Origin of the sequence: Altericista sp. CCNU0014 (assembly GCF_044923475.1) — a bacterium.
In the GTDB taxonomy this organism is placed as follows: domain Bacteria; phylum Cyanobacteriota; class Cyanobacteriia; order Thermosynechococcales; family Thermosynechococcaceae; genus JAAURS01.
Map to the genome: position 1 here is coordinate 5491095 of NZ_CP137338.1, position 230686 is coordinate 5721780.

Genomic DNA, 230686 nt, shown 5'->3' on the forward strand with positions numbered 1-230686 from the left:
CTATATAGGTAGTCTATATTATTGACCTGGGAGAGAGCCTAATGGACCGGATTTTAGTGATTGAAGACGAGCTTGCAGTTCGAAGCAACATTATGAAAATGCTTCGATTTGAAAACTTTGAAATCATCGGAGCAGAAAATGGGGAAGTTGGTCTAAAATTAGCTGACGAACAATTGCCAGAGTTGATTCTCTGCGACATCATGATGCCTGGGTTAGATGGTTATGAAGTTCGAAGGCGTTTGTGTGAAAATTCTGCTACTGCCATCATCCCCTTTATCTTTCTGACGGCAAAAGCTGATAGGGCTGATGTTCGTCGTGGCATGGTATCTGGAGCAGACGACTATCTTACCAAACCATTTACTCGGACTGAGTTGCTAGAGGCCATTTCTGCTCGACTAGATAAGCGAGCTACGATCGGTAGTCAGTTTCAGGAAAAACTCAATCTTCTACTCAAGGGTATTACAGAATCAGTGCCGACTTCCCTCCTGCAACCCATCAACCAAATTCAAGACGTGCTGAAAACCTTAAATCAAGATTATGCTAATCTCGATCTTCCTACTGTAACGGCTATGACTGACGAAGCATATGCTTCCAGTATTCGCTTAGAACGATTGCTCCAAAACTTTTTGTTTTATGCGCTCTTAGAAAATACTTCAAAGAATCTTGAAATAGTTGATTGGTTAAAGCATTATCGAACCAATAGCACAGAACAGCTCATTGAAGACCTTTCAAAGATTGTAGCAAGAGCGTACGGACGAGAAAAAGATTTATCTCTACAGCTTAATGAATCAGAAGTCCCCATCCTGGCAGCTAATCTTGCGAAAATTGTAGAGGAACTCCTTGATAATGCGTTCAAGTTTTCATTTTCAAATACACCCATCTATGTTGAAACAGCAGTGAGTCATGACCAATTTAATTTATGGATCACCAATACAGGTCAAGGCTTAACGGTTGAAGAAATTGAAAATCTTAAAGTCGATATGCCCTTTGAACAAAGGCTTCATCGAACTGATAGTTTGGGATTGGGAATAGCACTTGCAAAGCGTTTAACCGAACTGTATGGCGGAGTGTTAACGCTAGTTAGCGTTCCTAATCAAGAAACAACCGTTTGTGTTTCCTTTCCAATATCAAACCGCTAATTGAATCTCACTCTTACGACGGAGGGACGGATGTTGAGCCTATCGATATCGTCCTTAAGTTAAGTTTATAATCCTAAGGGATGCTGGGACGGTAAACCGACTTTTCTCGGAAAGGTGGCAGGCGTGGGTTCCACTTTGTGCAGGTACAAACCATGGCGTTGCGCGCGGGTTAAGGGAGTGGTCGCGCGTCGCAACTCGGCTAACTCGCCGCCGAGTTGGGGTAAAGCGCGCTGTAAAACTCGTTCTTCTTCTAACGTCCATTGGCCTCGATAGAGGATGGCCGTTCCGCCAATCTTTAAAAATGGCAGCGCGTATTCGGCGCAGCTGGAGACCGGACCGACCGCGCGAATCAGGGCCACGTCATAGGCGGCGCGATCGCCTTTACGATGGCCCAGCGTTTCCGCGCGATCGCAGACTGGATGAGCGCTGGAAAGGGATAAAGCCTGACAGAGCGTTTCCAAACAAGCGATTTTTTTGCGGGTCGAGTCTAAAAGCGTGACTTGCCAAGTGGGTAGGGCGATCGCTGCCGGAATGCCTGGAAACCCGCCTCCCGTGCCTATATCGATCGCGCGAAGCGTTTGGGGTGGTCCGTCGAGCCAAAGTTGAATGCCCCAGAGCGAGTCCCAGAGGTGCTTTTCCCAAAAAGCCTCGGGGCTTGTAATGCGGGTTAGATTGACGCCAGCATTTAAAATGCAAAGTCGATCGAGCAGCGCTTGAAACTGAGCCTGCTGCTGCTCCGAGGGAGACCAGTTGAGAGTGCTTTGCCAAAGGTCTAGAAACTTTGGCAGCGTCAGAGAGCGTTCAGACATGTGCGGCAGGAAAGCTCATAACAGTTGCGAGGTGGAAGGGGCCGCATCGTGGAACGGATCCAATGCGTTAACGCTCAGGCGCTGTTTGAGATCTTGAGGAGAAATGGCCTCAACCGTGCCATTTTGGATCAGCCAGCAGCGATCGGCTACTTCCAAAAGCTCGGCAGGCTCGTGGGTCACAGCCAGCAAACTCCAGTGTTGCTTGAGCCGCTTGAGCACCTGCACCAACTGACGGCGCATCGACCAGTCTAAACCTGCCGTAGGTTCGTCTAATAATAACAAGTGGGGCTGACGGATCAACTGTACCGCCAAAGACAATCGCCGCTGTTGACCGCCACTTAAAGACTGAGGAGAGGTATGCAGCGAAAGCTGTTCCAAACCCACCGCTTCTAACGCCTGATAGACTTGTTCCGTTGAGATCTCAGGGTGTCCGAGCCGCAGCTCCTCCACGACCGAGCCGCCGCAAAAGTGTCGCTCGGGGAACTGGAACACCAGTCCTGCCAATTGCTGGAGGTCAGTGGGGGTTAATGCCTGCCGCCTCCAGTGCAGCGTCCCCGAGGTCGGTGCAGCCAGCCCCGACAAAATCTCTAACAGCGTGCTTTTCCCGGATCCGCTTGGCCCAACAATCAAACCCATTTCTCGATCGCCCAATTCCAGATCGACCTGTTTGAGGATTGCCTCGGGCGTTGCTGGGGGGTGATAGACCAAGTTTTTGATATACAGCATTGCTTAAACTATCTATCCTGAAACGCGTCAGGATCCTGAAAGGGTTCGACTTTACCTTCGCCCGCGACAATCTTAACTTTAAAGCTTGCCCATCATAATTTACGTACCTGCTCGCGCAAAAGGTGCAGAGGCTGAGGCAGTTGTTATTAATGTCACTCCTGTCGGGTGATGCCAGTCTCCAACTCAAAATTCAAAAATAGCTATATCTATACATGGAGTTTGCGGCAGACGAACTCGGAACATTGGGTCGAGGCTGCCTCTCTATATAAATAACAGTGCTGAAGTTTTGTTTCGCTTACCGTTGGGCGTATTGCTCGAGCGGAGGCTTCCCTTGCGCCTGCCTTCTAAGTATTGAGAATGACTCAATGCCGACGGATGCGAGACGCGATCGTATTTTTCTCCGAACTGGGAAAAATAAACAAAAAAGACCGGATTCATTCATGTAGATATATAGATTAAGGAGGTGCGATCGTGGCTAGGATCTCAGGTAATGCCGACATCGTTTCTTTTATCATGCACAATGCGGCAAGATTTCCTTTGCTGACGAGCGATCGCGAGATCGAGTTAAGCCGTCAGGTGCAGGCCATGGTGAAGGTACTGGAATTGACGGAATCCCAACGCCCCGAAGATTGGCCCTCGATCGTCAATCGGGGAAAAAGAGCAAAGGACCTGATGATTCAAAGTAACTTGAGGTTGGTCGTCAACGTCGCCCAAAGATATCGCAATCGGGGATTGCCGTTTGAAGACTTGATTCAAGAAGGGACCATCGGTTTGAGTCGAGGCGTCGAATTGTTCGACCCAGAGCGGGGATATAAGGCATCCACCTACCTATACGCTTGGATCAAGCAGAGCATTACCCTCGCCATTGGCAATGCATCCAGGATGATTCGGCTGCCCATCTACATGAAAGATCGGATACACAAACTGCAGAGTCTCACCCGCGAAATGATGCAGGCGACGGGCAAAAGACCCAGCGCTGAGACCTTGCGAGAGGCGATGGAGCTAGACGAAAAGCAATGGAAATACACGCTCGGCGCGTTGAGGGATGCGATTTCCTACGATGTATTGGTCTCGACCAAGGATAGCGAGACGAGCCTAGTCGAACTGCTACCGAGCGAGTTGGAAACCCCTCAAGACCGACTCGAAGCGCTGTGCGAGCGGGAGCGGCTGGCGTCGATCCTCAACGGCATCGACCGCCGGGAAGCCCACGTGTTGGAGTTGCGTTACGGCATCGATCGGGGAGAGGGTCGGTCTTTGGCGGAGGTGGGCAAGGTGATGGGGTTGAGCCGGGAGCGGGTGCGTCAGATTGAGAATAAGGCGATGCGGTCCGCTCAAAAAGTCGCGCAGGAATTCCAGTGGTCGGCGTAAGAAGGGCGATCGCCTTGAATTTTAGGGTTGGCGTTCCCCAACCACTGGTACAGTGAAGACGAGGATAGTTGTTCCAGTGCAAACGCGATCGCTAAGCTAGGCTTCGCTCCACGGGTACGCATCAAGAGCACGCAGCGGTAAATCGACAATATGCAGGTTGAATTTCGAGAATTTAATCCGTTCGATCTTTGGATTTGGATCGAGTTTGAAACCACTCCATCCGAGCAAGAAAAACTTTACCTCGAGCAGGTATTCGAATCTTGGTTTTACTTGGGTAAGCTAGGGGCTTTCAATGCTGAAAATTTGCAGGTACAGGATGCAGGATTAGACCTAAACTACCTCGACTATAGCGAAGACTCTCATTCGCTCATGGCCCTCATGCACAACATGGGAAACTTCGAGTACGAAGGGTATTGGGGCCGCTGCTGGTTCGACTTGGGGACGAGCGATGCGATCGCCCTTGACGTGCTGCTCAACGCCCTAGTGCAGTTCAGTAAAGATTTCGTGCACCTAGAGCGCCTGTTTATTGGTGGCGAAAACGAGGACTGGCCTGTGGAAGGCAGCGACAGTAAGCCCTTTTACGAAGACACAAACTGACGAATGAACCAGCTAAAACTTATTGAATGGGCGACCGGAGAGTTTGACAATACCGCTCAGTCGAAAGAAGAACCCACTTGGTACGTTCCTCTGAGACTCTGGCATCGCCTCCTGCCGCATCGAATTCAGGGTAAATGGGCTATTTTTGCAGAGCAGGCTAATTTTTTAGACCTGGAACGTCCCTACCGCCAACGCGTTTGGGTGCTGGAGCCGCAACCCAATGGAGGGTTGGCGGTCCAATATTGGGCCTTTAAAGACCCCGCTCGGTTTCGCGGGGCTGGGGCAAACCCAGGTTTGCTCGAGGATGCGCTCGAACCCGCTTTAGATCTGCTGCCGGGATGTTGGCTGGACGTCCAAGTTGTGGGAGATGTGTTTGAGGCAACGCCGCGGGAAGGCGATCGCTGCTGTTTTACCTACGACAGCAAACTGCGCCAGGTGGTGCTGGGCTTTGAGGCCAGCGAGACGCAATTTTTAAGCTACGACCGAGGTGTCGATCCAGAGACAGGTCAGTCCCTGTGGGGTGCCCTGATGGGTCCCTACCGCCACCAAAAGCGATTGGCCTACCCCGTCATTACTCCTGCTGAATGACCTTGCCCGCCCAGCGAAACTGTCCCGGCACGATTCCAGCCGCCTCGGCAAGTTTTGCGACCAAAAGCTGAACCGCTACAATATCCACCATCGGGCTAATCCATTCGCCCATGACGGGCAGCGGAATGCGGGCGCAATGGAGGTCGGGGATGTCAGCGCCGACCGCGACCAGACAACCCCCGCGATCGCAGATGTCCCTTGCCATGCTCTGACTTAAGGCCAGGGTGCGTCCCGGCAGTGCAAACAGCAGCGTTGCCAATTGGGGCGACAGCATTTCCATGGGACCGTGGCGGAACTGGCTCCCCACAAAACCCGCTGCGGGTTTGCGCGCCGCCTCTTGCAGCACCAACGCGCCATTGCAGGCCGAGGCGATCGAAGGACCTCGCGCCACTAATGCAAAGCTCGTGGCTTGGCGCACGGCATCAAAAGCAGGCTCCAGTAGCGATTCCCAATTTTGCAATAAATCCTCGCACTGCTGTGCTGCCTGGAAAACATCCAGGTAGTCTTGGGGCTGAAGCGATCGCGTTAGGGCGCGTGCCAGCCAGTGCAAAACCGCTAGGGTACTGGTGTAAGTCTTAGTGGCAACGCCCACTTCAGTCCCGGCCTGGGTGTGAAGCGCCAGGTCGCTCTGTCGAGAGAGAGAATTGTCGGCTGTATTGGTGACGCTCACCACCCAAGGTTTGACCTCAGGGTCGAGCCGATCGATTTGCTCCAATAGCTTTTGGATTTCGATACTTTCCCCAGACTGCGACGCGACCGCTAGCATCAACGGCTGCGGTTGTTGGAGCAGCTCCGGCAAATAGTGAATCAGTTCTCCCGTATCTAAGTGCAGGGCTGCAATGCCTTGTTGGTGAAGGTAATAGCGCGCCGGATAGAGGGCGTTAAAAGACGCCCCCAGCCCCGTCAGCACCAATCGGCAGGACGGACGCGCCGTCCAAGCCCGATCGAGGCATTCCCATACCGGAGATTCTTTGTAAGTCCCTGTTACAGACCTCAGAACCTGGGGCTGCTCTAGAATATTGGCAAGATAGCTCATGGTGTCTTCTGTTCGATCGCTGGGCTTGGCAATTTGGTTGTTGGGGTCAGACTTGACGGGCTGGATGGGGACGCTGAGGCTGTCGCGCAGCTTCCCAAATTGACGCGATCGGGTTGCTGTAGATCTAGCGGCACGGTCGCCCGCTGAAAAGAACTGGCCGGGAGGTAGCCTGTAACCCCTGCCTTTAAAAAGGGCGCGGGTCGGTCTGCGATCGCTGGGTTGAGTAGAGGGCTGGGCGGCGCGGCGGCGGTTTGCTCGGGGGAAGTCTGACTTGAGGAGAGGGGCGGCACTGGAGATGGCCCGCAAACTTTGACCTGCAACCAGCGCGTTTGGTCTGCGTTTTGCTGGCTGGCCGTAATCTTCAAGATCGTTTGATGGGCGGGCGATCCCAGCGAAGCTGCATTGGGATTGGGAGCGGCTTTTAAGTCTAAACGGGGGATCGCAACGGGTGAAGCAGCAGGGATCTCGCTTTGAGGCAGACGCACCGCCCAATAGCTATCCGGTACCAATTCCGGCTCTAGAGACGGGAGCGGAACGGGGACAGAGGCCGTTGGGTCTGACGGGGTGGAACTGGGCTTGGGCCAGAGCATTAAGCCGAGACCGATCCCGCCACCGCCAAAGAGGGCGAGCAGGGCGAGGAGCAGCCAGAAAGAACGCCGTCCAGATGGCTTGACCGAGCGTTTAGGAGCATTGCTGGCAGCGGTTGAGCTTCGCGCGGCGGGCGGTGGAGACTGCCAAGATCCAGAAGATTCGACGAGGGTCGGTTGCTCGGAGGAGGACACTTCCCTGACGCGATAGTGCAGCAGCCCCACCGTCACGTTATCGTGCCCGTTCAGACGATTAGCAGTGGCAATCAGGGTCTTCGTCGTTTCGGCAAGATCGGTCTCTCCCATCAAAAGGGGTAAGAGCTGCTTTTGCCAAAGGGTTTCGATGCGCTCGAAATCGCTTAAGCCGTCGGAACACAATAAGATCAGGCAGTCCGAGTCGATGAGGAAACGCTGTACGGACGGGCGCAGCATTGAAGAAGGAACCATTCCCAAAGCCTGAATCAGCGATCCCGAACCGGGCTGGCGCACGGCATCTCGATAGGGAAGGTACCCCAAGCGCACTTCGCGGGTGGCGATATCGTCGTCGGTCGTGATTTGGTAGCAGCCTTGGGGCGTGATGAGGTAGGCGCGGCTATCTCCTAAGTTGGTGAGATATAGATCGTGGTTTTCCGCTACGGCCATCACGATTGTGGTACCCATGCGATCGCGGTCGTGGCGATTTTCGCGATCGTTCTGCTGCACGATCGAGGTGTTGGCCATTCCCACTGCAATTTCAGCTTCCGACATAATTCCATCGGGAGAGAGTTTTGAGAGGGGGGCCTGCCGCAGATGCTCGGTCAAAACCGAAATGGCAATCCCAGATGCGACCTCTCCGCCAGCATGGCCTCCTACGCCATCGCAAACGATCGCCAGTGCTTCTCGAGCATTTTGTACGGTCGTGCCATCCTGGGGATAGCAAGCGTCTTCGTTTTGATCGCGGCTTGGACCCGGGTCGGTGCGGGTTGCAAAACTAATATTGACCTGGGAGGAAGCCCGCACGGCTTCGAGCCAAACTTCAAGCTCTTCTAAAAGGACGTCTGCCGAAGTAATCTCTTCCTGAGTCAGGCGATCGCATAACTCCGAAAACTTAGTCCGCCAGTGCCCCGCGTAGGGAAGGCACCACTTCGCCCAAAATTCTCCTAGCGCGGCGAGGGAGGGGCCGGTTCGGGCGTCGAACTTAAGGGACAATAGCCTCAGCAGCGGGCCTTCCACTCTCAACAGATCGGGATCGATCGAACTCCAGGCTACCCCCTCGCGCTGAAGCGGCACCCAGAGCTGGGCGATTTGCCACAGCCAGTTCACCTGCCGGAGCGCGGGCGCGCTGCGCCAAGCTTCTGTGAAAACCTCTGCTACAGCAACGCGCTCGATCGGGCTGGGAACGGGGCGATCGGGATCGCGTAAATCGGCGGCGGTCAGCGGTGCGCCTTCTAGCAGTGCCAATGAAGTCAGCTCGCCTGCAGGCGTCTCCAGCTTGAGGAGGCTGTAAAGCTGAGGCAGATGTAACCGAAACGGAAACAGTTTGAGGTAAGGTACGACGCTATCGGTAATGTCGAAAGCGCTGGCCAGCGGCAGTCCGGGCTGAGTATCGACGACGACCTGCGGGCTTTTGAACAGAAACCGATCGAGCAGAGAATCTCCAGTCTTATAAGTCTCGGGGTGCGACCCTGCGACCCAAAGATAGCGTTGGGGAATACTGGTGCCGCAATTCGGACAGACACCTACTCCCTCTGGATTTGCAGTGCGACACCTTAAGTTAGGACAGTGAATAAATGGCGCAGCTTGTTGCATGAGCTTGTTGCTTGGGCTTTTTGATTCGACGGTCTTTATCGCAAACGCCCCAGGCATGAGCGAGATGGATCGCTAAGCAGGGTAGAACTCGATTCCTGCCACCAATGCTTAAACCCCACCACAGTATATATCCTGCGTCAACCTAGGAATTTTTTGGCGGATTTCCTAATATATTTTGGGCAACGCGCATCAAACTTTAGTTTACCTATAAACTAGCCCTCGCTTATTGTTCCCTGCCGTCTGCCTCAGGGTTGCTATACAGTGAAGATATATATCTATATCCGCCGAGCGAACCCAACCGCGTGTCTGTTTTTAACGCTGAAAGCCTTTTGTTCGAGCCAACGCCTGTTACTACCGATGCGGTACCGCTCATCTTTGCGTTTCCCAATTGCTACAGCGTGGGTATTACCAGCTTAGGGTACCAAGTGGTTTGGGCATTGCTGTCTGGCCGCCAGGATTTGTCAGTGAGCCGACTGTTTACCGATGCTGGCGAGGCCCTGCCGTCTGCCCCAGAATTGGTTGGGTTTTCTGTGTCTTGGGAGCTAGACTACGCCCATATCCTAGACTTATTGGAACGGCTAGACATTCCCGTACGCGCCAGCCAACGGACCGACGCTCATCCGCTCGTGTTTGGGGGCGGCCCCGTGCTGTCTGCAAATCCCGAACCGTTTGCCGATTTTTTTGATGTGGTTTTGCTAGGAGACGGAGAACTCCTACTGCATTGCTTTATCGATGCCTACCAGCAGGTGCGCCACCAGCCGCGCGCAGTGCAGTATCGGCACCTCGCGCAGGTGCCAGGAGTCTACGTTCCCAGCCTTTACGACGTGCGTTACGAAGGGCCGGAGGGGGCGATCGCCCAAATTACTGCCTTAGATTCGACCGTTCCCGCTCGAGTCCAAAAGCAAACCTATCGAGGCAATACCCTTTCGACCTCTACCGTCGTGACGGAGAAGGCTGCTTGGGAAAATATCTACATGGTGGAAGTGGTCCGGAGCTGCCCGGAGCTCTGCCGCTTTTGTCTGGCCAGTTACTCGACTCTGCCCTTTCGAACGCCCAGCGTGGAAAGGACGCTGATTCCGGCCATCGAGCGGGGTTTGCAAGTCACCCGACGGATCGGCCTGCTGGGAGCTTCGGTGACGCAACACCCTGAATTTGACGACCTGCTGGATTATTTCGCGCGGCCCGACTGCGACGACGTCCGCCTGAGCATTGCCTCCGTGCGCACCAACACCGTCACCCAGCGATTGGCCCGCATCCTGTCCACCCACGATACCCGGTCTATTACCATTGCCATCGAAAGCGGTTCGCAACGGTTGCGGCAAATCGTCAACAAGAAACTGGAAAACGACTCGATTTTTACCGCTGCCGCCGCCGCCAAGGCAGGGGGACTCAGCAGCCTGAAGCTTTACGGTATGGCGGGGGTGCCCGGCGAAACGGAAACAGATTTAGACGCGACGGTCGATTTGCTGACCGACCTCAAGCGGGCTGTACCGGGATTGCGGCTGACCTACGGATGCAGTACGTTTGTCCCTAAGGCCCATACGCCCTTCCAGTGGTTTGGAGTACAGCTCTTGGCCGAAAAGCGACTCCAGAAGCTCCAGAAGCATCTGCGCCAGCAGGGCATTGACTTTCGGCCCGAAAGCTATAGTTGGTCGGTGATTCAGGCGTTAATTTCTAGGGGCGATCGCCGCCTGTCTCCGCTGCTAGAGCGGGCGCGCCAGTATGGCGATTCCTTGGGCAGCTACCGCAGAGCGTTCAAAGAAATGCGGGGCCAGCTCCCGCCCCTTGAGTTTTACGTCCATCGAGACTGGTCTCTAAATGCGGTGCTGCCATGGTCTCACCTGCTCGGCCCGCTGCCGCAAAGCGCCCTGGAAAAGCATCGAGACGAGGCGATCGCGCTGTTTTAGAGCTTTGCGGCTCTAGGACCCTTGGGGCGTGCCTTGTAATTTCACGCCATAGGCCTGATGGCGACCGAGGGACTTAGCTTTATAGAGCGCTGCATCCGTTGCCTCTAAAAGCAGGTCGGCCCACATGTTGACATCGGGTCGGGCCGCTGCCACGCCAAAACTCATCGTGACAATGCCATCCACCTCAGAACCGCTGTGAGGGATCTTGAGGGTATCGATCGCGACTCTCAGCCGTTCTGCCAAGCTTAAAGCGCCTGCTAGATTCGTCTGAGGCAAAACGATGCTGAATTCTTCGCCACCGTAGCGGGCGACCAAATCCAGCGGTCGGTAGCAGCACTGGCGGAGGGTTTCGGCTATTTGTTGGAGACAGCGATCGCCCGCAAGATGGCCGTAGGTGTCGTTGTAGGCTTTAAAGAAATCCACATCTCCAATCGCGATCGCAATCCAATCCTCCTCCCGCACCATCTGCCGCCACATCGCGTCCAAATGTTCGTCGAAGCGGCGGCGGTTGGGAATCCGCGTGAGTCCGTCTAAGGTAGCAAGGCGCGTTAACTGTTGGTTCTCTGTTTCTAAACGACGATTTTTCTGAGATTCTTCTAAAAACCGCCGCAGCCGATGGCGAAAGATGAGCCAAGGTATGGGCTTGGTGACGTAGTCTGCAACGCCTAAAGCAAACGCGCGCTCGATAGATTGTTCGTCTTCACACTCCGTTAGGACCACGATGGGCGTATAACTTCCGCCCGACATGCCGTAAATCTGAGCGCAACAGTCTAGCCCGTTGCGATCCGGCAAAACAAGGTCCAAAAGAACGAGGTCGGGATGGTATTGCTCGTAGGCCGCTAAGCAGGAGGCGCTATCCGATGCCTCAACGACCCTGTACCCGTCTGCTTCAAGCCAGACCCGGAGCTGCATTCGCACGAGTCGATCGTCATCCACGATCAGGATGAGGGACTTGAGTAAATCGAATCGGCTACTGCTGAGAAATGACTCAGAGTTCATGATAAAGGGTTGGGCGGAAGCGACACAAAGGCTCGGTTGCCGGTTCTAAATCGTAGACCCGTTAGTTAGACTTGTCTAGCTATCTTTAAAGGGATAGCTAAAGGAGTCCGAGCGCACTTCTCTATTCTCCTTCAGAAGCCTCCTGAGTGCTTCAGAACTTGATATCCTAAAAGACTGGGCGACCCACAGGATGCGTTATCTATGATCTCTTCCGCTGCATCTCCAACCATCACTGCATTTCCGCTGACGGCGGTCGTGGGACAGGATGCAATCAAGCTGGCACTGCTGCTGGCGGCCATCGATCCTGGGTTGGGCGGAGTGGCGATCGCCGGACGCAGGGGTACCGCCAAGTCCGTCATGGCGAGGGCTTTGCACGCGCTGCTGCCGCCGATCGAGGTCGTGAAAGGCTCCTTCTGCAACTGCGACCCTGCCGATCCCTCGGAATGGGACGACCATCTGTTAGCGACCTTCGCATCCGATCGTCGCTCGGGAACCGCAACGGACATCGTTCCCGAGACTGCCGTGATTCCCGCACCCTTCGTTCAGGTTCCCCTCGGGATTACGGAAGATCGGTTGATCGGGTCGGTAGACGTGAGCCAGTCGGTGCAGCGCGGCGAGACGGTTTTTCAGCCCGGTCTCTTGGCCGCAGCCCATCGGGGGGTGCTCTATATCGATGAAATCAATCTGCTCGACGACCAGATTTCCAACCTGCTCTTGTCCGCCCTGACCGGGGGGCGCAACCAAATCGAGCGCGAAGGTCTTAGTTTTCAGCATCCCTGCCGTCCGCTGTTTATTGCCACCTTCAACCCCGAGGAGGGACCGCTCCGAGATCACCTATTGGATCGAATCGCCATCGTGCTGTCTGCCGATGGGGTGCTGGGTATTGACGAACGCGTGCAGGCCGTGGAACAAGCGATCGCCTATGCCACTTCCCCCCAAGCTTTTCTAGAACAATACGACGCCGAACTGGACGACCTCAAAACCCAGATCGTTCTGGCGCGGGAATGGCTCAAGGATGTCCAAATCCAGCCCGCTCAGATCGAGTACCTGGTGAATGAAGCCCTCCGAGGGATGGTCCAAGGACACCGCGCCGAACTGTTTGCAGTCCGCGTTGCCAAAGCCCATGCCGCCCTAGAAGGCCGCAGCGCCGTCAACGCCGACGACCTCCGCCGTGCTGTAGAGTTGGCGATCGTGCCGCGGGCCACCGTCGTACCGCCCCCTGAAGAGCAGAGCGCTCCGCCCCCGCCGCCCCCACCGCCCGACAGCTCCAACGAAGAACCCGAAGCCGAGGAACCGCCCGACGAACCGGAACCGGAGGAACCGCCCGAAACCGACGAACCTCCCAGCATTCCAGAAGAATTTGTCTTTGACACCGAAGGCGTCATTCTAGACCCGTCGGTGCTCTACTTCGCGCAGATGTCGAATCGGCAAGGTAAATCGGGGAATCGCACGGTCGTCTTTTCCCAAGACCGGGGCCGCTACATTAAACCGATGTTGCCTAAGGGTAAACCGATGCGCGTTGCCGTGGATGCGACGCTCCGAGCCGCCGCCCCCTACCAAAAGACCCGTCGCGCGCGCAACCCCGGTCGCCGCGTCATCGTGGAGCAATCCGACATTCGCACCAAGCGTTTGGCCCGCAAAGCCGGTGCCCTCGTGATATTTGTCGTGGATGCTTCTGGCTCCATGGCCCTCAATCGGATGCAGTCGGCCAAGGGAGCCGTGCTGCACCTGCTCACTCAGGCTTATCAAAACCGCGATCAGGTGGCCCTCATTCCCTTCCGGGGCGATCGCGCTGAGGTGTTGCTGCCGCCCACCCGTTCCATCGAAGCGGCCCGACGGCGGCTGGATACGCTCCCCTGCGGCGGCGGTTCCCCGCTGGCCCACGGCTTAACCCAAGCTGTCCGGGTCGGACTTAACGCCCTGTCCATGGGAGAAATCGGTCAGGTTATGATCGTGGCCATCACCGACGGGCGCGGCAATGTCCCGCTCTCCAAATCTCTGGGCGAACCCCAACCAGAAGGAGAAAAGCCAGATATCAAGAAAGAGCTCCTCGAGATTGCCGCTCGGATTCGGGGGCTGAACCTCAAGCTATTGACGATCGATACGGAAAATAAATTCATCTCGACCGGGTTTGCCAAGGAGCTGTCCGCCCAGGCTGGGGGGCGATACTATCATTTGCCCAAAGCCACCGACCGGGCGATCGCCGCCGTCACCCAAGACGCTATTAGCAGTATGATGCTCTAAGTTTCTGGCTCCTATGCGCCTTCAAAAAATATTTCGTAAAATCCAGGTGGCAAAACGGTAAAAAAGATGCCTGAGGGTAGAATGTGGGTACTCTAATGTCATGAGTCCCTGGGGGAAGGTCGATTTTTCAGTTCGCGAGATAGCGGATGGAGTTGACTTACATATCGGTCCAAACCTTGCCAGACTTTGGACCGGGCGGTTGCGGGAGATCGAGAAAAATGCCGGACCGACAGCCGAACCTAAAGCAGACTATTCCATGCCTTCAGTTCGGCAGGCACGCATTGGCTGCGCTGTCTTTGCCTCGCGTCTCCTCAGCGGGGGTGCTGGCGCTACGGTTTCTGGAAACATTTGCTACCGACGTTAGAGAGAGAATGATGAAAGATAAGATGACTTTGGCGCACTTACGTGCATGGATAGGCTAAAAACTAGATATTGCGTTACCAGGCGAGGCCTCATTCGATCCTAAGCCTGCTACACTATCTATTTTTATCCTTCAATTACGAGTTAAGTTCTGAGGCAAGACTTAAATTTTGACCTCTCTTTGCAACCCATTTTAAGAGATATAGAGAAGAGGACATTAAGTGTGCTGTATTTAGCGGAAGTACACAAGAAGACTGGATTCATGGGCAATAAGACGGAGCTAAAACTTCTTGCCCGCCAGCAGTCTGAGCAAAACTGGGCCATGCTGCCTGGGGAAGAAACGATCCCTGCTGAGATTGCCAATGAATACAACTCTGGCGTTCTTGTATTGGTCGAGCTAGATGCAAACCAGCAAGTCAAAAAAATTCAGGATGCCACTCGCCATCTCGTTGGAATTTTGAAAAATTTCTCGCGCATGCGCGAGAAGTTCCGCACTCAAGAAGAAGAGATCGAAGGCTGGAAGCAATCCCTCATTTATCAAAGTCAAGAACTAACCCGTCGCGAAGTAGATATAGAGGCGCGGGCGGAAGAGCTGCAGCAGCTCGAGTCGGAATCTCACAAAATTGAAGAACAGCGTCAAGAATTTGAGGCGACCCGCAGCCAAATTCTAGAGCTTAAGGGAGACATCGAACGCGATCGCGCGCAGCTAGAGGAAGCATGGGGGTTGCTGAGGAACGCTCAGCAGCAGCTCTCTCAAGAGCAACAATCCACTACCCTCTCTGACGAGCAGGTTCAAGCCCTCGAAGAATTGATGGGTCGTCTCGAAGTCTCCCTCTTGAGCGGAGAAACCTTGAATCAGCCTCTTCAGGCGCTCCAAGGGGTCAGCGGCGCCCACCAGGAGATCCTCCAGCAATTCTGGGATCGAATGGACCAAGGCCGTCAAGAGCTGGAGCGCGCTCAGCCGGATCTGGACCAGCAAACCCACGCGCTGGAGCAGGCTTGGAAAAAATGGCATGAAGATCGAGACATGCTGCATCATCTCCAGATTCAGGCTCGAATTGGGCAAGAAACCTTAGATATAAAGCAGGCGCACCATCGTTTGTTGAGCCAACAGCTCCAGGTTCAAACCGACCTTGAAAAAAGCTTGCAATATCTCAAGGATGGCGTTTCAGGCGACTCAAACGTCGATGTTGATGCCCTCCGCAATCAACCGCTCGAAGCTTTGGAAGCGACGGTCGAGAAACTCCGGCAAGAATTAGGAAAGCTCTCTCGCTTTGTCTCGGACCAAGAGGAGGAACTGGCGCTTCAGAACCAAACCGTTGAAGATTTGAAGGCTAAGATGGCTCTCGCGAGCGAATACGATCGCATGAATATAGCTGTTGACTTAGAAGAGGAGCAGCAAAACTATCAATTTTTAGAAGAAACCCTTCAAGGTCAACGCCAGACGCTTCGAGACCGGAATTCAATTTTGAGGCTGCATCAAAATATTTTGAATCAGCGCAAAGGCGTGATTTCTAAGGACGATTCTGGCCTTGGGCCGCAGGTCGAACCTCTCCTAGCAAAGGTCAGCGCGCAGCGGGCATCTCTGCAATCGGCAATTCAAGCGTTGGAAGAGGAATTAACCGTTCTTCAAAATGCCGTTCAACAATCTCAGACTCAAGCGGCTGAGTCTAGCGAAATTTTGGTTCAAACGCGTTCCGACCTAGAAAACCAATCCAAGGTCCTCAACCAGCGCCGCACCGAGCTAGGGCAACTCAACGGTTGCGTCGATACTTTGCAACAGACCCTTCAGCCTATCCAAGATCACCTGCATCGCTGGAACGAATCCCTGAGCAACCTCAGTTCTCCTCTGGTCGAGACCGCCTCTCAGCAGCAGCAGGTCGTGCAAGAACTCAAGCAAAGGATTTTGACCTTAGGTCAGGCGAATAAAACGAACTAGAGCTCCCGCGTGCGGACGCCACGGGCCTGCGCTTGGGATCGCGTATTCATTAGCCTCCCGCGTTAGGTCCTCGTCTCAACTTGCTCTAAATTCGCAATCCTCAGCTACTTTCCGAGGCATTCAGCCAGCGCTCGAAGGAAGATTCAAATTGGGAGAGGGCGATCGGGTGCAGGGCCTCAGTAGAGGTTGCCCTTTGCCGCTCGGCCTTCGTGTTGTAGCCCCAGTCCGCTAGAAATAGCGTGACGGATGCGAGGTCGGGTTGGGTTTGGATGGCGGTCAGGGTGGCCAGCCGATCTTCAACAAACCAAAGGTTGCCAAAGCCTCGAGCTTTCAGCTGTCGGAGCGTTTCGGCTTTGGATTGTTTGCAATCTTTTCCGTACAGGGCGTCGGACGGTAACGCGATGCCCGCCTGGAACAGCAGCGCCTTTACAAATCGACTTTCCTTGGTTGTGATGATAAAGATGGGCAGCTTTGCGGAAATCCAACGATCGAGCTGAGCCACGACGCCAGGATAAAAGCAGTGGAGCGCCAACCAGCTTTCTAGGTCTGACTCGATCCAGCGATCGCGCAGGCTATCGACCTGGTACCCGATTTCGCGCCAATCTAGGTCTTCTTGAAGCAATAACTGCGATCGAATTGCGGGCCAATCGAGCAGAATGTCTGCTTCGGCCCAACCTCGGTCTAGCGCCCTCAGGACCAAAGGCATTTCCCACCCGGTTTCCACGACAGGCCGCAGCCTTCCAAAGGTTGCTTCCCAGGTTGGCGGACAATCTTCAGCGGTGTGGGGCCATATTTGACGGTAAGCTCTGAGCGAGGTCTGAAAATACTCTCGCAGCCCGTTGCAAATTACGCCATCGAAATCTAAGGCTAATGCATCTGGCTTCAATTTTTTTATCGCTCATTTACGTTAAAACTGGGGCGAAAGGATTCGAACCTCTGAATGGCTGGACCAAAACCAGCTGCCTTACCACTTGGCGACGCCCCAATGCATTCGCTTGATAATTGTAGCAACAGTTTCCCGCATGCTGTCAAGTTTTTTCGAGGATTTGACCAGAGTGCTGAGGGCTTCGGGCTAAAGTAAAAGACAACTTCACCTTCTTTCGCAATGGTCGCTCAACCTACCTCGGAAATGTACGGTCCCGTTTTTTCCCAAAAAATCAGCCTTTGCGCGATCGTCAAAGACGAAGAAACCTTGCTGCCGCGTTGCTTGCAAAGCGTCCAAAACATTGTGGACGAGACGATCGTGGTCGATACGGGGTCGACGGACCGCACGGTGGAGATCGCGCGGCAGTTTGGCGCAACGGTCTACCAACATGCCTGGAATGACGATTTTGCAGAGGCCCGCAACGAATCGCTGCGGCGCGCCAAAGGAGACTGGATTCTGGTGCTCGATGCCGATGAAACCTTCATTCCAGGTTGTTTCTTAGAACTTCAGCGGGCGATTTGCTCTCCCGATTGCCTTGCCGTGACGCTGCTGCGCCAAGAGATCGGCGCGCAGCAAAATCCTTATTCTTTAATTTGCCGCCTGTTTCGCCGCCACCCCCAGCTTCAGTTTCAGCGGCCCTACCACGAAACCATCGACGAAAGCGTCGCCGCGCTCATGGCCCGCGAGTCCCATTGGACGGTTGTTTCTCTGCCCACGCCGGCGATCGCCCACGATGGCTACAGTCCTGAAGCGATCGCCCAGCACCGCAAGTCAGAGCGCGCCGAGCGCATCATGAGCCGCTACCTGCAAGCCCACCCTCAAGATGCCTACATCTGTAGCAAACTGGGCGCGCTTTACGTTTCTCAAGGACGCAATCCCGAAGGGTTGGCGCTCCTTCAGCAAGGTTTAGCCCTTCAGCCCGAGGCCCCTGCCATTGCCTACGAGTTGCATTACCACTTGGGGCTTGCCTGCGCCGCAAACCATCAGCTCGACCTTGCCCAACAGCATTACGAGCAGGCATTGGCTGCAAAATTCCCCGATGTCCTGAAACTGGCCGCTTATATTAACCTGGCTGCCCTTTACAGCGATCGCCACGCTTGGACTGAGGCCGAAGCGCTGCTGACCCGTGCGTTAAAGATTCAGCCCGAATGCGCGATCGCCCACTACAATCTCGGCTTGATTTACAAAGCTCAAGGCAACTTCAGCGCGGCGATCGCGGCCTATCAAAAGGCGATCGCCCTCCAGCCCAATTCTGCTGAGGCCCATCAAAATCTGGGCGTCGTTTACTTCAAGCAGGGGCAAGTACTCGAAAGTCTGGCCGCGTTTCAGCAGGCGATCGCTCTGCACTCGATCGATAACCCCGCCGAAGCCCAGCGACTCCGACAGACCCTTGCGGATATGGGTTGGCAGGTCTAGCGTCCGACTTATGCTTAATGCTGGGGCTGTCAAAAGAACTTCAATCCTGACTGACTCATTCGCTGCTGATTTTTTCCCGCAATTCCTGAATCGCGGTTTCACTGTCATACAATTCCCTCGCTCTGAAGATTCGATTCCGAGGTTAAGTTGCCCCGCCAAGGCCGTGATTTTGGCCTCTAGTTGGGCCACATTTGACCGCTCCGGGGTCAGCCTGAACGAATTGTTAGGTCTCACTTGATAGCCGTTTCCTCCAGAATCGTTTCTCGACCGCTCTAACATTGGGTTCATCCGCAAGTGTCAAGAGGTAATTGCCCAGTTGGGATAGTTCTGTGTCTGAAATGTCCCCAAAGAATGGCTTTACTCGTACTAAATTGCCGTAATGTTTGGCTATGACTCAGCGTAGAGCCTTGTGGATGAAGTCCAAACTGCCAGATGAAAACGCGTCTTGACCTTTGACAGAAAATTTTCAAGCTCAGGCCGTTTATACACGGAGTAGGGGCCAACTTCAAAATCAGGATTGCGGTCTAACGAGTCTTGCGTTCCATAAATAAGAGTCTCATCTAGATCTAAAACTAAAAGCTTCATAAGAATTTCAGCATGAACTCTAACAATATATCTGGGGCACAGTGACAGCGCTTCTCATCCCCATCAGTGACGGATATGCAGCCAGAGGATAGTGGCAGGGTGGTAAGTTGAATATCCAGATCAACCCCACCCCATCAACTACCCAGCAGCGATAGCTGAGTCTATAACCTAGTCCTCAGACCCAAGAACAGAGGGATCTTGGGTCTGTCCGTTTCTGAAATAATCGCTCGTTCAGTAGGACGATATATTCGTTTAGGCTTCTTCTCCTGGCGTTTTCACCACGATGTTCTCAAATCGAGAGAAGTGTCTGCGATCGAAGGTATAGGCTGTGCTGAGCTGTTGCTGAACCATCCAGGCCAGATTATAGGCATCGATAAAATCTACATTCTTCGCCGCATAGTTCGTTGCCGCATCGATTAACAAGTCGGCTTCGGCAATCTCTAGCCCCGGCGTATTCAGAATCGCCAACACGCGATCGCGGATTTGCTCGCGGGACAGCCCATAAAACGAAGTCAGCGTCCAGACAATTTCTGCAATCACAAGGGAGGTCGTGACCAAAACGACTTCTCCGAGAGCGGCGCGTTGCAGCAGATCTTCAACCCGATCCGCTTTTTCAGGAATATCGTTAGTCAGATACCGCAGGAAGAGGTTGGTATCGATAAAGGCACGCTCAATCGCCATCCGGTGCGCTCCGGTAGGCCCGACGGTCTAGAACCTCCTGGCGAATGGCGTCAAAGTCTTGGGGTTCAGACACCGGAACGCTGCCCCGAAAATCCGACAGGTTTTTTCTCAGGGGTTGCAGAACTACTTCGTCGCCCCGGCGCACAAAAGCAAGGCGATCTCCTTCTTGTAGGTTCAACTCCTGACGAATGAGGCGAGGGATCGCAATTTGCCCTCGTCGTCCAACTTTACTAACATTCATAGAATAAGTCCTAAAGTTGACTAGCAAAACTTATTTTGCCTGACGCTTTCATTTTAGTCTGATCGCAATCGCAACGACTGATTTCAATAACTGAAATCTCAAAGCTTTTACCAGCAGTTTCCCCAGAAGGATGGCATTTGCTAAAACTGGTCTGGGCACAAATCTTTTGACGCACGATCCCACAAATGCCTCAAATGTAAATTAAATGTAAAGGTTTGCTCAGAACCATCGCTCGGCCTCAGCGCTTGACGCCTCTCTAACGCTGCCATAGCGGTCTTCTGGCCAAAATTTGTGACTCAAAAGGGTTGAAAGGCTCTCTGAGTAAGCATTTATACTCAGGTGAAAAACTCAGAGATTGTTTCTATAATTTATGAAGCAAATCATAAAGAATCGTAAACATTTGTTTTGATTGCGATTTTTCTGCGGTTCGACCGGGGCGTTTGAGTTCTAGTCGAATTTCCGCTCTTAAACCATTTATTTTGTAAAGTCTTTTTATTGGAGAGTCCATCCATGACCATAGCAATGGGGCGCGTGCCAGAGAGAGGCGTCTTCGACGTCATCGACGACTGGCTCAAGCGCGATCGCTTCGTCTTCGTGGGCTGGTCCGGGCTACTGCTGTTCCCCTGCGCCTTCATGGCCTTGGGCGGCTGGCTCACCGGCACCACCTTCGTCACCTCGTGGTACACCCACGGATTGGCCAGCTCCTACCTCGAAGGAGCCAACTTCATTACTGTTGCCGTTTCTACTCCCGCAGACACCATGGGTCACTCCCTCCTGCTGCTGTGGGGTCCTGAAGCTCAAGGTAACCTGACCCGCTGGTTCCAGCTCGGTGGGTTGTGGCCGTTTGTCGCCTTTCACGGCGCCTTTGCCCTGATCGGCTTCATGCTGCGCCAGTTTGAGATCGCGCGCTTGGTGGGGATTCGTCCTTACAACGCGATTGCCTTTTCTGCACCGATTGCCGTGTTCGTCTCGGTGTTTTTGATGTACCCGCTCGGTCAATCGAGCTGGTTCTTTGCCCCCAGCTTTGGGGTGGCCGGTATTTTCCGATTCATTTTGTTTATTCAAGGGTTCCATAACTTCACCCTCAATCCGTTCCACATGATGGGCGTGGCAGGGGTGCTCGGTGGAGCGCTGCTGTGCGCGATTCACGGCGCGACGGTGGAGAACACGCTGTTTGAAGATGGGGAAGATTCCAACACCTTTGCGGCGTTCACCCCGACGCAGTCGGAAGAGACGTACTCGATGGTGACGGCCAATCGGTTTTGGTCTCAGATTTTCGGGATTGCGTTTTCGAACAAGCGCTGGCTGCACTTCTTCATGCTGTTCGTGCCAGTGACGGGATTGTGGATGGCATCGATTGGGATTATTGGGATTGCGCTGAACCTGCGCTCCTATGACTTCATCAGCCAGGAAATCCGGGCAGCGGAGGACCCTGAATTTGAGACGTTCTACACCAAGAACATTCTCCTCAACGAAGGTCTGAGAGCTTGGATGGCTCCTCAAGACCAACCCCACGAACATTTTGTATTCCCTGAAGAAGTACTCCCTCGCGGTAATGCTCTCTAAGGGTCTAACCTCACGTAGCTAACTTGTTAGCTCAGAATGCCCCGCAGGTCGCTGCGGGGCATTTTATTGCGCGGGCAATTTTGACCCAGCAAAGTCGGCTGCGGTCAAAGCACAGGCGAGTCGGTTTCGTACAGCCCGGATCGCCCTAATGCCGACTCTCCGTCTTTTGTGGGGCGCGATCGACATCCGCATTCGTCTAGGATCGAGCAACCTCAATGCATGATTAGAGAAAGATGAGCTTTAAATTGGGTTGTGCCATCTGGGCCTATAAAGGCTGGATCGGAGATGTGTTTCCGCCTGGAACTTCGGCTTCAAAATTTTTGCAGCTCTACAGCCAACGGTTTGCGACCGTTGAATGCAATGCCACGTTCTATTCCGTCCCTGCTGCTGAGACGATCGCCAGATGGGTGCGAGAGACGCCCTCTGGATTTGAGTTTTGCCCCAAGTTTCCCCGCAGCATTACCCATGAAGGCGCGCTTCAGCCCAAAATCGATGATGCCCTGAGGTTTATTGCCCTGATGCAGGGTTTGGGCGATCGCCTCGGCCCGCTGTTCGTGCAGCTTCCGCCCAACTATGGCCCTCAGTCGTTTTCAGATTTAGAAGCCTTTCTCAAGGGGTTGCACGCCTGCGGGGTGCCTTTGGCCCTAGAGGTTCGCCATCCTCAATGGTTTAATGCTGCCCCAACTACTTCCCTTAATTCACTCCTTCAATCCCTATCGATAGGCCGCGTCTTGCTGGACAGTCGCCCCGTCTACGAGTGCGATGACAACCCAGAGCAGACCGCCGCACGGCGGAAACCAAGGCTGCCCCTCCAGCCTGCGGTCACGGCCCCTTTTGCCTTTATTCGCTACATCAGCCATCCCGATCGATTCCTGAACCGCGAATTTATGATGGGTTGGGCTTCCGATCTTCAAAACTGGTTGCAGCAGGGGAAATCCATTTATCTCTTCGTTCACTGCCCCGTTGAGGAACATTCTCCCCAGAACGCGCGTTATTTTCAACAGTTGTTAGAAGAACGATCCGTTCCGATTCCGCCACTAGAATGGGAAATCGCTCCACCGCCCCCCGTTCAACTCGACCTATTTTAGACTGTGCTATGGGGCGGAGTGCAGCCTTAGGCCAAACCGCAGATTAGTAGCAAAGCGCGCCAGGAGGAACAAAATGTATTCGAAAGGACACAATGGTGGTAGAAAGGACGTAGCCACAGCAGTTGGGGTTAAAACATGATCGAAGTTGAGCACTTGAGCAAAATATATGGCTCAACGACTGCCATTAATGACGTCACGTTTCGGGCCGAACCCGGAGAGATTTTAGGACTACTGGGGCCAAACGGCGCGGGTAAAACCACGACGATGCGGATTTTATCCGGGTACCTCCCCGCCAGCGACGGAACCGCCAGAGTTGCGGGCTATGAAGTCCACGAAAGCCCGATGGCGGTGCGGCAGCGAATCGGGTACTTGCCCGAAACGCCGCCCCTCTACACGGAAATGACTGTCGAAGACTATCTCAACTTTGTGGCTCGAATTAAGGGCGTTGCGGCGGGCGATCGCGCGATTAAAATCGCCTCCGCCATCAAGCGCTGCAACCTCCAAGAAAAGCGCAAGGTCCATATCCGAAAGCTCTCCAAGGGTTTCCGGCAACGGGTGGGCATTGCCCAGGCGATCGTCCACGATCCGCCCGCGATTATTTTGGACGAGCCAACTGTGGGTCTCGATCCGCGCCAAATTATTGAGGTGCGCAACCTGATTAAAAATCTGGGAGGACAGACGACCGCGATCTTGTCCACCCACATCCTGCCGGAAGTGAGCATGACCTGCGATCGCGTGGCCATCATCAATCGGGGTTGCGTGGTGAGTTCCGGTACGCCGGAGGATCTCATGCTTCAGCTCTCTGGAGGAATGCGCTACGAGCTGGAAGTAGAGGGCGATCGCGGTCAAATTGCAGAGCGGTTGCAGCGGGTGGCAGACCTGAGCGACCTAGACTGGCTGGCGGCAGACGGGCTGCCAGCCCAGCGCCATCGGCTGCGCGTGAGTACTGAAACCAACGCAGACTTTGGGAAACAGTTGGCCGAAGTTTTAGTCTCAGAGCAGATCGGCCTTTACGAAATGCGGCGAGTCGGCGCTAGCCTAGAGGATGTATTTTTGCAGCTCACCACCGAAGAAAAAGCAGTGGATTCGGCGAGTGAAATTGCGCCTGCTGCAACGCCCGCCGAGCCAACGCAACTCGAACCCGCTTCAGAACAGTCAGAGGAAACAGCATGATTACGGTACTGGCCAACATTGACGCCATCTTCCGCAAGGAGCTTCAGGGCTACTTTAGGTCGCCGCTGTCCTACATCATTGCTGGATTTTTCTGGATTTTGACCGCTCTGTTTTTAGTGTTGGTCTCTCAACAAGTGATTCAGTATGCCGCTCAAAATGACGTGGGGCGACAAATGGGCCAGGGGGGCGGTGCGCCGTTGGACGTGCCCACCTTAATCTTGCAAAACTTTTTGTCGGTGATGGGTTCGATTCTGCTGTTTATCTTGCCCGTGCTGTCCATGAATCTCTATACCGAGGAGCGCAAGCGGCATACGCTAGAGCTATTGGCCACCTCGCCAATTACCAACTGGGCGGTCGCCTTGGGTAAGCTGATGGCGGTGCTGGCCTTTGTCGTAACGCTGATCGTTCCCATTGCGATCTTGGAGCTGTTTTTGTTGAGCGCTTCCAAACCTGCATTTCCGCTCCCAATCTTCTTTGTGGGCCATCTCGGCATTCTGCTGCTAGCGGCGGCGGTGCTGTCCTTGGGAATGTTTATTTCGTCCCTCAATGACAGCGCAATTTTGGCGGCGTTTTTGACGTTCGTGTTAGTGCTGGTGCTGTGGATTCTGGATTTTTTGGGCCAAACCGTCAGCGGCACGGGTGGAGAAGTATTAAAGCATCTCTCGCTGCTCAAGCACTATACCAGCCTCACGCAAGGGGTGTTAGACAGTTCTAGCGTCGTTTTGTTTTTGAGCTACGTAGGGCTCGGGCTATTCTTGACCGCCCAGTCCATCGATCTGATTCGCTTTCAGCAGTCCTAGCAGGCAGCGATTTAAATTGAGGTGCGAACTCGATTCTAAAGCCGCAAACCCCTTGGAACGAGCGGCTTGCCGATATAAAGGTAGGAAAATTCTGTGGCAAAAAGTTTGATACCAAAGCTAAATCTAAGCCCAAAGCTAATCGATCCGCTGTTTTGGGTGGGCCTTGGCTTGGCGATCGCCGGGGGTAGCGCCAGTTTAGTCTCTGGGGCGTGGTCTCCCGTGGGGATTGGGTTAGTTGCGGCGGGACTGGTGGCGATCGCCCTGTGGCTGATCCTGCGCTGGCTCAATGCCAGCGATGCCAGCGCGCCTTGGTGGCGGCAGCGCTCCGTACAGGCGGGCACCAATGCCCTCCTGACGACGGTGGCAGTGTTTGCTATCTTAGGCAGCATCAACTTTTTGGCGGTGCGGGTGCCGAGTCAAATCGATTTCACGGAGAACCAGCAGTTTTCTTTGGCTCCCCAAACCAAGCAGTTGATTCGATCCCTCAAGCAGCCCGTAAAAGTCCGCGTTTTTAGCAACCAGCCTACCCCCGTGCAGCAGTCGCTGCTAGAGCAGTACCGCCGTCAAAATCCAGACCGCCTCAGCTTCGAATTTATCGACCCTCAAGCTCAACCCGGATTGGCCGAAAAGTACAAGATTCGGACGCCGGGAGAAGTGGTGCTGGAAACGGGCGATCGCACTCGAACCCTCGAAGGAGAACTCAACGAAACGAACCTGACCCCGGCAGTTGCTTCTCTGCTGCGCGATCGCAAATTGAACGCTTACATCCTGCAAGGCCACGACGAAGCCCCCATCAACGGCGGTCAGGGCAACCTAGACGCTGCCGTCACGGAACTCAAAAAGCGAGACTTTAACGTCAACGTCCTCAACCTTCTCGCGCAAAAGCAGATTCCGGCAGATGCTAACGTGCTGATCGTCGCAGGGCCAAAGCGAGCCTATCTGGATGGAGAAGTCAAGCTGCTCCAAAACTATCTCAAAGACGGCAAATCCTTGATGCTCATGCTAGACCCTGGCGTCAAAACGGGCCTCGAGCCGCTGCTCGAGGATTGGGGCGTTACCTTAGACAATCGCGTGATTGTCGATGCGTCTGGATCGGGTCAGCTCTTAGGGCTGGGTCCTGCCATTCCCCTAGTCGTGCAGTATGGCAACCACCCGATCGCGAAAGATTTTGGTGAAGGTCCATCCTTTTTTCCCCTCGCGCAAGCGGTGACGGTAACGCCGCCTTCTGCTGACGTGCAAGTGACCGATTTGCTCAAGACCAGCCCTCAAAGTTGGGCAGAAGCGGACTCTAAGCAAGAGAAGCTTCAGTTCGACGCGGCTCGCGATCGCCAAGGTCCCCTCACCATAGGGGTTGCCCTCACCCGCACCTTTGAATCTACGCCCACCCCCGTTGCGGATAAGACCAAGCCAGAGGCTGCGGCAAAGCCGTCTCCTGCTTCTAAGGTGCAGGCCAAGATGGTCGTCATCGGCGATTCTGACTTCGCGACCGTCGGCAACCCCCAAGTGATCAACAGCGACCTGTTTCTCAACGCGGTGACTTGGCTGGGGAGCGGCCCGGAAGATCCGAGCCTGTCGATTCGCCCTAAAGAAACGAAGGATCGCCGCATCGAGCTGAACCCGACCAACTGGCGATTGTTGATCGTGGCCGGTTTGGGCTTTTTGCCCTTGGCTGGCTTTGGGACGGGCGCTTATCTGTGGTGGAGACGCCGATGAAAATCAAGTCGAGTACCATTGCTCTTTTGGCGATCGCGCTCCTGCTGGCGGGGGGGATCTACGTTTGGGATCGCTCCCGTTCCGAGCAATCCCAAACCACCGACGCCCAAAAAGCAGGAAAGTCCCTGTTTGCGCTCAAAGAAACCGATATTACCCAGCTCACCATTCAGTCTAAGAACCAAACCTTGAAGCTAGAAAAAACGGGCAAAGCCTGGAAGTTGACCGCACCCAAAGCTGGCCCCGCTGACGAAGGGACCGTTACCTTTTTGTTGAATCTTTTAGCTACGGGCACCAGCGAGCGGACGCTTCAGGCCGAGCCAGCCCAGCTCGAGGAATTTGGCCTCGATCGACCTGCTGCCACCGTTTCCCTCCAGCTCCAAAACCAGACAACCCATCGACTCGTTTTGGGAAAGCAAACCTTTAACCAGAGCGCGGTGTACGCCCAAGTCGATCCAGGTGTTGCTGCCAAGAAGGCCGATGTTGTCTTGATTCCTACGGGCTTTTTAGACGCGATCGATCGCCCCCTGGCTGAGTGGCAGGCTAAGCCTGCTTCGCCCAAGCCTTCCCCATTGCCCAAGCCCAAACAACCGTAGCGCCCTTGACTGCTGGACCTCAGCATTTAACCTCCTGTCCGTCCGGTAAAGTGGCGCCGCACAGGGCGGTGTTGCTGAACTTGATATTGCTGACCGTGGCCGATTGTAAATTAGCCTGTTTTAAGTTGGCACCTGATAGGTCTGCGTTCGTCAAATTTGCGTTTGTCAAATTTGCGAGAAATAAATTGCTTTTGAGCAACATAGCGCCCGTTAGGTTGGCATTGCTCAAATCTGCCTGCCTGAAGTTGACGCCCGTCAGGTTTGCACCTGAGAGGTTTGCTCCGCTGAGGTTCGCGCCACTGAGATTGCTATCGCTGAGATTGCTATTGCTCAAATCGTTCCCGCGCAAGTCTACTTTTTGAAGGTTTATCGCGCGCAGATCGGCACCGCTTAATTTCATGTCTCTGAGGGTTGCGCCAGCGAGTTTGCTGCTGCGAATTTTCGAATCGGTCAATTCGCTGCCGCTGAGGTCAGCCCCTCTGAGGTTGCTTCTGACTAAAGCGGCTTCGCGAAGATTGGCTTCGCGCAGGTCTGCCAAAGCCAGATTTGCGCCGCGGAGATTTGCACGGCTGAGATTCGCTTTTTTGAGATTTGCACGGCTGAGATTTGCGCGCTTTAAATCGGCGTCGCTCAGATCGGTCTCTGCCAGATAAGCGCTGCTCAGGTCGACACGATTTAAGGCGGTTTGCTGCAAATGGGCGTTGCGCAGATCGGTCGCTCTCAAACTCGTCCGGGTCAGATCTGAGCCGTTAAAGTTCGCGTTTCTCAGATCGCTAATGAAGAAACTAGACTTTTGCAAGTTGGCTCGCGCGAAGTTCGCATTGCTAAATACGGCGTCTTCCAGGATGGCTCCGAGCAAATTAGCATCGGTTAAGTTGATGTATCTCAGATCGGCACCGCTTAAATTTGCGCCTGTCAGGTTCGCACCCATCAGATTGCGACTGGCTTGGGTCTGAGCGGACACCAACGGGATGAGTTCGGCGTTGCCGAAGTCGATAGTGCCGGGCTGGCGCAAAAACGGACTGGATCGCTCGAAGGTAGACCTGTTCTCAAGCCTGTCAGCGTTAGCCAACTCGGTGACGTGCGTTTTTTGCAGGTCGATCTGTTTGAGATCGGCCTGGCTCAACTCGATCGCTGCAAGTCCCGACGCAAATTGCTCCGGGCCACCCACACCCCGATTGACCAACAGCCAAACCAGCCGCCATTTAGCGGCAAGCGTCGTGCGATCGCTCAGTCGGGCATTTTTCAGAAAAGCCCCTTCTAATTTCGCATCTTCTAGATTGGCATCTTCTAAATTGGCATTGCGCAAATCCGACCCGCTTAAATTCGTGTTTTTGAGAAATGCACCCCTCAAATCGGCTCCATTCAGATTTGCGCCCGTCAGATTCGCACCCATCAAGTTGGCTTGGCGCAAATAGAATCCCTTTAAATTGGCATTGCGGAGATTGCAGCCGACGCATTGATGCGTTTCTTTAAGCCGCTCGAGCTGAATTCGGTTGGCCGCTCGGGCGCTCAGGGGGAGCGTTAGAGCGTATGTTAGAGCGCATACAATCGCGATGGCTGAGTACCGCATCGATCGAACTCCTGAGAGAATGCGATTGTGGATAGATAAGTGGATAGATAATAGAATATTCCCATTCCTGCGGTGGAATCCATGCAGCCAAACTCGAACTGGTTCGGCATTCAAACCCTCGCTTTAATTTTATGGGTTAGCAGCGCGCCCGTTCTTCTCGCTCAGAAAAGTTTTCAAGAGCGGTTGAAAGACTTTCAATACTGGTCGGATCTCTGCAATTTACAAACCGATGCAGGTACCTACGAAGAAGCTGTCAAATCCTGCGAAGGCGCGATCTCCCTCAAACGAAAAAATGCCGGAATTTGGGCCGATTACAGCGGCGCGCTCCTAAAACTCAAGAAATTTCCAGAGGCGATCGCGGCGGCGGATAAATCCCTCCAACTCGATGCCAAAACTTCCCTTGCCATCACCTACAAATGCATGGCCTTTCAATCCTTAGCGCGCTACGAAGAGGCATTGGATACCTGCACCCTTGCCCTGAAGGTCGATGGGAATTGGGGACGATTTTCGCCCGCGATCGCCTGGCGGCAGCGCGGAATTTTACTGAGCCGCCAAACCCAGTACGAGCAGGCCATTATTGCCTACGACCGGACGCTGTTGTTAGAACCCCAAGATTCCCTCACCTTGGCCTACCGCTGCGAAGCCTTCGTGCGACTGAAGCAGAATGAAGCGGCCATCGATTCCTGCGATCGCGCCTTGGCCGGGAACGGAAAATGGGGAGATAAATCGGCAGCGTTTGCCTGGACCAATCGCGGGCAGGCTCACCGTCAGCTCGACGCATGGGAAAAGGCGATCGCCGATTACGATCGGGCGATCGATATCGACCCCAACGATCCGATGACCTGGGCTGCAGAGGGTCTCGTGTTCGAGAATTTGGCCCGATTTAACGAATCGCTAACGTCCTACAACCGCGCCATTGCAATTAATCAAAAATTTTCTTTGGCCCTAGCCGGTCGGTGTGCGATGCTGAACCAACTCGAACAATACAAAGAAGCCTTAGAGGCCTGCGATGGCGCGATTCAGGGGGACGGAAATTGGAACGAGAAATTTCCGGCTCAAGCTTGGAATCAGCGGGCCAAAGCGCTAACCGGACTCCAAAAATATGAAGAAGCACTGGCGTCGGTCAATCGGGCGGTTGGCATGACCCCCACCTATCCCGAAGCTTGGAGCGATCGCGGTGCAATTCTGTGGTATTTGCAGAAGTACGAAGCAGCGCTGGATTCGACGCAACGGGCGATTCAACTCAATCCTAACTACGCCAAAGCGTGGCTGAATCAGGGCATTATCTTGAGGGCCATGGGGCAACAGCAGGAAGCCTTAAAAGCCTACGACGAAGCATTGCGGCTGAATCCGACCGATTCTGATGCCTGGGTAAACCGTGCCGTTGTTTTGCTGGATTTAGGTCAATTGAGTGCTGCCCTATCTTCAGTTGACAATGGGCTTCAATACAACCCGCAATCTTTTTTGGGTTGGTATAACAAGGGCGTTATTTTAGTCAAAATGCGAAGGTACGAGAACGCACTGGTTGCCTACGAGCGAGCAGCCAAGATCCAACCCAATAGCGCCAATGTCCTGACCGGATTCGGCATTGCGCTTTTTTTCCTAGAACGCTATCCCGAAGCAGTTTCAACCCTTCAAGCCGCGCTGAAATTAGATCCAAATCTCGGCCTCGCCCAAGAAGCTTTGAAGACGGCAATGGAACGCCAAACGCCCAAAAACTAAGCAAGTTTTAACGTTATCCCAAGCTCAGACCGAGCTTGACAGCGTTATTTGCGAGTATCGGCAGATCGATCTGCGATCGTAATTCCCTTGTCTTCGAGGAGCATTTGCAATGCCTTCTGGCTGTTGCCATCGTCGATGAGTTCCAGAATCGTTTTGGTTTTTACCTCTCTTAACTTATTGCGATACAGGGAAGATAACCCGAGCAAGCAAACGCCCAGGCCCGCGAAAGTGTCGTCTAAACTGCCAATAACCGGGATGAAATCTGGAATCGCATCGATCGGCGCTAGCATGTACGCGATGCCCAAACAGGTATTAAAAAATCCCATCACATACCCTTCAATGTTTCGCGGGTCGAAGGTGGCCCAGGCTAAGCAGTACGCGCAGATAAAGACAAACAAGCGAAAGACGATATCGACATAAGAGGCGACGTGGGTGACAGTTGTGCCGAGCGCGTTCCAAAACTGCCACCACGCGGCTTTGGGGGGATATCGGGAGGCAGCGATTGATGCAACAGGTCCCTAATCCAGGGTGTGCGATCGACTAGAAACCCTAGAAACCCCAGCAGAAAATAAATCGCAGCGAATGCTAATAACAGGGCTGTGAGTGCTTTGGCACCGTCGTATTTTCTAAATTCAAATAACGTCTTTGGGAAACTCGGTAATAGTGTAAAGGTATAAGAGCCAGATTTCCCTAAATTTGGCTGAGAAGTGTCAATCGACTGAGGGGTAAACCAACAGGTCGGATCGACAACTGGAGATTTTGGCTTCGCGGATCCGATGATGTCTCCCGAAGCATTGCGGTGTATCATACTAACCCCTCGTGCGCGAGCGTTGAGTCTTAGCACTTTAGTTCAAAACTATAGAAGATGGCCTGTTGCAAACTCAAGCCATTGAAATAAAAATTGTTCGAAACGGATCTCGTTGAATTCTACAATTGTGATTGCTAATCTGCGATCGCAGATAATAGGGGAAACCTTACCCAGCCTCTGATGGTTTGCACGAAAACATGGATGTTGAAGGTTACGGTAATCTTAAGATCGTCGACTCTCCCTACAGACACTACAACTGTCAGGAAGGAAATCCTTTAGGATGTACCCTCCCGCGATCTTCAACGTCTGACGGTCCCGTTCTGAATTGTTCCATTTGTTTCTTTCCCAGCCCTTTGGCAGATAATGCAGAAATTCGGGGAAGAGATGGAATTTATCGAATTAACGAGTGGATCGGGAAGCGAGGGCTGGGCAGGTTGTATCGCGCTACTTTGCTGGGTCTAAATCAACCCGTTGCGATTAAGGAGTATTTGCTGCCCCAGCGTCATTTCAGCTTAGAGGAGACTCGACAACGACAACAATCCTTCGCGCAACTTGCCGGGATCGATCTTGCCGATGGTAGATTGCAGGACTTTCGCTTGCTGACAATGATGGAAGCGATCGCCGATATCGCTCAGGCAAGGTGCTATCTCGTTCTAGATCCAACCAGTGCCAGTCCTACCTTGAGAGAATACTTGCTAGGCGGAGTTTGCTCGGAAAATCTAGTCTATCGGTTGCTCCAGCAAGTATTGCAATCGCTGAAGTTTTTGCACGAACAGAACTTTCGTCTTTCCTCCGGTCAGATGGTGGCGGGACTGGTGCATGGAAATTTGAGTCTGGATAGCTTGTTGATTTCCTTCAAAACAATGGAACGCGAGAGTTCCCCGATCGCCCAGCCTTCAGATCTCTCGCGGGATGGCGATTTCTACATTTATCTCTGCGACTTAAGTTTGTGGGAAGGTTTATTTCTCCCCTCCGTCGTTCAATCCAGCCTGGGATCGGTCGCCGATGATTTGGTCGCGCTGGGTTCAGTCGCGCATTCCCTGCTAGCGGCAGATATCGCTAAAGAGAACCCACAACCCCTCGATCCCAGCAAGAGCCAACATTGGCCTCCCGTGGAGCCGAGGTTAAAACAATTTATCTTAAGGTTGCTGAGGGTGGAGCAACCCTTTGAGAGTGCGGATGTGGCGCTTCAGGAATTGTATCGATTTCCCCCGCCGCCCCAGAAAGTTCCCACAATGCAGGTCGAGTTGCCCCCCGAACCTGCGCCCAAAAAAAGGATCGGATTGCGGTTGCTTGTTTTGGCAGGCAGCCTCCTCGGGCTGGTTTTGTTGGGCTGGCTGGTCGGTCTTCTGATTTCTAACTTCAATGCAAAATCATCCCCCGCCAAAACGTTGCTGCTGTGCTGCTTCAAAGATGTTGCGGGCATATCGCCTGGAACCTTTACCTATGCTGCCCCGCAGAATGGAACTTGGAGTTACGTGCTGCAACAAAAAAATCTGATTCGCCAAGGTGTTACGCTCGATCGACAGCTCAAGTCTACCTTTCCTCAACTGAACTTAAAACTAGAGCCGACGACTTCCATCGAACGGGCGATCGCCAACGTGCGTTCGGGCAATGCTGCCTTTGCGATCGCTCCGTTACTGCAGCCATTGCCAGACGATTTAGAATCGCAAACCATTGCTTACGATGGAATTGCAGTCTTTGTCGCGTTTAGCTACTCCAAACGCGAGCAGAGCTTGCCGATGCTCCTCGATGGCCGTCTGACCCTAGAGCAAATCGCGCGAGTCTATTCAAGCCAGCGAGAAAGTTGGCAAGCGTTCGACGGACCCGCCCTCCGCTTGCAGCGTTACTCTCCTCAAAATAACGAAGTGCTTGAAGTCTTCAGAACGCGGATCGTCGATCGGGGGTTTGCACCCAATCCCCTTCCAGAATTTGAGATGATGCGTGCGGTGATTCGCGATTTTGAGTTGCGCGATATCGGGTCGATCGGTTTTGCAACGTTTAGCAAAGCAGTCGGCCAGTGCTCGGTGTATCCTTTAGCGCTCGGTAAAAAGGGGCAACCTCCAGTTCAGGTCTTGAAATTCAAGAATGGCAAGCCAATTTCGCCTGCGACCGATTTGTGCAGTAAAAAGGGAACCTACGCCCTGAACCCTCGGGCCTTTCAGACAGGACGCTATCCCCTCGCCTACCCGCTTGCCGTCATCTACCCCAGAGATAACGATCGCCCTTCAATTGGCGAGAAAATAGCCGAAGCGCTCAAAACCAGCGAAGGACAGCGCCTGCTTGCAGAAACAGGTCTCGTGCCGTTACCCTAACGCCGATCGAGTTGGGGGGGCTGTTCTAGGGGGGCGAGGGAATCGGGTGTTAAAGGGGGGGCGGGAGTGCGACGGGGGAGTTGAAACGTTGGCTGGGCGGTTGCTCCACCTGCGGCTGCACTGCCTGCGGCGGCCTGTTCCTTGGCAGCTTGTTGTTGCGCTTTCGCGATCTGGGCGGCGGCGGCAGCGGCGGCGGCAGCCGCAACCTTCTCGGGATTGGTCGCATTGGGATCGTAGGTTTCGATCGTAACCGAGCGGGCGACCTGTTCTCCAGCGGGGCTGATGGCTTGCAAGGTCAGCGTGTTGCTGGCGGGGGTCGGGCCCAGAATGATGGGCACGCTGCCCTGTAAGGGCACGTTTCCCGGAAAGGGGACTAGGGATAATTGGGTGCCCTGACTGGCTTTTACGTGCCAGGACAGCAGTAATTTCGGCGCTTTTGGGGGAACGATGGGAATCAGATAACTGGGTCGGGCAGGTTGGCCGTTGAGGTTGAAGGCTAAGATTTGCGTTGGCAGGGGTAAAACTTTGATAGACTCTGACTTTTTGGTAGCGATCGCCTGACCGATTTGAGGCTTTGGAACGGCGGACAGCTCGAAAGTATAGTCTCCTGGCATGTTGATGCCCGTTGCAACATTTTTACAGACGAGCTGCTCGTCGATTTTGCAAAAGGGCTGAAGGGTTGCAGGGAGTCCTCGACTGAAATCGAATCGCTTCATCGGACTGACCGTTTTACCTTCGGGATTCAGACCGATCAGGCGTAATTCTTGGAGGCGCGCTGGATGGGTGAGCTGCCAATTCAAGCGGATGCCGGGGATGGGAGCGGGCATTTTGCGCTGGCGATTCGAGGCGGGAAGCGGTCGAGCGGGAAGCGGTTTAGCAAGAGGCGGTCGAGCGGGAAGCGGGCTTTGTTCTAGATAGGCGGGTTGGGTCGCGCCAAAGGTGACGACTTGAGGCAGCGGAATGGGCGCGATCTGCACGGGACTGGTTTTACGCGTCAGAGACGCAAGGTCTTTAGCGTTCGATTGGAGGGTCATCTCAAAAATATAGGTGCCTGCTTTGCGCGCAGAGGTGCGAAAGTTCCGGCAGAGCAACAAACTTCGGCTCTGGGTACAAAAGCCTTTCAGCGGGCTCGGCAACCCCTGGCTCAAATCGTAAATATCGGGACGCGTGAGGGGTTCTCCCTCGGCAGACATCCCTTGGATGGTAATGGATTGAATCCGTTGGGGCTGGCTGATTTGCCAGCCGAGGCGAATGACATCGCCGTTTTCGGCAGCGTAAGCGCTATTCTCCGGATAGAATTCCAAAATTTTGAGGGGTGGTGGCTTTCTAAAGGCAAACCACCAGATGAGGTAGGCGATCGCCGCCAAAATCAGCAACCCCAATATCGCTAGCGACAACAGATGCCACCAGGGCCGAGGTTCCCAAACCAGAATGCCTTGGAGGTTATCGACGGGAAGCGGGTGCCGCTGCGTATCTTCTAGACCGATATTAAAGTTGAAAACCCGCCCGCCAAAGAAGGGCCGCTGCCATTTGTTGCGAGGCAGAACCTGCAAATTTACGCCGACGGTTTCCTGGGGTAAAATGCGCGCCACTGGCTGCGCCCAGGTATAGCTGCAACGATTGCCTTCCTCTTGAGACTGGGCTTGTAAGGCAATGGTTCGCGGCGTGTTTCCGGCATTGTGGAAGCGCACTTGAAATAAACCCGCCTGTCGTTCGATCCGCCCGATTAAAGTCCGCAGTTCTAATTGCAGCGTGTAAGTTGGCAAAACTTGCAAGTAGACCAAATCTATCAGCATGAGATCTGGATAATTGTCAGAGTAGACGCGCAGCGTAGGGACGTAATGGCCTGCCAGGGTATTGAGGGGCGGCGCGATCGACCACAAAATCAGCCCTCGTTCGCCCGGATTGAGGTTGAGGCTATCGGATGCTACGACCAGTCCCGATCCCTGAACGCCCTCGGGGTAGATGACGCGATACCAATCCTGGGGTAAGTCGGGGCACATCAGGCGGAATCGATCCACGCGATCGCCGCGATTCTCGACCGTGACTTGCATCTGCAAAGCCTCTCCCGGTCGCAATAGGACTGGTGCGGTAGAGCGGGTTGCGGGTTGCAGGAGAAAGGTGGGATGACTGTCCCGCACGATATCCCCTACGGTCGCGAGCACCTGGAGTTGTTGGGGAAAGCTGAGGGGCGTATCTTCGGGATAGTGCTCTTGGGCGTCCACCACCACCTGATAAGAATACAGTCCGGGAAGGGTTCCCACCGGAACCCGGAAATGGAAGATTGCTTCATTGCTTTGCCCGGACCCCAACGCTAACCGATCGCGCACTGGAGCATACCAAGATCGAACGGCTTCAGAGATCGGGTCGATCCAGATGTCGATAACGGCACTATGAGCCCCTTTATTGCTCACTGTGACGCTGAGGGTAAATACCGCCCCAGGAATGAGGCTATCTTTGCCAGCGGTATTGAAGATGACGGCTAAGGGCGAACCAGCCGTTATGGGTAAGACGATACTTTCGCCGTCCTCGGTTGCCTGAAGTACGGTGTCGTCGCGTTCGCTGCCCGCTTGGATGAGCGTAGATCCCTCGGGATTGGGTTGCCGATCGGTCATCTTTTTGCACCTCGCTCCGTTAAGGACAGGTCTGAGAAAGGGCAGGCGTTCGATAGAGGCTCACTTGATGGTCGTCTCCTCCCCGCGCGACCAAAATCTCGTTGCGAATCCGCACGATATCGACCGCGTTAATGGATTTAGAAGACCGATTCAGTTTGAGCCCTCGAGCCGATTGACCGCTGCGATCGCCCCTGGGGTTCAGCGGCCACAGCATCGTCGCCCCGCCCTCCGAGCCGCTGGCTAAATAGCACCCATCCGCGCTGAGGGCAACGGAATGGACCGCTTTGGGTTCGGCTGTCCATCGATCGAGCAGCTCGCAGTTTGCGGCGGCGCTCAAGCAAGGCTGCAAGTTCCACATCTGAATCAGTCCTCGATTGTTAGCGGTGGCGAGCAGCGTCCGCTTGCGATCCGCCGTGGCAATACCGAGCACGTAATCCGCTTGACTCCCCCAAGCGGTAGAAATATCTCGAAGTTTGTTGGTTTTGAGATCCAACAGCGCAATGCGGTCGCGCCCGCCCGCAATGGCTAAGGCTTCTTCTTGCAAGCCGACTAGGGCGATCGCGTATACGGGAAACCCCACCGCTACTTTGCGCGCGACGGTCGGCGGGGCATTCAACCCTTGCGACGATTCTTGAGGTTCTAAATTCCACTGCACCACCGTACCGCTCCCATGGCCGCTAAACAAAGACCGGGAGTCTTGGGTATACGCCAAATCCAACACGCGATCGTCCTTTTGGAAAAAGAAGGTTTGCAGCGGTTTTGCATTCCCCGGCAGGGCGTTCCAGAGTTGAATTTCACCATTTTCCAGACCTGCCGCAACGCGATCGTTGTTGACCGGGCGATACCGCACCACCCGCACCGAGCGATCGCCTGTTTTCCCAATCTTGCCCATGTTTTGGTTCAAGAAGGGATTGAAAAATCCATCTGCATACCAAGCCAGAATTGACTTATCGCTCGAACCGCTGATCAGATTTTCGCCAATGCCATTCAACCTCACTGAATTGACGACATCCCGGTGTCCCCAAAACGGACTGTTTGGGTTCAGCCAAGAGAGCCACCACAGCAACCACAGGCATGCCAGCCCCCCTAGCCCTTGCATCCAGAGCGGGAAGAGGGGATGAATGCGCAACTTAACGGACTGGGTTTCATTTTGGATGGGGAGCGCGGGATCTGAAAGCACCGATGCTTTGACTTCAACCCTGCATTTCTGAGTCAAACCAAACCAGTGACGTCGTTTGCCGACTACCAGATCGAGTTGAGCGGTTGTGCCCATCTCAATCTCTATCTCAGAAGGTTCGAGGTGCGCGTTACATTTAGGCCCCTCCGCATCTTCGAAGATGCGGGCGGTCGCGAGTTGATTCAAATTCCCCTGGTTTGCAAATAGGAGGGGATAGCGGGCTGTATTTGCCGTCCAATGCGGCCACCACCTTCGGTTTTCGGGAATTTGCCGCTCGTTAGAGGTGCAACTGAAGTCAATCCATCCCGTTGGCATCACCAGTACTACCCCATTGGCAGTACTCACCTTGCCACCCTCCTGAATTGCTTCAATGACAAAGGGGTAAATCTCGCTAGGGGATTGAGGCGGCGGTGGGATCTGACAGAGAAAATGGGTTTGCGCGCGATCGCCGGGTCGGATTTTCAATCTGCGCTCGGTCCCCTCGGGCAGCCAGCCGGGAGCCAGTCCGTTGCAGCGCAGCACCGTCTCGACGGGCGACTGTCCCAGATTGGTCGCCACGACCGGAATTTCAATGGATTCGGACGAGCGCGCGTTGAAAGAGCGGCTTCCGAGTTCGAGTTTGAGGGGAATGGCATCTTTCGCCGGGACCAGCTTCAGGCGGAGGATTTCCCGTTCCTCGTGGCGCAATTCTAGGGAGTAGATCTGCACGAAAAGATTCATAACCCCCACAAAACCGGGCTTGGGGGTATCGAGGATCCAAATCGAAAAAGAGGCAAAATCTCCCGGCGGGGTTTTGGTGCTGACGTCTGGAGAAAGATGATACCAGCGATCTCCCGCTGAGGCTTCAACCCCTGCTGCCAGGACTTTGACCCCGAAGGCGGCAAATCGATCGCTGGTATTGATAACCTTCACGTCAAAGGAGACTGCCGGGCCTCCCGGCTGAAATTGCAAATCTTTTTTGGAAACTTGAGTTTTAATCTGAAGCTTTTCCATGTTGTTTTTCCAGACTCATTACATTCCCAAAAGCGTTTTCAAGCGTTTGCGGCTCCAGATCAGAAAATTCTGCGGTAGGGCTGCATCTTCTCCGGGCAAGCCCATACTCTGAAGCTCCGACTTCGAGGTTTCCAGTGCGGCTTGACGTTCTCGAACCTTGCGGTCAATTTGCGAGGCCAGCTCGGGATAGCGTTCGCAGAGCGTTTGAAATCCCGCAACGTCTGTAACGAACAAAATGGTCGGATCTAAGGTTCTAACGCTTGCCGTCCGGGGGCTCTTTAACAAGAGTGCGATTTCACCAAAAAAGCTGCCCGCAGCAAGGGTGCTCAAGGATAAGTTGTATTGGTCTAAGTAGACTTCTACGCGTCCGGCCAGCACGATATAAAATCGATTTTCCTGCTCGTTTTCGCGACAAATGACTTCTCGGGCCGCCAATCGCTGTTCTTGGCCGAGGGCAACTAAGGCTTGCAGTTCGTCGGGGTTCAATCCCTTAAAAAACGGTAGGTCGCGCATCAGCTCGGCAAGGTTTAGGTGGACTTGCTCGGCTTGCAAGCGCAAGTGTTGCGATCGCTGCAATAACTCTCGCAAGCTGGAAGCGCCGCTCAGGCGGTTGGCCGTTTCGATGCGCTTGAGTCGGTCTGTTTCGTCGGTGAGTTCTCGAACGCGAGTATTGAGGGCTTGCTCGCGCTCGTGCACGACCGCAAACATCTCTTGAAAAACCCCGACCAACTGCCCGATCTCATCCGAACGTCTCATCAAAGGCGTCAGACTCGCTGCATCGAATTCGCTGTTGCCGATTTGCTGGGCCGCATTGCTGAGGGCTAAAAGGGGGCGGACCAACCAGCGGGTTGCCAGTAACCCGACCAAAACGCTGACGCCAAAAGCACTCAGGCCCAAAAGAATGCTCTGATGGGTAGTGGCCTCCAGACCTTGAGTAAAATCTTTCTGCGGTACGACTGTAATGACCCGCCAATCCAGCCCAAATTCGTTGTTGTACCGCGCAATTTGAGCGAGCTGCAACTCTCCCTCCAACGGAAACTTCAGCAACATCTCGGGGGGGATTTTCGCGAATTCTGGATAGCTTGTCTCGAGCTGTCGCACGGTTTCGCGAATCAACGGATCCTGGGAGCGGATTGCGGGAATGAGCTGAACCTCTTCTCCCGCGTCTTTGAATAAAGTCTCTCGAGTGGAGGTGGCAACCAGCTCCCCGGCGCGATTGATGATAAAGGTTTTCCCAGACTTTCCGACCTTCAGGGTTTGCAGAAACTGACTGATGTTAGATGGCAAAAATTGCACCGACAAAACGCCCAGCAATTTTCTAGAATTCTGGGTGTAGATCGGTTGAACCAGAGAAATTTGCAGCAGCTTTGGATTGGAAAATTTTGAGAACGGTTTAGTCCAACTCAAGCGGTTGGTTTCGACGGCCTTGCGATACCAGGGGCGCTGACGCGCGTCGTAGTTGGGCGTCGTCAGGATCGTCCGACCTCGCTTTCCAGTCTTATCCGTTGCATAGTAAACCTTGGCAAACCGAGTGGAGGAATCTGCGATCGCAATGGCCAAAGACCGATCTTCTAAGCGCACTGCCGAGCGCACCGCACCCGTCTGCGCAAACCCAAACTCAATCCCATCAATTTTATCGAGCAGGCGCATTTCAGCTAAAAACTGACGGCTCAATCCATCCAAGTTTTGGACGTCAAGCTCTCCCAAACGAATGGCATTTGCATTCAGTTGGCTCACCAGCACGGGGGTTTCCAGGTAATCCTTCAGCCGTTCTTTAATCTGTTCGTTCAAGGTCCGACTGTTGAGACTAGACAGCTCGTCCACGGTCCGACGCCCATTGGAGACTGCCATCCATCCCGTCAGCCCCACATAGGTCAACAGCGGGACCAAAATCATGAGCGGAACGGTTGTGCGGATAGAAAGCGCGGCCATAACCTTGAAATCCAGGGCGTAATTCCACTTTGGAGAAGCGATCGACAGGCGAGCGGTGCTTAAACTGCCGTCTGAGCGGAGCTGGGGGCATCGTTTTGCTGTAACTGCGTCAGGTAATGCCGACGCCAGGCAAAATGCAACAGATTAATGCCCAGTTCCTGGGCGGCACGAATGGTTTCCCGAGAGGTCGAAAAGGGTGCTTCAATGCCCCAGGCTTGGGAGATCGAACCAATGGAGAAGACGATTCCGCCCCACCCTTGGAGGTGAATGGGACACCTTTCAATGGCTGGAAGCCGATCGAACAAAAAGGGTTCGTTGCGCAAGGGATGCGCGCTCGGCAGGGGCGTCTCGTTGGGCATTCCCATGCGTTGAGCCATGACTTGAATGGGCCGACACAGATCGTAAATTTGCTGCTGGATGAGGGTTTCCATCGCCGCGCGTTCGTCTTTGAGTTCCTGACCGATGTCTGTAAACTCGGGCTTGGGAGAGAGGTTGGCGATCGCCGCATCCAATTGGACTTTCACGGTGCTAAAGTCGGCAATTTTGGCTTCCTGCGCCGAAATTTCAACAAGGGCTGCGGCGCCTGTCGCCAGATATTGTTGCAAGAGGTCTTGTTGCGCGGGCATCAAGGAGAGGCATTGCGAATACGTCAAATACAGCAGATCGGGGGCGAGGGAGCGGAGTTGTTCTAGGTGGACGGGGACGAGGGCGACGCCCTCCATGGAGGGATACAGCGCTGAAAGCGATCTGAACAGCGCTGAAAATCGAGCGCCAATGATTTGGGTGCGTTCTGGGGCCACGCCTTGGGCCAATAGCGCCACCTTGATGTCGAGAGGGGAACGGGGTCGAGCGGTGGGGCGATCGCGCAGGTCCAGCTGATTGACGCCGGGAGCTAGGACGTTAAGGGCCGTCTCGAGCTTGACTTCGCCCGGTTGTAGCAAAATCCGACAGAGTTCGACTTGGGTTCCCTGGGGAGGCGTTGCGGTTTCCTCAAGGCGGAAGGTTTCGGCCACTAACTCGCGATTGCTTTGCCCTTGCAGTCCATCCGGGTCCACGTAGCGAATGGAGAGGTAGACGAACTGCAACCCCTGCTCCGGCGGTGCTGAAGCAATCCGAAAGGTCATGGGCTCCGGGACGATAATGGGATTGCCATTCCCATCGATCGCGAGTCCGGGTTGGATTTGGAGCCAGCGTCGATCGCGATATTCATCCGCGACCTCAGGGGGAGGTGCGATCGCGCAAACCCCCAAGCCCCAGACAATTCCACCTCGATTGAGGGCCTGGTAATGAACGTTCTGCCGTTGCCGATGGTAGGTGTGGGCCTGTCGCCAGCGGTCAGCCGTAATGAGCAGGCCATCGTTGACCTGGAGTCGTTGGAATGGCTCAAGCGATTGCGGCGGGAAGAGCGGGGACATTGGGAAGACTCCGGGGTTCAATATAAAGCTCGTAAATACAAAATGCAGGTTTCTCTTGCGTAATGACTTGCCGTACTAGTTCCTCGTCAATGGGATGGTCGAGATCTGGACGCAAGCGGACGATGAAATGAAAGGGTTTACCGCCACCTAAAATGGCATCTTCTCCCAGTCGGGCTTCGCCCAAAATGGCCCCCCGACAGAAGGATTCGGTAATGCCGATATGCTTATCCGATTCTTGGGCAAGATGCTCGTCTAGGGGCAACCCAGTGGCCAGATGCAAATAAAATCGCAACCCGCGACGGGTTCCCCGCCAGCGATAGATTTCCAGAGCGCTGCGAATCAGGTAGCGTTGTTGCTCTACATCTAGGCGATCCTGGAGCGGCCAGCCCACCCAGTGGGCCAGAAAGGGCAGGAGCGATCGCGGGGCTGTGAGCGGATCTAGAAAGGCCCAGAGATTGTCTAGGGTTTGCACCGCAGGCTCAAAACTTTGCTCGAAAATCTGGAGAAAGCGCCCTACAAAATCGGTTTCGCGATAGATCGCGGGCAGAAAATCCAGGTACAAACTATGGGCGCGTACGTAAAGATGGAAAGAAGCAGGCTCGAGGTGTTGCCATCCCGTGTCCGGTTGTCTTAAATGGGCCTGGAGCGTTCCTTGATAGTTCACTTTCAACGCACTACCCGGATAGATCGCCTGAGCATTTTCAAAGAAGTCAGCTGCAATTTGGAAATAGAGAACCGCCTCCATCTGCTGACCGGGGAAAATTTCATTTCCTTCCATCCCAATCTGACACCAGGGATTGGGGAAATCCCCATCCACTTGCAGGTTAATGAGGAGACGACGGGAGCTTAAGTTTTTAATCTGAACCACCATCTCGCTGGGTTCGCCAGGACGGAGGAGCAAACTCCGACGAGAAGGGATGGCGGTTAACTCGCGGGTGTCTCCCCAAGAGGCAGAACCAGTTCCCAATTCCTCTGGCAAGGCTTCTGGCACTTGCATGGGTGTGAGTTGCAGGCTAATGGTTTGGCGAGATTGAGATTGGGTCATTGTACTGGTTCTGGAAACTTGCGCTACTGACGGATCCCCCTAAATCCCCCTTAAAAAGGGGGACTTTGAGTCGCACTTCCCCTTAAAAGAAGACTTTGACTTGTTCCCCCCTTTTTAAGGGGGGCTAGGGGGGATCTTCCTGGGGAGCCATAAACAAATGCATTAGGGATAACTCCATAAAAACAATGCTTCTACCGAATCAAACTAGCGAATCAAGCTAATGGCATGGCCGGAGCGCAACAGGCGATCGGCCCAAGAACAAATGAGTCCCCAAGGCGACGGCTGTACGATTCCCCCCGGTGCCAGCGATCGCTGCCATTGCCCGTCTTCTTGACGGAGCTCGAACAAAAGAACAGATCCCAAATGGCGCACCCCTGGCATTTTTTGAAGCAGGCTCACGATGTCGGAGGTATATACGGGACTGCCAAAGGGCCATCCTTGGCCCTCCACTCCCCCCGTTAAGGGATTCAGGAAGCGATACAGGGCCACCTGAAGTTGCGATAGGAGAATCTGTTGCGCTTGCGGATTGCTATACTCTGGTGCTAGTCCCACTTCTGCTTGCACGAAAACCCCGACATAGTCCGGTTCTTGCAGTTGAACTTGTACCCCTAACAACCGCCGCTCGTCCAAATAGGCCAGAATTTGCTCCCGTAACGGTTGCGCGAGCCTGAATTGACTGGGATCGAGTCCTTCTCCTCGCTCGATTTGCTCTGTATTGGCCTGGGGAACCACCAGCAAGTTCACCGTTCCCGGCGTTGAGGAAAGGGTGGGTTTCAGGCAATGCACCCTTGCAACGGCCCCTCTCCCTGCTTGCAGGGTTAAGGTTTCAAAATCCTCAGGCGTGACTGCGCGATCGCGGGTTCTCAGTATCCGAGGAATCCGAATGACTGCGTTTTCTAGGGATTCTGCATCCGCTCCATTGAGAGCAGATTTGTGATTGACGACCCGATCCACATAGGGGACGGCTGTTTTAGGGATGCGGAGGGTACCGCGCTGAACGTTGCCCTTGAGGCCGCCTCCCGTGCGATAAGCGGTCATGCGAATCTGCGCGCCTCGAGCTGGAACCGCGCCGTACTGTTGCTCCATCAGTTGCTGGACGATAGAGCGGTCTGCAACCTGAAGCGGGCTGTGGGTTCCGGTTTGAATGCGCGATCGCCACTGGACTCGATCGCGGAGTTCGGCAGGTTCGCGAACGAGCGGCCCAAACTGGATCTGTCCGGTCGTGGAATCCAGCGTGTAATGCCGATCTTGAGCTGTGGAATCGGCAAAATCGCTGACTTCTTGCCAAACCTCCGGCAATCCGCCGGGGGGGATTGCAATAATGTGTTCGTCGGGATTGCGCGGCAAAATGGACGTACTTTGCAACTGAAAGGTCTGTCCCGGCGTGCCGTCGCTGTTCCCCAACAGTTCGTCTTGAATGCGCGTGCATTGGTCGGCGGGGACCGTCCCCCCAATCGATCGGACTGAGACGCCCACCAATTGCGGCGATCGACTGTAGCCCGCTTGCGTGTCTTCCGGTGGGACGTAAATGCAGCGCAACCACCGACCCCGGTAGGTTGAAAAGTGAGCCGCGCTCCATTGCAGCGGCAAATGCAAGACAATATCCGCTTCTTCTAAACGATTCAGCGCGTTCTGCCCCGTATTGCTAAAGCTAAACCCTCGCGTGCCGTCGTCCGATTCCGCCAAAAGCACGGGTTGCCAAGCCAGACCGTCCCAAGCTTCCCAGCGACGGGGCGGAAAATCCGGGTTGATGCCAGTGGAAGTGGCCGCTTCGCCGCGCAATTTAAGGGCCAAAACGTTTCCGGCAATCTCCTGTTCTGGTTCGAATACGAAATAAAAACAGTTGCCGGGTTGCGGGTGCTCGTTAAAAATAAATTGCTCCTGTCCTTGCCAACTGCCGTCTGGTTGTTGAGACCAGAGGTTCGAGAGTCGATCGCGCAGAACTTGCGGCACTAGGTCAGCCGTTTCTGCGGTCAGAAAATGAGAAATCCGAGGGATTCCAATCCTGAGGGGTTCCCTCGTACTAAATACGATCGCCTCTTCATTCTCCATCCGCACCGTCGCGACCTCTGTCCCGGTCGGAATCTCATAGGTGCTCGGCAAATCGGCACTGAGATAAAACGTCAATTCCGTATGGGCTGGAGTTGCAGCCTGCAACCGAATGCCCAACATCTCCAGAAATACGATGAAATTGCGTCGAGGTACTTGGTTAAACCGGACCAACATTTGATCGGTCAACCAAGCAAACAGTTCCACTAACGTAATTCCAGGATCGCCGGGGTTGTAGTTCGTCCATTCCGGGCAATAGCGCGGAATGCGCAGAACGCACTCGTCTACTAAATCCTGGAAAGTGCGATCGTCCAGGTTGGATTTTGGAAGTTTTGGCAGAAAATCGAACTCCATGAGTCCATCCCTTTCACAAACTAGCGATCTGGAAGTAAATAGAACGGATAAACGAGGCTGCGGCTATCGTGGCTGTCCTTAGGGCGATAATCCACCACGATATCGACACATCCTTGGCCCGGATCGGGTTCGGTGCGGACGTCCTCCAAAACAATACGAGGTTCCCATTGCGTCAATGCCTCTTGGACGTGAAGGCGCAGCAGTAAAAGCGTTTGCGCGTTCATCGGAGCAAATACCAATTCCGACAATCTCGATCCAAAATCGGGACGATAAACCCGCTCCCCTAACTGAGTGCGGAGAACGATCTGAATCGATTCTTCAATATTTAAAATCGTTTCGCTTAGCTGTACCCTTCCTTGCACGTTCACCCGCAACGGAAAAGCCAAGCCTCGACCTAGATGCGATTCCATAGCGTTTTGGCTTAACAATACCGATATATAGTTACGATCGGAACGCGAGCTCTTAATAATTCCTTACTAAAAGATCTCAAATTCCTGGAATCTCTGAGACCTCGCACTTTAACTCCTCTACCGCAAAGCCAGTGGCCTTCTGCCACTCCTCTAAAGTGAACTGATAACCGTACTCTTGCGCCATCTGGACAAAGTGCTCCAAATCGCGAGCAGCAGAAAGCTTATCGCGCAGACCGGGAATCGATTGCGCCCCTCTGAACAGCCTGGCCACTTCTTGTTGAGCCATATTGTGCTTCTCCCTTTTGTTTGCAAGCAAGATCGACCTCTGGAATTTAGCAAACCTAAAGGCTTGCTGATTCCTACCTTTATGGTTTCAGCCTAGATACGCAAGTAGACATTCATAAATGTTCACTTCTTGCTCGTCCCATTTGTAAAAAAACATCAAGTACTATCTATTTTCTAAACGAAAGCGATCGATTGGCTTAAAGGTAGCAATTCTTGACAAAGACTTTGTTAAGTTTTTTCCCATTGCCTCGATTGTATGAATGAATTATGAGAGAAATATGGTTTCATGAAATTAGGTGCTAAATTTTTTTTGGGGGGCTATGAGCGCTGGCTTAAAATTTTTGTACTGTCTGGCTTAGAGAAGCTACAAGCTATACTCTAAATTGATTTCATCTATGACGGCTGTGACAAATTTGACTCTAGACCTTAGCGTCTAGAGTACTTCTGAGTATTTATTTTGTTTAAGTATGGTGTCTCTTGAGTATCTGTATAGCTCGAGAAACTTTGTCTTGTCAATTAATGTAGAAAGATTCTAGATCGTATTTTTTGCTTGTTTGGTGAAAGATAAAAATTTAGAATATACATTCTCTCTGGCTGGAGTTTTTTAGCAAAGTTTCTTCTGCATTTTTTTATTGGTGGAATCTTGTTTGGCATTCTGTTTGAGTCTTGCTTTCTTCATTTGAGGATGATGGGTTATGGCTTTAGACTACTTTGCTCCTGGGGTTTACGTTGAAGAGGTCGATCGCGGGAGTCGCCCAATTGAAGGTATTAGTTTGAGTGTGGCCGGGTTTATCGGTTTCACGGAAGATGTCCGGGGCGATGCCGATCTGTTTAAGCCGATTTTAGTGACGAACTGGAATCAATATCAGGAGTACTTTGCCAAGCCAGGATCGGATGGTTTTACCGATTTCAATGCCTATCTTCCTTTTGCCGTCCAGGGTTGGTTTTTAAATGGTGGCGGGCGCTGTTGGGTCACCAGTATTGGCACCAAGCTTCCTGGCGCAACGCCTCCTGCTCCAGAAGAAACTGCAAGTAAAGCGTTGACACCGGGGGGCAAGCCCGTCCTGGCTTTCAATCTCAGGTTGCCCGAAGCCGATGGAGCTGCCGCCGCCCTTCCAGCCAGTACCGGGCGCTTGACCGTCAGCATCCTAGAAAGCGAACCCAAACCCCTGCCAGAAGACGCTCCAGAGGATGCAGAGCCACCCCTCAATACGGGAGAGTATTTTACTGTCGTGGTGAGAAATGGCTCTCAGGAACTAGAGCGCTACGAGCACCTCACCATGAATCCACAGGCAGAGACGGCAGTGGCGGACTATGTAGTAACTGCCCTAGAAGCTTCTGAGTATATTTCTATTGCCGATATTTCCCAGAGCGGTCAACCTCTTTCTCGCCGTCCGGCCAACGGGCTGTACGAAGTCGCACCCCCTCCCTACATCGGTCGCCCCGAACATCTCGCGCGGGACGTTCAAGGACAGCGCAACGACAAAACAGGACTTCAGGGCATGTTTGAAGTCGATGAAGCGGCGATGATTGCCTGTCCAGACCTCATGCGGGTGTACGAAGAAGGGCTAATGGACTTGGATCAAGTGCATGGCGTGATGGAAATGATGGTAAGTCTTTGCGAAAATTCATTTCCTGGCCCTGCCTATCGCATGGCTGTGTTGGATCCACCTCCGGTGAAACCCGGTAAAAATGAAAATCGGGCGGTTCCGGCTGAGCAGCAGAAGCCGCAAGATGTGGCAACTTGGTTGAGTATGTTCAATCGGCGATCGATGTTTGGAGCGCTGTACTATCCCTGGATCAAAGTTGCTAACCCGCGCAATGGCGGTCGCCCGATTTTGGTGCCGCCCTGCGGGCACATGATGGGGTTGTGGTGCCGCACCGATCAATCCCGTGGGGTCTTCAAAGCGCCCGCAAACGATACGCCCAGGGGTGTCATTGGTTTGGCTTACGAAACCAACATGCGCGAACAGGAATTATTGAATCCGTTGGGAATCAACTGCATTCGCAATTTTGCCAATTACAATCGCGGTTTCAAGGTTTGGGGCGCGCGCACTTTGGTCGAACCGGACAACATTCAATGGCGTTATATCAGCGTTCGCCGCTTGATCAGCTATATCGAAAAATCGATTGAGATTGGGACGCAGTGGGTCGTTTTTGAACCCAACGATGCGGATTTGTGGGCGCGGGTGAGCCGCACCGTGAGCAACTTCCTGGAACGACTGTGGCGAGAGGGCGCGCTCTTTGGCGGTTCTCCGGCAGAATCGTTTTACGTCAAGTGCGATGGCGAACTGAATACCCACGAAACGATGATGCTGGGTCGCTTGTACGTTGAGGTTGGAGTTTGTCCCGTGCGTCCGGCTGAATTCGTGATCTTCCGAATCAGTCAATGGGCACCGAACCAGTAGTTTTTAGTCCTGAGGAGAGGATGTTATGCCTGCCGATTTAGCAAAACCCATTGCTCCGAGTAGTTTTTACTTGGAAGTGGCGGATGTTGTCAAAGATGAGCAGTCTATTTTTAAAAGCGTGTCGATTCCGCAGTATTCGCCTAAAGTTCAAGGCGGACAACAGGCGATCGGAACGACGAAGGGCGGGAAAACGATTTGGCAAGTTAATGCTGCTGGGTTTGAAGGTTTATTCAAAATCGATTGCGTCTGTATTGCCAGCGGCGATAGCAGCAGTACCAGCAAACTGATGTACGACTGGTTTAAGAAGTGTTTGCCGACCTCTAATGGGGGTGAGGGGAAATGGGCTGGCAACAAAAAATCAGGAAGTATCACTGCCTACGACACGGATGGGAAAGAGGTTGCCAAATGGGAGTTTGCGGAAGCTTGGCCTTCGAAATATAAATGTGCCGATCTGGATGTAACTGCGGACAGCTATATCGAGGAGACGTTTACCATTACGTGCGAAAAATTTAATCGCACGGTGTAAGTCATTCAATTCAAGCAGGCTGATTCAAGCAATTTTCATGAGAGTTTCATGGGAGGATGAAGTGGTTCAGTATCTAACCAATTCCAGTTTTTACTTTGAGATTGACGGGGTGACGGGTTTGGCGCTCAAGAGTAGTTCTGGCCCTGAAATTGAAATGGAGGTCGCGGGCGGAGATACGGCGATCGGGGTGACGAAGGATGCTAAAACTCAAACCCAGGCGACGATCGGCGGAGTGAAGTATAACAGTACTATTTCTTTGAAATACGTAGCCGGAAATGAGGGGGATCAAAAGAAACTTTACGACTGGTATAACGACTGTCACCGCGATACGTTTTCGGGTGGGTCGTCTAAGGCAATGGACAGCCGCAAGACGGGTTCGCTAGTCGTTTACGATCCCAATGGGGCAGAGGCGATGCGCTTTAATTTCACGGATCTGTTTCCAGGTTCGGCCACGCAAATTAGCAGTTTGTCGGTGGACAGTGCTGGGCAGCTCGCCGAAGATACGCTCGAACTCTACTTTACGAAGGTGACGCGAGAGAAGTGAGGACGTTTGACTGTGGTAGATTTCCCTGAAATTCTCACGACTTCGCGCTTCTATCTGGAGCTGAAGCTGGATGGAAGCAAGGATTCCGTAGATGGTTTTTTTAAGGGATGTAGTGGATTTCAGGTCGATCGGGAGGTCATTGAAATCTGCGAGGTGACGCCTCAACTCTGGGGGAAGCAGGGTCAAACGCCCGGTCGAATGGTGCGGACTAAAATTCCGGGGTATACGACTTGTTCTAATTTGACCCTGCGGCGAGGGTTGACGATTTCCATGACGTTATGGAATTGGTTGCTCAAAGTTCAAGAGGGAAACTGGTCGAGTCAGCGGCGCGATGGGGCTTTGGTGGTTTACAACCAGTCGGCCCAAGAACAATTTCGCTTTGAGTTTCAGCGGGCTTGGCCGATGAGTTACAAGATTTCCGATCTGGATGTAACGACGGGGGAACATAATATTGAAGAAATAGAGATGGCGGTCGAACATCTAAAGCGCGTTGAGGTGAAAGCCCAGTTATGAAACTCACGAATAATCTAGGGCTAGGACCGCCTAAAAGCAATCCGGTTTCTCAACCCCCTGCCCCACCGCCCGCTCGGTCCTTTTCAGGGGAACGGGGAAGTTCTGAAATTCAGACGGAATTCGAATTCACCCTGCCTAAGGGCTACGTGGATGAGGATGGAACGGTGCATCGTAAGGGGGTGATGCGGCTATCGCGGGCGATCGATGAAATTGTACCCTTGCGCGATCCTCGCGTGAAATCGAACCCAGCTTATGCAACGGTCATTATTCTGTCGCGGGTCATGACGCGGTTGGGCGCTTTGGACGATATTACGCCCGTGGTGATTGAAGAATTGTTTGCCTGCGATCTCAATTACCTGCAACAGTTCTATCGCAAAATTAACGATCTGGAGACAGAGGTAGAGCCTTTGCAAAAATCCGAAACAAGAGGCACTTAACGGGATGATGGTTACGGAATTTGACTTCGTACTGCCGCGCGGATTGCTGGGGATTGACGGTCGACTCCATCGAGAGGGTACCATGCGGCTTGCAACAGCTAGGGACGAGATTTTGTTGTCTAAAGACGATAGAGCGCGGGAGAATGAAGCCTATGGTGAATTGATTTTGTTCTCTCGGGTGATTACGCGTTTGGGCGATTTGACGGAGATCGTACCGGAGCTGCTGGAGAATTTATTTACGTTGGATCTGAGTTATTTGCGGGAATTTTACAACCGGATCAATCAACAGGGGACCGCTAAAATTCCGGTGAATTGTCCGGTATGCAAGAGCCAATTTACAGCTGAGCTGGCTTTGTCGGGGGAACTGTAGGCTACCCTCCCGAACAACTCTATGGAGAGGTAGCCTGTATTGCATCGGAGTTCCATTGGTCGCTGGAGGAGATTTTGCATTTGGACCACGGCGATCGCCGTCGATGGGTTCAAGAAATTGATAAGCTTCGTCGCTCGCGCTCGTGACATAGAGAGATCGTACCCATGCCTTTCCTTCCCCTCGATCGAACGGTTGCCCCGGAGGTGTTGCAGAAAATTCTGCACGACCCAATGCTGCTGCAACAGCTGGGCGATCGCGTCTACGAACTGTTGCAAGAAGATTTGCGCCAGCAAGCCGAGCGCCGTCGCGGCTGTGGGAGGCACCTCTGATGCCTGCAAATAACGGGGTTAAGCTTTACGGATCGAACTATATTACGGCCAATCGCTTTTATGTCGGGATTGAAAGCAGCATTTCGGCATCGTTTACGGAATGTCAGGGATTGGGCGTAAAGATCAAGTACGAAACCTACGCGGAGGGCGGCGCGAACGACCAGCAACGGATCTTTTTAGGACAACCGGAGTTTTCGGACGTCACCCTGCGGCGCGGCATGACCGACGACCTCGTGTTTTGGAATTGGGCCAGCCAAGTGATGAAGCCCAACGCTCAAAAAGCGGTGGAGCGCAGGAATGTCAATATTTCCTTGTTCGATCAGGCTGGGGAGACGATGCAGTGTTGGACTTTAATTGGCGCGGTGCCGGTGGGGTGGAGCGCGCCGACCTTTGCCGCAGATTCGACATCAGTGGCGATCGAGGAGCTGACGTTGATCTATGAGGGGCTGAAGGTTGCAAAGACGGGTAGCGCGTCGGCAACGGTTCTGCAGGGGCGTCAAAATGGGTATTTCGGTAGTAGTTAATAATGTCTGAATCTGAAGGGCCTTTTTTGAATCGCAATGCCGAGCCGGAGGAAGAACCGCTGGGGCTCAAGGAACCGTTGCTGCCCGCTCGACCGATCGGAATTATTCAACGATTTTTGGTGCCTTTGGGGGCAAATCCTTTAACAGTGCTCGACCCTCTGCTTTTTGGGTTTGGGGAGGAGGCGCAGGAACCCTTAAGCAATCTTTTTCAGGGGTTTCCGTTTGTCCAGAGTAGTGAAGGATCGGCGGCGGAACCGATGGAAGGGACGGGACGGCAGCAAGTGTTTGGGATAAACCGATCGCCCAGTTCCGAAGGTTTGCCAATGGGGCGGGATTTAGGTGCCGAGGCGATCGATGCAACTGGGCATCTGACCGATCGCTTGCAAAGCAGTTCCGATATTGAATCTCCTCCAGAACGGAGTAAAGGGGGGTCGGTTGATTCCGTCCCGGCACCCGTTGATTTCACGCCAACGTCCGTTTCGGAAGATGACTCGCCGCTGGCTTCGGCTCCGCTCAGCCAGCTAGATATTGGAGTAGGGGCGGAGTTGGAGGGGAAAATCATTTCTGAAGATTCGCTGAGTTCTGTTGCAGCCGAGTCTCAACCCACGAGTCCCGATCGCCCGATTCAACCTCAGCCTTTGTCTCAAAGTCAATCGCCGATCCAGTCTAGCCCACCCCCGCAATCTAGCGATCTTCAATCTACCGTCTCTTCCGAACCCCTGATAGACGATACTCGTCCGCCTGCGTCTGGTATTCAGAGGCGAATTGACGCACCGAGTTCCGCGCTCAATGCATCCTCTCTATTTCCTGGTGAGGGAGAGCCGTCGCCGCGATCGCCTGCGAGTTCCGACCTGCCAGGGAACGATGCAGGTGTGGCTCGTCGGTCTGCGGCTTCGGGATCGATGTCTGAAGCAGTTTTTTCAAGAGAGGAAACCCTTCTGCCTTTGCTTCAGGCCGTATCAGAATCTCGGGATACGTCCAATGCAGAACTGCCAAGCCCGAGCGAACCGATTGCATCGTCGATTGGCGAGCCGCTAGCGGATGAGGCGAAGCCAGCAGAGGCGGTAGTGCGATCGCCGCAGATCCCAGAAGCGACCGCTCCTCCAGCAGATTTGCAAAACTTTGAGTCTGAGGCGATTTCGGCGCGACGTGGCGAAATCGAACGAGGATCTTCTGCTCCACTTCAAGGACAACCCCCTGCTGAAGATGCCGAATCAGTTATTGTGCCTGAAATGCGGGTTGAAGGCACGCCTGAAAAGAGGGTGCGGGCGCTTTCCTCTGAAACAATGTCTCAATCTGAACCCACGCCTATTGCCGTCCCCGAGGTCATTCAACCCACGGCAGAGTATACAATTTCCCAACCCTCGGCTCGGTCTATTTCAGGTGAATCTGAAGAAATTGCTGCGGGTAAGGAGGCGATCGCCCGGCCCGAGTTAGGGCCAGCAAATCTTCCCTCTGAGTTTGCGGATTCTCCTTTGATACAGCAGTCCCAATCATCTGCGCGGTCCGAATCGAAGTCGATCGTTTCGCCAGACGTTCCGTCTTCTGAAACCTCGAGCGATGGGACTCAAGCGGTTGCACCGACTGCAAAGAAAAAGGAGATAGAAACCCGAGGTAAGGCAAAAGAATCGCTCCAGGGAATTTTTTCTAAGTCAATTCAGTTTTTATCTAGGGCGCTCTCCTCGATTTCTAACCCCACTACCGTAAAGCCTTTGCCTCGGTCTGAGGTGAAACTTACGCCTGAGGATGCGGAAAACGTTGGATTGCCGACACGGCAGGCGATGCAAAATGCACCATCGATTCAGTCTGCACCAGAGATTCCACTGCAACAATCGGTTCGAGGTGGGGGGCGATCGCCCGAACCAGAACCTCCCACTCAAGTTACAGCTCAATCTAAAATCCAATCCTCAGAATTAATCAAGCGATCGGTTCAACCTGCAACAAAAACTCCGGTTCAAAGATCGATTCAAGTTGATGCGCGATCGTCCGAAGTAGAAGCTGCCAACCAACAATTTACGCTCTCACAAATACCCTCAGAAACGCAACTTTTGGAATCGATCGAGCAATTAGTTCGATCTGAAATAAATATTCCAATTCAGAGATCGATTCAAGCTGATGCGCGATCGCCCGAACCAGAACCTCTAACTCAAGTTCCAACTCAGTTCTCAGAACCAGAGATTTCAGTTCAGAGATCTATTGCGGCTGATGGGCGATCGCCCGAAATAGAGACCTCTACTCAATCCACAACTCAGCCCGAAATTCAATCTTCAGGATCGATCGAGCCGTCGGTTCGAGATGAGACAGACGTTCCGGTTTCAAGCTCGATTCCGGGTGATGTACGATCGCTCGAAGCTGATGCGCGATCGCCGGAAGGAGAACCACAAACCCAGTCTGAAACTCGATCCTTTGAAGCTGAAATTTCAGGTCCGAGAGCTGTTCTGGCTGATGTGCGATCGCCCGAAATAGAGGCTCCCCTTCAATCTCCAGAGTTGGCCGAACCCTCCGTTCAACCTGAAATGCTCGTTCAAAGATCGGTCTCGATTGATGCGCGATCGCCCGAAATAGAAACGCTAACCCAATTCATAGCGCAGCCTGAAGTTGAATCTTCAGAATCGATCGAACAATTGGTTCAGACCGAAGCTGAAACGCCTATTCCAAGATCGATTCTGGCTGATGCGCGATCGCCCGAAGGAGAAGCTCCCCTTCAATCTCCAGAATTAGCCGAACCTTCAGTTCAACCTGAAATGCTCGTTCAAAGATCGGCTCAGTTGAATGTGCGCTCGCTCGGAATAGAACCGCCAACCCAATTCATAGCGCAGCCTGAAGTTGAATCTTCAGAATCGATCGAACAATTGGTTCAGGCCGAAGCTGAAACGCCTATTCAAGGATCGGCTCAATTGGATGTGCGATCGCCCGAAATAGAGGCTCCCCTTCAATCTCCAGAGTTGACCGAACCCTCCACTCAATCTGAAATGCTCGTTCAAAGATCGGTCTCGACTGATGCGCGATCGCCCGAAATAGAAACGCTAACTCAATTCATAGCGCAGCCTGAAGTTGAATCTTCAGAATCGAACGAACAATTTGTTCAGACCGAAGCTGAGACGCCTATTTCAAGCTCGATTCCGGCTGATGCGCGCTCGCTAGACATAGAATCCTCCATTCAATCTTCCGAATTCATCGAACCATCGGTTCAGGCCGAAACGCCCATCCAGGCATCGCCTCAGGCAGAGATGCGATCGCCCGCAGGAGACGCTCCAACTCAATTGACAACTCAGTCTGAAACTCAATCTTCAGAATCGCTCGAACCCTCAGTTCGCATTGAGCCAGAAGCCCCAGTTCAAAGATCGATTCAGGCTGATGCGCGCTCGTTTGAGGTAGAAACTCCGATTCAATTGACAACTCAGTCCGAACCTCAGTCCTATAAAGGAGAGATCCCAGTTCAAAGATCGGTTTCGGGCGATGTGCGCTCGCCCGAAACAGAACCCCAAATTCAGCCCGAAACTCAACATCTAGAATCGATCGAACAGTCCGTTCGCCCTGCGATAGAAGTTCCGACTCAAAGATCGGATCGGACAGAGGTGCGATCGCCAGAGATAGAAACCCCAACTCAATTTGCAAATCCACCTGAAATTCAATCTTCAGAATCGGTCGAACAATCCGTTCCGGTCGAACCAGAGATTCCAGTTCAAAGATCCGTTTCGGGTGATGGGCGATCGCCCGAAATAGTGACCTCTACTCAATTTACAACTCAGCCCGAAACTCAAACCTCAGTATCGACCGACCGATCGACTTACCCCGAACCGCGCTCGCCCGAGATAGAAACGCCAACCGAACTCACAACTCCGCCTGCAATTCAACCTTCAGAAACGCTCGAACAGTCTGTTCCAATTGAAGCCGAAGCGCCTATTCCAAGCTCGGTTCGAGGAGAAGTGCGATCGCTGGAAGTAGAACCCTCCATTCAATTTTCCGAATTCATCGAATCCTCGGTTCAGGCCGAAACGCCAATCCAGGCATCAGCTCAGGCAGGGGTGCGATCTCCCGAGGTGGAGACTCCGACTCCGACTCAATTCACAACTCAGTTCGAACCTCAGTTCTCAGAAACAGAGATTTCCGTTCAAAGATCCGTGCAGGCTGAATTACGATCTGACGTTATAGAATCCCCTCCTCCACTTACAACTGCGCTTGAAACTCAAAATTTAGAATCGATGGAGGAATCCGCTCGGACTGAAACAGAGCGTGCTGTGCCTAGATCGGTCTCGGCTGATGCGCGATCGCCCGTAGGAGGAGTTCCAACTCAATCCACGATTCAACCCGAAATTCAGTTTTCAGAATCGATCGAGCAGTCAGTACCTTCTGCAATAGAAGTTCCGGTTCAAAGATTCACTCAGGCTGATGTCCGATCGCGGGAAATAGATTCCCCAACTCGATCTCCAGAATTCGCTGAACCCTCCGTTCGACCTGAAACGCCTCTTCCAAGATCGCTTCCGACTGATGCGCGATCGCCCGAATCAGCCCCTCAAACCCAGTCGGACATTCAATCCTTTGAACCTGAGATTTCGGTTCCGAGATCGGTTCCGGCTGAGGTGCGATCGCCAGACATAGAGACTCCAAATCGACCTTCAGCATCCGCCAAACCCTCAGTTTGGGCTGAAACCGAGACTCCCGTTCGAAGAACGGTCGAGGGTGAATTGCGATCGCCTGAGGGAGAGACTCCAACTCAATTCATAACTCAGTCCGAAACTCAAACGTCAGGATCGATCGAACCATCAGCTCAGCCTGAGTCGCGATCGCCCGAGATAGAGACGTTAACTCAATTGACAAATCAGCTTGAGCCAGAGATTCCAGCTCAAAGATCGGTTCGGACTGATGCGCGATCGCCCGCAATGGAAAATCAAACTCAGCCCGCAATTCAACTCTCAGAATCGAACGAACCGTCAGTTCGAGATGACGTCGAAACTCCGGTTCGAAGATCGATTGAGGGTGAATCGCGATCGCCCGAGGTAGAGACTCCAACTCAATTCGCGACTCAGCCCGAAACTCAGCCCTCAATACCGATCTGGCGATCGACTCGATCTGAAGCGCCACTGCCCGAAATAGAAGTTCCAACTCAATTCACAACTCAGCCCGATACCCCATTCTCGCAGCCTGATTTGCATCTTCAAAATTCAGTTCAAGCTGATGTGCGATTTCCCGAGGTAGAGGCTCCAATTCAATTCATAACTCAGATCGAACCAGAGATTCCGGCTCAGAGATCGGTCTCGACTGATGTACGCTCGCCCGAAATAGAAGTTCCAACTCAATTCACAACTCAGTCTGAAACTCAAGCGTCAGGATCGATCGAACAGTCCGTTCGGCCTGCAACAGAAGTTCCGACTCAACAATCGGTTCCGACTGTCGCGCGATCGCCCGAAGGAGAAGCTCCCATCCAATCTCCAGAGTTAGCCGAACCGTCAGTTCGCTCTGAAACAGAACTTGCGGTTCAAAGATGGACCGAGGGTAAAGCGCAATCGATCGAATCAAACCCTGCGATCGAATCGATTGGACGGGATTTACCCAATGAATTCCTGCAAACATCTCAGCAATTACAAAATTCTTCTGAATCTGAAACGGGCGATTCTTCTCCCACCTTAATAACCGCTCAAACTTCTCAAAAATTTCCTCCATTACCTCGAATTTTGCAAAACATCAGCATTTTACAGCCGCTCGTTCCAGCCACCTCGATCGATAAGCTAGAAACCCTCAAACCTCAGCAATACGCTTCTCCCCTACCAGACACTCCCGAACAGGCAACGTTGCAAAAGTCCTCAGACGTCTCAGCAAAAACGAGCCAAATCGAGGAGTCAGCGATCGCTCCGCCACCGCCTTCGGAATTACCGCCCACCCCTTTAATCGCCCCAGTCCGCGATCGCCCCACGCAATACGCCAAAATCGATATCCCCGTTCGTCAGCGCAAACCTGTCGAGCCGCCCTCGCACCCCGCCACCCTCGCACCTCTCACTGCTTCCAACGCTGAAAGCTTGCTGCAAAGAAAACGCGACAATCGAGCGGCGGTCATCCAGAGGGTTAAATCTCCTACTGTAATATTTGACGATCCAGAAGAAGAACCGCGAGAAAGCGAGGGGTCAGCGCTCGATCGAGATATAGAAACCCTCGCCCATATCGTTTACAAACAACTGCAACAGCGTCTGCGAATCGATCGAGAACGATACGGACATGGAACCGGGCGGTTTCCTTGGTAAAGCCAGATATCCTTAGGAGGTTGAAATGACACTCGTTAAAGCAAAACTCATCTCCTCCGATGGCGGTGGAACCATCGAATTTATGTTCAACCCCAATCAACTTGCTTTTTCCCAAAGAATTAATCTAACCAAAAATAGCGGATCCCGTACAGGGAGAGGATTGCCAAAAGTAAACTTTGCCTATCCCGACCCCTGCATCCTCAATATCCGAGATATTGTGTTAGATACCTACGAAGAAAGCGGAGGTAAAAGCGTGATGACTCACCTCAAGCCATTCGAGAAAGCCGTCAACTTTGCCGAGAGCGGCGATGGCAAGGAGAAACGCCCGCCCACCTATGTCTTTACCTGGGGCAACTTCCAATATATACGTTGTTTCATTACAGATCTAAGCTATACCCTAACCATGTTCCTCCCCGATGGCACGCCCGTTCGGGCCAAACTAGATTTAACGTTAGAAGAAGTGGACGAATCCACATCCCAACCTGGAATGACAGCCCCCGCCACTGTCAATCGAGGCGGAGATACGCGCAGTCGTCGTAAGGGGAAATAGTATGCCTGCAGTTACTTACATCGCACAGCCCACGCTCAAAATTGACGGGCAACCCGCTGCCAATAACGTCCTAGAAGATCTTTTGCAAATTGTGGTGGAAGAAAGTTTGCATCTGCCGGGGATGTTCACCCTCACGATCCGCAATGACTACTTCTCCTCCCGCACGGGCGAAAATCCTTGGCTCTACGACAAAACCTTTGCGATCGGCAAAAGTATTGAGATTGGATTTACCTCTAGTATCTCTGAGGCATCTGAATTTGACGATACCAAGGAAGAAATACTCCTAAAAGGCGAAATCACTGCCATTGAAGCCCATTTCAATCCCGAATCCCAAGCGCCTGTAATTGTCAGAGGGTACGATATCAGCCATCGCTTGCATCGGGGACGCTACAATCGCTCGTTCCAGAATATGACCGATACGGATGTGGTTCAAAAAATTATTGGCGAAGTGGGTATTCAAGCCGGAACGATCGATAGTAGTGGCGGACCCTATGGATTTGGAGATCCCGTCGGCTATATCTTTCAAGAGAACCAAACCAATATGGAGTTTTTGCGGGAAAGAGCCTCTCGACATGGGTTTGAGTTATTTGTCCAAGATGGGAAATTGAATTTCCGCAAACCCACTGCCAATACGACGCTGACTTTAAAGTGGTTGCAAGAGATTAATAGCTTTAATGTTCGGGTGAGTAGTGCCGAGCAAGTCGATTCCGTGGAGGTCAGAGGCTGGAATTACCAAAGTAAGCAGGCGATCGTGTCTACCAAAAGTAGCCAAACGACTGAGGTCATCACATCCACCGACCAAGGCAAGGGAAAAACCGTCAGTACAGCCTTTAATGGGACTCCCAAGATGATTGTGGTGAATCAACCTATTTCAAATAGCCAAGAATCCGATGCGATCGCCCAGTCTCTCTACAACGAACTATCTGGAGAGTATGTCCAAGCCGATGCTAAAGCCGAAGGCAATCCAGAGATTCGACCGGGTAAAACTATTCAGCTCGCAGACCTAGGGAAATATAGCGGGAAATACTACGTCACGGAGACGCGACATGTGTTTGCCGGAAGAGTCTATTCCACAGAATTCAGCGTTAGGGGATTGCGAGACAATGACTTGCTCGCGGTACTCTCGCCTCAACCTCGCCTACAGCCAGGACAAACCCTTTTGATTGGAATTGTCTCTAACAATAAAGACCCGAAAAAATGGGGTCGGGTGCGGGTCAAGTTTCCAACCTTAACGGAAGAGCATGAGAGTGACTGGGCTAGAGTGGTGGCGATCGGAGCTGGAGCAAACCGAGGCTTCGATTGTTTGCCTGAAGTCAACGATGAAGTACTGGTGGGATTCGAGCATGGGGATATTCATCGTCCCTTTGTGATTGGCGGCGTTTGGAATGGGAAAGATGCGCCCCCCACGAGTGTTGATGAGTCTGTCGTGGGAGGAAAGGTGCGGTTGCGGACTATCAAAACCCGCACAGGTCATATGCTACAGTTCGTCGAAGAAGATAAAGGAACCAGCAAAAAGGGTGTTTACTTGGATACGGTCTACGGCCATAAGTTGTACTGTAATGATTCTGACAAGAAAATCGAATTAAAAACAAGCGCCAACCATCAAGTTGTCCTAGACGATCTGAATAAAAAAATCCTGGTACAAACCACGAGCGGTCATGTCTGCAAGTTAGAAGACACAACCCGTAAAATCGCGATGAGTTCGCTGGGCGAAGTTGAAATTACGGCACCCCAAAAAATTACGCTTAAGGTCGGCGGCAGCACCCTTGAAATGACGATGGCCACGATTTCCCTCAAAACAGCCGGAAATACGATCGAGCTGGGTCCAGCGGGTATTAACATCAATGCTGCGGCTTTAGCCACCCTTAAAGGAGCCTCAACCACCGTCCAAGGCAATGCCAATGTAACGGTCACCGCTCCCATTATTATGCTGAGTTAGGAGAAGCGCTATGCCAATGCAAGTTTGTATGGGGGCGACCCTTCAATGCATTCCCTTCGGCGTTGCCCCCAGTACGTTGATGGTGATTCCGAAAGGGCCTCCGGTGATGGTCAATGGGATGTTGGCCGCCACCATCATGGACTTTGCTCCGATCGCCAATATTCTTCCCTTTGGGATGTGTACGTCTATTGCAAACCCGATGGTGGCTACCGCGACGGCAGCAGCTTTTGGAGTTCTCACGCCGATGCCCTGTGTGCCTGTCATCGTAGGGCCGTGGAAGCCGGGGGCATTGAAGGTCAAAATCAATAAGTTTCCGGCTTTGACGGATGTCTCGATTTGCAATTGTGCCTGGGGTGGGGTGGTGAAGGTTGTTTTTCCGGGTCAGGTTAAGGTGATGGTGACATGAGTAATTCCCTTGCGATCGCTGCTGTTACGACTGCACTCCACAGTCTGATTCTTCTGGGCATTCGAGAGGAATTGGGAAGTGAAAGTATATCCCGGACGCACTTGCTTAGCCGTCGCACGGGCGATCGTAAGCTGGCTCCTTTAGAGCATTACCTTTTTGACTTAGACCCCAACTATGAGGGAACTTGTACGATCTGTGCGATCGCAGGATCTAATCGAGTAAAGTGGGATGTATCGAATAAGACTTTCACAGTCCAACCTGCTCTAAGTCTCGCTCTTCGCGACTTTGATCGATAAGTGCATTAAAGTCAACATAATCGAGAGATTCTGTATCGAACACTAGAATGCCATCTTTTTCTCTCAGCCCATGCTGAGATTCTGAGGTTACGTCGCTTTGGACAAGCATTTGTAACAGTTGCTTTCGCTCTAGGGGAGAGAGCGTCTGAATGGCTGCGATCGCGGCTTCAAGTTGGGGTGTCATGGGTTAGTGTCCCGAATGCACACCTCTATGGTAAGGGAATTGGGGGGCGATCGCTATAGTTTGGAAGCGCTTACCAATAGACATGGAACTGTTCATTGGAGGGTTTGCAGAATGAGCGATCGTTGATTCTCCGCCTGCTGACGCGCCGCATCGGCGATGTGTCTCGGCTTTGTTGCATGAAAGATGAAAAAGCAAAATAATCCTTTATTCATCCTTAAATTATGCTGCAACAGCATAGCTGTCGGGCTTGCAGAGCTGCATCATGCGATTAAGAGCAGCACATTTGACAAACATCTCCGTGGCCTGATTGTCGAAGTGACGTGAACTTAAACGGTCTCCAAACGTGGTCTTGAAACGAAACATTCCCGTTTCAGAAATAGAGCGTCGATGGTAGCGAGAATCTTGTTTCCAGCGCTTGCGACCCTTGCGTCGGATTTGTCTCAAGTTCTCGTCACGCTGATGTCGTTGCGCCTTAGTGTTACCATGCATCCAAATCTTGGCTCCTTTGCGCGGTGGAATGATGGCTTTTGCCCCTCGCTGTTGAATGTCTTCATAGCAAGTTCGGGTGTCATAGGCACCATCGGCTGAGACTGGTTCAATCTCGTCTTCAATTTGCTCGAGCAGCATTGGCAGAACTTCACAGTCTGCGGTGTGATTGCCACTGGCGACCACCGCTAAAATTTCTCCGGTGGCTTCATCCAGGGCTAAATGCAATTTGCGCCAAGTGCGACGTTTGCTCACCCCATGCTGTCGGGTTTTCCATTCTCCTTCCCCATAAACTTTAACCCCTGTCGAATCAATCACTACATGACGGGGCGGAAGGTGGCCGGAGGAAGCTTCCCCCGGCACACTTCCTTCTTTAGCGCTCAGATGCACGGGGATGTCAATCTCTAAGGTTTTCATCCGTCGAGACAGCGTACTGTGGTCGGGCACGGCTAAGGTAATGTGCATCAGTTGGAAGACCGATTCGATGAAGCCTTCGACTTGACGTCCGGCCCACCGATAAATCGCTTTAAGGGTTGCCATGACTTCAATGGCAGTATTGGAGTAGGTTCTGGATGCACCGCGTTGGCCTGTTTTCTCGGTCTCTAGCCATTGTTCAAGAGCCTCTTCGCTGACCCAGAAGGTGAGGCTTCCCCTCTGCTTGAGGGCGGCGTTATACTCAGACCAGTTGCGGATGCGGTATTGCGTTTTCATGATGCTGGATTTGGGTTTGGCGATTCAAACCTATCATGATTTCTCCTGCCCGCAACTCCCTATTCATGCAACAAAGCCATGTGTCTCCTGAATTGCGAAGCGCAAGCGCGACGAAAGTCGTTCGCAGGTTCAAGCCCTCTCGCTTTCAATGTTTGAGGAGTTGGTGAAGCGTTGTTAGAGTTTTCGGAGCCTAGCGATTTGGTGAACTGGTTAAAGTCGCAGTCTTGAAGAACAATGCCACTGAAATAAGCTAAATCAATTTACTAGAGCAGCTTTGAGAACAGCACGAGGTTTATTCATTCGCGCAAATGGCTTTGGCCTACGTTTTAGCACTCTGGGTTCAGACCGAAAAACTCTCAAAGGCAGCAAGTCCTTTGCTACAACCTCCATTAGAACTCGATACAAATTTTGCTGTATCTTTTGCGTTGTAATTGCCAACAACCCTATTGTTTGTAGGAACTGCTGTCGAGTTCCCTGCAACGACAGTCGAGATAGGGCTTGTTCTGAGGATTGCGCTGTCTGGAGCATGACGGTTCGCAAGAGATTGTAGGCCAATAGATGTGCCCAGAGGTCTTTGCGCACCATTTGCGGGGTTTTGGCGCTGAGCATCTCCATACCCAAGGTGGTTTTGAGATGTCGTAAATTAACCTCAGCCGCCTGCCATCTCAGACCGTAGAGTTGACCTAACTGCTTGGCACTATAGCGTTTGGCATCGAGTAAAGTCGTGACAATAATGATTCGTAGGTCTCGAAAACCTGGACGACGGATTAGGATAGACACCTCGCGAACATCTAAAAACTTTGGCAACTGGCTAAAGTCTTCCTCACTCATGTGTTGAGGAGGTTTGGAAGGTTTATGCCATCGAACAGCATGGTCTCCAATACCCAGCTTCTGACCTCGACGAAAATCGCTATGACGGGCATGATGCTTACGAAACACCCCATCAGCGCCCTGGGCTTGGACTAAGGCCAGATCTGTAAAAGTTCCATAAGCTCGGTCGCCGAGCCCTACATCCCCAGGCACTAAGTCCGCATACAGCAGACGACTCAATTCCAGCTCACTGGTCTTAAAACAGCTCACGCAAGCCGACACAACCGCACCTGTCATTAAGGAGAAGACCACCACAAGCTTGGCGATGGGAAATCCACACCCTGGCTTTTGGTTACTGTGTTGAGGATAATCGGCTTGGTTGGCAGGCGTATCGCTCATCAGCACTGTGGTACCGTCATAGACCCGCACCCGAAGTCCACACCATTGTTCGGTCGAGGGAATCGTTTGTTCTAACGACTCCGCCGTATCGGGAATCAGACGCTGCAAGACGCTTTCGCTCAATCGTTGACGGGCTTTACTATAGGCTCCAGTATCAGGGGAGGGGCTGTCTCCGCCTGCCGCTCCCACCCAAGCCGTAATCCGTTTGACGGCATTGCTGAGGCTTTTATCCGGGTCTAAAACTTGAGACAGGAGTGCCCATAGCGTCACAATCGGCGTATACACACAGTTTCGATACTGAATATTTTCTTCTACTAAAATTTCTTCAATCCGCGACGCTGGCAATATCTTCAACCAAGGTAATCCAATACTCTGATTGAACTGCTGCTTGAGAATTTCGGCACGATTCAGCATAAGATAAGGAGGTATTATTTTGGTCTGTAAGGCTATGATGCTTCTAAATCATGCCTTGCAGATTTTTTTGTCTCCTTATTTCAGTGGCATTGGTCTTGAAGAACGATCGCCCCTACAGCTCCATCCTCAGAATTGCGATCGCCCGTAATTGCTTTGCAGTAGCTGATACCGCTATTGTTGAGGTAGGTTGTTGTTACGGTGAGGGTGATTGTCAAGAATATTTATATATGTATTCCTAACACTTAAAATGCTTGGATAAAACAGGAAGTAGTTCATTGGCAATATCTTTGGGAGATGCCGTAGCCTTAAGCGGTAAATATTTTATGCCTTGCAGGAAAAATGGTAGATCATCATGTAAAATATCATGATTTACAATCGTTAGCAGAAGTATAGCTTGACCACCAGCATAACGATGAAGAAATCCCTCCATTTCTAATTTGCACCAGCTTGAATGCAGAAACGAGCGAGTAACGAAGAATAGCACGGCACCGGAGTCTCGAAACCAGATTCGACTGCGGACAATATCCCTTCACCATAATCAATAGATATTTTGTCATACCACACGGGCAAACCTTGATTAGTAAGATATGGAATAACATCCTCTACAAGGGTCTTGTCAGCTGAAGCATGACTTAAAAATACTGGAATACTTTTTCCTAGAGGTTTCATTGATATGACTTTTGCCATTTCACTTCTTTCTCTGAATGCGAACAAACTTTCTCTGGCTGTCTCAAGGAAAAATGAATCTGCTACTACTATTGAGTTGTATCTACGACCTCCCATTTCTGCCATAAGTTCTTTAAATGGTATATCTGGTCTTTGTCTTGCCCCAAGTTCAGCCATTTGATGCAACATTTTGTCCACTTGTCCGTCTTTAGGTTTGTCATAGCTCAAAGCAATGAAAAATTCTAAATTGTATGGATTATTATTTACAAATAGTGCACACATTGAGAGTTCGCTAGCATTCTGCTCATCTAGAAGAACTTTCAGCACATCAACAATTCGAGAATGTTCTCCATAGTCACACTCCATATATAGTCCCGTATATAGTCTCGACTATTCAAGTTGATCTCCACTTGCTTATAACTCTAATTGGGCAGACTGAATCAATATGTCCATCTCATCAGGTGCTTCGATCTTTATGTATGTATGTATATTTATCATGATTTGGATTAACTTGTCTCGGCTTCGTAGCTCACGCTTAAACTCTGCGTTTAGTTGAGCGCGTTATAAATGGATACTTTCTCCGCGCTTTGCTACTATTTAATCTTTCACGGATAAAAAGATTGCACCTCCAATAAAATTACAAAGACTTGGTTTGGCGATCGCTTGGAGCTACACCGAATTTCAATGGGCAGATGCTTCATGGCGCAAGACAAGGATAGTGATTGAGCGGCAACCATTGAGCCCCGAAATATTTGGTTAAACTCGTGGCACTTCCAACACAAATCAGTGCATAATGAGTATTATGCTTGACGTAACTCATAAAGTCTAGCATGGTAACACATGTGCCAAAAATACAAAGACAAACGAACAAAGCGATTTGCAGAGGGAGAAAGAGTTAAAGAATTTCAGGCATTTGAAAGACAAGCCTACAAACGTTTAGAGATTCTGGAAGCTGCGTCAAACAAAGAAACCCTCATGATGTTGCCTAGCAATCGCTTTGAAGCATTGGGCGGAGATCGCAACGGCCAATACAGCATCCGCATTAACGATAAATGGCGCATTTGCTTTGAATGGCCTGACGAAGAAGAGCATCCATCCAACATCGAGATTGTAGACTACCACTGAAGGAGAAACATTCTATGACACGTCCCGCAATCCACCCCGGCGAAATTTTAGCCGACGAACTCCAAGAGCTAGGAATGAGCGCAGCAGAACTGGCTCGAACCCTTCATGTACCCACCAATCGCATCACCCAAATTCTCAATGGTCAACGCGCCATCACCGCCGATACTGCCCTGCGACTCGGTCAGTGGTTTGGGACTGGCCCTGAGCTGTGGCTTAACTTACAAAAAGCTTATGAACTACGCTTGGCTCAACATCAAGTCGGACAAGAAATCCAACAAACCATCAAACGTCGCCTTCTGTCCCAAGAGCCTCAGTCAATTCAGACTTAAAGTTTCGGATCCCAATCCAATGGCTAGATATTTGGATCGTGAGGCGATCTCATTTGAGACTGTAAGCCTAAACGCGGGAAATATATAGATGGGGCAGATCAAAAATCCTCATCACGGATGACTGTCAATCCAAGATCTTTATATTCCGTCAGCGTTTCAGTTGCCACTGTCGAAGCTGTCACCAAATACGTCAGCGCCTGAATCGGCCCCACCACATAAGTCGCTGCCGTATCCAACTTCGCCGCAGTCGCCAAACCCACCACCTCAGCCGATCGCGAGATCATCGCTCGTTTTACGTGGGCTTCATCTAAATTCTGCACGCTAATCCCCACCTCTGGGTGCAGACTGCAAACCCCCAACAGACAAAGATCGGCCCGAATCATCCCCAATGCCTCAATCGTTGCAGCGCCCACATTCACCAACGCCTTCTTGTAAAGCTGCCCGCCCAACATCACCACCTCAATCTGCGGATGCTCCGCCAACGAGATCGCAATGGGTGGACTGTTGGTCACAATCGTCGCTTGTAAATCCAGGGGTAAATGCCGCGCCACCTGGAGCGTCGTCGTGCCCCCATCCAAAATCACCACCTGCCCCGGACGCACCAGCTTAGACGCCGCACGGGCGATTAGCTTACTGACTCTCAGGTAAGAACTAGCAATTCATTTAACTTATCCTTCAAATCTGGCGATACGGTCAGTGGTTTGTAAACTTCGCCTTCATAGGGATACCAAACATAGCCAGGACTAAAGGGCTGAAATGATGGAGCAGCTCCGCACGCTTGCCAAACCTTCTCCGCCAGAACCAAGCCTGGAAAACTGGCTTCAGAGATTTCTGTACTTAGCTCGCTGTAGGTTCTAAATTCATCAACTTCTACTCCTACCAAAGCGTAACGAAAAGGTGGAGCAGATCGCAGCCGTTGATAAAGCAAGAGACCCAATTCTGTCATTGAGTAAGCGATGTCTGGCGCATGGATTCCAATTTCACTGAGGTTATCAGGACAAACCCGACACCACCAATGGTCTTCAAAATCCTGAAAAATCTCAGTCTGACATCGGGACTGCATACCGATTGAAAGCGTCCAGGACAGTCCATTAAAGTGGTGAGCAAACTGCTCTACGGCACTCTGCTCTGCGCCACATTCAGCCGATAAACTAAATGTCCAAACCATTTAACTAACCCTTTCCCAGTTATTTTGGGTATTTGCTAATGCGGCTTCGTACTTTTCTAAGAGCATGGTGACTCTTGGCATAATGCTAACGTGTGTAGCGCTGTCTTGAACAGCCTCAAGATCGCCACTGATTTTGTTGTCTTCGATCTTCCACAGGGGATCTCTACCCATACCCCCGAAAGCTGAAGGTCTGCGAAAGGCAGGTAAACTCTCGATCGAGAGTGATGTGGACATCCCCTTCGTATTTCTAATGGCTACAACCACCAATACCCCTGTCGATTTGCGTTCAGCACCTAGGCACAAATACCCTTGGTCATCCAGCCAATCTTTCGGCATTTCTTCAACATCAATATCGATTCCTAGCCTGACACCCAAGAGCCGAGCACTACGTCCCACTTTGGGCTTACCATTTGCTTCAGCCATGCCTCGATAGTAAAGTTTTGTCACGGAACAGGGATGAATAACTCAATTTCAAGAGCATAGATCCAAAAGTCTTCAATTTGTCGGGCTACTTCGCCTTGAACCAATAACCCCATTTCCAGATGTCTACCTAATCCAGGAGCCGTCAAGTTGGCACTACCCACGTAAGCAGACAGACCATCCGCTACACAAAATTTTGCATGAGAACCCAGACGTTTAGCATCTGTCATGTTTTCCTTTGACTGAAATAGGCGCAAACGTCCCTGGGCGTTTTGGCGGAACCAAGTGGTATCCAGGGTTTGTAAGCCTTGCCCCGTACCAACCACATCCACATTGACACCTCGTTGCAATGCGGCCCGTAAAGCATCGGCCAAGGTGCCACTGGACAGTCCGTAGCCAGCTTGCATAAAGGGGGCAGCAATCACAACGTATCGTTTTGCCTGAGACAGAAGTTGAGTCAGCACTCCCAACGTCATCCGGCACTTCATCCGGTGAGCCAAAGCTGCTCCATAGGGTTCTGGAGCGGTGATGACGAGTTGAACTTGGAAATCTGGCATATCTTGCTAGGAGTCAAAGAGAAGGATCAAGATAGCCGATTAGGTTCTTGTCCAATGATCGATCTTGACCACCAAACAAAAATGAGCGTCCCAAGTTAAGGTTAAAAAATCGACAACTAGTTTCAGCCAGATGGGTACAGGCATGACAACTAGATTCCCGTTCACGGCAGACGGGATCATATACGCAGCGTCGGGCATTTCGCACGGCATTGAGCCATTCCGCCAGAGATTGTTCAAAGAGGGCAGTTAATGCGCCGATCGTGGCACCAAAGCGATGATTACAGTAAATAGCAAAGGTGAGGGTTCGGGGCAGCAGGTACTCTGATAGGCTGGTGCGATCAAGTCCGCAGAGCAGGGCAGCTTGGCGAACACAGAGATGACTAAGGGTATGAAGTAATCCAAAGACCATTCGTGCTTCAGGTGAATCGCCCTGCAATGTTTCCCGCAGAGGCACATCCTCGAACAATTGAACAAAGTAAGCACGACGAGCAATATTGGGATCGCTGCCATTCGGCATGGTTGGCTGATAGCCATTGCGCTGGAGCCAACTATGCACTCTGTCTGGATTGAGGCTAATCAGCAGGGCATCGGCTTGAACTTTATCGACGTAGATGGGTAGCTTTCCGCCATGATCTCGTTCTGGCGGAAAGGGATTTAAGCGGCATTGATTGGGGGTTGTTTCAGCACGGGTGTAGCCGTAGGTAGCAACGATCATGGGGAAGTCAGTCACCAAATCTAGCTGGGCGAGTCCCATTGACTGAGCAGTTTGTTGGGCAACTTGAGCATTCTGGATTTCCTGCGTGGTTGGCGGTAGTTCAAATAGTTTTTTGGGTCGCCCATTTTCCAGCGGCATGATGGTTTCCAGGATTTCCTGCCCTACTTGCCGCCAAGTTGTTAGGGGTACTCCAGTTTGGGTGATGAGTTGTTGGGCGATCGCATCTGGTGCATGTTGCTGCTGCTCTTGCTGTCGCTGCTGTCGGAGGGCTTGAATCTCTGCAACGATTTGTTCTGGTGATTTATTTGGGGACATCAACGCATCCAGATCGGCATCAGAATACGATGCACTTGGGTTAATTTGTTGATTGGCAGCAGATAAGTTGAAATCCTCTAGAGGACGGTTGGTGATTCCAAAGAACTTAGCAGCAGCGATCGCTCCCCAATCCGGTAGGTTGAAAAATGCATCAAGCTGGCGACGCGGGATGTTAAGAAGAGTCGTCGTTTGACCGTAGTAGGTTCTCCCAGCTCGGTGAACCTCAATGCTCATTTCGCTCTCTCTTCGATTGGTTGGTTGAGTGTTATTAGGTTGCTGAGTGTTGCTCGGCTGATGGCAGACCCTACATAGCCCAGGATACAAAGATGCTTTTCTGCCATTGCATTGAGAATTACGACAGACCCAACGGAAATTAGAAATCCGTTCACTTCCACGAGTATCTAGAGCCATGTGATTAGGGCTTCGACATTGCTGACACAACGGAGGTGATAGTGATTCCAATGCCCCACATTGATGGATTTTGACAAAGCGAAGTTGGAGTAATTTTCCGGTACGGCAAACTGAACAGGTTGCTTGTTGGGGTAAATTATCGCGATTACTATAGTCAAAAACTCTGCCACAGATACGGTTATCACACCAAAAAACCTTGGGAAACAACTCAGCATCTACGTTTTTGGGTTCTAGTAATATAAACTTGCTAGCATCATCTAAAATCCTATCTGGCAAGCCTGGGCGAAACTGCTCATCCCAACCTCTTGCTTCCTCTTGAATCTTGATCAACAGCATTCTGATATTTAAGTCATTGCGCTGCAATCCACGAATTTGGCTAACACGGGAAATGACTCCACCTTCAAAGTCAAATGTCCGACCCGGCAAATAGTTAAACAACACTTGTTGTTTACCACGGTTCATCTTGCGTCCCATACTTTCCTCCACCTATGACTTTTAAGATCTTGCTGCCCATTGAGTTCCGCCACTGTCTAGCTCAATGGGAATCGGTTCATCTACATCTCGTAGACTTGTCATCGGTTGAGGGATTAGAACTCCCGAAATGAACTTTTCTGCTGAACCAGCACTGATAATTTGATCTAAAAACTGCTGCACTTGTAGGCGAATTTGATCTCGAAAAGCCTGTTCACTGACTGAACCAACCGCTTGAACCAGATAAGCTCTTTCCAAGATTGGGATAAATTGATTGATATCCAAATTGCCCCTAGTGATTTCTTGTTTCACGAAGTCCAGCATGTAGTAACTATTTGGATTATTGATGCCAGAGCGATTCGCAATTAATTGGAGGAGCACACCCATAAATAACCCTGGTAAAGTACGGTTCACACTGAACTTTGCCCAACGATTAATTGCTACAGGTTCGACGAGTTGACCTAGGAATTCATGGAACTTCACAAAATAGGTGTAATGGCTTTGATCGCGTTCCCGTGCTGGGTGTAAGCAGTTGAACACAATCCCAACATGGGAGCGTCCGACCCGGCTAGATGCCTGAATGTATTCTGCATTTTGGCGAGGCATTCCATAGAAAATCATGCCATTGAAGCGATCTACATCCACACCGTGACTGATCATGCTGGTTGCCAGTACCGTATCGGCAGTCAAGTTAGAGGTGCCTGTCTGTTCCAGTTTTTCTAAAATACGGGTTACTTCGTCGGTGCTAGTACCGCCTGTTAACTGAGAAATCTCCAATTCCAAGTCTGGCTGCAAATTAGGGTTGACATCCCCATCCAGATCAACTCGGATTGAATCAAGTTCACGATTAGCCAGAAAATAGGTCAAGGAAGTGATGTAGAAGTCCATCAAATGATGCCATTCTGAGCTTCCAGGATTCAGCCTTCCTCCATAAGGATTTGGCTCACTTGTTTGAAGACTCTTCAGATAATGGGTTTCACGGTGATAGAACTCGATCAATTCTAAAATTGTGTTAAAGATTGTCTTATTGTGAGGCAAAATACCGACAAATAATCTAGATGGATAATCTCGGGTCTGAGCGTAGAACGATTCTTGCAAGTTGGGACCAAGCCCTGGAAAAATCCTTGCCTCATCACGTCCATAGAGATGTTTAACTTGTCGCTTAAAAGCTTCGATCGTGGCAGATGAAGCAATGACTTTCAATGTTGGAGAACTTAGGTCAAATTCTTGTTGTAGTTGCTGGGTGAAGGTTTCATAATGCCCATCAAAGGTTCCTAGACCTTCTTTGAGTAAATGGAGTTCATCCTGAACAAAGAGAGTGGGGCCAGACAACCCTTGTGGCCTTCCAGGTCGAAGTAGTTGTCCTCCAGAGCAGTCTTTTTGGCAACATTTACCTTTGTAGTAGTGGTGCAGGGTACAACGCCCATCGACCTGTCCAAATACTTGGGATAACTTACGTTGATTGCCCAAGCTGGCTAGTTTGTCAATCGTACCAACAACCACGCACGGCAAATAGCGGTAAACTTCATTGTCGATCACATAGATGGGAATCTCCCCATTGGGAAATGCACAACAGGGTTGGGTACAACGGTGAATGATCCTTACTGAGTTGGGGTCAAAGTCTACTTGAACTGTTGAGGTACGACAGGACGGGCAGGAAATAACTCGTTTCCACCGCTGACGGGCATTCGCATCATTGGCTTGACTCCAGGAAACAGAATTTTTGGGGTTTGCGTAACGGTAGGTAGGGCTGACAAGTTCATTAGGCGTGGCTTCTGCACCGACAAAGTAGCCAACAGCAAATTTATCGATATCTCCACCGCTTAAACGAGTGTCTTGTTGTTCCCTCCGCACTAAATCAGCAACGCCAATCACGTCTGCCATCCTTTGGGTTTGCTGGAGCGTCAATAGTCGCAAGGGGAACCGCGTCCAAGCAGTCACTCCAGCCGTCTTTCCACGCAAACGGTCAAAAAAGCAATGGAAGACGATTGTGCCTAAGTAAGCTTCAGTTTTACCGCCACCTGTGGGGAAGTAGATGATATCAACCATTTCCCGTTCAGCCACATCTCGACTTTTGGAATCTGTAAGAGCAGCAATGCCAGGAATCTGGCTAATCAGAAAGACAATTTGAAATAATCGCCAACTTTCCTTACGCTTTTCTAATCGAGGGTTATCGCCTAACCGACGGAAGCTTTCGCTAGTTAACTGAAATGCCAGTTTGACATCAGGGTTTGTTCGGATTAGTTCACAACCCCGACGAAAACGACGAATTTCACCCTCATATTGTTGAAAGTCTTGATCAAACTCGTTACCAAACTCAGCTTCCCAATTTGGGTTTGTGGCAATGTAGTTTTGACGCTTATCCTCCCATTGCTGTCTATAAGCTTCCATTTCAGTAACAATGGTTCTGAGAACTGGAATGGGATCGCTAGCAAGATCCGAAAATCTAGCAGGAGGATTTGTTTGGGTTTCATAACGCATCTGCGTGTAGATCGGCGTGTGAGTCGTTTTAAAAACGTCTGCATCTTCTCGCTCTACCGCACAATTAAATCCGCGTCCCCAGAGGTCTCGGTTATAACGAAATCCACGAGGAGCCAGTTCCAGTTCAAAGGGCTGTACTGTTGCATCTATGAATATAAAAGTAGCTCGGCTATCGAAAAGAAAAGCCTCAATATTTGGATTTTCCGCTTGCGGCGAAGCATTGACAAACTCGATCGCCGCCACCTGATCAGTTGAACCTAACTCGTCGTTTGGGCGCACTTCGGAAGCAATCTCCCACTGCCAAGCTGGAACCACATCGGTTTGCAGCGAACGCAAAGAAGCCTCGTAGTCTGCTTCAGATGTAAGGGCATCTTCTCTCACCCTGATTTTCTCATCAGGCGATCCAGCTGTTCGTACTCGATCAGGATCACCCAGAGTAACCTGCTGTGCCCTAGTTGTTTCCTGGTCTAGGGCTGTCTGTAGATTACTAATATCACAGCTCCAATCACCAGCCGCATCACGACGTAAAACAACTTCACCAGCAGCCGTACAAGAAATCTTACGATACCGAATTGCTAGAGAATCTTGAGGAAACCTGCCACGGCGGCGGTCTTGGCTCGATTGCACTACTTCAGGGGACTCCACCTCAGCCCGTTGTTCTTCTTGTTCTTGCTCAATCTCCAGGGTATGGTCTGCATCCTCTGGCTCTTCCTGGGTGCTGACTACCTGCTGGACAGTCGAATTAGAAGCAGTTATGCTTGCTGTAGAGGTGGCTCCCAATGAGTCAGAATCATTCTCAGGCTCAATTATCTGCTGTTGATGCCTGCGTTGTTGAGAAAAGGTCGGAAATACTCGGTAGTAGCATGACCACTGGACTTTGACCTGAATGGTAACTTCATCGCCCGCATGCTGAAACCGAAACTCTGCCCCAAACGCCACAGGAGCCAGTTTATTAATCAACTCGCCTAAATCGCCATCCTCAGGGCGTGGTCGCAGATTCCCAATGAAATAAACATCGCGGGGAGCATTTCGCAAGCACTCATCTTCGTTGCGTCCGAGAGCGCGATCGCAGACTCGCCTAGTTAAGTATCTGGCCAGGGCAGTTTCTTCATCATGTTGAGTCCATGCGGTATTAGTCATTCCGAGCTAATCCTCTCAAATTTTCCTAAATTACTGCGCAAAAACAATCCTATGATAGGCTGAACTTTTTTTATTTGGAGAATTAATAAAGAATTACGAAAATCATCAAATGTGATTCCTAGTTCAGAATCAATCACATCATCATATTTCCCTCTAATTGAGTCAGACACCTGCTCCTCGATCCAACTATTCAACCGACGAGCCAGGGATCGATGTAAGCCACGTAATCGTTTTGCGGCTCGGTCAATTTTTTGATAGTGAGATTGGACAAAATTCATCTCTAAAATCTCAGCTAAACGGCGCAAATCATCTGCATCCTCTGGACACAAGATATTTCCTGATAACCATCCTCTCAAAGTCATCGGATGGGTTAGAGTACTTCCACGGCGCTGCATCTGCCAGAGCAACTCGTCTAAGTTCCGCACGCCAAGCAGCCGCCATCTTCGATAGGCTAATTCCAAGTCCTGCTGCCATCGTCGGATCAGTGCTAAATGCAACTCAATGGTAGGATGTCCATGAACCTGCGAGAGAATCAAGTCGTAGAGACTCTGCCTACGTTGATCAGGAATGGCAATTACGCGGTCATTTGGCTTCAATACCCGTATATAACGCTTGTCAACCTGCTGCCCCTTTGCACCCGTCACAATCACATTAATCATATCGTCAGGTGCAAAACAAACATGCCAGTCGTGCTCAAAGTGAATTTCAATAGCACTTTCACACCAAGATTCTTGTTCTAATGCAATACCCATCTCCGAGTCTTCTTGAAACTGGACCTCTATACCCAGTCCATCTTCCATCAAAGCTTGTTCTGATTCTAACAGTCGTGCTATTTCACTAACAGGATCTTCTGGTTGCCACAAGGGTTTAATTCCAATCGATCTTGGTTTGGTAATATTTCCTGCATCCAGCCCTGATAACTCATTCAAATTGAGTCTTGGGGGTATTAAAGGAAGCTCCTGAGGCACTTCAAGACCACTCAGTTGACTCAACAGAGTAGCCATATCTGAGATATTAGGGCTAAGTCGCTTTGCCCATTGAGTGACTTGACGTGCAAGCGCAAGAGTCTGATGACCATACAATAGAAAGTCAATATTTTGCTGTGACAGCACAGATAATAGCTTGGGTGTCAACAACGGGCTGGGTAAACCAACAAAAATCGGATGCCAACGTAATGTTTTATCAATAGCGAGGAAATTTAGAGGTTCTCTCAAACTTAGAGAAAGCTCATGCTGACATTTCAGCTTCTGAAATTCATCCAAACTGAAAACCCAGGTTCTGACAGCATAAAGATCTTCCTCAGTACGGTTATGCCGCGCCAATAGCGCCAGCAAAAACAACTGCTTCCTTGCCCGACTAATAAAAACGATGAAGCGAGCTTCTCCAACGGGTGGTTCTTTTACTACTAGATCGCACAGAGCCTGCCAAAGAGGAGATCCTGCATTTTTAATGTGTTCGGCTACAACTTCTAAGAAAGCATGAACTTGTTCCAATCTTGCAGCTAAGTTTACAATGTTATGGTTACAAGCCTCTCGGAAATGTTCACACTCATCGGATAACTGCTTCAAGGACTTCAGACCCCAGAAGCTCGTTGCCTCGGTTTCATAAAATTCAAGCGGAACCGATAATGACTCCAGTGCCCTCAGATATTTCCAGTGAACTCGAATGGCATCTTTGGCAAAACGTCCAGATGCAATTTCAAATGTACTAGCTAACAGACGATTTGCTTCCCGCAAGGAAATTGATAGTTTATTAGCACTTGCGCCCTCCAGAACGACAGGTTGAATTTGAGTAGTCTTATCAGGGTAAAGATACAACTGAAGTTTGCATTCAGGTTGAGATGGTCGGGCAATCTCCAACATTGGCTGGCTTGACCATGTAAAAACTTGACCATATTCAGCAAATTTACCAGCACATTCAGATAAAGGGTTTTGTCCCCACGCCAAAATGGGTATCTGCTTTTCTAAACTGTATTTTAGGAGTGGTTCCAGCCATCGTAGGCTCTCAGCATCACTACAGTCGATCGCAATCCACTGAGGATTATGCTGTTCTATAGCAAAAACAGGATCGACTGGGGAATAAATGGTTATTACCTCCGGTAAGGTAATAGGCTGAGCCTCACTGAACTTTTTAGTCTTTTTGCCTTTGCCAACATTTTGTTGCTTTTTCCCAATATTCTGTTGCTGAAAAACTTCAGATAGATTAAGTTCCCAAGCTTTGCCCTCTATCCGTACTTGCGAAAGCTGCGTCCGAACCCCGATCGCTGAGCCAAAGTAGAGTATTTTCTGCCGAATACAACCATCTTCACCTGATTGCTGTATTCGTGAGTCATACCACGATCGAATCAGAGCGGTTGCAAACAGAAGAGAAGGTCGGCTCGCTTGGGAGTCAGAAAGAACGACAAATAAACGAGTACAATGCCTCAACGCAGCACATACTAAACGCGCACTGTATTCATCAATTTGATCGGGAGCTTGATTGCCAAACCTCAACCGTCTTTTCAGCCACAGCCCCTTAAAAATATCATCGTCGCATCCTGGTAGATTCGCAAAAGCTTCTTTTAGCCATGTCCAGATCATGGGAGGCGACCTTAAAACTCGATTAGTTACACCGTCTTCAATAATTTCTATGAATAGAGTTCCCTTTGATTAACATTTTCAATCATACCAAAATTGGAAATGCAAGAGTTCGCTAATGCTTTTATCAATCAATAAACTCATCAAAACTGTACCGAACTGATCCCACATCACGATTGCCTGATTTTGCAAGACGTATCAAAAGATACAATTGTCACCCACCCATCCACACTCATATTAGGGTAATGCTCTAGCAAAGCTTTCTGTAAATCGGTCAAACTGGAAAATCCATCCTTGACTGCATCACCTTCTGTCAGACATCTGAAACGAGTGTGTTTAACATCAGTGACATTAACTGATACAAAGTCCCCTGTCTTGGCATTTAGAATGAGAAGTCCTTTGTTAAACTTTAGGCGACCTTTGCGAATGGTGCTACATTTCTGTCCTGAGCGAACCGCAGATAAATACTTGACAGCTATACTCAAGGTTTGCGCTGAGGAATTTGAACGTTGTGCCGAAAAAGGCTGAAGAAATTCTGAACCACTCATTACTCGATGCTCCCAGGCAGTGGTGAGTTGAACAACTTGATCTGGGCACAGTGCCCGTGCAAAAACTTCTGGTTGTGATGATGCTACAATTAATAAAGCATTTAATTGTCTTGCAATTTTTTGTAACCGATCAGCCACAACATTTGCTGTAACAAGATCGAGGGTTGCACAAAACTCATCAGCAATCCAGACATTATAGCCTCCAGCAATTAACTGAGCCAATTTAGCGCGATACTGCTGACCATTGCTTAATTCCTCAAACCGCTTCAAGTATACAAAGGCATCTGATAAGCCTACAAGTCCCATCAAATGAAGTGCGGATCGGATATCCCGATTACCGATTACTTCAATCAGTGCCTTTTGGGAACGAATTGCCGCAAAATTTCCCACGCGATAGTTGCTTGGTATCTGAATATCTCCTGTCAGTCTGGTACACGTCCCTTTTGTGAGCAGGTTTAGTAAAGTCGTTTTACCCGATCCAGATGAGCCTGTGATTAGGACAACTTCACCAGGATTCAACGTTAGGTTCAAATGGCTTAATACCTTATGACTAATATCATCAGGAGAAATACTAAACGCTTGATGAATAGCATGGGTTTGTTGTGTACGTCGAACATTTGATTGATAAGTTAAAGATATGCCCTGAAGATGAATGGATTCTTTGAGAGGTTCCAAATCAATTGTTGGTCTGACATGTCCATTTTTAGGAGAAACCTTATTAACTCTCTGCCTTAAGAAATCTTCTGAATCGGGAACAAGACCCTTCAAATACGTTGGTTTGGGAAGACTGACAATATCATGAAATAGATTAAAATCTTTCAAAACTGATTCATGGGATAATTTCTCTAATCGTTCAACCAATTCCCTTATCGTCCAGCCTTCTTCCTTCATTAAAAGAGCTGCTCGTCTCATGCGAGAAACCTGCTGATCAATAATGCCACAAGACTCTTCCTTGACAATTTCTCCATCTTGTACTCGTTGGAAGTTCTTGAGTAGATAAGCCATATCTTTTGCGACACGATTTAGATTACCTTCAGTCTCTCCAATGAAGACCATCCCAGCTTTTTGCGCAAAAGGAACAAACTTCAGCATGTCCGCAGAAATTTCTAAAAAGTAGGGTTTAATATTAGCAATTTGCCAACGATTTCGAGCAAATTCAGCAGCATGTTTAATGAGCAATTGTCCTAGTCCTAAACCACGGAATTCAGGATAAACCACACAACGGGCAATACGAGCAATGACATGGATATAGTGCCGACTCGTTTCTTTATCCCATGCCTCCCATGAAATATTCTCAGCTTGAAATGGGGCATCCAAAATAGATTTACGAGCTGTGTTCATATAGAAAGAAGTTGAGATCTCTATATATCCGATTATTTTAGGGTAAATGGGATGAAAATTTCTGATAACTAGAGTGGCTGTCCGCCCAAAAAGTGTACGACTGCGGTAGTGGAACTCAGTCAAAGCTTGATAGGCTGATAATTCCTCAGGCTCTGTAATTTCCTTGACAACAAACTGTAATTCCAGTCCTCCTAACTGCAATAACTCAAGTACTTCATAAACAGGGAAGATTTGCGCCTTTCCATTTTTGCAAATAACCCAGGCAGCACTTTCAGTAAGTTCTACTTGATCACCCTTTGTAATACAAGCAGAGCGTGGGACCAGAAGGGTAGTATCATCGTCAGCAAAACGTACTTCTTTAAGATGCTTACGGGGAGCGATCATCTGAACTATTCGCTGTCTTACAGGCTTCTGCATTAAACTGCAACTTTGTTCGCTCAAGTTTTTATGTTTCCAGGTTTCAATCTCTGATCTTAAAAATTCCCATCGTTGTCCATATTTCCAGCCAAAGATTGCTCCATTCTGTACGAGTGTATAAACTGATGGTTGTGAGATTCCTAAGTACTCAGCGACCTGCTTTACGGTCATATTTTCTGTGGAATCTATACCCATCTTATTCTCGTCTCAGCCTCATTAATAAACTGTCCGTCAATGATTCTAAGCGATTGAGGATATTACAGGTGTAAACTTTGGCTACTTGTCAGATTATTGATTTAATCCCAAAGCCTGATAGTTAGATGGAATCTCGAATTAGCTAAATTCTCTAGGTAAGTCCTGAGAATCTAACTATACTCATGGCATTTAGGAACTCAGACTAAGCAGATAATGTTGACGTATCCGCCTCGATCAGTCGGTCAAGCGTGCCAACAATCTAATCTACAGAGTCTTGCTGTGCACCTCAAGATTTACAGACGATGAGCACATATCTGACTGTATATTCACCCCAAGTTTTCTGATCTACAGCAAAGGTTAGCATATTCACCAAAGCCATCTTACCGAAGTCCATGAATGTCCATGCCGAACCCGATCGCCTCACCCCACTTCATCCCGAATAATCGTAATATCCAGATCCTTGTACGCTACTAGCATCTCATGGGGCACCGTTGCCGCCGTCACAAGATAGGTCAGTGCTTGAATCGACTCCACCACATAGGTCGCCGCCGTATCCAACTTCTGTGCCGTCACTAACCCCACCACCTCCGCAGCCCCCTGAATCATCGCCCGCTTCACATGGGCCTCATCTAAATTCGTCACACTAATCCCCACCTCTGGATGCAAACTGCAAACTCCTAGCAGACAGAGATCTGCCCGAATCATCCCCAACGCCTCAATCGTTGCAGCGCCCACATTCACCAACGCCTTCTTATAAAGCTGCCCACCTAACATCACCACCTCAATCTGTGGATGCTCGGCCAACGCGATCGCAATGGGCGGGCTATTGGTCACAATGGTCGCCTGTAAATCCAGGGGCAAGTGACGGGCTACCTGGAGCGTCGTCGTGCCCCCATCCAAAATCACCACCTGCCTCGGACGGACTAGTTTTGCTGCCGCACGGGCGATCGCCTCCTTCTCCTTGGGTGCCTGTTTCTGGCGATCGGCATAACTAGCCGTGGCTGGAGACTTCAGCAGCGCCCCGCCGTGAACCCGTTGCAACAGCCCCGCCTCCGCCAATTCCCGCAGATCGCGACGGATCGTATCCTCAGAGACCTTGAGATCCGCGCTCAGCTCAGAAGACAGCACCTTCTTGTCCTTGTTCAGGATCTCTAAGATAAATTGTCGCCGCTCCGCCGTCAGCATAATTGAGTTTTCCCGAAAGTGCGTGTTTGGCCTTGAAAATGCGCATTTGTGAGTTTATACTTATTCAGTATTACCTATTGAAACCGTTCTTTCAATCTAGATCGTGCACAAACGTGCAAATATTCGCCCTATTCTTTGAGAAAACCCGATGAGTCCCAATCTTGCTTTCCCAATCGACCTCAGCGCTTACCAGCCCCTTAAGCTCGATGCCTCCAAGCCCACCCTCACGGACGAACAGCGCTCCATCCTGAAAGCCAACATTCAACTGTGCCGCGATGCGATCGTGTTTTTCACCGCAACGGGTGCAGCCAGAGGCGTGGGCGGTCATACGGGCGGGCCCTACGATACCGTGCCTGAAGTCGCGATCTTGGATGCGCTGTTCCGAGGCGGCCCAGACCAGTACGTGCCCATCTTCTTTGACGAAGCCGGACACCGCGTTGCCACTCAATATCTGATGGCAGCCCTCCACGGCGATCTGCCCGTCGAAAAATTGGCCCATTACCGCGAAGCCCATTCCCACCTGCCTGGACACCCAGAAGTCAACTTCACGCCCGGCGTCAAATTCAGTTCCGGTCGCTTGGGTCACATGTGGCCCTACGTAAACGGCGTGGCGATCGCCAACCCTGGCAAAACTGTCTTTTGCCTCGGCTCCGATGGCTCCCAACAAGAAGGAAACGATGCCGAGGCTGCACGGCTAGCAGTTGCCCAACACATCAACGTCAAGCTGATTATCGATGACAACGACGTAACAATTGCTGGGCATCCTTCCAACTATCTTCCTGGCTATACGGTTGCTAAAACCCTTGCCGGACAAGGCATCAAAATCCTCGAAGGCAATGGCGAAGACTTAGACGATCTCTACCGTCGCATCTGCGAAGCCGTGAACACCCCTGGTCCCGTGGCAGTTGTCAACAAACGCCCCATGTCCGTCGGAATTGAAGGATTGGAAGGGAGCACCCACGGCCACGATGTGATTTCGGTGAAATTGGCGATCGCCTACCTCGAAAAACGCGGTTTGACCGATGCCGTCGCCTATCTCAAAGCCATCGAAGCCCCTAAAAATCCTTATACCTTCCAAGGTTCGGGGAGTACCTGGGATTCCAATCGGAATGTGTTTGGCGATGCGGTCGTATCCGTACTAGATGGCATGAGCGAAGCCGATCGCAAAGCCAATGTGTTGGTCATCGATAGCGATTTGGAAGGGTCTTGCGGGCTGAAGAAAATTCACGATGCCCACCCGGAAGTCTTCATTCCTTCCGGCATCATGGAGCGGGGCAATATTTCCGCTGCCGCTGGGTTTGGAATGCAAGCTGGGAAGCAAGGGATTTTTGCAACCTTTGCGGCCTTCCTAGAAATGTGCATTTCAGAAATTACGATGGCGCGGTTGAACTACTCCAACCTGCTCTGTCACTTCTCCCACTCCGGCATCGACGATATGGCAGACAATACCTGCCACTTCGGCCTCAACAACTTCTTTGCTGACAACGGCCTCGATGACGGTTACGAAACCCAGCTCTATTTCCCCGCCGATGCAGGGCAGATGAAAGCTTGCGTCAAGGCAGTCTTCAACAATCCTGGGCTGCGGTTTATCTTCTCGACTCGCTCCAAAACGCCTAATATTCTGAACGCTCAGGGCGGCGATCTTTATGGCGCCGACTACACCTTTGTCCCTGGTAAAGACGAAGTGGTAAGAGAAGGTACCGCTGGCTATATCGTCAGCTTTGGCGATGCCCTTTACCGCGCTGCCGATGCCGTGGAACGCCTCAACCAAGAAGGAATTAACGTTGGCCTCATCAACAAACCGACGCTGAATGTCATTGATGAAGCGATGCTTGCCAAGGTTGGCGCTGCTCCCTTCGTGCTGGTTGTCGAAGCGTTTAATCGCCGGACAGGCTTGGGCAGTCGGTTTGGTTCTTGGTTGCTGGAGCGAGGGCTAACGCCTAAGTTCGCGCACCTCGGCACCCATAAGGAAGGCTGCGGCGGTCTGTGGGAACAATACCCCCATCAAGGGCTGGATCCTGACAGCATCATGAGCAAGGTGAAGGAATTGGTGAAATAACCTTTCTTCTTTGGAGAGATGGTTTGAAAAGTTGCATAGATATTCACTCGCCCCCTTGTATCTTAAAAGTTCAGAACTTCCAAAAACTGGAGGGCTGAGGGGCGAAGGCAGAAATATATGGCACTTTTCAAACCGCCTCCAAACGTTCTCCTTTAGCGGTGACTAGTCACCTTTGCATTCCCTCCAGCGGTAAAATATTATCTAGAAAGGAATAACTTTGCGAACTGACAAGTCAGCGCAAGCTATCGCTGAAGAACTTGCTGCTCTGATTGCGGGGTGCGACCGTTGCCAATCAAATCGCAGTATCGGCTTTTTGCTCAGGCGATCGCCGCAAGGCAATGGGTTGAGAACTAGGCTGGGTATTTTGCTGCTACGGTACATCAAGGTTCAGTCTGCGGCGATCGCGCTTGCTGTTGTTTCCACTCGTCGGTCAATAGCCCTGAAAATCCCCAGTCTTCGTCTGCAATTTCTTGAATGACAATGTGGATGTGGTCTGGCTTTTTGCCAAGGATCCGAACCAGCGAATCCGTGACTTCTTTCACAAGTTGAGCTTTCTGCGCTCTCGTTGCGCCTTTTGCGATCTAGATGTTGACGTAGGGCATAGGGATTCACGAAATAATTACAAACTTACAATTATTTTGCCAGCCGTTTGGTTGGATGCCATATAGTGCATTGCCTCGGGCAGGGATTCTAATCCTTGGAATTGGCGATCGATCGTGAGCGGGAATGAACCATCGGCTAAGCCAGCCGCAATAAAGGCTTTGGCGCGATTAAAGGCGGCTTCATCGCCCACTAAGCCAAGATGACGATTGCCCGTAAAGTCAAAGACTTTGTAGACATGGAAGTGAAATGTTCGGGTAAAGGCAGTCCACCACGGAAATCCGCCTAAATTTTCCACATCCAAGGCCCCGTAGACAATCCAATGCCCTTGAATTTTGACAGCTTGGGCCAGTTTCTCGCTCAACGCTCCAGCGACCGCAGCATAAAGATATCAGCACCTTGTCCATTCGTTACTTCCATTGCCCGCGCGATTAATATTTTGCGAAAGCTTAAAATCAGTGGGGCTTTCGCAAAATATTAACCGTCAGTCAACCAGCGTCTGTAGTCCAGACAATGGCCTTAGCACTGCACAGATTGAGTATTCACCTTGAACAACCGAAAGGGTTTTTCGGTGCGATCGACGCCCCCACTAAACCGGGGCAGTCGATGCACCTGGGCAACAGGAAAGTAAAGATTCCCATCTCGACCCATACTGCCGCCATCGGGCCAGGTCAAACGGCTATCCTGTACTAAAGGCTTTAGTTGACCATTCGGGCAACGCATTGCGATCGCATTCTTTTCGATGTCGGCCAGATACAAAATTCCCCGACGATCCACAGTCATCCCGCCGCTAGCCACCGTTTTCCCCAACCGTTCCACGCGCTGACCCAAGTCGGTTTCGGATAGCCTTGTATTCCGTAAATCTGCTGTGCGAACGCGCAGAAGATTGGGGCCATAGGTTGGTTGGAAGTAGAGCCAGGTGCCATCGGGACTGAGGGCGATCGCGTTGGCATGGGTTTGGGGCACTCGACCGTCTGCGTCCCTCAGCTCTCGTCCTTCTACAACGGGGACAATCGTCGGATCTGATTTAGTCGAAGGGTGATTGGCCAACACCCGCCGGGCTTGTCCAGACTTTAAATCCACCACAATAATTGCGCCCAAACCGGATTCGGTCAGGTAGGCATAACCATCCCGCACTTGCACATCATTGAGCGTACTGCGGGCAGGGGCAATCTCCGGGCTGAAATTATAAACACGCTTCACCTGATTGGTGACGAGATCGATCTGCACCAGTTTTGGACCACCGGGAATCACGGGCTGACCAAAGCGCGGTGAGGCTGAATCAACGACCCACAGGTTGTTCTGAGCATCGACTTGGACGCTGTTGACATTCACAAATCTTCGCTGGGAAGATGCGCCCGGTGTCCATTGATTCCAATCATCACCCGGAAATGCGCGCACTGAACCATCCGGCATCACCTCTCCCACTGATGGGGTGGCATCTCCCAACCAGCGGGGGAAGGAAGCAAAGATTCGCCCTTCCGCAGAAACAGCAACAACATTCCAGAGTCGAGGCGATCGAGCCACCTCTGTCAATTGGGGCGTAGGTTGTCCGATCGCAGCTCCAGCCATACTTCCCTTAAGGAACAGGCCGCTGGATAAGGATAGAAGGGCGATGGCGCAGAAAGAAGCAAAAGAGCGTTTCATGAGATATCTCCTGAAGTTTATTGTTGTAAGCAATTTCAATCGAAAATTAACAAAATAGACCAGTCTATTCAAAGCGGCCACAAAGAGGAGAGTGCTGAGCCATTGAGGCTAAGGTTCCGGCTCCACAGAGCTTTGGGGGCTATGGAATGCCTGGTGAGATGCCCAGTTGAATGTCGGACTATCGTCCAGGTTGACCTTTCGTGCCCGTCCAGACGCGGAAAATTTGGTAGGGGGGTGTACCGCCATCCTGGGGTTTGCCCGTAAAAATTGAGGCCCGATGCAGTTGGTTAATATTGATGTAGAGCCAGGAATCAGCACCGAAGCGCACATTATCTGCCCAGAGAAAGCGCTTGTCCTGCACAAGACGAGTGAGTTTTCCATCCTTGCTGAGGGTATCGATCGCATCTTCCGGCAGGTTGGTGATGAAATGATTCCCCTCAGCATCGGTACTCACACCATCGGAAATCGGTTTATTTCCTACCACCTTGACGGCTTGTGCCAACTGCTGGTTTGTGGCACGTCCCCGGAGGAGTTTAGCGGGTAGACTGTACCATTTAGTGCCCGTCATTGCTCCATAGAAGAGCGTTTCCCCATCCGCTGAAAGGGTAATCGGATTGACGCCAATGCGGGCTGGATTCAGTGAGCCATCGGGACGGCGGAAGGAGAGTTTATTGCCCTCTACTACCATGTCAATATTCTCAGCTTGTAACGACGGATGTCCTTCCCAACGCCAAACTTTACGGTTATTTGTGTCCACCACTAAAATGCCTGCGCGATCGCCACTATCGGCAAGATAGACAAACCCCGTTTTGCTATCCACAGCTAAATCCTGCAAAATCTGATTGTCCGGGGCTGCTGCCTTATCGAAATCCATCCGAAAAACGAGTTTGCCTGTGCTGATATCAAAGGCAAACAGTTTAGGTTGGGCGGGGGCCTGGTTATTGGGCATCCAGTTGCCGTGATCGATCGCCCAGAGGCGATCGCGTGCATCAATGGCTACTCCATGGGCGGTATTCAATACATTTTTGCCACTTCCCGGTGCAGCATTCCAGGCGGCGTTAGGAAACGGTTTCCATTTGTTTTTCCCTGGTAGGATTTCAATCAACTGTGCCTGTCCGCGACGCATGCCGTGGACGCTGGCAAAGATGCGCCCGGTGCGAGATACGGTCACATTACCGGGGGTAATGTCCAGATCCGCCACTAACTCTAATTGGCCAATGCGGGGTGAGGCCGCCGCTTGCTCGGAGTGAGGTGGCGATTGGCCAGTGGCCGAAGGGACTGAAATGAGTACAGAGGTCACACCCGTCAGAGCGAGGGTGGACAACAGACTCAGTACTTGCTTTGAGGTCTGTTGCATAGAAATTCTCCTGGGAGCTGCTAAAGGGTATTGGCGAGCACTAAACTGCCCTGACAGGCTTCTTATCACTCGCCTAAATTTAGAATAGACCAGTCTATTCTAAAAGTAAAATCGTGATTTCCAGTAGTCGAGCATCGAATATATCTATTGTTGATGGGGAGTTTTAGGGGCAAATATACAGGTTCAAGCGATCGCCGTTTCAGCGGGGTGTTACTTCAGAATTACGCCAAACATGAATTGGATATAGTTCTGCAAGGGAGCATCGCTTTTACTCAGTTTCATTTGTAGCAAAGCCCCCTCCCAACTATTCAAGCAAAACTCCGCTAGGTCTTTCGCCTGGGTTTTGGTAGAGATTTCCCCAGCATCCTGTGCCAACTGAATACAGTCTGCAAACTGCTCTCGCCAGCGATCGGTCGCGGCTTGTAAGCGCACTCGAAAGCGATCGTTTTGGTCTGCCATTTCCTGACTGAGGTTGCCGAACAAACAACCTTCTCGGTATTGCAGCGTCTCAAATTCCTCTAGCTTAAAGGTGAAGTACCGTTTCAGTCGATTCAGTGGACTTAGGCTTGTGTCTCCTAGGTACTGCTCCACAATGCGATCGTGCATTTGGGAGTCATAGTCAATGATGGCTAAACCGAATTCTTCTTTACTGCTAAAGAAATGATAGAACGAACCTTTGGGTATACCCACGGCCAATAGAATTTCTTGAATCCCAGCATGGTTGTACCCTTTTTCTACAATAATGCGTCGCCCTGCCTTAATCAGAGCTAGCTTTGTATCCTCTTTAACCGCGACTTTTGCGCTCACAATTATTTTTAGTAGACCAGTCGTCTCTATAGTAATCAAAGTTCTCTTGCGTTGTCAAGGTTGCATTCTAGAAACTAGAAGATCGTTGCGGAAAATAGCAGTAAATTTCCTTTCGATGTAACACAGGCACAAATATAACGGCCTCTTTATCTTTTCCTAGTAGGCGATCGCTTTGCGATCGCGCCAAAATTTACCACTCTCGCGATGAGAGGCTTCTGTCGCCAACCAAATTGCGGTGTCTGCTCCCTGTTCGGGCGATCGCGGTGCTGATGCTCCACCCATATCAGTTCTCACCCAACCGGGGCACATGGAATTGACCGAAATCCCTTTGGAGGAAAGGGATTGAGCCAGCATAGTCGTTGCGCCATTCAATGCCAGCTTCGAGAGACAATAGCTGGGTGACGTGGTTGTCAACCCGTCAAGGGCACCCATTCCGCTGGAAAGATTTATAATTCGGGCGTCCTGGGATTTTTCTAAGAACGACAGCAACGCTTGCACGAGGCGAATTACCCCAAACATGTTGGCATCCATGGTTAAATCTAGCTTTTCACGAGAGATGGTGAGAATATCCACACCATTGTCTGGGTGAAGGATGCCAGCATTATTAATCAACACATCCAGTCGATCGAACCTTTGGTATAAGATTTCTACCGCGTGGCGAATTGAGCGATCGTCGGTTACATCTAGCTCAATTGGAATTACAGAGCCTTGTAGTTTATCAGCAGCCTGTTTTGCGCTATCTAGCGATCGCGCGGTGATAATGACTTCGTAGTCTTTGGCGAGGAGTCCTTGGGCGATCGCGTATCCAATTCCACGATTCCCGCCTGTCACCAATGCTCGTTTCACTGATGTCATTTCCATCAGGTATACCTCCTATTGTTTTTAACTTTCTCGGAAATCACCTTGACTGTAAGTGCGGATATATTCATCTATGTCGGTTTCGTTGATTGTCATTGAGGCTTTCAGATTACTCGCTGACAATTTTGACTTCATCTGGATTTAGCTGAATGGCAGCAGCAGCAATATTTTCTTCGAGGTGGCTAATCGTAGTTGTTCCTGGAATCAATACGATATTAGGAGCGCGATGGAGCAACCATGCGAGAGCAATCTGATTGGGTTTTACGTGATGCTGCATTGCAATGTCAGCCAGGATGCCTTCTGTCTTTGCTAGGGGTGTGCCTTGCTTTAATGGATTTGCACCCAGCGGTCCCCAGGGGATAAAGGCAATATTGTGCTGAGTGCAGTAGTCGAGAATGTCTTCCCCCGTACGATCGTTGATACTGAACCGATTTTGAACTGAGGCGATCGCCACAATTTGCCGCGCTTCTTCCAGTTGTGCCAACGTCACGTTAGACAAACCAATATGCCGAATTTTGCCCTCGCGCTGGAGTTCAGCTAGTGCGCCCACCGAGTCCGCAAACGGCACCTGAGGATCGGGGCGATGCAGTTGGTAGAGATCGATGCGATCGCGTTTCAATCGCCGTAAACTCGCCTCACAACCCCGGCGAAGATTCTCAGGATTTCCATTGGTGCGAATGTTATCGGGTGCGGGTTTGTCAATGCCGCCTTTAGTTGCGATCGTCAGATTGCCAGAATAAGGATGCAAGGCTGAAGCAATCAATTCTTCATTGAACCCTGGCCCATAGGCTTCAGCCGTGTCAATGAAGTTAATCCCCAGTTCAACAGCACGTCGAAGCAGAGCCTGCCCACTTTCCCAATCGGCATAGGGGCCAAAGTTTCCCGGTTGTCCAGTCAGCCGCATCGCACCGTAGCCCATACGATTGACCTGTAAATCGCTTGCGATCGCAAAGGTTGGAGAAACAGATGTAGCACGATTCATCGCTATGACTCCAGGGGTGAGTGTTCTGCTAACGGCGTCACAACCTAGATCGAATTGCCGTTGTTGCCAGACATGGATGGCTCAATCTTGCTCAGGAAGTGTGCCGCGATCGGCTCTGCCAAAGTCACTTCATAAGCACGCAACACCTGTTTAACGTAGGGCTGCTCAAAGTGACTATCCAACGCGGCTTGACTCTCCCAATTTTCGTAAAGCACAAAAACGGTTGGATCGTTGGCATCCATTAACAAATCAAACGTGATGCAACCTGCTTCGGCGCGGGTAGGTGTGAGTAAGCCCAACAAGTCTTGCTGCATTTGCTTTTCCATTCCCGGTTTTGCTTTAATCCGAGCAATTACTGTTAGAGGTGTCATGGGATTTCTTGAGTTTTCTAATTGTTTGTTTTTCTAGTAGTCAATCCAACTGTGAAGCATCTCTTCCTACAAATCTGACGAATCCCCAACAGATAAATGCTCGTGAACCAATCGCCATCGATCGTTCATGCGTTTCCAAACGTGTGTGCCATATTGACGCAGGAAGTATTCATATCACATTTTATTTTCGCGTCGTTGCGTATCGATTAATTATGATACGTATCGTATTAGAATAAAATTCAGTTGTCAAGCCCTTCTGTAAAAAATGCCTCAACCCTCTGATATCAAACGGATTGGGCGACCGCGCTCAGAAGAATCCCAGGCGGCGATCCTAGACGCTACCTGGGAGCTGCTCAAAACCACAAGCCTCAGGGATTTGTCGATCGAGGCGATCGCCCGTGCCTCCGGCGTTGGCAAAACCACCATTTACCGTTGGTGGCCGAATAAAGCCGAGGTGGTCATGGATGCCTTTATCGCAAAACTGTCCCCTGAGATTCAGTTTCCTCAGTCCGTCTCTGCCACGGAGGCGATCGCCCAGCAAATGACCTTACTGGTCAAAGCCTTTTCCGGTGAGTACGGGCGCATTGTGGCTCAAATTATTGCGGAAGGACACGCCTGCCCAGAAGCGCTGACTAGTTACCGCGATCGCTTTCTCTATCCTCGCCGTGCTGCGGCTAAAGCCATCATTGAGCAGGGCATTGAGAGTGGCGAGTTCGATCCAAGTCTCGATCCAGAACTGGCGATCGATATTCTGTATGGAGCCATCTATTTTCGGCTTTTGGTGGGGCATTTACCGCTCGATCGGCAGTTTGCAGAGGAGCTACCGCAATGGGCACTCAAAGTTCTGAAGGCTACTTAGTCTCAGATACCAATAAGTAACCCTTAGACTGCACCCCTATTGAGGGCTGAACCGCATCGTTCTCAATCCCCCGCCGCTAGTAACCTTGAACATCCACAGATAACCTTAATACAGTCGGCGTGCATTGGGGTTGTTGGGCTACGCTGCGCTCACACCGGCTCATGCTATTTCTTCTGCATCGCACGCTCCAGTTCCCGGAGCTTGTCATCCAGCTCCGGCATTCCTTCAATACCAAAATTAGCAGTGTAGGACGTTGCTTGCTCAGGGGTCATGAGTTCAACCAGAAAGGTACCCTCCACCCATACTTTTGTGAAATCAAAGAAGCCTGCGCTCGCGGGCAGACAGTCCCAGCCTTCCTCGTTAGCAATTGTCTCGATTTGCGAAGTCGATCGGGGTGTTTGAATTAGGATATGAGTACTACTTCGATCGCTCATGAGATCATCGACGCTCTTGCCAATGCCTCCCTCCTTATCTTGGACGTAACCCCAAGGAAGGACTTCCAGAAGCGTTCCAAGGGCATCACCGAGACAGACGAACCAGGATCCGGTCGGAAAGGGAGGACATGGTGCCCTCAGGGCAGTGCAGTCGAGGAGTTTGGCAACACCCTTTGCAACGATTTCCGGTTGACGCGCGCTGAATGAAATATGGTGCAACATAAGGAACCTTTCCGTAAGTTGTATTAATGAGTAATTCTAGTGGTTAGCGCTATCCGACCATCACAGTGCAAGGTAGTTTGCCACCGTTGAAGCCCAACGTTCCCGTTCACCCGCCGCTAATGACCTTTCGGATTCACCAACCAATTTTACACGGTCGGTATGCAACGGGATTGTTATGCCTTGCTTTACTCGTTGTAATTAGCGATTACTTTCGTAATTTTTCCTGTTGAGCCTACTTCCATGAATTCACCTGCCTTTGAGCCTTTTTGATTGATGTAGTAAAAAACAACACTGAATAGTCCCCACATCACATCGATAAGCTCAAACTTGAGGTCAGGATAAACTTCAAGCCCCTTCTTGAAATAATCCCGTAGTGCCTCCTTGCCTCTGACTGTCCCCAATGGATCATTAAGGAGTTTTGCCGCGATCGGTGATACTAACACCACATCTTCTGCATAGTGAGACATAATTTCGTCCAGAACATGAGAATTCCATGCTTGAACCCAATGCTCTGCTAGTTCGTATGCCTGCTCTTTAGTCAGCATATTTGCTCCTGTCAATAAATCTAGAGAAAAATAGGTCAATCTATATGACCCATTAAATCTATCCGAGAATCATGTAATATGTCAATATGGTTGACCTAAATAATTCGGATAATCGGCGCATCCAAGAACTCAATCAGGCACTGGAAGCATTGCATTTCGCTTTTCGCGCTGTGGTTGCGAAACCAGATGCGATCCTAGCTGAGCAAGGGCTTTCCCGTGTCCACCATCGAATCCTGTATTTTGTTGGTCGTCATCCGGGCTTGAGTGTAAATGAACTGCTGGCAATGCTGGGAGTTAGCAAGCAGTCTTTGAATGTACCATTCCGGCAACTGACGAAATTAGGTTTAATCGAATCGCAGACTGATCCCCTGGATCGACGGATCAAGCGATTAGCGCTGACACAAGCGGGGTTATGTTTGGAGGAGGAATTATCTAGCGATCAACGGCAACGTTTTGCCAGGGCATTTGAAATTGTCGGACGAGAAGGTGAGGCAACCTGGCATCAGATCATGAAGCTGTTGGCAGAAGATATATTTCCTGAACGGATGGACTAAAAGCATAACAATTGTTTGAGCTGGCTTATTCCATATAACATCCGCATTCATATGGCCAACCAATCCTTTCAGATTTTGTCAGATTTTAGTCCGAATGATTCGCCATAATCCTATTGTCAGGATATTTAGACCGAATGTTTCGGCATAACATCCTGCGTTCAACTCGCTAGAATAATCTTTTCAGCACACATTCGGCGTTTAGACTGAATGAGTCTGCATAACATCCCATTAGGGTGGTTAGACTGCGCTAGGAGAAATGTCGTTCTCCGTCAGGCCAAATTAGAGGTTTGCCGCCCGCCCAACCGGATTTGTTCTGCTGCGGGCAAAACTTTTACCGATAGGGTCGTGTAGAAATTCTGCAATTGCCCGATCGCCAAAAACCGTACAAAGTCAGCCATCTCCTCAATCAATCGAGCATTCCGCAATCCCCCACTATCGATCGCCACAAACCCAATCTCTTCCGCCAACTGCATCACCGTTTGTTTCGCCTTCGCATCATCGCTAGCCACAAAGACAGAAACCTGATGCTCTTTCAAAGGTTCTGGGGCCAGTTCGAAGACCTCCTGTCCCATGGTATTAAATGCCTTGACTACGATCGCGTTCGGCACCTGCTCTGCCAACGTTTCAGCGAGGGATTTGACGATCGGCTCATAGGCAAATCCCGCCGGAATATTTGAATTATTGGGATCGATCAAAATCTTGCCCGTCAGTACTTCCGTCGAAGCCAGCACTTCAGAGGGATCGACACCCCGCGCCGAGTACAGCAATACATCGCCAAATACTGCGGCGGAATCGTTTGTCCCGCCTTGGGTCCCTCGTCCTGCCAATGCTGCTACCGCTTGGCCTTTCTCAGCCGTCCGCGCGCCAAAAAAAACTTGATGGCCTTGCTCTGCCCAGAGAATACCGAGCGATCGCCCCATGTTGCCGCTGCCAATAATGCCAATCTTCATGACGGTACTCCTTTTTGATAAACAGACAGGTCTGTCTTATTTCGGTGTCTTTATATAAACAGACAGGTCTGTATCTTGTCAAGCTATAATCAAACAAGATTTTGTAGAGCAGAGAGCGACCATGCCCAGAGCCGCCACCGACGCCCGCGATCGCATTCTCAGCACTGCCAGTACGCTGTTCTATCAGCAGGGCATTCGAGCGGTCGGCGTAGACACGATTATTGCCCAGTCCGAAGTGGCGAAGACGACGTTTTATCGCTACTTTCCGGCAAAGGATGACTTGGTGGTGGCCTATCTAGAGGAGCGTAATCAAAAGTTTTGGGAATTGTTTGAAATCACGGTCAGTCAGTTTCCCGATCGGCCTAAGCAGCAATTGCTCGCAATTTTTAGCTGGCTGGATGAATTGCTCGCCTGCGCGGACAGTCAGGGCTGTCCGTTTCTCGCGGTGGCGAGCGAGTTCCCAGAGATTGATTATCCAGGGCATCGGGTGGCGATCGCCCATAAAACGCAACTGCGCGATCGCCTCGCAGCACTCGCTAGGTCCAGCGGCATCGCCCAAGCGGAGGCACTGAGCGCGGGGTTGATGCTTTTGGTCGATGGGGCCTTCGTGCAGCGGCGGTTGTATCAAACCCATCGGGTGAAGTTGTGCCAAGCGGCAACGGTGCTGATGCGAGCCTATGACGGAACATAAGCCTGCAAAGTCTTAGCGTACAATCCGAGGAGGTAGAGCGATCGCAGTGCCAATGCCCCACCGATATCGGTTCTCGCCCATCCCAGACACATGGAATTTACCAAGATTACTTAATTTTAGATGCCAACAAGTAGCACTCAGGCTGCACCCTTACTGAAGACTAAGCCGCATAACGATCCCGTTCAACCGTCGCCAACAAATTTTTAGACTCAACTAAACATCTTTATGCAGTCGGCATGCAACAGGATTTTTATTCAGCAGTGCTACGATCTCACTGCTCTCGCGCGATCCTCCAAGATACTTCGCTCCAACCGCGAGCGCTCATCCACGCTGCTCCCGGACGAATAGCCACAACTTCTGCCCCCATCCACTCAGCTAATTTAGCAATCTGTATATTTGCACTCACAGTAGGCCCAGAAATCACATCTAGTTGTAGGTTTCTGAAACCAAAATCAAGCAGTTCTCATCCTACTTCGATTATTCAAATATATCGTCAGAGCTGTTCGCCGTCAGGTTGACGAGATCGATCGCCTCGTTGCGATGCGACGATCGCATTAATCGCAACAATTAGCACGAGCCAGAATCCAGTATCGATATCCAACACAATGCCAAAACCAGCAACTAGCAATAGCCCCCAGCCAACAAATGAGGGTAAAGAGGCATTCAACTGATTTTCAACCCAGTAACACAGCAGACCATAGAGAATTATGAGCAACCCCGGCATCAGAAACCAGTAATACCCCCAGATTTGTAAAGATTCTGGCTTGGCGGCGTCGATTACACCAACATTAACAATTTCCTGCCAGACCCCACTAAACCCAATCGCTCCAGGCAGTAACAATCCAATTAGGGTATGAAGTAATCCAATAATAATCAGTGCCAGACCGCTAATTTTGTTCATCCTGTTTCCTCCATTATTGAGTTTGACGATCGAAAATTTTCAAAGACAGATGTACGCTGCTCTTTGGACTATTTGCTCAAGCTAAAGTATTGCTTGATAAACGTTGCTGATGTGGTGATCTGCATATATTTTTCTCAGCCAACTATTTAATGGCAAGCACACAGAAACCCGCTTCTGTTTTTACTAGATGTGCATCGATAAAACCCGCCTCTGTCAACATCTCGGTCAATCCAGTACTCGATTGCCCAGACGAGCGATTAAACCCCAGTGCAATCTTGCCACCTACCGTCATCACTCGCCGCATCTCGCGCAACCCAGCCATCGCATCGAACCAAACTTGCAGGGAGTTAATCGCTAAGGTTCGATCGAAGGTGTCATCTGCAAATGGCAGTTTTTCAACTGAGCCATACTGAAGCTCTACTAAGCCTGACTCAATCGCTTTCGCATTTCGCGCTCTGGCTTGCTCGACCATTTCATGGGAGTAGTCAACACCTGCAACAAATCCAGTTGATGCCGTAGCCGCTAAAATCTGAATAGCTACTCCAGGCCCAAATCCAATTTCCAACACTTTGCTATCTGGATGAACTTCGAGTAAAGGAATCACCCACTGAATAAAATCACGTTTCGTGCGGGCTAAGATGATGCCGCCCAATCGACCCAGTAATCCTTTGGGGCGTCCAAACATCTGCATCAGCAGACCGCTTACAACACCTAAATTTTGCTGTTGTCGTTCGTGCATCGTCATAATTTTACTCCTATGACTCAGTTACAGAAGAAAACATTGCAAGGACTTCTGCTCCAGTCATATCTTGCGTTTCGTTAGAAAAACAATAATACTCAGGTTTTTCTTCTATAAAAATCTGATGGTCAAAAACAAATTGATCGACACCGTCAAAAATACCAACAGGCATAAAGTATTGATTCTGTGCTTTCAATCGATAAAATAGATGGCTGCCGCACTTCTTGCAAAACCCACGTTCAGCCCACTCTGACGAATTAAAAACAGCCACATTTTCTTCGTCTTGAAAAGATACATCTCTGCCACAGTCAACCATTATCAAAGGCCCGCCTGCCCATTTGTGACACATACTGCAATGACACGCACCAGCTTTATTAGTCATTGTTTTAGCGGAAATATGAACTGCTCCGCAAAGACAACTTCCCTTGCCCGTAATTAAATTTGACATATTTCTCTCCTTGTTTATCTGATTTATTTACAGGTGGTCATTTATCACTCGTTTGTACACTTCACAAATACCGCCTGGTGGAATGGTTTCATATTGTTGCCCATCATCACCGATTGCAAACCAGCTTACTTTCGACGTGGCTCTCTTTCAGTCGTCAATTGGCTCAACACCAAGTCGCTCAAGTCGTTCAAGTCCGTCCTTCATGGCTTCGATCGCTTCAGGTGAGTGCCCCTGCCAATCCGCGATCTCGCTCGTAACCCGTAGAGGCTCACGCGAGCGGAATGACTTCGTCGGATTACCCTGAAACTTCTGATTCGTCAGATTGGGATCGTCTTCAATCGAACCAGTCGGTTCCACAATATAAATTCTGCCAGAACCTTCACCGACGGCTAGCTCCGCGCCCCACATGGCTGCATCCAGAGTTCGGGTTAGATAGACGTAGTTTGTTGTCCTACTTTTATTGCCAAAGTTAGGGGTGTGCCCCGGCTTAATCAGGTCTCCTGGCTTTAAGTCAGCCCGCGTGCCATGGTAAAGAGTCCAATCCGTGACCTCGCCCGCGACCCGCAACGGCTCGCGGGAATAACATGACATTGACGGATGTCCCGAAGGCTTCCAATCCGTCAGGTCTGAGACATCTCCAACTTGGCCGATCGGCTCAACTATGTAGACTCTGCCAGAACCTTCGCCGACCGCGATTTCTGCCTCCCAAATGGCTTCATCCAGATTGGGAGTTAGGTAGACATAGGTTGTCATCCTGTCCCGCTCACCCACATCCAGAGGATTGCGGGGATCGATCGAGTCTCCTGGACTCAGCTCGGCCCGTGTTCCATGGTAGAAACGCTTCGTCCGTAGGTTGTCGGTGGTGCCAATAATGTCGTTGTTCATGTCTATATTCTCCTAATCTGCAATGAGCGCTTAACAACTCTTGTCACTCGCCGTTAATAACCTTTTGGTCTTAACCATCTAACTGCATAAGGGCGGTATACAACGGGATTTGTTATGTAGCGATCGCTAGGTCATTAAAATCACTGGATAGTTATAACTCTCCTTGACAACTAAACCATCTTTCCAATAACCGATCGAAAGCTGATTGCTTTTGTTATCAATGATTCGATCGCCATATCTAATGGTGAAATCATTGTACCAATTGGAAACTACAACGAAGTCATAAGTGCGATCGGCTGAAACTGCGATATTTTGATCGATCGACCTAGACTCTCTAAACTCAACTAACATTTTGTCAAAAAAGATAGCTCTTCCTTGGCGACAGGCTTCTTTTCCTGTAGTAACGGTACCGTCACCTTCAATCATCACAATATCCTCGGCATAGAGATTGATAACCAACTCCATCGAACCGATGGGTAACAATCGAGACTGCGTTTTAGGTAAGTTCTCTCCTTCTCGACTCCAGAGCAGTTCAACAAATTGTGAGAGCGGCGATCGAGGTTGATAAGTTTGGTAAAGCATTCAATTTTGATTTTGCTTAACTTATTGGCTCTATTTCCATGGTAGGTTATGCAACCGTCATGAAGATCGATGAGAAATTTTACAAATATCGATCGCCGAGCGAGATCGCGAACACTGCTGCCGCCGCCAGTGCTGCTATTGTCCGCACGTGATTCCAGAACGTCCAGTTGGGAACGAAACGACTCCACAGGCTTGCACCGTCAGCGCTACCCGGATCGACAACCGCCAGTGCGTCGTTCAACGGCACGTTGAACAGGATTGTCACTCCTACTGTGCCCGCGAGGTAGAGCAAGCTGCCAACGAGCAAGTAAGCGGCACCGTGTTGCTGCCACTTTAACAGCGAGGAGACAGCCAGAAAGATGCAAGTCGAGGCTGTTCCTAGGAAAGCCCCCATAAACCATGGATTGTAAACCGTGATATTGATGGACTGGAAGGCGGCAATACCCTGTGCTGTCTGGAGTCTCGCAAGGGCGCTCATCACGAAGGTTGAGAAAGCGAAAAAGACCCCAGCGATTAGTCCACAGCCCAGTGCTGCGAACAGCTTCAATGCGAAAGTTATCATAAAGCCTCTTGGAAATAATGGTTGAACAATGTTGTTGAGCGATCGGAGATGTCCTCATTGCCCCACAGCAACTATCTGAATGATTTTGGCAAGAACAACGATCTTTTACACTAGTTCAGCATAGGCAAATAACCTAGGCTCAGCTATCTAAATCCTGCGGCACTATCACAATCTTGCGGGCGGTTCTGAGAAGGTTTAGTAAAATGGGGAAATGGATGCCGTCAACATTAGATGACTTTGGGTTGCACCATGAAGCTGATCGCCAAACACCAGATTGCCTGTGCCAGCCAGCCCCTTTTTTCGAGTCAAACTCAGGGTTGGGACAATATCTCGGTCGAGGAGTTTCATCATCCTGCGGGAGAGGGGAGAATGCTTTACCCCAATGACCACGTCATTTGTTTGTCGCTGGCTCCCCGACCAGTTCGGTTGCTGCAAATTCAGGGAGACAGCTCCTATACAGGGCTGTACGGGAAGGGTGACTTTTCCATTACGCCTGCCGAAGCACCTTTTTTTGCGCGCTGGGAGAGCGACGATCGCCTATTGCAGATTCGCATTGCCTCGCGATTCATGGAGCAGGTTGCCACCGAAGCACTAGCAATGAATTCAGATCAGCTTGAAGTCATTCCTACATTTCGGACGCGCAATCCTCAACTTGAGGCAATTATGATGTTGTTGCGGACTGAACTCAACCAGAACAATTTAGGCACCAGGTTGTACATTGACTCCCTGACCAATATGCTGGCAATCCAATTACTCAGGCAATACTCGGGTTCTAAAGCAGATCGTTTGGTTTATGAAGGCGGATTGCCACAGCGACAACTGCAACAGGTATTGGAATATATCCACGATCGTCTCGATCGAGATATCAAACTCGCAGATTTGGCGGAATCGATCGGGATGAGTCAATTTCATTTTTGCCATCTGTTCAAGCGATCGATCGGGATGTCCCCCTACCAATATCTTCTCCAACAGCGAATAGAGCAGGCAAAGCTGTTGCTGAAACGCAGCGATCGCTCGATTGTAGATATTGCCTTAGAGTGTGGATTTAACAGCCACAGCCATTTAAGCAAAACATTTCGGCAATTGACAGGCATCACTCCGAAAGCCTACAGGGCAAATTAAACAACCCTGTTTTTAAGCAGCGAGCAGTGTGACATGGATTGGATTGCGAATGTAGTGTTTTTGTAGTACGCTAGTAGCACGCGGTATGACCTCGGTTGTGCTGCGTATGGGGAGTTTCGCCCTAGGCGAAACATCCCGATCGAGAAGTTTGGACTGAATCGGTGCGGGACTTTGGTGCGATTTCCGAAACCAGTCTCTATCACTGTCCTAGATAGTCGTGCCGCCATTTCCCGCCGATTCAGTTCGCTTCTGCTACATCCGCAGTTTTCAACCGATGTTACATTCCGCCGCTAGCCGCATTGCCCAGGTTGCCCGCGAAGATCTGGTGATGTTTATCAATGCGTGTTTGGCCTGTACCGGACAGCGCGAATTTTACGACGATGCCTACGGGCAAAGGGTTTCCATCGATTTTCTCCACGACTACATCTTGGGGAACTATCGATTGCTCTATGCGCGATCGCTGGCCGCAGGCATCAATCATTTCAACCAAGCCCAGATTATCCTCAAGCTATTGGCGACGGGGCGGCATACGCTGCCAGAACATCGACAGGAAGAGGGGGCGTTGATTGCAGCCGCGTTACAGGCGTTTCCCCCACAGCGGGCCTGGAAGTTGTTAGCGCAATTGCGCCAGCAAGGAATTAACAATCGTCGCAGTCGGGCGATCGCCCGCGATTACCTGGCCCAACGTCGGGATATGACCTTCGATGCGGTGAAGTATCGGCCAAAGGTGAAGGCGATCGCCAAACATGCCCATTTGAAATTAGCGGGAGAACTGGGGCCATTTCTGTTTCGTAACTGGCAACAGCGCACCTATGAAACCAAGCTGTTCGAGTCGTTTCGGCAAGCGCACTACAGTGCGGGAGCGGTGTACGATCTGCCGTTCACGATCGCGGAAGGATTGGCCCAGAAACATAAAATTCCCCGTGGATTGTTTCTAGAGAAAATTCAGGCTCAAATGACCAGCGGCGAAAAACTTCGGCTTCAGGGGGCTGCTGGGCGATCGCAAACGAACATTGACCTGGAACTCGGACACATGCCGCTGACCAAGTTGTTGCTCTATATTCTGTCGTTGCCCGTTCGGGCACGGAAAGAGCGACAGTCCGAACTGGAGCAAGCGTTGCAAAAGTCTGCGCGACAGGTGCTGTACAAAGCGCCCTTGAAGCTGGGTCGGGTGGCGGCGGTGTTGGACTGTAGCTATTCTGCCTCTGGCTCTAGCGAAAAGCGGCGGCGACCGTTGGGAGTGGCGTTGGGCGCGCATTACTTGCTGCAACTGGCTGCCCAAGAATACCGAGCCTTTTGGACGATTCCCGTCCAAGAACCGTTGTTCGTCCAAGAACGGGGGCAAACGAATCTGGCGACGCCGCTGTTGGATGCCTTGGATTGGGGTGCAAATTTAGTCGTAATTGTGTCCGATGGCTGCGAGAACGATCCGCCTCAAGGGGCTGCGGAAGTATTGCGAGTTTATCGCGAAAAGCTAGATCCGCAGCGGCGCGTGTCGATTATTCACTGCAACCCCGTGTTTAATCCTGAAGACTTTTCCCTGCGTCCGCTGAGTCCTCACATTCCCACAGTGGGTCTGCGGGAGGCGGAAGATCTGCCGACGATGTTGGGGTTTGCCCGGTTTGCGGAAGGGAATGCGTCCCTCGCAGAACTGGAAGACTACCTGGCTGCGCGAGTGCAGCAATTTCTGAGAGGCGTTTAATCATGGCTCAAAAGCGACATTTACTGGCAGATATTGCCCTGAAGGGATTGGCGATCGCCCCCTCCCAAATCTGCGGTGCAATTCGCATCGTGCCGTTGCTGCGGTCTCAGGTGCGCGGCGATCTGCGGCTGTTTAAGCGCAGCTACCAGGACGATCTGACGGTGGTGGATGTGGGGAATGCGAGTTATTTATCCTACGTTCCCCACGGCTTGGTGATGTCTTGGAGCGACAATGGCGAACCTGTGGTGGCCTATGGCGGACAGTTCCAGAAACGGGATGGGAAGGCGCTCCATGGGAGCTGCGGCAGTGTGAAACTGATGCATCGCATGGCAAAGCGCGAGCAGGGGAATCAGCTTCGGTTTTTGCCGCTCCATTTGGCAATGGAGGGGTTTCTGTCGCTGTATTTTAAGGGGCCAGAGATTGCTTGGCAGGAATATTCTCGCTATGCAAAATCCCACGGGCTGGGGAGTCGCTGGGAATGGACTGCGAGCGGACGGGCGATCGCAGGGCTAGAAGATGCCATCCGCATGTTTGAAATTCACGAGGGACAGGTGGGGGTTTTGCTGTTTGTGGCGGGCGCGCTGGCTTCAGCGTTTGTGGTGCCCACGCCGGAGGATTATCGGGTATTGCATCGCAGTTTGCTGGAGGATTTTTACAGCGAGTTGATCTTCCAATATGCCTGCATCTACGATGGGCCTTCGCCGATGAGCTGTTCTATTGACGAGCGATCGGTCAAAACGCTTGCCGACCTGCGACGGGGCGTGACGCAAATGAGAACGGATTGGGCGGAATTTCAAGGGTTTATGGCGGAAGGTTTGCTCGATCGCGCGCTCAAATCCCAGATAGTTTATACGACGAATTCGTTTTTCCTTCAGCGGTTTATTACGGATCTGGACCCTCATGCTGAGAATTACATTGGGGAGGCGATCGTGCGAGAGAATGGGGAGTTGGAATATCTGAAAACCTATTGTCTCTCAGCTTCGCAAACGAAGTGGGTGTACTTGCTGAGTCAGCTTGCTGAACATAACTGGAATCTGGCAGCGACGGCGGCGGCGTTGAATACTACGCTAGATGAGTTGGTGAAGCGGCTGGAAAAGGCTGGGTTTGGTTATTTGATTAATCAGCAGGTGAGAGAGCAGGTTACGAAGCGGATGAAATCCTAGGAAATTCCCGTCAATCTTGTTGTTGGTGGGGCTGTTTCTCAAGGCAAATACAGTTTTGTCTTGCAGGGGGCGATCCAATACTGTTCGGATAAGAAGCAAAGACATTGCACCCGCCCACGTTCGGCTGAGCGCGGTTCGGCTGAGCTCACCGTCGAAGCCTCACATCGAAGCCTAAATCCCCCAATTTTTGGGGACTTTGAGTTCAGAATCCCCCAGAATTGGTGGGCTGGGGGGCCGAGTGCAAAGATCGCTGAACTTAACCGAACAATATTGGGGGGGCGATCGCCCTGCGCGCGCTCAAGGAATGGCGTGGGTGGTGGCACTAGGTTGGCTTTGGTGGGGCGATCTCACTCAAGAAGCTTGAAAAAATGATTACAGGCAGGCTAAAGATAGCGAATGCCCGACGAGCGCAATCTTATGAGGCAATGCTTTGGCTAAGCTGATTGAGGAGGTTTCTTGCATGAATCATTCTTATGTGCGGATTCCTAGCCTCGAACATCCTGTTTTGTCATTCATACAAGAGGTCTAATGAAAGGGAATTCCAAAACGATTAAAATACCAGATTTAAATTTTCTGCTCTAGTAATGCGGATTGAATCCGTTCGATCTGAGAGCTTCGATTCAAAGGAGCTCGCGCAGCATATCTCCCAATACCCGCTCCGTAAGCGTATTTTTGAATTCTTCGCAGGGGATAGCAAGCTATAATAGGACTATCCATCGCGATGACGCTACTTGTTCAAGGCAACTGCCTTGGATGTCCATCGAATTCAAACACAATATTCGGTCAGGGAAAATCTTCAAAGCGCAAAATTCAAATCCGCTCAGCGTTTTTGAATCCAACTTGAACGGATTTAATTTTAATGAAACAAAACTCAAAACCCAAGTGGAACTAGTAAATCATTTGCTGCAAGCGAAGGGGCAAGCCTGCATAAGCTCGCTTCCCTGAACTTATATAATCCATCCAGAAATTATCTAAATAGTAAGTTTATTTAGAGACAAGCGTTTCAGACAGATCGAATACAGCTTATATTGAGGTGTTGACCGTGGGCAAAGAACAAAAAGGGAACAAAGAGTCTAAAAAAACAAAGGGAACCTCTGAAGAAAATAAAAAACAGAAGAAAGATCCAAAACGGCATGATGGGCCTGCAAAATAGCGATTAAAAAGACTACAGAAAGCTATCTTGCTGCTGTTGAATTCGATTCTATTTCTATCAGCCTTTAATCCTGTAAAACCGTCACTCCTAAATTCATGTAAAGTGTGACGGTTTTATGGAATCAGTCCCGACTAAGGGAAATTTACGATGGGGTAAGCAAGCGCAGTCGGTTTAGGAGTGTCATCATTGCTCATCAGTACGGTAATCCTCCTAGGTTCGACAGATGTCAGCTATGTAAATATTTGTTACACTGTTTCTCATAAAGCAATCAATGAATGCGTAAAACTCCTCTTTCTTCTTGTCCCTATTGGGTTTCAGGATGTTTGAAGCGTTTAGATTGACTCGTTCGCTTGAGGGAAATTAGGGATGGATTCGTCGATTGAACTCACTTTAGAGCAAGAATTCACTCTGAGACGTTTCTCAGATCTCGTTCAGCAAATGTCGCGCGAACAGGCGCAAGATTTTTTAATCGATCAGTATAAGCTCATGATGATTCAGCAAACCTTATACCGAGAGCTCCTACAGCAAGAATGGAAATTTGAATTAGATACTTTTCTCGCTGAATAGAGAAAATCTCTTCCTGGAACCGCTTCTCGTCATTGCAGCCCTTTAGTTCGACTCTTTTCTATCAGTTTTCTGCAAAGTGCTTCTCTGGAATCAAAACGTCCAGGCTAGTCTAAAGACATCAATTATGGATTCGAATATTGCATTAATCGCTTCAGTTTAAAAGCCAAGATTAGGCAAGGTGATAACTCTTCTCTATTCCCCCAAACCATCGTTCGCAACCGAATGAAACGGTCAATCTAGACTATTCCCCATTGGGAGTACCTACCCTCAATGAAGCGTTTTCTTCCGCTCTCAAACTCGGCCTTCCGGAAGAACTCTGACGTCGCCGCTCCTCCCTTTATTCAGGATAAGTATCATGTTTGACCGCTTCACCGAGAGCGCCATCAAGGCCATTATGCTCGCGCAAGAAGAAGCCCGTAGCCTCGGGCACAATTTTGTCGGGACAGAGCAGATCCTATTGGGGTTGATTGGAGAGAGAACTGGCATTGCCGCAAAAGTCTTAACCTCTCTTGGGGTCACCCTGAAGGATGCGCGCACTGAAGTTGCCGAATTACTGGGCCGGGGTTCTAGCATCGTTGCTGCGGAAGTGCCCTTTACCCCTCGGAGCCGCCGCGTATTGGATCTGGCTCTAAAAAAGGCCCAGCAGTTGGGTCATGAATATGTCGGAACCGAGCACCTGCTGCTTGGCTTGCTCCAAGATGGCGAGGGGGTAGCGGCAAAAGTGCTCGAAAATCTTGGGCTTGAACCCAAAGTAATTCGGGACAAGGTCATGGCACTGATATCCGAGAAGCCCCTTCGCTTGGCGGTCGGTCGCCAAAGCTCAAAAAAGACATCAACCTTAGATGAATGCGGCACTGACCTAACCCAACTGGCTGCCGAAGGCAAACTCGATCCCGTCATCGGTCGTTATACTGAAGTTGAGCGAGTGATCCAAATTTTGGGTCGTCGCACCAAAAACAATCCCCTTTTGATCGGCGAACCCGGCGTAGGCAAGACCGCTCTGGCCGAGGGCTTGGCCCAGCGAATTGCCAATGGCGATGTCCCGAAAACCCTAGAAGATAAGCGAGTGCTCACTCTAGACGTGGGTTCGCTGATTGCTGGCACCAAGTATCGCGGCGAGTTTGAAGAACGGCTCAAGAAGATCGTCGAGGAAGTCCAGACGAGTAAGGATATCATTTTGGTCATTGACGAGGTTCACACCTTGGTGGGTGCTGGAGCCGCAGAAGGCGGACTGGATGCGGCCAATATCCTGAAACCAGCTCTAGCCCGAGGCGAGCTGCAATGTATTGGCGCAACGACCTTAAACGAATATCGTCAGTACATCGAACGGGATGCAGCCTTGGAGCGCCGCTTCCAACCCGTGATGGTCGGGGAGCCCAGTGTTGAGGAGACAATTCTGATTTTGCAGGGGTTGCGGAGTCGCTACGAGCAGCATCACCAACTTAAAATTTCCGACCTCGCCTTGGTTGCTGCTGCTCAGCTTTCCGATCGCTACATTTCCGACCGATTGCTGCCTGATAAGGCGATCGATTTGATGGACGAAGCGGGCTCTCGCGCTCGGATCCTGCACTCCAAGCAATTTTCGGCAGCAAAAAGCTTGAACAAAGAACTGCGTCAAGCGCTCCAGGAAAAGGGCGATGCCACGCGCAGCCAAGATTACTCCCTGGCAGGCAAGATCCGCGATCGCGAATTAGACCTGCGGGGACAGATCCAAACCGCCACCCAAGACCCAACCGCCCTTAATGCGCCTTCTATGCCGTTAGTGGACGAAGCAGACATTGCCCACATCGTAGCCTCCTGGACGGGAGTGCCCGTGAGCAAACTCACCGAAACCGAATCCGGGCAGCTTCTAGAGATGGAAAACACCCTGCACCAACGTCTGATCGGTCAAGAGGAAGCCGTCCAAGCAGTATCCCGCGCCATTCGTCGCGCCCGCGTGGGACTCAAAAGCCCCAACCGCCCTATCGCCAGTTTTATCTTCTCTGGCCCGACGGGCGTCGGCAAAACCGAGTTGGTCAAAGCATTGGCGGCTTCTTTCTTTGGGGCAGAGGACGCCATGATTCGGCTGGACATGTCCGAATATATGGAGCGCCACACCGTTTCCAAGCTCATTGGCGCGCCGCCGGGGTATGTCGGCTTTAGCGAAGGGGGAGAGCTAACCGAAGCTGTGCGGCGCAAGCCCTATACGGTGGTGCTATTCGACGAAATTGAAAAAGCCCACCCCGATATCTTCAATCTGCTGCTGCAAATCTTAGAGGATGGCCGCTTAACGGATTCCAAGGGCCGTACGGTGGATTTTAAGAACACGATGCTGATTATGACCTCCAATATCGGGTCTAAGGTCATTGCCAAGGGCGGCGGTGGGCTAGGGTTCGACCTGTCTGGCGATAATCAGGAAGGCGTTCAATACAGTCGGATTGCGGCGATCGTCAATGAAGAGCTGAAGCAGTATTTTCGGCCAGAGTTTCTGAATCGGCTCGATGAGGTCATTGTTTTCCGGCAACTCAACCGCGATGAGGTTCGACAGATTGGCAATATCCTCCTGAAAGAAGTATTTAGCCGCCTAGCAGAGCGAGACATTCATTTAGACGTGACGGAGCGTTTTAAGGATCGTCTGCTGGTCGAAGGCTACAACCCAGAGATGGGCGCGCGTCCCCTGCGTCGTGCCATTACGCGCCTCTTGGAAGACTGTTTGGCGGAAGAAATTCTCTCCGGTCGCGTCAAAGCGGGAGATTCGATCGCGATCGACGTAGAGGAGGGGGAAATCAAGATCTTGCAGGGTACGGTGGAAGCGATCACCCTATCCAGTAATTTCTAGACTTCCTACCATGCCAGCTTCCGTATGGCCCGGAACAGTGCAGCGTAAAGGATAGATGCCCGCCCGCAGCGGAATAAACACCCACTCGGCATGGGAACCGGGGCGCAATTCGAGTTCGTGAATTGCCCCTTTGATTTCTACGTTGCCCGCATCGACCTTTTGAGACCAAATGGCGTCGGCAAAATCTTTGGCCGTAAAGTAATGCTTGAGAGAACTCGGGTTTTCGAGCATCAATCGGTAGCGGGTACCCGCCTTAAAGGCGAGGCGATCGGGCATGAATTTGAGGTCTCCCGCCGCGCTTCCCAATGCAATGGTTTTTGTAATGGGTGGCTGCTTTGCTAGCGTTACTGCTGCAGCAAAAGCAGGGTCAGCCATGAACCCCAAGGGGCAGAACAAAATTGCGATCGCGCAGATCCCTACAATAAAAACACGTTGCCATCGCGGGGAGAGGCCGAATCGGCTTACCATACGCTGTACTCGCGAACTACGATTTTACCGTACCAGAAAAAAAGAGATTTCAGGTTGGAAGAACGGGTTAAGTTTGAAAAGGAAACTAGCGGACAATAGGCAGCAAGGCCTCTACCTTCCCCGATCCGCAGAAAGAGAGACACCATGTCATTGACACGTCGCGAGCTGATTCGGCAGGCGGGGCTAACCAGTGCTGGCCTGTGGCTGGGCAATGCAAGCCTAGCCCAGCGCTATCAGACGGTCTTAGCTCAGGCCACGTCCCGCAAACTCGCGCTTTTGGTGGGCATCGATCGCTATCCCCGCGGGCGCAATATCGTCCCGCTCAGGGGGAGCGTTACGGATGTCGACCTACAGCGAGAACTTCTGATGCATCGCTTTGGGTTCAGTCGCCAAGACATTCTTACGTTGGTCGATGCAGAAGCGACGCGCAGCAATATCGAAACGGCCTTTACCGCTCATCTGATCGAGCAAGTACGACCTGGCGATATTGTCGTGTTTCACTTTAGCGGCTACGGCTGCCTGATGCGCGCCAAAACTTCACTAGAAAAAGGGGAACAGCCCTACGGCGATCGCCAAGTATTGGTTCCCTACGATGTTGAATTGCCTGACGCTACATCGGGAGGGATGCCGCTGTTGAACGGCATTTATGAAGATACGCTGTTTTTACTGTTGCGATCGCTCTCGACCGACCGAGTCACAACGCTTCTAGATTGCGGCATTTTGCCTGTAGGAGGGCTGCGATGCAAAAGCTTGCGAGAGCGGGCGCTGCCCCCCTGGGAAGTGGAAGCGCCGCTGGCGGCAGAACTCGCCTTTCAGGATCGGCTGTTGGCGCAAACCCAGCTTACCCGAGACCAAGTCCAGGTCCAACGTCAGTCGGGACAGTTGCCAGGGCTAGTATTAGCTGCCGCTGCCGCCCAATCGATGGCGCTAGAACAAGACCGCGACGGATTTTCGGCGGGCATCTTCTCTGCCGGACTGACGCAGCAGCTTTGGGCGGATACGCCTGCTGCAAATATCACAATTCAGTTCGGAAAGCTCTCTGCCCAGCTCGTCCGACACAATGGCCCTGGCACTCAACCCACGGTTAGAGGCCAAAAAAGCCTGGGGATGCTCCCTTGGTCCGGGGAATTTACGCCTATGCCTCAAACCGTTGGGTTCGTGACCCTCGTAGATCGGCGCGGGCAAACCGCCAAGCTCTGGTTGGGCGGACTGCCCGACGCCCTGCTGGAGCACTATCAAGTTCAAAGCTGCTTTCACGCCCTAAAGTACGCTAAGAATCCATCCGCTGACGTTTCCACCATTCCGCCCGCTGTGCCGACGGAGGGAGCAGGGAGCGAGAATCGCCCGATCGATGCGCCCTCGTCGGAGGTCAATGCGGCGGATCGCTCGGAAGCAACTGCTACGACCCTAGTGCAACTGCGTTCGCGACAGGGTTGGACGGCGATCGCCCGGCATCTTTCCGGTCCATTACTAGAAGAAGCGTTATTTCTAGAAGAAGCCATCCGGGTGCTCCCCCGCGCGATTTCGCTCCGGTTGGCCCTCGGGAATAACCTCAGCCGCATCGAACGAGTCGATGCCACGAGCGTTGTTTCGATGGCAAGAAACAGCCTCCAAATGGTCAGAACCGAACAGCCTGCAGACTATGTTTTTACTAAGATTCCAATGCTCGTCGATGCGTCGGCACCTCTCCTGTCTGGCCCTTCTTTCTTAACCTTGCCGATCGAACCACCGCCGACTGCTAGCTATGGCCTCGCTTATTTAGGAGGCGCGGTCATCCCCAATACCGTTGGCGATCGCGGGGAAGTGGTTAAACGGGCGATCGAACGGCTTCAGCCGACTCTAGATACGCTGCTTGCCATGAAGCTTTTGGAACTCAGTCTCAACGACGGAACCGCTGCCCTGCGAGTCAGTGCAACCCTGGAGCAGGTTGAAGAATCTCCCCAACCGTTAATACGGGTGCAGAGTGCAAGGTTTGCGGTACCCCTGCCTGCAATGGTCGAAATGGCGGAACCCGTTGCACCTAGGGCCGAAAAAAGCAGCAAAGCGTTTTCTATTCCCAGCGGTACGCGCATTCAATACCGCCTTAGCAATTGGGATACGACTCCTGTTTACGTGCTGTTGGTAGGGTTTAACGGCGGGACATCTGCCTTTGCCAGCTATGCGATCGACGGTAATCCCATTGCCGAGCGCAAGCCGATCTTGAAACCCATTGCAATTCAGCCCGGCAGTTCGTTAGTCTTGCCCGTTGCCGCTCAAGCTTGGAAGGCAAGCGCCGTTGCAGGACTGAACGAGATATTTGTGGTATGCACCCGCCAGCCGCTAGCACAAACGTTAGCGGCTCAGACCAATGGAATGAAATTGATTCTGCCCAGCATTTCGCCCGGCTTTGCCGCATTGCCCAAACCCTTGGCGATCGCCCAATCCATTTTTGCAGACCTGCATCAAGCAAGCTTGCCCGAAACCAGCGCCCTTGGCATTTCAGGCAAAAATCTATGGGCTTTAGACCTCAGAGAATGGGCCACCTTACAATTGATCTATACGACGACCTAAAGCGACCGCGAGGAAGTTTGCCTTTAGGACGATGGAGAGAAAACAGAGATGTACTATACTCTGCCGCAAGGTAGGCTCTAGCGGAATTGACCTGCCGACGCTTCTAAAAATTAACAAACTGTTACAGAACCTATAGTTACCAACAGAATTGACCCCCTTTGCCAAAATTCTTTGAGGTTTTTTTGAACTGAATTTGATAAAGCCGCTCGAGCGTCAAAATCCTTTAAAGCGTTGCCCAGAAAGGATTTTGGGCTTTGCATCGTCTTCCAAAAAAAAATAGCGCAATAGATTTCAAGGAAAAGGCTATAAAAAATCTTCAAATCTCTATATCTTTTTAGCTTTCATAGTTTTATATTTTTTGAATACCCATTAGAATGAGCCATTGAAACTTCTTGCCTGTACGGCTTCTAGCGGCTTCTTTGAGATATTCTTTTTAGAACTTCTCACTGATACCACTCAAGGCAGATCTGGATAGCTACGATATCTAAACCAATTTATGAATCCATAAAGGAGTTCATGCATGAATAAGGGAGAACTGGTCGATGCGATCGCCGATAAGGCGAGCGTGACCAAGAAGCAAGCCGATGCAGTGTTATCCGCTGCCCTCGAAACCATTGTTGAAGCAGTCTCTTCTGAACAGAAGGTGACCTTGGTCGGGTTTGGATCCTTTGAATCTCGTCAGCGTAAAGCGCGCGAGGGGCGCAACCCCAAAACGGGTGACAAAATGAAGATCCCAGCCACCAAGGTGCCTGCGTTTTCGGCAGGGAAACTTTTTAAGGAAAAAGTGGCTAAATAGGCTTCCTCAGCAAGGTTCAACGGGATCGGTTTGTCTGTACTGCGTCCGCATCACGGCGGCAACTTGGCTTGGGCCGCAGCCCAAGCTGGTTGCCGCCCCCAAGAAATTTTAGATTTTTCCGCCAGCATCAATCCGCTGGGGCCTCCGCCTTCCGTGCTAGAAGCGATCGCGCAGCATTTGGGGGATATCCAGGCCTATCCCGATCCCAGCGCGACGGTGTTGCGCGAGCAGTTAAGTCACTTTCATCGCGTGCCGCTGGAATGGGTGATGGTGGGCAACGGCGCGGCGGAACTTTTGACATGGGCCTGTCGCAGTCTCGGCGAAATGGCTTGGGTGCATTTGTTGACGCCTGCCTTTGGAGATTACTGGCGGGCGTTAAAGTCGTTCAATGCAAAGGTCCGTCCCCACGCTCTATCTGAGGCGGCGCTGCACGGAGATGGCGCGTTTCTTTTGCAAGATTGGATGGCTGTGGATCCGAGCGATCTCGGCCCAGATGCGGGGCTGCTGCTCAATAACCCTCACAACCCGACGGGGCACCTGTTCCAGAAGTCGGATGTCCTGAAGTGGGTTCGCGGCTTTCGTCGGGTTGCGATCGATGAAGCATTTATGGATTTTCTCCCGTCTCAGGATCGGCATAGCTTCATTCCTGAGATTGCGAACTATCCCCACGTGGTCGTCCTGCGATCGCTCACGAAGTTCTACAGCATTCCGGGCCTGAGGTTGGGCTACGCTATCGGCCATCCCGATTTGCTCCGGCAATGGCAGTCTTGGCGAGATCCCTGGTCTGTAAATGCCTTGGCGATCGCCGCTGGGGTTGCCGCAATCCGAGACGAAGCGTTTCAAGCGCAAACCTATCGCTGGCTGGCAGGTGCCATTCCGCAGATGCGAGAGGGGCTGGCCCAGCGGTCAGGACTGTCGGTCATTCCGGGCTCGGTCAATTTTGCGTTGGTGCGCTGTAATGGATCGGCCACGAAGTTACAGGAGAGGTTGCTGAAGCAGTACGGAATTTTGATTCGAGATTGTACGAGCTTTCCCGAGCTGGGCGATCGCTATTTCCGGGTTGCCGTCCGTACCGCAGCGGAGAATGAACGACTGCTGGCAGCCCTCTGAGAAGACGAAGTGTTGAAAAACGTAACACTTATCGAGCGATCGTCCGCTCTGCCGAAAGGCTTCAGGTAACATGACAAAGAGGCGCATGTAGAGCATCGAGCAATTACGGTACAGGATTTATGGTTAATACCCCTACCAAACCTAATGTTGAAGAACTCCACGCGGGTGCTAAGGTCCCTGCAAAGGAAACGATTTTAACACCCCGCTTTTATACGACCGACTTTGACGAAATGGCCAAAATGGACCTTTCCGTCAACGAAGAAGAGATTTTAGCGCTCTTAGAAGAGTTTCGTACCGACTACAACCAAAAGCACTTTGTCCGCGATGACAAGTTTGCTCAGTCCTGGGACCATATTGACGGCGAAACCCGTCAGCTCTTTATCGAATTTTTAGAGCGCTCTTGCACCGCTGAGTTTTCTGGGTTTTTGCTCTATAAAGAACTGGGCCGTCGCCTCAAGGACAAAAACCCCGTCTTAGCCGAGTGCTTTAACCTCATGTCGCGAGATGAGGCTCGCCATGCTGGCTTTCTGAACAAGGCGATGTCGGACTTTAGCCTATCCCTAGACCTTGGCTTTTTGACGAAGAGCCGCAGCTATACCTTCTTCAAGCCAAAATTTATTTTCTACGCCACTTACCTCTCTGAAAAAATCGGGTACTGGCGCTATATCACCATTTTCCGCCACCTAGAAGCGCATCCCGAAGACTGCATCTACCCCATCTTCAAGTTTTTTGAAAATTGGTGCCAGGACGAAAACCGCCACGGCGACTTCTTCGACGCCATCTTGCGATCGCAGCCTGCCTTTGTAAACAACCTGGAGTCGCGGCTGTGGAGTCGGTTCTTTTTGCTGTCCGTGTTTGCCACCATGTACTTGAATGACGTGCAGCGGGCAAAGTTCTACCGCACCTTGGGCCTCGATGCCCGCGAGTACGATAAGTACGTCATCAAAAAGACCAACGAAACGGCTGGGCGAATCTTCCCGGTCATCTTGGATGTGGAGCGCCCCGATTTCTACAGTCGCCTAGAAGTCTGCATTAAAAACAACGAAAAGCTGCGCGCGGTCGATGCGTCTAATGGATTGGCTCCCGTGAAGTTTTTACGAAAACTGCCCGCCTATCTTTCCAATGCGGTGCAGTTTATTAGCCTGTACCTCATGAAGCCCATTCGAGTCGATCATTTACATGGTGCCGTGCGTTAACGTTGCACTGCACCGATGAGTTCGAGAGCGTCCACCAATAACGTGGGCGCTTTTTTGCGGGTAATTTCACCAGGTGTGAATACTGGCACACTCAACCCGGACGCTCTGAATTATCGCAATAGAATAAGGGTATGTTAAGTACGCAACCTTTCGAGTTGCAAAGTCATCCAATCGTTTAGTACGACCTTTTTACCCTTAATCTCCATAACCCCTATGTTCAGTCGTTTGTCTCAATGGGCAGCAGTTGGCCTTTTGGTTTCTGTTACGGCGGCAGGGCTTGTCTCGCCTGCAAAGGCTGAATTAGAGCAAGGCACTACGCTAGTGCTAGCCGCTCCCGCTCAAAATGTGGATCTGCGCGGTTACGTCAAAGGCGCGGTGGCGCTGTTCAAGACGGTGGGCGATCGCGATAGCAATCAGAAACGCTGTATGGGCTACGGTTCTTTGACTCCAGACCACACGATAGAGATCCAGCAAAAAACATCTCAGATGACGCTTCAGCTCAGGACGAAGCAGCAAGATACGACCCTGGTGGTGGAAGGACCCAACAATCGCCTTTACTGCTCCGATGATTCTGCTGGGGGCGGCAAGGATGCCGAGCTCGTGCTGTCCGATCTCAGTTCTGGAAGCTACAAGGTATGGATTGGGGCTTTTGAGCCAGGGGCTGGTTTCCGCTATACCCTTAACGTTCGCTCTCAACCCTAGCTCGTTGCAGACGGGGAGTATCAGGTCCAGTGGTTTCGCGGTAACGATCGCGTTATTTCTGATACGTTTCCCGAGTTGAATCCCACGGCGGAGCACGCTTTTGCAGTGGAACTCTAGGAAAAATGCACAATGATGAAGAGATAAGGGCTACATTAAGGCGATCGCCCTTTTGTCTTCTCCGCGATTGCATCTGGTGAACCCTAGCGGTTTGAATGGGCGATCGCTGGACCGGAGCTAGAACCCTTTAAGACATTCTAAAATTTCAGTTAGGGGACGGGTTTCATTCCTCAACCCATCTACGCTACTACGATACTACTGGTTGGTAGTTTTCAGTCTAAACTCCAATACGATACTACACGAGTAAAAATAGGCATGCCCAAGATCGACAATTCACTATCAGAAGTTTTGGGTTGAGTTCAAAAGTTCAAGGGCTGGGCTGTAATCCTCGCTCTGACTCGGTTGTGCTACGACATTTTGAAGTGGAACATTCTGTTTTCGTAAGACCTGCAAAGCGCCGATCATCTGTGGTTGATTCGGTTTATAGTGGCCGCTGGTGACATCGATCGTCTTTAACTGTCCAGATGAGTTGAATGTCATATGCCCCGCACATTTCACAGCCTGCCCTGAAAGGAAGGACGAATGATGGATAAGTTTGTCTGTATCGCTAACTCCACCTGCTGATGCATAGAACCGATCTGATTGACTTAAGACATAGATGACTTCCCCTTGAAGTGGTTGCTTGCTTTTTACAAAGGTAACCATAGGCCCCATCTGGAGCAGATAATTTTGTCGCTTCTCTGCATCAAAATAGTCAACTTGACCTGCAAATTTCAAATACTCAAATTTTTTCTGTTGCGCAGATTCCAGCAACCAATCGAAAAAGTACAGTTTTGTGACATCCTCAAGCCAATCACGAGCAGGCGCTTCCAGTCCACCTTTATGTTCCAAGCGATGCAAGGGGTCTAGTCCTTCTAGCAAATATTCCAGGTTATTCAAGTTTTTCAATTTCTCATCGGCAGAAAATAGGGTTTTAATTTGCTGTTTCCCCTCAGTTGAAGCCGTGCGCCAAAGTTTCCTGAAAATTTTCTCGGTTTCTTCAGAAAACTGCATTGCTACGGCATTTACATAGTCCTCCTCAGTAAGGGAAATACTGGTCTCGAAAGACTCGTCTGGCTCGTCTCTCAACCCTGGAATTTTCTTCTCGCTGACGGGAGATTTGGAGGTTTCCGGCGGGATAAAAAGGGGCTGTTGAGAGAAGGGAAAATGACTCCACTCCTTAGGTGGCGGTGTTTTGCGTAAGCCTGGTTGACTCAACCAGGATGGTGGTTGAAAAGACTCCCATTCTTCAGAGGGGGGTGTCCGTCGCATGGTGCGATTAAAGGCTGGAATTTTGGAAGGATTTTGTTTCGATTTCTCTTTAACAGTTGTCTTAAAGAATTTCTCTGGCTCGTCTCTCAACCCTGGAATTTTCTTCTCGCTGACGGGAGATTTGGAGGTTTCCGGCGGGATAAAAAGGGGCTGTTGAAGCAGCAACTGACTCCACTCTTCACGCGGCGGTGTTTTGCGTAAGCCCGGTTGACTCAACCAGAATAGTGGTTGAGAGAAATCTTCTTCGGGAATAACCTCTTCAAACGATTCTGACTGGCGAGGGCTTTCCGGCGGCGTTCTTAAGGGCGGGGGCTGTTTTTTAACGGATTTCTCTTCCGTAGGGTGAGAGAGACGCAAGGGAGGCGGTGGCGTTTTCCTCCCACTGGAACGGGGGCTTTTTTCAGTTTCCAGAGAAAACTTAGGGATTGTGCCTGAAAAAAGCTCTGATTCTCGTAAGGGGGGAATGCTCGTAACACCCTTTTCCAGCGGCGGGGTCTTAGTTTGAAGGGGACGGATTCGATCGGAGGTGTGCTTAAACTCCCTTTGCTTTTTACCACCGTCTTTCCGGCGAACATAATAGATCGTGGGTTTCTTATCCGATTTTACTTTTTCAATAATTCCAATTTCCCACTTTTTTTTGTGCAAGATTTCCACTTCGGTTCCTATGGTCAAGTCATCCGCAACGGCCCTTTGAATTAGAGGAAAAGCAGTGTCCAGATGCTGGGTTATGAGCGGGTGGGGAGGGCGAACTGGTGCTAGGTGAGGCAATCTTTGCGGTTGAATGCTCCGCTGGGCAAAAGTTGGGTGAAATTTCGCAGCATGAAGGCGATCGCTCCCTTGGGGCGTTCCCGGATCGGTGTCCTGTTCAGTCTGGCTAGTCGGAGCGGGAAGGGTGCGTTTGGGGTGAATCAGCGATCGGGCGGGTTGTTGCGCAGAACAGATGAAGTTTTCCAGATGATGCCCAAGGCGATGGGAGGGTTCGAGCTGGGTCTGAACATCCGTCAGTTGATGTGTTTGCGCCGAATCGAAATTGGCTGGGGGTGCGAAAGGGCGCGATCGCAAGGAATGTCGGACAGTCGCGGATCTCGCAGCGGTTTCAGGTTGCTTGTGCGTGTGAGATCGAAAAGCCATCGCCAGTCTCCAGCGTCACTCGAAAAACTATGCTTGAGGTTCAGTGTAGCCGTAGCCACACGACTTACCCTTCGTCCTTCTGTGCTTCCGCCTTAGCTTTATTGACTGCTTCTAAAGCTTTTTCGAAGTCTTCTCCCATCTCCATCGTTTCTGTCTGTTCCTTTAATCTTTCGAGTGCTCGCTTTGCGATGCCTGCTTGGTACGCGATCTTTTCTCCATACTGGTTCTTTCTCGATGTTGCTACAAGTCGGTCGAGCAGAGGGTCTTTTGCCATACTTGGGATGTCTGGACGGGCATTGGTTCGCACCTCTTCCAGCTTCGAGATCCATTCCGGGATACTGGTTGTTTGGATCGGTATTCGCCATCCATCCTTTCCGTACCACCATGTGCATACGGTGTCCCATTCAAGTTTTGCCGACGCTAATTTGCTTCTTACAGACTCCAACTGTGCCACCGCGTTTTGCGTTTTAGCCTTTTGCTTCATCGATGACTCAAACGCACTAATGTCTCTTACCAATCCATAGCGTCCCATGAATTCACCGCCGGGTGTTGGCCCCTGACTAGGATCCTCCACAAACACAATGTCCTCGCCGCCATCAACCGTCAAGGCCCCCGAAAGCGCCCCATATGGTACTAGTTCCCATGCAATATTACCAGTGCCATCTCCTTTAAATAGAGGATCGTACGTCGTTCCATTCACTTCAAGTTGCCAATGGCTGCTGAACAAATAGCGTTTGGTTTCCTTCTCGGCACCCGTCTTCGCATTCACCTCCCGCTCCACGTTGTAACCCTCAGAGCGGCCTAAAAGTGCAAGCCCTTCTGAGGTGACAAACTTTGTCATGACAAGAGCCTGTCCTTCCTTCACTGTCAAGCCTCCCGCAAAAGGATCGTAATCAGCCACTAAGGGGATGAAATACTGTTCGAGCATATACTTGAAGGCATTGCGGTATGTTTCACACATCCCCACTTGACTCTTGCCCTCAATCAGATTGGCCCCATTACTGCTACTACATCCAGCCTTATATTGCCAGCCGAAGGTTGGAACATAGGTAAACATATTGTCATACACTTGGCCTGCCGCAGCGCTAGCATCCGATCGATCTAAAACGCCGGTCATCAATGTTTGTGCTATCGGCGACTTCCACGTCTTTATTTGGTCGTTGAGTAAGTTTTTGTCACTATGGCGGCGGATCGGCTTTTCTAGATCCTGCAATACCCCGATTGGCTCAGGAGATAATGTTTCTGATGCCGCCTGGATCCGCTGCGTTCTTACCGCTCCCTGCTGCACCACATGGGTCAACTCGTGGGCAAGTAACTCCTGCCCGCCGCGATTTCCGGGCTGGTAGGCTCCTTGGCGAAAGAAAACATCCTGTCCGGTGGTAAAGGCCCGTGCCTGAATCGAGCGATTCAACCGATCGGACTGGGTATCGGCATGAATTCTGACACGGCTGAAATCGGCTCCAAATGCCTGTTCCATCGGTTGGCGGATCGGATCGGCTAAGGGCTGACCCCTGCCTCTGGCCTGGGCGATCGCGTGTTCCAACTTTTCCGATGCGGGTAGGGTTCCGGTGGGCGATCGCTGCACCATCGATTTCATTTGCAGCTCGTCGTCCTCTGGCAACGTTTCCCGTTGAAGAACATCGGGTTTCATCTGTAATTCTTCCTCTTCCTCAGGCATCGACCCTCGCTGGATTCGATCGGCCAAAGGTTTCATTTGCAATTCTTCTTCTTCTGGTAAAGTTTCCCGTCGAACAGATTGCTCAGATTTCGGACCTTGGGGTGCATTCAATTGGTGCACGACTTGTTGGGCCACCCGATCGGCTTCTCGTTCGTATTTATCCCCTGGTGCGCCGATCGTAAGTTTGGGTTGAATCCACGGTAGAGCGGATGGACTCGGGGAAAGGTTTATCTTTGCTAGGGAATGGCCATAGCGCCGCGCATGTTCCACCTGAGCTTGCAGATCGGCCAACGTTTGCGATGGGTCAATTTGAGCTGGAGGGGCAAAGGGGCGAGATTGCAATGAATCCTTTCCGATCGCTGCAACAGAGTTCTTAGCCTGTTTTTGATAGATATGCGATCGTAGCGCCATAGTCTAGCCCTCATTATTTATAAAGAAAACCATCCTGCTTCTATTCTCGGACGTTAGAACCATTTGGACAAATTACGAATCATGAAGTTGCTTCGAGGATAAAAGTCTAAATCAACGGGATATTCAATCCGATCTACTACAAGCTTATCCAAATCACAGAATATTGTTGAAGGGTGAATCAATAAACTTTGCCAGAATAGATCAAGCTTTATAGATATGCGAAAAACGCTTGGTCAAGTCGCTAAGCTCTAACCAAAAGCGTCCCAATGGAGCTTTAGTCTCTTTGGCTTTCAAGCCCTTTTCGTGTGGTTTATACTTACGACCATAGTATCCCCAAGGATTACGCAGACAAACCCAATGAAGATCTCCTTTCTGTGAAGTTTCTGGGTTTGAAACAAATTCTTCATAACCCACTACCGAGTAGGCATGCTGCCCAACGAGACCTTTCGACATCCCCTCTCCTGAACTATGACCGCTGCCGCTGGGCAAACGTCCAACAACTTCCTTACTTCCTAGCGTGACATATCGCTTATTGTCTAGGGCATTTTTAATCACATTGAACATTTCAATCTGCGATTTGCTGTATTTGCCAGTCCCCCGTTTGCCTGGGTAGACCTCTGATTCCTTCAACCATTTCATCATGTCATTGGTTACGCTTCGATCGAGGGAATGCTTTTCGAACAAACTTTCAAAGTGCTCTAACTTAGTTTCTTTCTTATATTTCCCATTTTGGTGCAGATCTAGCATCTCCTGTAGTTTACCCGAACAAACAAACTTCATCCACTTATCTACCTTGGTTTTCGCAAGCTGATCCTGTTCTTGGCCGCCAAAAATTTTATAGGAGACAAGAGAGTTGTAATCTTTTGATTGTTGGGCAGCTGTGTAAGATTCTTTCTCCTTGTCGCTCCAGGGGAAAGACATCAGTAAAGATACACCCATCTTGATTTTCTCGATTTTAGCGGCAGGTCCAAGTAGAGCCTCAAATGCAGCACTTGTCATTGCAAGTGCTGCATTGCCGCCAACAGTCTTTTCATAGGAGGAGGAATCGCCCGCGCCAGTAAAAGCGGCATATGCTTTCTCCAACATCTGAACCCAAAAGTATTCTTGTGAATAAGCATCCTTGCCCTTGCTAGTTTTTGGAACCGATTTTTTAATCCTGATATATTCGGGCAGATAGTTATTGCTGACTGCGCTCTTCTCGCTCTTTTTTCTGTAGAAACGTACTGTGACACTTCCTGGATCGATGTTGGTTGTATCTTCGTTGTCTTGCATCATTGACACGATGTAAGAAGAACCCTTTTCAAGGATACTGATTACAGCTGCCAGCAGGTAACAATTGCCGATATGCCCCTGCCTGACGTGGTTGATTGAAGGTTCGGTAGGAAAGAGTGGCTCTGGCGTATTTTGATACTTATATTCATCAAAGCTTAGACGGGATTTATGAATATAGAAATATTCCTCTTTGTCTTTAATTTTGATTTCGTAAAAATCGTTCCAAGTTGTGGACTGAGAAGTAATTTTTTTGATAATTTGGATAGAAGTAGGTTCACTCAATCTTCCAACTTCTTCACGCTTACCCTTGACATTTTGATAAAGTCCAGTTCCTTTCTCAGCAGTACCGCTTGATACCCATAATTTAGGCTCTTCCCGTACTTCTACTTCTGGAAATGAGAAATTTATTTTTTTGTAAGCGTTGTTATAGACTTCGATTGGCAATACGTCCTTAAACCTGATTATAGTTGCATTCACACGCCAATTTATTATGTCTTCCTGGCTAGCTTGTTCGACCATCTTTTGGATGCGAAGGCTAAACACGTCGCTCTTCTTAAGAAGAGCTTTGGTCTCATTTGATGCCAATATTAAAAAAGTATTGATCAGCCCAATTTGATCGCATGCTAAGATGCGCACAAACATCATTTCGGCTTGCGACAATATTGTTTGCAAATTTTTCAGGAATGAGCCTTGATTTAAAGCTTTTAAGGTTGGTAGATCTGCCTTCTCAACCAACGAGAGAATTGTCTTATTATATTCTTCTTTTTTGAGTTCTTCCAGTTGTATTTTCTCAAGCGATCGCAGCTTTTCAAACTCTGGAGGCATGAATAGTTCGCTCAGATTTTGAAGCACCTCTCCACTTTCGGTAGTGTAATGGTTATTTTTAGGGTCATACCAAAATTTTTTATGTGTGTCTACGATCTCAAAATGCTGTCCTTTCTCGCTCGTTTCTTCTATCAATTTTAATTTTGGCTGGCTGGGAATGTCAGGATCTTGCCAATCATTCTCATTGACCTTCTGTGGCTTTCTTTGGATATATCTTTCACTTGCATTGTTCGCCGACAACAATCTAGGTTGAACCGTTCTCTGGGAAACGTGTAACTGTTGTACAACTCTTTGAGCGACGCGATCGGCTCCTTGTTCGTACTGTCCCCCCAGCGCGCCGATTGTAAGTTTGGGTTGAATCCACTGCGGAGCGGATGGACTTGGGGAAAGACTTATCTTTGCTAGGCAATGTCCATAGCATTGTCCATGTTCTAGCTGAGCTTGCAAATTGGCCATCGTTTGCGATGGGTCAGATTTAGCGGGAGGGGCAAAGGGTCGCGATTTCAACGAAGCCTGTACGGTCGTTGCACCAGAACCCTTTGTCGAGTTGTTGTTGGCGTGCGATCGCATTACCATACCCCAACCCTCAGTGCTAATCCAAATCAACGATTCATACCCAGTATGCCTCGCATTCGTTCTGCGCACAAATTACGAATCGTAAACGCGATCGCCTAAATCCAGCCTTTAACTTCCGCATCCGTGAGCGGACGCTCCAGTTTGGTATACTCGCTCCGGGCCGCTTGCAGAATGTGGGTCATCTGGATCGGTTCGTTTGCTTCAGCCGCAATAAACGCCGCATTTAGGGCAATATTGCGGATATTGCCGCCAGCGATGTTCAGCCTCGCCAGTTTAGATGGCTCTAAATCCCGCGTCGGGGCTTGTTTTGGAAATACCCGCTGCCAAATTTCCGCCCGTTGACTGGCATCCGGGAACGGAAATTGGACAATGAACCGAATCCGCCGCAGAAACGCCTGGTCGATTGCCCCTTTGAAATTCGTCGTCAAAACCGCCAAACCCCGATAGGATTCCATCCGCTGTAGCAGATAGCTGACTTCCATATTCGCATAGCGATCGTGGGAATCCTTCACCTCCGATCGCCGCCCAAACAACGCATCCGCCTCATCGAACAGCAAAATTGTGCCCCCCACCTCCGCCGCATCGAACACCCGTCCCAAATTCTTTTCCGTTTCGCCGATATACTTGCTCACCACCGCGCTCAGGTCAATTCGGTACAAATCTAGCCGAATCTCCTGGGCCAAAACCTCCGCCGCAAGGGTTTTGCCCGTACCGCTCGCTCCCGCAAACAACGCGCTAATGCCCAATCCCCGCTTGCTGCTCCCGCCAAAGCCCCATTGTTCGTATACCTTCGTGCGCTGCTTCAGTTGAGTGGCCAGATCCCGCAGCACTTGCCGCTCTGGATCGGGCAAGACCAAATCCTGCCAGGTTGCCGTCGAATCCATCCGCTGGGCCAGTTCATCCAGACGTGGCCGCGCCTGCATCCGGCAAATCTGCCAGATTTGAGCGGTGATCGCTGAGTTCGGTAGCGCAGGACTGCCAGCCTGACTCCTCAATTTCAAACTTGCGGTGCGAATGGCCGGAGCCGTGAAATTAAAGTGGGAGACCAAATGCTCGACGTGACCGTTTAAATCCGGCGCAATCGGGTTGAGAGCACTTTCCCAAAGATGGCGCTGTTCCTCAGTCGTAGGACTCACTACGTCGAACGCCAGCAACGTACGATTCCTTTGACGGCAGCGCTGAGCGCTGAGCAGGAAAATCGGGACGCGGATGCTATCCACAAAAGCAGCGATCGCCCCCCCTTGCTTGGCCTCGCGAACGCTGCGATCGTCCCATTCCAGCAGCAGGGCGGCTCCGCTCAGGTAATATTCCCGTTCCCACAGACGCTTGACGAGATTGAGACTTGTTTGGTCGGGGGGAAGTAATTCGGTGGCGATCGCGTAGGGTGTCAATGTCAGTTGAGCGCAAGCTGCCTGGGCGATCGCCCGTTGGCTGGCCGGATCGGGGCCGCATAACTGCAATATTGGTAACAAGTCCGTTTCGGGTTCTGACCTTGCCACAGACCAAGCCTGAGCCAGTTTCTCGGCGAGCTGTTGGTGGGACGGCACTAGAATTGCGGGCGCAACCGCAACCGCTCCCGTATCCTTCAACTGCTCGTTCAAATGATAATTGCCTGTCAGATAATGCAAAATCTGCTCGTCAATTCGAAGCGGGCTATCGGTCAAGGCATTCCCCTCCCCCAGTTCGATCAGCCGCCAATGACGCAGGGGAGCCGTAGGCAGCAATGCTACCCAATCCGCTTCCGGGAGTACCGTCAATGCCAAACTGAATGTAGGGTAAGGACGGAGGGGATTGCCTTGGGCAGTGCCGCAGAGGGAGGCGATATCCGATTCTAATTCCATCCCAGCACAAAGCAACAGCGTATCGCGCTCGAACGGAGAGAGATTGAAACAATTGCAGAGGGCAACGAGCGTAGGCGGGTAGACCGACGGAAGCGCGGGCGAAACATCGACGGGGGACTGAAGGCATTCGCGAATATAGGCGATCGCCTCGATCAAGGCGGTTTGATTCTCCTGATACCAATCGGTCGAGGGGCTGGGCGGCTGCATGGCGATCGCCCTAGGAACGAACGCTGGCGATCAGTTCTGCCAGGTAGGTTGCCGCCTCTTGCGAGCTGAGTAAAATCGCCTTACCCTGCCGCAAAATTTCATACTTTCCGCCATGATAACCATGACCGGCAATCAGACCGAGTTGCACCGCCCGATTTCCGAGATCGTTGAGCTGGTTGATACTCGTGGTTTCTCGATCGAGTTCGGGGCGTTCGTCAAACAGGTTGTCGTCGTTCATCGTCTTTAGGGGCAAGGAATGTCGGTATGGAGGCAAAACACGAGCAAACAGCCAATATCAATATCTTACGCAATCTGGATTTTTGGACTCGCGTACCAGTTATAGGTAGGGCTATTGGGGTCAGCATCAATGTCCAGCAAACTTTCCGCGCCGTCAATTTGGAGCCGCAGTAAATATTCGCCCGGTTTCACGCCTTGGATGGGAATGACGATCTCGCGGCTATCGTCAGGTCGGGAGGGGGCTTCAAACTGGTAGCCCACCGGGTCTGCGATCGCCCACTCATTCATCACGAGCACGACGCGCTGCTTCATCCCGACCTGCATGTCGACCCGCACCATCACCCGAGCGGAACGGAAATCCTCGCCCTGCCCGCTGACCTCTGCGAGCTGAACCTCTTTAAGGGTGGGACGCAGAACAATGGGGACGGCGGTCGATTCCACGGTGCAGGATTGCCCGGAGGGCGCGACGGTGCGATGAATCACCTGTAGCCCCTGCACCCCGGCCCGCAACCCGTTGGTCGGAAAGAGGCTGAGGGGCAAAACGATCTGAGTATCGCTGATGATAACAGGCGTTGCTTCAACCCCGCCGAGGCGAACTTGGGTGCGAGGATTTTGCAACTGTTTCCCGGAAATTTGGAGGGTCGTCGTCGCTAAAATGGGTTCCAGCTTACCCAGTTCCGATACTGCCTGTTCGACCACAGGCTGAAAAGCAAAGGGTATCGTGCTGCCGAAATTGCGATCGCGCACGGGCAAGGCTTTTTTCAGCGAGTCTTCGCCTTCAATCGTCACCATCGTCACTTTATAGGCAAGGGAAAGTCGATAGGGGGCTTGGAAAAAGGTAGACCAAACTTTGGAGAGGTCGTCTAGACTCAGATCCACAGGATTGACGGTCACTTGCTGCACCTGATCTGCCAAATTGGATGCGGCTAAAAATCGGAAGCGAGAATCGGCAATGGTTTCTCGAATGACTTCCGGAAAGAGCGTAGGGCGATCGCCGAAGGTTCGAATCACGCTTCCTAACAATCGCTGCGGTTCTAATTCCGCTTCATTGCCGTACAAGCTAATCATGTAATACAAATCGTGGGCAGACTGCCGCTTGACGGGATTTCCCTTGGCGCGTGCAGAGGTCGTATCGGTATTTTGCAACGCCGGATTTCGCGCGACCTGGTATAGAAAAAGGTTGATTCCAGTTTCAGGCGTACCATTTCCAATCTGTCCGGGTTGTATGGTTGTAACCCGCATTCCGTCTACATCCTGTTGGGCCGCCGCTTGCAAGATTCTTTGGAGCGTTGCCGTAACGGTGGCAAATGCCAAGTAATTACTCACGGGTTGTTATATTTCTTCTAATACAACTCGGCTAAAGTTAGGCCACTTTCGATTATGCCTTGGATGGGCGCTCAGGAGAGCTTTCTCCAACGAAAGCATGGGTTCTTTTGCAACTTTATCCCATGAGGCTTGGGGAAAACTCAAAGTTAAGCCGCGTATCTGGATAATCTGCGCCATTAGTCATTAATTTAGTCGAGCGTTCCTATAGCCGTGCCAAGGAAGAATGTTAATATGATGAGGTTGTCAAAATTGATTCAGCGACAAGGTTAAAATGGCTTGCCCTAAAAAGAAAACCTCAAAATCCAAGCGCGACAAGCGTCGCGCCAACTGGAACCACCTTGGTAGCGTCCAAGCGGCAAAAGCAATGTCTATGGGGAAATCCATTTTGACAGGTCGCGCCCAAGGGTTCTACTATCCCGTCGATGACGAAACCGAAGCCGAAGAAGACTAGTGAAGCATGCTGGAAAAGCGCAAAATGGATTAGCGGTCTAGAGTTTTTGGCACTGGAAGCCCTGGGGTTCTGGGAAACGAACCGCGATCGCCGTTGCGGCGATCCTTGGGCCGACGAGCGGTACAGTTAGCTCACCATTACTGAGGACTGAGGGTTCTGTTATGGCACTGCCACCCGCTCTCGTTATTGGCACTGGTCGCTATATTTGGACTTCGATGTGGCATCTCATGATGTCCCGTCTCGCGCCTCGGAGTCCTTCCGGTGCCTATCAACGACCAGAAAGCGAATTCAGACATTGGATTGCGTCGGGGCCGGACAGTTCCTTTGCGCCTGCTGCCGATCGCTACGTTTTAATTGTCGGCGAAGGTTGTCCTTGGGCGCATCGGACTTTGGTGGTCAGGGCGCTGAAGGGATTGGAAAAGGCGATCGCCGTCGTCAAGGTTCTGCCTAACGTGAATGCAGGCGGCTGGAAATTTGAGACGCCCTATTTAGGCTGTGCAACGCTACCGGAGTTGTATCGAAAAGCGCAGCCCAAGTATGGCGGGCGCTCCACGGTTCCCGTGCTGTGGGACAGTCAGACGGGTGCGATCGTGAATAATGAAAGTGCAGACCTCATCGTTATGCTGGACGGGCAATTTAATGCCTGGGCGCAGCATCCCGGACTGGATCTTTATCCTGAAGATCTGCGCGGTCAGATCGACGCTTGGAATGACAAGATTTACGCCACCGTCAATAACGGCGTCTATCGCTGCGGCTTTGCCCAGACCCAAGCTGCCTACGAGGAAGCCTGTACGGAACTCTTTCAAACCTTAGACGAGCTGGATCGGGTACTCGGTGCCCAGCGATATATTTGCGGCGATCGGGTGACGCTGGCGGATGTGCGGTTATTTACGACGCTATTTCGCTTTGATGCGGTCTATTTTGGTCTGTTTAAGTGCAACTTGCGCCAAATTCAGTCTTACCCTAACCTTGGCCCCTACTTGCGAGATCTGTATCAATTGCCGGGAGTGGGGGCAACCTGCAGTCTAGAAGCGGTCAAGCGCGACTACTACGGCAATTTGTTTCCGCTCAATCCCGGACAAATCATTCCTCTGGGGCCTGATGGCGCTAACTTTAGTCTGCCCCACGATCGCGAGGGGAAGTTTGTCCAAAGACACCTCTGAGTCAAATCATTGTACCGGATTTGCTTTTTGCTTCCCCAGTCCAACTCGATGTTCTTCTTGCCTCCCTGCAACACCGAACCTTTGGGGCGGACCGTAGCGCATACAATAACAATGAAAGGTTTCAATGCGGTAAGAATCATGACCGTAGCCATTGCCACCCCCCTGAGCCAAATTGAGCTAACCCCCGGCAGCGCCATGCAAATTAGCGGCGTGAATTGGGAGAGCTACATCGCATTAATGCAAGAACTGGGAAATAATCGATCGACCCGAATCGCTTACGCCAACGGAGTTTTAGAAATCAGAATGCCGGGTCAACAACATGAATCTATCAATCGCGTCCTGGCTGCGATCGCCCTAACCCTAGCCGAAGAACTAGGCTTTGAATTTAATGACCTCGGTTCGATGACCCTCAACCGCCACGAACTCAGCAAAGGCTTAGAACCCGATAGTTGCTTTTACATTCAAAACGCTCAAGCAGGCCAAGGCTTAGACCCAACGATTGCTAGCGACCTACCCCCAGACCTTGCGCTAGAAATTGATATTGCCCATCGCTCCGACACTAAACTCAGCATTTACCAAGCCATTGGCGTACCCGAAGTGTGGCTCTATCAGCGCGATCGACTCAAAATCAAACACCTAAACCAGGGACAATATGTGGATGTACTAACCAGCCTCGCATTTCCAACCGTCAGCGCCACCCAGATCGACCAGTGGTTAGAACTTCGACGCACTGGAACAGACTTAACCGTCGTGCGCGCAGTGAGGCAATTTTGTCGAACCGGAGAAAACTAGAATAAGACGAGAGCCTTTCATTAATATTTTGCAGCCACCCTTTCATCTATCTCTCGGTGGTCGAGCGACTTGTTCTGAGCGAAGCTAAAGGGAGCCGAGGCCAGCGACGCTGAAGCCCGTTTTAGAACTGTATTGGACCATATCCGTGCAACGGCTGCCTAATTCCTGATGTTTGGATCGGGGTGAGCTATCAACACCCTTGTTCTTTGCGTCACGATCGCAAAAAATAGTCGTAAGTCCTGTAGAGTTTTTCTGAATGCTAAAAGCACTCATTTTTGACGTTGACGGCACCATGGCCGATACCGAACGCGATGGGCATCGGGTTGCCTTTAACCAAGCCTTTCAAGCTGCCAATTTAGACTGGAACTGGTCTGTAGAACTCTACGGCGAGCTGTTGGCCATCACTGGTGGCAAAGAGCGCATCCGCCACTATCTAGAGCGCCATAACCCAACTTTTGAAGCCCCTGCGGAACTCAAAGACTTCATCGCGGGACTGCACGCCGCCAAAACCGATCGCTACTGCAACCTCCTCGCCGAGGGTCGCATTCCGCTGCGGACGGGAGTGGAGCGGCTGTTGCAAGAAGCACGAGCGGCTGGGATAAGATTGGCAATCGCCACCACCACCACCCTGCCCAACGTAACGGTCTTGCTAGAGCATACCCTCGGTAAAGAGAGCCTCGATTGGTTTGACATCATCGCCGCTGGCGATATCGTACCCGCCAAAAAACCCGCGCCGGATATTTACATCCACGTTTTAGAAAAAATGGGATGGGCACCGGATGAATGCTTGGCCCTCGAAGACTCGGAAAACGGTCTGGCTTCTGCGGCCCAAGCCAACCTCAAAACCGCGATCACGATTAATGACTACACCCGCACCCATAAATTCGAAGGTGCGGCCCTCGTGCTAGATTGCTTTGGCGAACCGGACGCTCCGTTTCAGGTCTTGGCGGGAGATACGGCTGGTTCCGAGTATTTTTCAGTAGACCTAGCGCGATCGCTGTTGGCCTAAACGGCCTTCTCAAATCTAGCGATTCCGAGGCGAACAGCGTCCAAGCACTCTAGAATCGGCAAAACAAAGACTAATCTTGCCAAATTTGCTGTATTTATGGCCCCCTTGCATGGACGAATGCTTTAACTTAGGCGGCAATACTTTTTGCAATGACTTATGCTTTACTTGCCACAGGCATGGAACTGTCTTGGGAGTTCAATCATCTATTGAGTCATGAAGCCACTTCTCTAGAAAATGGAGCAAATCTTGAGCGACAAACCAATCGCGTTCCCTCAAGGGCTGGAGACGGCTGCATAGCTATGGGAGCAAGCCGGAGCATCGGGATTGCAATCATCTTTTTATGGGGGATAGCCGTCCCCGTTGTAGCACTATTGCAAAGGTCGAAGGAACCTGACCCCCAATCAACCAGTGCCAGGCAGCAAGAAGAAATCATCGCCCTCATCGATCAATTAAACAGCTCGGATACTGAGGTAAGTCTTTATGCATCGAAGCGATTGAACGAAATCGGTCAGTTCTCCAAGGTTGGACTGCCGAAACTGGTTCTATTGCTCAAGGACCCCAATCCCGACGTTCGCAGCAGTGCTGTCGATGCGCTGGGCTACATGCGAAAATCGTCTCAATTAATCATCCCACAACTGATTCCCTTGCTTCAGGATCGCGATGGATGGGTGCGCGGTCGCACCGCTGCGGCCCTAGGTGAATTTGGCGAACCCGCTAAGGTGGCTATTCCACGACTTATCCGGCTCTTGAACGACTATGACCCCATCGTTCGGAGCTTTGCCGCTGCAACGTTAGGCAAAGTGGGGAGGTCGGCCAGAGTTACCATTCCGTACCTCATTCCCTTACTAAAGGATCCCGATCCCTTTGTTCGCGAGAATGCCGCTAAAACCTTAACGATTCTAGGGTACAAAATGCCGCCGCCATCGCAAAACAAGAAATAAGACTGAGCAATGCAAACATAGTTGCAGAGACTGTTGAAACTACTTACCCTCAGTAATGGTCATGGCGAAGATGAAGTTGCCGCTCGCGTTCTGCGGCAGCTTCAGCGGCGTTGCCCGGATTGGGATCTGCAAGCATTGCCCATTGTGGGAGAGGGCCGCGTTTACGAGCAGGCTGGCATCCCAATCTACGGTTCGGTGCGCGCCGCCATGCCCTCTGGTGGGTTTATCTACATGGATCGGGGGCGGGTCCTGCAAGACGTACGGTCGGGATTGCCGTCTCTGACGTGGAGTCAGCTTCGGGACTGTCGCCGCTGGGCGGCTGACGGTGGGGCGATTTTGGCCGTCGGCGATGTGGTGCCTTTGGCGTTTGCCTGGTGGAGTGGCGCGCCCTATGCCTTTATCGGGACGGCAAAATCGGAATATTACCTGCGCGGGGAGATGGACGCCCCTCAGGCCAAGCCATCCGCCCTTTGGCCCTGGAGCCGCTGGCTGGATTGCGTTTATTTGCCTTGGGAGCGAGCGCTCATGCAGCACTCTCGCTGTCAGGCCGCGTTCCCGCGCGATCGCCTTACCGCGCAGTTTCTGCAAAAATGGCCGATCCCGGTCTACGATCTCGGCAACCCCATGCTGGACGATCTGGAGCCAAAGGGGGCGATCGCCCGCGAAAGCCTGCCAGCCGCAACTGCAACCGTTCTGCTTCTGCCCGGATCGCGCCCGCCCGAAGCTTACGAAAACTGGAGATCGATCCTAGAATCCATTACGCCCTTGGCCGTGCAGGGCCAAGCGTTGGTTTTTGTGGGGGCGATCGCAACGCTCCTAGACTTCGATCGGCTCGCCCAGACCGCGACGGCCTTGGGGTGGAAAATGGCAGGACATTTCTCTTGCTGCGACGTTCCGCACTGCGTGCTAGTTCTGGGTCAAAGCCATCTACTGCTGGTAAAACAGGCCTTCAGCGACGCGCTGCATTTAGCAGATTTGGCGATCGCGATGGCGGGTACCGCCACGGAGCAATGCGTAGGATTGGGCAAACCCGTTATTACCTTTCCTGGAAAAGGGCCTCAATTTATCTGGGCCTTTGCCGAAGCGCAAACCCGATTGCTCGGCCCATCGATTCACTTGGTAGAAAATCCCAGCCAAGTTGCGGCGACGGTTGTAAAACTGTTGCAGCAGCCATGTCATGCGATTTATCAACGCAACGGACAAGCGCGGATGGGGCAGCCGGGTTCTGCGGCGCGCATCGCGCAACAGCTCATCGCGCTTGAGGACGACTTCCGAAGGGGCGATCGGCGATGACGGGTTTTGAACCTACACGGCAGGTCGAGCGATACGGAAAATGCCTATCGAGTCGCATTGGACTCTATAGGAGGCAGCCAAATTCGGTGATTTAGACCTATTGGACGTAGTGGAAGATAGAGGAATTGGACAAGCTAAGATTGCCTGCGGTTTCGCCCTGGATGATGCCAATCAGCTCATTCGCGTCATTGGCAAGAAAGATGCCCGTGCCGTGTGCCAGGCCGACAGGAGCGCTGCCTAAGGCGTAATCGCTCGCGCTGCCATGAAGTTGAATGCTATCTTCAGACCACAGATCGGTAATCAACGCATAGTCCTGCAACCCCTCGCCAACAAAGTACCGATTGTCGCGATCGCCCAAAACAAAAGTGTCTGCCCCTTTATTTCCCATAAAAAGATCCACCTCACCTTTTCCGGGGTCGACCTGAGTAACGTCAACTCCAATTAGAGTATCGTCCCCATTTCCGCCAAGCACATATCGTTGTGCGAAAGCTTGTAAATCAGATGAAGTCCCCGATGCATCTAACCCGTTCGATGCGATAGTGCTAAACAAAGACTCATCGTCTGCGACCTGCCAACTCTTTGAAAATGCGCCATAAAGATTTTCTGGCGCTAAGGGATTTAGCAAACTTGTGCCATCTCTCAGGGCTAAATCGTCCTCGCTGTTCCCATTGTTATTGCCCAACAGACCCATCACGCTCTTGGTTCCGGCCAGATCTATGCTGACATCAATTAAAAAATTTCTGTAGACGGAAATCTTAAGTTCGTCGCCATTGGCATGAGTCAGGGTATAGAGATCTCCCGGCATACCGTATCCTGAAATTGCTGCCCGGCTAATGCTTCCTTGTCCTAATGCTTGGGACTGCCCTACCTCTAAAGAAAGGGGCTGGTTGTCGATCGACGGGAGCGGCTGGTCCACATAAAACTCGACTCGATTGCCATCGACACGCGTAGCGAGGCCAGTATTAATCGTGGTCGCAGGATTATACACCCAAGGCATTTGACGCGTTTGAACCTCAAGATTGCTATCTAGCCCGCGCAGAAGGAGGAAATCTCCCGTCGCTTGAAAATCGTAGTGGAAGCCATCGAACGTAATGAGATGGGGATCGCCGATGGCTCCCCCGTCATCATCGGGTGTGATGAATAACGATACGGTTTGGGAGGCGCTGCCGCCATTTCCGTCACTAACGGTATAGGCGAAGCTTCCAGCATCTAAGCTGCGATTGACAACTGGGGCAAAGACTAAGTTTGCGAGCTGATCTGGGGTTAACGAACTTCCGGCGGTGACGACCGTTCCATCGCTCAAGCGGATTTGCCCTTTGGTTGCATCTGGAATCGAAGAGACGGTGATGGTTAGAGGGTCGCCATCGACATCGGTAGGCGCTTTGATCCCAAGCGGAGAAGGCGCTGAGTCTTCGAGAACGGTCAATGTTTTATTGGGGTCAGCAATGGGAGCGTCGTTAACTGGGGTAATATTCAACGTCACAACCTGCGTCGCAGAACCGCCTATACCGTCGCTGACGGTATAGCTGAAGGTTCCGGCGCTGCCATTTGCATTGGGAGCAGGGACAAACGCTAAGTCTCCCAATTGCTGAAGCGTTAACACACTTCCGGTTGTAATGACAGTACCGTTGCTGAGACGAACTTCTCCTTTTGCTGCATCGGGAACCGCGTTAATTGCGATCGTCAAGGCATCGCCATCCGGGTCCGTTGGCGTGGTAATCCCCAGAGGAGTTGCGCCAGAATCTTCTAAAAGGGCGATCGCCTTATTGGGGTTTGCAACGGGAGCGCGGTTGAAGTCCGCTGGCGTTAGCGTGTCGGCTTGGATGTTTCTGAGGATGCCGATGTCTTGGACGGTTCCGCCAATATTGGCTTTGAGCGCCGTATCTGCGCCGACCTGAACCCGAATGAGATCGGCAAAGGTCTTAATTTCGGGAATTGCGGTGATGAGAATTTTATCGAAACCTTGGGTGAAGTCTAATACTTCGTTAGGCCCTGCCGGAAAGCCGTTGGGGGTGAGGTAAAATAAATCCTTCCCAGGGCCGCCTGTCAGTTTGTTCGCGCCTATACCGCCAAAAATGGTATCGTCTCCGGCATCGCCAAAGATGGAATCGTTGCGATCGGCGAAGAGGCTGTCGTTTCCGTCTCCCCCGTATAGGGTATTGGTACCGTTTCCGTCGGAGTAAAGGCTATCGTCTCCAGTATCGCCAAAGAGTTGGTCGTTGGTAAAGGCAAACAGTTCATCGTTGCCTTCGTTCCCTCTAAGGATATTGTTGCCGATGCCAGTTGTAGCATCGAGAGAATCGTTCCCTTCAAGCCCCAGCAGTTCATTTCCACTGCTGCCTGCAGGTACTAACAAATTGTCATCCTTAGAAGTGCCGTTTAACGTTGCCACCGATGTCTCCTTAACAATAGCGATAAAAGTTGCTGCGATGAAGCGGTCGATTCAATGGGCAGTCAGGCCGTTAGCTTGGTTTGAGCAAGCTATAACTTGAGGTTGAGGATAGAAGTGGGCAAAAGACTAAACTTCTACCCACTTCAGGAGGAAATTCTTTCTACCTCAAGAGATTGCTGAGTCGCGGTTCTCTAGGATGAGAAAGAACTAGGCAAACCTAGGCAAACACAAACTGGCTTGGGTCGGTCAAACTGAGGCCACTGGCCTGAATTCCCGTCAGCGTGGCCAGCGTTTGGCTCCCAAACACAATGGCGGTATCGTCTCCCACTCGATCGAGCTTGAGCGTTGTTGCAGAGATACCCAGGCTCGTAGCGCCAACAAACCCGATCGCATCCGTGCCAATTTGGAAGTCCAGAACCGTGTTGGGGCCGCTAGGCAGTTCGCCATTTACAATCCAGAACTGGTCGCTCCCTGCGCCGCCGGAAAGGAGGTTATCTTTGCCAGCTTGAACGTAGAATTTGTCGTTGCCGTCGCCACCTAAGGCGCGACCTGAAGCACCCAAGAAGAAGAGGTCATCACCCGCACCGCCGGAAGCACGGTAGCCCGTTGCATCTGTGGCGTCGATTTCATCATCCCCTGCACTGCCAAAGACGCGATCGTTATTGGCAACAAACAGGATGTCAGCACCACCACCCGCTTGAATGCGGTTACCACTGGCTAGAGCGCCACCAATGGCGCTATCAATCGTGTCATCACCCGCGCCAGCAAAGACGACATCATTGATACCATCAAAGCCTGGAGTGATTTTAGCTTCGATGGTGTCAGCGTTAGAGGTACCTGAAACCACAGAAGAATCTTGAACGAGGCTAGCGTTAGGCGCAATCAAGAAGGATAGCTGACCGCCAGCAACGAGATTTTCGGCAGCGGTTTTAGTTCCGTCACCATTCCCATCGATGTTGGTAGTGGTGATAATGGTGCCGTTGTTGAGCGTTCCAGCTTGCACGTCAAAAACAAGTACTTCACCAGGCTGGTTGCCAAACAATGTGGAAACATCGAGAATACCAGAAGTCTCCCAGTTACCAAGGTCAGTAGGGTTTGAGTCTACTTGTCCTGAAGGGACTCCCGAACGATCGACTTGTGCAATGCGGGTTAGGGTTGAAGAAGGGTCGGCGGCGGCAGGATCGAGGTTCCAGATTGAGGTTTCTTCTTTGGACGTTGCGCCAAATAAGGTTGAGGGGATCGCGCGATCTTCTTGGATGTAAATTTTGCCATCATCTGCCCAGTCGAGGTTGTCAGGGCTACGCAGACCGAAATCTCTTTTGTCAGCATCGTTGCCATCATAGAGAATATCGAGTTTAGCCGTGATGTCGCCCGTATTGATGTTGTTAAAGTCAACGTCAACTTTATAGGTGGTTCCCCAAGTATCAACACCACCAAAGATATTTTCACGACCTGTGGAAGCTAGCACCGCTTGGGTACCGTCTTTAGGGTTTGTAGAAACATCTTCAGGACGGGAAAACAAGAATGCCCCTACATCTGCGGCCAATTTATCCTGCTGTGCTTGGGTTGCAAAGCCTTGAGAATCATAACCCAGAGCCGTTTGAGCAATGGGGCCAGCACTGGCTAGGTCGGGGCGATAGTAGTCGATCGCAACAAATTTGCCACCTGTAGCGTTATTCGTGCCGCTGAAGTTCCTAGGGTCGGCTTCGATTGCATCGCTAGGATTGCTTGGCTCGTCAGCAACCCAAACAAAAAGCTTGCCTTGTCCTAGTCCGTTGCGATCTAAGAAACTGCCGTCATTTTTGGCATTTTTATCGCCAACATAAAGGATGAGTGGGGCAGGGCCGCGATCGTCACCCACTAAAAAAGCAACTTTGTCAGTGCGTCCTGTATTTAACTCGGTGACGTTTTCCCATGCAGCACGACCAAACCAAGGAAGGGCATATAAGGTATTCGTTTTAGCATCTAAGGCAAATTGCGAGCCGCCGTTGGTTTCTTCTCCGGTAAAGAAGATGCGATCGCTTAAGCCAATCCCCGAACCAAATTGATTCGCTTCAAACAAAGCAGCAGAACAAAAACGATTTAGGCCAGCAAATTCAAGGTCGGAGGCCGCATCAACCACTTCACCTTTGCGATTGATAATCGTATCGTAGGCCAGCCCAGAATTAGTAATCTCAAAAGTACGCTTGTCAACATCAAAGAAACTAACCCTTGCACCAGGAAGTTGCGTTCCATTTTTGAGCGAGTACTGATAACCAGCGGCATTTGATAACTCGTGGTTAACGTAGAAACGCACTGTGGTATCGTCCAGCGAAAAAGCGCCTATACCATCAAGAATACCAGGAGGAACATAATTACCAATTTTATCGCCAACGGTAAAGATTGGATCGACTGTATAACCGTTTAAGCCTTGAACCTGAGAAGGCTGAGTCGTATCGAAGGAAAGAGTTGACATAAAATTGCCTGGTGTTTCTATTATTGAATACTTTTCCAGATTGGCCTACAGATGAGCATTCAAAACTCATTCCTGAAACCCTCTACAATATATATTCAACTCTCGAATAGATAGTTAAACTTGGCTTAAGAACAGATTAAAACTAGGCCAATTTATACAACAAATTATTAATTCTCGACAATCATTATTTATTTAACAAATGTGCCCATATTAAAACTCAAACAAATTCGGTTCTCATCAGAACCATTCGGTTCGACGCCATGCCATAGCCAGCTCGGAAATATTAAGAACATTCCTTCAATGGGCTTATAGCTAATCTTGCCAATGGTCAACGATGTCATTTGCTGAAAAGGTGGCAAGAGCATTTGAGCGCCAGATCTGGGATCGTAAAAATAGATATTGCCGGAATTTTCAGGCACTTTGACGTAGTAAACGCCGCTCAGCATTGAATTGGGGTGGTGGTGCAAGACGTTAAAAGCATTCTTTTCGTTGACCATTGCCCAGCAGTTATTAATGGTGGGGCTAACGAGGTTTAAATCCCATTTACATTCTGTTGCAATCTCAAGGGCAAGTTTTGATGCGATCGCCGTAAATTCTTTATAGTCTTTTCTTTGATGTAAATCATCCTTGCTGTGCCATCCCATAATATTTGAGACATTCATGCCTTTAGCGTCAATTTCTTTCTCTTGAATAATGTTCTTGAGTAAGCATTCGTTTAAAGATTGATGGTTTTCGTGTTGAAAATTCCAGATTGGTGTGGGAAACCAGTCTTGTCTCATGGATTTGTCGTGTCTTATGAATTTGTAGATCGATTTAATGAATCAGAAAAAGAAAAGAGATAAAATCTTAGAAAAGATTTTATCTCTTTAGATTAGCCTGCTTTTGATTGAAATAAGACTCTAAAAACTCGCTTTGAGTCGTTTGATGCTATTGGCTTAAGCAAAAACAAACTGGCTAGGGTTATTCAACGTTAAATCTATTGCTTGGATGCCAGTCAAGGTCGCCAAAGTCTGGCCCCCAAGTAGGATGGATGTATCTGCACCCACTTGATTTAATGTGAGCGTTGTTGCAGAAATACCAAGGCTGGCCGCGCCATAGATCCCGATGACGTCCGTGCCGATTTGGAAGTCGAGGACGGTGTTGGGGCCGCTCGGCACTTCGCCATTTGCAATCCAGAACTGGTCGTTGCCTGCTCCGCCAGAGAGAAGATTATCACCCCCAGATTGGACGTAGAATTCATCGTTGCCGTCACCGCCTAACGCGCGATCGCCTTTTCCTAGGAAAAACAAATCGTCGCCTGCACCGCCAGACATGCGGTTGCCGCCCTTACCATCTGTCGCATCAAAGGTATCGCTGCCATCGCCGCCAAACACGCGATCGTTCGTGTTGACGAAAATCACATCTTCGCCGCTGCCAGTATTAATGCGATTTTTCCCGGCAATTGGAGAAGAGGCAGTCTGAGCGTCAACTTCGTCATCTCCCGCGCCAGTAAATACGGTGTCGTTGATACCATCAAACTCACCAGCCAAAACCCCCGCGATAAACAAATCGTCTGAATTCGTGCCAGAGACCAAATTAGTATCCTGCTGTGTCGCTACAAATTCTGGAGTTTCGCCAAACAAGGTCTCGTACATCAAGTCATAGATTTGCGTGTTGTCCAAGGTACTCGGAAGTTTATCCGCGTTCATTCCGTAGGTTTTAGCAACAATGCTGCCAGGGAAGTCGGGAGTCCCGACCCAAGCAACGCCAAAGTTACCCATCGGCCCATCAATGCTATCTTGAGCTGCAAATGGTTTCCAAGGAGCATCTGGAGTTCCTGTACTACCATTGACCCCATCTAATACGGATTGATTGGTATTTGTGGTTGTGGGGTTGACGCTAATGAAAGGAGCTTGGGGTTCGCTATCTGCTAGGGCTGGTGTTGAAGGGGTAAAATTCCCAGGGGGACGGGTGTAAGGTTCGAATTGGAAAACCTGCAAACCACCCGCATCGCTATCTGCGGCTGTAACCACCAAAGTATTGGGATCTTCGGTGTTTACATAATCCATCGCCACGCCAATGGCTGCATCGGCTCGACGCGTCGCTTCAACTGTGCCGACGGCGTTGTTATTATTGCCAAAGTTATCAGTCCCCTCTTCTTCAACGACGACAAAAAATCCATCTGGATCTCGCTCGACTATTTTTAAGGATGCATCTAGCATCTCTGCAACAGTCGGCGCAGTTTCGACGTATAAAGGTGAAGGGTTGTCGGAGTTTAAATTGAGTTCTTCTTCCGTGCGAGCGTCGAAGGTATCGGTTGCAGCAAATACACCCAAGAGTTTTTGGGGGGGATTTGCACTACTGACCACCTGATTCATTTCCGCTTCGGTGTAAACCACGGTGTAGCCCAAGGACTTCGCTAATTCAATGAGGTTAATACTGGGACGCCGCTCGGGACGGGTTTCTGAGGCATCTAATTCAGCCGTGACGTGAAAACCTGTCGTGCCCTGCGGCAGCATGTATAGCTCGCCACCACCCATGATGACAGTCGTTCCAGAGCGAATGACCTGCTCGATAATTTCTGAGTATTTATCGCGCGCCCGTACATCATTTCCATCTCGATTCGTAGTTTCCGCTGCAAAGGCTGCTGTACCTGGCTCCGCGAGTTGACCGGATTGGATTAAGGCGGTTGCTTTGCCAGCTTCAATCGCTTCTTCGAGAATGGTATAGCCCTCCTTGCCAGATGCTGGCGTTATGAGAGAGTTATCTTCTTCTAACCCGAAGGATTCATTGAATACCTTTACCCCATTAGCATGGGTAACCGCCCCTGCATTGGAGGTTCCAGTCAACTGGTTCTCCATGTGGCCTAGATATACGCCAGAGTTGGACATTAGATCCCAGTTAAGGCGACCATCCGGCCCTTTATCGACATTCCGCAGCGCCATATAGTGGGAAGGACTGGTGCCGTCAGGGTGGATGAAAATTACGTTCCCAGTGTCTTTAGTTGCTTTGGGTGCAGGGGTTGGCGCTGGATTTCGGGAATCTAGTTCGGTATTGAATAGAGTCTCATACATCAACTCATACATTCCCGTATTGTCCACGGTTGAAGGCAACCGATCTGCATTCAGACCATGCGCTTTGGACACAATTGAACCGCTAAAGTCAGGCGAACCTGCCCAGGCGATCGCAAAATCCAGGACATCTCCATTCGCATCGGGTGCCGCAGAAAAGGGGAGTGTATTTGACCCAGTTTGCCCATCCATCGGGACGTTGCGCGCAGTGGTAGTGGGATTGTTGTTAATATTACCGACGGGTTGATCGGCGGTTCTGGGATCGCGAACTTGTAAACCGCCAGCATCGCTATCAGCCGCAGTGAGTAGCAAAGTGTTGGGATACTCTTCGACAAAGTCCATCGCCACCCCAATGCCCGCATCTGCTCGTCGCAATGCTTCAAGCGTGCCAGCAGCATTGTTATTGTTGCCAAAGTTGTCAGTCCCTTCTTCTTCAATGATTGCAATTGAACCATTCTTGAAATTAGGGTGCTGTTTCATCAGCGATTGGGTAACATCCAACATTTCAGCAATGGTGGGTGCTGTTTCAAGATAGAGTGGCAATCCTCTTTGCGCTAAAACTTCTTCAGGGCGATCGTTGAAGGTGTGAACGGGCGCAAACACGCCTAAAACTTTGGTTGGAGGCGTAGGGTATTTAGTTGGATCGAGCAGGTCATTAAGCTGTTGCTCGGTATAAACAACGGTGTACCCCTTGCTTTTTGCTAATTCAATCAAATTCTCGCTAGGGCGCTGCAAAGGATTGGTGCTAAGCGCGTCATATTGAGCGGCAGAACCATGAAATCCATCCGTTCCCACGGGCAACATATTCAGCTCGCCACCACCCAGAATGAAGTCAACTCCAGAGAGAATGACGTCTTTGGTGATATCTGCATGACGCTGACGGGGGGGAACCCGGTTTCCATTGGCATCTACTATTTCACCGACCTGAGAGACAAAAGCTGCCGTCCCTGGCTCAAAGGTTGCACCTGACTGGACTAATGCAGTCACTTTATTTGCGGCGATTGCCTCTTGAACAATTGTTTTCCCTGTACTGCCAGAAAGGGACGTAACGGGCGAACCATCTGCATTCAATCCAAAGGATTCTGCATATACCTTTGTTCCCGTAGCATGAGTGACAGCACCAGCATTTGAAGTCCCTCCAAGCTGGCCTTCCATATGTCCCAAGTAAACCGCAGAATTGGACATCATATCCCAATTCAAACGTCCGTCTGGACCTTTATCTACAAATCGAACGAACCCATAGTGAGAAGGGCTGGTTCCATCCGGGTGGAAGAAAATTACGTGATTCCCAGCAGTAGAATTCATCATATTTAACTCCTCAAAGTTTATTGTTGAACTCGCAAGCTATGAATTAGATATTTTCTGAATAAAGCCGAGCGTAGCTTATTCAAAATCAAACCATTAATCGGAGAAAAATATGCCAATTTTTTGAGATCAGCATTACAATCATCGTTAGGATTTTTTGGTGTTTTACATGTGACTGAAATCTCGATCGGCTACCTTGAAGTCTCTCTACCAAGGTGACACACCAAGATTAAGAAAAGTCTAAAAAAGAATTAAGACCATGTTTTGAATGCAAGTCTGTTCGATCGGCGATCTTCATTGATTTCTACTTAGATAAAAATGAATTGACTGGTGTTCGTCAAACTTAATTCCGTAGCTTGAATCCCGCTTAAGGTTGCTAAGGTTTGACTTTCAAAGGCGATAGTTGTATCTGAACCTACTTGATTTAATTTGAGCGTAGTTGCAGAGATGCCCAAGCCCGCAGCACCAGAAATGCCAATAACATCCGTGCCCATTTGGAAATCTAGAATTGTATTGGCAGCGCTGGGAATTTCTGCGTTCGCTATCCAGAATTGGTCGCTGCCTGCCCCGCCAGAGAGGAGATTATCGCCCCCGGATTGGACGTAGAATTGGTCGTCGCCACCGCCCCCTAACGCGCGATCGCCCTTTCCGAGGAAGAAAATATCGTCACCCCCACCGCCGAACATGCGGTTACCACCTTGGCTATCGGTCGCGTCTAAAGTATCCGGGCCGGAGCCTCCAAAGAGGCGATCGTTTTTGTTGGCAAAAATCGTATCGCTTCCCTTGCCAGTATTAATTCGGTTGTTTCCGGCGGTAGGAGAAGCCGATACGGTCGTGAGGTCCACCGTGTCATCTCCAGCGCCTGTAAAGACGATGTCGTTTTGACCGTCGAAGTTCGTTCCAGGCACGGCAACAATGTCGTCATCCCCTCGGGTTCCCACGGGCGCTACTGCTACATCGTTATCGACGATCGTCACTATGGCAGCAGTTTGGGCTGGATCGACCGTGTAGCCCGTTCCTGTATCTAGCTTCAAAGAAACTGTTTCATTCGGCTCGCCAAGGGTGTCATCCACTGGAACGACCTTAATTTCGATGGAGGTTTGGCCTGCGTCGATGGTGGCAGTGCCGCTTAAGCTGGCGTAATCTGTTCCGTTGGTGGCGGAGCCGCTCAGGGTATAGCTAAACGTCTGAGCGGTACTGGTGCTGGCAACGCGAGAGACCGTAAACACGCCTGGTTTTGCATCGGATTCCGTTGCAGTTGCTGTGGTTGCAGACACGCTGAGAACAGGTGTTGCCAGATTTAGGGGTTTGTCCAACGTCAGTTGGATCATTTCATTATTATCAATTGCAGGAGGGCGACCAATCGAGAAGGGATAGTTATTGTCATTGGCAACCAGAATGGTGTTGGCGTCTAAAACCACAACCGATTCAATGGTTTGGAAGGGGAAAGTAAACTGAGTGCTTCCATCTTGGTTAAGATCGTTGGGATCTCTCACGTTTAACAGGTCAACGACTTCTTCCTTGGCAAAATAACCATCTTTATCTTTCTGCGAGAGGTCTACCTTGAAGATCTTCTTGAACTTGGCAGCAGCGCCTTGGTTGTTATCTCGCTCGATGACGAGGTATTCATTCTCGTTAATGACAGTGAAGTCGCCGATCGCATGGGCTGGATTTTCTTTGCGGTAGTAACCCAGCAGCCCCTTAAAGGTTGCCGATGCCACATCGAATTCATAAACCCGAAGGGCATTAGCCGGATCGCCTACGACGGTTCCTTCCAGTAATGGGTAGAGCGTCTTTTTATCTAAGCTGATCGCCATCCCCTCAAAGCCTCTGGAGCCGCCGAGGTTGGAGACAGCGGGAGTGCCGACGAATCGATCGCGCACCAAGTCGCCCGTGCCAGGGAAATCCGTGAAGTAGGCATCGACGCCCAACTGGATAAATTGCTCGTATTCTTTCTTAGGGTCGCCCTTGTAGTCCGATGCTAGGAAAAATCCCTCATTGCGGAAAGTATAGGGATGAACCTTCAATCCTGCGGCGTGGGCGTCTTGCACCAATGTGGTGGGCGTTCCTAAAACGCGATCGGCATCGCTGATTTGTCCGTCGCCATTGAGGTCGTCGGCTTTGCCATCCTTATTGAGATCGACGGTGCTTGCAGGTACGATTAATCGCTTGCTGGGGCCAATGCCAGCGGCATATTTGGCAATGTTGGCCAGTTCGGCGGGCTTGGTCAAATCGCCGTAGGTGCGAGGGTCGCCGCTGACCCTGAAGTCATAGGGTTTGTCCGTTGCGCCGCCAAAAAGCTGAATTAGCGGAATATCAATTCCTGCCGCTGGCATCAACGTGTCGTTCAGTTCTTGAAGATTGCTGACTTCAAAGGACTGAATGAAGATGCGATTGGGGTCGGTGAAGTTGTTGGCAACTAAGGTGTCTACCAGCAACTTGCCTAAGTTGGTGTCGATCTTAGTGCCATCTAGGCGCGTTCCTTCTGTGGCAAAAAAGGTAGGGTGCTTAGTTTCTGGGTAAATCCCAATTTTACGTCCGGTATCTTTTTCGACTTGCTTGACTAAATCGATAATTTCAGTCAAGGTCGGAACTTTGAGCTTGTCGCCGTCAAACTTGGTGCCGCGCAGATCGGGCAGGCGCTCGATCGCATTCAGGGTTTTGATTTCTGCAAGCGTAAGGTCTTCGGTAAACCAGCCTGTAATAGTACGACCGTCAATCACCTTTGTGGTTTTGCGATCGGCAAACTCTGGACGGGTGGCAATATCGGTACCCGTATCGGTGCGGTTGATGCTGCCATCGGCATTCAAAACGGCCAGGGCATTTTCGTGGCGCGCAATGAGGATGCCATCTTTGGTCGCAACCAAGTCCGGCTCGATGAAGTCAGCCCCATCGGCGATCGCCAGTTTGTACGCCTCCAAGGTATGTTCTGGGCGGGAACCGCTGGCCCCGCGATGACCGAGCACCAAGGGGGCATTGCCATCCAGGGTGTTAAAGGTGGTTTTCTGGAGGACATCGGGGTTTTGGGGCGATCGCACGAAGGGATCCGTAATGCGATCGCGCACCAAGTCGCCCGTACCGGGGAAATCGGTAAAGTAGCCATCCACCCCTAAATTGATGAACTGCTGGAATTCTTGGGCGGGGTCGCCGTTGTAGTCAGAGGCCAAAAAGCGCCCTTCGTTGCGGAAGGTGTAGGGGTGCACCAGCAAGTCGGCGGCATGGGCATCTTGAACCAGAGACGTGGGGGCAGTCGTTGTTTTATCTGCATCATTGACGGCTCCATCGCCGTTGACATCATCGGCTTGCCCATCGCCATTGGCATCCACTCCCTTGACCGAGACAATCATGCGCTTCCAAGGCCCAATGCCATCGGCATAGGTCGAAATTTCCTTTAAGCCTTCAGGGGTTTGAAGATCGGCATAGGTGCGGGGGTCGCCTTTGACCGTGAAATCGTAGGGCTGCTTGTTGACGGATTCGTAAATCAGCGAGCCATCCAGCGCGACATCGTAGGCGTCGAGGAGCTGAACCAAGGGCAGGTCGGTTTTTTGATTCAGCTCCTTGAGGTTGCTCACTTCAAAGGACTGAATAAAGATGCGGCTGGGGTCCGTGAATCCCGTTTTTTGCAGCGTTTCTAAAAGCGGTTCTTCAAGAGACAGGCCCAAGTCGTCATGGAAGGTTGGGTGCTTGGTTTCTGGATAGATGCCGATTTTACGTCCGGTATCGGCTTCAGTTTGTTTGACCAAAGCAATAATTTCTTCCAAGGTCGGAATTTCATACAGACCGTTAAAGATTTGGGTGCGGTAGCCCTGGGGCATGACGGCTCGGAGGGTTTTAATTTCTGCCAGGGTAAAGTCTGAAGCAAAGAAGCCTTCCTCTGCAATGCCGTCCACAACCTTGGTGGTCTTGCGGTTGGCAAATTCTGGACGGTTTGCCACATCGGTGGTGGCGATCAGGTTTGGCTCGTGGCGGGCAATGAGTACCCCATCTTTCGTGGAAACCAAGTCGGGTTCGATGAAGTCTGCGCCCTGCTCGATCGCCCGCTTATAGGCTCCAAGGGTATGCTCGGGCAGTTCGCCACTGGCCCCGCGATGCCCGATCGCGATGGGAGCTTTGCCACCCAAGGTATTGAGTTTGACTGGGTTTGGCGTTGGAATCGGAGCCTCTAGCACCTTGCCCGTCGCGTCGGTGTGCAGCACGTAGGGGCCAAATTCTTCGCCAAACCACAGGGTGCCGTCAGCGGCGATATTGAAGGATTCGATGTCGAAATCTGCGCCCGTTAGGAGGCGATCGCTTGTCCCATCATTGACAATCTTGAAAGGAACTTTCTTATCAGGGTCGGAGAGCTGAATGAAGCTTTGGATGTTAACGCTGCCGTCTCCATTGGGTTCGGCACCTCGGAAACTCGGATCGACTTTATAGACCCTCAGCAAGAAATCGGCACTGTTGCCTTTCGCCCCAAACCCGTTGTCCGGCATAAAGTAGAACGAGTTTGCATCGGCAACCTGCACGGCGCTGAAGCCTTGGATCGGCTGCTTTGGAAACGGCGTACTCCTTCCATTGGTGGGGTTGGCCACCGCGCTGCCAGCCGGAGGGCCATCGGCAAAGGAATCGGCAGGAAGGGACGCAAAGCCTTTGAGGGTAACCGTGGGCGTTACTTCAAGATCTTGGGGAAGCTCCAGAATCCCAAGCCTTTCAGTCGGCGAGTTGCCGCTCACATTGAAGTCGTTATCGTTGATGAGGGCGAGGGTATCGGGTGCCACCAAGGCCAGCCCTTCTAGCTTTTCGACCCCCGTGTAGCTGAGCTGAGCAGCATTCGCAATAAGGTTCTTGCTGACAGGGGCAATGTTGGCCGCTGTCAACTCCGCAGGCGTGAGTTGTTCGATGGTTTTGCCCGACGGGAGGGTGAAGTTGGCAGGGTTGTTAATGTTGCTTGCCCCAGCCAGATCGATCTGATAAATCAGCTTGTTCGATGCGTTGGTCGAGAGATCGTCGCGCTCCACCACAGCAAACTTGCCATTCCCTAGGGCGACGGCATCGCCAATCTTGTCTGTTTTGGCATTTCCAGCGCCCGTGATGTCATCGAGAAGATAGAGATACTCACCCGTGACCGTTTTAGAAATGGTATCGAATTCTAAAATGCGGAGATTGCGCGAATTTCTGGATGTCGTATCGCCGGAACTATCGGGATTGTCGATCGCACTTTGAATAAATGCATAGAGCTTGTTGCCATTGAGGGCCACGGCTTCAAACCCTCGGTTGCTGCGGCGCTGGGCGTAAACCTCCGGCAGAACCTCCGTACCAAAGGTTCCAGAGGGGCTGTCGGGGTCTGGGGCGGTGGAAGTGCCTTTGGGAATAAAGCGATCGAGCAGTTTGCCGTTGTTATCGAAATGGTAAATGGCAGGACGGTACTCATCCACCATCCAGTAGTCGCCATTGGCGGCAACTGCAATCCCCTCTAGGTCAGCGCCCAAGGGGTCGTTTGGCAAGACGCTGCCGTTTAAATCGACGCCAAATTCATCGGTGTAGGCCAGCCCGTTAGATTTGGCCTGGAGGTTGGGCAAACCTGTGAGTGGAGTCGTGCCGTCTTGGCGGAATAGACCCGTGCGTTCGGTAATGGTAATCTCGCCCGTGGTGCGGTTGAGTTCAAAACTCACAATTTCGGGCTGGAAGTCGGGCAGGTAAAACGGTCTGTTTTGACCCGTGGGGTCGCCATTTGGCCCGCGATCGGTATGGGTGACAAACTTCAGGTTGCCGTTGGGGGCCAGACCTTGGAACGCTAGGCCGGAAAAGCCACCCAACAAAATATCTTGACCTTTGGACGTAGTACCTAGCTTGGGAAGGTTCGTAAAGTCATAGGTCGTTAGTCTGGGTTGGGCAACGGGGTTGCGAGGGTCGTAGCTGCTGGTATCGATCTTGAGCGGTGTGGGTAGCGCGTTGGCAATATTCTCGAAGGGAACCAGCTTAAAGTTGGAGCTGACGTTCTCATCGTCAATAATGGTGGCGGGGTCGTTGCTGCCATCCTGAGTTACAAACAGACCAAAGGGGAAGTTAGGGCCGAGGGGCAAGTTAATGACATCGGCCCCGTCCGATTCTTGCACGCTATCGATACTGCCGTTACTATCGACTGCAAACTGACCGATATAGTCGTTGTTGCCTTCGCGGGTGTAGACGGCAAAGGTGTTGTCGCCTTGGCTGGAGGCCAGCAGATAGCCCGTCCCGTTTTTGCCGTAGTAAATCGTGAGTCCTTCGGCATCGTCAGTGAGGTTTTCGCCTCCTTCAAAGCGCACCTTATCGATGAGCTTGCCTGTAGCGCTGCCCGTGGGTTCGGCCTCGAACTTCCAAATTCCCACATCTTCTTGGGCGATGTAGAGAAATCCGGTTTCTCGATCTACCACCATCCCTTCGGTTTGAGCCGAGCGATTGGGATCGGTGGGCGACGGAATGGTAAACGATCGCACTTGTTCGTAGCCAATCTTGCCGTTGCCTTTGTCAATCAGTTTGAGCTGGGCTACATCTCCCGTTTGGCGGCGGCTCACAAAGGCATAGTATTCATTCGTGATGGGGCTGCGGTAGAGCGCCAATCCGTAGGCACTCCGAGACGAGGCAGAATAGGGGGCGGCAAAGGGCGCTGACTGAAACAGGGTGGCGGCGCTGGCATCGGTGATGTCTTCTAGAACATTCCCATTGGTTGTGTTGGGGTCGATCTTGAAAATGGCAAGCTTGTCGTTGTTGCGATCGCTGGCCACGGCAATATCGACTTTCTCGCCACCTAAGGTAAATCCATACTGCAAGTCAACATTGTTGTAGCGAATGTCTGGATCGCTGGGATTGATGGTTTGTACCAGATTGCCCGCTAGGTCGTAAATTCGCAAGCCGCCATTTTTTACGCTGGTGACAATAAGGCTCTTGGCAGAATCGGTAGGATTGACGTAAATCGCGGGGTCGTCTGCATCTGCTCTCTGACTGAACGGTTGGGAATCATCATCCAACAGTGCCGGACGCGTCTCGACAATGGGTGTGACCGTGGGAATGACATCTGCGTTCAGCGTCAAGATTTGGGTGAATTGAGTTGGACTGAAGTTGTTGTCGCTCACCAAGACAATCGACTGGCTGTCATCAGCAAGCTTTGGCCCAAAGGCCAGACCTTCGATGTTATCCGTGCCCGTTGGCAATGCCAGGTCGTCGAGATTGAGGAGTAGGCGCTTCTGGACGGGGGCGATCGCCGCCAGTTGTTCCGCAGTTAAACCGTCAAGCGCATCTGTGGTGCTGATATCCGTCGCGCCCTGGAGCGAGATCTCGTAGATTTTAATAGTGTTACCCGTTCCAGGTGCGCCAGTCGAGAACGAGCGCTCCAGCGCCAGCAGGGTACCGCGATCGTCGATCGCCAGCAAGTCTACTAAGCCATTGGTGCTGAACTGCCCGGCAGGATTGGGGGGAACGGCAACGGGGTCGGTAATGTAGAGGTATTCTTTTTCGGGCTGTCCGCTTGCGAGGTTGTATTGCAGAATGCGAGAGCGAGTGCCCGTGGTGGGATTCGCCACGCCTCCATCTTGGAAGAGGGAATTTTCGGTCGCGGTGTAGAGCGTCTTCTGGTTAGGGGTAATGGTTAAGCTCTCAAAGGCCAAGTTATTGCGAATCCCTGCTGTCTGGGTATCGCCAGCATCGACAACGCCATTACTATTGGTGTCTTGCACGACGAGCAAGAATTTTTTGGGGACGTTTAGCGATCGAATTTCTTGCCCCGTCGCCAGGGAAAATTCCTTCACAAACGGATTGGTAACGCGCGTTGCGCCAAGATCGGGCCTGACTTCGCCTTCTGAAGAAATGAAGACCGTACCGTTTGAAGTTAGAGCAATCCCCTCGGGGTCTAAGCTGTTGGCCGCAAAAGGGTTTCCGCTCGCATCTTTGAGCTGAACGACATTGGTAAATGTAACTGCGTTCGTCGCGGGATCTAAGGTGAATGTGTAGAAGCGGGCATTCGAGGAGCGATCGTCGGAAATGGCGTAATACCGATCTTTTCCAGCATCGTAGGTCACTCCAGACAATCCGCCAGTGGGAACTGTAACCCCATTAATGGCTCCAGCCGCCCCAGCAGGAATGAATCCAGTTGGAAATGTGGTTTGACCTTGAAACGACAGATTGGCAACCGTTTTGCCGGGTTCGGTCGCCCCCACTCGCACGTCGGTATAAATAAGACGGTGATCGGAACTGGGAAAGGGAAACGTACCGACTGGGGCGAAGGCAGGATCGCTATTGAGCGGCCAGTCTACAGCAGAATTACTAATTTGCAAATCCGTCGAAGGCAAAATGTAGTCAGTTCGCAAATTGCCGGGTGCGGTATCGGCAAAGTCTGCGGTATCAAACGCTGGGTTGCCTTTTTGAGTGAGGTTAGCTCCTTTTTGCAGATCTGCCTGCTGTACGGCACCCGTGCTAGTCGGGATCGAATTAGTATTGATGTTTGGATTCAGTAGCAGTTGGCGGATGGCATTGTTATAGCTATCGCCATCGACCGGGTCGGCGTTTTGATCGCCCATGATGACAAAACTGGAGCCATTGTCCAGCCCGCCTGTCTTGCCTTTATCGTCGTAAATGTAGTTCCCTCGATCGGGTGTGATATAGTCAGCCCAAAATCGGATCTCATCTGCATTGCGCTTCCCGTTTCGATCTTCAGGACCGTCAAAGGTGGGAGGGGTAGGGTGGCTGAGCAATAGATGAACGGTTTGACCGTTCACTTTGATGGGGACGTCCCAGTGGCTTTTGGAAGATAGCCTCAATACTTCAATCTCTGCGGGCGAATAAAATCCATTCAGATTTTCATTGACAGCAGTTGCTGGATTATCGACTGTCGGATCGTTTGCCAGCAAATTTCCGGGCATATCCTTCCAAAGAAAATTTTGGAAGGTTCGAATATTAGTGGTATCGATTTCGTACTTCGATAGCAGCAACATCCCAAATTGTCCGGGAAAGTTGCCAAAGCCAAAGGAATCGTCTCCGTACCCTGCTGTGCCTGGAGTTGTGACTGCTGCGCCGTTATTATTTAAGTCAAAGCCCGAAGCAATTCCAGTGTTGGAAGGAGCAATATAAACGTAGGGATAGTTGACAGGTGTTGCTCCGTTCTGACTGATTCCAAGGTAGTTTTGCTGGAGGAGTTGGACGACTTGCAGGGGATTCCCCGATACGTAGTCAAATTCATTGATGAGAAGGACATCGGGATTGTTGCGCTGGATAATTTCGGCAACGGCCTTGGCTTGAGCATTATTGGGAGTCGATAGATCGGTCAGTAACTGCTCTTCAGAATTACGGTTTAGAGAAGCGTTGAATTGAGAAAGGCGAACGGTACTGGTAGTTGACATAGGTATGCTTGGGTTATTGCAAGGTTTTGAAGCTCAATTGACAACCGATCTCAGAACTGTATTGCGTCAAGTAAAATTGCGACTTTTAGCAAAAATTCTAAAGAATAAATGACCCATTTTTTATTGTTTGAATTCGTTCAGATCTCGATTTACGAATTGAATGCCATTCAAATTCATCTATGCCTAAAATCTTGACTCTGACTTCAAATAAAACTGAACGCTTAAGCATCAAAAACTAATCTTCTCGTTTTTCAAGATTGAAAAATGAAAAGACTCTGCTTGGATGCAGAACAACAAAATATTCTTGGCAAACCTTGTCGCAAGGTCGATCCCCATCGAATACTAAAATAATTCCGGCGATCTTGGTTCAAGCTTTGATTAATTTATGGTTAAGTTCGACTTAATTTTATTTGTGCGGCGCAGACGAGCTTGAAAAGGTAGAAAAAACCGAGACTGTCCAGAAAAGGTTAATATTGAGCGTGTAGAGATTTGTCTCGAACAAAAGCGACAGAGGCTCGAGCTGGTCGGTTTTCTTGGCTTCTGGAAAATAGATAAAGGTAAAAGTGAAGCTAAGAAAACTTAAATTATCCTTAACGTGTTCTTAAATTTTACATGCGATTCTGGTAAGCAGCAGGTAACATTTTTCTTGAAGAAAAAATGTATTTCTGTCTACTTTGTGTCAAAGAATTGTAGGTTTTTGGTGGTTTTTCGATTGGTCTTATCGAAAATATTATTTTCTGACCGATCTTAAGGCGCCGACTCTCTTGTCTTTGTGGTTGACTTTCCGGCCTGATGGCATTGTGCAATTGGATATCTTGCAAAAGCATAAAACCTGGCTTTTGGCTTGGAAAGATGAGGCGATTCTCTTCAGTAAAAGCGTGGCACTGGAGCGCGATCGCCTCATGAAATAGGATTGTTTCTGTCAACTTTTAACCTTTTGCGTTCCCTTGAAATATTTGGCAATGGCGTTCTGAATTTTCTGACGCCGTTCCTGATTTTTTTGGATGCAAATTAAACGTGCGGGGGTTCATTAAATGATTTGGACGCGACTGAGTAACCGTTTTTAAGGAGAATTTGAATGGCGATCGCAGCAGGAAGTATTGCTTTTGTGGGGTTCAATGCAGATGGACGGGACAATATCGCATTTGTAGCACTCACGGATATTAGCGCTGGCGAAGTCATTATTTTCGAGGACAATGAGTGGAACGGAACCGCCTTTGTCGATGCCAATGAAAGTGCGTTCAGTTGGACTGCCACTGCTCTAGTGCCCGCTGGGACGGTCGTTCAGATCGATGGCATTGGAACGGGTCCCATTTCAGCCAGTACGGGAACGGCTGTCGCTCCAGTGTCGGGACGGGGCGCGAATCTAGGAATTGCCGCCAGCAATGAAGTGATTTATGCCTATCAGGGAACGCCAGGTACGCCTGCGACTTTTCTTGCAGCGATCGCCAATAGCGGATTCACTCCTGCAAACGGTGCCTTGACCGACACGGGCCTGACAGCAGGCATCAATGCCATTGAATTTACGACAAGTATCGATCTGGCCGCTTACAATGGCGCTCGCAGCACAGAAGCAAGTCTCAGCGCCTACCTTCCCCTCATCAACAATCCGAGTAATTGGATTACCCAAGATGGCACGGGCGACCAAAGTATCGACGGAACCGCACCGGACGTTCCCTTTAGCGCCGACGCCTTTACTGCGGGTTCTGTCCCGCCGCCCCCAACCCCTGCGGTCAATTTATCCGTCAGCCGCAATTCCGGCTCGGAGGCCGATACAACCCAAATTACCGTCACTGCAACGGCGTCTAGTGCCGTCATCGGCAATCAGACCGTCAGCTTGGCGGTATCGGGGACGGGCATCACCCCCGGCGATTTTTTCCTCAGCAGCAATACCATTACGATCCCAAACGGGCAAACTGCGGGTTCCGTCACCTTCACCGTGGCTGACGACGCGATCGTCGAAGCTCTAGAAACGGCAACCCTCACCCTCAGCGCGCCCTCAGCGGGGATTTCCTTGGGCAGCACGATCGCCCAACCGATCGCGATCGCGAACAACAACGCGAGTTTCCTCACTAAAATTGGCGGTTACGCCAGCGCTACCGGAGCCGAAATTCCTGCCTTCGATTCGGGCAGCGATCGCCTTTTTGTCGTGGCGGGCACGGTCGTCGAGATTCTAAACGTTGCGAATGCCGCCACCCCAACCAAAATTGGCGACTTAGCCTTCGATACCAGTGCGGTTCCCCCAGGCTTTACTCTCCTTCCCAATAGCGTTGCCGTCGGCAAAGCAGGCACCCCCAGCGAAGGGATTGTGGCCGTCGCCATTGCCATTACAGACCCTGCTACTGCGGTTGAGAATCCAGGCGAGGTCCAGTTCTTTCGCGCTGCCACGGGCGAATTTCTAGGGAAGGCAACGGTGGGCTTTTTGCCGGACATGATAGCTTTTTCGCCGGACGGCACGAAGGTTTTGAGCGCGAACGAAGCCCAACCGAATAATGCCTATACGATCGACCCCGAAGGTTCGGTGAGCATTATCGATTTGTCAGGCGGGTTCGCCAGTCCCACCGTTCGAGAAGCTTCTTTTGGGTCGTTTAACGGCCAGATCGACGCGCTCCGCGCCGCCGGAGTCCGCATTTTTGGGCCGGGTGCAACCGTCGCGCAAGATCTAGAGCCGGAATACATCACGTTCTCGGGCGATGGCACCAAAGCGTTAGTGACGCTCCAGGAAAACAACGCGCTTGCCGTTGTAGACATTGGCACGGCTACGGTCGAATCTATTTTGCCCCTCGGCGTCAAAGACCACAGCCTGCCGGGGAATGGATTGGATGCCAGCGATCGCGACAGTAGCATCAACATTCGCAACTGGCCCGTTTTTGGGCTGTATCAGCCCGATGCCATCGCCAGCTTCGCCATCGACGGTCAAACCTACTACATCACCGCTAATGAGGGCGATTCTAGAGGCTATGCGGGATTTAGCGAAGAAATCCGCGTGGGCGCAACGGGGTATGTTTTAGATCCGACTGTTTTCCCGAATGCCGCAACTTTGAAAGACAACGCGAACTTAGGACGCTTACAGCTCACCAACGCCACGGGCGATACGGATGGAGATGGCGACTTCGATCGCATTGAAGCCTTTGGCGCGCGCTCCTTCTCCATTTGGGACCAGAGCGGTCAACTCGTCTACGACAGCGGCGATCGCCTCGAACAAATTACAGCAGCTAAAGCACCAACGCTCTTTAATTCCGACGGGAGCGCGGTGAGCTTCGACAGTCGCAGCGATAACAAAGGGCCGGAGCCGGAGGGTGTGGTCGTAGGGGTCATCAACAACCGCACCTACGCCTTTATCGGCCTAGAGCGTGTGGGCGATGTCATCGTTTATGAAGTCACCGACCCCCGCAACCCCGCGTTCGTGCAGTACATCAATACGCCAGAGGATTCCTCGGTTGAAGGGTTAACCTTTATTGCTGCGGCAGATAGCCCCACGGGGAAACCGCTGCTCGTGACGGCCAGTGAGGTCAGCAATACGGTCGCGATTTTTGAGATCGACCCGCCCGTTCGCATCAGCGACATTCAGGGGAAAGGACATCTTTCTCCCCTCGTCGGTCAGGCGGTTGCTGGGGTGACGGGGATTGTCACTGCCATCGATACCAACGGCGGTCGGGGCTTCTACCTTCAAGATCCAAACCCAGATACCGACCCCGGTACCTCCGAGGCTATTTTCGTCTTTACCAACGCAGCACCCACCGTTGCCATTGGAGATAAGGTTGCCGTCAGCGGTACCGTCAGCGAGTTTACGCCGGGGGGTGCCAGTACGGGCAATCTCTCCATTACTCAAATTGTCAGCCCGACCGTGACCGTCCTTTCCAGCGGCAACCCGCTCCCCAGCGCGGAAATTATTGGCGCGGGCGGGCGGATTCCACCCAACCAAGTCATCGACGACGACCCTCTGAATGCCTTCGATCCTGCCAACGATGGCATTGACTTCCTAGAATCCTTAGAAGGAATGCGCGTCACGCTCAAAGATACAGTCGCCGTCAGCGCCACCAACTCCTTTGGCGAAATCTACACCGTTACGGATAACGGGACCGGGGCCACGGGTTTGAGCGATCGCGGCACCCTGAATATTTCACCCGATGACTTCAATCCAGAACGCCTCCAAATCGATGAAGATACGGGCGTCCTCGACTTTGCATTTCCCAGCGTTAACGTCGGGGACAAGCTGGGGGATGTTACGGGGGTGGTAAGCTACAACTTCGGCAACTTTGAAGTCATTCCCACCCAGGATTTTACGGGTAATATTCAATCCGCCGGACTTCAGCCCGAGGTCGCGACCCTCGCGAAAGATGAGAACAAACTCGCGTTCGCATCCTATAACGCCCTCAACCTCGACCCCAACGATGGTGATGGCGATCTGGATGTGGCGAACGGTCGGTTTAAGGCGATCGCCCAGCAAATCGTCAGCAATCTCGGCAGCCCGGATATCATCGGACTCCAAGAAATTCAGGATAGCAGTGGCAGTACCGATGACGGGACGATTGGCGCGGATGCGACCCTCCAGTTGCTCGTCGATGAAATTGCCGCAGCGGGCGGGCCGACCTACAAATTTATCGACAACACCTTCATTACCAACAACACCAGCGGCGGTCAGCCCGGTGGCAACATCCGCACCGCTTTCCTCTACGACGACAGCCGCGTCGATTTAGTCCCAGGTTCCGTGCAAACGATTGCCGACCCGGCCTTTGACGGCAGCCGCCTGCCCTTAGTTGCCACCTTTACCTTCAATGGCGAAGAAGTCACGTTGGTCAACAACCACTTTTCATCTAAAGGCGGTAGCAGCCCGCTCTTTGGGGTCAACCAACCTTCCGTCGGCGATGAAGCCAATGGAAACGGGCAAGAGAATCCTGCCATTAACGGCTCCCTGGACCAACGGCAGGCCCAAGCGCAAGCGGTCAAAACCTACGTCGATGGGCTGCTGGCTGGCGATGCAGACGCTAAGGTTGCGGTTTTAGGGGATCTGAACGAATTTGAATTTATTTCTCCCCTCAGTATCTTGAAGGGTGGCAGCGCGCCCGTCCTGACCAATCTGGTCGAGACCCTCCCAGAGAACGAGCGCTATAGTTTTATCTTTGACGGGAACTCCCAATCCCTCGACCACATTCTGGTGAGCAATAACTTAGCGACCGCCGCTGCATTGGATATCGTCCACGTCAATACGGAATTTGCCGAAACCAGCCAGACTGCTTCCGATCACGACCCCCTCCTAGCCAGTCTCACCATCGAACCAGCGGAGCCTGACCCTTTCGTATTGGAACTGCTCCACTTTGCAGACCAAGAAGCTGGAATCCCTGCCTTAGACGATGCGCCGCGCTTCTCAGCGGTGCTAGCGGCACTCAAAAACCAAGACCTGGGCGATGATGGTTTGCCAGACAATACCCTGGTGCTTTCTTCTGGGGATGCTTACATCCCTGGTGCGTTCTTGAATGCCAGCCAACAAGCCTTTGGCGGTCAAGGCCGAGCCGATATCCTGATTCAAAACGAGCTAGAGGTCCAAGCGATCGCCTTTGGCAACCACGAATTCGACTTCGGAACCAGTTTGGTGGCCAACCTTCTCAAGCCCGCTCCAGCCAGCGGTACCTTCCCCGCCTATCCCGGTGCGGCCTTCCCCTATCTCAGCGGCAACCTCGACTTTACGACGGATGCCAATCTCGCCCCCCTCGTGACGGCAGACGGCCAGGAAGCCAGCACCATTCCAGGCAAAATTGCAGCCAGTTCCGTGGTGACGGTCAACGGAGAACGCATTGGGGTTGTAGGGGCGACGACGCCCACGCTTCGTTCGATTTCTAGCCCTGGTAGCGTAGGCATCGCGCCTAGCCCCTTTGGCAGCAACCCTACCGATGCCGAGCTGGATGCCCTTGCTGCCGTCATTCAGGCGGATGTCGATGCGCTGTTAGCGGCCAATCCCGATATCGATAAGGTCATCTTGCTGGCTCACATGCAGCAAATTTCCATCGAGCAACGGTTGGCAACTCGGCTCAGCAATGTAGACATTATTGTCGCAGGTGGATCGAATACTCGACTGCTGGATGACAACGATGTTCTGAGAGCCGGAGACACCAAGCAGGGCGACTACCCCTTCTTCACGACGGATAAGGACGGCAAGGCGATCGCTGTCGTCAACACTGACGGCAACTACAAGTATGTCGGTCGTCTGGCGATCGAATTCGATGCCAGCGGCAATATCGTGCCAGCCAGTTATGACGCAACCGTTAGCGGCGCTTACGCGACCGATACGGCAGGGGTTGCGGCCTTAGGTGCCGAAGCCTTGGTCGATCCAGAAGTTCAAACGATTGTCGATCGGCTCAAAACGGTCGTAGCCGAACAGGATGGCGCGATCTTCGGTCACACAGACGTGTTTCTCAACGGCTCTCGTACCGACGTGCGCACCCAGGAAACCAATTTCGGGAACCTCAGCGCCGATGCAAACTTAGGCATCGCCAAAGCCGTCGATCCGACGGTGACGATCTCCATCAAAAACGGCGGCGGCATCCGAGACAATATAGGGTTTACGACCTTCCCGCCCGGATCGACAGACCCTGCGGATCTGCTCAAGCTTCCCCCCCAAGCGAATCCCCTGGCCAACAAAGAAGAAGGCGATATCTCCCAACTGGATATTACCAACTCCCTGCGGTTCAATAACGGTCTCACCCTCGTCACCCTGACCGCAACGCAACTCCTTCAAACGATCGAGCATAGCGTTGCCGGAACGGCTCCTGGCGCGACGCCGGGTCAGTTCGGACAAATTGGGGGGCTTAAATTTAGCTTTGACGCCACCCGCCCCGCCAACGATCGGGTGCTGTCCTTAGCAGTCGTGGATGACAGCGGAACCGTCCTCGAAGAAGTGGTTCGAGACGGGAATGTATCGGGCAATCCCGATCGCACCTTCCGCATCGTCACCCTCAACTTTCTAGCAAATGGTGGGGATGGCTATCCGTTTCCAGAATTTTTGGTAGCCAATCCCGCGCGCTTCAATCGAGTCGATTTGCTCGGAGAAGACGCGAACGCAAATGGCAGCCTAGATGCATCCGAAGATCTCAATCAAAATGGGATTCTGGATGCTCCCGCGAGCGAACCCCTCCAGTTTGGACGCGCCGCCTTTGCCAATTTTGGCTCCGAGCAGGATGCTTTAGCAGAATACTTGGCGGTCAATTTCCCCGATCCGTCTAAGCCTTACACGTCAGCGGATACCGCCCCCGCCCTCGACGAACGCATTCAAAACCTAGCTTTCCGCGAGGATACGGTACTGCCCGCACCTCCTACTTTCAACATTATCAATGGAACCAGGCGGCGGGATATACTCGTCGGTGGCGCTGACAATGACCTCATTACTGGCTTTAGAGGGCCGGACAAGCTGACAGGAGGCGGAGGCGAAGATCGGTTTGTTTACCAAGCCGTCACAGACTCAGGCGATCGCATCACGGATTTTGAAGTCGGTCGAGATCGCATCGTGTTTACAGAGCTGTTCGTGCAGTTGGGGATTTCCACAACCAATCCCATTGATGAGGGCTATATTAGCTTCCGCTCTACCAGAAACGGCGTGACCGTACTGCTAGACATTGATGGATCGCAAGGACGGCGACCGGGCACTCCATTTATCTTTGTAGACGATGTAACGGCTGCATCCTTGAGCGACTCGAATAACTTTATCGGTATTGCCTAAGACTCTACCTGCCACGTTCGCTATCTATCAAGCCTGTAGGACTTGCCCCCTAAGGTTTACAACCCAGATCCCTCCCTCAATCTCCTAGCTTTTTCAGGGTGACTGCGCTAAGAAGAAAAGAAGACTCAGCAACTGGGGGCTTCAGCTTATAGCTTGACTGCGCGTGCTGTCGGATCGTCTCCCAGGTAAGCTGCCTTACTCTTGGATTTTGCGATCGCTAGAGTGCCGATTGACTCGTTCGGATTGGCTGTCAGGAAAGGTTGAGTTTCGAGAATGTGGGAGTGAGGAACATTGCAATTTATATCCGATCCGGCGATCGCGGATAAAATCCGTAAGATGAAGCAGCGCGTTCGCTGGCAAGATCCGCTCGTGGCGGAATGTGGCATCGATCAAACCCAACTGGTCATCGCAGATGGCCGGGCGGACGAACCGAATTTTTCATTTTTAGTCATTGGCGATAGCGGCTCGGGACCCCACCTCGACCATCACCCCCAGCGCGAAGTGGCCGAGCTGATGCTGCCCCATCAACCAGACTGTCGGTTCACGCTTCATACGGGCGACGTGGTTTATTTGACGGGGTCGAGCGAGTACTATCCAAAAAATTTCATCGAACCCTACCGGGAGCTTCTAGCGGGCGGCGATCGCTACGAGAAAATTTCCTACCGCGAGATGGTTTTTCAGCAGCCTTTCTTTCCCGTACTGGGCAACCACGACTACTACGATCTACCGCTTTGGTTCGGCTTGCTGGCGGCGACGACTTTACCGTTGCGTTCCGTCCTCGAGTCAAAGATAGATTTCGATCTCGGCTGGCGCGGTTCCGATCGAGGAGACGCTTACGCGCGCGCATTTTTAGACTATCTCAAGGCGTTCAAGTCCCCTGTCGAACTGAGACGCCATCTCGACCGACACTACACCGCTAAAACAGAGAACGGCGATCGCTGTCTGCGTTACGAACCTGGTACTTTCACCCGCTTACCCAATCGCTACTACAGCTTTCGTCAAGGCGGCATCGATTTTTTTGCCCTAGATTCGTGTACTTTCAACGACCCGATTCCATTGCCTAAAACCCATCAAGGCGATGCCAGACGACGTTTGCTAGAACAGCAGCGCGATCGGCTAGAGCGAGAAAAGCAGCAATTTCTCGAAACTGCCTCCCATCTCGATCCCAATAATCCCTACGAAGTGGAACAACTGGACGACCTCCAGACCAAGCTGTCTCAAACGGACGAAGTGTTAGCGGATATTAAAAAGCAGCTCGCTGCCCATGTGGTTCCCACGGCAGATGTAGAGCAACTAGACTGGCTGAAGCAGCGATTAATTGCCTCTTGGAATACGCCAGCGGTGCGCGGTCGGGTGCTTTATTTCCATCACCCGCCCTACGTCACGGAATCGACCAAATGGCACCAAGCGCAAACCTTAACGGTACGCCAGCATTTGCGTCGCACCTTAGATGAAGTGGCTCGAGTCGTAGGACCCCTTACCTGCGGACGGCCTCTAGTCGATTTGGTGCTGAACGGGCACGCCCATTGCTTAGAGCATCTGAAAACGCTAGACACCGGCCATGCAGATTCTCACATTCCTTGGATTATTTGTGGCGGCAGCGGCTTTAGCTTGCGCCGACAGCGCCTAGAAGGGCCACAACTTCTAGAAACGTTTCCCGACGAAGAAGCAACCGAATCGCGTGCGGTTGCTTCTTCACAGCTATTTATCGGTCGCAACGGCAAGGGTTCCCATAAAAGACGTCCCTATTCGTGCCTGCGTATTGACGTTCGAGAGGGCGCTCCTCCTCAATTCACAGTTCGCCCTCTCATTGCAGAGCGCTACCGGGGAAAGTGGCACCGCTACGAGCATCCGTCCTTTGCGATTTGATTGGGGGAGATTATCGCTACCTCTTCGGAAAGACTCTCGATGCTTTATTTCTGCTCGATAACCCTAACGGGGGAAGAGTAGCTGCGTCTTTAGGGCGGTAACAGTCGTATCTGCCAAGATGCGATGGCCTGCTGTCGTCGGATGGATGTTATCCCAAAACAAAAACCGCTCGGGATTGCGGCAGGGATCCGATCCGGTCAAGCAAGCGCGGGTTACTTGGTTGAGGCCAAATTTCTGAGGATTGGCAACGGCTTGTTGGTAGAGTAAATTTGCATCCAGCGTCATTACTTGCAGCTCGGGATTCTGCTGCGTTAGTACCTTCAGCGATCGCCGCAGACCCGTATTGTGCGCTTGGGTCAATTGACTGAGTTCCCGCGATCGGTCGCTGCCTTGCGTTGCAGGCAATTGGCCTAAGTCAGGTAAATTGGCGACTAGGATGCGAGTCGCGCCAATGCGGGCGAGGGCCTCAATTGCCTTCGTAATATTTGCCACTGGAAGAGCGCTGTTGTTTGTCCCTTGCAAGTAATCATTGGCACCGGCCCACAGGATATACAACTCATCTGCAGTTGCTGTAGAGTGTTGCTGTGTAAATGTCTGGACCTGAGATAACAATCCCGGCACGAGCACCGTGGCATCGTCCCCGGTCGTCGCACCACCCCAAGCAAAATTGCCGACCTGTTTCACGCCGAGGTCTTCAGCCAGATATTCGACCCAAACCCGTCCGTTCGAGAAACGGCCCTGAAAGTAAGGTGGGTTAGACGGATAGAGTCCGTAGGTCGAACGAAAAACAGTTCCCGTATCGGAAAGGCTATCCCCAAATACATAAAGTTTGCGAATGGAGGGGGCTTGTTTGGGAGAAAATACCGCTACGGCCATAAGCGTTAGAAACAGCGTGAGGAGGAAAAGAATGATGAAAACAATTCGTTTTTTCATTTTCAAACGACTTCTTCCCTTCACCCTAACCCCTGCGGCAGGCTTGGGGCAGGCAAGCTAGAACATTTAACCTGCGCCCCTAAGGCCCGCAACTCAATCATAGGACGACTCCAGAGGAACGATTGAGATCTCTAGCAGCTCTCCGCGACGCAGCAACTTTACAGGCAAGGGTTGGCCGATGCGCTCAGCAGTAAGGTTTCTATGCAAATCGTCTACGGTTGATAGGGGCTGCCCTGCAAGCTCTACCAGAACATCGCGAGGTTTTAGATTGGCGATCTGTGCGGGACTGTTCGGCTCCAGCCACAGAACCAATACGCCTCGATCTCGACTCAACCCGTGCTGGCGCACTAAAGTATGAGGCAGCGGAACCGTTTGGCCCGCAACCCCGATTCTCCCCCGGCGGACTCGTCCCGATCGCATCAGTTCGGGAATGACCCACCGGGCCGTATTGATGGGGATTGCAAAGCTAATGCCTTGGGCGGCTTGAACGATCGCCGTATTGACCCCAATGGCCTCGCCGCGACTATTGACCAAGGGACCGCCAGAATTGCCCGGATTGAGCGCCGCGTCGGTTTGGATGACAAGGCATCGAGCAATTCATCATCGGCGGAAGGGTTTGCAAAGCCGTTGGAAAAGCGGTCTGAATTATCGTTCGATAGGAGTGAAAACATAATGATGCCCCGCAACGGACGAGTAGGGATTGCCGACGATCGGGACAGGTTATAGATACGGGTCTGGGGGTGCGAGCGCGGTAGCGGTCAAAGGAATCATCGAATAGCGACCGTTTGACTGGCCTTACGATTGCGACTGAGGGAGCGCGCTTTCTAGGGCCATCCGTTGTTCTGCGGTATGCAGGAAATATCCATAGACCATTGCAGAAGCCATGAGTTGTCCTAAGCTTTCCCGGCTGGTGGTCACTGCTACGTCAAAGTGCTGGCTTGGCAACGTGCCGAGCAATCCCATTAAGTTACCTTCCATGAGTTTAGCCGCATCCATAGCAGGTTGGTGCATCTGCACGAGCGCGTCTTGGGGAAGGGATTGGATGTACTGCGCCAGAGGATTGTCTGTGCCGAAAGGGTTATTAAAAGAACCGAGGGTTTGAGGCGTTGAATCGTTCATAGAGGTCTCCTATGGGGGAGGGTTCTACTTCAGTAATATAAAGGTAGCGAAATACGACAAAAACTCGACAGTGAGCGGAACCGAACCGAACAGACGGTTAGCCTTACCTCGAGTTCTCTCTGATGTGCCGTCCGACGCTATTGCAGCACCTTCAACAGCGGCAGCAGCAGCGTCACGTAAAAATACACCAGCGGAGCCGTAAACACGTAGCTATCGGCACGGTCTAAAATGCCGCCGTGTCCTGGAATCAATTGCCCCGAATCCTTCACCCCAGCATCTCGCTTCATCATCGACTCCGTTAAGTCGCCCAGCAGACTTGTGACCCCAATCAGCAACCCTAAAATGGCACCGCTCAAAACCCAGAACGGCCAGTGCAGCGCGCCAGCTCCGGCGATCGCCACCCCCACGCTGCCCATCACCCCAAACATTGCCCCCTCCACCGTCTTCTTAGGACTGATTTCGGACAGCCTCGTCCTGCCAAACAACCTCCCAATGGTATAAGCTCCAATATCCGCTGCCCAGATGCAAAAAAATGCCAGCAGCGTCGCGCTCAGTCCCATCGGAACGTCCGCTATCCTCGGCCACTCTTGAGGCCAATAGCCGCCTAACGGCAAACTGGCTTGAGTGCTTTCTAGCAGCCTGAGTCGAATCCAGTAACTGGGCAGATACCCCGCATAAAGCAGCCCCAAAACCGAACTGGCAATTCCGGCGATCGTCGAAAGCTTCGGCAAAAAAATTGGATAAAAGCAAATCAGCGTAGCAGCAATGGGCAAAACCGCATCCGCCAGCCTCGGATTGTCGAGATACACCGAAGCCGCCGACAAAATCAGCATGACCTGACTGACCGCCAGCGTCGTCTTCCTCGCAGGCGCGATCCCCTTTGCCTTTACTAAGTCAAAATACTCAGTTTGGCCTAAATAGACTAAGATGCAAAAACCAGCCGTGAAGTACCATCCCCCCAGCACTGTCACCGCAAGCGCAAGGGTAATAGCAACAACTCCACTGACGATCCGCAACCAAGGCATACCGACACACTAAGGCCGTCTAAAAACTGAAATCAAATCCCCGCACGCTGCTGCAAACCACGCAGCATGACCACTGCAGACTCAGACCTTGCCACGGAGAACGTGCGGCTCAATCGCAACACTGCTCGGATCTACTGCCGTTTTCGCCCTAAAATTAGCGATTAAAGCAAGATTTGGCGTCCTTGCCGGAGGTACGCGGTAACGCAGATCGCTATGCTTTGTCCGCACTCCATCTTACAATGGAAGAGTAGACATCTTTTGATTTTTTACTTTGCAGATAACATGAGTTTAAATGTTTCCATAGTGGAGTTGTCGGGGGTATTTGACGGAACAAAAGCAAGTGCCTTTCATAGCGAAATTCGTCAGGCGCTGGATAGCGGTGCGGATGCGATTCTGGCGGACTGCCGCGATCTGGGATTTATGGACAGTTCCGGTTTGGGCGCGATGATCGTGGCCTTAAAGATGATTCGTGCTGCCGAGAAGAAGCTCTATATCTGCGCCATTAACAAACAAATTGGCATGTTATTCGATTTGACCGATACGCGTAGAATTTTTCACGTTTTTGCAGATCGTGCGGAGTTCGAACAGCAAGTTTTAGGCGCTAAAACTATTTAGGGAAATTTCACTTTTACTAAAGAAAAGTCATCTAAAAATCCTTCACACTTTGCACCGCTTTGAATGCGCTGCATCAATTCGGGCAAGGTTAGTTTGTGATAGCTAGGATTCCCTTGCAGCAGTAACTGTAACGATCGGAGTCCCCAAATTTCGCCGTCAGGCTGGTGAACTTCATAAACGCCATCGCTGAACAGATACAAAGTACTTTGGGGCGGAATGGTGCAGGTTTTGCTGCAATAGATCGCATCGGGAAATAAACCGATTGGAAAACCTTGGGTTTTGAGTTCTTGTCCTCGATTGCTGTGAGACCACAGCAGCGCTGGCGGGTGTCCGGCACTGGCAAATTTTAGAACTTGGGTCGGGCGATGGTAGACGCCGTACCACATGGTGAAGTATTTATCGCCATGTTGAGACATCTGAAACCCCCGGTTGAGGGCCGCTAAGACTTCTGCCGGTTCGTCGTAATTGACGCCAGAGAGAGACTGCGATCGCAGCAAATTCAAAATCGAGACCGACGGCAGCGCCGCACCCAAACCATGCCCCGAAACATCTAATACATAGATTGCGAGCATGTCCGAATTGAGCCAAAAATAGTCGAAGCAATCTCCGCCCAACTGGCGAGACGGTAAAAAGAGCGACTCAATTTGTAAAGGCGCTTGCATCGGCGCGGGCAAAATAGAGCGCACGTAGCTAGCGGCTTCGGCCAGCTCGGCTTCTAGCACCTGTTTTTGGGCCTGGAGATCCTGATTGAGCTGATGCAGCCTCAGGCCAGCCCGTATCCGCGCCTTTAGCTCGTTCATATCGATGGGCTTTGCAAGAAACTCATCCGCCCCTGCATTCAGCCCCTCAATGCGATCCTCCAAGTCGACCCGCGACGTGAGCAGCACAAAAAACGTCGTGCAGAGCTTTGCGTTGCTTTTCACAAAGCGACAGACCTCTAGTCCATCAGTAATCGGCATCAGCCAGTCGCAGATCATGAGTGCGGGCTGCATCGCGATGGCCTTCTGAATGCCCTCTTGCCCGTCCTGTGCCGTATCTACGGTATAGCCTTGCTGCTCCAGAATGCGCCTGAGCATTAGTTTGGTGACTGGGTCGTCATCAACAATGAGAATTGAGTACATATCTCTATTTAACTGATGCCGCCACGAGAACAAAAAGCATTAAATCAAGGTTTTTCTAAACTAATGCGTTAGATTGCTCTCATTAGTTTGCTCCCATTCTTAAGCCAACCTGCCAAATTCGAGCTTAAATATCAAAAACCACGTTCCCCAGCGGTCATAGGACCCTTTGACGTCTCGCCCAAACTTCAGTCCTGTTTCAGCCTTCTATTGCCATAGAAAATATTCCTTTCCCCCTGGGTAAAATAGATTACCAGCTCGTAAGCCCTCTGATGCTTTGGCTCAAACGGTAAAGTTAAAAATTTACTCATTTGCAGCAATCGCACCAGAACATCCCTTTATAACAGCAGTATACAGACTTATGAATCGCGCACGGGAGCTTACACCGCGCTCAGGCCAACTAAAGGTAGTGATGAAAAGTACCCAATCCGTGCTAGAAACCAAGTGCATTCACGTCGATACCGACCTCAATGAATTGTCTAAGGTTCTGGAGTGGTTTCAAGACTTGACCCAAGAATCTGTAAACGCTGAAGATTGGATGCAATGTCAAATTGCGCTAGCGGAAGGGTTTACTAATGCGGTCAGACACGCCCACCACTCTTTGCCCGCCCAAACGCTCGTCGAGATCGACCTCCATTTTTATCCAAACCATGTCGAGATGCGCATTTGGGATTGCGGCCCCCCCTTTAGCCTGATGGAGCAAATCGAGCGATACAAGGCATCCGTAACAGATGAATCTATCTCTGGCAGAGGACTGCTGCTGCTCCAAAAAATTGCAAGCGAACTAGACTACAGGCGCGTCGATGACACCCGCAACTGTCTGTCCCTGATCAAACGCCGCTCTCCCCGATCGAACTCGATCCCAAACTGACCATTGCTTCGTGGAAGAGAATGCAAGCGCTTTTGCTGAATCCATCCATCGCAGACGGGGTGCGGCATAATGAAAAAATAGACGGCTTCGTGGAACCTCTCGAAGCCGAGTTTTAACGTCGCCTCCTCAAAACTGCCCTTAAGGTGCACCAGACATTCAGTAAGCGAGTAAATCGGTATGACAAACACGACAACAGCTCCTACCCTTCCAAGCGCAATGGCGACCGATAAACGCGGCATTCCGGTCACGATTATCACGGGTTTTTTAGGCAGCGGTAAAACGACGCTCTTAAACCATATCCTTAGCAATCAGGATGGTATTAAAACGGCAGTTTTGGTCAATGAGTTCGGCGAAATCGGCATCGACAACGAGTTGCTCGTGACCACGGGCGAAGACATGGTGGAGCTGAGCAATGGCTGTATCTGCTGCACGATCAATAACGATCTGGTGGAAGCCGTTTACAAAGTCCTAGAACGTCCCGAGAAGATTGACTATCTGGTTGTCGAAACGACGGGGTTGGCCGATCCCCTGCCTGTGGCGCTGACGTTTTTAGGCACGGATTTACGAGAGCTGACGCGGTTGGACTCGATTGTGACGGTGGTGGATGTTGCAAATTTCAGCATCGACCTCTTTAACAGCCAGGCGGCCGAAAATCAGATTGCCTACGCCGATATTATTTTGCTCAATAAGGCAGACTTAGTAGACGAGGCCGATCTAGATCTCTTGGAAGTCCGGGTGCGCGATATGCGTCCGGGTGCGCGGTTGCTCAGAAGCGTGAAGGGAGAGGTGCCTTTGCCTTTGATCTTGAGCGTGGGGTTGTTTGAAACGGATAAGTATTACAGTCCAGAGCCTGAAGCTACCCACGACCATCACGATCGCGACCACCACGACCACCACGACCATCACGACCACAGCGGATGCGATCACGATCGCGGACATTGCGACCACGATGAGCACGACCATCACGACCATCACGACCACCAGCACAGCAACCATCTGGAGGTGGATGGCTTTACGTCTTTGTCATTCGAGAGCGATCGCCCGTTCTCTGTACGCAAGTTCCAGAATTTCTTAGACAACGAAATGCCGGTCAATGTCTTTCGCGCCAAAGGTCTGCTTTGGTTTGACGAAAGCCCGAAGCGTCATGTCTTTCATCTGAGTGGCAAGCGGTTTTCCCTAGACGATGACGAGTGGAAAGGACAGCCTAAAAATCAATTGGTGCTGATCGGTCAAGATCTAGATCGCGACAAACTGCGATCTCAGATCGAACGCTGCCTCACCGTCGCCTCCACCGGACGCGGGAAAGGATTTGGCAAGTAGCGTCGCAAGACCGATCGCTTTTCTAGCGCGGTGGGTGCGTTGATGCCTACCGTTTTTTGAGCAGGCCGTTTTTTTGAGCCAGTGGATCCCGCCAAAGACTAGAGCAGAAAGGTTTTGATGAAAGTAGCTGTCTTTAGTACCAAGCCTTACGATCGCCAGTTTTTGGAGGCTGAAAATCTGGCTCACGGCCACGAGCTGTTGTTTTTGGAGCCGCGTTTGACCCGCGAAACCGCGTCGCTGGCGGAGGGCTGTGCGGCGGCGTGCGTCTTTATCAATGACACGCTGAATGGCGAGACCCTAAGGGCGATCGCCGCTCGGGGGGTGCAGCTCATTGCGCTGCGCTCGGCAGGCTTCAACCACGTAGATTTGCACGTTGCGGCAGAACTAGAGCTGACGGTCGTGCGGGTACCGGCCTACTCTCCCTACGCCGTTGCAGAACATGCTGCAGCGCTCATTTTGGCACTCAATCGCAAAATTTACCGCGCCTACAATCGCGTCCGCGATGACAACTTTGCCTTAGAGGGTCTTCTGGGATTCGATTTGCACGGGTCTACCGTGGGCGTGGTAGGCACGGGAAGAATCGGTCAGTGTTTCGCTCAAATCATGCACGGCTTCGGTTGTCGGCTGTTGGCCTACGATCCCTACCCCAATGCTGCCTGTCAAAGTTTGGGCGTCGCTTATGTAGAACTCCCAAAACTCTTGGCAGCTTCAGATATCGTGTCGCTGCATTGTCCCCTTACACCTGCCAGCCATCATTTACTAAATGCAGAATCCCTGCAGCATCTAAAACCAGGAGCCATGCTGATCAACACCAGTCGTGGAGGGCTTTTGGATACCTCTGCGGCGATCGCAGGTCTCAAGTCCGGTCAAATTGGATACTTGGGAATTGACGTGTACGAGCAAGAAGAATCGCTCTTCTTTGAAGATTTATCAGATACAGTGATTCAGGACGACACGTTTCAGCTTTTGCAGTCGTTTCCAAACGTTTTGATTACGGCCCATCAAGGTTTCTTTACTCGCAATGCGCTCAAAAACATTGCCGAAACTACCCTGGCTAACATTACAGATTTTGCTCGCGGACGCGTTTGTCCCAATCGCATTCCTTTGGAGAAAACCTCTTAGGCGTGGAGATTTAACGCTTAGGATAGGAGCGCTGCGGGTGGCCGACATAAAGCTGTCGGGGTCGGTCGATGCCGTGGGCATCTTCCGTAAGCTCCAGCCAATGGCTCATCCAGCCAGCCGTTCGGGCTAGGGCAAAAATGGCGGTAAACATATTGGTGGGTAGGCCCATCGCCCGCAGCAGAATACCGGAATAAAAATCAACGTTGGGGTAAAGCTTGCGCGTTACAAAATATTCATCTTGAAGGGCAATTTGCTCGAGCTGGATGGCAATGTCCAAAAGCGGATCGTTAATGCCCAAATGCTCCAAAACATCCTTAGCCATTCTTTGAATGACGCGCGCGCGCGGATCGAAGTTTTTATAAACCCGATGCCCAAACCCCATTAACAAAAATGGGTCGTTTTTGTCTTTGGCACGGGCGATCGCCTTGGGTATATTCTCAACGCTGCCAATTTCCTTCAGCATGCGGATGACGGCCTCGTTGGCCCCGCCATGCGCGGGGCCCCACAGACTGGCGATCCCCGCTGCAACGCAGGCAATCGGGTTCGCTCCGGAGGAGGCGGCTAGGCGCACCGTCGAAGTGGAGGCATTTTGCTCGTGGTCGGCGTGGAGCAGAAAAATGAGATCCATTGCTTTGGCTAAAACCGGATCGACCTTATACACTTCGCTGGGGACGCCAAACAGCATTTGCAAAAAATTGCCCGCGTAGCCGAGGTCGTTCCAGGGATAGCGGATGGGGCGTCCAATGCTATAGGTGTAGCTGGCTGCCGCAATGGTGGGCATTTTTGCCAAAAGCCGAATGGCAGCTCGAATCCGGCGATCGCGATCTTGGAGGTCGATATCATCGTGATAAAACGCAGATAGCGCCCCTACAACACCCACCATAATGGCCATCGGATGGGCGTCTCGCCGAAACCCTCTAAAGAAATTCAGCACCTGCTCGTGGAGGAGCGTATGGTGTCGAATTTCTTTCTCAAACTGCTCGGCTTCCTGAGGGTCGGGCAGTTCCCCAAACATGAGCAGGTGAGAAGCCTCCAGAAAGTTGCTGTGTTCTGCCAATTCTTCAATGGGATAGCCGCGATATAACAACACTCCAGCATCGCCATCAATAAACGTGATGGCGCTTTTGCAGGAGGCCGTCGAGCGAAAGCCTGGGTCGTAGGCCAGCAGGTTGTGCTTGCCGTACATCTGCTGGATGTCTACCGCAGCTGGGCCGAGGGTTCCTTCTAAAATTGGCAGGTGGGCTTCGCCCGTACTATCGGCAATGGTGACTTGGTAGGGGGGAGTGCGGACGCTTGGCGCGCGGTTATCGCTCATCGGACGACGATCCTCGTTTCAATCCTGCTCCCCATTCTAATGCCAAGCTAAGTAAGGCAGTTTTTCAGCGGTTTCCCGAATTGAGGCAACGCCCGCCAAAAGTTGGCCGCAGGCGTCCCAGGTTCCGGTCAGCAGGGTCTGACGCGGCCCATCTCCCATGTTGACGGGAGCGGAGAGATCCCCATACTTGACCTTCATGGTTTCTAGATCGACGGTGAGCGTCATTTGAGGATTGTCTTGCAAATGCTGCTGGATCGATTCCACGATCGCGGGTTCGGCTGTGACGCAGGGGATGCCCAGCATCACGCAGTTGCCAAAGAAAATTTCGGCGAAGCTTTCGCCCACAATGGCTCGAATGCCCCAACGGGCGATCGCCTGGGGTGCGTGTTCCCGCGAGGAGCCGCAGCCAAAGTTATTGTTGACGACTAAAATTTTTGCGCCTTGATATTGGGGTAGGTCGAAGGGGTGTTGGCCCTGGGCAGCGGTGCGATCGTCGATAAAGACCTGTTCGCCGAGTCCGTCAAAGGTAATGCTTTTGAGAAACCGCGCCGGAATAATGCGATCGGTGTCCACGTCGTTGCCCGCTAGGGGAATGCCTGTGCCCGTGACGGACTGTATTTCGCTACCCATTTCAACCTCGATTCAACAGTTCTTGACACTTGAGGGACTTCCATCCTCAAATTCTCATCTTCAAACACGATCTGGGTCACGCGATTCCTAGAGCAAGGGTTGGCGTCGCAGGAGAGCGATGCCAACCCAGACCGATCCCTAATATTCGGGTACCGATGCGTCTACTTCGCGACTCCAGGCTTGGATGCCGCCTTTAACGTTGGTGCCGTCGATCCCCGCACCCTTTAGGATGCCGAGCGCCTTCATCGACCGTCCGCCCATCTTGCAATGGACAATCAGACGATGGCCGTTGACGAGCGATCGCACTTTCTCCACGCCCTGCCCGTTTTCGATATCGGGCAGCGGCACCAGCACCGAACCAGGAATGCGGGCAATCTCGTATTCATTGGGATTGCGCACGTCGAGGAGCACGTAGTCCTTGGCGCTGCTGTCGAGCACCTGCTTCAGCTCCGTCACGGTCATCTCAGGAATGGCAGCTTGCTGCTCGGCCTCCGCTGCCTTTGCCTGGGGAATGCCGCAGAACATTTCGTAGTCGATCAGCTTTTCGATGACGGGGCGCGTGGGATTGGGGCGCAGCTTTAGTTCCCGGAATTTCATATCTAGGGCGTTAAACAGCAGCAGCCGTCCGCTGAGGGTGGTGCCCTGTCCCAAAATGATTTTGATGGCTTCCGTGGCCTGAATTACCCCAATAATGCCAGGCAGAATCCCCAGCACGCCGCCTTCGGCACAGGAGGGCACCAATCCAGGAGGCGGGGGTTCGGGGTAGAGGTCGCGGTAGTTGGGGCCGCCTTCATAATTGAAGACCGTCGCCTGCCCTTCAAACCTAAAAATGGAGCCGTACACATTCGGCTTATTCAGCAACACGCAGGTGTCGTTCACCAGGTAGCGCGTCGGGAAATTGTCCGTCCCGTCAATCACAATGTCGTAAGGTTCGGCGATTTGGAGCGCATTTTGAGAGGTGAACTGCGTTTCGTAAAGATCCACCTGACAGTGAGGATTGATCTCTAAAATCCGGTTCTTGGCGGACTCGATTTTGGGCTTGCCCACCCAAGAGGTGCCGTGGATGACCTGACGCTGAAGGTTAGAGAAATCCACCACGTCGAAATCCACGATCCCCAGGCGTCCGATGCCTGCTGCTGCTAAATACAGCAACAGCGGCGAACCCAATCCCCCGGTGCCGATGCACAGGATACTAGCCGCCTTCAGTCTTTTCTGACCCTCTAGGCCAACCTCCGGCAAAATCAAGTGGCGGGAATACCGCTCGTAATCGTCTTTTGTGAGCTGGATCTCGTCCAGATTCGGATTGAGCATTGTCGTTATCCTTGCGCAAAGCTTTTAGATCTCAAGGGCATCTTCGAGGTTTGGCGTAACTTGAGGGGGAGCTACGTCAGAAACCATAAGCCTCTCAGGTAAAAACTCATGGTGTGTATCTAAGCACCAGCTCTGAAGATCGCGAGCGGTGCCATTCTCAACCGAAATAATGACGTACGAGTATTGGGGCCACGCCCACGCCCGATCCCACTCGGAGGGAACCGCCGCTGCATCTGGATGAGAATGATAGATCCCTATAATATCCCAACCGTTGGTCCGGGCGTGGCGTTGTGCTTGAAGCATGGCATCGGGATCGATCCGGTAACGACGATGGGCCGTGGCGGCGAGCTGTTCTGGAGCGTCAAGGTCGGTTAGGCTTTGTTCCCATGTATTGGGCGTCGCATAGACCTGCCGGATCGCGTTAGTCTCCACTCCCTCTCGCCACTGATGAATGCCTAAAAGTAGCCCGCAGCACTCTTCAGGATAGGCTTGCGCTGCGTGGAGGCGGAGGGATTGAAGGTGGGCTTCGGTGAGAGAGAGAACCATTGCGGTAGGTTGTAGCGCGAACGTCAAATTACAGTTCTGATTTTAGGTGGGTTGCGTCGTTGAAACGGTGGATTCTCCACAGCAGAGCGTTGTAACGATTTTGATCGGCGGTGTTCCAGCGCGCCAAGTCTAGCTCGAACTCGAAGAGAGCCGTGGGTGGAATCGAGAACCCCCAAGTGCGATCGCTCCCCAATATTGCCGCCACCAAATACTGTAAAAACCCGCCGTGCGTTACAACCCACAGTCTATCTTCGTTGCAGTGCTGCGTTGAGATTGTTTGAATGAACTGCTGGGCGCGATCGCGGGCTGCCTTTAGACTTTCAGCACCTGGAATCGGAATCCAATCTGAAGACGCCATCAGCGCCGCGCTCAGATCGGGATGTCGCACTTCAGCCTCAGCCCAAGTTAGCCCTTCTAAAACGCCGTTTTTAATCTCTTGTAAAGAGGGACAGGGGGTTATGGTGGCAGTAGACTCGCGCGTCGCCCAATAATCTCGCAAAATCTCCGCAGTATGAACCGCCCGCACGAGCGTACTGGAGTAGATATGGGTTGGCTTCCAACGTTCTGCAAGGGCTTGACCCAGCACGTGCGCTTGCTCGATCCCTTGCGCCGACAACGCGTAATCAACCCGTCCCTGAATGCGATATTCTCGGTTGCCCAACGACTCTGCATGACGAATCATCAAAAGATACATTGGATCGCTATCAAACAATTGAACGTGTTTTAATCTCCTAACATGACTTTAGACCCTTTTATAGATTTGACTGACTTTAGAGCTCCGCCGATCGTCGACTCGCGTTGCCGAGCAGATCTTCCTTCATGAGCACAGCTCACCGGATTATTTTTAGTAGGATTAGTCAAACCAAACTTTAGTCAAACTTTAGCGGTCCTACGGTACAGTACAAAGAACTCGCTCTTGGAGCGAGTTGGAACGAGAATGCTGCTCCGCCCTTGACCATTTCCAAAACCTCTGGTTTAATGCGCCAAGCCTCTTCCTCACCAATGACGATTATCAGGGTGCAATCATGAACAATACCGAACTCGAACCCATGGCAGCAACTGCGACAGAGACGACAACAGACGTCAGTTCTCCCGCTGCTCTAGATGTGAACGCAGATACCCCCGGCACCTTACTTAAGCTAGAAAACTCAGACCAAACATTTGCAAATTCAGAGTGGCAAGAACAGCTTGAAAAAGCCCTCCAATTTTTGGTCGTTTTCCCAGACCATTTTGGCAGCGTTTTTGGCGAATATCGAAAGCCCATGACCACCGTAGGATTGATTCTAGCGGCAGGGTTGGGCATTGCTGTTGCCGATGGCGTCTTGGCTCGCCTTAACGCTATTCCTTTGTTTGCACCCACCTTCGAGCTGGTCGGGTTGGGCTTTACGGGCTGGGTGGTCGTGCGGTACTTGCTATATGCCGATACGCGCAACGAACTCTTACAGGAGTTAGATCGGGTCAAAGCGCGCATTCTCGGCAAGGCAAGCTAGCCATCCTCGTCGAACGTTCGGCTCGACGCTCAGTTCCTGGAAGGGTTCTGACGTCTTAGCTGTCGCGCGGTTTTTACTGTTTAGATGCGGTCATCCGCTCGTTGGAGCCGCCAGAGGATTTGATTGCCTTCGCGTCGCACCCGCGAGACTTCCCAGTTACGCCAGATCCACCGATCGCCTCGACTGGTGACCGCGCTGGCGTGAACGTCCATCAGATCCGCAAGTTCCGCGCTGGTAATCAGGTAGCCCTCGGCGGCGATCGCATCGGCCAACTCTAAAATATCAATGAGATCGCGCAGGTGCTGCGCCCGCGTTTCAAGGGAGTGGCTGTCGCCTGTATAGGAGGATTCTGAGATCCCTTGGAATGTCTCGATGGGTTCAGCAGTCATGGGGTTCTCGAGTTGCCTTAAGGGTAGGGGTTGACCGAGGGAAAAGGCACGGGCGATCGCATCGGCACGTTCGTTGCCGGGGTGTCCGTTGTGGGCACGAACATAATGCCACTGAATCCGATCCGAATTCAGTTCGTCAAGAGCTTCCCAAAGGTCTTGATTTAAAACAGCTTTCCCTTGGGCTGTTTTCCAACCGCGTTTCTTCCAGTTCGGCAGCCACTTGGTAATTCCGTTTTTGACGTACTCGCTATCGGTGTGCAAGGAAGCTTCTGCAGGAGAAAGCAGTAGTGTTTTGAGCGCCTTTAAGGCTTCAATAGAAGCCTGAAGCTCCATCCGATTGTTAGTGCTTTGAGGCGCGTAGCCACCCAGTTCGTGTTGCGTGCCATCCGCAAACTGGATGACCACACCCCACCCGCCAGGGCCGGGGTTGCCAGAACAGGCTCCATCCGTGTAAATCGCCTTGATTGCATTTGCCAACGTTACCACCATCGCAATTGAGCGTAGCCAAGGGTCGGGCGGTCTAGTTCGTCTGGGGTCAGCCAGTCGACAGCTTTATAAGTGCCAAAAACGCGATCCCACCAGTCCACCGCAAGGCCAAAGTTATGATTCCACATGCCGTACTTGTGATGCACGTAATGCACGGGCATTTTCATCCAGAAGCATTTTATCGGGTTCTCGTGCTGGAGCTGATGGGCGTAGGCAGAAAAGGCTGCAAAGCCGATCCCGCCTAACAGCCAACCCCATCCTGCAGTCGCGGATACTAAAAACATCAAAGGCAATGCGATCGAACTGCCCAGCACGTAGTCCCGAAACTCCCAGAGGACGCCTTGCCCTTCATTGCGACGGTGGTGGTCGCGGTGTTTTGCGCCAATGCGCGCTGAGACGTGCATGAGCCGATGCATCCAATACTCGACTAGGCTGGCAAAGATAAAGGCAGCAATGAAAAAGAGAACGGCAACGCCCCACTGCTGCACATTCGCGATCGCATCGGTTGCCTCTGCAAAGGTCATGAATCCACTCACTCCTAACGTTCTTTAGGGCTAATATACCGCTTTACGGTTTGGAAGGTGGGTTCGATGGTGGGATAGTGCGAGAATCAGCAGCAGAAGGAGGGCGCCGGGATGCCTCGAGCTTTAACGCGATCTGCTTTGCATTAGGATTGTAGCCAACCGAAAATTTGATGGGGTGTGAGTTGTAATGAAAGATCGCTCAAAACAGGTAGCAAACTGTCACCACGAAATAGCCGAAGTGGCTGATTTGACATAAAAATCATAACGACTGTTTCTTGGCTGTCGATCAACCACCCTAATTGAGTTCCTTCATCTAGACATACCTGGATTTTTGTAATGAGTTTTGTAGTACTTTGGCCGGGGGAAAGAATCTCAATCAGCCAGTTTGGAGCACCTTTGAACGGCTCGTTATCTGTCGGTATTCGGCTTTGGTGGATGATGGTGATGTCTGGGACAATAGAATTTTGGCTTAAGATACAGCGAAGTTCTGGAAAGGCTTCATAGGGGCCATTTGTATTGTCTATGGAGGTCACTAACCGTTTTTGCAGGCGGCTGTGATGAAATGTTGGCATGGGTTTTTGTAAAACTTGACCGTCGATGAGTTCCCAGGCTGGAGATTCTTCAATGTTGGGAAGTTGAGAAAACTTATCTAAAGTGACTGGATGAAGGGCTGTTGATGTCATAAGCCGCTTAGTATCCCAAAATCAGAAATCCTCCCTTAATTATATCCTTTTGCTGGACAAGGGTTCTCGCTATCCATGGCTGAAGCGCGATTGCCCTTCAGAAAAAAGCACTCGCGATCTCCCTATTTAGTATCGGCTATTCCTATGCTATTCCTAAATGAATGACTTGAGATCCGCATTATTTATGGGTACGAATCGGACGTAATTTTCAGGGGCACTCGACAGTATAGGAGCAACTTTTACGGGTTATCTTACATGGGTGACGTTTTCTACAGGGGTCACGTTTTCGGTCGCAGGAGCGGGCTGCGGCCTTAAGGGAATCAAAAGACTGAGTCCAAGGGCGATCGCCGCCGCAGCGCAGCTATAAAACACGCTTGGGATCCCGGTCGCGCTCAAAATGCCGCCCAAAATTAAGGGCGACACAAACTGCCCCAGAAAACCCGCGCCAATCCCCGTCGCTAAAATGCTTGACTGAAGGCGATCTGGAGCCAAGTTAGCCAAAAGATTGTAAAGGCTGGGCGTAACCAAACCGAAGCTAACGCCAAACAAGCCCGAAACCAGCATCAATGCGGATAAGTCAGTCAGATGGGGAAAGAGCGTTAAAAATAGCGCCATGGTGCCTAAGCTCAGCCCCACCACCCCCAGGCTGCCCACCCGCCGCGTGAAGGCTCGCAGCAGCAAGCCGGAGCTAAAGGCAGCCCCCACCGCCTGAATCGCGAGGATGAAGCCATTCCAGATCAAACCGCTACCCAGAACCGTTTTGAGATAAATCGGCAGGTACACGATGGTGCCATAGACAATGGCTGAGACCATCATCAGACTGATAAAAATGCGCAGGCTCGCGGGAGAACTCAGGAGCGGGCCGATCTGAATGCCGTCTGTAGCAGCATTTTTGGGCCGAGGCGCGCGCGATCTCGCCCCCGCCCGAAACAGCAGCGGCGCAATTGCGGCCATTGCCGCGCTAACCCCGTATAGCCCAAAAGCTAACCGCCAGTTAAAGTATCCTAGCCCCACAGCCAGGAGCGGATAGACAATATTGGCAAGGGTGATGGCCGTCGCCGCATAGGCGATCGCCTGATGGCGCGCTTCTCCCTCGTAGCGACGGCTGAGCAGTCCCAAGCTCGATGCGGCAATGCCGCCACTGGCAACCCCCAGCAGCCCCCGCGCCACCAGCAGGGTAAAGTAATCGGGCAAGAAAGCCCCACTCGCACCCACCACGGCATATCCCAGCAGGCAGGGAATCAGCACCCGCATCTGACCGTGGCGATCGGCGATGACGCCTAAAATGGGACTAAAAATGGCCAGCGTTAAATAGTGGACGCTCACCAAACTCCCCGCCCAACCTCGGCTGAGATGCAGGTGCGCGATCAGTTCTGGCAGAATGGGAGCCATCACCGCACCCGCCATGACGGTCAGAGATCCAGCAACGAGCAGGAAACACAGAACCGGATCGCGCCAGGTTGCAGAAAGAGGTTTACTCACAGTAGGTTGAGGTTGAGAAAGGTGATTTCGATCGTTGGAGAGAAGACGAACCGTCACGCATCGTGGCTCTAAACCCTTAAATTGTTTGACCTGTATATTGCCGAACGTCACCTCAACGGATTATTCTACCTTCGGGATGCGGATTTAAGCGTCAATTTACAGTCAAATTCTATATTGCTCGTTGCATAGGCGCAAAAAGAGTGACGAATGCGTTTGTGGCACAAATCGATGCTGAAAACGTCGTTTTAAGCCTATACTGATGAGCCATAGTAGGTAAGCCGTTCGTTACATAAGGTTCGGGGAGTCAAGCGTGCAAGTTATTAAAGAATATGTCGAGCGGTGGTTTGACAGCGATCTCGATCCAGATGAATACCTTTGCCATAAAAAGCAGGGCAATCTGGTTGAGATTGAAGAGGCCAGAACTGGAGAACGCCATACTGTTTTGACCTTCTGCACTAATGACGTGTTAGGACTCGTCCAGAACCCTCAGGTGCAACAAGCGGCGATTGACGCCATTGCGAACTACGGTACCTCTAACAGCTCCTGCTCGGTTCTGAGCGGTCGCATTCCCCTCCACCGAGATCTAGAACGGGAAATTTCTGAATTTAAGCACCTCCCCCATACCCAGCTTTTTATCAACGCTTGGATGGCAATGCAGGCCCTCATCGATGCCTTCTGCCATCTTGCCATTCCGGTTCCGGGCTTTAAGCACACCCGCGAGACTCTCATTTTAAGCGATGTCCTCAATCACGGCTGTATTGTCTCAGCCGTGGTGAATGCAGGCACCCGCTCTGGAAAAATTTTTGGCTACAGTCCTCAAGTTCGGATGAAATCTTACCGCCATTGCGATGCGGAGGACTTAGCCCGCAAACTTAAGCGATACGCGCGCCCCGGCGATCGCATCTTGGTGGTGACGGATGCTGTCTTCTCCATGGATGGAGACATTGCGCCCCTGCCCGCGATGCTAGACGTGCTGCAACACTATCCAGATAGCGTTTTAGTAATGGATGAAGCTCATGCCAGTGGCGCGCTGGGCGCAACGGGCCGAGGGATTTACGAACATTTTGGTTTAACGCCCCAAGACGCCATCGATCGGGGGGTTGTGCCCATCATTATGACCACGTTTTCTAAATTTGCAGCTTCAGCGGGTGCGGCCATTAGCACCCACGTTAAGGAATTCAAGCCCTTGCTGAACGTGTCGCCTACCTCCATTGGCACTATTTCGTTGTCGCCGCCGCTAGCGGCTGCTGCGCTAGAAAGCATTCGCCAAGTCCGGCAGCACCCTGAGTTGGTGGAGCGCTTACAGGCCAACACCCAGTATCTGCGCTCTCGTTTGGCCGAGGAAGGCTTTACGGCAGTGGGCGAAACCAATGTAGTGCCCGTGTTAATGCCGCCTGAAATCAATCCGAAGGAATTTGGCCGTCGGATGTTAGAAGACCACGGTATCTGGATTTCGCCGATCTGGTTTATTGCAAAGCCCAGAATGCGCATCACGGTCAATGCAATTCATACCCAAACCGAGATGGATAAGCTCGCGAACGCGATGGCTGCAACGCGAGATATGATGTATCGCTCTTCGTTGACGGCTTAGCGTCATAAACTAAAGTTCGAGTTTTTATTTAGGCGTTACAGGCCATCCGATCGGGCGCTGCTTTTCTTGTCATGCTTTAGACTTGAATGCTGCCCTCGTGTGCGTGGGCGATCGGTCAGTCAATGGCCAGCCCCAGCCCCGAACCCCGATCGACTGACAAAAGTTATCAACTCAGCCTCGCGCGAAAACGATCGCCGATGATGCATTACCAGTGTCAAAAAATAGATGTCGCCCGCGATTTTAGCGCTAAAGACTATCGCAAACGCGCCTCGCTATACTGAAAGCATCCCCCATCAACCCTTGTCCTATGGTCACGCTTCAGCTTCGCCAACTCGTCGTTCAGCCCGGACAACGCCTGCAAGTGCAAGAAGTCGGTTGGTCAGAATTTGAAGCTATTCTTCATGAGTTAGGAGATAAACGAGCTAGCCGGATTGCTTACAGTAATGGAGTTTTAGAGATACGGATGCCTTTGCCGAAGCATGAGAAAGCCAAGGTTTTAATCGGGGATATGGTGAAAATTTTGCTAGAAGAGTTGGATATCGACAACGAATGTTTTGGCTCTAGCACATTCAAACGGCAGGACATGGCTAAGGGAATTGAGCCAGATGACTGCTTTTACATTGAACACCATGCCCAGATGATTGGTAAAGAGCGAATTGATTTGACGGTTGACCCTCCTCCAGATTTGGCAATTGAGGTGGATGTCACCTCTAAAACAGGACTTGAGGCTTACCAAACACTCGGCGTTCCTGAATTGTGGCGTTTTGAAGCAGGACAGCTAAGGATCGGCGTGTTGCAGCAGGGACAGTATGTCGATACTCAGGTTAGTCCTAACTTTCCAGGATTTGCGATCGCTGACACCATCACTCAGTTTATTGATCGCAGCCAAGTTGAGGGACGCAGCCAAACGCTGAGAGCTTTTCGCCAATGGGTTCAGGCACAACGATAACCAATCCCGCTAGGGGTCGGATTCCGATTTGAGTCCCATTGAACCAGATTCGAGCCTTCTTCTGCCGAACCTACGTCTCATGGGTTTCCAGCCGTGACGGGCAATTTGACAGTAAAAGTGCTGCCTTGTCCTAATTGGCTCTGCACCTGAATTGTACCCTGATGGGCGTGGGCGATCGCCATTGCAATGGCTAGCCCCAACCCCGAACCGCCCGTGATTCGAGCGCGGTTACTGTCAACCCGATAGAAGCGCTCAAAAATCTGCGAATGTTCCGGAGCTGGAATGCCAATCCCCGTATCCTTAACCTGAATGACCGCGTGATGGTCAGATTGATGCAGGAGTAGCGCGACCGTTCCTCCTTTTGGGGTGTACTGAATTGCGTTCGTCACCAAGTTTGCGACCAGTCGATAAAGCTGTTCTTCATCTCCCCATACAAAGAGAGACTGCTGAACCTGAATCTCTAGACTGAGCTGAAGTTCTGAGGCGATCGCCAACCCCTCAAACTCGTCAACCACGTCATAAACGAGCGTTTTTAAGCAGCAGGGCTGTTGTTTAGGCATAATTTCTTGCCTATCCATACGAGACAGCAGGAGGAGGTCCTGCACCAGTTGAGTAAGACGATTATTTTGGCGTTCGACAGCACAGAGCGTTTTACGAGCTTCTGATTCGGAAAGGGTCTCTGCTTCTAGGACGGACTCAATCGTTGCTTGGGTGGCGGCGAGGGGAGTTCTCAACTCATGGGCTGCATCAGCCGTAAACTGCTGAATCTTCTGATAGGACTGATAAATGGGACGCATGGCTAGTCCTGCCAGCCACCAGCTTGCTCCGCTCGTCAGAACGAGTGCGGCGGGCAGCCCGATCAGCAAGACCAGTCGGGTCATGGCTAAGTAGTCATCGTAGGCAGAAAGCGATCGCCCTACCTGCATATAGCCCCAAGCGGTGTTGCTTTTGGTTTTCAGCAGCAACGAAATTTGATGATAGCGTTGCCCCCGATCGTCTTTAAGGGTTTGCCAGTCCTGGGCCTGTGTTTGAAACGGTAACCCTTTAGGCTGCCATCCTACCGTGGCAATGATGTGCCCAGAGGGGTCTAGAAAACGAACGTAGTAGCCATGCCGCTGTGCTTTACCTAAGATGTGACGCGCCAAAGGCTCCGTTTGTTTTAAGCAATCTTCGTTTGCTAAACATAGCTCAGGCAAGAGCTGTTTGACTTCTGGCTCTAGCTGACCCGGACGCATTAAAATGGGTTCGAGACCGTCATGAAGGGTTCCCGATAAAGATTCCAGCTCTAAATGGAGCGCGTGCCAGTGCGCCTGAGCCAGCATCTCGTAAAAGGCCAGCCCACTCAGGCTTAAGAGTGCGCCTATGATGGCCGCATACCAGGCGCTCAAGCGCCAGCGCGTGCGGGTAAAGAGTTTACTTTGATGCATGGGGAGCATTGAGCCGATACCCTAGTCCATAGACGGTTTCTAGTAGACCCTCGCACCCATATTCTGCCAACTTACGCCGCAGTAAACGCATCTGGGCCGGAACGACGTTGCTCATGGGGTCTGACTGGATATCCCAAACCCGATTCATGAGCTGGTCGCGGGTTAGGATTTGGTTGGGGTGCTGCATGAAGTATTCTAAAAGCTGGAATTCTTTAGCCGTGAGCGGAACGATCTGCTGGTTTGCGTGGGCTGTCTGAACCGAAGCTGTGGCGGTACCGTAATCCAGGATCAGATTGCCGATTTGAAGCTGTTGGGACTGTAATAGAGGCGATCGCCGCTGTAATGCCCGCAGTCTTGCTTTAAGTTCCGCCATGTCGAAGGGCTTCACCAAATAGTCATCGGCTCCGGCATCCAAACCCACGACTTTATCTTCCATTTTGTCTTTGGCCGTCAGGAGCAAAACAGGAAGAGGGTTCTGTTTGGCCCGCAGCCGCTGACAAAGTTCGATCCCGGAGAGTCCCGGCAAGAGCCAGTCCAGAATGGCTAGCGTGTAGTCGAGGGGGCTATCCAGATAGTTCCAAGCTTCGGCACCATCCTTTACCCAGTCCACGACATATTTTTCTCGACTGAGGCTTTGCTGAATTGCCTCGCCGAGATCTGGCTCATCTTCAACAAGGAGAATTCTCATTGCGGCGACCTTCAGACATCATTCGAGACAATTCATCCCAATTATCGACTGCATGCTACTGCTTAAAGCTAAAGCGACCGTTCACTTTTTCGCCGTTAATGTTTGAGAGGATTGCAACTTTATACTCTCCAGTCACTGAACTAGACAATATAGCGGCATAATGCTGTCCATCAGGATCGTATTTGAGATCGAGAGACTTTTGAGTTCCGTCTGGGAGTTGAACTTGAGCCTTTACCGTTGCGTCAGGGATCGCTGTATGGGTATCTCCTTTTTGGAGATAGAAATCTAAGTGGGTTCCGCTCGCCTCTTTTTTAGGGACAAGTTCTAGATGATAAGGCCCAGACTCAATGACTTGTCCACCTTTAGAGGCTTTGGGGTGATTTTCGGATCCTCCCGATCCTTTGGAAGGACGTTCTGGTGATTTGGCAGCAGTGTCAGTCGTTACTGAACTGGTCACATTACTAGCCGTCTGATTCCCGCCGCTACAGGCTCCTAAGAACAAAAATACTAGGCCGCTGACACCGATTGGTAGAAATTTTAAGGCTTTCATAGTTTAACTCCTCAAGAGAAAAACGATCGAAACGCATGGATGCTGGCTGTAATGTGTGATTTTGCCATTCAATAAAAACTCAAACATTTTGGGATTGTCCTATCGCAATCTCGCTAACCTTGCCGTTATTGCTGACAGGCAATCTTGATTTTGAAAATAAATACTTACCAAAGCGAGAATACAGGGCAGGAATTACAAGCAGCGTGAGCGCGGTTGAGGTAAACAAGCCGCCCAATACGACAATGGATAGGGGTTGAAGAATTTCCTTCCCAGACCCGCCAAAGAATGCCAGGGGTGCTAAACCGAGCGCCGAAGTGAAGGCCGTCATCAAAATGGCATTCAAGCGTTCCATTGAGCCTTTGACCAGCAATTCTTTTAATGGCATTCCCTCAGAAAACTTGGTATTGTAATTGTCCACCAGCAACAGACCGTTGCGCGTGGCAACCCCAAAGAGCGTGACAAACCCGACCAGCGACGCAACCGATAGCACGCCGCCCGTCAGTGCAACTGCGATTACCCCACCTACTAGACCAATTGGGAGGTTGATCGTAATCGCGAGGGTTGAAGGAATCGATTTCACTAGCAAGTACATCAAAATCGCGATCGCGATAAAGGCGATCGCACTAAAGACCAGGATGTTTTGAGTGGCGCGTTCTTCAGCTTCAAACTGTCCGCCGTACTGAATGTAATAGCCGGCGGGTAAGGGCACACGTTGCTCGATCTTGGATTGCATTTCGGTAATGATTGAGCGCAAATCTCGTCCTTTCGCATTTGCAGCCACCACGATCAAACGCGAAACGTTCTCTCGGTTGATGGTGTTGGGGCCTGTGCTGTTGATAATTTGAGCGACTTGCGCCAGGGGGATTTTTTCGCCATTGGGTCGATCGACTAGCAAATTTTCAATCGTCTCTAAACTATTGCGGGCTTCTGGCTTCAGCCAAACCAGCAAGTCGAAGGTTTGCTGATCTTCTAAGACCTGAGACACGACGCGCCCATTGAGGGCTGTCTCAACAGTGTCGGATAATGCTCCCACCGTCAGGCCATAGCGACTCGCTGCCGCACGATCGAATTTAATTTGAATTTGCGGAATCGGCACCTGGGGTTCTAGCTGCAAATCCACGATGCCCTCTACGGTTTTCATTTGAGCCTCAACCTGTTGACCGATGGTTCGCAGTTGAGTCAGATCGGGTCCAAAAATTTTGACAGCGATCGCACTTCTGACCCCAGACAGCACCTCATCCATGCGATGGGTAATGAAGCCGCCCACGCTGGGAGCAGCGCCCGGAATTTTGTTGAATTCTTTTCGCAGACGTTCCAGGGTTCGATCTCGCTGTTTCATTCCTTCATCGCTAATGCCGATGTCTACGTGGGCGAGATTCACGCCCGCCGCATCGCCATCGCCAGGTGCCCGTCCTGACCGAACTTGCACGTATTCAAAGCTGGGGTCGTCCTTCAGCACATCTTCCATCACGAAGGCAGCGCGATCCGTTGCATTCAAAGAAGATCCTGGATAGAGGGACAAGGTATTGACCAGGGTTTGTTCTTGAAACTCCGGCAAGAAACTGCGTCCCAGCGTTGGAACGATCAAAAGGGCTGCGACCAAGAGGGCGATCGCACCGCTCAGAATTACGCTGGAACGTCGTAAAGAGAAGTTGAGACAAGGTGCGTACAAGGCTTTGAAGAACCGTGCAACACGCGGTTCTTGTTCGGGGAGGGGGCCGTGGGGTAAAAGAATAGCACAGAGCGCCGGGGTAATCGTGAGCGCGGCGACACTGGAGGCGAGAACGGCGGCGAGGTAGCCTAACCCCATCGGGGAAAAAATGCTGCCTTCAACGCCCGTCAGCGCAAAGATGGGGGCAAACACGACGATGGTAATCACCGTGGCTCCAAAAACTGAATCGCGGACTTCCTGACAGCCTTCTAAGACCACATCTAGTAAAGGACGAGGCCGAGCCGAATGGTGATTTTCTCGCAGGCTACGGTAAACATTTTCCGCATCCACAATGGCATCGTCCACAGCAGAGCCAATGGCAACGGCTAAGCCGCCTAGGGTCATGGTATTTAAGCTTTGCCCCAGACCGCTAAGCAGCAACAACCCTACCAACAGCGAGATTACCAGCGCCGCAAAACAAATAACCAACATCCGCCAGTTCATCAGAAACGGAATCAGCACCAGAGCCACAATAATTCCGCCTTCAATCAACGCCGCCCGAACATTTTCGACGGAGGATTCAATATAGGTATCTTGGCTGAAGGTGCGTTTTACCTTCACATCTTGGGGCAGACCATCGACCACCTCTTTCATCGCTGCTTCTACAGATCGCGTGACCGTTGGCGTATCCATGAGCGGCTGCTTGTTCACCATCACGATCGCCGCTGGTTGACCGTTGAGACTGCCATTCCCCCGCTGGATCGCAGCGCCAATCTGCACATTTGCCACATCAGAGAGTCGTACAGGCGTTCCTTTACGGGCCGTCACCACCGATTGCCTGAGATCTTCAAGTCCCTCAACGCGCCCGATGCCTCGAACCAGCGTTTCTTTGTCGGGGGTAATGATATAGCCTCCAGGGGCATTGACATTTGCGGCTTGCACCGCCTGGGTAACTTCTTCTAGCGACACATCGAATGCTTTTAGCTGGGCAGGGTCAACCAGAACCTGATACTGTCGAACATCCCCACCAAACGCCAAGACTTGACTGACACCCGGAACGGCGAGTAAGCGATTAGTCACTTGCCAGTCAACGATCCGACGCAATTCCATCATGGATGTGGGCGCGTTCCCGGAGGACGGTTGGCGATCGATCGTGAAAGCATAGGTGGCGATCGTGGCGATGGGAGAGGTTGGCGGGGAGATCTGCGGCGTCTCGACCCCTTGGGGTAACTTGCCTTGGGCCTGCTGCAATCGCTCTGTCACCAGTTGCCGCGCCTGAAATAAATCGGTTCCCCAGTTGAAGACGACCCGCACCACGGAAATCCCCGCAGCTGAGGAAGATCGGACTGTTGTAACGCCAGGGGTGCCGTTGAGCGCGCTTTCGATGGGCAAACTCACCAATGATTCCACCTCTTCCGGGGCAAGTCCCGGTGCTTCGGTTTGAATCTCGACTTGGGGCGGGGCGAAGGCAGGCAACACATCCAAGGGCATCTGGGGCACGGTTCGCCCGATCCACAGCATGAGGAGCAGGGTGCCCAGCACGACGAGCCAACGACGGGCGATCGCCCATTTCAAAATGGCATTTAACATCCGATTTCCCCTTAATGTCTCTGACGCGGTGCTTCCACCGCTTCTGGCTGCGGCAAATCGGATGAACGCTCACCATAGTCAAGATGAGAGCCTAGGTCAGCACCATGGTTGCTCCCATGATTTAACTCAAAGGAATTCTCATCGCTAATTGGCGCAAATTGTTTTCGAGATTGATACTTTGCCCAGTAGGTGCTCGCCAAAAAAGTACTGGTCGCGATCGCCCCACTTAAGGCAATTAAGCCCCACCAGGGTAAAACCAAGTTCTGAAGATTGCTCCCAGTAGGTGCAGCGGCTGGCGTTTCTGTTTTCTCCTCTTCTTTAGGCGCTCCGCCGCGTAAAGATTGCGCGTACAGTTGAGTGGCCCGCTGCACCACCACCCTATCGCCATCGAATAGACCGCTTTTGATCTCTACCAACTCTCCAGAAGTCTGCCCTAAAGACACTTCAGCGGGCTGATAAGCATTCCCGTTTTGCACAAACACCACGGTCTTCTTGTCATTTGTTTCCACAATGGCAGACTGAGGAATAGCCAACACGGGTGCAGAGGAGCGACCCGTTAACAGATTCAATTCAGCAAACATGCCTGGTTTCAAGAGGCCGTCTGGATTATCCAGTTCCGCTTTAACGGGCACAACGCGAGTTTCTCCTTCCACCGCAGACCCAATCACGCTAATGCGTCCCACAAACGTGCGGTTGGGTAAACTCGCCACTTTAACCCGTACCTGCTGTCCGACCTCGATCTGGCCTAAGTCTTTTTCGTAGACATTAGCGGCAACTAGGACACTACGGTCATTGAGAATCGTCATAATGGGTTTGCCTGCGTCTTGCCCTGATTCCCCCAACGTGACTTCGCGATCGGCCACTGTTCCAGAAATCGGGGCTTTAATCGTGACCGTTCCGTTGGGGTTGGCGCTGCCTCCTAACTGCTTGAGTCGCGCTTTATAGCCTGCATCGCTCAGTTGAATCCGCGATCGCGCTAAGGACACATCGGATTGCGCTTTTTGGAGGTTCGATTCCGCCTGCAAAAACTCTAGACGGCTGGCTGACTTGGCCACGACGGATTTTGCTTCCATCAGTTGAGTTTCAGTTTCCAGCACTTGGCGACGGGGAATCGCACCCACTTTTAGGAGATCGCGATCGCGATCGTATTTCTCTTGAGCAAACGCCAATTGCGATCGAGCCTGTTGCAAGTCGGCGGATGCAATTTGGCGCTGACGAACCGTATTTTGTTGCGCCAGCCTTAAATCCGCTTCTGCTTGTCTCAAATCTGCCTCTGCCTCAGAGCGTTTTTGGATTGAATCCACTCGCAGTCCGGCAATCTCAGAGCTAGCGAGCACCGCAACAGGCTGACCTGCTTGGACGCGATCGCCAGGCTGGGCTAGGAGTTGAGTCACCGTACCGATGATGGGAGTTGTTACCTCCACCTTTCGGTTCGGAGATGTCTCGATTTGCCCCGTCGCTTTAATGCTGAAGGCCAAGGACTGACGACGAACGGGCGCAACAGTCAAGCCCATGCGCTTGACTGTTGCCGCGTCCACTTGGATAGAACCCGTCGCTGGATGTGAATCGCCCTGAAATTCATTTCCATGCCCGCCGTGAGCCAAGACGGAGGTCGCGCCTATGGTCAATAACAACGCGCTCGCAAATGTTACAGACGTTTTTCGCCATTTCAAACGGGAACGTTGAGGGATGAAAGCCAACGCATCAAGGAAGCTTAGGTCAAGGTCAGCATCGGCTGGCCCCAGATCCATAGACACGCTGCCCATACTGCCACGATCCATTCCCTTCATGACCGAATCCATGATGGTGGGGCTTGGAGATTGAGTACTTGTTTGGGAAACTGCTGAGCAGGCGGTGGTTATGCCGCTCATCGTTGCGATCGCCATCAGGCCCGCCCTCAAGGAGGCCATTCGCAAAAAAGCAGGCTGCATAGGTGTTTTGAGGAGAGCGTCAGAACTTACAGATCCAAACTTCTCACACAAAAATAAAATCAAGATGAAATGGGCTTGCCGCTCAGACTGCCATGGTTCGTACCTTGACTTCGCGTCTCTGTTAGGGTGACTGTTGCTGAACGAAGTCTTGAATTAACTTCATGACCTCAGGCTGAATCTCATGGGCCATCTCTAACTCGTGATATTGCACCTTAGCTCCAGCCTGAAGCAATGCCTCGTGAGATTTCCGTGCCATGGCAATCTGGACGACCGTGTCCTGGAGACCGTGGATCATCAGGATGGGCGGAAAGGTTTGGGGCAGGGGGCGAATCTCTAAAGGATGCAGGTAGCCGCTCAGCACCACCAATCCCGCGACAGGCAAGTGAGTCCCCACATCTAACGTCATAGCTCCACCCTGGGAGAAGCCCGTCAGGAACGTTTTGTTCAAGGGAACGCCGTCAACGCTTTCTAAAGATAAAAGCCAATCCGTTAGTTGTTGGCGGCTTTCGGGGAGTCCTCGGCGTGTCGCGAAGTCAGACAGGTCGTACCACATGCGCCCGCCAGGGACATCTGGATGGGGCATGGGTCCATTGGGAAATACGTATTGATAGCCCTTGAGATCTAAATAGGGCGCGAGAGACGCGAGGTCTTGGGCATTGGAGCCCCAACCGTGCAATCCGACCAGGCGACCCATGGGAGATGCGAGGGGAGGGGAAGGAAAGGCGATCGCATTCAAGGACAAAGCAACGTTCCTCAATCGAGAATACTCTTACCTACTGTATGTTAAGACAGCCAATCCGCCTTTATGCTGGTAAGGGCGTCGCATTCAAAGCAGGTTTGATTTCACCATGACTCGTCTGGCACTTTTAAGCGTTTCCGATAAAACTGGACTGGTCGAGTTTGCCCAGCGGCTCGCGAACGAGTTTGACTTTGAAATCATCAGCAGCGGCGGTACGGCAGCGACCCTTAAGGCAGCGGGTATCCCCGTTGTCAAAGTGTCGGACTATACGGGCGCGCCGGAAATTTTGGGAGGACGGGTCAAAACGCTTCACCCTCGCATTCACGGCGGCATTCTGGCTCGGCGCGACCTGGAAAGCGATCGCGCCGATCTTGCGGCCAACCACATCAGACCCATTGACCTCGTGGTGGTAAATCTCTACCCTTTCGAGCAAACCATTGCCGACCAACAGCAACGCGGCGTGACGGATTTAGCAGCGGCGATCGAGCAAATTGACATCGGCGGTCCTGCCATGCTGAGGGCGTCGGCGAAAAACTTTGCCCACCTGACGGTACTCTGCGCCCCCGACCAGTACGAGACTTATCTCAGCGAACTTCAGCTTCACGGCGAACCCACTCTCGCTTTCCGTCAAGCCTGCGCGCTTAAGGTGTTTGCACTCACGGCGTCCTACGACCAAGCGATCGCCCATTATCTGGATCGGGTTTCCGCTCCCGCCGCACCGTCGGAGACCCTTCCCAAAACCTTGCTGCTCTCTGGTCGAGAAAAGCAGACGCTCCGCTACGGCGAAAACCCGCACCAAAGTGCTATTTGGTACCAAAGCGGCACCCCTCCCACGGGCTGGGCTGCGGCCACTCAACTCCAAGGCAAAGAACTGAGCTATAACAACCTCGTAGACCTCGAAGCCGCCCGTCAAATTATTGCCGAATTTGCCAGCCCAGAAGACGAACCCGCTGCCGCAATCTTGAAACACAACAATCCCTGCGGTGTCGCGCAAGCAAAAGATATCGCGTCGGCGTATCAAAAAGCCTTTGAAGCGGATTCCACCTCAGCTTTTGGCGGCATTGTGGCCCTCAATCGCCCCATCGATGCCGCGACCGCCCAGGCACTGACCCAAACCTTTTTAGAATGCGTCGTGGCCCCCGGCTGCGACGCCGAAGCCGAGGCCATTCTGAAGGCAAAAGGTAAGGTGCGGGTGATGGTTTTGCCGGACCTGCTGAGCGGCCCTTCCATAACGCTTAAAACCATCGCGGGTGGTTTCTTGGCCCAAGCTGCCGATGAGGTGTTGACGCCGCCCTCAGCGTGGCAAATTGTAACCCAAAAGCAACCTGCCCCAGACCAGTTCGCAGAGATGCTATTTGCTTGGAAGGTCGTCAAGCATGTCAAATCCAATGCCATTGTCGTCGCGGCAGACCGCACCACCTTAGGGGTTGGGGCCGGACAAATGAATCGCGTCGGTTCGGTCAAAATTGCCCTAGAACAAGCGGCGGAGCGCGCAAAAGGTGCGACCTTAGCCAGCGATGGATTTTTTCCCTTCGATGACTCGGTCCGCGCGGCAGCGGCAGCAGGCATTGGGGCGATCGTGCAGCCGGGAGGGAGCCTCCGAGATGCGGATTCCGTTAAGGCGGCGGACGAGCTGGGCATTGTGATGGCTTTGACCCAGACGCGCCATTTTCTGCACTAAATATCACGCAGCTTGCATTTCTTGCTGTTGGTACAGGCAGTAGTAGAGGCTGTGAAGCTCCATCAATTCGGCGTGGGTGCCCTGCTCCACAATCTTCCCTCGATCCATCATGAAAATGATGTCAGCAGTTTGCAAGCTCTTGAGCCGATGGGTAATAAAAAAGACAGTTCGGTCTTGGAACACTCTGGCTAGATTTTCAGAAACCTGCCGTTCGGCCAGGTAATCCAGGGCGCTCGTGGCTTCGTCTAAAATCAGCAGGCGCGGACTTTGCAGGACGGTACGGGCGATCGCCACCCGTTGGCGCTGCCCCCCCGAAAGGGCGGCCCCGCGCTCGCCCACGCGGGTATTGTAACCTTGGGGGAGCTGCATGATGAACTCGTGGGCGTAAGCCACCCGAGCTGCTTCGACAATTTCTTCCGCCGTCGCGTCGGGACGCGTCAGGGCGATATTTTCTTGAACCGTGCCGTCGAACAGCAAGCTGTCTTGCAATACCATTCCCACCTGTTGGCGCAGAGAGTACAGCTCTACCTTGCTGACATCGTAGTCATCTAAGAGGATCTGACCGCTCTTGGGTTCGTAGAGGCGCATCAGCAGCTTCATGAGCGTACTTTTCCCAGATCCGCTTTGGCCCACGATTCCCACAAAAGTGCCAGGCGTAATATCCAAGCTCACGTGCTCGAGTTGCAGCGGCCCGTTGTCCTTGAAGCAAAAGCTCACGTCTTGGTAGCGCACCGCACCTAAGATCGGAGGAAGCGGAATATTGGAACGGTCCTCTGGGCTGACCTCCTGGGGATGATCCAAAATATCGGCCAAACGTTCCAGAGAGAGCGCCGTTTCTTGGAAGTTTTGCCAGAGCTGGATCAGGCGCAGCAGCGGACTGGTGGTATACCCCGCAATGATCCGAAATGCGATCAACTGCCCTAGCGTTAAGGTGCCTTCCAACACGAGATAGGCTCCAACCCACAGCAGCAGCAGGCTCGACAGCTTATTCAAAAAGCTGCTCATGGCTCCAGCCGTGGTGGAGGTAATCACGGCATCAAACCCCGCACTCACGTAGCGAGCGTAGCGCTCCTGCCACTGCCAGCGCGACTTTAGCTCGATATTTTGAGCTTTGACTGTTTGAATCCCAGAGACGACTTCTACTAAGTAAGATTGGGTTTCGGCGTTGCGTTCTGCCTTCAGGCGGGTTTGTTTGCGAATGATGGGCGAGACCAAGAGGGTCATGAGGCCAAACAACGGCACCGTCGCGAGGGCCACGATCGTCAGCAGCCAACTGTAAAACACCATCACTGCAATGTAAACCACCGAAAATACGGCATCTAAAACCACGGTGAGGGCAGTGCCGGTCAAAAACTGGCGAATGTTTTCGAGTTCGTTGACGCGGGTGCCCAGTTCGCCCACGGGTCGTTTTTCAAAGTACCGCAGGGGCAGCCGCAGCAGGTGGTCGATGACCTCAGCCCCCAAGGTCATGTCGATGCGGTTGGTGGTATCTACAAACAAATAGGTGCGGAAGCTGCTGAGGAGCGCTTCAAAAACGGCGACGCCTAACAGCAAAATACCCAAAACATTGAGGGTGCCGATGCTGTTTTGCACCAGCACTTTGTCGATGATGAGCTGCGTGACGAGGGGATTGGCGAGGGCAAAAAGCTGGACGACAAAGGAGGCGATCAAGACCTCGATCAGCACTTTGCGGTGGCGTTTGACGGCAGGCCAAAACCAACCCAGCGTAAATCGCTTTTGAGGCGTTTCAGAGGTGCGCTCTAGCAACAGAACGGGAAACGGTTCTTCTCGATCGACGAGCAATTGGGCGGGACGCTTGCGCACGATGCCGTGTTCTGGAATCCCCAGCACCACTTTCGATGCGCTCATGCGGTAGATCAAGGCCAGGCGATCTTGCCAAAAAATTAAGGCGGGCGCGGGGATCTGCGCGAACATCGCAGACGAGGCTTCAATGAGCTGTGCGCGGATGCCCATCGTTTCGGCGATCGCCCCATACACTGGCAGCGACAGCGATCCCCGCTCCGACTGGGTGATCAGAATTCGCCGCACCACATCCCGCCGAAACGGAACGTCGAGGTGCTTGGCCAGCATTTGCAAGCAGGCCAGCGGTCCGTCGATCTCTCCGCGTCCGGCTACAAAAGGGTACTTAGCAGCTTTACCCGTCAGCAAGCCGTCCGATTCGGGGGGGCGTTCTGGCGCTTCGGGGATTTCAGCCCAGGGCAGTTCGACGACGGTGGGGGCGGTATTTTGTTGTGCTGTTTTAGCGGGCACGATCACCGGAAAGCCGATCAGCCGTACGGGTTCCGTCGAGCGACTGAATGGCGTCCCGTTGGATTCGCGCACTGAAGTGCCGATTTCTGATGCGACGGTGCTGTTGCTGATGAACCACTGAAAAGCCGGATTGAGCGATAATTTAGTCCGCGGGGACAAGGTTTGGGCGAGCGCCTGGGGCCAAGCCTCTAGCGTAATTTCTTTGAGATCGGTACTGCCATCGGCCCGCTGCACGAGCTGCTGGCCTAAGATGTTGAACACTTCCAAAATGCTGGGCTGCTGCTGAAACTGTTGGGCTAGCTCGGGTTCTCCTTCGAGCAGCTGTAGGAACGTCCCGGCAGGCAGCGTGAGGCAAATCGCGTCCGTAGAGGCGATCGCAGTTTCACAGGGGCGGTTGCACAGCAGGCCCAGCCAGCCGACACAATCCCCAGGCTCGAGCAGCTTTAGCGTCAGAGGAGCCTCTGTCCGCGGGTCGTAGCCTAATAGGCGAACTTGGCCCTGATAGATAATCGAGAACTGGGTGGGGAGTGCTTTAGACGTAAAAATAGCCCGACCCATTGGATAGCGAAGGGGCTGAAGTTGCTGGGCCAACCGCGCTAATTTTGCAGCGGACAGCTTGTCGAAACCCGGAACGGTCTTGAGAAACTGGGGAAGAGCGATCGGCGGCTGAGTTAAATCTGCTGTCATGGTCTCGGATCCCCCGGAATAGAAAATTGAACCGTCTCCAGCTGTTGCTCTAGCCATTCTTGAAAGCGTCGCTGGAGCAATTGCTGCTGCGTCGTTGCATCGAGGTGGGCTGGCAGATACTGTTCTAATTTCAAAATGATGCACCATTCTTCCAACCGCTGAGGCGGCCAGAGTTGACCGGGCCTGCCGTTAGAGAGGACTTGAACTAGCTTGGGATGCAGTCCCGAGGCCGGCACCGGACCGATCATGCCGCTGGTTTGAGCCTCAGGACCTTCGGAGTACCGAGGGGCGAGGTCGGCAAAGGTTTGTTCTCCTTCTTTGAGGCGGAAATACAGCTCCTGAGCCAGTTCGAGATTGCGGGTTCTGATAATCGAACAAATGAACCGATCCATTTGCGGCTTGAGCTTTAAGAAGTCGGCCTCGATCGCGGCATCCCACGTCTGATGCTTGAATTTTTCGAGTTTAAATCGCCGAAATGCCTGATTTGACAGTCGCTCTGCGCTCATGCGGTGGTACTTTAACCAGGCTTCTCGCTGGGCTTGGTCTTCGATGTGCTGCTGTGCGTAAAATTGCTTCAAGGCCAAGCCTTCTTCGTCTGCGGTCAAGACAATATCTTGAATTGCCCGGTCTATCAACTGTTCCTTCAGCAGTTGAGGCAACATCTGATACTGAGTCAGAAGCGCGAGTAGCTCTGCGGATTCCAAAGGGCGATCGCCAAGAACGACAGAAGGGTTCACGGATTGAGAACTCTCAGAGGTGAGCAAGGGTGGGCAGTGTCGACCGATGGGGAAGATGGGCAGGGAGAAACAGACTCCTCGACACAGGAGCGTATCTTCTGTAAGAATTTTAACCCAAGCTCGCTCATATGATGGTTGACTAATTCGAAGACGCGTTTTGTCGAGATTGCGCTATCAACCCATGTTTGGGCGCGAAAATCATGGCAACTACAAATAAGAGCGTCTGCACCACGACAATACAACCGCCCGTCGACCCATCAATGTGATAGCTTGCATAGGTTCCGATCGCGCTTGAAAAGACCCCGGATGCGATCGCCAAACCCAGCATCCGATCGAATCGATCGCTCAGGAGATAGGCCGTTGCCCCCGGCGTCACCAGCATGGCCACCACTAAAATGATACCCACGGTTTGCAGTCCGGCAACAGCCGTTAAGGAGAGCAATGACAGCAGCGTGTAATGGAGGGCAACTGTATTGAGGCCGATGGATTGAGCGTGGGTGGGATCGAAGCAAAACAGCAATAGGTCTTTGCGCAGTAAGGCGATCGTGACTAAGGTAATGATGCTGATAACGATCGTCTGCACGATATCTGCGTCGGAAATACCTAAAACATTGCCGAACAGAATATGGGTTAAATCCACCGCGCTGGGGGTTTTGGAGACTAACACCAAACCCAGGGCAAAGAATCCCGTGAACACCAAGCCAATTACAGTATCTTCCTTAATGCGGGTTTTGGACTGGATAAAACCAATGGCAATAACGGAACCCACGCCAAACACAAACGCGCCGATCGCAAAGGGAATCTTGAGAATATAGGCAATGACAACCCCCGGCATCACCGCGTGGGAAACCGCATCTCCCATCAGCGCCCAGCCCTTGAGGGTCATAAAGCAGGATAAAACCGAGCAGACAACCCCCACCAGCATACTAACCAAGACCGCTTTAACCATGAATTCATGGGCCAAGGGCGCGACAAACCATTGCACGATATCCACTAGATTTCCTCTCGAGCGGAACGGGTGACGCGGCTTTTACTGAGAGACAAATCTCCCACAGAACCGCCAAAGGTGCGCGAAAGATTCTCTTCAGTGAAAACTTCTGAGGTTTCTCCGTAGGCCAAAATAGTGCGATTGATCAGGACGACCCGATCGCAAAAGGTCGTAATCGAAGATAGGTCGTGGGTGGAGATCAAGATCGTGTTTCCCGCCGCTTGCAGTTCCAGCAGCAGGTCGATCGTGGCTTTCTCGGTTTTGATGTCCACGCCCGTAAAGGGTTCGTCGAGAAGCAAAATTCTGCCCTGCTGCGCTAAGGCCCGCGCCAGGAAAGCTCGCTTTTTCTGACCGCCGGATAGCTCCCCGATTTGGCGATCGCGCAGTTCCCACATCTGAACGCGCTCCAAGCTCTGCCGCACGATTTGACGGTCTTGGGGCTTGGGTCGGCGTAAAAAGTTCATGTAGCCGTAACGTCCCATCATCGCCACATCCCAGACGCTCACGGGGAAATTCCAGTCCACGTCTTCGGCCTGGGGCACGTAGGCAATCAGATTCTGTTTTTGAGCGCTGCGCAGCGGCAATCCTTCGATCGAAATTCGACCGGTCACGGGTTTTACAAAGCCCATGATGGCCTTAAATAACGTAGACTTCCCGGACCCGTTCATGCCCACTAGCCCGCTGATGGAACCCGGTTTGAGCGCTAAATTTGCGCCGTGGAGGGCTACTTTGCCGTTATAGGCAACGGTGACGTGTTCGACTTGAATGCTGGTTGTCGGTATCATCTTGAACCTTTGCAAAAGCGTTGCGGTTACTCTGACAGTCCTTGAAGTAAGGTAGCGATGTTATGCTCCAACAGTTTCAGATAGGTGGAAGCGGGACCATCGCGAGGAGAGAGAGAATCGACAAAAAACACGCCGCCAAACTTAGCGTTGGCTTCCTTGGCCACTTGACGCTGTGCCTTATCGCTGACGGTACTTTCGCAAAATACGGCTGGGATTCGCTGCGTTTTGACCGTCTTAATAACGCGCTCGATTTGCTGAGGTGTAGCCTGCTGTTCTGAATTGACCGCCCAAAGATAGACTTCTTTTAATCCATAGTCGCGAGCGATGTAGGAAAAGGCACCCTCACAACTGACGAGATAGCGTCGATCTAAAGGTAGAGTCTCGATTTCTTCGCGCAGTTTGCGATCGAGGGTTGCAATCTGCTGGCTGTAGGTCTTTGCATTGCGGGCATAGACGTCAGCATTAGCAGGATCGAGATTTGCCAACGCTTTGCGGATATTTTCGACGTAGACGAGCGCGTTGCGAGGCGACATCCACGCGTGGGGATTGGGCTTCCCTTGGTAGGCGTCTCGGGCGATCGCCACGGGTTCGATCCCGGTACTTAAGGTCGCGTGCGGCACTTTAGGGACGCTGTTGTAAAACCGCTCGGCCCAGCGTTCTAAATTGAGGCCGTTCTCTAAAATCAGATCGGCCTCCTGGGCGCGCACGAGATCGCTGGGCGTCGGCTCGTAACCGTGGATCTCTGCGCCGGGTTTGACCAGAGACCGGACGGCTGCTTTATCTCCCGCCACGTTCTGACCCATATCCGCCAAAACGGTAAAGGTCGTCAGAATTACCTTCTGGCCCTCACCCTTTGCGTTTGGGTTAGCGGCGTCTCCAGCATCTGGGCGACGATCCCCATCCAGAGACGGGCCGCAGCCTGCTAAGCCCAAAACCGCAACGAACCCTAAAACCGCAACCCGAATTCCAATGGTTAACGTACGTCGAGACAGCACAAATTCATAATCCTTTCATAATTCAATCATAGGTGAAAAGATCGAAAAATGAAAGGATTATGAAAAGACGCGATGCCTTGCAAGTTTGACGAATGCGGCTACAGCGCTTCGACTTTGCTGGATTTGCCTGCGTCTAACGTTTTGAGGACGTCTTTGACCTGTTCGGGAGAAGTCCGTCTTTGGAGATTTGCCAAGCAATGCCCTTGGCTGCCGTTCTTTAAAACCCTTTGGCTCAAGGATTGGGCGTGTAACTGTCGCAGAGAGCGGATGCACGCGGGACAGTCGCATCCAAACAGTTGAACTGCCGCATCGCTTTCGGCATCGCTGAAATCGGTACCGAAGTCGTCCCCAGAAATCCCGCCTGAAGATGCGATTAACGTGCCGCGATCGTGCCTGAATCCTGAAGACCTTAAGTTGGAGGGGACGGCGGGTGCGTCGCAGGATTGTACCGGATCGACTCCGCTAGATGGCTCTGCAGCATCGGCAATTGTGGCGTTCATGAAAAGGGAAGTCAGCATCGATCCGACTACCGCAGGAATCGCAAGCAGGTTCAAAAGAAGTTTTCGATTCACGATTTCAGCTCCTCACTCAACGAAAGATAGCAGGCATGGTTTAGATTGTAATCAAAAGATCCTGTTTTGTCGTTTTCTTAGATTTACCTGAGATTATCTATCCTTCAGCTTGTAACCCCTATGGACGCTAACAATTTCCTCAAGCAAATGCTGCTGATGGGCATCGGCACCACCAGCTTTGTGGCCGACAAAATCCGCGAAGTCAGCGAAGAATGGGTCAAGGAAGGACGGCTCAACCCGGATCAGGCCAAAGCTTTTGTGGAAGACCTCATGCACCAGCTCCGCACCGATCCGTCCGAGTGGGAAAGCCAATTTCAGCGGCAATTTCGCAACATTATGCAAGACTTTGGCGTGGCTCGCCAGCCTGAAATGGACGAATTGCGCGGTAGAATCGATCGGCTGGAGCGTCAAGTGCGAGACCTAGAAAATAAATTGTGGCGGTAGGCAATTTTCGAAGCTCGCCAACCCTTTTGTGGAGGGCGTAAAGCCTCGCGCTCCCACGATACGGTAACTCAAACCCAATCCAAAAGAGGAGACAGACCTTGCAAGGAATTTTAATTAGTGCGGCAGCCGTGATTGTTTGCGTTGTTGCCTTAGTCGTCGTACAACTGACCTCAAAGCCGTCCGATGTCTTGGCGTCCCCCTTAACGGTCTCTGCTGCTACGACAGAACGGGTGGCGGCGGTACCACAATCCAACTCTACGGAACGATTAATTGCTATGGATGCACAAAGCAGCCCCAGCGCTGATTCAGACTACGTCACGACCCCGTCCGGGTTGAAATATAAGGACATTGTGGAAGGCACGGGCGCTTCCCCTACGACGGGACAAAACGTGACGGTTCACTACACCGGAACCCTCACCGATGGCTCTAAATTCGACAGTTCCCGCGATCGCGGCGAACCGTTTTCCTTCCCCATTGGAGCCGGACGCGTCATCAAGGGTTGGGATGAGGGCGTTGCTACGATGAAGATGGGCGGACGTCGCGAACTGGTGATTCCTCCCGAACTCGGCTACGGCGCGCGCGGAGCTGGAGGCGTGATTCCGCCCAATGCGACCCTAGTGTTTGATGTCGAGCTGCTGTCCGCTCAGTAAGCCGAATATATAGAATCTTTAAAGGGGTGTGACGAAAGCGCACCCCTTTTGTGTAGGCTCAAGTTGAAGGATGGCGAGCGATATGACGACACTTCCCGATACCCTTGAAATGGCGATCGCGCAGTCCGTGGAGGCAACCAAGGCAGCCTTAGCGGCTGGACGCACCCAACTCCAAATTGAAATTCTATTCCCCGAACTCAAACCCATGCCCGTGGTGCAGCAGTACCTCGACCTCTTTCCCGAGCTAGGGACGCAGTTTAAGGTTTTTTTTGCAGATGCAGGCGCTGCGGCTTTGGCCCGTCGGGATTGGGGAGAAACGCCCTATACGATTCGGGGGGTCAACGAGCTGTTAGAACCCGTACAGCCCGAAGATGAAGCCTTCGTGTTTGTGGCTCCTACTTCGGTCGAGGTGGGGACGGTCGAGAAGATTTGCGGGCTAGCAGGCGATCGCCCTTGTATTTTGCTCAACCCCAAGCTTCAAGACGTCAGCATTGTCGGGATCGGGTACGCGGGACGGCAGTTGCGAGAGCGGTTTTTAGATTTGCTGGAGACGTGCTATTACCTTCGCCCTCTGGAAAAGGGGGCCGTGTTTCGGGCTTACCCATCGGCTTGGCAGGTATGGTGGGATAATGACGACGTGGCTTACCAGCTCGTTGGGGAGGAGGAGAGCCGACCCGTGGGCGATCGCCTAGACCGAATTTTAGCGAAGGTCTTACCCGCCCAAGCTCAAAAAAAAGGAATTCTGCAAGAAATGCAGCAGATGATCAGGGCGCTCACGCAGTAGTCTCGAGGGGATCGTTACGCCAAACTCAAACCGCTTTCAGCACCAATGGCAACACATCGATACCTTTACGAAAAGCTCGCGTTTTACTACGGCTATTTAGCCATCCCATTTCAGTGCGGCATGATTTCCGGCTCCGATCTGTTCTCTTACCAGCTTCTGTGCGCCTACGAGCGACAGGGACAGTTCCAGCGGGCCGTGAACCCAACTGAAGAGTATGCCGGTTCCGTAGAGCGGATAATGGCGATCGCCCGAGCCTTCCTAGAGACCCACTCCGACTTGCGGGACGCACCTTCCTACGAGCAACAGCGCTATGTATACCAAAACAATCTCATCCTGATCGCACAAATTGCAGGCAAATATTTTTACGACCATTACCCGCCGGATAGCCTGAACAATCTAGCGGCACCCAAGCTCTTTGAGGACGAACGAGCCTGTATTGACTGGGTCAAGCAAGGTATCGATCGCTTGCACCTTCCCTCCGTCACCCGCGATGGCTAAGCGATGGCTGCGCTGGGGACTCATTGCGGTGGCGGGCGTGAATGCGATCGCCGCTGCGGCTGCCTACACGATGACCCACTATCGCGGACTGGGGGAGTTTGGCTTAGGTTCGCCCAAGCCCGTGAATGCTAAAGTTCCGGCAGACATGGGGCTGAACTACGCGACGCAAAAAATCCCCCTTTCCAGCAAGGCCTGGATCGAGACTTGGCAGATTCCGGCCCCGCAAACCGAATCCAACGGGACGGTGCTGTTGTTCCCCGGCAGCGGGGGAACTAAGGGCAATCAGCTCCTGCCCCCGGCGAAAGCCTTTCACGCCCTCAACTACGATGCCCTTCTGGTCGATTTTCAAGGGGTGGGCGGTTCCAGTGGCAATACCAGAACGCTGGGCATGAAAGAAGCGCGAGATGTGGCAGCGGCGTTTGAATATGCCAACCGCGCAAAGCTGAAACGTCCGATCGTGCTCTATGGCGTTTCGATGGGCAGCGCTGCGATTTTACGGGCGATCGCCTTAGAACGAGTGCAGCCCGATGCCGTTATTCTGGAGCTGCCGTTTGCGCGGCTTGTCGATGCGGTCAAAAGTCGATTTCAGTTTTTTAAGATTCCCAACTTTGGCCTTGCAGAACTCCTCGTCCTTTGGGGAAGTTTGCAGCACGGTGCCAATGGTTTTGCCCACAATCCCGTTACGTTTGCGCGGCAGGTGGACTGTCCCGCGCTCGTTTTTCAAGGTCGGCAGGATCGGTGGACGACTGTGGCCGAGGTCGAAGGTTTGGTCAAAAACTTACGCGGGCCGAAAGAACTGGTCGTATTTCCCAAGGCCGACCATCAATTGCTGGTTACGGTAGATAAATCCCGATGGACTCGATCCGTAGACTCGTTTCTGAGGCAAATCGAGAATCCCGCTCTTTCCCCGGCGACCCCCTACCGAGCCGGAATTTAGCGCTCAGGATAGGATAGGAATGGATTTTTCAACGGTTTGCAACCTATGAACCAAACGCCTACCGCTCGCGGTTTCCGACAACCCGCCGAATGGGAGTCTCATCGCGCCTGCTGGCTCGCGTTTCCCCATAACGCGTACGAATGGGGGGAACCGTTAGCGGCAGCTCAGGCCGAATTCGTGGCGTTTTGCGAGGCGATCGCCGATGTCGATCCTAGAACTGGCAAGGCCCAAGGCGAACAAATCGAGCTGTTGGTTGCAAATATAGAAGTGCTGGAGCAGGCCAGACGCGCGCTGGCCCGCATCCCCGTCAACTTCCACCTCATCCCCTACGACGACATTTGGCTGCGGGACTGCGCGCCCATTTTTATTAAAGATGTGGAGGGGGCCGTTGCGGCAGCAACGTTCCAGTTCAACGTATGGGGGCGCAAGTTCGACTTGCCGTTAGACGAGCGAGTTGCCACCCAGATTGCGAAAGGAACGGGTTTACCTGTATTCGAGCATTCCTTCGTGTTGGAAGGCGGATCGGTTGAAACCGATGGCGAAGGCACTTGCCTGACGACCCGCCAATGTTTGCTCAACCCCAATCGCAATCCTGGCCGCGACCCAGCAACGCTTGAACGGGATTTAAAGTCTGCGTTGGGCTACCAAAAAATTTTGTGGCTGGAGGACGGGTTGGCGAACGACCATACCGACGGCCACATCGATACCATTGCTCGGTTTGTTGCACCGGGCGCGGTCATGTGCATGGTGCCCCAGACTGCCGATGACCCCAATGCCGCAGTCCTAGAGCGCATTGCTCGAACCCTCGCGACCTTTAGCGACGCGCAAGGCAGGCCGCTCCGGGTCGTGACTGTTCCCTCTCCAGGGCGGGTATTGGACGATGCAGGCCAGGTGATGCCAGCCAGCTACGTCAACTTTTATATTGGCAACAGCACCGTGGTGGTGCCCACCTACGGGAGCGAGTTCGATCGGGCGGCAGTGGCGGCGATCGCCGCTCATTTCCCGAATCATCGCACTGTGGGGCGATCGGCCAAAGCCATTTTGACTGCAGGAGGTGCATTTCACTGCATTACCCAGCAGGAACCTCAGTCTGTATAGTTTATTGTAATGAGAGCGGACTTCCTAGAAGAACCGCAGGGCTTTGACTCACCCAGAAGGCAGTAGGATAAACGCCAGGGGTTGCCTATGGGCGGGACGTGGGGCTTTAGGGGTGCTTCGGCAAGCTCACTGACCACGGGGTGTGAAGTGCCGGGGTTGAAACAGTTGGGAATGCGAGACCCCGGCGAGGCTTGACACCCGATAAGAGCGATCGCTTCAACTTTAGCGGTCATGAAAGCTGGGCAGCAGACCTAAAAGGGGATGTATTCAACTCGATTGGCTAAATCTTCGAGGTCGCTTGCTTTGGCAATGATTTCTAGGTCGCGGATGCAATCTCCAACGGCGACCAATTGACGGGCATAGATGACACCTGCAAAGGGAATGCCTGCGTTCTGGCGATGATGGGCTTCGATGAGAAAGTCTTGGTCTTGAGAAAACATGACTCTGTTCAATTCGAGGGCACGATCTAGAATGAGCGGGTCGGGGGTAGCGGTTAATCCATCTTCTTGAACAGTGAGCACATCTACACCGCGCAAGCGTAGGCCAATGGTTATAGCACGATGGATGTGCTCATCCATGTAAAGGGCGATCGCCACTAAATGAGACCTTGGGCACGCAGTTTTTGAACGAGTGGGGATTGGCCTGCGGTTTGTCGAAGTTGGGTCGCGTACTGTTCCCGTCGTTCAATATCGGTATCTAGTTCTGATTGGTGATCCCAATAGTAGGCGAGGGCTGAGTGGATCTGGCTCATGGATAGATAGGGATGCTGAAAGTGGAGTTCTTCGGGACTCCAGCCGTTGGCGAGTTGACCTGCGACTAATTCGATGACTTTCATGGTAGTTCCAGCAATGATGGGAACGTTATTGGCATCGAGTTCTACGTATTTATGGGCTGTTGCGGTGCTCATGGGAGTGGCGATCGCCTCGATAAACAATCCAACCGATTGTGGGTTTCTCAATTCTGGCATAAACTCACCATCCACCTCTCCAGCGAAGAGTGCGGACTCTTGGTGCATCACCGCTCTGAAGGAGCTAGCGATCGCCTTCAAGCCGAAGCAAATCAGCTCAGGCTTGCCCCTGACGTTTTGGCCGCAAAATTACAGAGAAAGCAATTAGCCCAGGCACCATCTCCCCTCAAGGTATTAGAAGCCCTCGCCCAGCCCCGGCAAATTGCCAAACAAATGCTGCTCATTGATGCCGTCAAACTGGCACGAGACAGCCGCGAAGACTTAGAACATCGGGGTGCATGCTAGAAGTGCCTGTTGTCATTGACTGAAATCAAATCACCCCTCCCTGAAGCTCGTAAACAATAGGGATTGGTTCAAAATGCTTTGATACAAATGGCTCAAGGCAGATTTGAACTGCCGACCTTGGGCTTATGAGTCCCCTGCTCTAACCAACTGAGCTACTGAGCCAAAACTTAGCGATTTTCATTATGCCATAATCCTTGGGGTTTAGAGAACCGAGGGTTAAAATTTTATGGCCGAAATTTGGCCGTAAATATAGAGCAGAGCCGTTGCAAGGGGATGAGACTGGGTAAGATTGGGAAAAGACCGAAGCATTTTTTATCCACACCCTTTTCACCCATAACCTATGGACATCAAGCAGGGATTCGTCAATGCCATTGGCAACACCCCCCTCATTCGCCTCAATAGCTTTAGCGATGCAACGGGCTGCGAAATTTTAGGGAAGGCAGAATTCCTAAACCCCGGCGGTTCGGTCAAAGATCGGGCTGCGCTATACATTATTGAAGATGCCGAAGCCAAAGGCTTGCTTAAGCCAGGCGGGACGGTTGTAGAAGGTACGGCTGGCAATACTGGCATCGGTCTCGCCCACATCTGCAACGCCAAGGGCTACAAATGCACGATCGTCATTCCAGACACCCAGTCCCAGGAAAAAATGGATGCCCTCCGGGTGCTGGGGGCGGACGTGCGCGCCGTTCCCGCAGTGCCATACAAAGATCCTAATAACTACGTGAAGCTTTCAGGCCGACTGGCCGCCGAAACAGAAAACGCGATTTGGGCCAACCAGTTTGACAACCTGGCCAACCGCATTGCCCATTACGCCACTACAGGGCCAGAACTGTGGGCGCAAACCGACGGCACGATCGATGCCTGGGTCTGTGCCACGGGGACGGGTGGCACCTATGCTGGCGTGGCACTTTACCTGAAAGAAAAAAATCCCAACATCAAGACTGTGCTGGCGGACCCCATGGGCAGCGGACTCTACAGCTATGTCAAAACGGGCGAAATCCGTATGGAAGGCAGTTCGGTGACGGAAGGGATTGGCAATAGCCGCGTGACCGCAAATTTAGAAGGGGCACCGATTGACGATGCCATCCAGATTGACGATCGCGAATGCATCCGCACGATCTATCAGCTTCTGCGCAAAGATGGGCTGTTTATGGGTGGCTCGGTCGGCATCAATGTAGGGGCAGCAGTGGCTTTAGCCAAGCAGCTCGGACCCGGTCACACCATTGTGACCGTGCTGTGCGATGGTGGAACGCGATATCAATCAAAACTCTATAACCCTGCATGGCTAGCAGAAAAGGGGTTAATGCCCTCATAATGTTCTAGCTAGCCCATGACGATCGCTGCTGAACTGATTTTGTTGAGCCTTAAACTCATGGTTGGTCATCCACAGATCGATATCATCGACAATCACTGGACGTTAAGGTTATTTCATGGGGAAGATGTGGCTTAATGTTCAGCGTCTGTGGAAGCGTTGGAATCGATTCTTATCGCCGCTTCTATTAGCTGCTGTTCTTGCGTTTTTGGGCCATACACTCTACGTCCATTGGCATGAAGTCAGCCACGTACAGGTTACAGCAGCAGGCTGGGCTTGTTTGACGATCGCCACCGGAATCACCCTCTTTGCCCATATCTGGACAGGGTGGGTGTGGGGCTGGATTTTACAGGATTTAGGGCAGCCCACTGGCCGAATCTGGGCATCGCAAACCTACCTCAAAACCAACATTGCCAAGTATTTACCAGGGAATGTCCTGCATCTGTACGGAAGGGCGATCGCAGCTAAAGATCGAGGCGCACCCCTCTCCATCGCATCCTTAAGCGTTTTACTCGATACCCTGCTCATGGCGACAGCGGGTGTTGTTATCGGGCTGTTTTGCATTCCCCGTCCTTGGAAAGGATGGGCGATTGTGGCAGTGGGCGGCATTTTGCTCGTGCTGCACCCCAAAATTTTAGGGCCGCTGTTGGATCGGCTCAGCCACATCAGAAGCAAACCCTCTGACGAGGGTGAAGCACCCGTCCCGTCCCAGCGATGGCTCAAGCGCTACCCTCTCGGCCCCCTGTTGGGAGAAATGCTGTTTGTCACCCTACGGGGCTTGGGCTTTGTGCTGACGGTGGTTGCCCTGACGCCCATCTCACCGCAAACGGTACCCTTGCTGATCAGCATTTTTAGCGTGGGCTGGGTACTGGGGTTTATCACCCCCGGCGCGCCGGGAGGGTTGGGCGTCTTTGAGCTGACGGTCAGTACGTTGCTCACCCAGCAAGATCTATTCCTCGGCGGTTCGGAGTTGACCATGGGCGTGGCGCTGAGTGCCGTGGCGCTGAATCGATTGGTAGGCACCTTGGCGGAGGCAATAGGAGCTCTACTCGCGACCTTGGACGAGCGCTGGCCGCTCTGGTGGCACTAGGGTTGCGGCGATCGCCTTTGTTGACCGATAAACTGCCATATCGGGAGTCAGTTGCGCCAGCAGTTTTTGGATGATGGTACTGGGACCCCAGACATCCCAAGTTGCGCCATCGAGCAAATAGCGCTGGGCCGATTTCCCCACCAGAGAGGCACCGTAAACGGCGATCGCCCCTTGAAGCAGTGCCGCCACGAGCGGAGCGCTATCCGCACCGTGGAACGCCCCGCCCAATCCGCTGGTGCCCAATTCCGCTAACCCCAAACAGCCCGCGCTCGACAGGAGCGTTTTCCAGAGGGTGCCGATCTTGTGTCCCGTAATGGGCAGGCTTTGGCGTTGCAAGCGCTGTCGCACTTGGGCGATATCCATCAGAAAGCCCAAGATGAGATCTAGTCCGCCCCAAGGATTGATTCCCACCAAAACCGCTTTGAACCCCCACAGCCGCCACTGCTCGGACTGGACGGATGGGGCGTAAAACTGAGCGATCGCCTCCACTATCTGACGTTCGACGGTCTGGACTTGCAGCAAAACGTTGAGGGCGAGGAGGTACAGTCCTTCTCGATCGAGCAAATCGGCTAGGGCATCCCGAAGGCTCTGGACCTGAGGTGGCGGACTTTCCCAGGTCGTATCCGTGCGGCCATCGGGCCATTCGTGGCGCACTTGGACGGCGGCGGGCGCGGCGGAGGTCAGTACGATGTCTCGGTGCGATAAAATGGCGCGTAGCGTCTCGTCGGCAAATGATTGGTAGAGGGTTTCAGCGTTTAAGTCCGGGTACAAATCGGCTTTATTGACGACCCAGATTAGGGGCTTGGCGAACTGGGCCAGTTCGGCTAAAGCCTCTTGCTCGATCGGCATGGGCGGCCCTGCGGTGACGAATAAAATCAAGTCCGCACAGCGCGCGATGTCTCGGGCCATTGCCGCCCGCGCTTCGCCTGAAATTTCGTCTAAGCCGGGGGTATCGATCAGCTCGAGCTGGATTTCTGGTGCTTGCGCGAGAGACCAGCGCGCAGAGCGGGGCCACTGGGTGACGCCGTTGAGCGGCCCAGTGGGAAAGAGCGGTTCTCCGAACAGGGCGTTGAGGACGGCGGATTTGCCTCGGCTGACAAGGCCAAAGACGGCAATTTGAAGCAGGGGCTGGCACAGTTTGTGCTGAAGCGCGCTCAGCGTTTCTAGGTGAGGCTGGAGCTGCGCTTTTAGCTCGACGGGCATCTGCTGGTAGCGGTCTAGACGGGTTTTGAGACAGGCGATCGCCCAGTCCCGTCCCTGTTGCTGTTGTGTTGTATCTTTTGCTGTTGTCGCGTCGATCATGTCTCAGTGCTTTTGGCCTTGTTCACAAGGGCTTGAAAGGCTTCTAGAGGTTTGAGGCGTTCTAAATCGGGATCGTCTTCAGCTTCCGCTACGAGCGATCGCCCTCCACAGTTCAGCGATTTTGTTAAAGACTGAATGGCTAAATCTGACTTGCTTAGTAAGGCATAACAGCAGGCTTTATTGTAGTGGACCAACGCTTCAGAGTATTGGAGCTGAAGGCACTGGTCGTAAGCAGCGATCGCCTGTTCGTATTCTTTCTGATAGAAGTAGATCTGGCCACTTTGAAACCATAAAGTTGCTTCTTTAGGAAAAAGCTGCTGAGCTTTTTCTGAAATTTTGAGGGCTTCTTCGCTGCAATTAAGCTGTTCTAAATGCGTCACAATTTTCTGCCAGATATCACTATTTTTCCGGCTATAGCGCACTGCTTCTCGATAACTTTTTAGCGCTTCATCAAATTGTTCGAGCTTTTCTAGCGCTATGCCACGACCAACCAAACTTTCGACATCATTGGGCTGATACTTTAAAACTCGTTCAAAGTCAGACAGTGATGCCGCGTAATCTTGCTGTTGATACAATAGCCAAGCGCGATAGCGCCAGTTATCTAAGTCAGAAGGATTGTAGTTTATGCTTTCACTAAAGGCTTCAACCGCTTCTCCAAAGCGCGCCAAGTCCATTAAAACTCCCGCTTTGTTTGCCCAAATCAGGCTATTCTCTTGTATTTCTAGCGCTCGATTGTAATCAATTAGCGCCCGATCGTACTGTTGAAGCTGATGCAAACAGATTGCACGGCTATGCCATAGGTCTGGATCTTTGGGCCGAATCTTGAGTGCTTCGTCAAAGGCGGCGATCGCCTCCTCATAACGTTCTAGTTGCTGAAGCATATCCCCTTTATGTTGCCAAATCTCAGGGGTTGCCTTTCCTGCCTCAATCAGGCGATCGTAGGCCGCAAGATTTATTTCTACGTTGGCAGTTTCGCTCGGCTGATTAAACGTGCCGCCCCAAACCTTCCGAAAAATCAGCGCTCCCAAGAGCAGCACCACAAAAATTCCCTTACTGGCATCGGAAAAAATAGCAGATCCTTGCTCGACCAAATTGAGCGGAATGCCCAGCCCATTGCGGCTGATATCGCGCACGAGGAACCAAAACCCTTCATTTGCCGCAGGGACAGTCCACAAAATTGCAAAGAGCGCCAAATAGCCATAGCGACCCCAGCGCCGGGCCATCGCCTGAAGATTGCGGGGCAACCAAGGCTCTAAAATCCCAAATCCGTCAAAGGAAGGAACGGGACATAGGTTAAAGCACAGCGCTGCCACTTGGTAAAACGCCAACAGCGCCAGCGCCTGCCAAAACCAATGATCTCGATCCACCCAATCGAACTGCAAAGGAATGGCAAGGGCGATCGCCATAATCCCCGTCATCAAAGGCCCTGCTGCTGACACAGCGCTATTCCAACCCCTGCCGCGCAGTAAAGTGTGGTTGATATAGACTGCCGCACCTGGCAGCGCAATGCCGCCTAGCATTAAAAACACCACGGGCAACGCCAAGCTATAGCCAATATCGGTATACTTCAGCGGGTTGAGGGTAAGATAACCCTTATCTTTAACGGTGACGTCGCCACCCCAGTAGGCCACAATGGCATGTCCGAACTCGTGCAGGCAGACCGATGCAATCCAGCCCCCGAGAACGGCGATCGCTAAAAAATATCCGTCCATCGGTCCGGGAATGTCCGCCTGGGACTGCGCAATGGCATCGCCCAGATGAATGGTACGCGGATCCGCCTGCACCCCAAGCGCGAATAGGTGATGGATGCTTAGGATGAATCCAAGCGTTCCCATAGATGGAAAATTCCTTAATATTGCCTAGAAATATTGTCTGGAAATATTGCCTCGGACCTAAAAGACGTTCGGGTCTTTTCTCTAGTCTGCCCTACGATCGACAGCCCCTGCTTCGCACTGAAGGGAGCATCCTGAATTCAATTGAAACCGTCAAGATTGCAAGGGTATTTTTTAGAGCATTGCCTGGGCGATCGCCTCTGCCATTGCAGTAGTGCTTGCAGGTTCGTCGATGGGGCCTAAATCCTCCGTCACGCTTTTCTTGGCGGCAATGACCCGTAGGACGGCGGCTCGTAGCTGGCGGGCCGCCTCCATTTCTCCTAAATGCTCTAGCATCATGACCCCGGATAAAATCATGGCCGTGGGGTTTGCTTTATTCTGCCCTGCAATGTCAGGAGCCGATCCGTGAATGGCTTCAAAGACGGCATACTCTTGGCCGATATTGGCACCGGGAGCAACCCCCAAGCCACCAATCATTCCGGCGCAGAGGTCAGACAAAATATCGCCGTATAAATTGGGCATGACCAGGACATCGTACAGCTCCGGTTTTTGGACCAACTGCATGCACATGTTGTCTACAATGCGGTCTTCAAACTCGATTTGCGGGTACTCCTTCGCAACTTCGCGGGCAATCTCTAAAAACAGTCCGTCCGTGAATTTCATAATGTTGGCTTTATGAATCGCCGTAATTTTTTTGCGACCCAAGGCAATCGCGCGCTTGAAGGCAAACTCCACGATCTTGCGGCTGCCCAAGACAGAGATCGGCTTCACCCCAATTGCCGAATCTTCGCGGATCGCTTTGCCCGACAGGCGACTCAGGAACTCGCGGGCTTCTGCGGCCTCATGGGTGGTGCGTTCGAACTCGATGCCTGCGTACAGGTCTTCGGTATTCTCGCGAACGATGATGAGATCGATGTCGTGGAAATAGCTCCGAACGCCTGGGATAGACTCGATCGGCCTGAGGCTGGCATAGAGGTCAAAGGTTTTTCGAAGTTCCACGTTGACGGACCGAAACCCGTTGCCAATCGGGGTTGCGATCGGTCCCTTAAGGGCAATTTTGGTCTTGCGGATAGAGTCTCGGACGGCTTCTGGAAGAGGCGTGCCGTCTTGCTCGATGCGATCGCCCCCAGCATCTACAACATGCCAGTCAATCGAGACACCGGTGGCATCGATTACAAAGCGGGTCGCTTCCGTAACCTCTGGCCCTATACCGTCGCCACGAATCAGCGTGACTGGATAACCCATGCGGTTCTCCTTTTTGGTCGCTATTCAATCTTATTAGGAGCAATATAGCGGATGCGAAGGGTTTTATGGCGATCGCCGCAAGTTTGCGGCGCGCCCATCTTGCGCGATGATAGAAAAATTCCGATCTTGATGAAACGGCAATGACTAGCATTCAAGCGCAGCTCGCCCGAGATTTAGCCGATGTGAGCTGGAAGGATATTGTGCCTCACTGTCAGCGAGATGCAGTGATTGTGGTACATGAGGGGCTGAGTATTTTAGAGGTAGGAGTGGCGATCGCCCAAGATAATGTGGCGCAAGTGCAGATCTGGATCGAGGAGCAGCTTTTGCAGAAACCCACCGCTCAGCAGCTCGGTCTCTGGAATCAGTCTCCCGACCTCCTCTTTAGCGCGCTTATCGTCCAACCCTACGTCCTCATCAGCGCGGCGGTGTCAGGTTGAGGGTCTTCTGGAGTCGCTCGAAATCTTTCAAGCCTTCAGAATCTGCTCGACCGTCAAATTCAACGCTGGAAACGTCGGCGATAGGATTCGATCCGTCCCCTGAAAGCGAGCGTATTGATATGCCCCCTCCGCATTTGGCGCGTAAACAAACACTGAAGGTTCCTTAGGGTTGCCCAGATATTCGCGACTGCCGATCGCCAAGTAGTCTACAATCCAATACTCGGCAATTCCGAAGCGCTGGTACTCGTCCAATTTATCGATATAGTCATCTTCCCAATTCGTCGAAACCACTTCAACTGCTAGCTGTATGGGGTCCAGCAGTGCGGAATAAGCGGTAGGAGAAGCATCCCAGACGGTGCGGTCGACAACGCTCACATCGGGATTGCGCCCTTGCTGGCGGCCATCTCGACTGAGCGTGGCAACTGTGACTCTGCCAGAAACCCAGTAGTTTAGGCTAGATCGTTTAGATTCATCTTTAAAGGTGTCAGAGAGAAACTCCGCAACCGTGTCGTGTTTTCGAGTGGCTAGTACCCTCACAATCTCTCCATCCACAAACTCGTAGCGTCCCTCTGACGGACACTGCTCCAGAAACTCCTCAAATGTTAGTTTTTGCTGGGGTTGAGCTGCGATTATCATTGTTCACCTCGACCGACAACACAGGATGGAGCATAAGGGCGCATTGCCATCCTAACCTCTTCTAAAGCGGCTCCCCAAACGCTTTAATCGCTTTGGTAAATCTCATTCTCAGTACTCAGCGATAATTTTCGGCTTGTGACTCAAATAGTTTTGCATAGCTGCCGTTGAGCTGAACCAGCTCCTCGTGGGTTCCGGCTTCGGCAATGCGGCCATGGGCCATGAGATAAATCCGATCGGCCATTTTGACTGTGGAGAGGCGATGGCTGATCAATACCGCCATTCGATCCCGCATCAGCTCTCGGAATCGCTGGAACACTTCGTATTCGGCCATGGGATCCATGGCGCTGGTGGGTTCGTCCAGTACGATCAGTTGGGAGTTGCGGAGAAACGCACGGGCCAAAGCAACTTTTTGCCATTGGCCGATACTCAGTTCTTCGCCGTGCTCGAACAGCTTGCCCAAAATCGTGTCGTAGCCCTGGGGCAGTTGCTCGATGACGCTATGGGCACCGGAGCGGCGTGCTGCTGCCTCAACGTCGCGGTCCGTCGAGGATTGAATGTTGCCAAGCCAGATATTCTCCTTTGCTGAAAAATGATATTTGGCATAGTCCTGAAAAAGGACGCTGATTTCCTGCCGCAGGTCGGCGATCGCAAAGTCGCGGATATCCACGCCGTCAATGGTAATGCGTCCTGCGGTCGGTTCGTAGAGGCGGCACAAAAGCTTGACTAGCGTCGTTTTGCCGGAGCCGTTTTCCCCCACCAAGGCGATCGTCTCTCCCGGTCGAATGGCGAGGGATACGCTGTCTAAGGCCTGTCGCGTTGAATCCGCATAACGAAAGCTGACTTGCTCTAGTGCAATCCCCAATTGAATGGGACGGGGAAACGGTTTGGGATGGGGGCGATCGACGATTTTAGGCGTTAGGTTGAGAAATTCGTAAAGGTTATTTAAAAAGAGATTGTCTTCATACAGCCCCGATAGACCGTTAAGGACGCCTTGCAGGGCCGTTTCTCCGCGCTGGAGCGCCTGTTGGTATAAGACCAAATCTCCAATTTTGAGACGCCCGTGAATGGTTTCGTAAGCAATAAAGCAAAAAATGCCGACGGTCAAAATCTCGGCAAAGCTTTCCGCCCAGAGGCTGGCGATCGCCTTTCTGAGGGTAATGTGTAGCGTTTCTCGATAAACCTGAGCGCGAATATTGCGAAACCGCTCTTTAAAGAGCTGTCCTAAATTAAACAGTCGCACTTCCTTGGCATATTGGTCGTGGACTAACATCGTGCCCAAATACATGGCCTGACGATTGAGGGCCGTCCGCTTCCGTTGCCATTGGTAAAGCACCTTAGAGAACCGCAGCCGCACCCATAGCGCGGGCATGGCCGCCACCAGCAAGACCCCGGCCAATCCCCAATAGAGAGATAGCAGGAGCCCCAAAATGCCCACCAGCGAAATTCCGCTTTGCAAGATTTGGGTCACGCGGTTCAAAATCTGATTGGGTCGAAACGGAGCCTCCTGCTGCGCCCGCTGAAGCGTGTCGTAGTACTGAGCGTTCTCGTAATATTCCAAGTCAGCCGCAACAGACTTGGAATGGAGCAACTCCTGCATGTAGTCCGTCACGCGTTGGGCTTGGGCGGCGCTCACCACCTCTGAGAGCGTCGTACATACACTGGTCAACAGCATCGCGCCCCCCAGCAGCAGCAGCAAAAATAACGCGCGATCGAAAGCCGCAGAGCGATCGACAACCGCGATGCTGAGAGCGATTTGATCGATAACGAGCTTCAGCAAAAACAGCGACACTAGGGGCATCACCCCCTGCACGACGAGGGTAATCGCGCGTACCGCCGTCCACCGGGGAGAACTTTGCCAAACGAGTTTGAGGGCAGGCAGCAGGTGGAGCGCTTGAGTCAGTTGAGTTTTAATTCGGCTTCCTGGCCGCATAGGACGCCTTCACAAACGTTGTATAGGGCAAAGCGGATGGAAACGACTGGGAAATCCTAACGGGCAAGATCTGTTTCAATTTGCCTGACAATTTCCGATAGCTCATCTAAACCGGGCTTGCGGTGCAGAATGCTAATGGGTCTAGACTTAACCATATCGGTACATTGCTGAAAGTGACGTTTTTTGGAGCCGGGATCGGTCAGCGCGTTCAGCGCGCGCGATCGATCGACCAAGTTCAGTAATGCCTCTGTAGCAGGGCAGTCTGATACCTCGTGGCGATCGCTAATCGTCAGGACGTAAATCTTTCGCAGCGGATAAGCCGCGAGTAAATGGCTGTTCTCAAAAGACTGGATTCGCTTCGCAGTGGTTCGGTTCAGCAAGGGGAGCGTCTCTGCATCGTGCCCTAGGGCCGCTACCGCATCGGGCAACAGCTTGACAAAGGGATAACTCGGAATCACCATCGGAACGCCGTCTTGAAACTGGACGGCCAGTACATCGTCCGTGATAACTGAATATCCCTGCTTCATAAACGCCGACGCAGTGGTAGACTTGCCCGCCCCCGAAGTGCCGAGAAAGGCGATCGCCTCGCTTTGCATCACAACCGCACTGGCGTGGAGCACCAAAAAACCACGTTGTTGCAGGATTACAGACATTGCCGAACCCAAAATGCAAGGTCTTAAAGTGCGCTCGTCGACGTCAGGCAAGGGTTCTACGATGACCTCATTGCCATTGCAAATTAAAAACTTGCCAACCTTGGGTAAGAACCCCGAGAAAACCTGACTGCTTGCCTGCAATCGGTTATTGTCTGCAATACCTAGACGGACGACAACATCAGGATGCCGAGCCTCAAGTCCGATTTCCGGAGTATCTAAAATCCAAAAATCAGAAACGACCCATAAACCGTAAATCTGGGCGACGTACATTACACGCTGAAAGAAGGATCCCAAAATAAAAGATACTCTCGAGCTAGAGTATCTTCGTGTCAAAAACAAAAATTTAGCTTTATGTCAAAAATAGCTAGTTTTACAGAATTTAAAAAATACCCCCCTCATCGAGCAAAGACTATAAATGGAGTCTCGACCATGGAATCGCTAAAGCGAAAAATGAAGAGGATTCAGACGTACGGGCAAGCTAGGACGCGATGACTGCTTGCCATTCGCCGCTGAAAGCAAACTGTAAAATCCGGGAGTCGGTTGAATGCTGCCTGATTGGGTCCTGGAGAGACCCGCAGGTTTTGGCGAAAGCCAAACCTTAGAAGACCCAGACCTCCCGATCGCGACTAGCAGCTTCCGTTATTCAGGAATCCGCAGGATCCGTCTGCTTCAACTGAATTGCCGTTTAAGCTGAAGCTGTCGTCAGTAGGCGATTTGCCAATGTATTGCGTTAAAGTGTCAACGCTTCCGTAACAGAGCACTTTGGGTGCAGTGTACTTAGATTTCATTTGTAAAACTCCAGGGTTGTTTATCTAGCAAACTAGAGCCAATATAATTCAGTTCGATCGAGCGTGTCAAAGGATTTAAAGAGATATCGGTTGTAATTGCCCGAGAATGCATTTTGCGTCGCAAAAATTCATCGAGCCCAACGAACGATCGAATTTTGCAACCGAGTCCAAAAATGGGCGTGGGGCAATAATTTACCGAGCGTGGAATTGGCGCAGCCACAGCGCTAGGGTGATCGCAAACCATAGCCCTTCGATATCCTGGCTTTCTCCGCGAACGATGCGGCGATAGCTTTCTTTACAATGGGGCACATCAATATAGCGGGCGAGTTCGGGAAAGTCTCGCTCGACGACTTCGTCCAATAGGGGGCGATCGTATTTATTAAGACCGTAAAAAAAGACGGCTGTAGCACTGCCTTTGCTGCTGCGCCACTGAATTTCTGGGGGCAGGATGCCTTCCATTCCTCGACGCAGGATGGCTCTCGACCATCCTTGACTGAGCTTTTGCCGAGCGGGCAGTGCCAGACAGTACTCGATCAGCCGCTTATCCATAAAGGGATGGCGGGTTTCTACGCCGCAAACGGCAGACATGCGATCGCAGATTTCAACGGGCAGCACCATCAGACCCGACGAGAGGGTGCGCCACTGAGACTCCCGCTCGGTCTGGGGTGCAGTGGAGGGAATCTGCAGGTCCAGCAGCCTTTTAGCGTAGTGAATCTCCTCCAAAAACGTTGGATTGGCAAAGGGATGGGGATTGGGAGGCGAGGGCTGTCGTTTTTGGTCGCGCCATCGACGCCATTGGCGGATGCCGTCCATTTCTTTAAACCCCCATTCATACCAGAGCCGGGGTTGGCTGGCCTTGAGGGCCGGACTCAAGCACCTCACGGCTCGGGCAAAGGCCAACCATTGCCGAGTGCGAGCTAACTTCCTTAACGTCGGTAAGCTGTGGCGGCCAATGAGGCTACTGGCGGAAGCGCCTTCCCCTTTGGATTGGCGGACAAATTGAGTGGCTTCACGAACGAGTGCGGGCCACTGTTGGCGATGGGCTAGCTCCGTCAAATATAAAAACCCGTGGCCGACCGTTGTATCTCCATCAAATCCGCTCATCAAAACCCGCACGCCATGCTCTCGAGCGGAACGGTTTACAATCCAGTTAAAATAAGCATTCCCAATCAAAGAATCATCTGTCGCGCGGAACAGCGTCTGCCATTCGGTCAGCGCGCCTAGCCCGTCGCCTTTGATGTCGTGATGGATGAAATCGCCTTGATTTAGGACAATTTGAATGAAATCGCTTTCGTCGCTGTCCGGTACGTCCGGGTAAGTATGAGAAAACGTATGGATGGGCGATCGATGCGTCGCCTCTCGGTTTAGGTGGCGGGCCATGCAGGCCACTGAAGAGGAATCGAGTCCTCCGCTCAGGTGAGCGCCGACCGGATAGGCACTGCTCATGCGGCAGCGGACGGCTTCTGCAAAATGATGTCGATACTCTTCGGCGTAGGCTTCATCTGACGGATGATAAATTTCCTCGGGCTGCTCTAGCGCCCAGTATCGAAATTGACGAAGTTCTCGATCCATCTGAAGGGTAAGGGAGTGGGCTGGAGGGAGCCGCCAAATGTCTTTGTAGAGGGTGATTGCGGGGTCGTCCAAGGTGCCGGTCAGGCAATCTGCAACTCTGATCTCGTTCAGTTCGCTGGAGATATCTTCTAGGGCAATGAGGGCTTTAATTTCTGAAGCAAAGGCGAACAGGCGATGGGAGTTATAGAAATAAAACGGTTTGATGCCAAAGTGATCGCGCGCGCAAAAAAGCGTCTGGGCTGGGTCGTCCCAGATCGCAAAAGCAAAGTCGCCCAATAGGTATTCCGGGCAGGATTTTCCCCAGCGGTGGTAGGCTGCCACGACCAACTGACTGTCCGTTACTTTTTGGGGCGGAAGGTGGCCCAGATCCAGCCGCTCGATCAGAATGGCGCGATTATCGAGGCGGAGATCTGCGGTAACGGCGATTTGCCCGGCACTGTCAAAGCTGGGTAGTTCCTCAAGCAGGGACTGCGGCGTGGTCCGCAGCATTCTGTGCCCTAACCCCACCGCGCCGGACTGCCACGTTCTACGGCCATCTGGACCGCGATGGGCGATCGCTTCAGACATCGCCTCGAGCTGTTTGCCTTCAACGGGTCGCCCATCGCGATTGAGAATTCCCAGAATGCCGCTCATTGCAGAATTAGTAAGTGGGCAAAGGGGGCATGGGTGTATACCGATCTAAGTTACTCAGTTGTCCGATGATGACCTGACCTTGCATTTCGATCCATGCGTGGGCCTCGAGGCGATCGGCACTGTTTTTAATGACGCCAATTTTAAAGTCTGAAGGACAATTCCATCGATCCAGCAGCACCTTAACGGTCAAAGCCCGAGTCAGGCATTTTGCGCCACCCGGAGTAAACTTGCAGCTCGTATTGACCGCCCAAATCGCTTTCTGAGCGGCTCGACCGTACATTTTGGGATCGATCGCGGTTGAGTTGGACCTTTGCCGAAGTTTCCCGAGGCGCAACAGCAGCTTCCACAATTTCTCAAAGGGCAGCAGCCACAACCCCAAGCGAATGCAGGTCAACAACGCGTAAACCTTGAGCAAAACGCGGATGCTTTGAAGGGTCAGCCAAATCGATCTAAGAAATTGCTTCATCTCGAATCTCGACTAGCTGCGCTTCCAGTAAATCGCTCAGTAGGGCGCGGACATCATTCTCGCAGTCTTGAGCCTCGACTTCATACTCTTGTTGGATCGTGTCGTAAATCTCTCCTACCGACTTCGGCTCTTGAATGAGTTCCCAAACGAAGCTCCCTACTTCGTTCAGCCCGTAGTAGGTGCCACTCTTCAAGTTGAGAATGACGGATTCTCCTGCCAAGTCTGATGAAACCTGATCTGGAGCCGCAACAACAATTGAGTTTTGCGAAATTAAAAAACCAGGACTAGGTTTATTCATGCTGATGTTCGGACTTCAAAAAGGCTCTATCAATCTAGCCTATGTCTTTGCGGGCGGCTATACGAACTAAAATACCGCAAGCTTGTCCCCAGGGGGGCGATTTTTAGATGAATTAGTGGGTTTTGTGCAGCAAAGCCCGTTTGGGTCCGTGGATGGGATCTTCCACAATAATGGTTTGGTCGCGATCTGCACCTAAGGACACGATGGCAATGGGGACGGCCATGATTTCAGCTAAAAACTCTAGGTAGTCTAGGGCAGCCTGGGGCAAGTCGTCTAAGGTGCGACAGTGTTCCGTAGACTGTTTCCATCCCGGCAGGGTCTTATAAATGGGTTTACAGCGGGCAAACAGCCGCGCGTTGCTGGGAAAGTCTTGGCAAGGTTGTCCGTCGATTTCGTAGGCAACGCAAACCTTGATCTCTTCAAGTTCGTCTAAGACGTCGAGCTTGGTGATGGCCAAACAGTCCATGCCGTTAATGCGGACGGCGTAGCGGCCAATGACGGCATCGAACCAGCCGCAGCGTCGCTGCCGACCCGTGGTGGTGCCGAATTCAGCCCCGCGATCGCACAATTCGGCTCCCGTTTCATCGTTTAATTCAGTCGGGAACGGGCCTTCGCCCACGCGCGTGGTGTAGGCTTTGGCAACCCCAATCACCCGATCGATCGCAGTAGGGCCAACGCCTGTGCCCACGCAGGCTCCCCCCGCAACGGGGTTAGAAGACGTAACGTAGGGATAAGTGCCGTGGTCGAGGTCGAGGAGCGTGCCTTGAGCGCCCTCAAATAAAATATTGCGGCGGCGCAGGATAGCGTTGTAAATGGTGAGAGAGCAGTCTACAACGTAGGGCTTTAGGCGCTCGGCATACCCAGAATACTCTGCCAGAACGGACTCTAAGTCCAAAGGTGGGAGATCGTAAAGTTTTTCGAGCAGGACGTTTTTGTGGGCGATCGTCCACTCTAGCTGGGCGCGCAACCCCTCTGGATCGATGAGATCCAGCATGCGGATACCCGTGCGCTCCGACTTGTCGGCATAGGTCGGTCCGATGCCTCGACCCGTGGTGCCAATTTTGCGATCGCCCCGCTGAAGTTCGGCGGATCGGTCGATCAGCCGATGGTAGGGCATGGTGACGTGGGCAGCACTGGAGATAAATAAATTTTGGGTGGAGACGCCTAGGTCTTTGAGAGTGTCCAGCTCTTCCAGCAGCACCTGTGGATCGATGACGGTGCCGGAGCCGATAATGCACTCCGTGTTGGGATAAAGAATCCCAGAGGGAATCAAATGGAGCTTAAACGTTCGATCGTCGACGACAACGGTGTGCCCCGCATTCACCCCGCCTTGGTATCGAACGACGATATCGGCAGAGCGACTCAGCAAGTCTGTAATCTTGCCCTTCCCTTCGTCGCCCCACTGTGCTCCGATTACAACTACGTTTGCCAAAGGTCTTATGTTAAAACGCTACATTTCACAAACCTCAATTATCCCCACGTTTTCAGACTTCTGTCAACGACTGGTTTTTGGGCGTTACATTTTGATGCGCTCGGAGGCTTTGGGGGCTTGCGTTCGACTCGGTTAGAGGCAATTTCTCCGCAACCCGATCTTTTCCGACTGGGGGCTCAATTTTGCCGACGCTGCCCGACTGACAGGCGATCTGCTGCGAGCTAAGTTGATGGCAATGGAATTCAACCGCGATCGCGGCTTTAATCATGGGTGTCTTGGCCGTTTTCTTAGAGCTTCTCAAAGATCGAAAGACCTTTTTAGACGAAATTCACGGGGAGGTGCAGCTCAAAACCAAAATGTCGGCGCTATTGCTGTGCAGTTTTGCGTGCTTTTCGTTGTATGGGGCCATTATTGGTTCGTTCAGTAGCCCGCAGCAGGCGATCGCTTCGGCCATTAAGCTCCCAGCGCTGTATCTGTTGACTCTCGTGGTGTGTTTGCCAGCGCTGTACATTTTTAACGTGCTGTTTGGGTCGACCAAGTCGATCGCCCAGCATTTTACCTACGTGCTGAGTACGGCATCGGTGATTGCGCTGTTGCTGTGCGGCTTTGCTCCGGTGACGCTCTTTTTTCTGATTACCATTACGCCCAGTCAAGATTATTCTTTCTTTTTGCTGCTGAACGTCGCCATCTTTACCCTAACGGGGATTTTTGGGGTCTCGTTTCTGTACCAAGCCATGCGCCCCGATGATTCGGAAGTGGATAAAAATGTAAAGCTGCGCGCTAAAATCCTGCGGCTTTGGCTGATGCTGTACGGATTTGTGGGCAGTCAACTGGGTTGGACGCTGCGCCCGTTCTTTGGGTCTCCGGCGGGTTCTTTCGAGGTCTTTCGGCCTCGGTCTGGGAATTTCCTCAGCGGCGTTTGGAATGCGATCGCAAACCTGTTGATGGGTGCGGGGTAAGGCGATGGGTGCAGATTGGCAGAACCTGCGGCTCTCAGCCCGCGAGATCGAACAGTGGAGCGGCCTGGAGGTGAGCGATCGCTGGATTGGCGGCCTCCTGCTGGGCGTCTATCGGTTTTCCAAACTTCAGCGTCCGCTGGATTGGATGGGTTGGTTGCTGTTTGAGCTGGTAACGGTGGCCCTGCTCTTCGTCTTCACGCTGCCGATCGGATTGGGGGTGCTGCGGATCGTCCCGTCCACCCGCGCGATGCTGGCGAGCATGGGGGTTGCAACAATGGGTGGAATGGTTGCCCTGTACGGCCATCGGGCGCGCAAGGGGCGATCTCTCCAAACGCTCTTGCACCTGCTGGATGAGATCGATCGCTACCACAGGGTGCTGGAGGCGATCGCTGTGGTCGATCGGCTCGCAGTGGCCCAAGGCAAAGCGCTACCCATAGAGCACCAAGAAACCCTACAGTTGACGCGGGACTGTCTGGTGACAGGTTTAAAGACAGAACGGATTTTGCGGGAACAAAATAATTTGATGGGCCAAGATGGGGTGGCTCACTTAGAGCAAAGTTTAGTTTTGCTAAAAACGCTGGATCTCCAGACTCAGGCGGATGAGTATGCAGGAATTTTGCAACAGTCTTTAGCCATCGCCGAACGGGTTCAGCAAGAGCTATACGGAACGGGAAAGGGGCATCAATCCCCCACCGATTAAGGGATATGAATAACTGTATGTCAACGCTTTACGCTACTGAACGAGAATGGTTGCCAGCGCCATAATAGGTCTGTGGGGCTGTGAGTTGAGCGAGTAACGAGAATGGGTGGAAATAAAAGGGTTGGGTTTGTCCGAGCGGCAGCGACGGTCGCCGCTGTCGTTGGGTTGCTGGGGATGAGAGCGGCGATCGCCGCCACAAAATTTGAACTCAAGCCAGATGTGCCAGAAACTGCCGCCCAAACCTTGGTGTCTGGCCTCATCAAGGTGGTGGTTGTGCCCCAAAAAAGTAGCGAGAAAGATTCGCCAGAATATACCGTGAACTATCAGGTGTTTTACAACAATGTGCTGAAGCTAAAGCGGAGCGTCACAACCTGGATAATGGGCACCGTAGAACTGAAGGATTTAGACCGAAATGCTGCACCAGAGGTGGTTGTCTCAACCTATACGGGTGGAGCACACTGCTGTACGGAATACACCATTCATGGATGGCAAAAGAGTAAATTTACAACGGCTGAAACGGGGCCTCTAGATAGCGGTGGTGGACAGTTCCAAGACCTAGACGGTAACGGGACGCTGGAGTTTTTAAGTGTTGACAACGCATTTTTATACGCCTTTGACTCTTATGCTGGCTCATTTCCGCCTACGCGCATTTATGAGTACAAAGCTGGAAAACTTGTCAACACAACGCGGCAGTACCCTAAAGTGCTCCGTGCCCGCGCATGGGAGATGTATAAAACGCTCCAACAGAACCCTAAAGAGGCTGCTTCGTTTAACGGTGTTTTAGCTGGATACGTGGCGCAAAAAGTCTTACTGGGCGAGTACAAGCAAGGGTGGGATTTAATGCTCGCTCGGTACGATCGCAAGTCTGACTGGGGACTTGAAATTTATAAGGGCGGGCAGGTTATCGGCAAACATCCCGATTTCCCAACGGCACTGAAAGCATTTTTGATCGGTACGGGGTACTTGGACAAAACCGGAAAGCCGATCGCAGTGGATCGATAACTTGGGTTACAGCCTCACCTGCAAAGCGATCGCAGTGTCCCCTAGCTCCCTAGGGATCGCCCCAGTTCCTTTAAAACGCTCAAAATCCTGTATAAATCGTTGCCACGGTTCAATAACGAAAATGTAACTGAAAACTCATAGACTGGCCGATCTCGCCCTTGAAGCTTAATGAGCAAAAATTCTCCACCATTAGTAATCAGCGCGAACCCAGGTTGCTCCGGTTGGGGGCGAGCCAATAAGTAGGCTAGGGCTTGGGGGATAGCCGCTTGAACGGAAAAACGAGTTCGTTTGGATTCCACCACTAAAATCCAAAGCTGCCCCTGCAAAATTAAGGTGTCAATTCGCCCCGTCACCAGCGTGCCGCTTTCATCTGTTGCTGAAATCTCAACGGAAACTTCTGAATCAATCGTGAAGGGAAGGCGGTAAAATCCTGCGATATCGAGAAGAGGAGCAACCACAACCATCTTGACGGTCTCTTCATTCATCGATTGAGCCTCAAGCTGGCTCAGATAATTTTTTTGGACGCGGTCGAGCGCCTGTTTCTCGACCGCAGTTAATGCTGAGTCAGAAATATCCCATTCGGGGAAGAATGCTGTATCTGTTGCGCGCGCCAAGCCAAAACGATCGCGTAAATCGCCTAACGTTGCTTCATTTGCGGCAAGCGTTTGAGTCATAAAAAGCGTCTAACCCGGACCGAATGTCGATGTAGCTATATTCTTACAATTCTTACAGATAAGCGCGAGAACGATCCTATGCTTGCCCGATCCGCTTAGTGGTGCAGAAAACTCCTGAAACCCTGTAAACTCGTTATTCTCAACAAGGCCATTTATTGAGAATATACAAAAAATTAACGGAAATAGGTAGCTTGAGCCTATGGTAAATCCGCTCTAAATAGGCCTAAAAAGTTTTCTGCACCACTAAGGCCCGATCCGTTGCATAATTCAGGCTTGAATCATTTCTTTGACCTGCTGCTGTCATGCCTGGGCTACCCTTCGATATTTTGGTCGTGACCGATCGAGTCGTCTGCGAGCGAGCGGGCAAAACAGTCATCGCGGCGATCGCCCAGCTTCTCCACAGCCCTTGCAGCCACCGAGTAGCGATTCTAGTGCGCGATAAAGAAGCGCCCCAGGCTCGAGTTGGCGAAACGATCCAAACGCTTCAGCCCATGGCCCAAGCTGCGGGGGCCATGCTGCTCGCGCACACCCATGTAGAGCTAGCTTTAGCCTTCGGATTGGATGGGGTGCACGTGGCCTCTACCGCAGCGCTCGGGCCAGTGCGATCGCAGCTCCTCCCCGGTATGCTCCTAGGCGCTTCGCGTCACGGGCAAGATCCTTTAAACGAAGCCGATCTCGGCCTTGCAGACTACGCCACCATCAGCCCCATCTATCGGCCCACTTCAAAGCCCGACGACACCCGCGAACCGCTGGGCCTGTCCGGTCTGAAAACCTGCACGCAAAGAAGCGCGCGTCCATTGGTGGCCTTAGGCGGGATCCGGCCCGGACGAGTGGCACCAGCCGTTAAGTGTGGTGCAGCGGCGATCGCCATTAGCGGTGCAATTTTACAGGCCGACGATCCTGCGGATTTGCTCCAGCAGCTATGGATCGAGCTGTCTGAGGCGCGCCAGGAGCTCTTCGATCCTGTCGAATAGGGTTGTAATTCTTGACTTTCCATAGACTTTATTCTCAAATGTGCAGGCAAAAGTGCATTACGATCTATAGTGCTGCCGCTTTTTTGAAATGGTCAACTCAGCCATGAATTCACCCTCAATTTTTACCTGGGAACAGGCCAAGAAAATTGCCGATCTAGTCGTCTTTCAAAAATTTGGAGAGCATTTAAAAGACTCTGAACTAGAGGTATTGCAAGGCGCGTGGGAGGGGCTGACCTACGAAAAGATGGCTGAAGACTTCTACCGTTCGGTAAATTATATTAGAGGTGATGTTGGCCCTAAGCTATGGCAAAAACTTTCCGATGCATTAGCAGAAGAAGTCACTAAGAAAAACTTCAAGGCTGCTCTAGAGAGAGCCTCGTCCCTACAGCAGACGGTCCCTCCAGTTTCCCCTATTCCAGACGCCGCCTTTCGTAGACTGCAGCTTCCCTTCCCAGAAGGGTCGGTTCCCCTCGATTCGCCATTTTATCTAGAACGAGAGGGCGTAGAGTCAGTCTGCTATGGGTCGATTTCCAAAGCAGGTTCCTTAACGCGCATCAAAGCGCCAAAACTGATGGGCAAAACCTCATTGATGGCTAGAATTATTGCCCGAGGTAAAACTCAAAACTACCAAACCGCGAATCTAGATCTGAGCGATATCGAGCGAGGAATTATTGTAGACCTAGATAAGTTTTTACGCTGGTTCTGTTTGATGGTGGGGCGACAGTGCCAACTAGACAGCCGACTCCAAGACCTTTGGGATACAGAAATTTTGGGCAGTAACGATAACTGTACCGTTTATTTTGAAGAGTATTTACTACCAGAAATCAACGGCCCTTTACTCCTAGGGCTAGATAACGTCGATCGCATTTTTCCCTGCATCGAAGTCGTTGAAGACTTTCTAGGCATGTTGCGAAGTTGGCATGAAAAAGGAAAGACCTCGCAGCGGTGGCGGCAGCTTCGGCTCGTCATGGCATACTCTACCGAATGTTACGTCCCTCTAGACATGAATCAATCTCCCTTTAATGCAGGGATACCCGTGGAATTGCAAGAATTTAATCGCAAGCAGGTCAAGCAGTGGGCTTGTCTTTACGGGCTTGACTGGAATGAATCTCAAGTCGATGCATTGATGGGAACGATCGGCGGGCATCCTTACTTGGTGGGATTGGCACTCTACGAAATAGGATCCGGGAGAATGGACTTGGATCGGCTCCTGCAAAGCGCTCCCACAGAAGCAGGTATTTACAGCAGCCACCTCCGACGACATCTAGAAACCCTCCAATCTTCCCCGGAGCTGTTTGACGCATTTCAGCAAGTGGTTGCCTCGCCAGAACCCATCGAATTAAACTCAATGCAAATTTATAAGTTGCACAGTATGGGACTGGTCCGGCAAAACGATAACCGGGTACAGCCGCGCTGCAATCTATATCGGGAATATTTTCATCGCGGACTTTAGCTGCGGTCAGGTCGATGTTAGCGGTGACGGAAACGGACGAACGATCGCACGACTGGTCTGTGGATTGAGAAAAGCGATCGCCCCTCTCACGCGGATAGCTGAAATTTTTGCGCGACCTTTTGAGCGGACCGCATCGCCTTATTCTCAATCTGACGCACCCGCTCCCGGCTCAACCCCATCACCTTGCCCACCTCCGCCAAAGACCGACCCTCTCCCTGGTCGATGCCGTAGCGCAACTCCAACACGTGGGCTTCTCGGCGGTCGATGCCGTTGAGGATCGACTCCAGCCGCTCCCGCTCGCACAGCGCTTCGAGTCGGTCTTGAGGGGTTTCCAACTCGCTCGGCAACAATTCGATCAGGCTCGTCTCGCTATCCTTGGTCGAGACCAACACATCGTAGGAAATCGCATCCCTCAACGCGCCGAGCGTGTATTTCCATTGCTTTTCGTCTAGCTCCATTGCCTTTCGCAATGCTTCAGCGCTGGGTCTTTTACCCGTCGTCTGCATCATCTCGCGGGTGAGATATTTGAGTTTCCTGATTCGCTCCTTCATGTAGATGGGCAGCCGAATCATCCTGGATGCATTGCCAATGGCGAGGGTAATGCTCTGCTTGATCCAAGCGTATAGGTAGGTGGATGCCTTATATCCCCGCTCTGGGTCGAACAATTCGACGCCTCGACTCAAACCGATGGTCCCTTCTTGAATCAAGTCTTCAAACGGCAACCCCCGATTCTTGTATCTTTGAGCGACGTTGACGACCAACCTCAAGTTGCTTTGAATCATCAGGTCCTTTGCTCTTTTTCCCCGATTGACGATCGAGGGCCAATCTTCGGGGCGTTGGGATTCCGGCAGTTCCAGTACCTTCACCATGGCCTGCACTTGGCGACCTAGCTGAATTTCCCGATCGCCCGTTAATAGTGGGAATTTCCCGGCATTTCTCAGCAGAAAATTAACAGTACTGGTTTCGATCGACTTTTTGCTCATCTTTTAGTTCCCCACCCCTAACCTGAATTTAGAATTTGAACGCGAAAGTATTGAGTTCGACGGGATGCCCCAACGTGCGAGTGATGCCTCAACGTTGCATCGTTCGAGTTGAAAACTAAACCTCATGTTTGATAAAGCCCTTTTCTGAAAAAGTTAGCGTAAGCTGATACAACCTCGATTTGCCCACCGTCTTAGCACTTTAAAGCTGAATATTGAGGAACTCGTGAGGAAGTCTTCTTTTCCATGGGGCCGATCGTATCTCGAGCTAATGAAATCGCTGTTCTCCTAAAAGGAATACTTCTCTAAGCCTTCTCTCCTATAAGATCTATCGATCTCGAATGGCTTTCCCTGCATGCATACTCCCGCTTGTTTCCCCAACTGAATCCAACCTCGGCGATCGCTATCTTCTCCAAGGGGATCGAATTGCGATCGTTCGGAATTTGGAATGTAACAAGACTGTTCTAACAAGACTTTTATGTCGCAAAGGAGGTTAATTCCTGTCGCAGTAAAAGCTTTTCTTGAATTTATAGAACTATGAATAGGTATAGATTACTTTTGAGTTGCAAATCGGTCAATTAGAAAAAGTCGGCTTTAGCCAATTCAAAAAGTCAGAAAAAGTATGGTAATGTAAGGTACTTTTTTGCAAGCTTAGATATCTATAGGAGCTCGCATAAAGAAGCGATAATAAAGTTAGAATTTCTGAATGCAGATTTTGATTTCTACGATACTGGGAAACTCCATTGCATTAATGATTCATGACAAAAGCGCATTCGGGCTTTGAGTATCAGTTTGGGGGAAGTCTCGATGGTAATGCGCCTAGCTACGTCAGGCGTAAGGCTGATACAGAATTGTATCGCGCCCTCAAAGCCGGTCGGTTTTGCTACGTGCTGAACTCTCGCCAGATGGGCAAATCCAGCTTGCGAGTGCAAACGATGCAGCGGTTGCAACAAGAAGGGACGGTTTGCATCTTCATCGACCTGACGGGAATGGGCAAACAGGATGTGACCCCCGAAAAATGGTACGCCGGGATCGTTCAATCCTTGGTCAGCGGCGGACAGCTTAAGGCTAATCTTCACTGGCGGACTTGGTGGCGGGAGCGTCAGGATTTGTTCTCGCCCGTACAGCGCTTGAGTGTGTTTATTGAGGAGGTCTTACTCGTTGAGATCCAGCAAAATATAGTTATTTTTGTCGATGAAATTGACCGGGTTCTAAGCCAGAGTTTTTCCCTGGACGACTTCTTTGTCTTAATTCGATTTTGTTTGGAGCAGCGCTCTGCCAATCCCGCCTACAAGCGTCTTACCTTCGCTTTGTTGGGCGTTGCCACCCCCAACGATCTGATTCGCGATAAGACGCAAACTCCGTTTAATATCGGCATTGCTATTGAACTGGAAGGATTTAGGGCTCGCGAAGTTGAGGGACTGGTCCGAGGGCTGCAAGGAATCGTCGAGCAGCCTGAGGCGAGGATGCAGGAAATACTGGACTGGACGGGCGGCCAACCCTTTCTAACTCAAAAACTCTGCTATTTGGTCGCTTCGGCATCTGCGATCGACCCGCGTTGTACGGTCGAGCAAGTGGTGCGCTCCGGTCTAATTGACAATTGGGAGTTCCAGGACGAACCAGAGCATTTGAGAACGATTCGAGACAGAATTCTGAGGAATCAGACGCGAGTGGGGCGACTCCTGAGCCTGTATCGACAAATTCTGTTGGAGGGGGCTATCGCGTCTGATGGCAGTCAAGATCAGATGGAGCTGCGGCTATCGGGGTTGGTCGTAGAGCGACAGGGTAAGTTAGTTCTGTACAACCGCTTATACGAATCCGTATTCGATCTGACTTGGACGGACCGGAAATTAGCGGAGTTACGACCCTACGAGGGAGCGCTTGCCCACTGGTTTGCGTCATCCTGTCAGGATGAGTCGTCTTTGTTGCGAGGGCAGGTTTTACAGGATGCGCTGGCCTGGGCGTTAGGCAGAAGTTTAGGCGATCGGGACTACCAATTTTTAGGGGCCAGTCAGGACTTTGCCAAGCGAAAGGCACAAGCCGCGCTCGACGCGACCGAACAGGCGAGTCGGATTTTGGCTTTAGCTCGACAGGGTGCTCGCCAAGAGGTGTCAAGTCGTCGCTTGAAATGGCAATGGCTTCCTGTAATTGCCCTAGCTGTCACCGCGCCCGTGCTGCTGCTGCGATTTGGCGGTCTCTTTCAAAGTATGGAATGGAATTTTCTAGACCAATGCTTTCGGTGGCGATCTTTGGAGCGTCCAGACCCCCGAATTGCCGTTGTTGCCTTGGATGAGTCGGATATTGCAGCGGTGGGGCAGTGGCCGATTCCAGATCGCGTGCTGGCTCAAACCATTGACAAAATCAAGGCGCAACGCCCTAAATCCATTGGGTTAGATCTCTACCGCAATTTACCGATCGAGCCGGGGCACTCCGAGCTGGTCCGACAATTCAACGCGACCCCCAATCTATTTGGCATAGAGAAGGCGATAGGAACTCGGATCGAACCGCCGCTGGCGCTCCAACAACGCCAACAGATTGGCTTTGCCGATCAGGTTTTGGATGCAGACGGAAAGGTGCGCCGCGCGCTTCTCTCGGTCAGCTTGTCTGAGAGCGATGTGAGCTACAGTCTAGCGCTCAAGCTGGCGCTGCATTACCTCAAGGCGAAGGGGGTTGCGATGGAATCTGAGTCAGGCGATCGCATCCGTCTGGGCAAGGCCGTTTTGGAGCGGTTCGAACGCAACGATGGCGGCTATGTCCGCGCCGAGTCCGGGGGCTATCAAATCCTGCTGAACTTTCGCGGTACTGAGGATCGCTTTCCCGTATATTCCCTCAAGGCCGTCCTGAACGGTCAAGTTCCGCTAGATGGCTTGCGCGATCGCATCGTCCTGATTGGCACCACCGCCGACAGCCTCAACGATTTTTTTTATACGCCCTACAGTAGCGGCTTGGTCGGCTCTCCCGAACGAATGGCGGGCGTCATCCTTCAAGCAAATATCTTGAGCCAAATTCTGAGTGCTGCCCTTGAAGGGCGATCGCTGCTACGGGTGTGGCCAGAGCCGATGGAGTGGCTCTGGGTGTTGGCTTGGGCGGGGGTTGGAGCGGCGTTGGGCTGGCGCTGGCGTTCTGGGCTGGCGATCGCCTTTGGCGTCATCGCGACTAGCGGCTTGTCGGTCGCGATCGTCTACGTCGGCTTTCTGTTGGGTTGGTGGCTCCCCGCAATCCCGACGCTGTTAGCCTTCTGGGGTACGACAGCGACAATCCTTATCATTAACAATCGCCAAAGAGATCGGCTCTTATTCCAATGCACCTTAGCCAAGCTGTTAGCCGAAGGGAAAGACTACCCCGTCGCGAGGCGCATTGCCCTAGAGTACCTGAAGCAATCGGAGCCAGAAAATCGAGCAGATATCGAACGCTATTTAACCTAGCCTGCATTATTCATGACGATTTTGGAAAATCCTCGAAATCTATGCCAACCAAACAATCTGGCGATTTGCCTAAAAAACAGTCTGTTTTTGGAGGGTGCCGTTCCATCTGTGTTCTGGCGATTGGGGAATAATCCAGGCTAGGCAAGTTGACCTAGGCAAGCAACGAACGCTGAGGCTATTCCCGAAATAGAAATTACCCATCATTCTGTAGGGGCGCAGGGCCTTGCGCCCCTACGACTCGGTATTCCCTTTTCAAGAATTGCTTTACTCAAACCGGAGCGGTTCCATGGAAACGATGTCCAACCCTTCCGATTTGAGAACGCTAGCCCAAGTGCCTGTCAGATCTGGGTTGGCGGGCTGAGAGCGCAACTCTTGAGCCAGCACGGTCAGCATGTCGTACCAAAGACCCTGTTCTCCATTCCAGGAAGCTCGATCCAGGGCTGTGTCCCGAACGATCGACTCGGATGGAGACACGCGTTGCACCCAAGCGGCGACCGCCGGATCGTTGGGGCCTGGTCTTTCGCCGCACACCAGAACGACGGCCCACTGATAGCTTTCCCCGATCTTGAGGGGAGGGGCATCCGCTGGGGGCTGGAGACTAAAAATACCAGAGGAACTCGGGACGGGGAAAACCCACTGGGAATGGTAGGAGGCATCTTCTTTTTGCACGCTCAACACGACCTGTCGGGCAGAGGTTTGAGGAAGATGCACCCAAAACGTAGGACGCTCTGCCATCGTCAATCCGATGTTGCTCGGAGGGACGAGGGCCATCAGCGGAAGCTGGCGGGCCAGCTCGCTTGAGGTCGGTGCTGAGGCTAAGTCTTGAGGACATTGGCGACCCCGCGACCCCGCGCCGACCGTTCGATCGGGCCTGCGATCGCGCGCGGGTGGCTTGAACAATACTTTTGGGGCCGAAACCCTCCCCCTCGCGATCGCACCCCTCGCGATCTCATTTGCGGGCATCTTAGCGGGCAATGGCGTCGCAAAGGCCGTTCCTGTTGCAATTAACAACAACCCTAGGGCGACGAGACCCGAAGAATGGTGGTGGTTTGACATAACAACGTTCCTCCCCTGTTTTTTGGCCCTTGAGTCCTCTTGAAACTGTTAGGCTCGCGATTTTAAGCTATTGCCTCATCTGAGGTCACACTTTACTTGTCCCAGAAAAAGCAGGTTGACGCAATAGGAAAAGTTCAGGCATTTTTTAAAGTGAAAACCAAACGGATGGGAGAAGTCAGAAAAGTCTGTTTTACTCAGGTTTCAATCAAAGCCAATTTCCCACTAGAACGAACGGTGCCCAGTAGTAGGGATGCTGGTACCGAGGCGATTTTAAGAGAGAGAGTTGGGCTTGACGCAGGGCCTGGGCTTTACTCACGCCAGGTTGCAGCGCCTTATAAAAGTTCGTCATTAAGTCAGCCGTAGACTGGTCTTGCACCGACCAAAGGGTAGCCAAGGTACTGCGCGCCCCCGACCGTACGGCAACGCCTGCAAGCCCTAAGGTGGCGCGTTTGTCTCCCGCTGCAGTTTGACAAGCGCTCAAGATCAGGAGTTCGATCGGATTGGTCCGAGAGCGATCGCCGTCTCTCAGGAGCTGGTCTAAGTTTTTGACATTGACGCGCTCGTCCCAAGTCAGCAAAAAGGTGTTTTCGGCTCGGGATGAAAATTGAGCGTGGGTGGCCAGGTGAATCCCGGAAAACGGGGTGGCCTCGATGGTCGTTCGCAGGCGATCGCGAGTAAATTGCCCGTTCAGGAGCACCTGGGACGGCACGGTACCGGAAATTTCTTTCACTTCCTGCTCTACTCCAGGTAGCGGAGAAAAACCTTGACGGGATTCCGCCAAGCCGCCGACCAAGGTTTTGGTTTTTTCCGTGGAGCGGGGGCGGGAACTCAAAAGCTGAAGCCCAGGGGTTAGTGCGAGGTTGTATGTTTCGGCGAGGTACTGTTTTCCATCGTGGAGCGCGGCGACCGGAATGCTTCTCAAGGCACCGTCTAAAACGAATACGAGGGTTTCGATACCGCTATTTTTGAGTTCTGCTGCCGCAGGGCGCAGGAGCCAGTCGTACAGTTTTTGCTTGGGCTGGAGCGGGTTGGGGTTGAAGATAAAAGGATTTAAAGTGGCGTAAAGGTCGTCAACGGTGCGATCGACTTCTCCGTAACCTTGAGGGTCTGACTTTAGCGCGGTTGCGTAGTAACGCAGGGGTTTTCCGGGCAACGATAAAATCACGGCCAGCCGCTCTGGCAGCACGATGCCGTAGACGACTGCCGCCTTGGGGTCAAGGCGATCGATGGGCTGAGCGCGAGCTTCGATACAAGCTTCCCGGAAGAAGTTGTTCAGTTCTGCCAACTGAAGGGATTCGATGACGTCGCGGGCTAACTTGAGCTGTGCTTGCCCGGAGGTTTCGGGCTGGAGCAGCAACTCGACTAACTCTCGATAGACGGGTTCGACGCGATCGCGGAAGGTGAACTGAATGTCTGGGTCGGTAGCGACGAGGTCGCGACGCAGGGACTGAAGGGTTTCGTAGGCGAGGGTATAGGCGGCGATCGCCTCTTTTTGCTTGCCTTGCCGATGGTAGAGCCTGCCGAGCTGCCACTGCCACAGGTAAATCAGTTCGGGGTTGTTAAAGGCAGAGAGTTGCTGGACCGCCTGTTCCGTCAACTGCTGCGAGGTGGCCAAGGTTCCGGTCTGTTGGGAGACGGCAGCGACATAGCCTAGGGCGTTGGCGGCGGCGGCCCGATCTCCGAGGATCTGGGCCTGACGGTAGGCCGTGGTGGCGAGGGTTTGAATATCCGACCAAGAGGGGATCTGAGCGGCCTGAAGCGGAGTATCGGCGGCGGAAGTTGGGGCGGCGGAAGTTGGGGCGGCGTTGGCGAAGAGGCAAGGCTGCAAAATCGGAGAAGCGAGCTTGGCGCTGCTGGGATTGACGCCAGCCTGAAGGCACATGAGATTTTGCGCCAGCTTCAGTTGGGCCGAGACCGCCGCAGGGCTGGGGGGCAGTTGCGCCAGACGGCTTTGGAGGCGAGATAACAGGTCGGGGACGATCGCCCACTGTCGCATTTCGATCGACAAGTTGAGCAGATTGAGCTGTGACTGGACGCCCACGGTGGGAGCCGCTTCGGCGCTGCGATAGCAGGCGATCGCCTGTCGATAAAAGCCCGCCGCGCCCCCGGTTGCTTCGGCCAAACAGGCTTCGGGTGGGGGACTCGCGAAGTCTTTGGGGAGTTTGAGGGTGGGACTGGCCTGGGTTGCGAGCGCTCTATTGGCCAAGGCGCGGGCCGTATTACCCGAGCTGAGGGAGAGGGCCGCAAGGGTCGGGGCATCGCCGAGGGGTTGGGCTAACTGCCAACCTTTTTTTAGGGCCACCTGGGACTGTTCCGGTTGACCGACCACCCGCAGAATATTGCCCAGGCTGCGCAGGCCCAAAATCTGAAGGGGGGCAGGCAGGGACGATGCGTTTGGGGTTTGCAAGGCGGCGGTTGATAGCTCGCAGCCCTTATGGGCGATGGACAATGCGTCTAAGACGGTTTGACAGGCCTGGGGATATAGCCCCAAATCTTGCAAGGCTTGAGCTTGGTTGATCTGACTGGCGATCGCCCCGTTCGCATTGCCCGAGTTGCGATGCAGTTGGGCGCTGGTTTTCCAGGTTTTGAGGGCGTCGTTCGGTTGTCCCACGGCCTGCTGGAGCTGCCCTTGAATGTCTAAGGTGGCAGCCAGGATGCGCTGTCGATTTGGGGTGGGGCTTTGGGCGTTGAGGAGGGCCAGACTTTGGGCGATCGCCGCTTTAGCCGCATCCCATTTCCCCAACTGCTGCGCGGTGAGGGAAAGATTGCTGAGCGCCATGGCCTGATTCAGGCGATCGCCCTGGGCGGCATGGCGATCGGCCGCCTGCTGCCAGAGGACTTCTGCTTCTGCATAGCGTCCCGCTCGATACAGTTCCTTGGCCGACTCGATTGGGCTAGAGGCCGACTGAACCGGGGGCGCTGGCGTGGAGGCCGAAACCGGGGCGGTCAGGAGCGGAACGATCGGGCTTAAGCCGCAGAGAAGGGCAGCTAGGACGGGCGATCGCCCCCTGAATTGTCTTTGGGCAAAACGCTGAATTCTGGAGTACTGTCCCACGGCCTTTGGCCTCCTGATTAATTCTTTTTAAAGGCTCAATTTTGGTCCCTAACAGATCGAGTTATCTATCTGTATTCAAGATCGAGTCTAAACTGACGGTCATCCGATCGAGTCAATCGTTTTTGTTACCTGATTTTATCCGATTTTTTCGGCGGCGCAGAGAGGATCTCATCTTGAGTGCGTACAGCTTAAGTTGCCAGTGTTATTGAGGATACAGTAAGAACCTGATTTTTTCGTATTGCGGCTCTGTTCGTTTCCAATCAGTATGTCTGCATAGACAAAATTATACAAGCAATTTTAATTAAAGTTTTCGGTCTTTCTACGCTGTCATTGAAAATGGTTCAAATAGCGCAATCGATCTAACTCCCAGGGGGTATTAAACAATGGATTTGCACTTAGATCGACTTCTAAATTTACCTGAGATGAAGGTGGAAAACTGCGAGCAGTTAGATTTTGTGAATTGGCGGCGTCGATACACCCAACGCTACGAAGCCTATATTTTTCAAAACGTTCAGTATTCCAGTATTGAAAAAGTAAGTCGAGAAGAAGGACTCACCTGGGATCGGGTGGATGGTATTTTCGACCTGATAGGGCTGAAGCAGTAAATAAAATTGATTTAACTTTTTATAAAACCTTCAAGCCTATTTGAAGCGCATTCTTCATTCCTGCATCAGCCGCCGGAGTAGGGGACTAGAGCGCCGAGTGCAATGTCTGAGCAACTTTTTAACTCATCTCTAATATTTTTATTCATCAATTCATTAGTGCTATCCAATATTTCCTAGAAAATCTGGAGGGTTGAATATGCTTTTCGATCCGTTTCCGCTGTCTAATAGTCTGGGGTTTCTCGCCTTGGGGGGCTATATCGCCACCCTGCTGCCCACCAATTTAAGAATTGTCTTTCCGCAAACGAAGCAGTCTGCAATGCCAAAATGGTTGCTCAAAAATCGACGCGCGATCGGCATTCTGTCATTCTGCTTGACTTTGGGGCATGGATACCTATTGGTGGTCAAGAGAGATTTCGACTTTTTCGATCCTTCAACTTTTTGGGTTTATATCCAAGGCGTAACAACCTTTATTATTTTGGCGCTATTGACCATCACCTCCAATGATTGGAGCGTCAAAAGACTTAAAAAGAACTGGAAGCGGCTCCACAATCTCACTTATTTAGCCATGTTTTTATTGACTTGGCACGTGTGGGACAAGATGGCCGATCACTGGAGCGCGCTGACGCCGCTGGGGTTAATCGTTATTATTTCTATTAACATTCTCTATCTATGTCGTCGCTGGATCGAACGGCGCAAAAAACAGCAAAACTCTAAACCAAAAATATCGGAACCGCAAGTTCGAGAAAAGATTGCAGCTTAGTCCTTTGAGACATTGTTCTTCCCCATCGAACATGGAATCTCCAGCTATGAGGGTACTGCAAATGTCTCGGAAATTTTTAACGTTTACGGCCTTAACCGCTATGACAGTCTTTTTGGGTGGCATGGGTTGCGCCAACGTCTTTTCTCAAGCTCAAAGGCATAGTTTGGCGACGCATATT

192 protein-coding genes, 2 tRNA genes and 2 pseudogenes (1 of these 196 running past the window's edge) are annotated in these 230686 nt (G+C 51.9%); 85 read left to right on the forward strand and 111 right to left on the reverse strand.

Translation table 11 applies throughout. The annotated features are described in order from the left end of the window. The first annotated feature begins 41 nt into the window (after nt 1-41). Nucleotides 42-1139 (forward strand): response regulator, encoded by a 1098-nt coding sequence (locus R6H26_RS26195; protein ID WP_404786807.1) that lies wholly within the window; start codon nt 42-44, stop codon nt 1137-1139. Between the two features lie 65 nt (nt 1140-1204). On the opposite strand, the gene rsmG is transcribed toward R6H26_RS26195, so the two are convergent. After that, complete coding sequence (rsmG, locus tag R6H26_RS26200) at nt 1205-1933, reverse strand: 16S rRNA (guanine(527)-N(7))-methyltransferase RsmG (RefSeq protein ID WP_404791456.1); 729 nt, start codon at nt 1931-1933, stop codon at nt 1205-1207. Nucleotides 1934-1963: 30 nt separating this feature from the next. Beyond that, nucleotides 1964-2674: an ABC transporter ATP-binding protein gene (locus tag R6H26_RS26205; RefSeq protein WP_404786808.1), complete on the reverse strand. Its 711-nt coding sequence runs from the start codon at nt 2672-2674 to the stop codon at nt 1964-1966. A 471-nt stretch (nt 2675-3145) separates the two neighbouring features. On the opposite strand from R6H26_RS26205, the gene R6H26_RS26210 reads away from it, so the two are divergent. The 3 genes from R6H26_RS26210 (at nt 3146) to R6H26_RS26220 (ending at nt 5227) form a co-directional block, all read left to right on the forward strand. Next, nucleotides 3146-4042, forward strand: a complete 897-nt coding sequence (locus R6H26_RS26210; RefSeq protein WP_404786810.1) for an RNA polymerase sigma factor RpoD/SigA — start codon at nt 3146-3148, stop codon at nt 4040-4042. A gap of 150 nt (nt 4043-4192) precedes the next feature. After that, nucleotides 4193-4639, forward strand: coding sequence for a DUF3531 family protein (locus R6H26_RS26215; RefSeq protein WP_404786811.1), 447 nt, complete (start codon nt 4193-4195; stop codon nt 4637-4639). Nucleotides 4640-4642: 3 nt separating this feature from the next. Continuing rightward, the gene (locus tag R6H26_RS26220) at nt 4643-5227 is read left to right on the forward strand and encodes a CpcT/CpeT family chromophore lyase (protein ID WP_404786813.1); all 585 of its coding nucleotides are present in this window, start codon (nt 4643-4645) and stop codon (nt 5225-5227) included. On the opposite strand, the gene R6H26_RS26225 is transcribed toward R6H26_RS26220, so the two are convergent. Beyond that, nucleotides 5211-6263: an SIS domain-containing protein gene (locus R6H26_RS26225; protein ID WP_404786815.1), complete on the reverse strand. Its 1053-nt coding sequence runs from the start codon at nt 6261-6263 to the stop codon at nt 5211-5213. The genes R6H26_RS26220 and R6H26_RS26225 overlap by 17 nt on opposite strands. Beyond that, the gene (locus R6H26_RS26230) at nt 6260-8638 is read right to left on the reverse strand and encodes a protein phosphatase 2C domain-containing protein (RefSeq protein ID WP_404786817.1); all 2379 of its coding nucleotides are present in this window, start codon (nt 8636-8638) and stop codon (nt 6260-6262) included. The genes R6H26_RS26225 and R6H26_RS26230 overlap by 4 nt, the downstream gene beginning before the upstream one ends. 302 nt (nt 8639-8940) lie before the next feature. Here R6H26_RS26230 and R6H26_RS26235 point away from each other — a divergent pair, with 302 nt between their 5' ends. After that, entirely contained in the window at nt 8941-10545 is a 1605-nt protein-coding gene (locus tag R6H26_RS26235) for a B12-binding domain-containing radical SAM protein (RefSeq protein ID WP_404786819.1), read from the forward strand. Nucleotides 10546-10557: 12 nt separating this feature from the next. Here the strand turns inward: R6H26_RS26235 and R6H26_RS26240 are convergent, their stop codons facing one another. Next, the gene (locus R6H26_RS26240) at nt 10558-11544 is read right to left on the reverse strand and encodes a diguanylate cyclase domain-containing protein (protein WP_404786820.1); all 987 of its coding nucleotides are present in this window, start codon (nt 11542-11544) and stop codon (nt 10558-10560) included. Between the two features lie 201 nt (nt 11545-11745). Here R6H26_RS26240 and bchD point away from each other — a divergent pair, with 201 nt between their 5' ends. From bchD to hmpF, 3 genes are all read left to right on the forward strand, one after another. Beyond that, on the forward strand, nt 11746-13788 hold the full coding sequence (bchD, locus tag R6H26_RS26245) for a magnesium chelatase ATPase subunit D (RefSeq protein ID WP_404786822.1): 2043 nt from the start codon (nt 11746-11748) through the stop codon (nt 13786-13788). A gap of 100 nt (nt 13789-13888) precedes the next feature. Then, nucleotides 13889-14152 (forward strand): hypothetical protein, encoded by a 264-nt coding sequence (locus R6H26_RS26250; RefSeq protein WP_404786824.1) that lies wholly within the window; start codon nt 13889-13891, stop codon nt 14150-14152. A 219-nt stretch (nt 14153-14371) separates the two neighbouring features. Beyond that, nucleotides 14372-16087: a pilus motility taxis protein HmpF gene (hmpF, locus tag R6H26_RS26255; RefSeq protein ID WP_404786826.1), complete on the forward strand. Its 1716-nt coding sequence runs from the start codon at nt 14372-14374 to the stop codon at nt 16085-16087. Nucleotides 16088-16187: 100 nt separating this feature from the next. On the opposite strand, the gene R6H26_RS26260 is transcribed toward hmpF, so the two are convergent. Further along, the gene (locus tag R6H26_RS26260; protein ID WP_404786828.1) at nt 16188-16973 is read right to left on the reverse strand and encodes an HAD family hydrolase; all 786 of its coding nucleotides are present in this window, start codon (nt 16971-16973) and stop codon (nt 16188-16190) included. Nucleotides 16974-17000: 27 nt separating this feature from the next. After that, nucleotides 17001-17072: transfer RNA gene (locus tag R6H26_RS26265), tRNA-Gln, on the reverse strand. Between the two features lie 120 nt (nt 17073-17192). Between R6H26_RS26265 and R6H26_RS26270 the strand changes: the two genes are divergently transcribed. After that, nucleotides 17193-18428, forward strand: a complete 1236-nt coding sequence (locus tag R6H26_RS26270) for a glycosyltransferase (RefSeq protein WP_404786830.1) — start codon at nt 17193-17195, stop codon at nt 18426-18428. 387 nt (nt 18429-18815) lie between these two features. On the opposite strand, the gene R6H26_RS26275 is transcribed toward R6H26_RS26270, so the two are convergent. From R6H26_RS26275 to R6H26_RS26285, 3 genes are all read right to left on the reverse strand, one after another. Next, the gene (locus tag R6H26_RS26275) at nt 18816-19013 is read right to left on the reverse strand and encodes an HAD family hydrolase (protein ID WP_404786831.1); all 198 of its coding nucleotides are present in this window, start codon (nt 19011-19013) and stop codon (nt 18816-18818) included. A 252-nt stretch (nt 19014-19265) separates the two neighbouring features. After that, nucleotides 19266-19694: a PIN domain-containing protein gene (locus R6H26_RS26280; protein ID WP_404786833.1), complete on the reverse strand. Its 429-nt coding sequence runs from the start codon at nt 19692-19694 to the stop codon at nt 19266-19268. Then, nucleotides 19684-19935, reverse strand: coding sequence for an AbrB/MazE/SpoVT family DNA-binding domain-containing protein (locus R6H26_RS26285; protein ID WP_404786835.1), 252 nt, complete (start codon nt 19933-19935; stop codon nt 19684-19686). The genes R6H26_RS26280 and R6H26_RS26285 overlap by 11 nt, the downstream gene beginning before the upstream one ends. Nucleotides 19936-20445: 510 nt before the next feature. On the opposite strand from R6H26_RS26285, the gene psbD reads away from it, so the two are divergent. From psbD to R6H26_RS26315, 6 genes are all read left to right on the forward strand, one after another. Beyond that, nucleotides 20446-21501 carry a photosystem II D2 protein (photosystem q(a) protein) gene (gene psbD / locus R6H26_RS26290; RefSeq protein ID WP_404786501.1) on the forward strand — a complete coding sequence of 352 codons (1056 nt, stop codon included), beginning with the start codon at nt 20446-20448 and terminating at the stop codon, nt 21499-21501. Nucleotides 21502-21734: 233 nt separating this feature from the next. Further along, entirely contained in the window at nt 21735-22589 is an 855-nt protein-coding gene (locus R6H26_RS26295; RefSeq protein WP_404786837.1) for a DUF72 domain-containing protein, read from the forward strand. 135 nt (nt 22590-22724) lie between these two features. Then, nucleotides 22725-23762 (forward strand): ABC transporter ATP-binding protein, encoded by a 1038-nt coding sequence (locus tag R6H26_RS26300; protein ID WP_404786839.1) that lies wholly within the window; start codon nt 22725-22727, stop codon nt 23760-23762. After that, on the forward strand, nt 23759-24562 hold the full coding sequence (locus R6H26_RS26305; RefSeq protein WP_404786841.1) for an ABC transporter permease: 804 nt from the start codon (nt 23759-23761) through the stop codon (nt 24560-24562). The genes R6H26_RS26300 and R6H26_RS26305 overlap by 4 nt, the downstream gene beginning before the upstream one ends. Nucleotides 24563-24655: 93 nt before the next feature. Continuing rightward, nucleotides 24656-26275, forward strand: coding sequence for a GldG family protein (locus tag R6H26_RS26310; RefSeq protein ID WP_404786842.1), 1620 nt, complete (start codon nt 24656-24658; stop codon nt 26273-26275). Continuing rightward, the gene (locus R6H26_RS26315; protein WP_404786844.1) at nt 26272-26868 is read left to right on the forward strand and encodes a DUF4340 domain-containing protein; all 597 of its coding nucleotides are present in this window, start codon (nt 26272-26274) and stop codon (nt 26866-26868) included. The genes R6H26_RS26310 and R6H26_RS26315 overlap by 4 nt, the downstream gene beginning before the upstream one ends. Nucleotides 26869-26887: 19 nt before the next feature. Here R6H26_RS26315 and R6H26_RS26320 read toward each other — a convergent pair whose 3' ends face one another. Beyond that, nucleotides 26888-28441, reverse strand: coding sequence for a pentapeptide repeat-containing protein (locus R6H26_RS26320; protein WP_404786846.1), 1554 nt, complete (start codon nt 28439-28441; stop codon nt 26888-26890). Between the two features lie 81 nt (nt 28442-28522). Between R6H26_RS26320 and R6H26_RS26325 the strand changes: the two genes are divergently transcribed. Then, nucleotides 28523-30163, forward strand: coding sequence for a tetratricopeptide repeat protein (locus R6H26_RS26325; RefSeq protein ID WP_404786848.1), 1641 nt, complete (start codon nt 28523-28525; stop codon nt 30161-30163). 44 nt (nt 30164-30207) lie between these two features. Here R6H26_RS26325 and R6H26_RS26330 read toward each other — a convergent pair whose 3' ends face one another. After that, nucleotides 30208-30561, reverse strand: coding sequence for a YkvA family protein (locus R6H26_RS26330; RefSeq protein ID WP_404786850.1), 354 nt, complete (start codon nt 30559-30561; stop codon nt 30208-30210). A 607-nt stretch (nt 30562-31168) separates the two neighbouring features. Between R6H26_RS26330 and R6H26_RS26335 the strand changes: the two genes are divergently transcribed. Further along, nucleotides 31169-33286: a hypothetical protein gene (locus R6H26_RS26335; RefSeq protein WP_404786852.1), complete on the forward strand. Its 2118-nt coding sequence runs from the start codon at nt 31169-31171 to the stop codon at nt 33284-33286. Here R6H26_RS26335 and R6H26_RS26340 read toward each other — a convergent pair. The 8 genes from R6H26_RS26340 to R6H26_RS26375 form a co-directional block, all read right to left on the reverse strand. After that, nucleotides 33283-35901, reverse strand: coding sequence for a hypothetical protein (locus tag R6H26_RS26340; protein ID WP_404786854.1), 2619 nt, complete (start codon nt 35899-35901; stop codon nt 33283-33285). The two genes, R6H26_RS26335 and R6H26_RS26340, sit on opposite strands and share 4 nt — an antisense overlap. Nucleotides 35902-35920: 19 nt before the next feature. Continuing rightward, the gene (locus tag R6H26_RS26345; protein ID WP_404786856.1) at nt 35921-38071 is read right to left on the reverse strand and encodes a hypothetical protein; all 2151 of its coding nucleotides are present in this window, start codon (nt 38069-38071) and stop codon (nt 35921-35923) included. Nucleotides 38072-38089: 18 nt separating this feature from the next. Then, on the reverse strand, nt 38090-40003 hold the full coding sequence (locus R6H26_RS26350) for a cache domain-containing protein (protein ID WP_404786858.1): 1914 nt from the start codon (nt 40001-40003) through the stop codon (nt 38090-38092). Between the two features lie 59 nt (nt 40004-40062). Then, nucleotides 40063-41418: a hypothetical protein gene (locus R6H26_RS26355; protein WP_404786860.1), complete on the reverse strand. Its 1356-nt coding sequence runs from the start codon at nt 41416-41418 to the stop codon at nt 40063-40065. After that, nucleotides 41387-42463 carry a phage tail protein gene (locus tag R6H26_RS26360; protein WP_404786862.1) on the reverse strand — a complete coding sequence of 359 codons (1077 nt, stop codon included), beginning with the start codon at nt 42461-42463 and terminating at the stop codon, nt 41387-41389. The genes R6H26_RS26355 and R6H26_RS26360 overlap by 32 nt, the downstream gene beginning before the upstream one ends. A 204-nt stretch (nt 42464-42667) precedes the next feature. Next, on the reverse strand, nt 42668-44866 hold the full coding sequence (locus R6H26_RS26365) for a putative baseplate assembly protein (protein WP_404786863.1): 2199 nt from the start codon (nt 44864-44866) through the stop codon (nt 42668-42670). Nucleotides 44867-44886: 20 nt separating this feature from the next. Beyond that, complete coding sequence (locus tag R6H26_RS26370) at nt 44887-45276, reverse strand: GPW/gp25 family protein (RefSeq protein ID WP_404786865.1); 390 nt, start codon at nt 45274-45276, stop codon at nt 44887-44889. A 76-nt stretch (nt 45277-45352) separates the two neighbouring features. Beyond that, nucleotides 45353-45562 carry a Nif11-like leader peptide family natural product precursor gene (locus tag R6H26_RS26375; protein ID WP_404786866.1) on the reverse strand — a complete coding sequence of 70 codons (210 nt, stop codon included), beginning with the start codon at nt 45560-45562 and terminating at the stop codon, nt 45353-45355. 694 nt (nt 45563-46256) lie between these two features. On the opposite strand from R6H26_RS26375, the gene R6H26_RS26380 reads away from it, so the two are divergent. The 13 genes and pseudogenes from R6H26_RS26380 to R6H26_RS26440 all read left to right on the forward strand — a co-directional run bounded on the left by R6H26_RS26380 (nt 46257) and on the right by R6H26_RS26440 (nt 60346). Further along, nucleotides 46257-47969: a phage tail sheath family protein gene (locus R6H26_RS26380; protein ID WP_404786868.1), complete on the forward strand. Its 1713-nt coding sequence runs from the start codon at nt 46257-46259 to the stop codon at nt 47967-47969. A 25-nt stretch (nt 47970-47994) separates the two neighbouring features. After that, entirely contained in the window at nt 47995-48495 is a 501-nt protein-coding gene (locus R6H26_RS26385) for a phage tail protein (protein ID WP_404786869.1), read from the forward strand. A gap of 37 nt (nt 48496-48532) precedes the next feature. Continuing rightward, a complete protein-coding gene (locus tag R6H26_RS26390; RefSeq protein WP_404786871.1) occupies nt 48533-49039 on the forward strand; it encodes a phage tail protein in 507 nt (168 codons plus the stop codon). A 12-nt stretch (nt 49040-49051) separates the two neighbouring features. Further along, nucleotides 49052-49552, forward strand: a complete 501-nt coding sequence (locus R6H26_RS26395; protein WP_404786873.1) for a phage tail protein — start codon at nt 49052-49054, stop codon at nt 49550-49552. Continuing rightward, nucleotides 49549-49989 carry a hypothetical protein gene (locus R6H26_RS26400; protein ID WP_404786875.1) on the forward strand — a complete coding sequence of 147 codons (441 nt, stop codon included), beginning with the start codon at nt 49549-49551 and terminating at the stop codon, nt 49987-49989. The genes R6H26_RS26395 and R6H26_RS26400 overlap by 4 nt, the downstream gene beginning before the upstream one ends. Nucleotides 49990-49993: 4 nt before the next feature. Further along, nucleotides 49994-50359, forward strand: a complete 366-nt coding sequence (locus R6H26_RS26405; protein ID WP_404786877.1) for a phage tail assembly protein — start codon at nt 49994-49996, stop codon at nt 50357-50359. A 14-nt stretch (nt 50360-50373) separates the two neighbouring features. Then, a pseudogene (locus tag R6H26_RS26410) lies at nt 50374-50505 on the forward strand (DUF6760 family protein); the annotation flags it as partial. An 18-nt stretch (nt 50506-50523) separates the two neighbouring features. Then, nucleotides 50524-50688, forward strand: coding sequence for a hypothetical protein (locus tag R6H26_RS26415; protein ID WP_404786878.1), 165 nt, complete (start codon nt 50524-50526; stop codon nt 50686-50688). Next, entirely contained in the window at nt 50688-51212 is a 525-nt protein-coding gene (locus R6H26_RS26420) for a phage tail protein (RefSeq protein WP_404786880.1), read from the forward strand. Before R6H26_RS26415 ends, R6H26_RS26420 begins: the two co-directional genes overlap by 1 nt. A 2-nt stretch (nt 51213-51214) precedes the next feature. After that, nucleotides 51215-57451, forward strand: a complete 6237-nt coding sequence (locus tag R6H26_RS26425) for a hypothetical protein (RefSeq protein ID WP_404786882.1) — start codon at nt 51215-51217, stop codon at nt 57449-57451. A 25-nt stretch (nt 57452-57476) separates the two neighbouring features. Continuing rightward, a complete protein-coding gene (locus tag R6H26_RS26430; protein ID WP_404786884.1) occupies nt 57477-58001 on the forward strand; it encodes a hypothetical protein in 525 nt (174 codons plus the stop codon). 1 nt (nt 58002) lies between these two features. Further along, nucleotides 58003-59940, forward strand: a complete 1938-nt coding sequence (locus tag R6H26_RS26435; protein WP_404786885.1) for a VgrG-related protein — start codon at nt 58003-58005, stop codon at nt 59938-59940. Nucleotides 59941-59950: 10 nt separating this feature from the next. Further along, nucleotides 59951-60346, forward strand: coding sequence for a DUF4280 domain-containing protein (locus R6H26_RS26440; protein WP_404786886.1), 396 nt, complete (start codon nt 59951-59953; stop codon nt 60344-60346). A 246-nt stretch (nt 60347-60592) separates the two neighbouring features. On the opposite strand, the gene R6H26_RS26445 is transcribed toward R6H26_RS26440, so the two are convergent. From R6H26_RS26445 to R6H26_RS26470, 6 genes are all read right to left on the reverse strand, one after another. After that, nucleotides 60593-60826, reverse strand: coding sequence for a hypothetical protein (locus tag R6H26_RS26445; protein WP_404786888.1), 234 nt, complete (start codon nt 60824-60826; stop codon nt 60593-60595). Nucleotides 60827-61045: 219 nt separating this feature from the next. Continuing rightward, the gene (locus R6H26_RS26450; RefSeq protein ID WP_404786890.1) at nt 61046-62023 is read right to left on the reverse strand and encodes an IS5 family transposase; all 978 of its coding nucleotides are present in this window, start codon (nt 62021-62023) and stop codon (nt 61046-61048) included. A gap of 255 nt (nt 62024-62278) precedes the next feature. Continuing rightward, a complete protein-coding gene (locus tag R6H26_RS26455) occupies nt 62279-63646 on the reverse strand; it encodes an IS4 family transposase (protein WP_404783463.1) in 1368 nt (455 codons plus the stop codon). An 80-nt stretch (nt 63647-63726) separates the two neighbouring features. Next, nucleotides 63727-63861, reverse strand: coding sequence for a hypothetical protein (locus R6H26_RS26460; RefSeq protein ID WP_404786892.1), 135 nt, complete (start codon nt 63859-63861; stop codon nt 63727-63729). A gap of 20 nt (nt 63862-63881) precedes the next feature. After that, complete coding sequence (locus tag R6H26_RS26465; protein WP_404786893.1) at nt 63882-64076, reverse strand: hypothetical protein; 195 nt, start codon at nt 64074-64076, stop codon at nt 63882-63884. 2 nt (nt 64077-64078) lie between these two features. Continuing rightward, on the reverse strand, nt 64079-64639 hold the full coding sequence (locus tag R6H26_RS26470) for a toll/interleukin-1 receptor domain-containing protein (RefSeq protein WP_404786894.1): 561 nt from the start codon (nt 64637-64639) through the stop codon (nt 64079-64081). 513 nt (nt 64640-65152) lie between these two features. On the opposite strand from R6H26_RS26470, the gene R6H26_RS26475 reads away from it, so the two are divergent. Beyond that, a complete protein-coding gene (locus R6H26_RS26475) occupies nt 65153-65437 on the forward strand; it encodes a type II toxin-antitoxin system RelE/ParE family toxin (protein ID WP_404786895.1) in 285 nt (94 codons plus the stop codon). A 14-nt stretch (nt 65438-65451) separates the two neighbouring features. After that, entirely contained in the window at nt 65452-65766 is a 315-nt protein-coding gene (locus R6H26_RS26480; RefSeq protein WP_404786897.1) for a HigA family addiction module antitoxin, read from the forward strand. A 98-nt stretch (nt 65767-65864) separates the two neighbouring features. Here the strand turns inward: R6H26_RS26480 and R6H26_RS26485 are convergent, their stop codons facing one another. The 9 genes from R6H26_RS26485 to R6H26_RS26525 form a co-directional block, all read right to left on the reverse strand. Next, nucleotides 65865-66425: a DeoR/GlpR family DNA-binding transcription regulator gene (locus tag R6H26_RS26485; RefSeq protein ID WP_404791458.1), complete on the reverse strand. Its 561-nt coding sequence runs from the start codon at nt 66423-66425 to the stop codon at nt 65865-65867. Next, nucleotides 66407-66934, reverse strand: a complete 528-nt coding sequence (locus R6H26_RS26490) for a hypothetical protein (RefSeq protein WP_404786899.1) — start codon at nt 66932-66934, stop codon at nt 66407-66409. The genes R6H26_RS26485 and R6H26_RS26490 overlap by 19 nt, the downstream gene beginning before the upstream one ends. Continuing rightward, complete coding sequence (locus R6H26_RS26495; RefSeq protein WP_404786901.1) at nt 66935-67357, reverse strand: hypothetical protein; 423 nt, start codon at nt 67355-67357, stop codon at nt 66935-66937. 20 nt (nt 67358-67377) lie between these two features. Further along, nucleotides 67378-67911 carry a phospholipase D family protein gene (locus R6H26_RS26500; protein WP_404786902.1) on the reverse strand — a complete coding sequence of 178 codons (534 nt, stop codon included), beginning with the start codon at nt 67909-67911 and terminating at the stop codon, nt 67378-67380. Nucleotides 67912-67924: 13 nt separating this feature from the next. After that, entirely contained in the window at nt 67925-69826 is a 1902-nt protein-coding gene (locus R6H26_RS26505; protein WP_404786903.1) for a hypothetical protein, read from the reverse strand. Between the two features lie 21 nt (nt 69827-69847). After that, a complete protein-coding gene (locus R6H26_RS26510) occupies nt 69848-73444 on the reverse strand; it encodes a helicase-related protein (RefSeq protein ID WP_404786905.1) in 3597 nt (1198 codons plus the stop codon). After that, nucleotides 73441-76023: a DrmE family protein gene (locus R6H26_RS26515; RefSeq protein WP_404786907.1), complete on the reverse strand. Its 2583-nt coding sequence runs from the start codon at nt 76021-76023 to the stop codon at nt 73441-73443. The genes R6H26_RS26510 and R6H26_RS26515 overlap by 4 nt, the downstream gene beginning before the upstream one ends. A gap of 167 nt (nt 76024-76190) precedes the next feature. Next, nucleotides 76191-78521 (reverse strand): GNAT family N-acetyltransferase, encoded by a 2331-nt coding sequence (locus R6H26_RS26520; protein ID WP_404786908.1) that lies wholly within the window; start codon nt 78519-78521, stop codon nt 76191-76193. Nucleotides 78522-78941: 420 nt separating this feature from the next. Next, nucleotides 78942-79706 carry a DeoR/GlpR family DNA-binding transcription regulator gene (locus R6H26_RS26525; RefSeq protein WP_404786909.1) on the reverse strand — a complete coding sequence of 255 codons (765 nt, stop codon included), beginning with the start codon at nt 79704-79706 and terminating at the stop codon, nt 78942-78944. Nucleotides 79707-79854: 148 nt separating this feature from the next. Here R6H26_RS26525 and R6H26_RS26530 point away from each other — a divergent pair, with 148 nt between their 5' ends. Then, nucleotides 79855-81765 carry a transketolase C-terminal domain-containing protein gene (locus R6H26_RS26530; RefSeq protein ID WP_404786911.1) on the forward strand — a complete coding sequence of 637 codons (1911 nt, stop codon included), beginning with the start codon at nt 79855-79857 and terminating at the stop codon, nt 81763-81765. 380 nt (nt 81766-82145) lie between these two features. On the opposite strand, the gene R6H26_RS26535 is transcribed toward R6H26_RS26530, so the two are convergent. From R6H26_RS26535 to R6H26_RS26570, 8 genes are all read right to left on the reverse strand, one after another. Beyond that, on the reverse strand, nt 82146-82346 hold the full coding sequence (locus tag R6H26_RS26535) for a 4-oxalocrotonate tautomerase family protein (protein WP_404791460.1): 201 nt from the start codon (nt 82344-82346) through the stop codon (nt 82146-82148). A gap of 38 nt (nt 82347-82384) precedes the next feature. Further along, nucleotides 82385-82729, reverse strand: coding sequence for a zinc-binding dehydrogenase (locus tag R6H26_RS26540; RefSeq protein ID WP_404786913.1), 345 nt, complete (start codon nt 82727-82729; stop codon nt 82385-82387). A gap of 155 nt (nt 82730-82884) precedes the next feature. Beyond that, the gene (locus tag R6H26_RS26545; protein ID WP_404786915.1) at nt 82885-84012 is read right to left on the reverse strand and encodes an L-dopachrome tautomerase-related protein; all 1128 of its coding nucleotides are present in this window, start codon (nt 84010-84012) and stop codon (nt 82885-82887) included. A 178-nt stretch (nt 84013-84190) separates the two neighbouring features. Then, nucleotides 84191-85369 (reverse strand): L-dopachrome tautomerase-related protein, encoded by a 1179-nt coding sequence (locus tag R6H26_RS26550; protein WP_404786916.1) that lies wholly within the window; start codon nt 85367-85369, stop codon nt 84191-84193. A gap of 210 nt (nt 85370-85579) precedes the next feature. After that, nucleotides 85580-86176, reverse strand: coding sequence for a TetR family transcriptional regulator C-terminal domain-containing protein (locus tag R6H26_RS26555; protein WP_404786918.1), 597 nt, complete (start codon nt 86174-86176; stop codon nt 85580-85582). A gap of 156 nt (nt 86177-86332) precedes the next feature. After that, nucleotides 86333-87037, reverse strand: a complete 705-nt coding sequence (locus R6H26_RS26560) for an SDR family NAD(P)-dependent oxidoreductase (protein ID WP_404786920.1) — start codon at nt 87035-87037, stop codon at nt 86333-86335. A 106-nt stretch (nt 87038-87143) separates the two neighbouring features. Further along, nucleotides 87144-88016 (reverse strand): aldo/keto reductase, encoded by an 873-nt coding sequence (locus tag R6H26_RS26565; RefSeq protein WP_404786921.1) that lies wholly within the window; start codon nt 88014-88016, stop codon nt 87144-87146. 44 nt (nt 88017-88060) lie between these two features. Next, complete coding sequence (locus tag R6H26_RS26570) at nt 88061-88387, reverse strand: putative quinol monooxygenase (RefSeq protein ID WP_404786923.1); 327 nt, start codon at nt 88385-88387, stop codon at nt 88061-88063. A gap of 265 nt (nt 88388-88652) precedes the next feature. Here R6H26_RS26570 and R6H26_RS26575 point away from each other — a divergent pair, with 265 nt between their 5' ends. Next, entirely contained in the window at nt 88653-89246 is a 594-nt protein-coding gene (locus R6H26_RS26575; protein ID WP_404786925.1) for a TetR/AcrR family transcriptional regulator, read from the forward strand. Between the two features lie 164 nt (nt 89247-89410). Here the strand turns inward: R6H26_RS26575 and R6H26_RS26580 are convergent, their stop codons facing one another. Together R6H26_RS26580 and R6H26_RS26585 are read right to left on the reverse strand one after the other, a co-directional pair. Continuing rightward, on the reverse strand, nt 89411-89902 hold the full coding sequence (locus R6H26_RS26580; RefSeq protein WP_404786926.1) for a hypothetical protein: 492 nt from the start codon (nt 89900-89902) through the stop codon (nt 89411-89413). Nucleotides 89903-90087: 185 nt separating this feature from the next. After that, nucleotides 90088-90486: a nuclear transport factor 2 family protein gene (locus R6H26_RS26585; protein WP_404786927.1), complete on the reverse strand. Its 399-nt coding sequence runs from the start codon at nt 90484-90486 to the stop codon at nt 90088-90090. Between the two features lie 47 nt (nt 90487-90533). Between R6H26_RS26585 and R6H26_RS26590 the strand changes: the two genes are divergently transcribed. Continuing rightward, complete coding sequence (locus tag R6H26_RS26590) at nt 90534-91001, forward strand: MarR family winged helix-turn-helix transcriptional regulator (protein WP_404786929.1); 468 nt, start codon at nt 90534-90536, stop codon at nt 90999-91001. Between the two features lie 269 nt (nt 91002-91270). On the opposite strand, the gene R6H26_RS26595 is transcribed toward R6H26_RS26590, so the two are convergent. Further along, nucleotides 91271-91951 (reverse strand): NADPH-dependent F420 reductase, encoded by a 681-nt coding sequence (locus R6H26_RS26595; RefSeq protein WP_404786931.1) that lies wholly within the window; start codon nt 91949-91951, stop codon nt 91271-91273. Nucleotides 91952-92072: 121 nt separating this feature from the next. On the opposite strand from R6H26_RS26595, the gene R6H26_RS26600 reads away from it, so the two are divergent. Continuing rightward, nucleotides 92073-92642: a TetR/AcrR family transcriptional regulator gene (locus tag R6H26_RS26600; protein ID WP_404786933.1), complete on the forward strand. Its 570-nt coding sequence runs from the start codon at nt 92073-92075 to the stop codon at nt 92640-92642. 271 nt (nt 92643-92913) lie between these two features. Here R6H26_RS26600 and R6H26_RS26605 read toward each other — a convergent pair whose 3' ends face one another. The 7 genes from R6H26_RS26605 to R6H26_RS26635 form a co-directional block, all read right to left on the reverse strand. Further along, nucleotides 92914-93048 carry a hypothetical protein gene (locus R6H26_RS26605; RefSeq protein ID WP_404786935.1) on the reverse strand — a complete coding sequence of 45 codons (135 nt, stop codon included), beginning with the start codon at nt 93046-93048 and terminating at the stop codon, nt 92914-92916. Nucleotides 93049-93135: 87 nt separating this feature from the next. Beyond that, on the reverse strand, nt 93136-93543 hold the full coding sequence (locus R6H26_RS26610; protein WP_404786936.1) for a DUF6463 family protein: 408 nt from the start codon (nt 93541-93543) through the stop codon (nt 93136-93138). A gap of 142 nt (nt 93544-93685) precedes the next feature. Continuing rightward, the gene (locus R6H26_RS26615) at nt 93686-94288 is read right to left on the reverse strand and encodes a class I SAM-dependent methyltransferase (RefSeq protein ID WP_404786938.1); all 603 of its coding nucleotides are present in this window, start codon (nt 94286-94288) and stop codon (nt 93686-93688) included. Nucleotides 94289-94298: 10 nt separating this feature from the next. Further along, nucleotides 94299-94730 (reverse strand): GFA family protein, encoded by a 432-nt coding sequence (locus R6H26_RS26620; RefSeq protein ID WP_404786940.1) that lies wholly within the window; start codon nt 94728-94730, stop codon nt 94299-94301. Between the two features lie 147 nt (nt 94731-94877). Next, on the reverse strand, nt 94878-95615 hold the full coding sequence (gene arr, locus R6H26_RS26625) for an NAD(+)--rifampin ADP-ribosyltransferase (RefSeq protein WP_404786942.1): 738 nt from the start codon (nt 95613-95615) through the stop codon (nt 94878-94880). A 126-nt stretch (nt 95616-95741) separates the two neighbouring features. Then, on the reverse strand, nt 95742-96197 hold the full coding sequence (locus R6H26_RS26630; protein WP_404786944.1) for a DUF6597 domain-containing transcriptional factor: 456 nt from the start codon (nt 96195-96197) through the stop codon (nt 95742-95744). A 79-nt stretch (nt 96198-96276) separates the two neighbouring features. Further along, nucleotides 96277-96759 carry a DUF1772 domain-containing protein gene (locus tag R6H26_RS26635; protein ID WP_404786945.1) on the reverse strand — a complete coding sequence of 161 codons (483 nt, stop codon included), beginning with the start codon at nt 96757-96759 and terminating at the stop codon, nt 96277-96279. A gap of 249 nt (nt 96760-97008) precedes the next feature. On the opposite strand from R6H26_RS26635, the gene R6H26_RS26640 reads away from it, so the two are divergent. From R6H26_RS26640 to R6H26_RS26665, 6 genes are all read left to right on the forward strand, one after another. Beyond that, nucleotides 97009-97881 carry a helix-turn-helix domain-containing protein gene (locus R6H26_RS26640; RefSeq protein WP_404786946.1) on the forward strand — a complete coding sequence of 291 codons (873 nt, stop codon included), beginning with the start codon at nt 97009-97011 and terminating at the stop codon, nt 97879-97881. Nucleotides 97882-98098: 217 nt separating this feature from the next. Then, nucleotides 98099-99583, forward strand: coding sequence for a hypothetical protein (locus R6H26_RS26645; protein WP_404786947.1), 1485 nt, complete (start codon nt 98099-98101; stop codon nt 99581-99583). A 2-nt stretch (nt 99584-99585) separates the two neighbouring features. Then, on the forward strand, nt 99586-100746 hold the full coding sequence (locus R6H26_RS26650) for an ARPP-2 domain-containing protein (protein ID WP_404786948.1): 1161 nt from the start codon (nt 99586-99588) through the stop codon (nt 100744-100746). A gap of 196 nt (nt 100747-100942) precedes the next feature. Next, nucleotides 100943-101110 (forward strand): hypothetical protein, encoded by a 168-nt coding sequence (locus R6H26_RS26655; RefSeq protein ID WP_404786950.1) that lies wholly within the window; start codon nt 100943-100945, stop codon nt 101108-101110. A gap of 1155 nt (nt 101111-102265) precedes the next feature. Further along, entirely contained in the window at nt 102266-102466 is a 201-nt protein-coding gene (locus R6H26_RS26660) for an NblA/ycf18 family protein (RefSeq protein ID WP_404786952.1), read from the forward strand. A gap of 355 nt (nt 102467-102821) precedes the next feature. Continuing rightward, nucleotides 102822-105284, forward strand: coding sequence for an ATP-dependent Clp protease ATP-binding subunit (locus R6H26_RS26665; RefSeq protein ID WP_404786954.1), 2463 nt, complete (start codon nt 102822-102824; stop codon nt 105282-105284). On the opposite strand, the gene R6H26_RS26670 is transcribed toward R6H26_RS26665, so the two are convergent. Then, complete coding sequence (locus R6H26_RS26670) at nt 105267-105752, reverse strand: plastocyanin/azurin family copper-binding protein (RefSeq protein WP_404786955.1); 486 nt, start codon at nt 105750-105752, stop codon at nt 105267-105269. The two genes, R6H26_RS26665 and R6H26_RS26670, sit on opposite strands and share 18 nt — an antisense overlap. Before the next feature lie 144 nt (nt 105753-105896). On the opposite strand from R6H26_RS26670, the gene R6H26_RS26675 reads away from it, so the two are divergent. From R6H26_RS26675 to R6H26_RS26695, 5 genes are all read left to right on the forward strand, one after another. After that, nucleotides 105897-108302: a caspase family protein gene (locus R6H26_RS26675; protein WP_404786957.1), complete on the forward strand. Its 2406-nt coding sequence runs from the start codon at nt 105897-105899 to the stop codon at nt 108300-108302. Nucleotides 108303-108822: 520 nt separating this feature from the next. Next, a complete protein-coding gene (locus R6H26_RS26680; RefSeq protein ID WP_404786958.1) occupies nt 108823-109098 on the forward strand; it encodes an HU family DNA-binding protein in 276 nt (91 codons plus the stop codon). A 30-nt stretch (nt 109099-109128) separates the two neighbouring features. Next, on the forward strand, nt 109129-110208 hold the full coding sequence (gene cobD / locus R6H26_RS26685; protein ID WP_404786960.1) for a threonine-phosphate decarboxylase CobD: 1080 nt from the start codon (nt 109129-109131) through the stop codon (nt 110206-110208). A gap of 119 nt (nt 110209-110327) precedes the next feature. After that, a complete protein-coding gene (gene acsF, locus R6H26_RS26690; RefSeq protein ID WP_404786962.1) occupies nt 110328-111404 on the forward strand; it encodes a magnesium-protoporphyrin IX monomethyl ester (oxidative) cyclase in 1077 nt (358 codons plus the stop codon). A 213-nt stretch (nt 111405-111617) separates the two neighbouring features. Beyond that, complete coding sequence (locus tag R6H26_RS26695) at nt 111618-112106, forward strand: hypothetical protein (protein ID WP_404786963.1); 489 nt, start codon at nt 111618-111620, stop codon at nt 112104-112106. A gap of 396 nt (nt 112107-112502) precedes the next feature. Here R6H26_RS26695 and R6H26_RS26700 read toward each other — a convergent pair whose 3' ends face one another. Then, the gene (locus R6H26_RS26700; protein ID WP_404786965.1) at nt 112503-114146 is read right to left on the reverse strand and encodes a hypothetical protein; all 1644 of its coding nucleotides are present in this window, start codon (nt 114144-114146) and stop codon (nt 112503-112505) included. 87 nt (nt 114147-114233) lie between these two features. Between R6H26_RS26700 and R6H26_RS26705 the strand changes: the two genes are divergently transcribed. After that, a complete protein-coding gene (locus R6H26_RS26705) occupies nt 114234-114701 on the forward strand; it encodes a hypothetical protein (protein ID WP_404786967.1) in 468 nt (155 codons plus the stop codon). Here R6H26_RS26705 and R6H26_RS26710 read toward each other — a convergent pair. From R6H26_RS26710 to R6H26_RS26730, 5 genes are all read right to left on the reverse strand, one after another. Beyond that, on the reverse strand, nt 114670-116694 hold the full coding sequence (locus tag R6H26_RS26710) for a DUF4157 domain-containing protein (RefSeq protein ID WP_404786969.1): 2025 nt from the start codon (nt 116692-116694) through the stop codon (nt 114670-114672). The genes R6H26_RS26705 and R6H26_RS26710 overlap by 32 nt on opposite strands. Before the next feature lie 201 nt (nt 116695-116895). Beyond that, nucleotides 116896-119367: a C2 family cysteine protease gene (locus tag R6H26_RS26715; RefSeq protein WP_404786970.1), complete on the reverse strand. Its 2472-nt coding sequence runs from the start codon at nt 119365-119367 to the stop codon at nt 116896-116898. A gap of 95 nt (nt 119368-119462) precedes the next feature. Then, a complete protein-coding gene (locus R6H26_RS26720) occupies nt 119463-121415 on the reverse strand; it encodes an ATP-binding protein (RefSeq protein ID WP_404786972.1) in 1953 nt (650 codons plus the stop codon). 10 nt (nt 121416-121425) lie between these two features. Beyond that, on the reverse strand, nt 121426-121653 hold the full coding sequence (locus tag R6H26_RS26725) for a hypothetical protein (protein WP_404786974.1): 228 nt from the start codon (nt 121651-121653) through the stop codon (nt 121426-121428). Between the two features lie 65 nt (nt 121654-121718). Beyond that, entirely contained in the window at nt 121719-122978 is a 1260-nt protein-coding gene (locus R6H26_RS26730; protein WP_404786975.1) for a DUF4255 domain-containing protein, read from the reverse strand. 271 nt (nt 122979-123249) lie between these two features. On the opposite strand from R6H26_RS26730, the gene rpmF reads away from it, so the two are divergent. From rpmF to R6H26_RS26760, 6 genes are all read left to right on the forward strand, one after another. Continuing rightward, the gene (rpmF, locus tag R6H26_RS26735; RefSeq protein WP_404786977.1) at nt 123250-123429 is read left to right on the forward strand and encodes a 50S ribosomal protein L32; all 180 of its coding nucleotides are present in this window, start codon (nt 123250-123252) and stop codon (nt 123427-123429) included. 161 nt (nt 123430-123590) lie between these two features. Then, nucleotides 123591-124592 carry a glutathione S-transferase family protein gene (locus R6H26_RS26740; protein ID WP_404786979.1) on the forward strand — a complete coding sequence of 334 codons (1002 nt, stop codon included), beginning with the start codon at nt 123591-123593 and terminating at the stop codon, nt 124590-124592. Nucleotides 124593-124730: 138 nt separating this feature from the next. After that, nucleotides 124731-125384 carry a Uma2 family endonuclease gene (locus R6H26_RS26745; protein WP_404786980.1) on the forward strand — a complete coding sequence of 218 codons (654 nt, stop codon included), beginning with the start codon at nt 124731-124733 and terminating at the stop codon, nt 125382-125384. A gap of 256 nt (nt 125385-125640) precedes the next feature. Beyond that, the gene (locus R6H26_RS26750) at nt 125641-126393 is read left to right on the forward strand and encodes an HAD family hydrolase (protein ID WP_404786982.1); all 753 of its coding nucleotides are present in this window, start codon (nt 125641-125643) and stop codon (nt 126391-126393) included. A 149-nt stretch (nt 126394-126542) separates the two neighbouring features. Beyond that, a complete protein-coding gene (locus R6H26_RS26755; protein WP_404786983.1) occupies nt 126543-127334 on the forward strand; it encodes a HEAT repeat domain-containing protein in 792 nt (263 codons plus the stop codon). A 33-nt stretch (nt 127335-127367) separates the two neighbouring features. Next, the gene (locus tag R6H26_RS26760) at nt 127368-128627 is read left to right on the forward strand and encodes a lipid-A-disaccharide synthase-related protein (protein WP_404786985.1); all 1260 of its coding nucleotides are present in this window, start codon (nt 127368-127370) and stop codon (nt 128625-128627) included. Nucleotides 128628-128724: 97 nt separating this feature from the next. On the opposite strand, the gene R6H26_RS26765 is transcribed toward R6H26_RS26760, so the two are convergent. The 5 genes from R6H26_RS26765 to R6H26_RS26785 all read right to left on the reverse strand — a co-directional run bounded on the left by R6H26_RS26765 (nt 128725) and on the right by R6H26_RS26785 (nt 147182). Further along, on the reverse strand, nt 128725-131019 hold the full coding sequence (locus R6H26_RS26765) for an Ig-like domain-containing protein (protein ID WP_404786986.1): 2295 nt from the start codon (nt 131017-131019) through the stop codon (nt 128725-128727). Nucleotides 131020-131236: 217 nt separating this feature from the next. Beyond that, nucleotides 131237-133474: an alkaline phosphatase PhoX gene (locus R6H26_RS26770; protein ID WP_404786988.1), complete on the reverse strand. Its 2238-nt coding sequence runs from the start codon at nt 133472-133474 to the stop codon at nt 131237-131239. Between the two features lie 188 nt (nt 133475-133662). Then, the gene (locus R6H26_RS26775; RefSeq protein WP_404786989.1) at nt 133663-134253 is read right to left on the reverse strand and encodes a 2OG-Fe(II) oxygenase family protein; all 591 of its coding nucleotides are present in this window, start codon (nt 134251-134253) and stop codon (nt 133663-133665) included. A gap of 156 nt (nt 134254-134409) precedes the next feature. Beyond that, nucleotides 134410-137832 carry an alkaline phosphatase gene (locus R6H26_RS26780; RefSeq protein ID WP_404786991.1) on the reverse strand — a complete coding sequence of 1141 codons (3423 nt, stop codon included), beginning with the start codon at nt 137830-137832 and terminating at the stop codon, nt 134410-134412. Between the two features lie 305 nt (nt 137833-138137). After that, entirely contained in the window at nt 138138-147182 is a 9045-nt protein-coding gene (locus tag R6H26_RS26785; protein ID WP_404786992.1) for a phytase, read from the reverse strand. Nucleotides 147183-147946: 764 nt separating this feature from the next. Here R6H26_RS26785 and R6H26_RS26790 point away from each other — a divergent pair. From R6H26_RS26790 to R6H26_RS26800, 3 genes are all read left to right on the forward strand, one after another. Beyond that, on the forward strand, nt 147947-148093 hold the full coding sequence (locus R6H26_RS26790; protein WP_404786994.1) for a hypothetical protein: 147 nt from the start codon (nt 147947-147949) through the stop codon (nt 148091-148093). A gap of 167 nt (nt 148094-148260) precedes the next feature. Next, nucleotides 148261-154896, forward strand: coding sequence for a choice-of-anchor I family protein (locus tag R6H26_RS26795; RefSeq protein ID WP_404786995.1), 6636 nt, complete (start codon nt 148261-148263; stop codon nt 154894-154896). A gap of 291 nt (nt 154897-155187) precedes the next feature. After that, nucleotides 155188-156765, forward strand: a complete 1578-nt coding sequence (locus R6H26_RS26800) for a metallophosphoesterase family protein (protein ID WP_404786996.1) — start codon at nt 155188-155190, stop codon at nt 156763-156765. 63 nt (nt 156766-156828) lie between these two features. On the opposite strand, the gene R6H26_RS26805 is transcribed toward R6H26_RS26800, so the two are convergent. The 5 genes and pseudogenes from R6H26_RS26805 to R6H26_RS26825 form a co-directional block, all read right to left on the reverse strand. Further along, the gene (locus tag R6H26_RS26805) at nt 156829-157698 is read right to left on the reverse strand and encodes an SGNH/GDSL hydrolase family protein (RefSeq protein WP_404786997.1); all 870 of its coding nucleotides are present in this window, start codon (nt 157696-157698) and stop codon (nt 156829-156831) included. A gap of 93 nt (nt 157699-157791) precedes the next feature. Then, the gene (locus R6H26_RS26810; protein WP_404786998.1) at nt 157792-158232 is read right to left on the reverse strand and encodes a S1C family serine protease; all 441 of its coding nucleotides are present in this window, start codon (nt 158230-158232) and stop codon (nt 157792-157794) included. Nucleotides 158233-158235: 3 nt separating this feature from the next. Beyond that, nucleotides 158236-158295, reverse strand: a pseudogene (locus R6H26_RS26815) (hypothetical protein); the annotation flags it as partial. 198 nt (nt 158296-158493) lie between these two features. Continuing rightward, the gene (locus tag R6H26_RS26820) at nt 158494-158817 is read right to left on the reverse strand and encodes a DUF760 domain-containing protein (protein WP_404786999.1); all 324 of its coding nucleotides are present in this window, start codon (nt 158815-158817) and stop codon (nt 158494-158496) included. A gap of 137 nt (nt 158818-158954) precedes the next feature. After that, nucleotides 158955-159842 (reverse strand): phosphatidate cytidylyltransferase, encoded by an 888-nt coding sequence (locus R6H26_RS26825; RefSeq protein ID WP_404787001.1) that lies wholly within the window; start codon nt 159840-159842, stop codon nt 158955-158957. Nucleotides 159843-160124: 282 nt separating this feature from the next. Between R6H26_RS26825 and R6H26_RS26830 the strand changes: the two genes are divergently transcribed. Then, on the forward strand, nt 160125-160457 hold the full coding sequence (locus R6H26_RS26830; protein WP_404787003.1) for an STAS domain-containing protein: 333 nt from the start codon (nt 160125-160127) through the stop codon (nt 160455-160457). On the opposite strand, the gene R6H26_RS26835 is transcribed toward R6H26_RS26830, so the two are convergent. Then, nucleotides 160454-161578 (reverse strand): PP2C family protein-serine/threonine phosphatase, encoded by a 1125-nt coding sequence (locus R6H26_RS26835; protein ID WP_404787005.1) that lies wholly within the window; start codon nt 161576-161578, stop codon nt 160454-160456. The two genes, R6H26_RS26830 and R6H26_RS26835, sit on opposite strands and share 4 nt — an antisense overlap. 409 nt (nt 161579-161987) lie before the next feature. On the opposite strand from R6H26_RS26835, the gene R6H26_RS26840 reads away from it, so the two are divergent. From R6H26_RS26840 to R6H26_RS26850, 3 genes are all read left to right on the forward strand, one after another. After that, complete coding sequence (locus R6H26_RS26840; protein WP_404787006.1) at nt 161988-162446, forward strand: ATP-binding protein; 459 nt, start codon at nt 161988-161990, stop codon at nt 162444-162446. Nucleotides 162447-162623: 177 nt separating this feature from the next. Beyond that, nucleotides 162624-163766, forward strand: coding sequence for a CobW family GTP-binding protein (locus R6H26_RS26845; protein WP_404787008.1), 1143 nt, complete (start codon nt 162624-162626; stop codon nt 163764-163766). Nucleotides 163767-163883: 117 nt separating this feature from the next. Further along, a complete protein-coding gene (locus R6H26_RS26850; RefSeq protein WP_404787010.1) occupies nt 163884-164888 on the forward strand; it encodes a 2-hydroxyacid dehydrogenase in 1005 nt (334 codons plus the stop codon). A gap of 10 nt (nt 164889-164898) precedes the next feature. Here the strand turns inward: R6H26_RS26850 and R6H26_RS26855 are convergent, their stop codons facing one another. The 5 genes from R6H26_RS26855 to R6H26_RS26875 all read right to left on the reverse strand — a co-directional run bounded on the left by R6H26_RS26855 (nt 164899) and on the right by R6H26_RS26875 (nt 169372). Beyond that, nucleotides 164899-166203, reverse strand: a complete 1305-nt coding sequence (locus R6H26_RS26855; RefSeq protein WP_404787012.1) for a citrate synthase — start codon at nt 166201-166203, stop codon at nt 164899-164901. A 36-nt stretch (nt 166204-166239) separates the two neighbouring features. Beyond that, a complete protein-coding gene (leuD, locus tag R6H26_RS26860; protein WP_404787013.1) occupies nt 166240-166833 on the reverse strand; it encodes a 3-isopropylmalate dehydratase small subunit in 594 nt (197 codons plus the stop codon). 138 nt (nt 166834-166971) lie between these two features. Next, nucleotides 166972-168144, reverse strand: coding sequence for a molybdopterin-synthase adenylyltransferase MoeB (gene moeB / locus R6H26_RS26865; protein WP_404787015.1), 1173 nt, complete (start codon nt 168142-168144; stop codon nt 166972-166974). A gap of 24 nt (nt 168145-168168) precedes the next feature. Next, nucleotides 168169-168690 (reverse strand): M67 family metallopeptidase, encoded by a 522-nt coding sequence (locus R6H26_RS26870; RefSeq protein WP_404787016.1) that lies wholly within the window; start codon nt 168688-168690, stop codon nt 168169-168171. Between the two features lie 28 nt (nt 168691-168718). Then, the gene (locus R6H26_RS26875; protein ID WP_404787018.1) at nt 168719-169372 is read right to left on the reverse strand and encodes a histidine phosphatase family protein; all 654 of its coding nucleotides are present in this window, start codon (nt 169370-169372) and stop codon (nt 168719-168721) included. 343 nt (nt 169373-169715) lie between these two features. On the opposite strand from R6H26_RS26875, the gene R6H26_RS26880 reads away from it, so the two are divergent. After that, on the forward strand, nt 169716-170180 hold the full coding sequence (locus tag R6H26_RS26880) for a CAAD domain-containing protein (RefSeq protein WP_404787020.1): 465 nt from the start codon (nt 169716-169718) through the stop codon (nt 170178-170180). 80 nt (nt 170181-170260) lie between these two features. On the opposite strand, the gene rnhA is transcribed toward R6H26_RS26880, so the two are convergent. The 4 genes from rnhA to R6H26_RS26900 all read right to left on the reverse strand — a co-directional run bounded on the left by rnhA (nt 170261) and on the right by R6H26_RS26900 (nt 173744). Then, nucleotides 170261-171046, reverse strand: a complete 786-nt coding sequence (rnhA, locus tag R6H26_RS26885; RefSeq protein ID WP_404787022.1) for a ribonuclease HI — start codon at nt 171044-171046, stop codon at nt 170261-170263. 2 nt (nt 171047-171048) lie between these two features. After that, nucleotides 171049-171579 carry a sterol desaturase family protein gene (locus R6H26_RS26890; protein WP_404787024.1) on the reverse strand — a complete coding sequence of 177 codons (531 nt, stop codon included), beginning with the start codon at nt 171577-171579 and terminating at the stop codon, nt 171049-171051. Nucleotides 171580-171722: 143 nt separating this feature from the next. After that, a complete protein-coding gene (locus R6H26_RS26895; protein ID WP_404787025.1) occupies nt 171723-172262 on the reverse strand; it encodes a Uma2 family endonuclease in 540 nt (179 codons plus the stop codon). A 246-nt stretch (nt 172263-172508) separates the two neighbouring features. Further along, complete coding sequence (locus tag R6H26_RS26900; protein WP_404787027.1) at nt 172509-173744, reverse strand: MFS transporter; 1236 nt, start codon at nt 173742-173744, stop codon at nt 172509-172511. A 310-nt stretch (nt 173745-174054) separates the two neighbouring features. On the opposite strand from R6H26_RS26900, the gene R6H26_RS26905 reads away from it, so the two are divergent. The 3 genes from R6H26_RS26905 (at nt 174055) to R6H26_RS26915 (ending at nt 176284) form a co-directional block, all read left to right on the forward strand. Beyond that, entirely contained in the window at nt 174055-175335 is a 1281-nt protein-coding gene (locus R6H26_RS26905; protein ID WP_404787028.1) for an aminotransferase class I/II-fold pyridoxal phosphate-dependent enzyme, read from the forward strand. Between the two features lie 86 nt (nt 175336-175421). Next, entirely contained in the window at nt 175422-175616 is a 195-nt protein-coding gene (locus R6H26_RS26910) for a hypothetical protein (RefSeq protein ID WP_404787030.1), read from the forward strand. A 26-nt stretch (nt 175617-175642) separates the two neighbouring features. Continuing rightward, nucleotides 175643-176284 carry a Uma2 family endonuclease gene (locus R6H26_RS26915; protein WP_404787031.1) on the forward strand — a complete coding sequence of 214 codons (642 nt, stop codon included), beginning with the start codon at nt 175643-175645 and terminating at the stop codon, nt 176282-176284. A 77-nt stretch (nt 176285-176361) separates the two neighbouring features. Here R6H26_RS26915 and rppB read toward each other — a convergent pair whose 3' ends face one another. The 6 genes from rppB to R6H26_RS26945 all read right to left on the reverse strand — a co-directional run bounded on the left by rppB (nt 176362) and on the right by R6H26_RS26945 (nt 184878). Next, the gene (rppB, locus tag R6H26_RS26920; protein ID WP_404787033.1) at nt 176362-177720 is read right to left on the reverse strand and encodes a two-component system sensor histidine kinase RppB; all 1359 of its coding nucleotides are present in this window, start codon (nt 177718-177720) and stop codon (nt 176362-176364) included. Next, on the reverse strand, nt 177698-178399 hold the full coding sequence (rppA, locus tag R6H26_RS26925; protein WP_404787034.1) for a two-component system response regulator RppA: 702 nt from the start codon (nt 178397-178399) through the stop codon (nt 177698-177700). The genes rppB and rppA overlap by 23 nt, the downstream gene beginning before the upstream one ends. A 55-nt stretch (nt 178400-178454) precedes the next feature. After that, entirely contained in the window at nt 178455-178949 is a 495-nt protein-coding gene (locus tag R6H26_RS26930) for a hypothetical protein (RefSeq protein ID WP_404787036.1), read from the reverse strand. A 79-nt stretch (nt 178950-179028) separates the two neighbouring features. Further along, nucleotides 179029-182190, reverse strand: coding sequence for an efflux RND transporter permease subunit (locus R6H26_RS26935; RefSeq protein WP_404787037.1), 3162 nt, complete (start codon nt 182188-182190; stop codon nt 179029-179031). Nucleotides 182191-182201: 11 nt separating this feature from the next. After that, nucleotides 182202-184121, reverse strand: a complete 1920-nt coding sequence (locus tag R6H26_RS26940) for an efflux RND transporter periplasmic adaptor subunit (protein WP_404787039.1) — start codon at nt 184119-184121, stop codon at nt 182202-182204. A 121-nt stretch (nt 184122-184242) separates the two neighbouring features. Next, complete coding sequence (locus R6H26_RS26945) at nt 184243-184878, reverse strand: alpha/beta hydrolase (protein ID WP_404787040.1); 636 nt, start codon at nt 184876-184878, stop codon at nt 184243-184245. 91 nt (nt 184879-184969) lie between these two features. Between R6H26_RS26945 and purH the strand changes: the two genes are divergently transcribed. Further along, nucleotides 184970-186541: a bifunctional phosphoribosylaminoimidazolecarboxamide formyltransferase/IMP cyclohydrolase gene (gene purH, locus R6H26_RS26950; protein WP_404787042.1), complete on the forward strand. Its 1572-nt coding sequence runs from the start codon at nt 184970-184972 to the stop codon at nt 186539-186541. Nucleotides 186542-186544: 3 nt separating this feature from the next. On the opposite strand, the gene R6H26_RS26955 is transcribed toward purH, so the two are convergent. The 6 genes from R6H26_RS26955 to R6H26_RS26980 all read right to left on the reverse strand — a co-directional run bounded on the left by R6H26_RS26955 (nt 186545) and on the right by R6H26_RS26980 (nt 193522). Further along, nucleotides 186545-189499, reverse strand: coding sequence for a peptidase domain-containing ABC transporter (locus tag R6H26_RS26955; protein ID WP_404787044.1), 2955 nt, complete (start codon nt 189497-189499; stop codon nt 186545-186547). Next, nucleotides 189496-190236 carry a peptidylprolyl isomerase gene (locus R6H26_RS26960; RefSeq protein WP_404787045.1) on the reverse strand — a complete coding sequence of 247 codons (741 nt, stop codon included), beginning with the start codon at nt 190234-190236 and terminating at the stop codon, nt 189496-189498. Before R6H26_RS26960 ends, R6H26_RS26955 begins: the two co-directional genes overlap by 4 nt. Before the next feature lie 139 nt (nt 190237-190375). Beyond that, entirely contained in the window at nt 190376-191221 is an 846-nt protein-coding gene (locus R6H26_RS26965) for a metal ABC transporter permease (protein ID WP_404791462.1), read from the reverse strand. Nucleotides 191222-191229: 8 nt separating this feature from the next. Further along, on the reverse strand, nt 191230-192009 hold the full coding sequence (locus R6H26_RS26970) for a metal ABC transporter ATP-binding protein (protein ID WP_404787047.1): 780 nt from the start codon (nt 192007-192009) through the stop codon (nt 191230-191232). Nucleotides 192010-192035: 26 nt separating this feature from the next. Then, nucleotides 192036-193004, reverse strand: coding sequence for a metal ABC transporter substrate-binding protein (locus tag R6H26_RS26975; RefSeq protein ID WP_404787048.1), 969 nt, complete (start codon nt 193002-193004; stop codon nt 192036-192038). Between the two features lie 98 nt (nt 193005-193102). Then, a complete protein-coding gene (locus tag R6H26_RS26980) occupies nt 193103-193522 on the reverse strand; it encodes a hypothetical protein (protein WP_404787049.1) in 420 nt (139 codons plus the stop codon). A gap of 174 nt (nt 193523-193696) precedes the next feature. On the opposite strand from R6H26_RS26980, the gene R6H26_RS26985 reads away from it, so the two are divergent. From R6H26_RS26985 to R6H26_RS27010, 6 genes are all read left to right on the forward strand, one after another. After that, nucleotides 193697-194020, forward strand: a complete 324-nt coding sequence (locus R6H26_RS26985) for a phasin family protein (protein WP_404787050.1) — start codon at nt 193697-193699, stop codon at nt 194018-194020. A gap of 98 nt (nt 194021-194118) precedes the next feature. Next, nucleotides 194119-194670: an FKBP-type peptidyl-prolyl cis-trans isomerase gene (locus tag R6H26_RS26990; RefSeq protein ID WP_404787052.1), complete on the forward strand. Its 552-nt coding sequence runs from the start codon at nt 194119-194121 to the stop codon at nt 194668-194670. Between the two features lie 82 nt (nt 194671-194752). Beyond that, complete coding sequence (locus tag R6H26_RS26995; protein WP_404787054.1) at nt 194753-195454, forward strand: DUF1995 family protein; 702 nt, start codon at nt 194753-194755, stop codon at nt 195452-195454. A 45-nt stretch (nt 195455-195499) separates the two neighbouring features. Beyond that, entirely contained in the window at nt 195500-195952 is a 453-nt protein-coding gene (locus R6H26_RS27000; protein ID WP_404787055.1) for a hypothetical protein, read from the forward strand. After that, on the forward strand, nt 195945-196889 hold the full coding sequence (locus R6H26_RS27005) for an alpha/beta hydrolase (RefSeq protein ID WP_404787057.1): 945 nt from the start codon (nt 195945-195947) through the stop codon (nt 196887-196889). The genes R6H26_RS27000 and R6H26_RS27005 overlap by 8 nt, the downstream gene beginning before the upstream one ends. A 45-nt stretch (nt 196890-196934) precedes the next feature. Then, nucleotides 196935-197987, forward strand: coding sequence for an agmatine deiminase family protein (locus R6H26_RS27010; protein WP_404787059.1), 1053 nt, complete (start codon nt 196935-196937; stop codon nt 197985-197987). A gap of 251 nt (nt 197988-198238) precedes the next feature. On the opposite strand, the gene R6H26_RS27015 is transcribed toward R6H26_RS27010, so the two are convergent. Further along, on the reverse strand, nt 198239-198583 hold the full coding sequence (locus R6H26_RS27015; protein WP_404787061.1) for a DUF5615 family PIN-like protein: 345 nt from the start codon (nt 198581-198583) through the stop codon (nt 198239-198241). Continuing rightward, nucleotides 198583-198945, reverse strand: a complete 363-nt coding sequence (locus R6H26_RS27020; protein ID WP_404787063.1) for a DUF433 domain-containing protein — start codon at nt 198943-198945, stop codon at nt 198583-198585. The genes R6H26_RS27015 and R6H26_RS27020 overlap by 1 nt, the downstream gene beginning before the upstream one ends. On the opposite strand from R6H26_RS27020, the gene R6H26_RS27025 reads away from it, so the two are divergent. Beyond that, entirely contained in the window at nt 198931-199239 is a 309-nt protein-coding gene (locus R6H26_RS27025) for a hypothetical protein (RefSeq protein WP_404787065.1), read from the forward strand. The genes R6H26_RS27020 and R6H26_RS27025 overlap by 15 nt on opposite strands. A gap of 88 nt (nt 199240-199327) precedes the next feature. Here R6H26_RS27025 and R6H26_RS27030 read toward each other — a convergent pair. Next, nucleotides 199328-199401 (reverse strand) — tRNA-Met (locus R6H26_RS27030). Between the two features lie 178 nt (nt 199402-199579). On the opposite strand from R6H26_RS27030, the gene R6H26_RS27035 reads away from it, so the two are divergent. Further along, on the forward strand, nt 199580-200554 hold the full coding sequence (locus R6H26_RS27035; RefSeq protein ID WP_404787066.1) for a cysteine synthase A: 975 nt from the start codon (nt 199580-199582) through the stop codon (nt 200552-200554). A gap of 124 nt (nt 200555-200678) precedes the next feature. Then, a complete protein-coding gene (locus tag R6H26_RS27040) occupies nt 200679-201641 on the forward strand; it encodes a UPF0104 family protein (protein ID WP_404787068.1) in 963 nt (320 codons plus the stop codon). Here R6H26_RS27040 and R6H26_RS27045 read toward each other — a convergent pair. The 3 genes from R6H26_RS27045 to R6H26_RS27055 form a co-directional block, all read right to left on the reverse strand. After that, nucleotides 201597-202943: a DUF697 domain-containing protein gene (locus R6H26_RS27045; RefSeq protein ID WP_404787070.1), complete on the reverse strand. Its 1347-nt coding sequence runs from the start codon at nt 202941-202943 to the stop codon at nt 201597-201599. The two genes, R6H26_RS27040 and R6H26_RS27045, sit on opposite strands and share 45 nt — an antisense overlap. Further along, nucleotides 202940-204778 (reverse strand): tetratricopeptide repeat protein, encoded by a 1839-nt coding sequence (locus R6H26_RS27050; protein ID WP_404787072.1) that lies wholly within the window; start codon nt 204776-204778, stop codon nt 202940-202942. Before R6H26_RS27050 ends, R6H26_RS27045 begins: the two co-directional genes overlap by 4 nt. A 171-nt stretch (nt 204779-204949) precedes the next feature. After that, nucleotides 204950-206020 carry an isocitrate/isopropylmalate dehydrogenase family protein gene (locus R6H26_RS27055; RefSeq protein WP_404787074.1) on the reverse strand — a complete coding sequence of 357 codons (1071 nt, stop codon included), beginning with the start codon at nt 206018-206020 and terminating at the stop codon, nt 204950-204952. 140 nt (nt 206021-206160) lie between these two features. Between R6H26_RS27055 and R6H26_RS27060 the strand changes: the two genes are divergently transcribed. Beyond that, complete coding sequence (locus tag R6H26_RS27060; RefSeq protein ID WP_404787076.1) at nt 206161-206457, forward strand: DUF2288 domain-containing protein; 297 nt, start codon at nt 206161-206163, stop codon at nt 206455-206457. Nucleotides 206458-206484: 27 nt separating this feature from the next. Here the strand turns inward: R6H26_RS27060 and R6H26_RS27065 are convergent, their stop codons facing one another. The 9 genes from R6H26_RS27065 to R6H26_RS27105 form a co-directional block, all read right to left on the reverse strand. Beyond that, nucleotides 206485-207093 carry a Uma2 family endonuclease gene (locus tag R6H26_RS27065; RefSeq protein ID WP_404787078.1) on the reverse strand — a complete coding sequence of 203 codons (609 nt, stop codon included), beginning with the start codon at nt 207091-207093 and terminating at the stop codon, nt 206485-206487. A 115-nt stretch (nt 207094-207208) separates the two neighbouring features. Then, complete coding sequence (locus tag R6H26_RS27070; protein WP_404787079.1) at nt 207209-209023, reverse strand: ABC transporter ATP-binding protein; 1815 nt, start codon at nt 209021-209023, stop codon at nt 207209-207211. A gap of 56 nt (nt 209024-209079) precedes the next feature. Further along, the gene (locus R6H26_RS27075; RefSeq protein WP_404787080.1) at nt 209080-209946 is read right to left on the reverse strand and encodes a hypothetical protein; all 867 of its coding nucleotides are present in this window, start codon (nt 209944-209946) and stop codon (nt 209080-209082) included. A 356-nt stretch (nt 209947-210302) separates the two neighbouring features. Continuing rightward, on the reverse strand, nt 210303-210464 hold the full coding sequence (locus R6H26_RS27080) for a lasso peptide (RefSeq protein WP_404787082.1): 162 nt from the start codon (nt 210462-210464) through the stop codon (nt 210303-210305). A 192-nt stretch (nt 210465-210656) separates the two neighbouring features. Continuing rightward, nucleotides 210657-212669, reverse strand: coding sequence for a lasso peptide isopeptide bond-forming cyclase (locus tag R6H26_RS27085; protein ID WP_404787083.1), 2013 nt, complete (start codon nt 212667-212669; stop codon nt 210657-210659). Between the two features lie 7 nt (nt 212670-212676). Further along, entirely contained in the window at nt 212677-213135 is a 459-nt protein-coding gene (locus R6H26_RS27090; protein WP_404787085.1) for a lasso peptide biosynthesis B2 protein, read from the reverse strand. Continuing rightward, complete coding sequence (locus tag R6H26_RS27095) at nt 213119-213433, reverse strand: lasso peptide biosynthesis PqqD family chaperone (RefSeq protein WP_404787087.1); 315 nt, start codon at nt 213431-213433, stop codon at nt 213119-213121. Before R6H26_RS27095 ends, R6H26_RS27090 begins: the two co-directional genes overlap by 17 nt. A 112-nt stretch (nt 213434-213545) precedes the next feature. Further along, the gene (locus R6H26_RS27100; protein ID WP_404787089.1) at nt 213546-214865 is read right to left on the reverse strand and encodes an adenylosuccinate synthase; all 1320 of its coding nucleotides are present in this window, start codon (nt 214863-214865) and stop codon (nt 213546-213548) included. 52 nt (nt 214866-214917) lie between these two features. Next, entirely contained in the window at nt 214918-215133 is a 216-nt protein-coding gene (locus R6H26_RS27105; protein ID WP_404787090.1) for a hypothetical protein, read from the reverse strand. Between R6H26_RS27105 and R6H26_RS27110 the strand changes: the two genes are divergently transcribed. The 3 genes from R6H26_RS27110 (at nt 215132) to R6H26_RS27120 (ending at nt 217526) form a co-directional block, all read left to right on the forward strand. Next, nucleotides 215132-215824: an actin-binding WH2 domain-containing protein gene (locus R6H26_RS27110; protein ID WP_404787092.1), complete on the forward strand. Its 693-nt coding sequence runs from the start codon at nt 215132-215134 to the stop codon at nt 215822-215824. The two genes, R6H26_RS27105 and R6H26_RS27110, sit on opposite strands and share 2 nt — an antisense overlap. Nucleotides 215825-215828: 4 nt before the next feature. Further along, nucleotides 215829-216524 carry a hypothetical protein gene (locus R6H26_RS27115; protein ID WP_404787094.1) on the forward strand — a complete coding sequence of 232 codons (696 nt, stop codon included), beginning with the start codon at nt 215829-215831 and terminating at the stop codon, nt 216522-216524. Nucleotides 216525-216626: 102 nt separating this feature from the next. Then, entirely contained in the window at nt 216627-217526 is a 900-nt protein-coding gene (locus R6H26_RS27120; RefSeq protein ID WP_404787096.1) for a hypothetical protein, read from the forward strand. Between the two features lie 41 nt (nt 217527-217567). On the opposite strand, the gene R6H26_RS27125 is transcribed toward R6H26_RS27120, so the two are convergent. Continuing rightward, nucleotides 217568-218200, reverse strand: coding sequence for a restriction endonuclease subunit R (locus tag R6H26_RS27125; RefSeq protein WP_404787098.1), 633 nt, complete (start codon nt 218198-218200; stop codon nt 217568-217570). Nucleotides 218201-218502: 302 nt separating this feature from the next. On the opposite strand from R6H26_RS27125, the gene R6H26_RS27130 reads away from it, so the two are divergent. Both R6H26_RS27130 and R6H26_RS27135 read left to right on the forward strand, forming a co-directional pair. Further along, entirely contained in the window at nt 218503-219174 is a 672-nt protein-coding gene (locus tag R6H26_RS27130; RefSeq protein ID WP_404787100.1) for a thiamine phosphate synthase, read from the forward strand. Nucleotides 219175-219277: 103 nt separating this feature from the next. Beyond that, nucleotides 219278-220627 carry an AAA-like domain-containing protein gene (locus tag R6H26_RS27135; RefSeq protein ID WP_404787101.1) on the forward strand — a complete coding sequence of 450 codons (1350 nt, stop codon included), beginning with the start codon at nt 219278-219280 and terminating at the stop codon, nt 220625-220627. Nucleotides 220628-220713: 86 nt separating this feature from the next. Here the strand turns inward: R6H26_RS27135 and R6H26_RS27140 are convergent, their stop codons facing one another. Then, entirely contained in the window at nt 220714-221610 is an 897-nt protein-coding gene (locus R6H26_RS27140) for an RNA polymerase sigma factor RpoD/SigA (RefSeq protein ID WP_404787103.1), read from the reverse strand. Nucleotides 221611-222365: 755 nt separating this feature from the next. Between R6H26_RS27140 and R6H26_RS27145 the strand changes: the two genes are divergently transcribed. Continuing rightward, the gene (locus R6H26_RS27145; protein WP_404787104.1) at nt 222366-225032 is read left to right on the forward strand and encodes a CHASE2 domain-containing protein; all 2667 of its coding nucleotides are present in this window, start codon (nt 222366-222368) and stop codon (nt 225030-225032) included. A gap of 264 nt (nt 225033-225296) precedes the next feature. On the opposite strand, the gene R6H26_RS27150 is transcribed toward R6H26_RS27145, so the two are convergent. Together R6H26_RS27150 and R6H26_RS27155 are read right to left on the reverse strand one after the other, a co-directional pair. Next, nucleotides 225297-226088, reverse strand: a complete 792-nt coding sequence (locus R6H26_RS27150; RefSeq protein WP_404787106.1) for a DUF928 domain-containing protein — start codon at nt 226086-226088, stop codon at nt 225297-225299. A 205-nt stretch (nt 226089-226293) separates the two neighbouring features. After that, entirely contained in the window at nt 226294-229143 is a 2850-nt protein-coding gene (locus tag R6H26_RS27155; RefSeq protein WP_404787107.1) for a CHAT domain-containing protein, read from the reverse strand. Between the two features lie 383 nt (nt 229144-229526). On the opposite strand from R6H26_RS27155, the gene R6H26_RS27160 reads away from it, so the two are divergent. The 3 genes from R6H26_RS27160 to R6H26_RS27170 form a co-directional block, all read left to right on the forward strand. After that, nucleotides 229527-229748: a transposase family protein gene (locus tag R6H26_RS27160; protein WP_404787109.1), complete on the forward strand. Its 222-nt coding sequence runs from the start codon at nt 229527-229529 to the stop codon at nt 229746-229748. A gap of 196 nt (nt 229749-229944) precedes the next feature. Further along, nucleotides 229945-230508 (forward strand): ferric reductase-like transmembrane domain-containing protein, encoded by a 564-nt coding sequence (locus R6H26_RS27165; protein ID WP_404787111.1) that lies wholly within the window; start codon nt 229945-229947, stop codon nt 230506-230508. Nucleotides 230509-230569: 61 nt separating this feature from the next. Then, nucleotides 230570-230686, forward strand: the start of a protein-coding gene (locus R6H26_RS27170; RefSeq protein WP_404787112.1) for a WD40 repeat domain-containing protein. Its footprint extends 894 nt past the window's final position; only the first 117 of its 1011 coding nucleotides appear in the window; it begins with the start codon at nt 230570-230572; the stop codon falls past the right edge of the window.

Bases quoted from the DNA above. Each gene is read 5' to 3' on its own strand.
- R6H26_RS26910 (WP_404787030.1), top strand. From the start codon at position 175,422: ATGCTGCCCTCGTGTGCGTGGGCGATCGGTCAGTCAATGGCCAGCCCC.
- R6H26_RS26505 (WP_404786903.1), bottom strand. From the start codon at position 69,826: ATGGGACGCAAGATGAACCGTGGTAAACAACAAGTGTTGTTTAACTAT.
- R6H26_RS26940 (WP_404787039.1), bottom strand. From the start codon at position 184,121: ATGCAGCCTGCTTTTTTGCGAATGGCCTCCTTGAGGGCGGGCCTGATG.
- rppB (WP_404787033.1), bottom strand. From the start codon at position 177,720: ATGCTCCCCATGCATCAAAGTAAACTCTTTACCCGCACGCGCTGGCGC.
- R6H26_RS26445 (WP_404786888.1), bottom strand. From the start codon at position 60,826: ATGACACCCCAACTTGAAGCCGCGATCGCAGCCATTCAGACGCTCTCT.
- R6H26_RS26590 (WP_404786929.1), top strand. From the start codon at position 90,534: ATGGTTGACCTAAATAATTCGGATAATCGGCGCATCCAAGAACTCAAT.
- R6H26_RS26795 (WP_404786995.1), top strand. From the start codon at position 148,261: ATGGCGATCGCAGCAGGAAGTATTGCTTTTGTGGGGTTCAATGCAGAT.
- R6H26_RS26675 (WP_404786957.1), top strand. From the start codon at position 105,897: ATGTCATTGACACGTCGCGAGCTGATTCGGCAGGCGGGGCTAACCAGT.
- R6H26_RS26745 (WP_404786980.1), top strand. From the start codon at position 124,731: ATGACCGTAGCCATTGCCACCCCCCTGAGCCAAATTGAGCTAACCCCC.
- R6H26_RS26640 (WP_404786946.1), top strand. From the start codon at position 97,009: ATGAAGCTGATCGCCAAACACCAGATTGCCTGTGCCAGCCAGCCCCTT.
- R6H26_RS27055 (WP_404787074.1), bottom strand. From the start codon at position 206,020: ATGGGTTATCCAGTCACGCTGATTCGTGGCGACGGTATAGGGCCAGAG.
- R6H26_RS26515 (WP_404786907.1), bottom strand. From the start codon at position 76,023: ATGATCTGGACATGGCTAAAAGAAGCTTTTGCGAATCTACCAGGATGC.
- R6H26_RS26335 (WP_404786852.1), top strand. From the start codon at position 31,169: ATGGATGTTGAAGGTTACGGTAATCTTAAGATCGTCGACTCTCCCTAC.
- rpmF (WP_404786977.1), top strand. From the start codon at position 123,250: ATGGCTTGCCCTAAAAAGAAAACCTCAAAATCCAAGCGCGACAAGCGT.
- R6H26_RS26220 (WP_404786813.1), top strand. From the start codon at position 4,643: ATGAACCAGCTAAAACTTATTGAATGGGCGACCGGAGAGTTTGACAAT.
- R6H26_RS26450 (WP_404786890.1), bottom strand. From the start codon at position 62,023: ATGAAAACGCAATACCGCATCCGCAACTGGTCTGAGTATAACGCCGCC.
- R6H26_RS26620 (WP_404786940.1), bottom strand. From the start codon at position 94,730: ATGTCAAATTTAATTACGGGCAAGGGAAGTTGTCTTTGCGGAGCAGTT.
- R6H26_RS26500 (WP_404786902.1), bottom strand. From the start codon at position 67,911: ATGCCAGATTTCCAAGTTCAACTCGTCATCACCGCTCCAGAACCCTAT.
- R6H26_RS26665 (WP_404786954.1), top strand. From the start codon at position 102,822: ATGTTTGACCGCTTCACCGAGAGCGCCATCAAGGCCATTATGCTCGCG.
- R6H26_RS26670 (WP_404786955.1), bottom strand. From the start codon at position 105,752: ATGGTAAGCCGATTCGGCCTCTCCCCGCGATGGCAACGTGTTTTTATT.
- R6H26_RS26890 (WP_404787024.1), bottom strand. From the start codon at position 171,579: ATGACCTTTGCAGAGGCAACCGATGCGATCGCGAATGTGCAGCAGTGG.
- R6H26_RS27040 (WP_404787068.1), top strand. From the start codon at position 200,679: ATGTGGCTTAATGTTCAGCGTCTGTGGAAGCGTTGGAATCGATTCTTA.
- R6H26_RS26580 (WP_404786926.1), bottom strand. From the start codon at position 89,902: ATGTTGCACCATATTTCATTCAGCGCGCGTCAACCGGAAATCGTTGCA.
- R6H26_RS26985 (WP_404787050.1), top strand. From the start codon at position 193,697: ATGGACGCTAACAATTTCCTCAAGCAAATGCTGCTGATGGGCATCGGC.
- R6H26_RS26195 (WP_404786807.1), top strand. From the start codon at position 42: ATGGACCGGATTTTAGTGATTGAAGACGAGCTTGCAGTTCGAAGCAAC.
- R6H26_RS26560 (WP_404786920.1), bottom strand. From the start codon at position 87,037: ATGGAAATGACATCAGTGAAACGAGCATTGGTGACAGGCGGGAATCGT.
- R6H26_RS26575 (WP_404786925.1), top strand. From the start codon at position 88,653: ATGCCTCAACCCTCTGATATCAAACGGATTGGGCGACCGCGCTCAGAA.
- R6H26_RS26510 (WP_404786905.1), bottom strand. From the start codon at position 73,444: ATGACTAATACCGCATGGACTCAACATGATGAAGAAACTGCCCTGGCC.
- R6H26_RS26375 (WP_404786866.1), bottom strand. From the start codon at position 45,562: ATGGCTCAACAAGAAGTGGCCAGGCTGTTCAGAGGGGCGCAATCGATT.
- R6H26_RS27135 (WP_404787101.1), top strand. From the start codon at position 219,278: ATGAATTCACCCTCAATTTTTACCTGGGAACAGGCCAAGAAAATTGCC.
- R6H26_RS26465 (WP_404786893.1), bottom strand. From the start codon at position 64,076: ATGGAGGGATTTCTTCATCGTTATGCTGGTGGTCAAGCTATACTTCTG.
- R6H26_RS26970 (WP_404787047.1), bottom strand. From the start codon at position 192,009: ATGATACCGACAACCAGCATTCAAGTCGAACACGTCACCGTTGCCTAT.
- R6H26_RS26915 (WP_404787031.1), top strand. From the start codon at position 175,643: ATGGTCACGCTTCAGCTTCGCCAACTCGTCGTTCAGCCCGGACAACGC.
- R6H26_RS26345 (WP_404786856.1), bottom strand. From the start codon at position 38,071: ATGGAAAAGCTTCAGATTAAAACTCAAGTTTCCAAAAAAGATTTGCAA.
- R6H26_RS26755 (WP_404786983.1), top strand. From the start codon at position 126,543: ATGACTTATGCTTTACTTGCCACAGGCATGGAACTGTCTTGGGAGTTC.
- R6H26_RS26740 (WP_404786979.1), top strand. From the start codon at position 123,591: ATGGCACTGCCACCCGCTCTCGTTATTGGCACTGGTCGCTATATTTGG.
- R6H26_RS26435 (WP_404786885.1), top strand. From the start codon at position 58,003: ATGCCTGCAGTTACTTACATCGCACAGCCCACGCTCAAAATTGACGGG.
- R6H26_RS26805 (WP_404786997.1), bottom strand. From the start codon at position 157,698: ATGAAAAAACGAATTGTTTTCATCATTCTTTTCCTCCTCACGCTGTTT.
- R6H26_RS26405 (WP_404786877.1), top strand. From the start codon at position 49,994: ATGATGGTTACGGAATTTGACTTCGTACTGCCGCGCGGATTGCTGGGG.
- R6H26_RS26400 (WP_404786875.1), top strand. From the start codon at position 49,549: ATGAAACTCACGAATAATCTAGGGCTAGGACCGCCTAAAAGCAATCCG.
- R6H26_RS27165 (WP_404787111.1), top strand. From the start codon at position 229,945: ATGCTTTTCGATCCGTTTCCGCTGTCTAATAGTCTGGGGTTTCTCGCC.
- R6H26_RS26680 (WP_404786958.1), top strand. From the start codon at position 108,823: ATGAATAAGGGAGAACTGGTCGATGCGATCGCCGATAAGGCGAGCGTG.
- R6H26_RS26240 (WP_404786820.1), bottom strand. From the start codon at position 11,544: ATGAACTCTGAGTCATTTCTCAGCAGTAGCCGATTCGATTTACTCAAG.
- R6H26_RS27065 (WP_404787078.1), bottom strand. From the start codon at position 207,093: ATGATAATCGCAGCTCAACCCCAGCAAAAACTAACATTTGAGGAGTTT.
- R6H26_RS26380 (WP_404786868.1), top strand. From the start codon at position 46,257: ATGGCTTTAGACTACTTTGCTCCTGGGGTTTACGTTGAAGAGGTCGAT.
- R6H26_RS26750 (WP_404786982.1), top strand. From the start codon at position 125,641: ATGCTAAAAGCACTCATTTTTGACGTTGACGGCACCATGGCCGATACC.
- R6H26_RS27105 (WP_404787090.1), bottom strand. From the start codon at position 215,133: ATGATTAAAGCCGCGATCGCGGTTGAATTCCATTGCCATCAACTTAGC.
- R6H26_RS26355 (WP_404786860.1), bottom strand. From the start codon at position 41,418: ATGTCCCCGCTCTTCCCGCCGCAATCGCTTGAGCCATTCCAACGACTC.
- R6H26_RS26320 (WP_404786846.1), bottom strand. From the start codon at position 28,441: ATGCGGTACTCAGCCATCGCGATTGTATGCGCTCTAACATACGCTCTA.
- R6H26_RS27120 (WP_404787096.1), top strand. From the start codon at position 216,627: ATGGGTGGAAATAAAAGGGTTGGGTTTGTCCGAGCGGCAGCGACGGTC.
- R6H26_RS26425 (WP_404786882.1), top strand. From the start codon at position 51,215: ATGTCTGAATCTGAAGGGCCTTTTTTGAATCGCAATGCCGAGCCGGAG.
- R6H26_RS26250 (WP_404786824.1), top strand. From the start codon at position 13,889: ATGAGTCCCTGGGGGAAGGTCGATTTTTCAGTTCGCGAGATAGCGGAT.
- R6H26_RS27110 (WP_404787092.1), top strand. From the start codon at position 215,132: ATGGGTGTCTTGGCCGTTTTCTTAGAGCTTCTCAAAGATCGAAAGACC.
- R6H26_RS27125 (WP_404787098.1), bottom strand. From the start codon at position 218,200: ATGACTCAAACGCTTGCCGCAAATGAAGCAACGTTAGGCGATTTACGC.
- acsF (WP_404786962.1), top strand. From the start codon at position 110,328: ATGGTTAATACCCCTACCAAACCTAATGTTGAAGAACTCCACGCGGGT.
- R6H26_RS26785 (WP_404786992.1), bottom strand. From the start codon at position 147,182: ATGTCAACTACCAGTACCGTTCGCCTTTCTCAATTCAACGCTTCTCTA.
- R6H26_RS26215 (WP_404786811.1), top strand. From the start codon at position 4,193: ATGCAGGTTGAATTTCGAGAATTTAATCCGTTCGATCTTTGGATTTGG.
- R6H26_RS27095 (WP_404787087.1), bottom strand. From the start codon at position 213,433: ATGAATAAACCTAGTCCTGGTTTTTTAATTTCGCAAAACTCAATTGTT.
- R6H26_RS27045 (WP_404787070.1), bottom strand. From the start codon at position 202,943: ATGATCGACGCGACAACAGCAAAAGATACAACACAACAGCAACAGGGA.
- R6H26_RS27005 (WP_404787057.1), top strand. From the start codon at position 195,945: ATGGCTAAGCGATGGCTGCGCTGGGGACTCATTGCGGTGGCGGGCGTG.
- R6H26_RS26350 (WP_404786858.1), bottom strand. From the start codon at position 40,003: ATGGCCGCGCTTTCTATCCGCACAACCGTTCCGCTCATGATTTTGGTC.
- R6H26_RS26845 (WP_404787008.1), top strand. From the start codon at position 162,624: ATGACAAACACGACAACAGCTCCTACCCTTCCAAGCGCAATGGCGACC.
- R6H26_RS26520 (WP_404786908.1), bottom strand. From the start codon at position 78,521: ATGGGTATAGATTCCACAGAAAATATGACCGTAAAGCAGGTCGCTGAG.
- R6H26_RS26995 (WP_404787054.1), top strand. From the start codon at position 194,753: ATGACGACACTTCCCGATACCCTTGAAATGGCGATCGCGCAGTCCGTG.
- R6H26_RS27150 (WP_404787106.1), bottom strand. From the start codon at position 226,088: ATGTCAAACCACCACCATTCTTCGGGTCTCGTCGCCCTAGGGTTGTTG.
- arr (WP_404786942.1), bottom strand. From the start codon at position 95,615: ATGAACAACGACATTATTGGCACCACCGACAACCTACGGACGAAGCGT.
- R6H26_RS26835 (WP_404787005.1), bottom strand. From the start codon at position 161,578: ATGTACTCAATTCTCATTGTTGATGACGACCCAGTCACCAAACTAATG.
- R6H26_RS26720 (WP_404786972.1), bottom strand. From the start codon at position 121,415: ATGCAGCCGCCCAGCCCCTCGACCGATTGGTATCAGGAGAATCAAACC.
- R6H26_RS26455 (WP_404783463.1), bottom strand. From the start codon at position 63,646: ATGCTGAATCGTGCCGAAATTCTCAAGCAGCAGTTCAATCAGAGTATT.
- R6H26_RS26780 (WP_404786991.1), bottom strand. From the start codon at position 137,832: ATGATGAATTCTACTGCTGGGAATCACGTAATTTTCTTCCACCCGGAT.
- R6H26_RS27070 (WP_404787079.1), bottom strand. From the start codon at position 209,023: ATGCGGCCAGGAAGCCGAATTAAAACTCAACTGACTCAAGCGCTCCAC.
- R6H26_RS27140 (WP_404787103.1), bottom strand. From the start codon at position 221,610: ATGAGCAAAAAGTCGATCGAAACCAGTACTGTTAATTTTCTGCTGAGA.
- R6H26_RS26275 (WP_404786831.1), bottom strand. From the start codon at position 19,013: ATGAAGCTTTTAGTTTTAGATCTAGATGAGACTCTTATTTATGGAACG.
- R6H26_RS26600 (WP_404786933.1), top strand. From the start codon at position 92,073: ATGCCCAGAGCCGCCACCGACGCCCGCGATCGCATTCTCAGCACTGCC.
- R6H26_RS26205 (WP_404786808.1), bottom strand. From the start codon at position 2,674: ATGCTGTATATCAAAAACTTGGTCTATCACCCCCCAGCAACGCCCGAG.
- R6H26_RS26840 (WP_404787006.1), top strand. From the start codon at position 161,988: ATGAAAAGTACCCAATCCGTGCTAGAAACCAAGTGCATTCACGTCGAT.
- R6H26_RS26725 (WP_404786974.1), bottom strand. From the start codon at position 121,653: ATGAACGACGACAACCTGTTTGACGAACGCCCCGAACTCGATCGAGAA.
- R6H26_RS26495 (WP_404786901.1), bottom strand. From the start codon at position 67,357: ATGGCTGAAGCAAATGGTAAGCCCAAAGTGGGACGTAGTGCTCGGCTC.
- R6H26_RS26830 (WP_404787003.1), top strand. From the start codon at position 160,125: ATGAGTTTAAATGTTTCCATAGTGGAGTTGTCGGGGGTATTTGACGGA.
- R6H26_RS26775 (WP_404786989.1), bottom strand. From the start codon at position 134,253: ATGAGACAAGACTGGTTTCCCACACCAATCTGGAATTTTCAACACGAA.
- moeB (WP_404787015.1), bottom strand. From the start codon at position 168,144: ATGCTCAATCCGAATCTGGACGAGATCCAGCTCACAAAAGACGATTAC.
- R6H26_RS26935 (WP_404787037.1), bottom strand. From the start codon at position 182,190: ATGTTAAATGCCATTTTGAAATGGGCGATCGCCCGTCGTTGGCTCGTC.
- rppA (WP_404787034.1), bottom strand. From the start codon at position 178,399: ATGAGAATTCTCCTTGTTGAAGATGAGCCAGATCTCGGCGAGGCAATT.
- R6H26_RS26525 (WP_404786909.1), bottom strand. From the start codon at position 79,706: ATGCTGACGGCGGAGCGGCGACAATTTATCTTAGAGATCCTGAACAAG.
- R6H26_RS26295 (WP_404786837.1), top strand. From the start codon at position 21,735: ATGAGCTTTAAATTGGGTTGTGCCATCTGGGCCTATAAAGGCTGGATC.
- R6H26_RS27090 (WP_404787085.1), bottom strand. From the start codon at position 213,135: ATGAAGCAATTTCTTAGATCGATTTGGCTGACCCTTCAAAGCATCCGC.
- R6H26_RS26930 (WP_404787036.1), bottom strand. From the start codon at position 178,949: ATGAAAGCCTTAAAATTTCTACCAATCGGTGTCAGCGGCCTAGTATTT.
- R6H26_RS26820 (WP_404786999.1), bottom strand. From the start codon at position 158,817: ATGAACGATTCAACGCCTCAAACCCTCGGTTCTTTTAATAACCCTTTC.
- R6H26_RS26360 (WP_404786862.1), bottom strand. From the start codon at position 42,463: ATGACCCAATCTCAATCTCGCCAAACCATTAGCCTGCAACTCACACCC.
- R6H26_RS26440 (WP_404786886.1), top strand. From the start codon at position 59,951: ATGCCAATGCAAGTTTGTATGGGGGCGACCCTTCAATGCATTCCCTTC.
- R6H26_RS26430 (WP_404786884.1), top strand. From the start codon at position 57,477: ATGACACTCGTTAAAGCAAAACTCATCTCCTCCGATGGCGGTGGAACC.
- R6H26_RS26610 (WP_404786936.1), bottom strand. From the start codon at position 93,543: ATGAACAAAATTAGCGGTCTGGCACTGATTATTATTGGATTACTTCAT.
- R6H26_RS26850 (WP_404787010.1), top strand. From the start codon at position 163,884: ATGAAAGTAGCTGTCTTTAGTACCAAGCCTTACGATCGCCAGTTTTTG.
- R6H26_RS27085 (WP_404787083.1), bottom strand. From the start codon at position 212,669: ATGAGCGGCATTCTGGGAATTCTCAATCGCGATGGGCGACCCGTTGAA.
- bchD (WP_404786822.1), top strand. From the start codon at position 11,746: ATGATCTCTTCCGCTGCATCTCCAACCATCACTGCATTTCCGCTGACG.
- R6H26_RS26370 (WP_404786865.1), bottom strand. From the start codon at position 45,276: ATGGAATCGCATCTAGGTCGAGGCTTGGCTTTTCCGTTGCGGGTGAAC.
- R6H26_RS27145 (WP_404787104.1), top strand. From the start codon at position 222,366: ATGACAAAAGCGCATTCGGGCTTTGAGTATCAGTTTGGGGGAAGTCTC.
- R6H26_RS26225 (WP_404786815.1), bottom strand. From the start codon at position 6,263: ATGAGCTATCTTGCCAATATTCTAGAGCAGCCCCAGGTTCTGAGGTCT.
- R6H26_RS26530 (WP_404786911.1), top strand. From the start codon at position 79,855: ATGAGTCCCAATCTTGCTTTCCCAATCGACCTCAGCGCTTACCAGCCC.
- R6H26_RS26855 (WP_404787012.1), bottom strand. From the start codon at position 166,203: ATGAGCGATAACCGCGCGCCAAGCGTCCGCACTCCCCCCTACCAAGTC.
- R6H26_RS26315 (WP_404786844.1), top strand. From the start codon at position 26,272: ATGAAAATCAAGTCGAGTACCATTGCTCTTTTGGCGATCGCGCTCCTG.
- R6H26_RS26385 (WP_404786869.1), top strand. From the start codon at position 47,995: ATGCCTGCCGATTTAGCAAAACCCATTGCTCCGAGTAGTTTTTACTTG.
- R6H26_RS26630 (WP_404786944.1), bottom strand. From the start codon at position 96,197: ATGCTTTACCAAACTTATCAACCTCGATCGCCGCTCTCACAATTTGTT.
- R6H26_RS26545 (WP_404786915.1), bottom strand. From the start codon at position 84,012: ATGAAACGCTCTTTTGCTTCTTTCTGCGCCATCGCCCTTCTATCCTTA.
- R6H26_RS26300 (WP_404786839.1), top strand. From the start codon at position 22,725: ATGATCGAAGTTGAGCACTTGAGCAAAATATATGGCTCAACGACTGCC.
- R6H26_RS26880 (WP_404787020.1), top strand. From the start codon at position 169,716: ATGAACAATACCGAACTCGAACCCATGGCAGCAACTGCGACAGAGACG.
- R6H26_RS26650 (WP_404786948.1), top strand. From the start codon at position 99,586: ATGGCTCAAAAGCGACATTTACTGGCAGATATTGCCCTGAAGGGATTG.
- R6H26_RS26825 (WP_404787001.1), bottom strand. From the start codon at position 159,842: ATGCCTTGGTTGCGGATCGTCAGTGGAGTTGTTGCTATTACCCTTGCG.
- R6H26_RS26230 (WP_404786817.1), bottom strand. From the start codon at position 8,638: ATGCAACAAGCTGCGCCATTTATTCACTGTCCTAACTTAAGGTGTCGC.
- R6H26_RS26305 (WP_404786841.1), top strand. From the start codon at position 23,759: ATGATTACGGTACTGGCCAACATTGACGCCATCTTCCGCAAGGAGCTT.
- R6H26_RS27080 (WP_404787082.1), bottom strand. From the start codon at position 210,464: ATGAAATCTAAGTACACTGCACCCAAAGTGCTCTGTTACGGAAGCGTT.
- R6H26_RS26325 (WP_404786848.1), top strand. From the start codon at position 28,523: ATGCAGCCAAACTCGAACTGGTTCGGCATTCAAACCCTCGCTTTAATT.
- R6H26_RS27160 (WP_404787109.1), top strand. From the start codon at position 229,527: ATGGATTTGCACTTAGATCGACTTCTAAATTTACCTGAGATGAAGGTG.
- R6H26_RS26980 (WP_404787049.1), bottom strand. From the start codon at position 193,522: ATGCTGACTTCCCTTTTCATGAACGCCACAATTGCCGATGCTGCAGAG.
- R6H26_RS26565 (WP_404786921.1), bottom strand. From the start codon at position 88,016: ATGAATCGTGCTACATCTGTTTCTCCAACCTTTGCGATCGCAAGCGAT.
- purH (WP_404787042.1), top strand. From the start codon at position 184,970: ATGACTCGTCTGGCACTTTTAAGCGTTTCCGATAAAACTGGACTGGTC.
- R6H26_RS26550 (WP_404786916.1), bottom strand. From the start codon at position 85,369: ATGCAACAGACCTCAAAGCAAGTACTGAGTCTGTTGTCCACCCTCGCT.
- R6H26_RS26420 (WP_404786880.1), top strand. From the start codon at position 50,688: ATGCCTGCAAATAACGGGGTTAAGCTTTACGGATCGAACTATATTACG.
- leuD (WP_404787013.1), bottom strand. From the start codon at position 166,833: ATGGGTAGCGAAATACAGTCCGTCACGGGCACAGGCATTCCCCTAGCG.
- R6H26_RS26715 (WP_404786970.1), bottom strand. From the start codon at position 119,367: ATGGTAATGCGATCGCACGCCAACAACAACTCGACAAAGGGTTCTGGT.
- R6H26_RS26280 (WP_404786833.1), bottom strand. From the start codon at position 19,694: ATGGCGATTGAGCGTGCCTTTATCGATACCAACCTCTTCCTGCGGTAT.
- R6H26_RS26595 (WP_404786931.1), bottom strand. From the start codon at position 91,951: ATGAAGATTGGCATTATTGGCAGCGGCAACATGGGGCGATCGCTCGGT.
- R6H26_RS27115 (WP_404787094.1), top strand. From the start codon at position 215,829: ATGGGTGCAGATTGGCAGAACCTGCGGCTCTCAGCCCGCGAGATCGAA.
- R6H26_RS26660 (WP_404786952.1), top strand. From the start codon at position 102,266: ATGGATTCGTCGATTGAACTCACTTTAGAGCAAGAATTCACTCTGAGA.
- R6H26_RS26365 (WP_404786863.1), bottom strand. From the start codon at position 44,866: ATGGAGTTCGATTTTCTGCCAAAACTTCCAAAATCCAACCTGGACGAT.
- R6H26_RS26895 (WP_404787025.1), bottom strand. From the start codon at position 172,262: ATGACATCAACAGCCCTTCATCCAGTCACTTTAGATAAGTTTTCTCAA.
- R6H26_RS26695 (WP_404786963.1), top strand. From the start codon at position 111,618: ATGTTCAGTCGTTTGTCTCAATGGGCAGCAGTTGGCCTTTTGGTTTCT.
- R6H26_RS26480 (WP_404786897.1), top strand. From the start codon at position 65,452: ATGACACGTCCCGCAATCCACCCCGGCGAAATTTTAGCCGACGAACTC.
- R6H26_RS27130 (WP_404787100.1), top strand. From the start codon at position 218,503: ATGCCTGGGCTACCCTTCGATATTTTGGTCGTGACCGATCGAGTCGTC.
- R6H26_RS26870 (WP_404787016.1), bottom strand. From the start codon at position 168,690: ATGGTTCTCTCTCTCACCGAAGCCCACCTTCAATCCCTCCGCCTCCAC.
- R6H26_RS26270 (WP_404786830.1), top strand. From the start codon at position 17,193: ATGGTCGCTCAACCTACCTCGGAAATGTACGGTCCCGTTTTTTCCCAA.
- R6H26_RS26340 (WP_404786854.1), bottom strand. From the start codon at position 35,901: ATGACCGATCGGCAACCCAATCCCGAGGGATCTACGCTCATCCAAGCG.
- R6H26_RS26875 (WP_404787018.1), bottom strand. From the start codon at position 169,372: ATGATTCGTCATGCAGAGTCGTTGGGCAACCGAGAATATCGCATTCAG.
- R6H26_RS26570 (WP_404786923.1), bottom strand. From the start codon at position 88,387: ATGACACCTCTAACAGTAATTGCTCGGATTAAAGCAAAACCGGGAATG.
- R6H26_RS26490 (WP_404786899.1), bottom strand. From the start codon at position 66,934: ATGGTTTGGACATTTAGTTTATCGGCTGAATGTGGCGCAGAGCAGAGT.
- R6H26_RS27010 (WP_404787059.1), top strand. From the start codon at position 196,935: ATGAACCAAACGCCTACCGCTCGCGGTTTCCGACAACCCGCCGAATGG.
- R6H26_RS26390 (WP_404786871.1), top strand. From the start codon at position 48,533: ATGAGAGTTTCATGGGAGGATGAAGTGGTTCAGTATCTAACCAATTCC.
- R6H26_RS27035 (WP_404787066.1), top strand. From the start codon at position 199,580: ATGGACATCAAGCAGGGATTCGTCAATGCCATTGGCAACACCCCCCTC.
- R6H26_RS26475 (WP_404786895.1), top strand. From the start codon at position 65,153: ATGTGCCAAAAATACAAAGACAAACGAACAAAGCGATTTGCAGAGGGA.
- R6H26_RS26710 (WP_404786969.1), bottom strand. From the start codon at position 116,694: ATGGCGCTACGATCGCATATCTATCAAAAACAGGCTAAGAACTCTGTT.
- R6H26_RS27050 (WP_404787072.1), bottom strand. From the start codon at position 204,778: ATGGGAACGCTTGGATTCATCCTAAGCATCCATCACCTATTCGCGCTT.
- R6H26_RS27075 (WP_404787080.1), bottom strand. From the start codon at position 209,946: ATGTACGTCGCCCAGATTTACGGTTTATGGGTCGTTTCTGATTTTTGG.
- psbD (WP_404786501.1), top strand. From the start codon at position 20,446: ATGACCATAGCAATGGGGCGCGTGCCAGAGAGAGGCGTCTTCGACGTC.
- R6H26_RS27000 (WP_404787055.1), top strand. From the start codon at position 195,500: ATGGCAACACATCGATACCTTTACGAAAAGCTCGCGTTTTACTACGGC.
- R6H26_RS26285 (WP_404786835.1), bottom strand. From the start codon at position 19,935: ATGAATGTTAGTAAAGTTGGACGACGAGGGCAAATTGCGATCCCTCGC.
- R6H26_RS26955 (WP_404787044.1), bottom strand. From the start codon at position 189,499: ATGACAGCAGATTTAACTCAGCCGCCGATCGCTCTTCCCCAGTTTCTC.
- R6H26_RS26770 (WP_404786988.1), bottom strand. From the start codon at position 133,474: ATGTCAACTCTTTCCTTCGATACGACTCAGCCTTCTCAGGTTCAAGGC.
- R6H26_RS27060 (WP_404787076.1), top strand. From the start codon at position 206,161: ATGACTAGCATTCAAGCGCAGCTCGCCCGAGATTTAGCCGATGTGAGC.
- R6H26_RS26415 (WP_404786878.1), top strand. From the start codon at position 50,524: ATGCCTTTCCTTCCCCTCGATCGAACGGTTGCCCCGGAGGTGTTGCAG.
- R6H26_RS26615 (WP_404786938.1), bottom strand. From the start codon at position 94,288: ATGACGATGCACGAACGACAACAGCAAAATTTAGGTGTTGTAAGCGGT.
- R6H26_RS26635 (WP_404786945.1), bottom strand. From the start codon at position 96,759: ATGATAACTTTCGCATTGAAGCTGTTCGCAGCACTGGGCTGTGGACTA.